Origin of the sequence: Brevibacterium sediminis (genome assembly GCF_024895295.1) — a bacterium.
In the GTDB taxonomy this organism is placed as follows: Bacteria; Actinomycetota; Actinomycetes; order Actinomycetales; family Brevibacteriaceae; genus Brevibacterium; species Brevibacterium sediminis.
On sequence record NZ_JAHQRN010000004.1, the window covers coordinates 115,008 to 344,659 of the forward strand.

214 protein-coding genes, 3 tRNA genes and 1 other RNA gene (1 of these 218 only partly in view) are annotated in these 229,652 nt (G+C 64.8%); 93 read left to right on the forward strand and 125 right to left on the reverse strand.

The genetic code is table 11. The features are described 5' to 3' along the window. The 4 genes in view from alr to KTJ89_RS10495 are tightly spaced (each overlapping or abutting the next) and all read left to right on the forward strand, a layout consistent with a single transcriptional unit that may run on beyond the window. On the forward strand, window positions 1-791 hold the 3' portion of the coding sequence (gene alr, locus KTJ89_RS10480; RefSeq protein ID WP_259357682.1) for an alanine racemase. It extends 424 nt beyond the left edge of the window; only the last 791 of its 1,215 coding nucleotides appear in the window; its start codon lies off the left edge, out of view; it ends in the stop codon at window positions 789-791. After that, window positions 788-1,393, forward strand: coding sequence for a tRNA (adenosine(37)-N6)-threonylcarbamoyltransferase complex ATPase subunit type 1 TsaE (gene tsaE, locus KTJ89_RS10485; protein ID WP_259357683.1), 606 nt, complete (start codon window positions 788-790; stop codon window positions 1,391-1,393). Before alr ends, tsaE begins: the two co-directional genes overlap by 4 nt. Continuing rightward, a complete protein-coding gene (tsaB, locus tag KTJ89_RS10490) occupies window positions 1,390-2,124 on the forward strand; it encodes a tRNA (adenosine(37)-N6)-threonylcarbamoyltransferase complex dimerization subunit type 1 TsaB (RefSeq protein WP_259357684.1) in 735 nt (244 codons plus the stop codon). The genes tsaE and tsaB overlap by 4 nt, the downstream gene beginning before the upstream one ends. Further along, the gene (locus KTJ89_RS10495) at window positions 2,121-2,573 is read left to right on the forward strand and encodes a GNAT family N-acetyltransferase (RefSeq protein WP_259357685.1); all 453 of its coding nucleotides are present in this window, start codon (window positions 2,121-2,123) and stop codon (window positions 2,571-2,573) included. The genes tsaB and KTJ89_RS10495 overlap by 4 nt, the downstream gene beginning before the upstream one ends. An 18-nt stretch (window positions 2,574-2,591) precedes the next feature. Here KTJ89_RS10495 and KTJ89_RS10500 read toward each other — a convergent pair whose 3' ends face one another. Continuing rightward, window positions 2,592-3,230 carry a biliverdin-producing heme oxygenase gene (locus tag KTJ89_RS10500; RefSeq protein WP_259357686.1) on the reverse strand — a complete coding sequence of 213 codons (639 nt, stop codon included), beginning with the start codon at window positions 3,228-3,230 and terminating at the stop codon, window positions 2,592-2,594. A gap of 143 nt (window positions 3,231-3,373) precedes the next feature. Next, the gene (locus KTJ89_RS10505) at window positions 3,374-5,839 is read right to left on the reverse strand and encodes an LPXTG cell wall anchor domain-containing protein (protein WP_259357687.1); all 2,466 of its coding nucleotides are present in this window, start codon (window positions 5,837-5,839) and stop codon (window positions 3,374-3,376) included. A 211-nt stretch (window positions 5,840-6,050) separates the two neighbouring features. On the opposite strand from KTJ89_RS10505, the gene KTJ89_RS10510 reads away from it, so the two are divergent. From KTJ89_RS10510 to KTJ89_RS10550, 9 genes are all read left to right on the forward strand, one after another. Beyond that, on the forward strand, window positions 6,051-7,313 hold the full coding sequence (locus KTJ89_RS10510; RefSeq protein WP_259357688.1) for a heme/hemin ABC transporter substrate-binding protein: 1,263 nt from the start codon (window positions 6,051-6,053) through the stop codon (window positions 7,311-7,313). Continuing rightward, window positions 7,310-8,485, forward strand: coding sequence for a FecCD family ABC transporter permease (locus tag KTJ89_RS10515; RefSeq protein WP_259357689.1), 1,176 nt, complete (start codon window positions 7,310-7,312; stop codon window positions 8,483-8,485). The genes KTJ89_RS10510 and KTJ89_RS10515 overlap by 4 nt, the downstream gene beginning before the upstream one ends. Next, window positions 8,482-9,327, forward strand: a complete 846-nt coding sequence (locus tag KTJ89_RS10520) for a heme ABC transporter ATP-binding protein (RefSeq protein ID WP_259357690.1) — start codon at window positions 8,482-8,484, stop codon at window positions 9,325-9,327. The genes KTJ89_RS10515 and KTJ89_RS10520 overlap by 4 nt, the downstream gene beginning before the upstream one ends. Window positions 9,328-9,330: 3 nt before the next feature. After that, complete coding sequence (locus KTJ89_RS10525) at window positions 9,331-10,749, forward strand: hypothetical protein (protein WP_259357691.1); 1,419 nt, start codon at window positions 9,331-9,333, stop codon at window positions 10,747-10,749. Window positions 10,750-10,796: 47 nt separating this feature from the next. After that, a complete protein-coding gene (locus tag KTJ89_RS10530) occupies window positions 10,797-13,112 on the forward strand; it encodes an HtaA domain-containing protein (protein WP_259357692.1) in 2,316 nt (771 codons plus the stop codon). Window positions 13,113-13,207: 95 nt separating this feature from the next. Beyond that, entirely contained in the window at window positions 13,208-14,155 is a 948-nt protein-coding gene (locus KTJ89_RS10535) for an aldo/keto reductase (RefSeq protein ID WP_259357693.1), read from the forward strand. Beyond that, a complete protein-coding gene (locus KTJ89_RS10540; protein WP_259357694.1) occupies window positions 14,152-14,712 on the forward strand; it encodes an SRPBCC family protein in 561 nt (186 codons plus the stop codon). The genes KTJ89_RS10535 and KTJ89_RS10540 overlap by 4 nt, the downstream gene beginning before the upstream one ends. After that, entirely contained in the window at window positions 14,709-15,788 is a 1,080-nt protein-coding gene (tsaD, locus tag KTJ89_RS10545; protein ID WP_259357695.1) for a tRNA (adenosine(37)-N6)-threonylcarbamoyltransferase complex transferase subunit TsaD, read from the forward strand. The genes KTJ89_RS10540 and tsaD overlap by 4 nt, the downstream gene beginning before the upstream one ends. Next, on the forward strand, window positions 15,766-16,329 hold the full coding sequence (locus KTJ89_RS10550; protein ID WP_259357696.1) for an NUDIX domain-containing protein: 564 nt from the start codon (window positions 15,766-15,768) through the stop codon (window positions 16,327-16,329). Before tsaD ends, KTJ89_RS10550 begins: the two co-directional genes overlap by 23 nt. Window positions 16,330-16,491: 162 nt before the next feature. On the opposite strand, the gene KTJ89_RS10555 is transcribed toward KTJ89_RS10550, so the two are convergent. From KTJ89_RS10555 to KTJ89_RS10570, 4 genes are all read right to left on the reverse strand, one after another. Beyond that, window positions 16,492-17,619, reverse strand: a complete 1,128-nt coding sequence (locus tag KTJ89_RS10555; protein ID WP_259357697.1) for a glutamate--cysteine ligase — start codon at window positions 17,617-17,619, stop codon at window positions 16,492-16,494. 147 nt (window positions 17,620-17,766) lie between these two features. Further along, complete coding sequence (locus KTJ89_RS10560; RefSeq protein WP_259357698.1) at window positions 17,767-18,864, reverse strand: ABC transporter ATP-binding protein; 1,098 nt, start codon at window positions 18,862-18,864, stop codon at window positions 17,767-17,769. A gap of 5 nt (window positions 18,865-18,869) precedes the next feature. After that, a complete protein-coding gene (locus tag KTJ89_RS10565) occupies window positions 18,870-20,525 on the reverse strand; it encodes a xylulokinase (protein WP_259357699.1) in 1,656 nt (551 codons plus the stop codon). Beyond that, the gene (locus tag KTJ89_RS10570; RefSeq protein WP_259357700.1) at window positions 20,522-21,535 is read right to left on the reverse strand and encodes a sugar-binding domain-containing protein; all 1,014 of its coding nucleotides are present in this window, start codon (window positions 21,533-21,535) and stop codon (window positions 20,522-20,524) included. The genes KTJ89_RS10565 and KTJ89_RS10570 overlap by 4 nt, the downstream gene beginning before the upstream one ends. Window positions 21,536-21,665: 130 nt before the next feature. On the opposite strand from KTJ89_RS10570, the gene KTJ89_RS10575 reads away from it, so the two are divergent. The 5 genes from KTJ89_RS10575 to KTJ89_RS10595 all read left to right on the forward strand — a co-directional run bounded on the left by KTJ89_RS10575 (window position 21,666) and on the right by KTJ89_RS10595 (window position 28,197). Next, entirely contained in the window at window positions 21,666-23,024 is a 1,359-nt protein-coding gene (locus KTJ89_RS10575; RefSeq protein ID WP_259357701.1) for an ABC transporter substrate-binding protein, read from the forward strand. Window positions 23,025-23,118: 94 nt separating this feature from the next. After that, window positions 23,119-24,060, forward strand: coding sequence for a carbohydrate ABC transporter permease (locus KTJ89_RS10580; RefSeq protein WP_259357702.1), 942 nt, complete (start codon window positions 23,119-23,121; stop codon window positions 24,058-24,060). Further along, window positions 24,057-25,010, forward strand: coding sequence for a carbohydrate ABC transporter permease (locus KTJ89_RS10585; protein WP_259357703.1), 954 nt, complete (start codon window positions 24,057-24,059; stop codon window positions 25,008-25,010). Before KTJ89_RS10580 ends, KTJ89_RS10585 begins: the two co-directional genes overlap by 4 nt. Next, window positions 25,007-26,521, forward strand: a complete 1,515-nt coding sequence (locus KTJ89_RS10590; RefSeq protein ID WP_259357704.1) for a mannitol dehydrogenase family protein — start codon at window positions 25,007-25,009, stop codon at window positions 26,519-26,521. The genes KTJ89_RS10585 and KTJ89_RS10590 overlap by 4 nt, the downstream gene beginning before the upstream one ends. A gap of 38 nt (window positions 26,522-26,559) precedes the next feature. Then, a complete protein-coding gene (locus tag KTJ89_RS10595) occupies window positions 26,560-28,197 on the forward strand; it encodes a glycoside hydrolase family 3 N-terminal domain-containing protein (RefSeq protein WP_259357705.1) in 1,638 nt (545 codons plus the stop codon). A 127-nt stretch (window positions 28,198-28,324) separates the two neighbouring features. On the opposite strand, the gene KTJ89_RS19255 is transcribed toward KTJ89_RS10595, so the two are convergent. The 3 genes from KTJ89_RS19255 to KTJ89_RS10610 form a co-directional block, all read right to left on the reverse strand. Next, a complete protein-coding gene (locus KTJ89_RS19255; RefSeq protein WP_310650285.1) occupies window positions 28,325-29,227 on the reverse strand; it encodes a C40 family peptidase in 903 nt (300 codons plus the stop codon). Between the two features lie 383 nt (window positions 29,228-29,610). Then, window positions 29,611-30,444 carry a sulfurtransferase gene (locus KTJ89_RS10605; protein ID WP_259357706.1) on the reverse strand — a complete coding sequence of 278 codons (834 nt, stop codon included), beginning with the start codon at window positions 30,442-30,444 and terminating at the stop codon, window positions 29,611-29,613. Window positions 30,445-30,491: 47 nt separating this feature from the next. Beyond that, window positions 30,492-31,709 (reverse strand): class I SAM-dependent methyltransferase, encoded by a 1,218-nt coding sequence (locus KTJ89_RS10610; protein ID WP_259357707.1) that lies wholly within the window; start codon window positions 31,707-31,709, stop codon window positions 30,492-30,494. A 116-nt stretch (window positions 31,710-31,825) separates the two neighbouring features. Here KTJ89_RS10610 and rsmA point away from each other — a divergent pair, with 116 nt between their 5' ends. Genes rsmA through KTJ89_RS10625 form a run of 3 tightly spaced genes read left to right on the forward strand, consistent with a single transcriptional unit; the run spans window position 31,826 to window position 34,493 of the window. After that, complete coding sequence (gene rsmA, locus KTJ89_RS10615) at window positions 31,826-32,773, forward strand: 16S rRNA (adenine(1518)-N(6)/adenine(1519)-N(6))-dimethyltransferase RsmA (protein WP_259357708.1); 948 nt, start codon at window positions 31,826-31,828, stop codon at window positions 32,771-32,773. Continuing rightward, window positions 32,770-33,717 (forward strand): 4-(cytidine 5'-diphospho)-2-C-methyl-D-erythritol kinase, encoded by a 948-nt coding sequence (locus KTJ89_RS10620; RefSeq protein WP_259357709.1) that lies wholly within the window; start codon window positions 32,770-32,772, stop codon window positions 33,715-33,717. Before rsmA ends, KTJ89_RS10620 begins: the two co-directional genes overlap by 4 nt. A gap of 2 nt (window positions 33,718-33,719) precedes the next feature. Next, complete coding sequence (locus KTJ89_RS10625) at window positions 33,720-34,493, forward strand: FadR/GntR family transcriptional regulator (RefSeq protein WP_259357710.1); 774 nt, start codon at window positions 33,720-33,722, stop codon at window positions 34,491-34,493. 62 nt (window positions 34,494-34,555) lie between these two features. Here the strand turns inward: KTJ89_RS10625 and KTJ89_RS10630 are convergent, their stop codons facing one another. Together KTJ89_RS10630 and KTJ89_RS10635 are read right to left on the reverse strand one after the other, a co-directional pair. Next, on the reverse strand, window positions 34,556-35,959 hold the full coding sequence (locus tag KTJ89_RS10630; protein ID WP_259357711.1) for a GntP family permease: 1,404 nt from the start codon (window positions 35,957-35,959) through the stop codon (window positions 34,556-34,558). 50 nt (window positions 35,960-36,009) lie between these two features. Continuing rightward, the gene (locus KTJ89_RS10635; protein WP_229664230.1) at window positions 36,010-36,522 is read right to left on the reverse strand and encodes a gluconokinase; all 513 of its coding nucleotides are present in this window, start codon (window positions 36,520-36,522) and stop codon (window positions 36,010-36,012) included. 125 nt (window positions 36,523-36,647) lie between these two features. On the opposite strand from KTJ89_RS10635, the gene gnd reads away from it, so the two are divergent. From gnd to KTJ89_RS10660, 5 genes are all read left to right on the forward strand, one after another. Next, entirely contained in the window at window positions 36,648-38,090 is a 1,443-nt protein-coding gene (gnd, locus tag KTJ89_RS10640) for an NADP-dependent phosphogluconate dehydrogenase (RefSeq protein WP_259357712.1), read from the forward strand. A gap of 151 nt (window positions 38,091-38,241) precedes the next feature. Next, window positions 38,242-39,384 (forward strand): pyridoxal-phosphate-dependent aminotransferase family protein, encoded by a 1,143-nt coding sequence (locus KTJ89_RS10645; protein ID WP_259357713.1) that lies wholly within the window; start codon window positions 38,242-38,244, stop codon window positions 39,382-39,384. Between the two features lie 44 nt (window positions 39,385-39,428). Further along, window positions 39,429-40,583 carry a PucR family transcriptional regulator gene (locus KTJ89_RS10650; protein ID WP_259357714.1) on the forward strand — a complete coding sequence of 385 codons (1,155 nt, stop codon included), beginning with the start codon at window positions 39,429-39,431 and terminating at the stop codon, window positions 40,581-40,583. Window positions 40,584-40,724: 141 nt separating this feature from the next. Continuing rightward, a complete protein-coding gene (locus tag KTJ89_RS10655; protein ID WP_259357715.1) occupies window positions 40,725-42,356 on the forward strand; it encodes a class I adenylate-forming enzyme family protein in 1,632 nt (543 codons plus the stop codon). Between the two features lie 137 nt (window positions 42,357-42,493). Beyond that, window positions 42,494-43,831 carry an MFS transporter gene (locus KTJ89_RS10660; RefSeq protein ID WP_259357716.1) on the forward strand — a complete coding sequence of 446 codons (1,338 nt, stop codon included), beginning with the start codon at window positions 42,494-42,496 and terminating at the stop codon, window positions 43,829-43,831. A gap of 143 nt (window positions 43,832-43,974) precedes the next feature. Here the strand turns inward: KTJ89_RS10660 and KTJ89_RS10665 are convergent, their stop codons facing one another. The 4 genes from KTJ89_RS10665 to KTJ89_RS10680 form a co-directional block, all read right to left on the reverse strand. Then, window positions 43,975-45,024 (reverse strand): homocysteine S-methyltransferase family protein, encoded by a 1,050-nt coding sequence (locus KTJ89_RS10665; protein ID WP_259357717.1) that lies wholly within the window; start codon window positions 45,022-45,024, stop codon window positions 43,975-43,977. Between the two features lie 222 nt (window positions 45,025-45,246). Further along, on the reverse strand, window positions 45,247-46,653 hold the full coding sequence (locus KTJ89_RS10670; protein ID WP_259357718.1) for an acyltransferase family protein: 1,407 nt from the start codon (window positions 46,651-46,653) through the stop codon (window positions 45,247-45,249). A gap of 113 nt (window positions 46,654-46,766) precedes the next feature. Beyond that, window positions 46,767-47,117: a TraR/DksA family transcriptional regulator gene (locus KTJ89_RS10675; RefSeq protein ID WP_248283944.1), complete on the reverse strand. Its 351-nt coding sequence runs from the start codon at window positions 47,115-47,117 to the stop codon at window positions 46,767-46,769. Further along, on the reverse strand, window positions 47,118-48,974 hold the full coding sequence (locus tag KTJ89_RS10680; RefSeq protein WP_259357719.1) for an ABC-F family ATP-binding cassette domain-containing protein: 1,857 nt from the start codon (window positions 48,972-48,974) through the stop codon (window positions 47,118-47,120). Between the two features lie 337 nt (window positions 48,975-49,311). Here KTJ89_RS10680 and KTJ89_RS10685 point away from each other — a divergent pair, with 337 nt between their 5' ends. The 7 genes from KTJ89_RS10685 to deoC all read left to right on the forward strand — a co-directional run bounded on the left by KTJ89_RS10685 (window position 49,312) and on the right by deoC (window position 57,403). Then, on the forward strand, window positions 49,312-50,373 hold the full coding sequence (locus KTJ89_RS10685) for a BMP family lipoprotein (protein WP_229664228.1): 1,062 nt from the start codon (window positions 49,312-49,314) through the stop codon (window positions 50,371-50,373). 74 nt (window positions 50,374-50,447) lie between these two features. Then, window positions 50,448-52,106, forward strand: a complete 1,659-nt coding sequence (locus tag KTJ89_RS10690; RefSeq protein WP_259357720.1) for an ABC transporter ATP-binding protein — start codon at window positions 50,448-50,450, stop codon at window positions 52,104-52,106. Then, a complete protein-coding gene (locus tag KTJ89_RS10695; RefSeq protein ID WP_139908661.1) occupies window positions 52,103-53,335 on the forward strand; it encodes an ABC transporter permease in 1,233 nt (410 codons plus the stop codon). The genes KTJ89_RS10690 and KTJ89_RS10695 overlap by 4 nt, the downstream gene beginning before the upstream one ends. A 1-nt stretch (window position 53,336) precedes the next feature. Continuing rightward, on the forward strand, window positions 53,337-54,620 hold the full coding sequence (locus tag KTJ89_RS10700) for an ABC transporter permease (protein WP_259357721.1): 1,284 nt from the start codon (window positions 53,337-53,339) through the stop codon (window positions 54,618-54,620). A 74-nt stretch (window positions 54,621-54,694) separates the two neighbouring features. Beyond that, window positions 54,695-55,201 carry a cytidine deaminase gene (locus tag KTJ89_RS10705; RefSeq protein ID WP_259357722.1) on the forward strand — a complete coding sequence of 169 codons (507 nt, stop codon included), beginning with the start codon at window positions 54,695-54,697 and terminating at the stop codon, window positions 55,199-55,201. Between the two features lie 130 nt (window positions 55,202-55,331). Next, on the forward strand, window positions 55,332-56,621 hold the full coding sequence (locus tag KTJ89_RS10710; RefSeq protein WP_259357723.1) for a thymidine phosphorylase: 1,290 nt from the start codon (window positions 55,332-55,334) through the stop codon (window positions 56,619-56,621). 134 nt (window positions 56,622-56,755) lie between these two features. Further along, complete coding sequence (deoC, locus tag KTJ89_RS10715; protein WP_166823111.1) at window positions 56,756-57,403, forward strand: deoxyribose-phosphate aldolase; 648 nt, start codon at window positions 56,756-56,758, stop codon at window positions 57,401-57,403. Window positions 57,404-57,498: 95 nt separating this feature from the next. Here the strand turns inward: deoC and KTJ89_RS10720 are convergent, their stop codons facing one another. The 3 genes from KTJ89_RS10720 to KTJ89_RS10730 all read right to left on the reverse strand — a co-directional run bounded on the left by KTJ89_RS10720 (window position 57,499) and on the right by KTJ89_RS10730 (window position 60,680). Beyond that, window positions 57,499-57,903, reverse strand: coding sequence for a hypothetical protein (locus KTJ89_RS10720; protein ID WP_259357724.1), 405 nt, complete (start codon window positions 57,901-57,903; stop codon window positions 57,499-57,501). Between the two features lie 94 nt (window positions 57,904-57,997). Further along, on the reverse strand, window positions 57,998-59,809 hold the full coding sequence (locus KTJ89_RS10725; protein WP_259357725.1) for a phospho-sugar mutase: 1,812 nt from the start codon (window positions 59,807-59,809) through the stop codon (window positions 57,998-58,000). A gap of 61 nt (window positions 59,810-59,870) precedes the next feature. After that, entirely contained in the window at window positions 59,871-60,680 is an 810-nt protein-coding gene (locus KTJ89_RS10730) for a purine-nucleoside phosphorylase (RefSeq protein ID WP_139908654.1), read from the reverse strand. Between the two features lie 44 nt (window positions 60,681-60,724). Between KTJ89_RS10730 and KTJ89_RS10735 the strand changes: the two genes are divergently transcribed. After that, complete coding sequence (locus tag KTJ89_RS10735; RefSeq protein WP_259357726.1) at window positions 60,725-61,765, forward strand: GNAT family N-acetyltransferase; 1,041 nt, start codon at window positions 60,725-60,727, stop codon at window positions 61,763-61,765. On the opposite strand, the gene KTJ89_RS10740 is transcribed toward KTJ89_RS10735, so the two are convergent. The 8 genes from KTJ89_RS10740 to KTJ89_RS10775 form a co-directional block, all read right to left on the reverse strand. Beyond that, window positions 61,739-65,509, reverse strand: a complete 3,771-nt coding sequence (locus KTJ89_RS10740) for an FtsK/SpoIIIE domain-containing protein (protein WP_259357727.1) — start codon at window positions 65,507-65,509, stop codon at window positions 61,739-61,741. The genes KTJ89_RS10735 and KTJ89_RS10740 overlap by 27 nt on opposite strands. Window positions 65,510-65,655: 146 nt before the next feature. Continuing rightward, the gene (locus KTJ89_RS10745) at window positions 65,656-66,141 is read right to left on the reverse strand and encodes a pilus assembly protein TadG-related protein (protein WP_259357728.1); all 486 of its coding nucleotides are present in this window, start codon (window positions 66,139-66,141) and stop codon (window positions 65,656-65,658) included. 1 nt (window position 66,142) lies between these two features. After that, window positions 66,143-66,592 (reverse strand): hypothetical protein, encoded by a 450-nt coding sequence (locus KTJ89_RS10750; protein WP_259357729.1) that lies wholly within the window; start codon window positions 66,590-66,592, stop codon window positions 66,143-66,145. Then, window positions 66,585-66,983, reverse strand: coding sequence for a TadE/TadG family type IV pilus assembly protein (locus KTJ89_RS10755; RefSeq protein ID WP_172170900.1), 399 nt, complete (start codon window positions 66,981-66,983; stop codon window positions 66,585-66,587). The genes KTJ89_RS10750 and KTJ89_RS10755 overlap by 8 nt, the downstream gene beginning before the upstream one ends. 58 nt (window positions 66,984-67,041) lie before the next feature. After that, window positions 67,042-67,284: a hypothetical protein gene (locus KTJ89_RS10760; protein WP_374990276.1), complete on the reverse strand. Its 243-nt coding sequence runs from the start codon at window positions 67,282-67,284 to the stop codon at window positions 67,042-67,044. A 155-nt stretch (window positions 67,285-67,439) separates the two neighbouring features. Further along, complete coding sequence (locus tag KTJ89_RS10765; protein ID WP_259357730.1) at window positions 67,440-68,378, reverse strand: type II secretion system F family protein; 939 nt, start codon at window positions 68,376-68,378, stop codon at window positions 67,440-67,442. Beyond that, entirely contained in the window at window positions 68,375-69,349 is a 975-nt protein-coding gene (locus KTJ89_RS10770) for a type II secretion system F family protein (protein WP_181272335.1), read from the reverse strand. Before KTJ89_RS10770 ends, KTJ89_RS10765 begins: the two co-directional genes overlap by 4 nt. After that, window positions 69,346-70,569 (reverse strand): TadA family conjugal transfer-associated ATPase, encoded by a 1,224-nt coding sequence (locus KTJ89_RS10775; protein WP_259357731.1) that lies wholly within the window; start codon window positions 70,567-70,569, stop codon window positions 69,346-69,348. Before KTJ89_RS10775 ends, KTJ89_RS10770 begins: the two co-directional genes overlap by 4 nt. A 394-nt stretch (window positions 70,570-70,963) precedes the next feature. Between KTJ89_RS10775 and prfB the strand changes: the two genes are divergently transcribed. From prfB to KTJ89_RS10830, 11 genes are all read left to right on the forward strand, one after another. After that, a complete protein-coding gene (gene prfB / locus KTJ89_RS10780) occupies window positions 70,964-72,088 on the forward strand; it encodes a peptide chain release factor 2 (protein WP_259357732.1) in 1,125 nt (374 codons plus the stop codon). A 209-nt stretch (window positions 72,089-72,297) separates the two neighbouring features. Next, on the forward strand, window positions 72,298-72,987 hold the full coding sequence (gene ftsE / locus KTJ89_RS10785; RefSeq protein ID WP_139908579.1) for a cell division ATP-binding protein FtsE: 690 nt from the start codon (window positions 72,298-72,300) through the stop codon (window positions 72,985-72,987). Further along, complete coding sequence (gene ftsX, locus KTJ89_RS10790; protein ID WP_101547458.1) at window positions 72,984-73,898, forward strand: permease-like cell division protein FtsX; 915 nt, start codon at window positions 72,984-72,986, stop codon at window positions 73,896-73,898. Before ftsE ends, ftsX begins: the two co-directional genes overlap by 4 nt. A 1-nt stretch (window position 73,899) precedes the next feature. After that, on the forward strand, window positions 73,900-75,129 hold the full coding sequence (locus tag KTJ89_RS10795) for a M23 family metallopeptidase (RefSeq protein ID WP_259357733.1): 1,230 nt from the start codon (window positions 73,900-73,902) through the stop codon (window positions 75,127-75,129). Window positions 75,130-75,292: 163 nt separating this feature from the next. After that, complete coding sequence (gene smpB, locus KTJ89_RS10800; RefSeq protein WP_101547462.1) at window positions 75,293-75,763, forward strand: SsrA-binding protein SmpB; 471 nt, start codon at window positions 75,293-75,295, stop codon at window positions 75,761-75,763. A 221-nt stretch (window positions 75,764-75,984) separates the two neighbouring features. Next, window positions 75,985-76,362: a transfer-messenger RNA gene (gene ssrA, locus KTJ89_RS10805) on the forward strand. Window positions 76,363-76,531: 169 nt separating this feature from the next. After that, on the forward strand, window positions 76,532-76,918 hold the full coding sequence (locus KTJ89_RS10810) for an SdpI family protein (RefSeq protein WP_139470379.1): 387 nt from the start codon (window positions 76,532-76,534) through the stop codon (window positions 76,916-76,918). 248 nt (window positions 76,919-77,166) lie between these two features. Continuing rightward, the gene (locus tag KTJ89_RS10815; RefSeq protein ID WP_139470378.1) at window positions 77,167-77,724 is read left to right on the forward strand and encodes a hypothetical protein; all 558 of its coding nucleotides are present in this window, start codon (window positions 77,167-77,169) and stop codon (window positions 77,722-77,724) included. Window positions 77,725-77,803: 79 nt separating this feature from the next. Continuing rightward, the gene (locus tag KTJ89_RS10820; protein WP_259357734.1) at window positions 77,804-79,006 is read left to right on the forward strand and encodes a sensor histidine kinase; all 1,203 of its coding nucleotides are present in this window, start codon (window positions 77,804-77,806) and stop codon (window positions 79,004-79,006) included. Next, window positions 79,003-79,641 carry a response regulator gene (locus KTJ89_RS10825; RefSeq protein ID WP_259357735.1) on the forward strand — a complete coding sequence of 213 codons (639 nt, stop codon included), beginning with the start codon at window positions 79,003-79,005 and terminating at the stop codon, window positions 79,639-79,641. Before KTJ89_RS10820 ends, KTJ89_RS10825 begins: the two co-directional genes overlap by 4 nt. Before the next feature lie 168 nt (window positions 79,642-79,809). After that, a complete protein-coding gene (locus KTJ89_RS10830; protein WP_259357736.1) occupies window positions 79,810-80,940 on the forward strand; it encodes a DUF418 domain-containing protein in 1,131 nt (376 codons plus the stop codon). Here the strand turns inward: KTJ89_RS10830 and KTJ89_RS10835 are convergent. From KTJ89_RS10835 to speB, 4 genes are all read right to left on the reverse strand, one after another. Beyond that, window positions 80,921-82,597, reverse strand: coding sequence for a thiamine pyrophosphate-binding protein (locus KTJ89_RS10835; RefSeq protein WP_259357737.1), 1,677 nt, complete (start codon window positions 82,595-82,597; stop codon window positions 80,921-80,923). The genes KTJ89_RS10830 and KTJ89_RS10835 overlap by 20 nt on opposite strands. Window positions 82,598-82,867: 270 nt before the next feature. Next, entirely contained in the window at window positions 82,868-84,424 is a 1,557-nt protein-coding gene (locus tag KTJ89_RS10840; protein ID WP_259357738.1) for a sodium:solute symporter family protein, read from the reverse strand. A gap of 24 nt (window positions 84,425-84,448) precedes the next feature. Further along, complete coding sequence (locus KTJ89_RS10845) at window positions 84,449-86,167, reverse strand: thiamine pyrophosphate-binding protein (RefSeq protein ID WP_259357739.1); 1,719 nt, start codon at window positions 86,165-86,167, stop codon at window positions 84,449-84,451. After that, complete coding sequence (speB, locus tag KTJ89_RS10850) at window positions 86,168-87,178, reverse strand: agmatinase (protein ID WP_259357740.1); 1,011 nt, start codon at window positions 87,176-87,178, stop codon at window positions 86,168-86,170. A 145-nt stretch (window positions 87,179-87,323) separates the two neighbouring features. Between speB and KTJ89_RS10855 the strand changes: the two genes are divergently transcribed. After that, complete coding sequence (locus KTJ89_RS10855; protein WP_259357741.1) at window positions 87,324-88,745, forward strand: PucR family transcriptional regulator; 1,422 nt, start codon at window positions 87,324-87,326, stop codon at window positions 88,743-88,745. A 54-nt stretch (window positions 88,746-88,799) separates the two neighbouring features. Here KTJ89_RS10855 and KTJ89_RS10860 read toward each other — a convergent pair whose 3' ends face one another. The 7 genes from KTJ89_RS10860 to KTJ89_RS10890 form a co-directional block, all read right to left on the reverse strand. Then, the gene (locus KTJ89_RS10860; protein ID WP_259357742.1) at window positions 88,800-89,987 is read right to left on the reverse strand and encodes a histidinol-phosphate transaminase; all 1,188 of its coding nucleotides are present in this window, start codon (window positions 89,985-89,987) and stop codon (window positions 88,800-88,802) included. A 70-nt stretch (window positions 89,988-90,057) separates the two neighbouring features. After that, complete coding sequence (locus tag KTJ89_RS10865; RefSeq protein ID WP_259357743.1) at window positions 90,058-90,843, reverse strand: hypothetical protein; 786 nt, start codon at window positions 90,841-90,843, stop codon at window positions 90,058-90,060. After that, complete coding sequence (locus KTJ89_RS10870; RefSeq protein ID WP_259357744.1) at window positions 90,843-92,006, reverse strand: vWA domain-containing protein; 1,164 nt, start codon at window positions 92,004-92,006, stop codon at window positions 90,843-90,845. The genes KTJ89_RS10865 and KTJ89_RS10870 overlap by 1 nt, the downstream gene beginning before the upstream one ends. Continuing rightward, on the reverse strand, window positions 92,003-92,977 hold the full coding sequence (locus KTJ89_RS10875) for a vWA domain-containing protein (protein WP_139470366.1): 975 nt from the start codon (window positions 92,975-92,977) through the stop codon (window positions 92,003-92,005). Before KTJ89_RS10875 ends, KTJ89_RS10870 begins: the two co-directional genes overlap by 4 nt. After that, window positions 92,968-93,420 (reverse strand): hypothetical protein, encoded by a 453-nt coding sequence (locus tag KTJ89_RS10880; protein ID WP_139470365.1) that lies wholly within the window; start codon window positions 93,418-93,420, stop codon window positions 92,968-92,970. The genes KTJ89_RS10875 and KTJ89_RS10880 overlap by 10 nt, the downstream gene beginning before the upstream one ends. Next, window positions 93,407-94,291 (reverse strand): DUF58 domain-containing protein, encoded by an 885-nt coding sequence (locus KTJ89_RS10885; RefSeq protein ID WP_181272496.1) that lies wholly within the window; start codon window positions 94,289-94,291, stop codon window positions 93,407-93,409. The genes KTJ89_RS10880 and KTJ89_RS10885 overlap by 14 nt, the downstream gene beginning before the upstream one ends. A gap of 12 nt (window positions 94,292-94,303) precedes the next feature. After that, entirely contained in the window at window positions 94,304-95,299 is a 996-nt protein-coding gene (locus KTJ89_RS10890; RefSeq protein ID WP_259357745.1) for an AAA family ATPase, read from the reverse strand. Window positions 95,300-96,001: 702 nt separating this feature from the next. Between KTJ89_RS10890 and nrdH the strand changes: the two genes are divergently transcribed. The 4 genes from nrdH (at window position 96,002) to nrdF (ending at window position 99,912) form a co-directional block, all read left to right on the forward strand. Next, complete coding sequence (gene nrdH / locus KTJ89_RS10895; RefSeq protein ID WP_025778731.1) at window positions 96,002-96,247, forward strand: glutaredoxin-like protein NrdH; 246 nt, start codon at window positions 96,002-96,004, stop codon at window positions 96,245-96,247. A gap of 2 nt (window positions 96,248-96,249) precedes the next feature. Continuing rightward, entirely contained in the window at window positions 96,250-96,663 is a 414-nt protein-coding gene (nrdI, locus tag KTJ89_RS10900) for a class Ib ribonucleoside-diphosphate reductase assembly flavoprotein NrdI (protein ID WP_101546862.1), read from the forward strand. A 5-nt stretch (window positions 96,664-96,668) separates the two neighbouring features. Beyond that, the gene (gene nrdE / locus KTJ89_RS10905) at window positions 96,669-98,795 is read left to right on the forward strand and encodes a class 1b ribonucleoside-diphosphate reductase subunit alpha (RefSeq protein ID WP_259357927.1); all 2,127 of its coding nucleotides are present in this window, start codon (window positions 96,669-96,671) and stop codon (window positions 98,793-98,795) included. 145 nt (window positions 98,796-98,940) lie between these two features. Beyond that, entirely contained in the window at window positions 98,941-99,912 is a 972-nt protein-coding gene (nrdF, locus tag KTJ89_RS10910) for a class 1b ribonucleoside-diphosphate reductase subunit beta (protein ID WP_139908554.1), read from the forward strand. Between the two features lie 228 nt (window positions 99,913-100,140). Here the strand turns inward: nrdF and KTJ89_RS10915 are convergent, their stop codons facing one another. From KTJ89_RS10915 to sdhC, 6 genes are all read right to left on the reverse strand, one after another. Further along, the gene (locus KTJ89_RS10915; protein WP_172171077.1) at window positions 100,141-100,311 is read right to left on the reverse strand and encodes a hypothetical protein; all 171 of its coding nucleotides are present in this window, start codon (window positions 100,309-100,311) and stop codon (window positions 100,141-100,143) included. 415 nt (window positions 100,312-100,726) lie between these two features. Continuing rightward, window positions 100,727-101,953 carry a D-alanyl-D-alanine carboxypeptidase family protein gene (locus tag KTJ89_RS10920; protein WP_259357746.1) on the reverse strand — a complete coding sequence of 409 codons (1,227 nt, stop codon included), beginning with the start codon at window positions 101,951-101,953 and terminating at the stop codon, window positions 100,727-100,729. A gap of 241 nt (window positions 101,954-102,194) precedes the next feature. Further along, the gene (locus KTJ89_RS10925) at window positions 102,195-102,983 is read right to left on the reverse strand and encodes a succinate dehydrogenase iron-sulfur subunit (protein WP_101546859.1); all 789 of its coding nucleotides are present in this window, start codon (window positions 102,981-102,983) and stop codon (window positions 102,195-102,197) included. Next, on the reverse strand, window positions 102,983-104,743 hold the full coding sequence (gene sdhA / locus KTJ89_RS10930; protein WP_139470358.1) for a succinate dehydrogenase flavoprotein subunit: 1,761 nt from the start codon (window positions 104,741-104,743) through the stop codon (window positions 102,983-102,985). Before sdhA ends, KTJ89_RS10925 begins: the two co-directional genes overlap by 1 nt. Before the next feature lie 9 nt (window positions 104,744-104,752). After that, the gene (locus KTJ89_RS10935) at window positions 104,753-105,202 is read right to left on the reverse strand and encodes a succinate dehydrogenase hydrophobic membrane anchor subunit (protein WP_025778711.1); all 450 of its coding nucleotides are present in this window, start codon (window positions 105,200-105,202) and stop codon (window positions 104,753-104,755) included. A 1-nt stretch (window position 105,203) separates the two neighbouring features. Then, window positions 105,204-105,581, reverse strand: a complete 378-nt coding sequence (gene sdhC / locus KTJ89_RS10940) for a succinate dehydrogenase, cytochrome b556 subunit (protein ID WP_081770431.1) — start codon at window positions 105,579-105,581, stop codon at window positions 105,204-105,206. A gap of 345 nt (window positions 105,582-105,926) precedes the next feature. On the opposite strand from sdhC, the gene KTJ89_RS10945 reads away from it, so the two are divergent. The 5 genes from KTJ89_RS10945 to KTJ89_RS10965 all read left to right on the forward strand — a co-directional run bounded on the left by KTJ89_RS10945 (window position 105,927) and on the right by KTJ89_RS10965 (window position 111,317). Further along, complete coding sequence (locus KTJ89_RS10945) at window positions 105,927-107,036, forward strand: mannose-1-phosphate guanylyltransferase (protein WP_259357747.1); 1,110 nt, start codon at window positions 105,927-105,929, stop codon at window positions 107,034-107,036. 255 nt (window positions 107,037-107,291) lie between these two features. Beyond that, window positions 107,292-108,464 carry an amidohydrolase gene (locus KTJ89_RS10950; RefSeq protein ID WP_139470356.1) on the forward strand — a complete coding sequence of 391 codons (1,173 nt, stop codon included), beginning with the start codon at window positions 107,292-107,294 and terminating at the stop codon, window positions 108,462-108,464. A gap of 110 nt (window positions 108,465-108,574) precedes the next feature. Then, complete coding sequence (locus tag KTJ89_RS10955) at window positions 108,575-109,741, forward strand: BMP family ABC transporter substrate-binding protein (protein WP_259357748.1); 1,167 nt, start codon at window positions 108,575-108,577, stop codon at window positions 109,739-109,741. A 35-nt stretch (window positions 109,742-109,776) separates the two neighbouring features. Beyond that, window positions 109,777-110,880: an adenosine deaminase gene (locus tag KTJ89_RS10960; protein WP_139470381.1), complete on the forward strand. Its 1,104-nt coding sequence runs from the start codon at window positions 109,777-109,779 to the stop codon at window positions 110,878-110,880. Continuing rightward, window positions 110,877-111,317 carry a hypothetical protein gene (locus tag KTJ89_RS10965; protein WP_259357749.1) on the forward strand — a complete coding sequence of 147 codons (441 nt, stop codon included), beginning with the start codon at window positions 110,877-110,879 and terminating at the stop codon, window positions 111,315-111,317. The genes KTJ89_RS10960 and KTJ89_RS10965 overlap by 4 nt, the downstream gene beginning before the upstream one ends. Before the next feature lie 302 nt (window positions 111,318-111,619). On the opposite strand, the gene KTJ89_RS10970 is transcribed toward KTJ89_RS10965, so the two are convergent. From KTJ89_RS10970 to KTJ89_RS10985, 4 genes are all read right to left on the reverse strand, one after another. Beyond that, window positions 111,620-112,975: an FAD-dependent oxidoreductase gene (locus tag KTJ89_RS10970; protein ID WP_259357750.1), complete on the reverse strand. Its 1,356-nt coding sequence runs from the start codon at window positions 112,973-112,975 to the stop codon at window positions 111,620-111,622. A 153-nt stretch (window positions 112,976-113,128) separates the two neighbouring features. Then, the gene (locus KTJ89_RS10975) at window positions 113,129-113,839 is read right to left on the reverse strand and encodes a hypothetical protein (RefSeq protein ID WP_259357751.1); all 711 of its coding nucleotides are present in this window, start codon (window positions 113,837-113,839) and stop codon (window positions 113,129-113,131) included. A gap of 190 nt (window positions 113,840-114,029) precedes the next feature. Beyond that, entirely contained in the window at window positions 114,030-114,719 is a 690-nt protein-coding gene (locus tag KTJ89_RS10980) for a GNAT family N-acetyltransferase (RefSeq protein ID WP_259357752.1), read from the reverse strand. An 85-nt stretch (window positions 114,720-114,804) separates the two neighbouring features. Further along, complete coding sequence (locus KTJ89_RS10985; protein WP_139908546.1) at window positions 114,805-115,299, reverse strand: MarR family winged helix-turn-helix transcriptional regulator; 495 nt, start codon at window positions 115,297-115,299, stop codon at window positions 114,805-114,807. A 197-nt stretch (window positions 115,300-115,496) separates the two neighbouring features. On the opposite strand from KTJ89_RS10985, the gene sucC reads away from it, so the two are divergent. From sucC to KTJ89_RS11000, 3 genes are all read left to right on the forward strand, one after another. Then, on the forward strand, window positions 115,497-116,666 hold the full coding sequence (gene sucC / locus KTJ89_RS10990) for an ADP-forming succinate--CoA ligase subunit beta (RefSeq protein ID WP_139908545.1): 1,170 nt from the start codon (window positions 115,497-115,499) through the stop codon (window positions 116,664-116,666). An 18-nt stretch (window positions 116,667-116,684) separates the two neighbouring features. Continuing rightward, entirely contained in the window at window positions 116,685-117,581 is an 897-nt protein-coding gene (gene sucD, locus KTJ89_RS10995) for a succinate--CoA ligase subunit alpha (protein WP_139468939.1), read from the forward strand. A 271-nt stretch (window positions 117,582-117,852) separates the two neighbouring features. Further along, window positions 117,853-118,995, forward strand: a complete 1,143-nt coding sequence (locus KTJ89_RS11000) for a threonine aldolase family protein (RefSeq protein ID WP_259357753.1) — start codon at window positions 117,853-117,855, stop codon at window positions 118,993-118,995. Between the two features lie 39 nt (window positions 118,996-119,034). Here KTJ89_RS11000 and KTJ89_RS11005 read toward each other — a convergent pair whose 3' ends face one another. Then, window positions 119,035-119,445 (reverse strand): universal stress protein, encoded by a 411-nt coding sequence (locus KTJ89_RS11005; RefSeq protein WP_139468937.1) that lies wholly within the window; start codon window positions 119,443-119,445, stop codon window positions 119,035-119,037. 316 nt (window positions 119,446-119,761) lie between these two features. Here KTJ89_RS11005 and KTJ89_RS11010 point away from each other — a divergent pair, with 316 nt between their 5' ends. From KTJ89_RS11010 to KTJ89_RS11040, 7 genes are all read left to right on the forward strand, one after another. Continuing rightward, window positions 119,762-121,138 (forward strand): MFS transporter, encoded by a 1,377-nt coding sequence (locus KTJ89_RS11010; RefSeq protein ID WP_259357754.1) that lies wholly within the window; start codon window positions 119,762-119,764, stop codon window positions 121,136-121,138. A gap of 314 nt (window positions 121,139-121,452) precedes the next feature. Further along, window positions 121,453-122,247 (forward strand): DeoR/GlpR family DNA-binding transcription regulator, encoded by a 795-nt coding sequence (locus KTJ89_RS11015; RefSeq protein ID WP_259357755.1) that lies wholly within the window; start codon window positions 121,453-121,455, stop codon window positions 122,245-122,247. Then, complete coding sequence (locus KTJ89_RS11020) at window positions 122,244-123,365, forward strand: 1-phosphofructokinase family hexose kinase (RefSeq protein ID WP_259357756.1); 1,122 nt, start codon at window positions 122,244-122,246, stop codon at window positions 123,363-123,365. The genes KTJ89_RS11015 and KTJ89_RS11020 overlap by 4 nt, the downstream gene beginning before the upstream one ends. Then, a complete protein-coding gene (locus KTJ89_RS11025; protein ID WP_259357757.1) occupies window positions 123,362-125,545 on the forward strand; it encodes a PTS fructose transporter subunit IIABC in 2,184 nt (727 codons plus the stop codon). The genes KTJ89_RS11020 and KTJ89_RS11025 overlap by 4 nt, the downstream gene beginning before the upstream one ends. Before the next feature lie 38 nt (window positions 125,546-125,583). Then, a complete protein-coding gene (gene ptsP, locus KTJ89_RS11030) occupies window positions 125,584-127,254 on the forward strand; it encodes a phosphoenolpyruvate--protein phosphotransferase (RefSeq protein ID WP_259357758.1) in 1,671 nt (556 codons plus the stop codon). Between the two features lie 121 nt (window positions 127,255-127,375). Further along, window positions 127,376-127,657 (forward strand): HPr family phosphocarrier protein, encoded by a 282-nt coding sequence (locus tag KTJ89_RS11035; RefSeq protein ID WP_259357759.1) that lies wholly within the window; start codon window positions 127,376-127,378, stop codon window positions 127,655-127,657. Between the two features lie 53 nt (window positions 127,658-127,710). Next, on the forward strand, window positions 127,711-128,988 hold the full coding sequence (locus KTJ89_RS11040; protein ID WP_259357760.1) for a class I SAM-dependent methyltransferase: 1,278 nt from the start codon (window positions 127,711-127,713) through the stop codon (window positions 128,986-128,988). Between the two features lie 67 nt (window positions 128,989-129,055). Here KTJ89_RS11040 and KTJ89_RS11045 read toward each other — a convergent pair whose 3' ends face one another. Together KTJ89_RS11045 and KTJ89_RS11050 are read right to left on the reverse strand one after the other, a co-directional pair. Next, window positions 129,056-130,027, reverse strand: coding sequence for an HAAS signaling domain-containing protein (locus KTJ89_RS11045; protein WP_259357761.1), 972 nt, complete (start codon window positions 130,025-130,027; stop codon window positions 129,056-129,058). Further along, window positions 130,024-130,371 carry a PadR family transcriptional regulator gene (locus KTJ89_RS11050; protein WP_259357762.1) on the reverse strand — a complete coding sequence of 116 codons (348 nt, stop codon included), beginning with the start codon at window positions 130,369-130,371 and terminating at the stop codon, window positions 130,024-130,026. Before KTJ89_RS11050 ends, KTJ89_RS11045 begins: the two co-directional genes overlap by 4 nt. 175 nt (window positions 130,372-130,546) lie before the next feature. Here KTJ89_RS11050 and KTJ89_RS11055 point away from each other — a divergent pair, with 175 nt between their 5' ends. Then, window positions 130,547-131,167, forward strand: coding sequence for an HAD-IA family hydrolase (locus tag KTJ89_RS11055; protein ID WP_259357763.1), 621 nt, complete (start codon window positions 130,547-130,549; stop codon window positions 131,165-131,167). Between the two features lie 401 nt (window positions 131,168-131,568). Here the strand turns inward: KTJ89_RS11055 and KTJ89_RS11060 are convergent, their stop codons facing one another. Further along, window positions 131,569-132,930 (reverse strand): APC family permease, encoded by a 1,362-nt coding sequence (locus tag KTJ89_RS11060; RefSeq protein ID WP_259357764.1) that lies wholly within the window; start codon window positions 132,928-132,930, stop codon window positions 131,569-131,571. 15 nt (window positions 132,931-132,945) lie between these two features. Then, on the reverse strand, window positions 132,946-134,592 hold the full coding sequence (locus KTJ89_RS11065) for an amidohydrolase (protein ID WP_259357765.1): 1,647 nt from the start codon (window positions 134,590-134,592) through the stop codon (window positions 132,946-132,948). A 68-nt stretch (window positions 134,593-134,660) separates the two neighbouring features. Here KTJ89_RS11065 and KTJ89_RS11070 point away from each other — a divergent pair, with 68 nt between their 5' ends. From KTJ89_RS11070 to KTJ89_RS11080, 3 genes are read left to right on the forward strand one after another with little or no spacing between them, the layout of a single operon-like run. After that, the gene (locus KTJ89_RS11070) at window positions 134,661-135,356 is read left to right on the forward strand and encodes a TetR/AcrR family transcriptional regulator C-terminal domain-containing protein (RefSeq protein WP_259357766.1); all 696 of its coding nucleotides are present in this window, start codon (window positions 134,661-134,663) and stop codon (window positions 135,354-135,356) included. Beyond that, on the forward strand, window positions 135,353-135,874 hold the full coding sequence (locus KTJ89_RS11075; protein WP_374990269.1) for an ASCH domain-containing protein: 522 nt from the start codon (window positions 135,353-135,355) through the stop codon (window positions 135,872-135,874). Before KTJ89_RS11070 ends, KTJ89_RS11075 begins: the two co-directional genes overlap by 4 nt. Next, window positions 135,871-136,500 carry a maleylpyruvate isomerase family mycothiol-dependent enzyme gene (locus tag KTJ89_RS11080; protein ID WP_259357767.1) on the forward strand — a complete coding sequence of 210 codons (630 nt, stop codon included), beginning with the start codon at window positions 135,871-135,873 and terminating at the stop codon, window positions 136,498-136,500. Before KTJ89_RS11075 ends, KTJ89_RS11080 begins: the two co-directional genes overlap by 4 nt. A gap of 73 nt (window positions 136,501-136,573) precedes the next feature. On the opposite strand, the gene KTJ89_RS11085 is transcribed toward KTJ89_RS11080, so the two are convergent. Next, window positions 136,574-137,014 (reverse strand): anthrone oxygenase family protein, encoded by a 441-nt coding sequence (locus KTJ89_RS11085; RefSeq protein WP_259357768.1) that lies wholly within the window; start codon window positions 137,012-137,014, stop codon window positions 136,574-136,576. 114 nt (window positions 137,015-137,128) lie between these two features. Here KTJ89_RS11085 and KTJ89_RS11090 point away from each other — a divergent pair, with 114 nt between their 5' ends. Beyond that, entirely contained in the window at window positions 137,129-137,776 is a 648-nt protein-coding gene (locus KTJ89_RS11090; RefSeq protein WP_259357769.1) for a MerR family transcriptional regulator, read from the forward strand. On the opposite strand, the gene KTJ89_RS11095 is transcribed toward KTJ89_RS11090, so the two are convergent. The 9 genes from KTJ89_RS11095 to KTJ89_RS11135 form a co-directional block, all read right to left on the reverse strand. After that, complete coding sequence (locus KTJ89_RS11095; protein ID WP_259357770.1) at window positions 137,754-138,134, reverse strand: DUF1330 domain-containing protein; 381 nt, start codon at window positions 138,132-138,134, stop codon at window positions 137,754-137,756. The genes KTJ89_RS11090 and KTJ89_RS11095 overlap by 23 nt on opposite strands. Then, window positions 138,131-138,595 (reverse strand): GNAT family N-acetyltransferase, encoded by a 465-nt coding sequence (locus KTJ89_RS11100; RefSeq protein WP_259357771.1) that lies wholly within the window; start codon window positions 138,593-138,595, stop codon window positions 138,131-138,133. The genes KTJ89_RS11095 and KTJ89_RS11100 overlap by 4 nt, the downstream gene beginning before the upstream one ends. A gap of 130 nt (window positions 138,596-138,725) precedes the next feature. After that, window positions 138,726-138,807, reverse strand: a tRNA-Leu gene (locus tag KTJ89_RS11105). A gap of 136 nt (window positions 138,808-138,943) precedes the next feature. Further along, on the reverse strand, window positions 138,944-139,417 hold the full coding sequence (gene bcp / locus KTJ89_RS11110; protein ID WP_259357772.1) for a thioredoxin-dependent thiol peroxidase: 474 nt from the start codon (window positions 139,415-139,417) through the stop codon (window positions 138,944-138,946). Window positions 139,418-139,556: 139 nt separating this feature from the next. Further along, window positions 139,557-141,326, reverse strand: coding sequence for an ATP-binding protein (locus tag KTJ89_RS11115; RefSeq protein ID WP_259357773.1), 1,770 nt, complete (start codon window positions 141,324-141,326; stop codon window positions 139,557-139,559). A gap of 3 nt (window positions 141,327-141,329) precedes the next feature. Continuing rightward, on the reverse strand, window positions 141,330-143,066 hold the full coding sequence (locus KTJ89_RS11120) for a 5-oxoprolinase subunit B/C family protein (RefSeq protein WP_259357774.1): 1,737 nt from the start codon (window positions 143,064-143,066) through the stop codon (window positions 141,330-141,332). Next, on the reverse strand, window positions 143,063-143,875 hold the full coding sequence (locus KTJ89_RS11125; protein ID WP_259357775.1) for a putative hydro-lyase: 813 nt from the start codon (window positions 143,873-143,875) through the stop codon (window positions 143,063-143,065). The genes KTJ89_RS11120 and KTJ89_RS11125 overlap by 4 nt, the downstream gene beginning before the upstream one ends. Beyond that, complete coding sequence (locus KTJ89_RS11130; RefSeq protein ID WP_259357776.1) at window positions 143,872-144,657, reverse strand: LamB/YcsF family protein; 786 nt, start codon at window positions 144,655-144,657, stop codon at window positions 143,872-143,874. Before KTJ89_RS11130 ends, KTJ89_RS11125 begins: the two co-directional genes overlap by 4 nt. A 2-nt stretch (window positions 144,658-144,659) precedes the next feature. Beyond that, window positions 144,660-145,964, reverse strand: a complete 1,305-nt coding sequence (locus KTJ89_RS11135) for an NRAMP family divalent metal transporter (protein ID WP_259357777.1) — start codon at window positions 145,962-145,964, stop codon at window positions 144,660-144,662. 206 nt (window positions 145,965-146,170) lie between these two features. Here KTJ89_RS11135 and KTJ89_RS11140 point away from each other — a divergent pair, with 206 nt between their 5' ends. From KTJ89_RS11140 to KTJ89_RS11165, 6 genes are all read left to right on the forward strand, one after another. Continuing rightward, window positions 146,171-146,809: a GntR family transcriptional regulator gene (locus KTJ89_RS11140; RefSeq protein ID WP_139908521.1), complete on the forward strand. Its 639-nt coding sequence runs from the start codon at window positions 146,171-146,173 to the stop codon at window positions 146,807-146,809. Window positions 146,810-147,219: 410 nt separating this feature from the next. Continuing rightward, complete coding sequence (locus tag KTJ89_RS11145; protein WP_259357778.1) at window positions 147,220-147,447, forward strand: hypothetical protein; 228 nt, start codon at window positions 147,220-147,222, stop codon at window positions 147,445-147,447. Window positions 147,448-147,671: 224 nt separating this feature from the next. Beyond that, a complete protein-coding gene (locus KTJ89_RS11150; RefSeq protein WP_374990270.1) occupies window positions 147,672-148,448 on the forward strand; it encodes a tyrosine-type recombinase/integrase in 777 nt (258 codons plus the stop codon). Between the two features lie 66 nt (window positions 148,449-148,514). Beyond that, window positions 148,515-148,907, forward strand: coding sequence for a hypothetical protein (locus KTJ89_RS11155; protein WP_259357780.1), 393 nt, complete (start codon window positions 148,515-148,517; stop codon window positions 148,905-148,907). A 2-nt stretch (window positions 148,908-148,909) separates the two neighbouring features. Next, window positions 148,910-149,083: a hypothetical protein gene (locus tag KTJ89_RS11160; protein ID WP_259357781.1), complete on the forward strand. Its 174-nt coding sequence runs from the start codon at window positions 148,910-148,912 to the stop codon at window positions 149,081-149,083. Between the two features lie 339 nt (window positions 149,084-149,422). After that, window positions 149,423-150,037 carry a hypothetical protein gene (locus KTJ89_RS11165; protein ID WP_259357782.1) on the forward strand — a complete coding sequence of 205 codons (615 nt, stop codon included), beginning with the start codon at window positions 149,423-149,425 and terminating at the stop codon, window positions 150,035-150,037. Between the two features lie 43 nt (window positions 150,038-150,080). Here the strand turns inward: KTJ89_RS11165 and KTJ89_RS11170 are convergent, their stop codons facing one another. The 41 genes from KTJ89_RS11170 to KTJ89_RS11370 all read right to left on the reverse strand — a co-directional run bounded on the left by KTJ89_RS11170 (window position 150,081) and on the right by KTJ89_RS11370 (window position 187,078). Then, window positions 150,081-150,275: a hypothetical protein gene (locus KTJ89_RS11170; protein ID WP_259357783.1), complete on the reverse strand. Its 195-nt coding sequence runs from the start codon at window positions 150,273-150,275 to the stop codon at window positions 150,081-150,083. A 9-nt stretch (window positions 150,276-150,284) separates the two neighbouring features. Next, window positions 150,285-150,683: a hypothetical protein gene (locus KTJ89_RS11175; RefSeq protein WP_259357784.1), complete on the reverse strand. Its 399-nt coding sequence runs from the start codon at window positions 150,681-150,683 to the stop codon at window positions 150,285-150,287. Between the two features lie 3 nt (window positions 150,684-150,686). Continuing rightward, complete coding sequence (locus KTJ89_RS11180) at window positions 150,687-151,613, reverse strand: hypothetical protein (RefSeq protein ID WP_259357785.1); 927 nt, start codon at window positions 151,611-151,613, stop codon at window positions 150,687-150,689. A gap of 36 nt (window positions 151,614-151,649) precedes the next feature. After that, window positions 151,650-152,366 (reverse strand): collagen-like domain-containing protein, encoded by a 717-nt coding sequence (locus KTJ89_RS11185; RefSeq protein ID WP_259357786.1) that lies wholly within the window; start codon window positions 152,364-152,366, stop codon window positions 151,650-151,652. Between the two features lie 2 nt (window positions 152,367-152,368). Further along, window positions 152,369-152,605, reverse strand: a complete 237-nt coding sequence (locus KTJ89_RS11190) for a hypothetical protein (protein WP_259357787.1) — start codon at window positions 152,603-152,605, stop codon at window positions 152,369-152,371. Window positions 152,606-152,611: 6 nt separating this feature from the next. Then, window positions 152,612-153,070, reverse strand: coding sequence for a hypothetical protein (locus KTJ89_RS11195; RefSeq protein WP_259357788.1), 459 nt, complete (start codon window positions 153,068-153,070; stop codon window positions 152,612-152,614). 184 nt (window positions 153,071-153,254) lie between these two features. Continuing rightward, window positions 153,255-156,725: a hypothetical protein gene (locus KTJ89_RS11200; protein ID WP_259357789.1), complete on the reverse strand. Its 3,471-nt coding sequence runs from the start codon at window positions 156,723-156,725 to the stop codon at window positions 153,255-153,257. Beyond that, the gene (locus KTJ89_RS11205; protein WP_259357790.1) at window positions 156,722-157,843 is read right to left on the reverse strand and encodes a hypothetical protein; all 1,122 of its coding nucleotides are present in this window, start codon (window positions 157,841-157,843) and stop codon (window positions 156,722-156,724) included. The genes KTJ89_RS11200 and KTJ89_RS11205 overlap by 4 nt, the downstream gene beginning before the upstream one ends. Before the next feature lie 15 nt (window positions 157,844-157,858). Next, window positions 157,859-158,842, reverse strand: coding sequence for a hypothetical protein (locus KTJ89_RS11210; RefSeq protein WP_259357791.1), 984 nt, complete (start codon window positions 158,840-158,842; stop codon window positions 157,859-157,861). Window positions 158,843-158,853: 11 nt separating this feature from the next. Next, window positions 158,854-159,729, reverse strand: a complete 876-nt coding sequence (locus tag KTJ89_RS11215) for a hypothetical protein (protein ID WP_259357792.1) — start codon at window positions 159,727-159,729, stop codon at window positions 158,854-158,856. A 5-nt stretch (window positions 159,730-159,734) separates the two neighbouring features. Next, a complete protein-coding gene (locus KTJ89_RS11220) occupies window positions 159,735-166,031 on the reverse strand; it encodes a phage tail tape measure protein (RefSeq protein ID WP_259357793.1) in 6,297 nt (2,098 codons plus the stop codon). A 382-nt stretch (window positions 166,032-166,413) separates the two neighbouring features. Beyond that, window positions 166,414-166,953 carry a hypothetical protein gene (locus tag KTJ89_RS11225; protein WP_259357794.1) on the reverse strand — a complete coding sequence of 180 codons (540 nt, stop codon included), beginning with the start codon at window positions 166,951-166,953 and terminating at the stop codon, window positions 166,414-166,416. Between the two features lie 98 nt (window positions 166,954-167,051). Continuing rightward, entirely contained in the window at window positions 167,052-167,567 is a 516-nt protein-coding gene (locus tag KTJ89_RS11230) for a phage tail tube protein (RefSeq protein WP_259357795.1), read from the reverse strand. A gap of 9 nt (window positions 167,568-167,576) precedes the next feature. After that, window positions 167,577-167,855, reverse strand: a complete 279-nt coding sequence (locus KTJ89_RS11235; RefSeq protein WP_259357796.1) for a hypothetical protein — start codon at window positions 167,853-167,855, stop codon at window positions 167,577-167,579. A gap of 72 nt (window positions 167,856-167,927) precedes the next feature. Further along, window positions 167,928-168,350: a hypothetical protein gene (locus KTJ89_RS11240; protein ID WP_259357797.1), complete on the reverse strand. Its 423-nt coding sequence runs from the start codon at window positions 168,348-168,350 to the stop codon at window positions 167,928-167,930. Then, complete coding sequence (locus KTJ89_RS11245; RefSeq protein WP_259357798.1) at window positions 168,347-168,739, reverse strand: hypothetical protein; 393 nt, start codon at window positions 168,737-168,739, stop codon at window positions 168,347-168,349. Before KTJ89_RS11245 ends, KTJ89_RS11240 begins: the two co-directional genes overlap by 4 nt. A 9-nt stretch (window positions 168,740-168,748) precedes the next feature. After that, window positions 168,749-169,153, reverse strand: a complete 405-nt coding sequence (locus KTJ89_RS11250) for a DUF6093 family protein (RefSeq protein ID WP_259357799.1) — start codon at window positions 169,151-169,153, stop codon at window positions 168,749-168,751. After that, window positions 169,150-169,743: a hypothetical protein gene (locus KTJ89_RS11255; protein WP_259357800.1), complete on the reverse strand. Its 594-nt coding sequence runs from the start codon at window positions 169,741-169,743 to the stop codon at window positions 169,150-169,152. Before KTJ89_RS11255 ends, KTJ89_RS11250 begins: the two co-directional genes overlap by 4 nt. A 14-nt stretch (window positions 169,744-169,757) precedes the next feature. Next, the gene (locus KTJ89_RS11260) at window positions 169,758-170,183 is read right to left on the reverse strand and encodes a hypothetical protein (RefSeq protein ID WP_259357801.1); all 426 of its coding nucleotides are present in this window, start codon (window positions 170,181-170,183) and stop codon (window positions 169,758-169,760) included. Window positions 170,184-170,198: 15 nt separating this feature from the next. Beyond that, complete coding sequence (locus KTJ89_RS11265; protein ID WP_173151326.1) at window positions 170,199-171,017, reverse strand: phage major capsid protein; 819 nt, start codon at window positions 171,015-171,017, stop codon at window positions 170,199-170,201. Window positions 171,018-171,058: 41 nt separating this feature from the next. Continuing rightward, a complete protein-coding gene (locus KTJ89_RS11270; protein WP_259357802.1) occupies window positions 171,059-171,718 on the reverse strand; it encodes a phage scaffolding protein in 660 nt (219 codons plus the stop codon). Between the two features lie 71 nt (window positions 171,719-171,789). Next, window positions 171,790-172,728 (reverse strand): VG15 protein, encoded by a 939-nt coding sequence (locus tag KTJ89_RS11275; RefSeq protein WP_259357803.1) that lies wholly within the window; start codon window positions 172,726-172,728, stop codon window positions 171,790-171,792. Beyond that, window positions 172,725-174,185, reverse strand: a complete 1,461-nt coding sequence (locus KTJ89_RS11280) for a phage portal protein (RefSeq protein WP_259357804.1) — start codon at window positions 174,183-174,185, stop codon at window positions 172,725-172,727. Before KTJ89_RS11280 ends, KTJ89_RS11275 begins: the two co-directional genes overlap by 4 nt. 1 nt (window position 174,186) lies before the next feature. Beyond that, on the reverse strand, window positions 174,187-175,872 hold the full coding sequence (locus KTJ89_RS11285; protein WP_259357805.1) for a terminase large subunit domain-containing protein: 1,686 nt from the start codon (window positions 175,870-175,872) through the stop codon (window positions 174,187-174,189). Continuing rightward, window positions 175,853-176,308: a hypothetical protein gene (locus KTJ89_RS11290; protein ID WP_259357806.1), complete on the reverse strand. Its 456-nt coding sequence runs from the start codon at window positions 176,306-176,308 to the stop codon at window positions 175,853-175,855. Before KTJ89_RS11290 ends, KTJ89_RS11285 begins: the two co-directional genes overlap by 20 nt. Before the next feature lie 703 nt (window positions 176,309-177,011). Then, complete coding sequence (locus KTJ89_RS11295; protein WP_259357807.1) at window positions 177,012-177,698, reverse strand: hypothetical protein; 687 nt, start codon at window positions 177,696-177,698, stop codon at window positions 177,012-177,014. A gap of 83 nt (window positions 177,699-177,781) precedes the next feature. Next, entirely contained in the window at window positions 177,782-178,114 is a 333-nt protein-coding gene (locus KTJ89_RS11300) for a VRR-NUC domain-containing protein (RefSeq protein WP_259357808.1), read from the reverse strand. Next, window positions 178,111-179,289, reverse strand: coding sequence for a hypothetical protein (locus KTJ89_RS11305; protein ID WP_259357809.1), 1,179 nt, complete (start codon window positions 179,287-179,289; stop codon window positions 178,111-178,113). Before KTJ89_RS11305 ends, KTJ89_RS11300 begins: the two co-directional genes overlap by 4 nt. Before the next feature lie 434 nt (window positions 179,290-179,723). Continuing rightward, complete coding sequence (locus KTJ89_RS11310; protein WP_259357810.1) at window positions 179,724-180,020, reverse strand: hypothetical protein; 297 nt, start codon at window positions 180,018-180,020, stop codon at window positions 179,724-179,726. Continuing rightward, window positions 180,017-180,340, reverse strand: coding sequence for a hypothetical protein (locus KTJ89_RS11315; RefSeq protein WP_259357811.1), 324 nt, complete (start codon window positions 180,338-180,340; stop codon window positions 180,017-180,019). Before KTJ89_RS11315 ends, KTJ89_RS11310 begins: the two co-directional genes overlap by 4 nt. Window positions 180,341-180,697: 357 nt before the next feature. Continuing rightward, a complete protein-coding gene (locus tag KTJ89_RS11320; protein WP_259357929.1) occupies window positions 180,698-181,900 on the reverse strand; it encodes an RtcB family protein in 1,203 nt (400 codons plus the stop codon). A gap of 30 nt (window positions 181,901-181,930) precedes the next feature. Then, window positions 181,931-182,098 carry a hypothetical protein gene (locus KTJ89_RS11325; protein ID WP_259357812.1) on the reverse strand — a complete coding sequence of 56 codons (168 nt, stop codon included), beginning with the start codon at window positions 182,096-182,098 and terminating at the stop codon, window positions 181,931-181,933. Window positions 182,099-182,100: 2 nt separating this feature from the next. Beyond that, complete coding sequence (locus tag KTJ89_RS11330; RefSeq protein ID WP_259357813.1) at window positions 182,101-182,454, reverse strand: hypothetical protein; 354 nt, start codon at window positions 182,452-182,454, stop codon at window positions 182,101-182,103. An 88-nt stretch (window positions 182,455-182,542) separates the two neighbouring features. After that, entirely contained in the window at window positions 182,543-183,370 is an 828-nt protein-coding gene (locus tag KTJ89_RS11335) for a hypothetical protein (protein WP_259357814.1), read from the reverse strand. Between the two features lie 305 nt (window positions 183,371-183,675). Then, window positions 183,676-184,203 carry a hypothetical protein gene (locus tag KTJ89_RS11340; RefSeq protein WP_259357815.1) on the reverse strand — a complete coding sequence of 176 codons (528 nt, stop codon included), beginning with the start codon at window positions 184,201-184,203 and terminating at the stop codon, window positions 183,676-183,678. Further along, window positions 184,200-184,739: a DNA N-6-adenine-methyltransferase gene (locus KTJ89_RS11345; RefSeq protein ID WP_259357816.1), complete on the reverse strand. Its 540-nt coding sequence runs from the start codon at window positions 184,737-184,739 to the stop codon at window positions 184,200-184,202. The genes KTJ89_RS11340 and KTJ89_RS11345 overlap by 4 nt, the downstream gene beginning before the upstream one ends. A 376-nt stretch (window positions 184,740-185,115) precedes the next feature. Next, window positions 185,116-185,334 carry a hypothetical protein gene (locus KTJ89_RS11350; RefSeq protein ID WP_259357817.1) on the reverse strand — a complete coding sequence of 73 codons (219 nt, stop codon included), beginning with the start codon at window positions 185,332-185,334 and terminating at the stop codon, window positions 185,116-185,118. Beyond that, complete coding sequence (locus tag KTJ89_RS11355) at window positions 185,331-185,549, reverse strand: hypothetical protein (RefSeq protein ID WP_259357818.1); 219 nt, start codon at window positions 185,547-185,549, stop codon at window positions 185,331-185,333. Before KTJ89_RS11355 ends, KTJ89_RS11350 begins: the two co-directional genes overlap by 4 nt. Continuing rightward, on the reverse strand, window positions 185,546-186,337 hold the full coding sequence (locus KTJ89_RS11360; RefSeq protein WP_259357819.1) for a Rha family transcriptional regulator: 792 nt from the start codon (window positions 186,335-186,337) through the stop codon (window positions 185,546-185,548). The genes KTJ89_RS11355 and KTJ89_RS11360 overlap by 4 nt, the downstream gene beginning before the upstream one ends. Window positions 186,338-186,455: 118 nt before the next feature. Continuing rightward, window positions 186,456-186,725: a hypothetical protein gene (locus KTJ89_RS11365; RefSeq protein WP_259357820.1), complete on the reverse strand. Its 270-nt coding sequence runs from the start codon at window positions 186,723-186,725 to the stop codon at window positions 186,456-186,458. Beyond that, window positions 186,725-187,078, reverse strand: coding sequence for a hypothetical protein (locus tag KTJ89_RS11370; protein WP_259357821.1), 354 nt, complete (start codon window positions 187,076-187,078; stop codon window positions 186,725-186,727). Before KTJ89_RS11370 ends, KTJ89_RS11365 begins: the two co-directional genes overlap by 1 nt. Window positions 187,079-187,317: 239 nt before the next feature. Between KTJ89_RS11370 and KTJ89_RS11375 the strand changes: the two genes are divergently transcribed. Continuing rightward, window positions 187,318-187,509, forward strand: a complete 192-nt coding sequence (locus tag KTJ89_RS11375) for a hypothetical protein (RefSeq protein ID WP_259357822.1) — start codon at window positions 187,318-187,320, stop codon at window positions 187,507-187,509. A gap of 224 nt (window positions 187,510-187,733) precedes the next feature. Here the strand turns inward: KTJ89_RS11375 and KTJ89_RS19375 are convergent, their stop codons facing one another. Next, entirely contained in the window at window positions 187,734-187,976 is a 243-nt protein-coding gene (locus KTJ89_RS19375; protein WP_374990271.1) for a MerR family DNA-binding transcriptional regulator, read from the reverse strand. Window positions 187,977-188,086: 110 nt separating this feature from the next. On the opposite strand from KTJ89_RS19375, the gene KTJ89_RS19380 reads away from it, so the two are divergent. After that, window positions 188,087-188,428: a helix-turn-helix domain-containing protein gene (locus tag KTJ89_RS19380; RefSeq protein ID WP_374990277.1), complete on the forward strand. Its 342-nt coding sequence runs from the start codon at window positions 188,087-188,089 to the stop codon at window positions 188,426-188,428. Here KTJ89_RS19380 and KTJ89_RS11380 read toward each other — a convergent pair. The 6 genes from KTJ89_RS11380 to KTJ89_RS11405 form a co-directional block, all read right to left on the reverse strand. Continuing rightward, window positions 188,390-188,462: transfer RNA gene (locus tag KTJ89_RS11380), tRNA-Lys, on the reverse strand. The two genes, KTJ89_RS19380 and KTJ89_RS11380, sit on opposite strands and share 39 nt — an antisense overlap. A 204-nt stretch (window positions 188,463-188,666) precedes the next feature. Continuing rightward, entirely contained in the window at window positions 188,667-188,987 is a 321-nt protein-coding gene (locus KTJ89_RS11385) for a GroES family chaperonin (protein ID WP_039209700.1), read from the reverse strand. Beyond that, window positions 188,980-189,264: a DUF3618 domain-containing protein gene (locus KTJ89_RS11390; RefSeq protein ID WP_062862037.1), complete on the reverse strand. Its 285-nt coding sequence runs from the start codon at window positions 189,262-189,264 to the stop codon at window positions 188,980-188,982. The genes KTJ89_RS11385 and KTJ89_RS11390 overlap by 8 nt, the downstream gene beginning before the upstream one ends. Before the next feature lie 96 nt (window positions 189,265-189,360). Beyond that, window positions 189,361-190,083 carry an ASCH domain-containing protein gene (locus tag KTJ89_RS11395; protein WP_259357823.1) on the reverse strand — a complete coding sequence of 241 codons (723 nt, stop codon included), beginning with the start codon at window positions 190,081-190,083 and terminating at the stop codon, window positions 189,361-189,363. A gap of 6 nt (window positions 190,084-190,089) precedes the next feature. Beyond that, a complete protein-coding gene (locus KTJ89_RS11400; protein ID WP_259357824.1) occupies window positions 190,090-191,718 on the reverse strand; it encodes a hypothetical protein in 1,629 nt (542 codons plus the stop codon). 131 nt (window positions 191,719-191,849) lie between these two features. After that, window positions 191,850-193,535 carry a hypothetical protein gene (locus KTJ89_RS11405; protein ID WP_181271620.1) on the reverse strand — a complete coding sequence of 562 codons (1,686 nt, stop codon included), beginning with the start codon at window positions 193,533-193,535 and terminating at the stop codon, window positions 191,850-191,852. A 227-nt stretch (window positions 193,536-193,762) separates the two neighbouring features. Here KTJ89_RS11405 and KTJ89_RS11410 point away from each other — a divergent pair. The 4 genes from KTJ89_RS11410 to KTJ89_RS11425 all read left to right on the forward strand — a co-directional run bounded on the left by KTJ89_RS11410 (window position 193,763) and on the right by KTJ89_RS11425 (window position 198,226). Beyond that, window positions 193,763-193,835: transfer RNA gene (locus tag KTJ89_RS11410), tRNA-His, on the forward strand. Between the two features lie 148 nt (window positions 193,836-193,983). Then, on the forward strand, window positions 193,984-194,829 hold the full coding sequence (locus tag KTJ89_RS11415; RefSeq protein ID WP_259357825.1) for a ribokinase: 846 nt from the start codon (window positions 193,984-193,986) through the stop codon (window positions 194,827-194,829). A gap of 108 nt (window positions 194,830-194,937) precedes the next feature. Further along, on the forward strand, window positions 194,938-195,855 hold the full coding sequence (locus KTJ89_RS11420) for a dihydrodipicolinate synthase family protein (protein WP_259357826.1): 918 nt from the start codon (window positions 194,938-194,940) through the stop codon (window positions 195,853-195,855). A gap of 223 nt (window positions 195,856-196,078) precedes the next feature. After that, on the forward strand, window positions 196,079-198,226 hold the full coding sequence (locus KTJ89_RS11425) for a choice-of-anchor I family protein (RefSeq protein ID WP_259357827.1): 2,148 nt from the start codon (window positions 196,079-196,081) through the stop codon (window positions 198,224-198,226). A gap of 95 nt (window positions 198,227-198,321) precedes the next feature. Here KTJ89_RS11425 and KTJ89_RS11430 read toward each other — a convergent pair whose 3' ends face one another. Further along, window positions 198,322-199,140: a siderophore-interacting protein gene (locus KTJ89_RS11430; RefSeq protein WP_139468913.1), complete on the reverse strand. Its 819-nt coding sequence runs from the start codon at window positions 199,138-199,140 to the stop codon at window positions 198,322-198,324. 156 nt (window positions 199,141-199,296) lie between these two features. Beyond that, entirely contained in the window at window positions 199,297-200,628 is a 1,332-nt protein-coding gene (locus KTJ89_RS11435; protein ID WP_139908515.1) for a glutaminase, read from the reverse strand. A 248-nt stretch (window positions 200,629-200,876) separates the two neighbouring features. On the opposite strand from KTJ89_RS11435, the gene KTJ89_RS11440 reads away from it, so the two are divergent. After that, window positions 200,877-201,746 (forward strand): hypothetical protein, encoded by an 870-nt coding sequence (locus KTJ89_RS11440; protein WP_259357828.1) that lies wholly within the window; start codon window positions 200,877-200,879, stop codon window positions 201,744-201,746. After that, window positions 201,746-202,480, forward strand: a complete 735-nt coding sequence (locus KTJ89_RS11445) for a hypothetical protein (RefSeq protein WP_259357829.1) — start codon at window positions 201,746-201,748, stop codon at window positions 202,478-202,480. Before KTJ89_RS11440 ends, KTJ89_RS11445 begins: the two co-directional genes overlap by 1 nt. Window positions 202,481-202,619: 139 nt before the next feature. Here the strand turns inward: KTJ89_RS11445 and KTJ89_RS11450 are convergent, their stop codons facing one another. The 8 genes from KTJ89_RS11450 to KTJ89_RS11485 all read right to left on the reverse strand — a co-directional run bounded on the left by KTJ89_RS11450 (window position 202,620) and on the right by KTJ89_RS11485 (window position 211,727). Then, window positions 202,620-202,973 (reverse strand): antitoxin, encoded by a 354-nt coding sequence (locus KTJ89_RS11450; protein WP_172171146.1) that lies wholly within the window; start codon window positions 202,971-202,973, stop codon window positions 202,620-202,622. Between the two features lie 139 nt (window positions 202,974-203,112). Further along, window positions 203,113-204,453, reverse strand: coding sequence for a Na+/H+ antiporter NhaA (nhaA, locus tag KTJ89_RS11455; protein ID WP_374990272.1), 1,341 nt, complete (start codon window positions 204,451-204,453; stop codon window positions 203,113-203,115). 347 nt (window positions 204,454-204,800) lie between these two features. Next, window positions 204,801-206,321 (reverse strand): SulP family inorganic anion transporter, encoded by a 1,521-nt coding sequence (locus tag KTJ89_RS11460; RefSeq protein WP_259357830.1) that lies wholly within the window; start codon window positions 206,319-206,321, stop codon window positions 204,801-204,803. Window positions 206,322-206,347: 26 nt separating this feature from the next. After that, on the reverse strand, window positions 206,348-207,586 hold the full coding sequence (locus KTJ89_RS11465; RefSeq protein WP_259357831.1) for a M20 family metallo-hydrolase: 1,239 nt from the start codon (window positions 207,584-207,586) through the stop codon (window positions 206,348-206,350). An 80-nt stretch (window positions 207,587-207,666) separates the two neighbouring features. Beyond that, window positions 207,667-208,401 (reverse strand): LmeA family phospholipid-binding protein, encoded by a 735-nt coding sequence (locus KTJ89_RS11470; protein ID WP_259357832.1) that lies wholly within the window; start codon window positions 208,399-208,401, stop codon window positions 207,667-207,669. Between the two features lie 91 nt (window positions 208,402-208,492). Beyond that, the gene (locus KTJ89_RS11475) at window positions 208,493-209,215 is read right to left on the reverse strand and encodes a LutC/YkgG family protein (RefSeq protein ID WP_259357833.1); all 723 of its coding nucleotides are present in this window, start codon (window positions 209,213-209,215) and stop codon (window positions 208,493-208,495) included. Beyond that, entirely contained in the window at window positions 209,212-210,735 is a 1,524-nt protein-coding gene (locus tag KTJ89_RS11480; RefSeq protein WP_259357834.1) for a lactate utilization protein B, read from the reverse strand. The genes KTJ89_RS11475 and KTJ89_RS11480 overlap by 4 nt, the downstream gene beginning before the upstream one ends. Then, window positions 210,732-211,727, reverse strand: a complete 996-nt coding sequence (locus KTJ89_RS11485; RefSeq protein ID WP_374990273.1) for a (Fe-S)-binding protein — start codon at window positions 211,725-211,727, stop codon at window positions 210,732-210,734. Before KTJ89_RS11485 ends, KTJ89_RS11480 begins: the two co-directional genes overlap by 4 nt. Window positions 211,728-212,037: 310 nt before the next feature. On the opposite strand from KTJ89_RS11485, the gene KTJ89_RS11490 reads away from it, so the two are divergent. Further along, the gene (locus KTJ89_RS11490) at window positions 212,038-212,958 is read left to right on the forward strand and encodes an SCO6745 family protein (RefSeq protein ID WP_139908507.1); all 921 of its coding nucleotides are present in this window, start codon (window positions 212,038-212,040) and stop codon (window positions 212,956-212,958) included. Window positions 212,959-212,965: 7 nt separating this feature from the next. On the opposite strand, the gene KTJ89_RS11495 is transcribed toward KTJ89_RS11490, so the two are convergent. The 3 genes from KTJ89_RS11495 to orn all read right to left on the reverse strand — a co-directional run bounded on the left by KTJ89_RS11495 (window position 212,966) and on the right by orn (window position 215,700). After that, window positions 212,966-214,630, reverse strand: a complete 1,665-nt coding sequence (locus tag KTJ89_RS11495) for a SulP family inorganic anion transporter (protein ID WP_259357835.1) — start codon at window positions 214,628-214,630, stop codon at window positions 212,966-212,968. Continuing rightward, window positions 214,627-214,998 carry an ArsR/SmtB family transcription factor gene (locus tag KTJ89_RS11500; RefSeq protein ID WP_062862026.1) on the reverse strand — a complete coding sequence of 124 codons (372 nt, stop codon included), beginning with the start codon at window positions 214,996-214,998 and terminating at the stop codon, window positions 214,627-214,629. The genes KTJ89_RS11495 and KTJ89_RS11500 overlap by 4 nt, the downstream gene beginning before the upstream one ends. A gap of 117 nt (window positions 214,999-215,115) precedes the next feature. Next, the gene (gene orn / locus KTJ89_RS11505; protein WP_374990278.1) at window positions 215,116-215,700 is read right to left on the reverse strand and encodes an oligoribonuclease; all 585 of its coding nucleotides are present in this window, start codon (window positions 215,698-215,700) and stop codon (window positions 215,116-215,118) included. 227 nt (window positions 215,701-215,927) lie between these two features. On the opposite strand from orn, the gene KTJ89_RS11510 reads away from it, so the two are divergent. The 3 genes from KTJ89_RS11510 to KTJ89_RS11520 all read left to right on the forward strand — a co-directional run bounded on the left by KTJ89_RS11510 (window position 215,928) and on the right by KTJ89_RS11520 (window position 220,520). Continuing rightward, window positions 215,928-217,547, forward strand: coding sequence for a DUF8094 domain-containing protein (locus tag KTJ89_RS11510; RefSeq protein WP_259357837.1), 1,620 nt, complete (start codon window positions 215,928-215,930; stop codon window positions 217,545-217,547). 157 nt (window positions 217,548-217,704) lie between these two features. Beyond that, a complete protein-coding gene (locus KTJ89_RS11515; protein ID WP_259357931.1) occupies window positions 217,705-218,700 on the forward strand; it encodes a tetratricopeptide repeat protein in 996 nt (331 codons plus the stop codon). Between the two features lie 188 nt (window positions 218,701-218,888). After that, window positions 218,889-220,520: a hypothetical protein gene (locus tag KTJ89_RS11520; RefSeq protein WP_259357838.1), complete on the forward strand. Its 1,632-nt coding sequence runs from the start codon at window positions 218,889-218,891 to the stop codon at window positions 220,518-220,520. A gap of 30 nt (window positions 220,521-220,550) precedes the next feature. On the opposite strand, the gene KTJ89_RS11525 is transcribed toward KTJ89_RS11520, so the two are convergent. Further along, the gene (locus KTJ89_RS11525; protein ID WP_181271683.1) at window positions 220,551-220,943 is read right to left on the reverse strand and encodes a hypothetical protein; all 393 of its coding nucleotides are present in this window, start codon (window positions 220,941-220,943) and stop codon (window positions 220,551-220,553) included. Between the two features lie 149 nt (window positions 220,944-221,092). Further along, window positions 221,093-221,443, reverse strand: coding sequence for a hypothetical protein (locus KTJ89_RS11530; protein WP_139468900.1), 351 nt, complete (start codon window positions 221,441-221,443; stop codon window positions 221,093-221,095). 114 nt (window positions 221,444-221,557) lie between these two features. Between KTJ89_RS11530 and KTJ89_RS11535 the strand changes: the two genes are divergently transcribed. The 5 genes from KTJ89_RS11535 to ligA all read left to right on the forward strand — a co-directional run bounded on the left by KTJ89_RS11535 (window position 221,558) and on the right by ligA (window position 229,488). Beyond that, a complete protein-coding gene (locus KTJ89_RS11535) occupies window positions 221,558-222,769 on the forward strand; it encodes a cysteine desulfurase family protein (RefSeq protein ID WP_181271631.1) in 1,212 nt (403 codons plus the stop codon). Continuing rightward, window positions 222,766-223,980 carry a tRNA 2-thiouridine(34) synthase MnmA gene (mnmA, locus tag KTJ89_RS11540; protein ID WP_139468898.1) on the forward strand — a complete coding sequence of 405 codons (1,215 nt, stop codon included), beginning with the start codon at window positions 222,766-222,768 and terminating at the stop codon, window positions 223,978-223,980. Before KTJ89_RS11535 ends, mnmA begins: the two co-directional genes overlap by 4 nt. Before the next feature lie 66 nt (window positions 223,981-224,046). Continuing rightward, the gene (locus tag KTJ89_RS11545; protein WP_259357839.1) at window positions 224,047-226,098 is read left to right on the forward strand and encodes a S9 family peptidase; all 2,052 of its coding nucleotides are present in this window, start codon (window positions 224,047-224,049) and stop codon (window positions 226,096-226,098) included. Continuing rightward, window positions 226,091-227,263: a uroporphyrinogen decarboxylase/cobalamine-independent methonine synthase family protein gene (locus tag KTJ89_RS11550; protein ID WP_259357840.1), complete on the forward strand. Its 1,173-nt coding sequence runs from the start codon at window positions 226,091-226,093 to the stop codon at window positions 227,261-227,263. Before KTJ89_RS11545 ends, KTJ89_RS11550 begins: the two co-directional genes overlap by 8 nt. Further along, window positions 227,260-229,488, forward strand: coding sequence for an NAD-dependent DNA ligase LigA (ligA, locus tag KTJ89_RS11555; protein ID WP_259357841.1), 2,229 nt, complete (start codon window positions 227,260-227,262; stop codon window positions 229,486-229,488). The genes KTJ89_RS11550 and ligA overlap by 4 nt, the downstream gene beginning before the upstream one ends. The last annotated feature ends 164 nt before the right edge of the window (window positions 229,489-229,652 follow it).

The window sequence follows — 229,652 nt, forward strand, 5'->3', positions numbered from 1 at the left end:
GTCTGTCCCCGGAGGCTCTTGTCCGTGCCTTCGACTGGCTGCGCCGTCACGCCGAAGACAGCCACACCGACGACTCCAAGACACACGATGCCGGAGCCGATATCCGCATCGTCGGAATCATGAGCCACTTCGCCGTCGCCGACGAACCCGAACGCCCCGAGACCGCAGCGCAGAGCGCGGTCTTCTCCTCCGCCCACGGGCAGCTTCGGGCCGTGCTCGACGCCGCGGACGGCCGCCTCGGCGAATCGGATGACCTGGATGTGCACATCGCGAACTCACCGGGAGCGCTCACCCTGGGACCGTGCCCGGGCACCTCGGCGAGGGTGGGGCTCGCCCTCTACGGTCTGTCCCCGCTCGAAGACGGGGATCCGGCGGCTCTCGGGCTCCGCCCGGTCATGCGGCTGACCTCCAGCGTCATCAATCTCAAGGACATCCCAGCAGGTCACGGCGCCTCCTACGGGCTGACGTTCACCGCCGCGACCGACACCCGGTTCGCGCTCGTGCCCGGTGGGTACGGGGACGGACTGCCGCGGGCAGCCTCGAACCGCGCCGAGGTGGCCATCCGGGATCGTCGTTACCCCGTCGTCGGGCGTATCGCCATGGATCAGATGATCATCGACATCGGTGCCGGCAACGATGAGGTGGCCATCGGCGACGAGGTCGTCATCTTCGGTCCCGGTGGGCCGAGCGCGGCCGAATGGGGGACCTGGGCGAACACGATCAACTACGAGATCGTCACCCAGCTCAGCGCCCGGGTCGACCGGGTCGCCCGGAAGGGAGACGGGCGATGAGGGTCCATCTCGAATCCTTGGAGCAGATGCGCACGTTCGCTGCGGTCCTGGCCGACCATCTGCGCGCCGGTGATCTGCTCATCCTCACGGGCAACCTCGGAGCGGGGAAGACGACGTTCACGCAGTCGCTGGGCAAAGCCCTCGACGTGGCCGGGCGGATCACGTCGCCGACGTTCGTCATCGCCCGCGAACACCCGTCGCGCTCTGGCGGACCCGCCCTCGTCCACGTCGACGCGTATCGGTTGGCCGACGGGGAGGAGCTCGAAGATCTCGACCTCGACTCCGAACTCGACGAGTCGATCACGGTCGTCGAATGGGGAGCCGGCCTGGCCGAGCAGCTCAGCAGCGATCACCTCGACATCACCATCACCCCGGTGTGGGATGAAGCCGCAGGGGACGATGACTCGGTCGGTGTGGACGACGAGGACGAGGTGGAGGACGAACGACGCACCGTCGACCTCGTTGGTCGCGGGGATGCCTGGATCGATCGGATGCCGCAGGTTGTGGCCGCTGTCTCGGCACTGGCAGGCGTGCGAGTCGACGACCCTGCCTCTGCCGATCTGTCTGCCGAGGACTCGGCGAATGAGGGAGACGAATCATGATCATTCTGGCCATCGACACCTCGCAGTCGGCCTCTGTGGCCCTCGTGGATACGGACACCGGTTCGGTCATCGCGGCCGAACAGGCCGATGACCAACGTCGACACGTTGAGTTCATCGGTCCCGCGCTCGCCGGCGTGCTCGCCGAGGATGCCCAGCCCGAACTCGTCGTCGTCGGCATCGGACCCGGACCCTTTACCGGTCTGCGAGTAGGAATCGCCGCCGGAATCGCCGTCGGTCAGGCCCGCGGGATTCCCGTCAAGGGACTGCTGTCCCAAGCCGCGATCGCCGAAGAGTTCGTCCGCAGGGCAGCAGGCTCCCCAGCACTTGCGTCGGAGGTCGCGTCGCCCGCCGGGACCGAATCCGTTCGCCCCGTCCTCATCGCTTCGGACGCCCGCCGCAAAGAGGTCTATTTCAGCGTCTACGACTCCGCCCACGCCAGACTGAACGCCGGGCCGTTCGTGGCCAAACCGGCCGAGGTTGCTTCAGTTCTCGCCGACAACGGCTACCGGCTCGATACGATCGATCAGAAGCTCGGCCGCGGATTCCTCCTCTATCCGGACGTCCTCGGAGCGTCGACCTCTGAGTCGATCACCGATCCTCGTGCCGAATATCTTGCCTTCGCGGCGGCACGGGAACTCGCCGCCGGTCGAGACCTTGCCGACCCGATCCCCGAATACCTGCGCGAACCCGATGCGAAGGCGACCCCGGTACGCAAGAGCTCATTGAAATGACCTCCACGACCATCGCCGAGCTTCCCTGGTGGGACCTCGCCGAGGTGGCCGACCACGATGCGGCGATCTTCGGACCCACAGCCTGGACGCTCGGCTACTACTGGTCGGTCAAGGCGCAGAACGGCACGGTCATGCTCGCCGCCAGGACCGCCTCGGCGGGGGAGTTGGCAGGGTGGATCGTCATGTCGGGGGCCGGTGCGGAAGCCGATGTGATGACGATCGCCACCACCGAGGCTGCGCGCGGCACAGGGATCGGACGTGCCCTGCTGCAGGCGGGAATCGATTGGGCGAAGGAACGCGGTTCCGAGGTCGTCCACCTCGAGGTTGACGAACGCAATGCTGCGGCGCTGGGGATGTACGCATCCTTCGGGTTCGAGGAATGGGGGCGGCGCCCGGACTACTATCCGGGCGCCGCGGGAATTCTCATGCGTCTGCGGATCGGCGACTGATCCTTCTCAAGTCGCGCCCTAGGCGACGGGAACCGCACGGTTATCGGTCGCCTCGGTGAGGTCGACGAGCAGCGCTCCATTGAGTCGGAACGCTTCCATCGTCTCGTCGACGACGATCTGCTCGTCACCGCCGGTTGCCGCAACCTGGTCGAGGAGTCGGCGGTAGGCGTCCTTGTACGGCTTCGTCTTGCCGAGCTCGGCGAAATCCCACATCGTCAGCGAGGTCGCCGGCAGACTGTAGTGCCGGCCCATGAGGGTGCCGATCGCCTGACCGCCGGAGAGGTCGCCGAGGTAGCGCGTGTAGTGGTGGGCGATGACCCGCTCGGCGCGGTCGAGTCCCGCCAGGTGCGCGGCATAGGCGGTGGCGCTGGGCATGACAGGCAGTTCGGTGCCGTCGAGCGCGGCCAGGTCGGCGGCGATGCGGTCGGCCCGGAACAGATGGGCGTCGAAGAACGGCGCGAAGACAGGATCGTCGGCGAACTCCCGTGACTTCGACTCGAGCACGCCGTAGATGACGTCGTACTGCTTGAGCAGCAGGGCGTAGGCCCTTGCGTCGAGCCGTCCTTCCATGAGGTCGACCATGAACGTGGTGTGTTCGACCTCGTCGTGGATGGTGGCGGTGCTGGCCTTGAGGCGAGCGGAGAACGGTTCAGACATGATGTTTCCTCATTGAGAGATCGTCGATCCGAATGACGGTTCGCGATAGTGGGACTATGGGGGTGAGTCCGTCCCGGTTCGGAACTCTCGTGCCGAACCGGGACGGACTCGCTGGCTCACTACAGAACTTGTCTGAGGTCAGTCTAGCGCTTGCGCATCCGCGAGAACATAACAGAACCTGCGCCGAGGATGAGAAGACCGATCGCGATCGGCAGAGTCATCAGCTCGGCACCGGTACGCGGGAGGTTTCCTCCGTCGGAGCTGCCCGACTCGGAGCCGCCTGTCGACGAACCTTCGGATCCGGCAGAGGACGAACCTGCTGCGCCGGAGCCGTCGGACGCACCGCCTGAGGCGCTCGAGCCGCCGTCGGAACCGGCTTCGGCTCCGTCGGTCGCACCGTCGTCACCGGATCCGGCGGCGTCGGCTGACCCGCCGTCCGAGCTGCCTTCGCTGCCGGCGTCGTCATCGGCGGCTTCGTCCTCGGTCACCGTGACGGTGAACTCGGCGGGGTCGGACGGAACACCGTCGACCGTGGCGATTGCCGAGTAGGCGTACGTGCCCTTGGCGCTCGGGGCCTTGGCGGAGAAGTTGCCCTCAGCGTCGGCAGTCACCGTGACGTTGTCCTCGGACGGGACCTTCGCGGCGAAGGCCTTGATCTGGCTGTCCGCGTTCTTCTCGACCACGGGGGTCCAGGCAAGATTCACCTCGGCGTTCGGGGCGGTCTTGCCCTTGACGAGACGGTCCTCGCCGACTGTCTGGTCTGCGACGACCGGCTTGGCAGGCTTGTCTTCGTCACCGTCGGAACCGCCGTCGGAGTCATCACCGTCGGCAGCGCCTCCGGCATCCGAGTCGGAACCGTCGGTCGATCCGTCTGCTGCGGCGCCGGCCTTCGACCCGTCGGCTTCGCCTTCGGCTGCATCGGCCGTACCGTCGTCACCGGCTTCAGCGGCATCCGACGCCCCGTCTTCCGCACCCTCGGCTGCATCGGCTGAACCATTGTCGTCGGACTCGGCACCGTCGGCTGCGCCCTTGTCATCGGCTTCGCCTTCGGCTGCGTCGGCTGCACCGTCGTCATCGGCTTCAGCACCGTCGGCGCCCGTGTCTGCGGTGCCGTTATCGTCGGCTTCGCCTTCGGCCGCATCGGCTGCGCCCTTGTCATCGGCTTCGCCTTCGGCGGCGTCGGCTCCACCGTCGTCACCGGCTTCGGCTCCGTCGGTCGCGCCGTCGTCAGCTGCATCATCTGCATCGTCGTCAGCGGGGAACAGGGCGTTCTTCTGCTCGTCGGTCAGTTCGATGGGTTCGCGATAGAGCTCGGCATCTCCGGTGGGCAGGCCGTGGGCGACCCAGGTCAGCACGTCGTAGTCCTTCGACTCGTCGAGGTCGACGGTCTTTGCGGTGACATCGACGTCGATCTTGCCGTCCTTGATCTGCGGCGGCATCACGTACTGCACAGCGGTCGTATTGCCGGCGGTGACATCTTTGCTGGCGAGGTCACGATCAACGATGGCGGCATACGCGCCTGCCGACGGTTTGCCGAGGCTGGAATCGGGGAGATTGTCGTAGCCATCGCCTGTGACGTTGACGGTGAGGCCGTCCTCGGCGCTTGCGGACTTCACGGAGTGTGACGTCGAGACGTCGGGGGCTGGGGCCTGAGCTGTGTACTCGACAGTGAGCGGATTCGTCTTCTTCCGCGGCTGGATCGAGGTGCTCGCTCCGGCGGTGGTGTACCAGTAGGAGTCCTGACCGGTCTCGACGTTGAAGTCGATCCAGTCCTGCGGCATGGCGCCCCACCAGGACTCGTTCTCAGACGACTTCGGCGACTGCAGGTTGCGGCCGTCGGTGGCGGTCTCCACGCCGAGGTAGTCAGGGGTGAATTCGAAGCCCGAGTCGGTGACATCGACCTCGCCCTGCTGGATTTCGACGATATCGCCGTCACGCGCATCGAGCTTCTTCCAGATGCTCAGATCGTCCATATCGGCACCGAACCCGGAGTAGGTTCCGGTGATGGTGCCCTTGCCGTTCTTGACCTCGAGCTTCGGATCCGAGATCGTCCAGTAGGTCATTCCGCCGTAGTACGCGAACGACCAGGAGCCCTCCCACTGGATGGAGGCATTGTCGTTGTCGGGATCGACCGTTCCGGTGCCGTTCTTGATCTCTACGTGGTCACCTGTGTGGTTGTTCGGCGCTTCGGCGTTGATCTTGCCGTTGACCTTGTTGCCCTCACCGTCGGTGCAGCGGCTGTCGAAGTCCGACAGTTCGCCACTCGTCTTGACGATCGAGGTGTTCCCATCGGTGAACTTCCCCGCGTCATCGACGGAATAGATCGATCCTGCGTCCTTGGCGGTCCAGATGCGAGCCATGCCTGTGTCTCCGGCTTCACCGGCTGCGAGGAAGTTGCACCCACCGAAGTAGGCGCCGCCGGTGGACTCGTTGTTGACCGACCAGCTGAACACAGCATCGTCAACGGTCTTGTCGACCGCTCCGAATGCCGGGGCGCTCATGCCCATCCCCAGCAGTCCGGTGGCGGCTGCAATTGCCGCTCCGGCCGCCAGCGGCGAAGTCAAGCGTCGTGCCTTCGCGGCACGTGCGCGCGCACTCTTGTGCGTCATAGATTCTCCTCATTTTCAACGTCGCACACGGCGAAGACCGCGTGGTGCCAGGCCTCGGAAAAGATCCTGGATTCATCATCAGCAGAAGTTGTGGATTCGCTGAACGATAAATAGACTACACAGACATATCGTAAAAAGCCAAGGTTAGCCTTACTTATGAATGAGTAGCCTTGCCTTAATTAAATGACTTTCAGGGATGTTCGAGTAACTCATGCAGAAGTGGTCTTTGCGCAGGACTGTGCGCCGTCGATCGTTCCGCCGGACCGCGTGGCTCGCCGGCGGTCTGGTGCTGGCGGTCCTGCTGTGGAACAACGGAATCCACAACATCGGTTCGATCAACGCCCAAGGTGAGGCCGCATGTCAGCAGCCTCCCGCCCGGTCGACGCCGAATCTGCCCGACGTTCCCGACGTCGACCGGAAAGCTCTGCCCGACCCGACGGAGATCACGGGGCAGACGACTGCGTATACGCAGGCCGGCGAGATTCCGCCGGTCTCCGACACGGCCGCGCACGAAGCGAACCTGCCGGTGACGGTGAAGAGCAATGACGGTCCCGAGCAGACGGTGAAGAAGACCGACCGAATCCTCGCAATGAACCAGAACGGCGGGATCGCCGCCGCGGTGGTCGGTCTCGGACTCGGCTGCAACCTCGTCGGCCGCGACATCGCCACTGACTTCACTCAGCTCGTCCCCGGTGCCGAGCAGCTGCCGCTGATCACTCAAGGCGGACATGAGATCAACGCCGAGGCGGTGCTCGCGCTCTCGCCCGACGTCGTCCTCACCGACACGACCATCGGCCCCTACGACGCGCAGCTGCAGCTGCGCAATGCCGGCATTCCCGTCATCTTCATCTCATCGTCGTATTCCGACGGCGTGCGCTCCGCGGGACCGCAGATCCGGGAGGTCGCGGATGCTCTCGGTGTGCCCGAACTCGGTGACAAGCTCGCCGAACGCACCGTCCGCGAGATCAACGACACGCAGAAAGCCGTCGCGAAGCTCGCTCCCGAGGATCCCGCCGATCGCCCGCGGACGGTCTTCCTTTATCTGCGCGGCAACATCTACTACTGGTTCGGCGTCGGCTCCGGCGCGGATTCGCTCATCCAATCCGTCTCCGCCCGCGATGTCGCCGCCGAGGTCGGATTCGAAGGCATGTCGCCGACGAATTCGGAGGCACTCATCAAGGCAGCCCCCGACGTCATCATCGTCATGACCCTGGGGCTCGCCTCGGTGGGAGGCATCGACAAGGCTCTCGAACTGCCCGGCATCAAACAGACTCCGGCAGGGAAGAATCGACGGCTCGTCGATATGAGCGACTACGAAGTGATGAGCTTCGGCCCGCGTTCGGCGCAGGTGCTCGCGGCTCTCGGTACCGCGATCTACGCGCCCGAGCTCGCCTATCACCCGGACCATCCGCCGAAATCCATCGAGAAGCGTCTGAAAGAGATCAATGAGGAACTGGAAGAGGATGAGGCATGAGTGAGTCCACCGAGATTCGGGACACCTCGCTGCGCCGATCCCGCCGCTTTGACCCGTCGAACCGCCTCGCCCCGACGAGCCGTATCGAAGCCGTCCGGGAGGACGGCGGCCTCGACCTCGGACGCATCCGCGGCCAGCGCACCGCCAGAGCGGGAACCCTGTTCCTCGTCCTCACCATCGCCCTCATCGCCGCATGCGTGCTCTCTGCCGCAATCGGTCAGCTCTTCATCCCGCCGCTCGAGGTCATCGGCTCACTGCTGGGCAAAGTCGGACTCGACTGGCTGCCGGGACCGAGCCACGATTTCGGTGAGGAAGCACTGTGGCAGGTGCGCTTCCCCCGCGTGGTCATGACCGTCCTCGTCGGTGCCGCTCTCGCCGTGGCAGGAGCCATGATGCAGGGCGTTTTCGGCAACCCGCTGGCCGAACCCGGCGTCGTCGGAGTCTCCTCCGGTGCCGCGGTCGGCGCCAGTGCCTCGATCCTCTTCGGCTGGTCCTTCCTCGGTGCCTTCACCACCCCGACCTTCGCCTTCGTCAGCGGTCTGATCACGACCTTCATCGTCTACACGGTCTCCCGCTCGGGAGGGCGGACAGAGGTGATCACGCTCGTGCTCACGGGTGTCGCGGTAAACGCCATCGCCGGAGCCGCGATCGCGTATATCACCTTCGCCGCACCCACCTCGGCGCGGGAACAGATCGTGTTCTGGCAGATGGGCAGCTTCAACGGCAGCCTATGGTCCCAGGTCGGGCTGATCCTCCCGCTCATCGTCTTCGGGATCATCATCGCCCAGACTCTCGCGCCGGGCCTCGACATCCTGTCGCTGGGGGAGAAGAGCGCACGCCACGTCGGAATCAATGTCGAGCGGCTGCGCATCATCGTCATGGCCGTCGTCGCCCTGCTCGTCTCCGCAGCTGTGGCCTTCTGCGGGATCATCGCCTTCGTCGGCCTCGTCGTCCCACATATCATCCGCATGATCATCGGCCCCGGGCACCGGCTCCTGCTGCCGGCCAGCGTGCTCGGCGGGGCCGTGCTGCTCTCGATCGCCGATCTTGCCGCTCGCACCCTCGTCGAGTTCGCCGATCTGCCGATCGGCATGCTCACCTCGCTGGTCGGCGGGCCGTTCTTCTTCTACCTCATCAGACGCAGCCGCAAGGAATCCGGAGGTTGGGCATGAGCATCATCACCGTGGGCAGGTCAGCAGTCCGCCGCCCGGAATTCCCCGTCGCCGGCAAGCCGATCATCTCCGTGCGCGGAGCCGAGGTGAGCTTCGGCGAACGCACCATCCTCGCCGGCATCGACCTCGACATCCGATGCGGGGAGGTCCTCGCCATCGTCGGCCCCAACGGCGCCGGCAAATCGACCCTGGTCAATGTCATCACCGCCGACGTCGAGCTCGGCGCCGGCAAGGTGTTCATCGACGACGAAGTGGAGTACTCCTGGTCGACCCGAGAACTGGCGATGCGCCGAGCGGTCCTCCTCCAGGACATCGGAATGGCATTCCCATTCACCGTCCTCGAGGTCGTCGAAATGGGCCGCTCCCCGTGGGCGGGCATGCGCGAATCCCAGCACGACGACCTCATCGTCGCCGGATCGATGTCGCGGACGGAGACCGTGCAGTTCGCGGCCCGGAAGTTCACCTCCCTGTCCGGAGGCGAGAAGGCCCGGGTCGCGCTGGCCCGGGTGCTTGCGCAGGCGACCCCGGCGCTGCTCCTCGACGAGCCGACCGCACCGATGGACATCCGCCACCAAGAGCTCGTCCTCCAACAGGCGCGCGACTACGCCTCGACCGGAGGCGCCGTGGTCATCATCGTCCACAACCTCGATCTCGCCGGTGCCTACGCCGACCGGATCGCGATGCTCTCCGACGGCTCGATCATCGCCGACGGTCCACCCGCCGAGGTGCTCACCGCCGACCGCATCAGCGACGTCTACGACTATCCCGTATCCATCGTGGCCGACCCCAACACCGGAGCACCGTTGGTCGTGCCCGTGCGCGCCGGCCGAAAGGAAGACTGACCCATGTTGACGACTGCACTCCACCGGACCATCGCCTCGGTGCCGGTGAAGCGGATCCTCGCGCTCATTACGATCTCCGCGCTCTTGGCCGTCGCCGTGGGCGTGACGACGACGATGCTCAATCCGACCCCCGCCGAGGCGGCCCCGAAGGTGTCCGTGTCCGGCACCCCGAAGGCCGACGGCGAGTCGACGCTCAAACTCTCCGGCTCCGGTTTCCAATCCGTCGAAGGCGGATTCGGTGGGATCTACGTCCTTTTCGGCTGGGTCGACGACGCCTCCGGCGGATGGCGGCCGAGCAAGGGCGGAGTGACTGGGTCGAACTACCGCTACGTCTATGACGACGAGACCAAACCGGCCGGATATCAGCTGTTCGTGACCTTTCCCGGATCGAGCACAGCGTATGCCGCCAACGGCGGCGAAGTCGCGGCGAACGGGACCTGGAGCGGAACCATCAAAGTCCCCGGCGAGAAATTCACGACCTATGACCGGTCGCAGAACGAGACCGAAGTCGACTGCGGCGAGGTCCAGTGCGGCATCATCACGATCGGCGCCCACGGTGTCGACAACGCGAACAACGAATCCTTCACGCCCGTCGACTTCTCCGCCTCCGGTGCCGCCGCAGGCAAGGACGCCGAGAAAGACGAGAAGAGCGAGAAGGGTGAGAAGACTGAGAAGTCCGGAGGCGATGAGAAGAGCGAAGAATCAACCGGTGGTTCCGGTGACGATGGAGGCGGAGCGGAAGCGAGCTCCGGCAGCGGCAACTCCGGCGGAGGGGACACCCAGACCGTTGACCCTGCACAGAACCCGAATGTGGCACCGGTGGCCAGCGAACCGCCGATGAGCACATCATGGCTGATCTTCTTCGCCATCCTCGCCGGAGTGCTCGTGCTCGGGTCGATCATCGCGGTCGGTCTCGGGTTCGGCATCGGCGGCTACCTCGCGGTCAAGAGTCTGCTGCTGGGAGTCAGCCCGGCGGCGATGGAGAAGGAACGCGACCGACGCGAGCGGAAACGGATTCGGACCCAGCACAAGCTGGCCAAACGTCGGCTCGTGATGCAGCGGAAGAAGAAACTGCAGCTGGCCAAGCTCGAACGCGGCTCCGAGCGTGCCGTGGCGCACGCGAACCACCAGAGCCTCGGTCCCGGCACCGGGAAACTCCCTCCGCAGGTCATCGCCTTCTTCGAGGACGAGGACCGGAAAGCCGCGGGCAGCCGCGGCGACGAAGGCGTCGGCGCTGCGCCGAGCTTCTACACCGGAGGCGTCATCACAGCCGAGTCCGGAGCCAACAGCACGGGACCCGGGGACGGTGGGGCCGCCTCGGCGGGGGAGACCGACCCGGAGGATCACAAGGACACGCGAGTCCTCACGGCGGTCGCTCCGGACGGCACCGACAACTCTGACCACACGACGACGCACTCATGACACACGAACGGATCGTCCTGCGGGACGAAAACGGACGAGGAACGACGATGCACACTCACACCTCCACCCACAGGGGTCGAATTCTCACACGCACCGCGGCAGGGATCGCTGCCCTGGGGCTGCTCGGTTTCGGGCTCACCGGACCCGCACAGGCGATGACCGCGCCGTACTCGGTGCCGGGAGCCGCCTCGACGACTTCGCCTGAGGACGAAGCGACCGACTCGGGCGAGCAGGACATCGACGACGCGGTCTTCAACTGGTCGGTCAATGACGAATCCACCGGCGGATCCTACTTCGGCGGATGCAACTACCTGGCCGCAGGTGAGGCCGGGGATTCGGGAATGGCACGCATCTGGACGGACAAGGACGCCGGCACTCTGTTCAAGACGAACAAGGATGGGAACTTCACCGACGGCAACGTCTCCATCGTCAAGGAGAACGGAAAGTACTCGACGTTCCAGTCGCGCTGCGAAACCGGGGACGGCGCGCTGGTCAACGGCAAGGTCAACGCCGAGACAGAGAACAACCACACCGGCGATTCGGTGAGGATCACCAACGGCAAGGGAACCGTCGACCCGGAGTCGAACAGTGCCTCGATCCAGTGGAAAGGTTCCTGGACCTTCGCCTACTACGGCGGGATGACCTACTGGACGATCTCAGACCCGAAGCTCGAGGTCGAGAACGGCAAGGGCACCATCACCGGAACGTACTCCGGCTTCGGCGCGGACATGGACGATCTGAGCATCTGGAAGAAGCTCAAGGCTCGTGACGGCACGATCGTCGAACTCCAGAACGGTTCGGTCGACATCTCCGACAAGGGGTTCGAATTCACTCCGGACTTCCTCGGAGTCAAGACGGGCGCGGACGGACGCAATTCTCAGACCCCGAAGTCAGCGGAGAACGAATCCTGGTGGGGAGCGATGCCGCAGGACTGGATCGACTTCAACCTCGAGACCGGCCAGGATTCCTACTGGTACACCACAGCTGGGGCGAAGACCTCGATCCAGCCGCGGAAGACGACCAATGACCTCGAGGTCACCTATTCCCAACCGGTCGACGACCCCGACGACGGCGACCACACTGAGAACCCAGACGACAACCCGAAGGAACCCGGCAAGCCAGGCGATGACGGCAAGGACGATGACGACAAGAAGAGCGCCGGCGACGGGTCCGCGACTCTGTACTGGTCGTTGAACCGGGAAGCCAACGGCGGAGCGTTCTTCGGCGGCTGCAACTTCCTCTCGGCGGGCAAGGCGAAGGACTCCGGCGAGGCGACACTTTGGCCGACTAAGGACGGAGGCGGATTCTACAAGTCGAAGTCTGGGAACGTGACGATCCAGAAGCCGACCGGGTCGACGTTCAAGGAGGCCTCCTGGGACTCCCGGTGCCTCGATGCCGACGGTGAGGCCGTCTCCACATCGCGTAAGGACTCATGGACCCAGTCGCGGGTGGCCATCAAGGACGGCGAAGTCAGCGAAACCGACAGCGGTGTCTCCGTGCAGTGGAAGGGCAGCTTCACCGTCGCCTTCTACGGCGGAATGACCTATTGGTCGGCGACCGACCCGAAATTGGAGGTCGACAGCAGCGGGAAGGGCCGCCTCGTGGCCGACCTCAGCGGCTACGGAGCCGACATGTTCGACTCGTCGAAGTGGGTCACTCTCACACCCGAGTCGATCACGATGGCGAACTTCAAGAACATCGACGTCGACGCACTCCTCGACGACGGCCACATCACGGCCACCCCGGACTACCTCGGCGTGAAGTACGACAACAAGGGCAAGTCCGGCTCGTCCGGCAGCGCGGTCGGCGGCGCCGATGAGAACGCCTCGGCGCAGGCGAAGAAGACCGGTGAGAACAGCGACTACTGGGGTGCCTTCCCGCAGGACTTCATCGACTTCCAGCACAAGACAGGTCAGTACTCCTACTGGTTCACTTCCGACGGAGCGCGGGATCCCTACAAGCCGGCCCAGCCGATGACCATCTCGCTCGGAGACTACGAGCCGGGCGCTGGAGACTACGCTCCAGGTGCAGGCTCCGGCGCGCCCGGTCAGAACGCTGCGGGCGGCGGCGGTCAGCCGGGAACCGGGCAGGCCGGTGCCGGCGGAGCCGGAGCCGGTGCCGGCAGCGGAGCAGGCGCCGGTGCGGGCAAGGGGGCCGACGGCAAGAAGTCGGAGAAGAACGGCGACATCGACGACGAGACAGTCTTCGCCCAGGAGGCCGAGGAAGCTCGAGCCGCCTCCGAGGTGCCCATCCGGGCCTGGATCGTCATGGGCACCGGGTTGGCCGTGGCGATCGTGGCCGGGTTCGGCATCCGGTCGGGAATCCGCCGCCACATCGGCCTCGATCCCTCGGACCTCGTCTGAGAGCGGGAGACCTGGCCGAGCAGGGCTCGGTTCGCGGTGGATCTCACCGTGAACCGAGCCCTGACCGGAATGCTTCGGAGGGTAGTCTGGAGGGTATGACACGTGTGCAATTGGCAGATACCGATCTCTTCGTTCACCCTCTTCAGCTGGGTGGCAACCCCTTCGGCTGGGGCGCGGATCGGGATCAGAGCTTCGCTGTCCTCGACGCTTACGCCGAGGCCGGCGGAAACTTCATCGACACCGCCGATGCGTATTCGGCCTGGGTCGAGGGGAACTCGGGCGGAGAGTCCGAGACGATCATCGGCGAATGGATGAAGGCTCGCGGCAACCGCGACGAGATGGTCATCGCCACCAAGGTCGGCATGCATCCCAAGCGCAAGGGCCTCGACCCGGCGAATATCCGCATCGCCGTCGACGACTCGCTGCGCCGGCTCGGCACCGACCACATCGATGTCTACTATGCCCACAGAGACGATGACGACGTCGATCAGGTCGCCGTCGCCGAGACGTTCGACGCGCTCGTCCGCTCCGGCAAGGTCAGCTACCTCGGGGCATCGAACTTCAGCCTCGAGCGACTGCAGAAAGCCCGGAAGATCTCGACGAAGTTCTCGCTTGCCTGCTACCGAGTCGTCCAGGACCGGTTCAACCTCGTCTCCCGCGCCGCCGTCGATCCGCAGAAGCAGGCGTACCTGCGTTCTGAGGGCATCGCCGAACTGCCGTTCCACTCACTGGCCTCCGGTTTCCTCACCGGCAAGCACACCGGCGGCGACGCCACCGGCAGCGTCCGCGGTGACCGTGTCGCCGATTTCGTCGATGACCAGAAGGCCCTCGGCGCCCTCGAAGTCCTTCACGATGTCGCCGCCGACCACGGAGCGTCGATGACGGCCACGGCCATCGCGTGGCAGCTCACTCACGATTTCATCCCCTCGACGATCGCCTCGGCGCGCGTGCCCGAACAGCTCACCGAGCTGCTCGTCGGAACTGAGATGCAGCTGAGTCCTGATGAGAAGGCGGCCCTCGACGGAGCTTGGGTGGAAGCATGAGTGGGACCAGCCCGCGCCTGGTCACCTGGGAGAACGGCACCGATCTCGTCATCGAGGTGCTCCTCGAGCGTGACGTCGAAACGGTCTGGAACGCACTGACCGATGCTGAGAGTGCACGGGCCTGGTTCGCGCCGTTCCGCCTCGGCGAGGAAACCGGGGCAGATGCGGGGGATGACGCCGACGCACCCGCGTCCCGGCCGATCACGTTCGCGCTCGAGGACATCGATCTGAATGGATCTGTCCTCAGCTGTGAGGACTTCGATCACGTGCTGCTCGAACTCGACGACTTCGGCGTGCTCGGCCTCCGCGTGCTGCCGATCGAGGGGGAGACCGGTCAGGAGACCCTGCTCGTGCTCACCCATACCGCTCCTGATGCCGAGACCGCCCGCGGTCAGGCCGCCGAGGCGGGGCCGATGTGGGACACGCACCTGCGCCTGTTCGCCCGCACCCTCGGCATGGACATCGCCGAGGTGACCGAGCCCGAACTCGTGGCCGTCTACTCCGACCTCGACCTCGAAGCCGCGGAGTCTGCCGACGCTCCGGAGGACGGATCATGAGCGAGCCTCTCGTCCTCGGCATCGAATCCTCGTGCGACGAAACCGGGGTCGGCATCGTCCGCGGCCGCACGCTGCTGACGAACACCGTGTCCTCGTCGATGGACGAGCATGTGCGCTTCGGCGGGGTCGTGCCCGAAGTCGCCTCTCGCGCCCATGTGCAGGCCATCGGCCCGGCCATCGCCTCGGCGTGTGAGACCGCCGAGGTGGAGCTGTCCGATATCGACGCCGTCGCGGTGACCGCCGGACCGGGTCTCTCCGGTGCACTCATGGTCGGGGTCGGCGCGGCCAAAGGACTTGCCGCGGCGCTGGGAAAACCGCTCTACGGAGTGAACCATCTGGCCGCTCACGTGGCCGTCGACCTCGTCGCCGAGGACGTCGACGGATTGACCACTCCCACCATCGCCCTGCTCGTCTCCGGTGGGCACACCGAGATTCTGCGCATCGGCGACCTCGTCGAGGACATCGAACTCCTCGGCGCCACCATCGACGATGCCGCAGGTGAGGCCTTCGACAAGACCGCGCGCCTGCTGGGGCTTAACTATCCCGGCGGACCGAACATCTCGAAGGCTGCTCTCGGCCTGCTCGACGGCACCGGGATCCCCGGTGACCGGAAGGCAGTGAAGTTCCCGCGCGGACTGGCGAAGAAACAGGACCTTCGGGACCCCGAACGCCGGTATAACTTCTCGTTCTCCGGGCTCAAAACCGCTGCACTGCGCGAGGTGACGAAAGCGGAGACTCTGGGTGCGGACCTGCGTGTGGCCGATATCGCCGCCGGGTTCGAAGATGCTGTCGTCGACGTGCTTGTGACCAAGACTCTGCTCGCTGCGGCCGATACCGGAATCAATCATGTCGTGCTCGGTGGGGGAGTGGCCGCGAACTCGCACCTGCGTGAAGTGCTCGCTGACCGCTGCGCCGAGGCGGGCGTGACTCTGCGGGTGCCGCCGTTGAAACTGTGCACGGATAACGGAGCCATGGTCGCGGCTCTCGGTGCGGAGCTCGTCTCCCGCGGAATCGGACCGAGTGACCTGTCCTTCGCCGCCGTCTCCTCTTTGGATGTCGATCATGTCCTCGTCTGAGAACGACCCGAACAGCGCCGCCGAACGCAACGCACAGGCGGCGAAGTCAACGAGTCTGCCTGCCGGTCGGCCGCCTCGGCGATCGGGTGACGGGTGGACGTATGGGTCCGATGGGAAGAAGCATTGGGGTCTCAACGGGGCCGCGGGGCTCATGCTCGTCGATCCCGAGCGCGGGGTGCTCATGCAGCACCGGGCGCTGTGGTCGGTCGAAGGTGGGACTTGGGGATTCCCCGGCGGCGCCCGCGATATGGGCGAGTCGGCGGTCGAGGCCGCGGTCCGGGAGTCCTGGGAAGAGGCCGGGGTGCCTGACCAGGATGGATCGGGCATCGAGATCCTCGAGACGCACATCCTCGACCTGGACACCTGGTCGTACACGACGGTGATCGCGAAGACCCTGCGCCGCTTCGACGCTGTCATCAATGACCCCGAGAGCATCCAGCTGTCGTGGGTGCCGCTGGACGAGCTCAACGACTACGAACTGCACCCGGGAGTCGCCTCCGCGCTGCCGACGCTCTTGGAGCTGCTCCGACCCCATCTGTGAGCTCGGCTCGCTCGCCGTTGGGGCTGTGCCTGCGGGCCCACGTGTCTCCTGTGGGTGGATCCGTCTTGAAATCTCCTTGCGAATCGTGGTGGATCCACCCCTAGGACGCATGAGGGGCTGATGCGGCCGCGGGTGGGCGCAATCGAACCCGGAAGAGCCGCCTCAGCTGTAGGAGTTGCGGAGGTCGCCGATGAGCGAGCGGGTCACCTCGGTGAGCGAGCCCGTGGTCCCGAAGACCTTCTGCAGGCGCTGGTAGGGCACGCCTCGTTCGATGATCGAGGTGATCGAGTGCAGCTCGTCGACACAGCCGAGGCGTTCGGCGACGGGCGAGAGGCGCTCGATCTCGTCGGCCAGGCACTCGGTGACGAGACGCTCGTCGGCTGCGGCGTTCTCGATGATGATCGCGTCCATGCCGTAGCGGGCGGCGCGCCATTTGTTCTCGTTGTGGAACCAATCGGGCATCGTCGGCAGGGTCTCACCGGCGTCGAGGCGCTCGGACATGTCATCGACGAGGCACTGGATGAACGCGGTGACCGCGAGGATCTCCTCGAGGGTCGGCAGTCCGTCGCAGACGCGGACCTCGACGGTGCCCCAGTGCGGGGCCGGCCGGATGTCCCAGCGGATCTCGTTGATGTTGTCGATGATCCCGGTGGTGAGCATATCGTCGACGTACTTCTCGTAGTCCGCCCACTGATCGAACTGGAACGGCAGACCGGCCGTGGGCAGCTGCTGGAACATCATCGCCCGGTTCGAGGCATAGCCGGTGTCAGTGCCGCCCCAGAACGGAGACGACGCGGACAGTGCCTGCAGGTGCGGGACATAGGCGAGCAGTGCGTTGACGATCGGCAGCACCTTGTCGCGCGAGTCGATGCCGACGTGGACATGGACGCCGAAGATCAGCATGTTCCGACCCCACCACTGGGTGCGATCGACGAGTTCGAGATAGCGGTCTTTCGCGCGGACCTCCTGCGACTGCCACTGCGCGAACGGGTGGGTGCCCGCCGACATGAGCTCGACACCGCGTGCCTCGGTCAGCTTCCGCAGCGCCCCGATCGAGGTGGCCAGATCCTCGGCGACGGTCGACACCTGGTTGTGCACGCCGGTGACGAGCTCGATGGTGTTCGTCAGCATCTCTCCGACGATGTGCTTCTCGTACTCGGGCGCATGCTCGGCCACATCGGCCAACAGAGTCTCGGCAGCCGGGGTCAGATCCAGGCTGCGAGAATCCAGCAGAGCCAGTTCCCACTCGACACCGAGGGTGGAGCGGGGAGAGCGTGCGAAATCGACCATGATCCGATCATAATCGCGCACGCCCGATTCCCCTGACTCAGCGGCGACTTTCGAGCTGTGTGATGCCCCGCATTCCCCCGCCGAGGCGGCGCCGCCGTCCCGCGGTGCGCTCGCCTCCGTCGGCGCGCCGGTCACGAGGTCCGCCGGTCACGCGGCCCGGCGTGTGTCCTCGGCCAATCGGCTGCCCGAATCGGTGTCGAAGAGGTGCAGGCGCGCGGTATCGGGAGCGACGCGCACGGTGTCCCCGCGGCGGATCGTCGACCGACCGGCGACGCGAGCCACCACTGTCTTCTCGCCCGAGGCCAGGACCGCTCGACCGTGGACGTAGGCATCGGCGCCGAGCTCCTCGACGAGATCGACGGTGACCTCGAGGCCTTGCGTCTCGGTGATCTGCAGATCCTCCGGACGGATGCCGACGGTGATTGTCTCACCGGTGACCTGGTCACGCTGCTGTGCAGTCAGGGACAGTTCGACACCGCCGAGGCGCAGCGACGTGCCCTCGACCGGCACGTCGACGAGGTTCATCGCCGGCGAGCCCATGAAGCCCGCGACGAAGAGGTTCGCCGGACGGTCGTAGAGATTCGCCGGAGTGTCGACCTGCTGCAGCCGGCCATCGGCGAGGACCGCGACCCGGTCGCCCATCGTCATCGCCTCCACCTGATCGTGGGTGACGTAGACGGTGGTGACGCCGAGGCGGCGAGTCAGCGATGCGATTTGCGCGCGGGTCTGCACCCGCAGCTTCGCATCGAGGTTCGACAGCGGCTCGTCCATGAGGAAGACCTGCGGGGACCGGACGATGGCACGCCCCATCGCCACTCGCTGTCGCTGCCCACCGGACAGCGCCTTCGGCTTGCGGTCGAGGTACGGTTCCAGGTCGAGCAGCCGGGCGGCTTCCTCGACGCGCTGATCGCGTTCCTGCTTGGCGACTCCCGCGATCTTCAGTGCAAAGGCCATGTTCTCGCGCACGCTCATATGCGGGTAGAGCGCATAGTTCTGGAACACCATCGCAATATCGCGTTCCCTGGGGGAGAGGTCTGTGACATCGTGGTCGCCGATGCGGATGTGCCCGGAATCGACGGGTTCGAGCCCTGCGAGCATGCGCAGGGTCGTCGACTTCCCGCAGCCCGAGGGGCCGACGAGGACGAGGAACTCCCCGTCGGCGATGTCGAGGCTGACCTCGTCGACGGAGGGTTTGAGTGCCTCGGGGTATTGACGAAGTGCTTTGTCGAAGGTGACTGTGGCCATTGTTCTCAACCTTTCACGGATGCGCGCGCACCCGAAGATCCACGGTGATCGGTCAGTGATTGATCGGACGATGAGCATTCGGACATAGAGGGTTCTGACGAAGTCGGTTCCGGCGTTGTGTGGCCCGGCGAGACGAGACTGGCCGTCTGCTGTGCAGCCGTCTGCGCTGCACAGGACCGGTACTGCTGCCGCACCCGCGATGGACGCGGATGCAGGGTGGCGACGAGCTCGACTGTCCAGTCCGGCAGGGTCCCCGAGAGTGTCCACGCCGCCTGCCGAGCCGCCCCGATGGCGACGTATTCGGCCTGTTCGGGCACGTCGATGGGCACGGTGAAGATATCGCGGGCGACCTCCCGGACGGCAGGATTGCGTGCCGCCCCGCCGATGAGCAGCAGCCGTCCGGCCTCCAGACCCTGCGCCTGCACCGCGTCGAGCCCGTCCGCCAGACCGCACAGCATTCCTTCGACGAAGGCGCGGGCGACGTTCTGCGCCGAGGAGTTCGCCAGGGTCATCCCCTCGAGCCGAGCGGTGGCATCGGGCAGGTTCGGGGTGCGCTCGCCCTCGAAATACGGGACGAGCGTGAGCCCGTCCGCTCCCGGCCGGGACGCCAGCGCCAGGGCCGCGAGTTCGTCGTGGCTGACCCGCAGCAGCTTCGCCGCCGAATCGAGGACACGGGCGGCATTGAGCGTGGCGACCAGCGGCAGGCGCCCGCCGTCGGCAGAGGCGAAACCGGCGACCGTGCCGGACGAATCGGCGATGGGCAGGTCGGTGGTGCCGAAGACCGTACCGGACGTTCCGATCGAGATGACGAGATCCCCCGAGGTGACCCCGAGTCCCAGCGCCGCGGCGGCATTGTCCCCGGCCCCGGGGCCCACGACGATTCCGTCCGGGCTGTGCCCGGCCGCCTCGTCGGGGGCGAGGACGCGGGGAAGGATGATCGCCGAGGCGGCTTGCCCGTTCCCGCCCACGTTCGGTGAATCCGCCTCCACGTCCGTATCCGCGGCGCACGGCAAGCCCGCTGCCTCACGGGCGGACGCACCGAAGGCGATGCGGAAGAGATCGAGATCGTAGCGAGAAGCGGAGGGGTCGAAGTAGGCGGTGCCGCTGGCGTCGGACGCGTCGGTGACCAAGGCCTCGAGCACGGGACCGCGGACGGATGCGTCGGTGGGGCCGTATCCGAGGAAGCGCCAGCTCAGCCAGTCGTGCGGCAGGGCGACGGCGGCGACCCGGTCGGCATTGTCCGGTTCGGCCTCGCGCAGCCACCGCAGTTTGGCGGCGGTGAAGGAGGCGACGGGCAGGACCCCGGTGCGCGCGACATAGTCGGCGGCTCCGACCTCGGCGATGAGGTCTCTGGCCGCGGCCTTGCTGCGCAGATCGTTCCACAGCAGGGCATCGCGGATGACCCGGCCCTCGGCGTCGAGGGCGACGAGTCCATGCTGCTGACCGCTGATGCTCAGACCCGCGACATCGTCGAGTCCGCCGGCTGCCGCGATCGCCTCCTGCAGAGCCGTCCACCACGCTTCGGGGTCGACCTCGGTGCCGGGAGGGTGCGGGGCCGAACCGGTGCGGATGATGTCACCGGAGTTCGGATCGGCGATGACGACCTTGCAGCTCTGGGTCGAGGAGTCGACACCGGCGACGAACCTGCGATTCGCACTCATCGGAACTCCTCCTCGGCTGGAGCAGCACCGGGGGCGGCCGCCTCGGCGAGGATCTCATCGGCCAACGCACGGTCGATGATCGCGATATCGAGGATCCCGGCGGCACAGGCGGCACGGACTGCGCGGGCGCGCTCGGCTCCACGGGCGACTCCCACGGTCGTCGCAGCCCGGCGGAGCTGATCGAGGGTGACGGCGATGACGCGGTCGTCGATCGTGGTGACATCGGATCCGTCGGCGGCGAAGAGACGTCCGGACACCTCGGCGATGGCACCGTCGTCGATGCCCGCCTGACGCTGGGCGGGGGAGCACTTCTCCCACACCGAGGACAGGCCCTCGGCCCAGGAAGCCACGGAGACCACGGCAAGATCGAGGTCATCGGCGGCGGCCAGGGTCCCGGAGATCTCGGGCAGTGCCCGCAGGTCAGCAGCGGTTCCCGCCTCGGTGACGAGCAGCGGGGCGGGCAGACGGACCATGCTCACCGCCGGATCCTGGCCCAGCCGGGTGAAGATCTCCGAGCTGGGACGATGCGATTCCAGGCGCAGCGCACCGGCGAGCTGGACGATCGTGCAGCGGGGCAGGGCCGGAGTGAACGCGGCCGCGGAATCCAAGGTGCGCGACCAAGACAGGCCGATGCGCATCCCCGCATGGGCGTGGCGGCCGACCAGCGACAGCGCGGCCCGACCCATCTGCTGGGAGGCCTGGGTCTCGTCGGGGATGTCGACGATGACGACCGAGTCGAGGCCGAGCGCTGCGGCGACCTGCTCGGCCAGACCGTCGGCTTCACCGGCGTCGGCTTCGATGGTGATGGTCACGACTCCGGTGTCGACGGCCTCTTGGAGGAGGCGGGCGACCTGGAACCGGCTGAGTCCGTTCGCCTTGCCGATCTCGACCTTGGACCGCCCCTCGAGGTAGTGATCGCGGGCCAGCTGCGCGAGGAAGCGGCGGTGGCGGGCGGTGGGCACCGTGGACATGGTCCTCCCTTCGGCGTCGACGACTCTGTGTTCGCTCATATGTGAAGTGTTGCACATCTGATTGGTTCGTGACACAGTATTGCACATATGAGCACGGATGCTCATATGATTTTCTCGCAGCGAACCGACGGCGGGCTGCGATCCCGCAAGGACGAGGGAAGGCGCAACGATGAAACACCTGATCACAGGCCGGAGAGCCACTTGGGCGGCCATCGGCATGGTCGGAGCACTGGCATTGTCCGGCTGTGGTGGTGCCGGCGGCAGCTCGGCCGGGGGCGGCGGCGACGAAGTCAACGTCCTCATGGTCAACAACCCGCAGATGCAGGACCTGCAGAAGCTCACAGCCGACCACTTCACCAAGGACACGGGCATCAAGGTCAACTACACCGTGCTGCCGGAGAACGAGGTGCGGGCGAAGATCGGCCAGGAGTTCGCCGCTCAGGCCGGCAACTACGACGTCGCCTCGATGTCGAACTACGAAATCCCGACCTACGCGAAGAACAAGTGGCTCACCCCCATGGACGAAGGCGTCGTCGATGCCGAGGGCTTCGACCAGGACGACATCCTCGCCCCGATGGCCGAGTCGATGACGGTCGACGACCAGGTCTACGGTGAGCCGTTCTACGGTGAGGGCTCGTTCCTCATGTACCGCACGGACATCTTCGACAAGGCCGGCGTGGAGATGCCGGAGAATCCGACCTGGGACGAAGTCGCTAAGCTCGCGGCGAAGGTCGACGGTGCGGAGAAGGGCACGAAGGGCATCTGCCTGCGCGGACTGCCCGGCTGGGGCGAGATGTTCGCTCCGCTGACGACCGTGGTCAACACCTTCGGCGGAACCTGGTTCGACGAGGACTGGAACGCGCAGGTCGATTCCAAGGAATTCAAGGAAGCCACGAACTTCTACGTCGACCTCATCAAGGACCACGGCGAATCCGGAGCCCCGCAGGCCGGCTACACCGAGTGCCTGACGAACCTGCAGCAGGGCAAGGTCGCCATGTGGTACGACTCGACGGCCGCCACCGGAACCCTCGAAGCCGATGACTCTCCCGTCAAGGGCAAGATCGGCTACGTCGCGGCACCGGTGAAGGAAACGGAGTCGAGCTCCTGGCTCTACACCTGGGCATGGGGCATCCAGGCCGCAGGCAAGAACCAGGACGCGGCGAAGCAGTTCGTCGCCTGGGCCTCGTCGAAGGACTACGAGGAGACCGTCGCCGAGGAGCTCGGCTGGCAGCACGTGCCTGCCGGCAAGCGGACCTCGACCTATGAGAACCCCGAGTACCAGAAGGCCGCGAAGCCCTTCTACCAGCAGACCGAGGACGCCATCAACTCGGCCGATCCGGTCAGCCCCGGAGTCCAGCCGCGGCCGACACTGGGAGTCCAGTTCGTGACGATCCCCGAATTCGCGGACCTCGCCACGGGCATCTCCGAAGACGTCAGCTCCGCCATCGCCGGTCGGACGTCGGCCGATGCGGCCCTGAAGAAGGGCCAGAAGGAAGCCGAGAAGGTCGGAGACAAATACAAGAAGTGACCGAGCGCCTCGGGGCGGGTGATCGTCACCCTCCCCGAGGCGGCCCCGGCCCCATCCGCACCACCGCCTGACCGCACCACCCGCCTGACGAAGGATGTTCGAAGTGTCAGCTCCAGCCGCCGAGCGTGCATCGCAGCCGATCACGCCGCCGAAACCCCGTGCCAAGGACCGATGGCTCAAGCGTGCGCCCATGCTGCCGGCGCTGATCTTCGTCATCCTCGTCACCCAGATCCCGTTCGCGATCACGATCATCATCTCGTTCATGAACTGGAACGCCGCCTACCCTGATGACATCAGCTTCGGCACCGTCCAGAACTACGTCACCGTCTTCACCGATGCGAACCTGCTCAAGGCCGTCATCGTCACCGTCGGGCTCACGGTCGGCGTCGTGCTGGCCTCGGCTCTGCTGGGCCTGGGCATCGCCCTGCTGCTCGATCGGAAGTTCATCGGCCGCGGTTTCGTCCGCACCCTGATGATCACGCCGTTCCTCGTCGTCCCCGTCGCCGCCGCGCTGCTGTTCAAGCACGCGATCTTCAACCCTTCATACGGGCTGATCAATGGGCTGCTGACCACCGTGTTCGGAGAAAACGCCCCGCAACCGGACCTCATGACCTCGAACCCGCTGCTGGGCATCGGGGTCGTGCTCGTCTGGCAGTGGACTCCGTTCATGATGCTCATCATGCTCGCCGGACTGCAGTCACGACCCATGGACGTCTACGAGGCGGCCCTCGTCGACGGCGCCGGACCCTGGCAGACCTTCCGCTTCATCACCCTGCCCCACCTGCGCCGATACATCGAACTCGCCGCACTGCTGGGCACCATCTACATCGTCCAGAACTTCGACATGGTCTTCACCATGACCTCCGGAGGGCTCGGCACCGCCACCCTGCCGTACGTCATCTACCAGGAGTTCTTCGTCGCCCAGGACTACGGAGTCGCCTCCGCCGTCGGCGTCATCGTCGTCATCGCCTCCCTCATCACCGCGACCTTCGCCCTGCGCACCGCATCGACCCTGCTCAAGGAGGAGAACTCATGAGCACCCCCGACCTCACCGTGGATGCCCACCCCGCACCAGGGGTGACCCCCACCCCGACCGAACCGGGCGGACCCGGATCCGCAGAGCCGCCTCGGCGAAAGGCGAACGCACCGAGGCGGCCCGGCCAGGGGCGGGCGGGCAAGATCCTGCTCGGCCTGTTGGCCTGGTTCGTCGGACTCCTGTTCGTCTCACCTCTGCTGTGGATGCTGCTGACCAGCCTGCACGCGGAGACCGACGCCTCGACGAATCCGCCCAGCTACTTCGCCCCGCTGACGCTGGAGTCCTTCGTCAACTTCTTCGGCGGCGGCAACGGCGCGAACCCCTGGCCGTTCCTCATCAACTCCGCGGTCGCCGCCATCGTTTCGACGCTCATCGTCCTCGTCCTCTCCACGATGGCCGCGTACTCACTGGCGATCCGCCGCATCGAACGCTGGTCGGACGTGCTGTTCTTCCTCCTGTCGACGAAGATGCTGCCGATGGTTGCGGGCCTCCTGCCCGTCTACCTCGTCGCGAAATCCTTCGGCATCCTCGACACCTGGCTGCTGCTCATCATCATCTACTCGGCGATGAACATGCCGATCGCGGTGTGGATGATGCGCTCCTTCCTCGCCGAGGTGCCCGTCGAAGTCCTCGAAGCCGCCGAACTCGACGGCGCCCGCCTGCCGCGCGTCTTCCTCCAGATCCTGCTGCCGCTGACCGCACCCGGACTGGCCGCGACCGCACTGATCTGCTTCATCTTCTCGTGGAACGAACTCCTCTTCGCCACCGTGCTCACCTCCACGGCGGCATCGACGGCACCCGTGTTCCTCACCAGCTTCGTCACCTCCCAGGGTCTGTTCCTGTCGCAGGTGTGCGCGGCCTCGCTCATTATCTCCGTGCCCGTGCTCGTGGCCGGAATCGCCGCCCAGGACAAACTCGTCCAGGGCCTGTCCATGGGAGCCGTCAAATGACCGCACCGACCACCGCGCTTTCCCTCAATACCCAGAACCTCGCCGAGGTGGCCGACCACGGTATCGCCGTCCCCACCTATGATCGGTCGGCCGTGAGCCCCGGCATCGTCCATTTCGGAGTGGGCGGATTCCACCGCGCGCACATGGCGATGGTCCTCGACGATCTGCTCGGGGCTGGGCTCGCCTCCGACTGGGGGATCGTCGGAGCCGGAGTGCTGCCCCACGACGTGGCCATGCGCGATGCGCTCGCCGACCAAGATCACCTGTACACGCTGACTCTCAAACACGCCGACGGAACCAAGGAACGTCGGGTGATCGGGTCGATCATCGACTACCGATTCGGGCCCGATAACCCTGCCGGACTGCTTAACCTGCTCACCGATGAGACGATCCGGATCGTCTCCCTGACCGTCACCGAGGGCGGATACAACGTCAACCCCGTCACCGGGGAGTTCATCACCGATGAGCCGACGATCGCCGCCGATGTCGAGGCGCTGCGGGCCGGTGAGCTGCCGGCCACCGTCTTCGGCTATGTCGTCTCCGCTCTGCGGGCACGGCGCGAGGCCGGAGTCGCACCGTTCACCGTGCAGTCGTGCGACAACATCTCGGAGAACGGCGATGTGGCGGCGAAGATGTTCTCTGCCTTCGCTCGCCTCGTCGATGCCGAACTCGCGGAGTGGATCGCCGAGTCCGTGGCGTTCCCGAACTCGATGGTCGACCGCATCACCCCGGCCACCACTGACGGCGACCGCGCCGACCTGGTGGCCGACACCGGAGTCACCGATGCCTGGCCGGTCGTCGCCGAGCCCTTCTTCCAGTGGGTGCTCGAGGACGATTTCACCTCCGGCCGTCCTCCCTATGAAGAGGCTCGAGTACAGGTCGTCGACGACGTTCAGCCCTATGAGCATATGAAGCTGCGCCTGCTCAACTCCGGGCATCAGGGGCTCGCGTACTTCGGCCTCCTCGGCGGATACACCTTCGCCCATGAGGCGATGGCGAACCCGGACATCCCCGCCTACCTGCGCCGATACATGGACGAGGAAGGCACACCGAGTCTGGCACCGCTGCCCGGAATCGACCTGGACGCCTATAAGGACTCGCTCATCGAACGTTTCAGCAACCCGGAGATCCGCGACACTCTCGCCCGCCTCGGCGCAGAGTCGTCCGACCGGATCCCCAAATGGCTGCTGCCGGTCGTCAAGGACAACCTCGCCTCGGGCCACCCGATCGAGGTAGCCGCGGCGATCTGCGCCTCGTGGGCCCGGTATGCCGAAGGGCACGACGAATCCGGCGGTCGGTTCACCATCGTCGATCGCTATGCCGACGAACTGCAGGCAGTGGCCGCGACACAGGCAGAGGACCCGCTGGCTTTCGTCCGGCAGGAACAGTTCTTCGGACCGCTGGCCGAGGAGCCGAGGTTCACCGAACCGTATCTCAAGGCACTGACATCGCTGCACGAACGGGGAGCGAAGGAGACCGCCCGCCGTCTGGCCGCTCACGAAGAACTCTGAACGGGCGTTGAGCTGGCGGGAACGTCTAGCATGGAGACATGTTGCGTTCTCGCCTGAGCCTCCTGGCCCTGACCACGACTCTCGCGCTCGTCGGCTGTTCCGGCGGAGCGTCAGCCCCCGAATCCTCCACGGCCGGACAGAAGTCCTCCGCCGATTCCGGTGCTGAGACCCAAGCGCAGTCTGAAGCCCAGTCCGAATCGTCCCTGGACAACCCCGCCGACGCGGATCCAGCCGACTTCAAGGACGAGGCTGCGGACATCGTCGGAGACTTCTCCGACGAGGAACTCGCCGGGTCCCTCATCATCGGCACCTGGGAAGGCACCGACACGCAGACCCCGGTGGACATGGTCAAGCAGAACCACCTCGGCGGGGTCATCGTCATGGGCTACAACCTGGCCGAGAACCCGACGAAGGACCAGGTCACGGAACTGACTGGTCAGATCTCCGGGGCACGGTCGAAGGGTCAGCCCGTATCGATCGGCGTGGATCAGGAAGGCGGACCGGTGTCACGCCTCGGCACCGCAGCCCTGCCGTTCCCGCCGCTCATGGGCCTGGCCGCGACCGAGGATTCCGATCTCATCACCGACGCCACGACCGTGCAGGGGCAGAACCTCACCGATTTGGGCTTCACCATCGACTTCGCTCCGGACTCCGACGTCACGGTTGGGCCGAAGGACAAGGCGATCAACGTCCGCTCGGGCGGCACCGACCACGAGGATGTCGCCGAGGTCGTCGCCGACGCAGTCGAGGGATACCGGTCAGGTGGGGTGTCGAGCTCGGCGAAGCATTTCCCGGGGCACGGCCGCCTCGGCGTGGATTCGCACGAGAGCCTGCCGGTGTCGGAGAAGTCGATCGAGGAGATGGAGGACACGGACCTCCTGCCGTTCAAGTCCGCGGTCAAGGCCGGGGTGCCGATGGTGATGATGGGCCATATCGGGCTGCCCGATGCGAAGACGACGCCCGCGACGCTGAACAAGAAGGCCTACTCGGCGCTGCGGGAGACTCTCGACTATGACGGTGTCATCACCACGGATGCGCTGAACATGAAGGCTGTGCCGCAGAACCTCAAGGGCGGAGAGACCGTCAAGGCGCTCGCTGCTGGAGCCGATATCGCGCTCATGCCCCCGGATTCGGCGGCCGCGCAGAAGGCGATCGTCCAGGCGATGGGGGACGGGACGCTTGAGAAGAAGGACCTCGTCGAGAAGTCCGAACGCGTCGTCGCAGCCCAGCTGGCCACCGCCGAAGCCCAGAAGAGCGTGCAGGCCGGGGACTCGGATGCGAAGGATCCGAAGAAGGTCCTCACCGAAGTCGCCGATCAGTCGCTGACCGTGCTCAAGGGCGAATGCTCCTTCACCGGGACCGATTCGATCTCGATCGTCGGCGGCAGCGATAAGGAAAAGGCAGCACTGAAGGAAGCAGCCGAGGCCGAGGACCTCACCGTCGGATCCGGTGGAACCTCCGTGAGTCTGAGCCCGTCGACCTCCGCCGAGGTGGCCGTAGGCACCGCTGCTCCGTGGACGATGCGCAGCACCGCGGCGAAGTCCGCCGTGACCGCGTACGATTCGAACCCGTACGCACTGCGGGCCGTGGTGAAGTGGCTGAAAGGCGACCTCGAGGCATCGGGTCAGCTGCCTGCCGAATACGACGGCAGCGACAAAGCTCCCGAATGCGGGTGACAACTAGTCAGCTGCGATCATGGTCGTGAACGAGCCAAGGCCGCGAACGAGCGGCGCACATAAGAGATCCCCTCATCGGCACTGTGCCGACGAGGGGATTCCTCATTTATTCAGTTCTAAATGGAGATCAGAGCACGCGGATGAACTGAGCACCCTGCTGGGTCATCCAGTCCACGCTGCGGTAGCTGGTGTTCACTCGAGTGTTGCCAGCGTCGTACATCATGCCGTCACCGGCGTAGATGCCGACGTGGCCCGGTGACCAGATGATATCTCCGGCCTTCGCCTCGGAAGCCGAGACGATCTGCCCGGCGCCCTTCTGCGCATCGGACGTGCGCGGCAGGTTCACGCCCACCTTGCCGTAGACGAATGAGGTGTAGCCGGAGCAGTCCCAGCCGCTGGTCGAAGTCCCGCCCAGCACGTACGGCGTGCCGACGTACTGCTTCGCGATGGCGATGACCTGCTCGGCCTTCGATCCGTCCGGGACCTTGACGTCGCTGGAGCCCGAGTCCGCGCCGTCGTCCTTGCTTTTGTCTTCGCCCGAATCGGCCGGACCCTCATCGCTGGTGCCGGCGGAGTCATCGTCCGAGGACTCGCTCGGCTCATCTTCGGGCTCCTCAGCGGGAGCCGGCTCGGCGACGGTCGTCTTCGGCTCTTCCTTCGGCTCGGGCTTCGGCTTCGGTTTGGGCTTTGGCTTGGGCGCGGCCTCGGCGGTGACGACGTCCGTGTCGACGGTGACTTCAGCTTCCTGATCACCCTTCTTCGACGCGCCGCCGGCATCGATGGTCGGTGTCTGGTTCTTGAACTCGACCGGCGCCTGCTTCTCGGACTCGGCTGCGACCTTCGCCTCGTCGTCGGCTCCCTGCCCGGCAGCGGGGAGGACTGCTGCGGTGAGCAGTCCGCCGCTGGCGGCGACGACTGCGGCACGGCGGCCGAATGCGCCGGAGTTTGCTGCGAGCAGTTCGCTCAGCTCGGTCAGTGGTGTCTTGGCCTTGGCGTTCGCGGCGCGGCGGCCGTGCTGCTTAGATGCCACGATTTCCTCTCGTTGCCTGTCTGAGTGTGACGATGTCCTCCACTGTAACGAATTCGTGATCTTCTGTCACGTTTTTGTTACAAAAGGATTCTTGGGCAGGTTCGAGGGCATAATTCCAGGTCACAGGTGCAATGTGGACAAGAATGGCTGGTGGTGGGCTGTGGTTCCGCCTGATTACGACTGTGATTCAGCGCTCAGTCTCAGCCTTGAATAACGTTTCGTGACATTCGCAAGACGCGATTCTTGGGTCGATCCGCGGCGTTATTCGCGGCCAAACCACCGTGGATCGACCCAAGAATGCCGTCGACGTTTTATTGCGCGCGGATGCGGTGGTGCGCGCGTGCGGTGGTGACTGAGCGTCAGGCTCCGGTGGTGACTGAGCGTCAGGAGCCGGTTTCGACCGGTCGGTTGGGATCGGATGACCAACCGGACCAGCTCGCGGGGTAGAGGCTGGCCTCGACGCCGAGGGTCGCCAGCGCCAGAGCGTTGTGGCAGGCGGTGACTCCCGAACCGCAGTACACGCCGACGGGACCATCGAGGGCGCCCAGTTCATCGAAGCGTTCGCGCAGCAGCGCCTCGGGCAGGAACGTCCCCGCAGGAACGTTATCCGTGGCCGGGGCGCTCTTCGCTCCGGGAATGTGACCGGCCTGCGGATCGAGCGGTTCGGTCTCTCCGCGGAAGCGCTCACCGGCACGGGCATCGAGCAGGACTCCATCGAAACCGGCTGCCGCCTCGGCATCGATGACGGGCAGTCGACCCGGGCTGATCTCCACGGCACTCGGTGCGACCTCGGGGGAGTCGCCGGTCTCGAGAGTCCCGCCGGCGTCACGGAACGCTGCGAGCCCGCCGTCGAGGACTCGCGCGCTCAATCCCGCCCAGCGCAGCAGCCACCAGGCCCGGGCTGCGCCGAGGGAGGAATTGTCGTCATAGACCACGACCTCGGTGCCTTCGTCGATGCCCCAGGAGCGCACCGTCTCCTGAAAGGCTTCGGGGCTCGGCAGCGGGTGACGACCGGCCGTCGGATCGGTGGTGCCGTGGTCGGCGAGCTCCGTGTCGAGGTCGACATAGACGGCACCGGGGATGTGTCCGGCGGCGAAGTCCTCGCGGCCATCGGGCTTCGGCAGGGTCCAGCGGACGTCGAGCAGCCTCGGGGCTGGGGAGTCGGCCATTCGGGTGAGCAGTTCATCGGCGCTGATGAGAACGTCGGAGCGGGACAATTCGATCTCCTTCACGGGCGGATTTCTTCATGGGCAGGTTGAAGGGGTCACACGGGTTGCGTGAGCAGCACGACGTGCTTATCGCCGAGCCGGGTGAATACGAGCGTGGCTTTGTCTCCCTTGGGCAGTTTGAGTTGGCGTCGGACCTGGTCGGGCACGATGTCGGCTCCGCGTTTCTTGATCACGACCGAGCCGATTCCGCGGGAGACGAGCTCCTTGCGCAGGCTCGGGACCTTCGCGGGCAGCACGTCGACGACCTCGTAGGAGGTGACGCCTGCGGAGGCCGGCCCGCTCGGTTCGACGTCGGTGGTCAGATACGCGATCTTCGGGTGGAGTCGGCGGGCCTGCAGCGGTGCACACAATGCGGCGACGAGTCCGGCGCGCACGATCGCACCGTCGGGTTCGAGCAGATACTTCCCGAGCTCCCCGATGCCCGACTCGTCCTCAAGAGGGAGATCGTGTTCATGGACGAGGAGGGTGCGTTCGCCCATGACGAGAGCTCCGCGGCCGGGGCGTTGCCTGGCTGCACCGAAGTAGAGGCAGACCTCGACGACCTCTCCGTTATGGGAGACCCACTGGGCTTCGGCATCCTCGGGGACGAGGTCGTGGTCGAGCGCCGGGCCGAGCTTCACCCCGGCCGCCTTCGCCGTACTCGCCTTCTCGATCACCCATGACAGAGAAGGGGAGAAGGCCTCGGGGTCGGTGATGCGGGAGGTCGATCCGCGTTTGTCGGCCTTGCCGATGGTCCGCCGGGCCGGATCGAACCAGAGGGCATCGAATCCATCCAGGTCGACATCCTCGGCGCGAGTATGTTCGACGGCCGCATCGGGCAGGTGGCGGAGGTTGAAGGCGGCGATGGCAGCGGTGACCTCGTCGGCATCGACAGCCGAGACCTGCGCGCCCATTCCGGCGAAGGCGACCGAGTCCGCGCCGATCCCGCATCCGAGATCGGCGATGCGGAAGGACTCACCCTCGGCCACGTCGCCGATGAGGCGACGCGCATGATGAGCGGCGACCGGCAGCCGCGTGGCCTGGGCCAGTCCGTCGCGAGTGAAGAGCATGTCCTCCGCGAAGGGGCCGAGCTTCGCTGCCGCCTCCTGACGCAGCCGGGCCTGAGTGAGCAGGGCCGCAGTTACCTCGGCGGAGTAGCCCTCCTTGCGCAGGGCCGTGGACCGGGCGAGCTCATCGCCCTCGAGGGCGTCGAGGCGGTCAAGACGTTCGAGGACGGCGACGTCGAGCAGTTCGGTCAGTGTCTGCGGATCCATAGGCTTCACCCTATCGTCTGCGCGGTGAGGTCATTCCCTGCGCCGAGGAGGTCCACCCGAACCGCCGGGCCGCTGCGGTGATTGTGCGAGCCGACCGTTGCGGTAAGTTGTTGGCTGTGACGTTATTGACCGCCCGCGATATCCGCGAATTAGCCGCTGACATCGGTCTGCGCCCGACGAAGCAGAAGGGCCAGAACTTCGTCATCGACCCCAATACCGTGCGCTCGATCGTCACCGCCGCAGGTCTCGAAGAGAACTCGAACGTCGTCGAGATCGGTCCGGGGCTCGGTTCGCTCACCCTCGGCCTGCTCGAAGCCGGTCACAGGGTCACCGCGGTCGAGATCGACGAACTGCTCGCGCAGAAGCTGCCGAGCACCGTCGACAGGTTCGCCGGCAGTGATGCCCCGTTCCACCTGGTCAACGCCGACGCCCTGCGCGTCACGACGCTGCCCACGCCGCAGCACACCACCGAACCCGCGGACGATCGGCCCGATGCCGAGAACCAGCCCGATGCGCTCGTGGCGAACCTGCCCTACAACGTGGCCGTGCCCGTGCTGCTGCACTTCCTCGAGACCTTCCCGAGCCTGACAACCGTCCTCGTCATGGTCCAGCTCGAAGTCGCCGAACGGCTCGCCGCCGCCCCCGGCTCCCGCACCTACGGAGTCCCCAGCGTCAAAGCCCAGTGGTACGGGGACGTGCAGCTGGCGGGCAAGATCGGCAAGAACGTGTTCTGGCCGGCCCCGAACATCGACTCCGGACTCGTCCGCATCGACGTCACCCGCACCGACCGCGACCCGGCCGTGCGCAGCCGCCTCTTCACCCTCATCGACGCCGCTTTCGCCCAGCGCCGCAAGACCCTGCGCGCAGCCCTGTCCGGATGGGCCGGCAGCCCCCAGCAGTCCGAAGACCTGCTGACGGTCGCCGGAATCGACCCGAAGACCCGCGGCGAGGCCCTCACCGTCGCCGACTTCCAACGCCTCGCCGCCGTTGCCGTCGACGACGGTGGCGCCTCCAACGGAGATGCCGCTGCACCGGCCCCGCCCGCCGAGGATCCCTCACCATGACCGTCCCGCTGCGTCCGCGCATGACGATCCCGGCCCCGGTGAAAGTGCAGGCGCCGGGGAAGATCAACATCCACCTCGGTGTGGGTGCGGCGAACAACGGGTATCACGAACTCGCGACCGTATTCCAAGCGCTCAACCTCGGCGAGACCCTCACTCTCATTCCGGGCGGAACACGAACGATCATCGTCCAGGGCCACTACGCGGATGCCGAGGTCCCACGCGATGAATCGAACTTCGCCAGACGCGCCGTCGACCTCCTCATCGCCGCGCTCGAGGGCGACCGGGATGTCGATGTGCTGCGCGACCTCGACATCGTCATCGACAAACAGGTGCCCGTGGCCGGCGGAATGGGCGGGGGATCGGCCGACGCGGCCGCCGCGCTCGTCGGAGCCGCTCACCTCGTCGGCGGAGTCGATGAGGCGATCCTCCACCAATGCGCGGTCGCCGTCGGGGCCGACGTCGCTTTCCTCCTGCGCGGAGGCACGGCTATCGGCCACGGTCGCGGGGAGAAGCTGAGCCCCGTGCTCACCCGCGGAACCTTCCACTGGGTGATGGCCACCTCGGCGTCGCCCCTGCCCACCCCGGACGTCTACGCCCGCTTCGACGAACTCAACCCCGACCCGGCACCCGCGACCGTCCCCGATCAGGTGCTCACGGCGCTCGCCGCCGGCGAACCGGACTCGCTCGCGGAATTCGCGGCGAACGATCTCACCGAGGCGGCCGTGTCCTTCATGCCCGAAATCGCCGAGGTGATGGAGGCCGGCCGGGACGCCGGCGCCGTCCTGCCCCTGCTCAGCGGGTCAGGGCCGACGATCGGCTTCCTCGCCCGCGACGCCCACCACGCCCTCGACCTCGCTGTGCTCCTGCAGGCTACGCGCGGCGTCAACGAAGCACTGCGCACCACCGGGCCCGCCCCCGGAGCGCATATCGTGGACGGCGGCTGACCGTGGGGGAGGAGAACCAGACCCCCGCCGAGGCGGCCGACAGTCCGAAATCGGGCCCGGAGAATCGCGGCAACCTCCATGAAACGCTGCGCGATCAGGTCGGGCAGGACATCGTCTCCGGGCGGCTGGCCGCCGGGACGATCATCAAGGCCGAAGATCTGCGTGCCCGCTACGATGTGTCGCTGTCGGTGGTGCGCGAAGTCGTCCGAGTCCTCGAATCATTGGGCATGCTGCAGCCGATCCGTCGGGTCGGCCTCGTCGTGCTCGCGATGAGCGAATGGATGCTGCTCGACCCGCTCGTCATCCGCTGGAGGATGACCGAGGCGCCGGCGCGGCAGCTGCGGTCGCTGACGGAACTGCGAGTGGCCATCGAACCCGAAGCGGCCGGACTGGCCGCACAGTATGCCCCTGCAGAAGCCGCCGAGGAGATCATGGGTCTGGCCGCTCGGATGCGAGCCTCGGGCAGGCAGGGCGATGTCGAGGCGTTCCTCGAAGCCGATGTGGAATTCCACCGGGCAGTGCTCGGCGCCGGAGGCAACGAGCTCTTCGCCGCCTTCGACACCGTCATCGGCGAGATCCTCGCCGGCCGCACCGGAGCGGGACTGATGCCGAAGTTCCCGCACCCGGATGCCCTGCAATGGCATTTCGACGTCGCCGATGCCATCGGCGGGCAGGACCCGGCCCGGGCGAAGGACGCGATGGCGAAGATCGTGGCCAAGGCCGACGCGGAGATGGGCAGCGTCTGGGCCGACGAACCCCGGCATCCCAACAATTGACGAGGGTGCCGAGGCACCCGGGCATCTGAGCACCCAAGCGCCCGGGCGGCTGAGCACCGGCTTCAGAACAGGCTGACGACTCCGTAGAGGGCGAGGCTGAGCAGGAATCCGACGGTGCCGAGCAGCGTCTCGGCGACGGTCCAGGTCTTCAGCGTCGTCTTCGTATCCATGCCGAAGAAGCGGGACACCAGCCAGAAGCCGGAGTCGTTGACGTGGCTGGCGAAGACCGAACCGGCGGCCAGAGACAGCACGATCGCCACGACCTGCAGGCTCGAGAAGTCCGGGTTGCCGGCGACGATCGGCTGGACCAGCGCCGCCGCGGTCGTCAGGGCCACCGTCGCCGAACCCTGTGCGATGCGCACGATCGCGGCGATGACGAAGCCGGCGACGATGACGGGCAGGCCGAGGGCAGCCAGCGAATCGGCCAGGGAATCGCCGATGCCGCTGGCACGCAGCACTCCGCCGAACATGCCGCCGGCACCGGTGATGAGGATGATCGAGCACACCGGGCCGAGCGCGGAGTCGACGACGGTCTCGATGAGAGATTGGTCCTTCTTCTGCTTCCAACCGAGCAGCCACATGGCGATGACGACGGTGATGAGCAGGGCGATCGGGGTTTCACCCAGTAGGCGCAGGGAGCTGATGCCCACCGATTCGATATCGACCCACCCTGCTTCACCGGCGAAGTTCAGCCCGGTGTTGAGGAAGATGAGCACGAGAGGCAGGACGAGGAGGAAGATGACGTGGCCGAGCTTCGGGCGCGAGGCGAAATCTTTGAAGTTGTCGTCCTTCCCGGCCGAAAGGACCGTCGGGACCGGGATGTCGATGCGTTTGCCGATGATGAGCCCGAACAGATACCCGGTGAGGTACCAGGAAGGGATGGCGATGATGATTCCGCAGATGAGGACGAGGCCGACGTTCGCGCCGAGCAGTCCGGAGGCTGCGACAGGGCCGGGGTGCGGGGGTACGAAGATGTGCATGGCGGAGAATGCCATGGCCGCAGGCATCGCGTAGAGCAGCAGAGACCCGCCGAGGCGGCGCGCGATCGTGAAGATGATCGGCAGCATGACGACGAGGCCGGCGTCGAAGAAGATCGGGAAGCCGAAGAGCAGCGAGGTCACGCCGAGCGCGAAGGGTGCGCGCTTCTCACCGAAGAGGCGGATGAGGGCGTCGGTGAGCACCTCGGCGCCGCCGGAGAGTTCGAGCATCCGCCCGAGCATCGCACCGAGTCCGACGAGCAGAGCCACACTGGCCAGGGTGGATCCGAAGCCGTCGTAGAGGACGTCGATGAGGTCGCCGGGCATGATGCCGGCGGCCAGTGCTGTGATCACTGAGACGATGACGAGGGCGATGAAGGCGTGGACGCGTGCCTTGATGATGAGCAGGAGCAGCACGGCGATCGCCGCGGCTGCGATTCCCAGCAGGGCCGGAGTCGGCAGGGTCCAGGCCAATTCGAGTTCGGTCATTGTTCCTCTTCCTTGAGGTCAGATGGATGGGCGGACGGTGGACGGGACGATCATGCGTTCAGCCGCTTTACGGATTCGAGGATCGCATTCAGGACCTCGGGAATCGACCGGTCGACGTCGACGGTGGCGTGAGCTTCCTCGGCAGCGAGCGGTTCGAGGGTGGCCAGCTGCGAATCGAGCAGATCGGGAGACATGAACTCGTGGTCGCGGCGGGCCAGATGGTCGGCGATGACCTCGCGAGGACCGTCGAGGTGGATGAAGACGAGTGAGGGTGCCGACCTGCGCAGCAGGTCACGGTAGGTGCGCTTGAGCGCGGAGCACGCGATGACCGGGGCCGGGGTGCGGGCGGCCTCGACGGCGACGCTGTTGAGCCAGGGGGAGCGATCCTCATCCGTGAGCGGCACCCCGGAACTCATCTTCGCTTTGTTCGCCGCGGAGTGCAGATCGTCGGCGTCGACGAATCGACGGTCGAGGGCGTGCGCCACCTGCGCGCCGAGGACGGTTTTGCCGGTTCCCGAGACACCCATGATGACGAGCGGTGGAAGGAAAGGGCTGTGACCCATAACCGAAACCTCTCGATAAAATATGAAGAAATATCTATAATCAGTTATTAAAACAGATTTATTGCACCGTAGTGCTGGTGGGAAGCGACTGTCAACACTGCTGATCACAGGGAAGAAGGATGCTCATGAAGGCCGATGTCGCGGTGATCGGAACCGGCGTGATGGGGTCGAATCTCGCCCGCAACCTCGCCCGTGAGTCGGGCCGCCGAGTGGCCGTCTACGACCGCGACGTCGAGCGCGCCCAGAACCTGGCGCAGGACTTCCCGGAGGCGGACTTCCTCGTCGCCGCCGACCCGACCGACCTGGCCGGGAAGCTCAACCAACCACGAGTGGCGATCCTCATGGTCAATGCCGGAGGCGCCACGGATGCGGCGATCGGCGATCTCGCCGAGGCGTTCGCCCCCGGAGACATCATCGTCGACGGCGGCAACTCCCACTTCCGGGACACGATCGCCCGCGGGGCCCGACTCGAGGGCACCGGCATCGAGTTCGCCGGGGTCGGCATCTCCGGGGGAGAGGTCGGCGCCCTGCTCGGGCCTTCCCTCATGGTCGGCGGATCGGAGACCGCATGGCAGCGCCTGCGTCCGCTGCTCGACCCCATCGCGGCGAAGGCCGGCGACGGGGCCTGCGTCGATCACATCGGCACCGACGGGGCCGGGCACTTCGTCAAGATGGTCCACAACGGCATCGAGTACGCCGATATGCAGCTCATCAGCGAGGCCTTCACCCTCCTGCGTGACGGCCTGGGCATGACACCGCCCGAGATCGCCGAGGTCTTCGCCGACTGGAACATCGGAGAGCTCGAGTCCTACCTCATCGAGATCACCGCCGACGTCCTCGCCCATGTCGATGAGGCGACGGGCCGGCCGTTCGTCGACATTGTCGCCGACGCCGCGAAGGCCAAGGGCACGGGTGCGTGGACGGCGCAGGTCGGACTCGATCTCGGGGTTCCGGTGCCCACCATCGCCGAGGCGGTCTTCTCCCGTTCGCTGTCATCCGCGGTCGATCTGCGCGCTCAGGGACTCCGCTTGGCCGGTCCCTGTCCCGTCGCCGGATCGTCGTCGTTGTCTCCGGACGAGCGTGCGGCGCGCATCGAGGAGATCGGCAAGGCCCTGCTGCTGGGCAAGGTGATGGCCTATGTCCAGGGCTTCCACGAGATCGCGGTAGGGGCGGCCGAACACGGATGGGACATCGACCTCGGGGCGCTCGCCGGAATCTGGCGGGCCGGGTGCATCATCAGGGCCCGCCTGCTCGATCGAATCGTCGAGGCCTTCGACCTACCGACTCCGCCTGAGAACCTGCTCGCCGCCGACTTCGTCCGCGAGGTCGCCGACCGCTGCCAGGAATCCCTGCGGGCGACCGTGGTCGAGGCCATCGGTCACGGAATCGCCGTGCCGGGACTGTCCTCGACGCTGGCCTACTTCGACGGACTGCGCACCGAGGCGGGCAGTGCCGCCCTCATCCAAGCCCAACGCGATCGCTTCGGTTCGCACACCTACGCACGCACCGACCGTCCCGGGACTTTCCATACCCTGTGGTCGGGGGATCGGGGCGAAGTCGAAGTCTGATCGTCGGGCCGCCTCGGTGATGGGGGACTCCAGCGACAGGGCCGCCTCGGTGCGGGGTGAACCTGACGTTCGGCCGCCTCGGCGAGGGTCGCTGCGATCTCACTGATCGACTCCGGTGGCCCGGATGGCGGACTGTCGATATGTTAGAGCCATGACTTTGCCACACGAAGATGTTGACCCGGACGGACTGCTCGAATACTCGGTGGTCTTCACCGACCGATCGCTCAACCACATGTCGCAGCGGTTCGTATCCGTGATGCAGGAGATCAACCGGATCCTGCGCTCGGCCTACGACGCCGATTCCGCTGCCATCGTCCCCGGCGGCGGCAGCTACGCCATGGAATCCGTTGCCCGTCAGGTCGCCACCGGCAAGAAGGCGCTGATCGTGCGCAACGGTCTGTTCTCCTTCCGCTGGTCGCAGATCCTCGACGCCGGAGCCATCGCCTCGGAGACGACCGTGCTCAAGGCCTCCCCGGACAGTGCCGAGCACCAGTCGCCGTGGTCGCCAGCCCCCATCGCCGAGGTGGTCGCCGCCATCGAGCGCGAGAAGCCCGCTGTCGTGTTCGCTCCCCACGTCGAGACCGCCTCGGGGATGCTCCTGCCCGATGGCTACGTTCGCCAGGTTGCCGAGGCTGTGCACTCGGTCGGCGGAATCTTCGTTCTCGACTGCATCGCCTCGGGCGCGGTGTGGGCGTCGATGACCGACCTCGGTGTCGATGTGCTCATCTCCGCTCCGCAGAAGGGGTGGAGCGGATCGCCGTGCGCCGGCTACGTCATGCTCAGCAAGGCCGGCCGTGCCGCCGTCGAGGCATCCACCTCGACGAGCTTCGCGATGGACCTGAAGAAGTGGCTGTTCATCGCCGACGAATACGAAGCCGGCCGTGCGCCGTACCACGCGACGATGCCCACCGATGCTTTGGCGCACAATGCCAAGCTCATGGTCGAAAGCGAGGAGCGCGGCTTCGATAAGCTCGCCGCCGCGCAGGCCGAACTCGGACAGCGCGTGCGCGCGGTCCTCGCCGAACGCGGACTGCCCTCGGTGGCTTCGGATGAGTTCGCCTCGCCGAGCGTGGTCGTCGTCCACACCGACAATCCGAAGCTCGCGACCGGTGCCAGCTTCAAGGAAGTCGGTGTGCAGATCGCTGCCGGAGTGCCGCTGCAGTGCGATGAGCCCGAAGACTTCTCGAGCTTCCGCATCGGCCTGTTCGGTCTCGACAAGCTCGGCGACATCGACGGCACCATCGCGCGGCTCGAGGCCGCTCTCGACTCGATCGGCGTGACCGCCGAAGCCTGAGGGGCTTCAGCAGCCACCGGTCGTCCTGCCATGGTTGAGATTTAGTGGCCGCCGGCCTTGCGCAGGTCGCCCAGAAGGTGAAGGACCTCGACGACGCGATTGCCGACAGTGCCGCCGATCGGATCTATTCCGAGATGGCCAGCTATGTCGACGTGCCGCGCAATCAGCTACTCGCATCCGTGCGCACGAACGCAGCACGTGCGGTCGAGGTCCTCACCACCGGCGTCATCGCCGAGGCGGAGGAAGTGCCCGAATCGCGGGCGACCACGCGTGCCCGGATCGACCAGAATGTCCCCATCGAGGACATTATCCGGGCATATCGCATCAGCCTCAACGTCGTTCATGAGGCATTCATCGCCGAGGCGGCCGCCCAGGAGCTCGAACCGCAGGTGACCTTAGAAGGGTCGACCCTGCTGTGGCAGCTCGGCGATTGGTTCACAACCGGAGCGGCCGCGGAGTTCCGCTATAGGGCGGGGGCCGCCGCGCTGCGCGAATCCTTCGCTGCCAGCTCCCTCATCCGTAGTCTCATCGAATCCGAGGACCCGGGACCAGAGACCCTGCTCAAAGCACGTCGCTACGGACTCGACTTCGATCGCGACTACGCCGTCATTATCTGCGCCGCACCGGGTGAAAGCGGAAGCGTTCGCGGATTCGGTCATGGCGAGCCGAGCGTCGAATCCCTGCAAGCGGCGGGTTCGGACGGCAGGCGACCGGCAGTGGTCGCACAGATGGATGCGCGCATCATAGGTATCGTGGCTCGCACCCCTAGGGCCGTCTCGGTGCCGGTGGCCATCGGTCCCTTCGTCCCGCTGTCACGGATCACGGAATCTGCCCGGATCTGCGAGAACGTGTGGACGATCGCCCACCGGGGAGCGCCGGGGGCCCACTCCTTGACCGACCTCACGTGGCAGGTGGCAATACCTGGGCAGGCTGACCTCAACAGTCACCTCATTGACCGTTTCGTCCTCCCGCTGCGCCCGGACACCGCAGCCGGTGCCGATGTGCTCGAAACGGTCCGCACGTGGATCAGGACGTTGATGAACGTGAAGAAGACGGCCGAGATGTTGCACGTGCACGAGAACACCGTGCGCTACCGGCTTCAGCGCTTCCACGACACGGTCGGCATCGCTGAACTCGGGATGAAAGAGCTGTTGGACATCACGTGGGCGCTGGCCGCGTTCGACATCGACGAATCTTGAACCCGATTCGCGTTTAGAGAGAACTCCAAAAGAGGGTCAGATCTTTCAGAGACCTCACCGTTCATTCGTGAGCTGACGCGTGCGACGATTGTCACATTCTGCAATTCAGACCACCGTCAATGACGACAACGGAGCTCACCAGTGACATCATCGCACCATTTCTCATCGGCTGAGAACGACTCAACTTTCGCACAGCTGTGGACGGCAGCTGTCCGTGAGGCGGCCGAGCGAGAGTTCCTCCTCTTTCGAGACAAGACCGGCGAGGTCACGGCGTGGACATACCGCGAATTCGACTGGATCGTCGACCAGACGGCGGCCGCATTGACAGGTCGCGGGGTTCATTCCGGCGCCGCGATCCACCTGTGCCTGAAGAATTGCCCGGGATTCATTGCGATCTGGCTGGCCGCAGCGCGAATCGGTGCCTGGATCGTCCCCGTCGACCCCGCTTCAGCGAAGAACGACATCAACACTCAGATCTCGAGGGTCGCCCCGGTACTCGGGATCTGCAGCGTGGAACGCGCTGATATCTACCGGCAAGGCTCCGCCGCCCAGCCCCAGTTGCCGGTCCTTGAGCTTTCTGAAACCGCAGCCGATCTCGTACCCGGGACGCCGCTGTTGCAGACTCCGACCGCAACGACCGATCTGGACGAAGAACGGCCGAACGTTGATCTCGATGCCGCCAATAGGGTTGAGCCTGCATCCGGGGACAGGCTCGCGGTGATGTTCACCTCCGGTACCACCTCGCAGCCCAAGGGAGTCGTACTCACCCATGCGAACTACCTCGAGGTCGCCGAACGCATGGCCGCAGCCGCAGATCTGCAAGCCCACCACCGGTGGTACGTGACCCTGCCGTTGTTCCACGCGAACGCGCAATATTACTGTTTCTCCTCGGCCATCCGCGCGGGTGCCTCGGTGGCGGTAACCGCGGACTTCTCAGCCAGTCGCTGGGTCGAATGGGCGCGGGAACTCGAGGTCACTCACGCCAGCCTCTTCGCTGCTCCGATCCGGATGATCCTCGCCCGCACGCCCGCTGAGCAGACACCGGCCGAACTCGAACACGTCTGGTATGCACAGAATCTCGCTCCCGACCATCATGAGCAGTTCGCCGAGCTCGTCAGCGTCGCCGCTCGGCAACTGTACGGGATGACGGAGACAATCGCGATCGTCAGTTACGACCGATCGGTTCCACCGCGCTGCGATGTCATCGGACAGCCGCTCGAAGGCCGACGTGTCGACCTACTCGACCCACTCACCAGGCAGCCCGTCGATACGGGCGAGAGCGGCATGATCGCGGTCGCCGGCACTCGCGGGAAGGATCTGTTCCTCGAGTACCTCGACGACCCGGCGACCACAGACATGGCCTTCCACACAGGGGCTGACGGAACTGAATGGCTGCTCACAGGTGATCTCGCCCGACGTGACGAGGACGGAGTCCTCTCGTTCGTCGGCCGCGTCGACGACGTCATCAAGGTCTCGGGAGAGAACGTCAGCCTCACTGAGATCGAAGCCGCACTCGCCCAGGCCCCAGGCGTGCTCGAGGTCGCTGTCATCGGGGTGCCGGACCCGATCCGCGACGTGGTCCCACACGCCTACGTCGTCGCTGCCGATTCCAGTGCCGGAGTCGACCTCGGCAAGCTGGCGCAATGGGCAGAGGAGAACCTTGCGCCAGCCGCCCGACCTCGCGAGTGGCACGTTCTCGACGAGCTGCCGCGGACGAGCGTAGGCAAGATCCGCCGTTTCAAGATCGGAGCCCAGTCGAAGCACGCGTCCTGACCCCAGACCACATTTCGGTACCACGTGTGAAGCACCATCACGTGGAAACTAACACCACTAGTGACGCTCCACCGCTGTGTGTACAACGACGGCACACATCATTTCAGCGCAACGATGCGCGAGAGAAGGGAACAGCAATGGCTGAAATCACAATCACCGAGGCAGACGGGCTCCGTCGCAGGAGAGCCTTCGTCGGCGCCGTCACCGGACATGTCATCGAATGGTACGACTATGGGATCTACGGATTCCTCGCTGTGTACATGGGACAGCTCTTCTTCGCCTCGGAAGACCCGACGATCTCTCTGCTGAGCAGCTTCGCAGTATTTGCTCTCAGCTTCTTCATCCGGCCTCTCGGGGGATTGGTCTTCGGGCCGATGGCAGATCGCATCGGACGCAAGCAGACTCTGCTCATCGTGCTCATCTGCATGGCCGGCTCTACCTGCCTTATCGGCCTACTGCCCACCTACGCCACCATCGGTCTCGCCGCTCCAATCCTGCTGGTGCTGTTGCGTTGCATCCAAGGATTCTCCGCCGGCGGCGAAATCGGCACGGTGACGAGCTTCATCGCCGAATACGCCGGTCCCGGCAAGCGTGGCCACTCGACGAGTTGGCTTATGACCACGGCCGTCCTCGGGCTGCTGCTCGGAAGCCTTGTGGCCAATGGCATGTCGGCGGCCCTCGGGGAAGCGGCGATGCTGGCGTGGGGCTGGCGGATCCCATTCCTCTTCGCAGGTGTCTTGGGCATGATCGCCATCTACATCCGCCTCAAGCTCGAAGACAGCCCGGAGTTCCTCGCGATCGTCGCTGCCGGAGAGAGTTCGAAAGCACCACTTCGTGAAACCATGACCTGGGGTCGCGCGCTCATGCTCGTGTTCTGCATCATCACCGTCCACGCTTCGATCTTCTACCTCGTGCTCACCTACGCCTCGACGTTCCTTGGTGAAATGCTTCAGTTCTCCGGCACCGTGCGCTTCTGGTTCATCATCTCTGCGTGCGTGCTCGCAGCGGCTGTGATGCCGATCGGCGGAATCATGTCGGACAAATGGGGCCGCAAGCCCGTGCTGCTTGTTTCGGGAGTCGCGGCGACATTGTCGATGCTATGGTTCTTCCTGGCCGCTCCCGGTGCAACGCCGGTGAGCTTCTTCTTCCCACTCGTGGCGTGCGCACTGTCGTTCGGGTTCTACGCCTCGTCGACATACGCGACGATGACCGAGCTGTTGCCCACCAAGATCCGGTCGACCGGCATCGCTGTCGCCTACAATCTTCCCGTCGCGATCTTCGGTGGCAGCGCACCGCTCATCGCTGCCTGGTTCATCTCAGCGACAGGTGATATTACCTCGCCATGGTACTTCTTCGTCGGTACCGGTGTGGTGTCACTTGCGGCTTTGCTCGTCCTCCGCCGTGATGACTTTACAAAAGCTGAACAGGTGCAGGCGATTTCTGCGAACCAAAAAGCAGTCACCGAGGTCGCTTGATCGCCGAGTACCACGCACCGCTAGCGCCATCGCCTCCGCGTAGTCGCACAGGATACAGTCAGCGCCGTAACCTCCCGTAGCGTCGAGCGGTTACGGCGCTGACTGTATGTATTGGCCCTAATGGTGAGCGATGCTCCAAGGCCTCAGGCAGTGTCTCCGAGGGCCACGACGTTGTCGGCGAGCCGTTCGTTGCTGCCGTACATGAAGTGGTTGGCCATGTTCTCGGAGAAACGGCTGGCATCGGTGGTCAGTCCGACCGCCTCGGCGACCTCGCGGATGTGCATCGGGGTCGCGCCGCAGCACACTCCGATGTAGTTGACGCCCAGGTCGTAGGCTTCCTTGGCGAACGCGCCGATTTCGTAGCGGTTGGTCTGCAGGGGATCGAGCGCGGTGGGGAACGTGCGTCCGTGCGGGGAGGCCACCTCGGCGCGGGGATCGGAGAGGTTGAAGAACGTCGGCTCGTCCTCAGTGGTGCGGTAGGGGATCGGCAGGGCGCCGACGTGACAGGACACTGCCTGACGGATCTCCTTCAGCCACGGCAGCATCGTCGCGGGACCGCGGAAGCAGTTGAGCCCGACGACATCGACGCCGAGCTGCTCGAGGCGCTGCGCGGTCTCGACGATCCCGACCCCGTCGGCCATCTCCTGGAAGGCCATCGGGGCGAGGGTGAGGACGACGGGCAGTCCGCTGGCCTTGGCGATCTCGGCGGCGGCGATGGCCTCACCAGCGAAGTAGAAGGTCTCGCCGATGATGAGGTCGGCACCTTCCTCGACCGCCCAGGCGACCATTTCGGCGAACATGGCCCGCACCTCGGACTGCTTGGACTCGTCGGCGGGATCCCAGATGTTCGAGTTCGAGATGTTTCCGGCCATGAAGTTTCCGGGCTTGGCGTCGGCGACGGACCGAGCGATCTGGAGGGCGGCGCGGTTGAGCGGTTCGAGCAGATCTTCCTTGCCGATCACGCGCATCTTCTCGCGGTGCCCGTTGTAGGTGAAGGCCTCGACGATGTCGGAACCGGCCCGCTGGAAGTCGACGTGGAGGGAGCGCAGGGCGTCGGGGAACTCGAGGGCCACCTCGGGGACGAACTCGCCGGCAGACAGATATCCGCGCTTCTCGAGCTCGAACAGGAAGCCTTCCGCACAGATCACGGGGCCGGCATCGAGGCGTTGGGTCAGGGCGTTGGTCGCGGTCATGGATGCTCTCCGATTCGATGATGTGGCCGAGCCCGGGCAAACGGCCCGAACATTGTTATCACACCATCAATCGACGCAGTGAGGTCCGTCACATCGACATAATTCGACGCTGAAGGCCATGAAAGAACACGACCTCGCCGAGGCGGCCCGACCGAAAGCCTGCAACGCTGGGCTCCGGTGGGGTCCCCACAAAGATCAGCGACCGCCGAGGCGGCCCGATCGTCAGCGGTCCTCGTCGCCGCCGAGATAGACCGGCAGGCGACGGTAGCGCACTGCCCGCTGGGCTGCGCCGGCGGGCACCTCCTGAGTGGGTTCGTAGGTGGCGTTGTTCTGCGGAACCTCATGTGAACCCGGCAACGGGTACGGCTCGCCCGCAACCGGGGCGGGGGAGGCGAACGACTGCTGCTGACCGGGCTGCTGTTCGTAGCCGGGGGAGTGCTGGTAGCCGACTCCGGGCATGGGCTGCAGCCCGAGTCCCTGCCGGTCCGGTCCGTCGCCCTCGCTGTAGGCGTCCCCGGGGTGATAGGTGTCGCCGGTGTAGCCGGCATCTCCACGGCGACCTCGCTCTCCGCGATTTCGCCTGCTGCGGCCTCGCTCTCCGCGACCTCGCCCGCTGCGACGGTCGGAGTCCTCCGGCCGGAGGAAGGGGAACGGTTTGAGCAGCAGGCCGGTGACGGTCGAGGACCACCAGCGCAGGGCGCGTTCGAAGGGCGACCAGGCGAGCAAGCCCGTCCAGACGACGGCCAGGGCCACACAGATGAGCAGGACGACGGCGTCGTGGAGGACGTTGCGGCTTTCGTCGAGGACCGGCTGCAGGGCGCGGACGACGAATCCGTGGAGGATGTAGACAGCGAGGCTGTTCTTGCCGATCGTCGCGATCGTGTCCTTCGTATTGCTCAACCAGGATAGAAGGGCCAGCGTCAGCAGCACCGCTCCGATGTCGACGATGAGTCGCAGTCCCACGCCTTCGGGAACGCTGACGTCGAAGTGGGCGAAGTTGAGGCTGCCGTAGAGCCAGTTGTAGTCGACCTGGTCGAGGAAGAAATATCCGACGGCCGCGAGGGCAGCGGCACTGAGACAGAGTTTCTGCCAGATCGCGAGGCTGCCCGCCCAGTCGATGATCTGCTTGCCGTAGAGCTTGCCGATGACGAAGAACGGCCAGAACGCCATCGTCCGAGCCGCGGAGAGCTCGGTGTCGAGGACCGGCAGCAATCCGCCGAAGAGCCCGACGATGAGAGAAGCGACGAGCATCGTGCGCGGGAATCGCTCGATGAAGGGGACCGTGATCATCCACCACGCCATCGACAGCAGGAACCACGTGTACCAGAACGGTCGGAGGAAGTCGTAGTCGGGATTGAGCCCGAAGAGCCACATCCACCCCCACATGAGCGGCAGCACCGTGGCGAGGAGGACGAAGTAGGTCAGAACCCGTTCGGCCAGTTTGTTCGACTTCGCCGTGATGCCGGCAAGGAAGACGAACGCCGGCATGTGGAACATGTAGATGAAGTACATCGGTGCGCCCAGGATCGGCGACTCCCATGGGGAGGTCCTGGCGAGGAGGTGGCCCAGAACCACCAGGAAGATGAGTATTCCCTTGGCGCGGTCGATGCGATAGTCCCGTGATGACACGCCGATACACTACCGCACCCGGCAGGCTTTGGGGAAAGTTCAGACCGGCGCCGAGGCGGTCGCCCGGTCGTGTGCGACGGTGCACTCGTGCGTGCGAACGGGAATGGAAACGACTAGCCGCGGGCGGCGCAGTTCACGCATTTGGCCGCGTAGGGGCGGGCCTCCAGCCGCGCCTCGGCGATGGGTCTGCCGCAGTCGATGCAGGTCCCGAACGTGCCCGCGTTCAGGCGGTCGACCGCCTCGGCGATCTCCTCGAGGCGATTCTCGGACTGTTCGAGCAAGGTCGCGGCCTGCGACCGTTCGAAGGCGAGCGTCGCCCCTTCCGGATCGTGCTCGTCGTCGCTGTTGTCGCCCTCGCGAGCGGCCGAGACCTCATCGATTCCCTGAGTCAGGCGGTCGATGAGCGCCTGCGTCTCCGCTCGTTCCGCCTCGAGCAGGTCTCGCATCGTCGCTTCGTCGATCACTCAGGCCTCGAGAGCTTCGGACGCTTCGAGCCAGCGCATCTCGAGTTCGTCGAGTTCGTCCTGGGACTCGCGGATCGCGGACGTGAGCTTGGCCAGTCCCTCGAAATCGGTCTGGTCGTGGGCGGCCATCTCCTCGTGCTTCTTCGCGATCTGAGTGTTCAGCTTGTCCATCCGCCGCTCGATCGACGACAGTTCCTTCTTCGCCGCCCGGGCTTCCGCGCCGGACAGCTTCGGAACCGATGCGGATCCTCCGCTCGCCGAGGCGGCCCCACCGTCACCGTTTCCGTCGGTTCCCGCTGAGGCCCCGTTCGAACCGCCGGAAGCCCTGTTCGAACCGGCAGCGCCGCGACGTTCCTGTTCGGCCCGCAGCCGCAGATACTCTTCGACGCCGCCGGGCACATGGCGCAGACCGTTGTCGAGGATCGCGTACTGCTGATCGGTGACCCGCTCCAACAGGTACCGGTCGTGGGAGACGACGATGAGGGTGCCCGGCCAGGAATCGAGGAGATCCTCCATCGCCGCGAGCATGTCCGAGTCGACGTCGTTCGTCGGCTCGTCGAGGATGATGACATTGGGTTCGGCCATGAGCAGCAGCAGAAGCTGGAGTCGGCGCTTCTGCCCGCCGGAGAGCTCCTTGACCCTGGCGGACAGATGCTCCTTCGCGAAGCCGAGCCGTTCGAGCAGCTGGGCCGGAGTGAAGTCCTTGCCTTCGATGTTGAACGAGGTCTTCGACTCGGCGAGAACCTCGCGCACACGGGATTCGGCGATGCGGGCCAGATCCCTGAACTGCTGATCGAGCACACCGATCTGCACGGTCTTGCCGCGCTTGACCCGACCCGCATCGGGTTCGATCTCTCCCGAGACCAGACCGAGCAGAGTCGACTTCCCAGCACCGTTCGGACCGAGGATCCCGGTGCGCTCACCGGGACCGATGCGCCACGTGACATCCTCCAGAATCGTGGTCTCGGCGAAGTGCTTGGACACGTCGAGCAGATCGACGACGTCCTTGCCCAGGCGGGCCGTGGCCATCTTCTTCAGCTCGATCGGATTGCGCACCTCCGGCACATCGGCGATGAGCTGGTTGGCGGCTTCAATGCGGAACTTCGGCTTCGACGTCCGGGCGGGAGCACCGCGTCGCAGCCATGCGAGTTCCTTGCGCATGAGATTCTGTCGCTTCGCCTCGGTGGCGGCGGCGATCCGATCGCGCTCGACGCGCTGGAGGACATAGGCGGCATAACCGCCTTCGAAAGGCTCGACAATGCGGTCGTGGACCTCCCAGGTCTTCGTGCACACCTCGTCGAGGAACCACCGGTCGTGGGTGACCAGCAGCAGGGCTCCGGAATTCTTCGGCCACCGGCCGCGAATATGCTTCGCCAGCCACGCGATGCCGTCGACATCGAGGTGGTTCGTCGGCTCGTCGAGGATGAGCATGTCCCAATCGCCGATGAGCAGAGCCGCCAGGGCCACTCGACGGCGCTGACCGCCGGAGAGCGAGGAGATCTGCGCATCCCAATCGAGATCGGCGATGAGACCGGAGATGATGTCACGGGCCCGCGGATCGGCGGCCCATTCGTGATCGGCGGCATCGCCGACGACGGAGAAGCCGACGGTCGCCTCGTCATCGAGGTCATCGCGCTGGCCGAGCATGCCCAGACGCAGCCCGCCGCGATACGTCACGCGTCCGGAATCGGGTTCGATGGTGCCTGCGAGCATGCCGAGCAGGCTCGACTTGCCGTCACCGTTGCGGCCGACGATGCCGATCATGTCGCCGGACTCGACGCCGAGAGTGACCGAGTCGAAGACGACTCGCGTGGGGTATTCGAGGTGGAGGGCTTCTGCCCCGAGGAGATGTGCCATAGCAGTCTCTAGCCTAGTTCACCGCGGTTCGCCCGATTGACCGGATGGGCCAGTCCGGCCGGCCGCCGGCCGCATCGTTTGCCGCATCTTTCTGTCTCAAACACAAGGCGTTTTCTGTTCGCATTTCGGACCGATAACCCCACCGCATGACGGATTATTTCTTTTTCATATCGGTGTCTGCGATTGAGGTGCTAACGGACCTTTCCAAATGACCTCAGTGCATTAGACTGACCGAAACTCATCAAAATATGACAGTTCGTCCAGTGGTTTCACATTTTCGGTAAGGGCAGACAGGGCCCTCATCCGTGTGCGCTGTCTGTATCAGAAAAGAGAAAACGTGAAGAAGCTCGCTTCAGCGGTGTCGATGATCGCCGCATCTGCCCTGGTCCTCTCGGCTTGCGGCTCAGGTGGAGAATCCGGCTCCGACTACATGGCCTGCATGGTCTCCGACTCCGGCGGTTGGGACGACCAGTCCTTCAACCAGTCCGGCCGCGAGGGCATGGAGAACGCGAAGAAGAACCTCGGCATCGAAGAGAAGCTCGCCGAGTCGCAGGGCGACGCGGACTTCAAGCCGAACGTCGACAACATGGTGCAGCAGGGCTGCAACCTCACCTTCGGTGTCGGATTCCTCCTCGAGGACACGATCCAGGAAGCCGCAGAAGCGAACCCCGACCTCAACTTCGCACTCATCGACTCCACGTTCTCCGACGCCGACGGCAAGCCGGTGACCATCGACAACGCCAAGGCCGTCGTCTTCAACACCGCCGAGGCCGCGTACCTCGCCGGCTATGTTGCGGCCGCGACTTCGAAGTCGGGCAAGGTCGGCACCTTCGGCGGCATCCAGATTCCGTCGGTGACGATCTTCATGGACGGATTCGCCGACGGCGTGGACAAGTTCAATAAGGACAACAAGAAAGACGTCAAGCTGCTCGGCTGGAACAAGAAGAAGCAGGACGGATCGTTCTCCGGTGACTTCGAGAACCAGGGCCAGGGCCAGGAGCTGACCAAGCAGCTCATTTCGCAGGGCGCCGACGTCATCATGCCCGTGGCCGGACCCGTCGGCCTCGGCGCCGCGGCCGCCGCGAAGGAAGCCGGCGACGTCAACCTCGTGTGGGTCGACTCCGACGGCTACGAGTCGACCGAATACGGCGACATCATCCTCACCTCGGTGGTCAAGCAGATCTCGCAGGCCGTCGAAGACACCATCAAGGAAGGCTCGGAGGACAAGTTCTCGAATGAGCCCTACGTCGGTACGCTCGAGAACGAAGGCGTGGGCCTCGCTCCGTACCACGACTTCGAAGACAAGGTTCCCGAGGACGTGAAGAAGAAGGTCGAGGATCTGAAGAAGCAGATCGTCGATGGCAGCCTGGTCGTCGAGTCTGAGAGCACACCGAAGTAAGCTCGTCGGTTAAACTGCAGGGCCGAGTTCTTTCGGCCCTGCAGTTTTCAAGTTTGTGAGGAGAACCGGAAGCAGTGAAACTCGAGCTTCGCGGGATGACCAAGGTGTTCGGATCGTTCGTGGCCAACGACCACATCGATCTCACCATCGAACCGGGCGAGATCCACGCCCTGTTGGGTGAGAACGGCGCCGGCAAATCCACCATGATGAATGTCCTCTACGGACTCTACGACGCCGATGGGGGAGAGATCCTCATCGACGACAAGCCGGTGAAGTTCTCCGGGCCGGGCGACGCCGTCGCTGCGGGCATCGGCATGGTCCACCAGCATTTCATGCTCGTGCCCGTGTTCACCGTCGCCGAATCCGTGGCGCTGGGCTACGAACCGACGAAGAGCCTCGGGCTCCTCGACATCAGCGAGGCGCGCAAGAAGGTCAAGGAGATCTCTTCGCGCTTCAATTTCAACATCGATCCCGATGCCCTCATCGAGGATCTGCCGGTCGGCGCCCAGCAGCGAGTGGAGATCATCAAGGCCCTGTCCCGGGATGCCGAGATCCTCATCCTCGACGAGCCCACGGCTGTGCTCACTCCGCAGGAGACCGACGAGCTGATCTCGATCATGCGCCAGCTCAAGGAGCAGGGCACGTCGATCGTCTTCATCACCCACAAACTCCGTGAGGTCCGCGCGATCGCTGATTCGATCACGGTCATCCGCCGCGGAAAGATCGTCGGAGAGGCCTCGCCGGAGTCGACCGAGACCGAGCTGGCCAGCCAGATGGTCGGCCGTGCCGTGTCTCTGACGACCGAGAAGGATGCCGCCGATCCCGGCGATGCCACCTTCCAGGTGCGCGGACTCACCGTCGTCGACAAGGCCGAGAACGTCGTCGTCGACGACGTGTCCTTCGACGTCCGTCGCGGCGAGATCCTCGCTGTCGCCGGTGTCCAGGGCAACGGGCAGACCGAACTGGCCGAGACGATCATCGGTCTCACCGAACCGCGGTTGGGCACGATCACCCTCGACGGGAAGAAGCTCGTCGGGGATTCGGTCAAGGACCGCCTCGGTGCCGGTATCGGCTTCGTTCCCGAAGACCGGTCGACCGACGGCATCATCGCGGAATTCGCGATCCGCGAGAACATGATCCTCGACGTCTACGACCGTGAGCCCTATGCCAAGGGCCTGAACATGCGATCGAAGGTCATCAGCGAAGAGGCGAAGAAGAAGGTCGAGGAGTTCGACATCCGCCTCGGCAGCGTCTCCGACCCGATCTCGACCCTCTCCGGCGGAAACCAGCAGAAAGTGGTGCTCTCCCGCGAGCTCGGCCGCGATCTGCGACTGTTCATCGCCAGCCAGCCCACCCGCGGACTCGACGTCGGATCGATCGAATTCGTGCACAAGCGCGTCATCGCCGAACGCGATTCCGGCACCCCCTGCATCATCGTCTCGACCGAACTCGACGAGGTCTACGGCCTCGCCGACCGAATCGCCGTGATGTACGCCGGGCGCATCGTCGGCATCGTGGGACCCGAGACCTCCCGCGAAGCACTGGGCCTGATGATGGCCGGCGTTCCCGCCGACGAAGCCCTCGAGGCGACGGCCGGCAGCACAAGCACCGATGGTGCCGCAAACCAAGCAGACGATACGGAATCGACCGCAGCCTCGGCGAAACCCGCCTCCAGCGCGACCGAGCCCGCGGACGACGACTCAGCCACCACCTCGGCGGAGGAGACCAAATGACGACTGATATCTCACCGGCGGCTCCTTCCGCGGCACCGCCGCCGGAGTCCGAGACCGAGGACGGCAAGGAACAGACTCTGCTCCAGCAGATCATGTCGGGATCCTGGCTGGTCTCGCTGCTGGCGATCGTTCTCGCCCTTCTGTTCGGCGGTGTCCTCATCGCCGTGTCGAACGCGGAGGTCGTCGCGGCGGCCGAGAACTTCTTCGCCGCTCCCGGCGAGTTCTTCGCCACGCTCTTCCAGACCGTCGGCAACGCCTATTCGGCGCTGTTCCGCGGAGCGGTCTTCGACTGGGACGCACGCACCACCGAACGCGCCATCCGCCCCCTGACCGAATCGATGGTCTCGGGCACCCCGCTCATCCTCACCGGTCTCGGCATCGCCTTGGCCTTCCGCTGCGGTCTGTTCAACATCGGCGGTCAGGGCCAGGTCATCCTCGGCGCGACCATCGCCGGATTCCTCGGCTACGCGCTGCCGCTGCCTCCCGTCGTCCACATGCTCGTGGCCGCGATCGGCGGAATCATCGGCGGTGCGATCTGGGCCGGAATCGCCGGTGTCCTCAAGGCACGCACCGGTGCCAACGAGGTGATCGTGACGATCATGCTCAACTCGATCGCCGGCTACGCACTGGGCTACCTGCTCAAGCAGAACTGGTTCACGCACACGACCTCGGCGAACCCGCAGTCCCGCGTCATCGACGACTCCGCGCAGATGTTCCTGCTGCTGCCACCGCCGTTCCGTCTCCACTTCGGGTTCGTCATCGCCATCCTCGCCACGATCTTCGTGTGGTGGCTGCTCGAGCGTTCGACGATCGGCTTCGAGTTCAAGGCCGTCGGCGCGAACCCGCACGCGGCCCGGACCGCAGGCATCTCCGTGTCGAAGGTGACGATCCTCGTCATGATCGTCGCCGGTGCCCTGGCCGGACTCGGCGGTGCCGCTCAGGTGCTCGGCACCGAATACAAACTCACCGGCGGAATCAGCGGATCGATCGGCTTCGACGCCATCACCGTCGCCCTGCTGGGACGGTCGAAACCGCTGGGGACGTTCCTCGCGGGCCTGCTCTTCGGCGCGTTCAAGGCCGGCGGCTACCTCATGCAGTCCCAGACCGGTACGCCGATCGACATCGTCCTCGTCGTCCAGTCCGTCATCGTGCTGCTCATCGCGGCCCCGCCCCTGGTGAGGTCGATCTTCCGGTTGCCCACACCGGTGCTCAAGCGGAAGGAGGACTGAGATGACTGCTCAGACCATGGATAAGACACCTTCGACCCAGGTCAAGGCGCTTGCGCCGATCGCCTGGAAGTTCCCGATCGTCTATACGATCCTCGCCCTCGTCTCGCTCATCTTCTTCGGCCTCATCGGCCGTGACGGGGAGACGACCTTCCGGGTGGCCACCGGCGGAGACTTCTTCGCCATCCCCGACTTCGCCGTGTCCTCGACCGCGGCGGGGCTGACGCTGGGCATCCTGCTCATCATCATGGCCGCCGTGTCCATCTATGTGGCGATCAGGCGCATCGACCTCGGCTCGTGGTTCCCGATGCTCTTCGGCGTCATCTTCGTTCTCTCCTTCCTCGCCTGGGCCGGCGGCGGATCCGGAGGCGTCATCCCGCTGACGACGCTGCTCGCCGGTGCCCTGGCACTGTCCGTGCCGCTGATCTTCGGCGCCATGTGCGGTCTCGTGGGAGAACGTTCGGGCATCATCAACATCGCCATCGAGGGCCAGCTGCTGGCCGGTGCGTTCCTCGCCGCGGTGGTCGCCTCGGTGGTGAAGAACCCCTACGCGGGACTGCTCGCCGCTCCCATCGCCGGTGCCCTGGTCGCCGTGGTGCTCACCTTCTTCGCGGTGAAGTACTGGGTCAACCAGATCATCATCGGCGTGGTCCTCAACGTCCTCGTCGTCGGCATCACGAGCTTCCTCTACTCGACGGTTCTCACCCAGGACCCGGGACTGTGGAACTCCCGCCAGAAGCTGCCGAACCTGCCGATCCCGCTGCTCTCGGACATTCCGGTGCTCGGACGGGTGCTGTTCGACCAGAACATCCTCGTCTACATCATGTACGTCGTCGTCATCGCGCTGCAGATCTTCGTGTTCCGCTCGAAGTGGGGTCTGCGGATGCGCGCCGTCGGTGAGCACCCGAAGGCGGCGGACACCGTCGGCATCAAGGTCAACTTCACCCGCGTGCGCAATACGCTGCTCGCCGGTGCCATCGCAGGCCTCGGCGGTGCCTTCTTCACTGTCGGCTCCGGACTGGCGTTCGGCAAGGAGATGTCGGCAGGACAGGGCTATATCGCCCTGGCCGCGATGATCCTGGGCAAGTGGAACCCGAAGGGTGCGCTGTTCGCGGCCCTGCTGTTCGGATTCTCCAAGAGCCTCGGCAATACTCTGCAGTCCATCGGCACCCCGGTGGCCAACGAGCTGCTGCTCATGCTGCCCTACATCGTCACCGTCTTCGCCGTCGCCGGATTCGTCGGTCGGGTCCGCCCGCCGGCCGCGGAAGGTGTGCCCTACGTGAAGTGAGCCCCGCCTCGGCGATGGATCTGCATTTCCCCTCGATCACCCCACAGTCACCACCCGAAGGAAGAGATATCCCCATGACTGCCCCCGAACCCCGCGCTTCCGCACCCGAGTCGACCGACCCCGTCTGGAGCGAGGAACCCACCCCGGTCAGCCCCGAAGATCTCAGCGAAGGCACCTGGGAGCTGCTGCGAGCCGAGGCGACACGGGCGATGACAAAGGCCTATGTGCCGTACTCGAACTACCCTGTCGGAGCCGCCGGTCTCGTCGACGACGGTCGCATCGTCGGCGGCTGCAATATCGAGAATGCCTCGTTCGGGGTGACTCTATGCGCGGAATGCTCGCTGGTCTCCGAGCTGTTCATGACCGGCGGGGGCCGCCTCGTCGCCTTCGACTGCGTGGACGGAGAGGGCAACACCCTCGTTCCCTGCGGGCGATGCCGACAGCTGCTGTTCGAACACGGCGGCAACGAGCTCGTCATCAACATGCCCAGCGGACGCGCCCCGATGTCCGTGGTCCTGCCCGAAGCCTTCGGCCCCGACCACCTGGCCGGGGCGCACGACGGCCATGAGGCCAAGCACTGACGAGTCCTACCCCCGCCGAGGCGGCTGTGGCCCGGAATGTCACCACAGGGATTGATGACAACGAAGATTTCGACGACAACGCACGCATCGTCGACAACACAGATTTCGACGAGAACGAAGGATTGAGACCGTGAGCGTAGAAGCATTCGACACCGTCGACGTCATCGCTGCAAAGCGAGATGGCCGAGCCCTGAGCAAGGAGCAGATCGACTGGGTCATCGACGCCTACACTCGGGGTGCTGTCGCCGAAGAGCAGATGGCGGCCCTGGCCATGGCGATCTTCATCAACGACATGGCACCGGTTGAGATCGCGCACTGGACGCAGGCGATGATCGACTCCGGTGAGCGCATGGACTTCTCGTCCCTGTCCCGGCCCACCTCGGACAAACATTCGACCGGGGGAGTCGGCGACAAGATCACCCTGCCCCTGGCCCCGCTCGTCGCAGTCTTCGACGTGGCCGTCCCACAGCTCTCCGGCCGTGGCCTCGGCCACACCGGAGGCACCCTGGACAAGCTCGAATCGATTCCCGGCTGGCAGGCGGGACTGAGCAACGAGGCGATCGTCGACCAGCTCGAGGACGTCGGCGCCGTCATCTGCGCCGCAGGATCCGGATTGGCGCCGGCCGATAAGAAGCTCTACGCCCTGCGCGACATCACCTCGACGGTCGACTGTATCCCGCTCATCGCCTCCTCGATCATGTCGAAGAAGATCGCCGAGGGCACCTCCGGTCTCGTCCTCGACGTCAAGGTCGGCTCCGGTGCGTTCATGAAGGACCTGGCGAAGGCTCGCACACTCGCGCAGACGATGGTCGAACTCGGCAAGGCCGCAGGCGTCAACACCTCGGCGCTGCTGACCGATATGTCCACGCCCTTGGGCCTGACCGTCGGCAATGCCCTCGAGGTCCGCGAATCCGTCGAGGTCCTCGCCGGCGGCGGACCCGCCGACGTCGTCGATCTCACCGTGGCTCTGGCGGAGGAGATGCTGCGCCTGGCAGGCAAGACCGATGTCGATGTTCGAGCCGCGCTGGCCGACGGTCGGGCCATGGACAAGTGGAAGCAGATGATCCGCGCCCAGCACGGCGATCCGGACGCCGCTCTGCCGGTCGCCGAGCACTCTGAGGTCGTCACAGCGACCGACTCCGGGGTGCTTACGAAGCTCGACGCGCTGGGCGTCGGGGTGGCATCGTGGCGTCTCGGCGCCGGACGGGCACGGAAGGAAGACCCGGTCCAAGACGTGGCCGGAATCGAACTGCACGCCAAACCAGGGGACACGGTCACGGCCGGTCAGCCGCTCATGACACTGCACACGGCGACCCCGGAACGGTTCGAGCGCGCCATCGAGGCTTTGGAGTCCGCGGTCGAGATCGGCGGGGATGCCGCCTCGGTGCCGGAATCGATCGTCTTCGACACGATCACCTGAGCCGAATCGCACACTCTCAGCACTGCCGCGCGGCCGCTGGCCTCGCTACGCTGGACCTGATGACTCTGCGCGGCACCTGCACGCGCAACCTTGCACGACCACGCAACCTTGCACGACCACTTCTGGAGGACCGAATGACCAGCCGCACCGATGTCGCGAACATCATCGACCACACCCTGCTCAAGCCCGAAGCGACCCGCGCCGACGTCGATGCCCTCGTGGCGGAGGCGAAGGAGCTGGGCGTGCTCGCGATCTGCGTTTCACCGTCCATGCTGCCGATCACCGATCCGGGTGAGCTCGTCGTGGCGACCGTCGTCGGGTTCCCCTCCGGCCAGGTGAAGCCGGAGATCAAAGCCGCCGAGGCTGCTCAGGCCGTCGCCGACGGTGCTGCCGAAGTCGACATGGTCATCAACATCGGACAGGCCGTCGCCGGGGACTTCGACGGACTCGAGGCTGATATCCGCGGCGTCGTCGAGGCCAGCGGGGACGCCCTCGTCAAGGTCATCATCGAATCGGCTGCGCTCAACGACGAGCAGATCGTCGAGGCCTGCCGCCGCTCGGAGGCCGCAGGAGCCGGATTCGTCAAGACGTCGACCGGTTTCCACCCGGCCGGAGGCGCCAGCGCTCATGCTGTGTCTCTCATGCGCGAGACCGTGGGCGACCGCCTGGGAGTGAAGGCCTCCGGCGGAATCCGCACCGCCGAAGCCGCCGAAGAGATGATCGCTGCCGGCGCGTCCCGCTTGGGCCTCTCCGGCAGCGCCGCAATCCTCAACTCCCTCTAATTACTACCTGACGGCGGCCCAGCTACCTCGCGCGAGGTAGCTGGGCCGCCGTCAGGTAGTTCTGGGAGTGTCAGAGGGCGATGGCTTCCCGGATCTTAGTGACGGCCTTCTGCGCCGTTCGCTGTTTGATGAGGCCCTTTGATGAGGCCCTCTTTTGCATGGGCCGCGATCCCCAGGGTCGACTCTCTCCGGTCGAGTACGACGATGACGTAGGCCGGATTCATCGACGCGAAGCCTGATCCGATGACATCGCGGATGGTGACGACAGGGTCGTCGGTCGCAGGAGTGTGTGCGGACACCAGCTGAGTCACCTGATTGAGAACGCGTTCGGTCTCATCCGGTGGAACTTCGATGACGGCGTGATGGGTTTCGGTCTTCAGCCGCTTCGCCGACCACTCGGCACCGAGTCGACCGGCACCGAAGACGCTGCTGCTTTCGCCCAGTGATCCCAGCAGGCTGGTCAGAACCGCGTCGACCTCTGGATCGTGAGGAACGTCCATCGTTACCTCCTTCTTATTTCTACGGGCCCTAAATACTACGTGACGGCGGCCCAGCAACCTCGCGCGAGGTTGCTGGGCCGCCGTGAGGTAGTAATTAGAGGGAGAAGAAGGTTTTGAGCTCGGTGCTGATCGAGTTCAGGCGCTCCGTTAGGGCCGGTTTGAGCGAGGCGCTGGCCGAGGCGGTCGGTAGGCGCACTCCGGCGCTGGCCGCAGCACGTGCATCGGCCTCGGCCGCAGCCTGGATTTCCGAGGGTTCGGCGACGACCTCGAGATAGCATTTCAGTTTCGGCTCGGTACCCGAAGGACGCACGATGACCCGCGAGTTCGACTCCGAGAGGAGCAGGATTCCATCGGTCGGCGGCAGCCCCTCATACCCTGCCGACAGGTCGTGGACCTCGGCGACCGGGGAGCCGGCAAGAGCGGCCGGAGGGTTCTCACGCAGCTTCGCCATCGCCGTGCCGATGAGAGAGACATCGTCGAGACGGAAACTCAGCGGAGCGGTGGCGAAGTATCCGTCGCGATTGCGGATGCGATCGAGCTCGGCCTCGATGCTGCTGCCCGCAGCCTTGAGCCGTGAGGCCAGCGCTGCGAACGTCACAGCCGCCGAAATCCCGTCCTTGTCGCGTACGATCATAGGGTCGACGCAGTAGCCGAGTGCTTCTTCGTAGCCGAAGACAAGCCCGAGACTGGCACGAGATATCCACTTGAAACCAGTGAGTGTGTTCACTGCGGCGAAACCGTGGCTCTTAACCGCAGCCGCGAGAGCCCGGGAGGACACGATCGAGTTCGCGAAAACGGCGCCGTCTGAACCGCTTTCTGCGAGTCGGCCGGCGAGGTCCTCACCCAACAGCAGCCCCACCTCGTCGCCGGAGAGCTGACGGTAGCCGATGGCCGCCGACTCATCGGGGATGGCCGCAGAGAACCGGTCTGCATCCGGATCGTTGGCGATGATGAGTTCGGCACCGACCTCACGGGCCAGGGCAAAGGACTCATCGAGTGCGCCGGCTTCCTCCGGGTTCGGGAAGGACACCGTCGGGAAGTCCGGATCCGGTGCCTGCTGGGAGGCCACCGGGTGGAGGTTTGTGAACCCGGTGCGGGTCAGAGCAGCCTCGGCGACTCCGGCACCGACACCATGCAGCGAGGTCAGCACGATCGAGAGATCCGACTCCGCCCGGACACCCAGATCGTCGATGCGCGACAGATAGTCCTCGACGATCGACTCGTCGAGATGTTCCCACCCGGACTCCGCACGTGACACAGACGCCACGGACTCGACTGCTGAGATCTTTTCGGCGATGAGCGCATCGGCCGGGCTGACGATCTGCGCTCCGGCACCCGCTTCGGCGTCGGCCTCGGATCCGATCGCCTGCAGCGGACGCTGTCCCAGGTAGACCTTGTAGCCGTTGTCAGCCGGTGGGTTGTGGCTGGCCGTGACCATGACTCCGGCATCGGCCCCGCGCTGCGACAGCGCGAAAGCCAGCAGCGGGGTCGGCAGCTGCTCGGGTAGCTGAATCGCGACTCCGCCGGCGGCGGTGATGACGGCGGCAGTGTCGGCGGCGAACTCCGCGGACTTGTACCGAGCATCGCACCCGATGACGACTTGGAAGCCCTCACCGACGGTGTCTGCGAGGAATGCGGCCAGTCCGGCGGCGGCACGGATGACGACGGCTCGGTTCATCCGGTTAGGGCCGGCGGCGATCTCGCCGCGCAGACCGGCCGTGCCGAAGACGAGGGGACCGGAGAACCGGTCCTCGAGATCGGCGACCGCCGCCTCGTCGCCGCTCTCGGCCTCGGCGAGGATGTGCTCCAAGGAGATGGCCGTCTGCGGATCAGGGTCGTCGGCGATCCAGGAACGGACCACCTCGGCGTCGAATCCATTCGTGAAGCGGTCGGCTACGCGGGTCATATGAGGTCCTTTGCGAATTCGCGGTGGCGGGGCGGGGGAGCGCGGAGTGGGGCTGGCCGTCTCAGAGCTTCGCGACGATGTCGGCGAGCAGACGGGAGATGCGCGGGGCGGCCGCGGCTCCGGCTTCGATGACCTCTGCATGAGAGAGCGGGGTCTCCTGGATGCCGGCGGCAAGGTTCGTCACCAGCGAAATTCCCATGAGTTCGAGCCCGGACTGACGTGCGGCGATGGCCTCCAACGTCGTCGACATTCCCACCAGATCGGCACCGAGGACCCCGGCCATGCGCACCTCAGCGGGGGTCTCGTAATGAGGTCCGCGGAACTGTGCGTACACGCCCTCGTCGAGCGTCGGGTCGATCTCCTTGGCGATGGCGCGCATCCGCGGGGAGTACAGATCGGTGAGATCGACGAAGTTCGCGCCCTCGATCGGAGAGGTGCCGGTGAGATTGATGTGATCGGAGATGAGCACCGGAGTGCCGGGCCCCCAATTGCGGTTGAGCCCGCCGCACCCGTTCGTCAGCACCAGCGAGGAACAGCCGGCAGCCGCGGCGGTGCGCACACCGTGGGCAACCGCCCGGACACCCTTGCCCTCGTAGTAGTGGGTGCGCGATCCGAGGACGAGCGCATGCTTGCCGCTGGCTTCGATGCGCACAGTGCGCAACGTCGCGCCGTGGCCCTCGACGGCGGGGGCGTGGAATCCGGGGACCTCCGCCGCGGAGATCTCGGCAACGGTCTCGCCGAGGAGGTCCGCCGCCCCACCCCAACCGGAGCCGAGGACGAGCGCGATGTCATGGGCTTCGATGCCCGCGTTCGCGTTGATGGTCGTGGCCGCGGCGTGCGCGGCGGCGGTAGGATCGCTTAAGTCAGTCATGACGCCAAGATTATCAAGTTCCCCACCGCCCAAGGAGCGAGCACATGCCGATTCGAGAGCTGACCGACGGTGACGATCTGCGCCTGAATGAGGTGTTCGCCGATGCGACCACCCCGGCCGGTCATATGGCCAGGTCCTTGTTCCGTCCGTCCTCGGATTCGCCGTTGATCCGCTCCGTCGTCGCCGAGGTGCTCCCCGACGTTCCCGTCGGAGCCGCCGCGATCGCCGAATCCCCGCTTCACCCCTACCGGGCGTGGGTCCACGTCGAGGTCGCCGCCGAGGAGCAGGGACATGGTCAGGGGCGTGAACTCTTCGACGCAGTGTGCGCGGAGACGCGGGGAACCGCACTCGAGGGCCTCGATCTGCGTGCCCGTGTGCACGCCGGCAGCCCGGGAGAGGGCTTCGCGCAGGCGCTCGGGTTCACTCCGTTGACAACGACCCGCGTGATCCGGGTCCCCGCTGGTGCTCTGCCTCCGGCCGGCGGCGGTCGGGCCGAGGACCTCGAGATCGTTGCCACCGGTTCGGTGAAGCTGACGAAGGCATTCCTCGCCTGGTACACCGCCGTCAACCGAGACGATGCCGTCGGCCCGCTGACCATCGGACAGGTGAATAACGCTTTCCTCTCCGAGGCGGCCGGAGCTCATGGTGCCGCGCTGCTGAATGGCGCTGCCGGGACCGCCGAGGCGGGTGGACTCAGCGCCTTCGCCGTGTCCTATGCGCGGGAAGCCGACGAGACCGCCGGTGTTCTGCCCTCGGCCGGTGAACCGGGTGCCGGAGATGCTGTCGGGGACGGCAGGGCCACCGTCGATCAGGTCGACGAGGAACCGCCGACCGAGCTCATCCTCGGGTCGATGTTCGAGACTCGCGACGATGCCGCAGACACCACGGGTGAGGACTTCGCCGCGGCCGTCGCCGATGCCGAACTCCTGTTGGCCAGGCTGTCGGTCGACGCCGATGTCGTCATCGAAGTCACGAGCGGAATGCCCGTGATCTCCTCGCTCGCCGATCGACTGCTCGACGCCGGAACCGCCACCGAGCTCTACCGCTACGAGACTCTCTCAGGACCGCCTGCCGACGTCAACTGACTCAGGCTCGACTCCCGTTGGGCTGAAGAGGCGAACAGGGCGAGCCCGGTCCTCGGTGACGAACCAGCCCGTCCCCGGCAGCCCGTCGAGCGGGGCCTGTCGCAGCACTCCGAGCCCGGTGAGATCTTGCCTGGTATGCGCACCGAGCACGAGAAGCGGTCCGAGACTCTGTGCCTTCGCCAGAGAGGAACCATAGCCGGGAGTGAACCGTGTCGGCACAGTGAGCACATGGAAGCGTCCGTCGAGCAGATCCCAGTCGGCTGGTTCCGATTCCATGTGCACATCGTCGTGGACAGAGACCCCGCCGAGGCGGCCCAGGTACGTCGCGAATCCGGTCTTGCCGCTCTGTGGAGAACCGCGAACAGTGAGCACCGAACCGTCTCGCCGCGGATCCCACACCACTAGGTCGTCGAAAGCATCAACGCCGACCGGGATGCAGCCCGGCATGCCGCTGAAGGGTTCCTCGCCCACGCCCACAGATTGGTCAAGCCCCCGCCAGCGTGGAGCGAATCCCTTCCGGGCCTCCGGAATGCCGGGTGATCCGCCGAGGATGCTGGTGCCCGCCTCGGACATCGACGAATCGAATCGTGCCGCATCACCGGGTGCGAACTGCACATCAGCACCGTCCCCGCCGGCGGCCTGCGCGCGGGGACCGCGGATGACGGCGCGGAGATCCGGCCACGAACCGGCGAATCGCTGCCGGCTGAGCCCGACGCTCGTTCCGTCTTCGCCGGCCTCGGGCGGAAAGATGATCTGGGTGGAGAAACGAGAGCTCCTGCTCGTCATATTCCGGCACCCGGCGAGCAGGAACACGAGATCCGATTCGGCACCATGTCCGAGGAGACGTTCGGCCCGTTCGGCCCAGTAGTGGTCGAGCGAGTCGACGAACTCGGCCCAATTGCTGCAGACGATCAGGCTCTGTGGCTGTCGACTCTGCCTCGACCCGGTCGGGGAATCTGTGCTTTCACCGGCGCGCGAGAATCTGCTCGGGCCCCCACTGGCAGAGAGATGGTCGAGCACCGCCTGAATCCGCCAGCCCGAGCTCAATCCGCAGCTGATCTCGGCCCAGTCGAGGACCGCGGCGATCCTGCCGATCGCGATGATCCGTCTGGTCGGAGCGGCCGCTCGTGCCATGGCCGCAAGCACGGATTCCACGGTGTCCGGGCTGCCGCCTGTGAGGATCGTGGAACCATCCACGTCCGGGTCGAATGACCACATCTGCTGCCGCTGCTGACTGGGAACATCGATGATCCCCGTGACTGTCGGCGCGAATTCACCACCGTCCGTCACCGGTCCCGCAGAGGAAGCGGCGAGCTCACCATCAGAATGGGCCAGTGCCCCTGCCGCCCAGGCCGGCATCTCTTCAGGTCCCGGCAAGGGAGGCAGCACCACCTGTCGATGAGCCGAAGCGTCCTCGGCCCTGGCGATGTCGTGAGCCGCGGCGATGATGTTGTCGACGTGAACGCCGTGGGCGCCGCTGGCCAGGGACGGAACCGGCCCCGGAACCCAGGGACGAACGCGAGGGCGGAGGGCCGCCTCGGTGTGGGCGTCATTTCCGAAAGGAACCGCCACGCGGAATCGGGAGACGCAGATCCCGGAGTCCAGACAGGCGGCGCCGGGCTTGTCCGCGGGCAGGAACGCACCCGCCTCGGAGCCGATGACGTCGAAGGAATCGGTCTCATCGCGCACTCGCAGGCACACGCGAATGTTGATGTTCGCCTTCATCTGCCCGGTGACGACGCCCATCGGGCGCTGAGTGGCGAGAATGAGGTGGACGCCGAGGGACCGGCCGAGAGCTGTGAGGTGTTCGAGGAGGTCGGCGGCGCGAGGATGAGTGGCCATCAGCGCATGGAACTCGTCGATGACGATGACGAGTCGTGGGGGAGGATCGGCGAGATCGGCGACATCGGCACACCCGTGATCGGCCAACAGCCGCTCTCGATGGGTGATCTCGGCGCGCACGGAGACGAGAGCGCGAAAGGCGAGACCGGAGTCGAAGTCGTCGAGCACACTGTCGGTGTGAGGCAGATCCTGCAGCGGTGAGAACGTGGCTCCACCTTTGAAATCGATGAGGACGAAACACAATCGCCGAGGCGGCTGTGCCAAGGCCATCGACAGCAGCCATGTCTGCAGGAGCAGGGATTTTCCGCTGCCCGTGGTGCCGGCGACGAGAGCGTGAGGACCGTCGCAGAACAGATCGACGCCGACGTCACCGTCGGTTCCGCGCCCGATCGGCACCGGCCCCGAGGCGGGAGACCGCCACCGCGCTCTGATGGCCCCGGGCGCATCGTCACAGAGCTCACCGAGACCATGGTCGGGCCAGGTGCGGGGGCCGGTTTCGGCCGAACGGCCACAGTGCAGAGTGACGAATCGCGCGGCCGGCATGAGTGCAGCGACGAGTGCCCGTCCTGGCACCGGGCCACCGGCCGCAGTCGACGAGGTAGTGCGTGCCTGCGCGAGAGAGCCCACCGTCAGCGAGACCGCAGAGCCGGCATGCGGGGCGGTGAGCGTGAGCACGGCAGGGTGAACCGCCTCGTCGAGGGTGATCGAGACGGGATCGTCGATGCCGGCGTCTGGGCGTGACCCTGACCCGACAGTGGTCGATGCGTGGTCGGCGGAGAACCCGGTGCCTGCCAGTTCCGGCAGCAATGAGAGTTCGGGACTCAGTCGCCATCTGAATCGCCGGTCGGCCAACCAGGCGAAGGCCATGGTGCGCAGGACTGCGGGTGTTCCGCTGACGGTGACCGTGGTCGTACGTGGATCGATGCGGATCGGCATATCGGTGCAGACGATCCGACCGTCGACGTGTTCTGTTCCATGCTGCAGCCGTTCGTCGATGGTGAGGTCGCTGAAGACCGTCCCGAAGCCCAGACACAGACCAGGGGACGAGAAGATCATCTGACGCTGCGACTTCTCCAGGCGCCTCAGCCTGGCCCGCGCCTCGGCCAATGCCTCGTCGCGGTCAAGTCGACATTGTGCGCTGTCGCGGGTGAAGCGCTTCTTCTCCACCACGTAGGCAACCCACCCGGAGAGCGGGGCCGAGACGCTGAAGAGCAGGAACCACCACATTCCGGTGGCCACGGCCAGCACCACGCCGATGCCGACGGGGATGAGGAACGTCCACCACTGTGGGGGTCTGGCCGGCCGAGGATCGTCGACCGTCTTCGGGGCGATGTGGATGTCATTGCTGTGGTGCAGCGGCGGGGACCGGATCGGCGGAGCCGAACGGGCAGCCGAGGAAGAAGTGCCGACTGAAGAACCGAATGACGGGCCCGGTGCGAGCACAGTCGCACCCAGAGCTACGGCGGGCCCAGTCCCCGTGGCATCGAGTCGCAGCGGCTGAGGGGCGCGGGAGATGCTGGGGTCGATGATGGTCAGACAGTCGGGGTGGGGCAGTCGAGACAAGTGGGCCCGCCGTGGGTCGAGCGTCAGGGTGAATCCCGCATCCGGTCCTGCCAGGACGGACACGTTCGTCCGCGCGGAGTCGGCACAGTCGTCGGTGGTGCGCAGAACATTGGCCCCAACAACAGTGATGGGATTGAGTCTTTGCCAATGACCCCAGCTGATCGACTCGATTCTGTGATCGTCGAGCCGGTTGCCGGCGGCCAAGTCCTGGGAAGTCAGTTCCGCTCCGAGGGCAGACCGGAAGACCTCGAGGGCCGGTTGGGCTGATTCGGCTTCGATGCTCATGCTCGTGACGGCTCCGTTCGTCTCAATGCGGTGGATGAGTCCCAGGGTTCTCATGCCCACAGACTCACCGCGAGCGCATGGCTTGGGCAAGAGCGAGAATGCGCCCTGTGGATACGCTTTGGGCATCCACAGCCTCAGGATGCGTGAGTGGAGCCTGTGCCCACAGGAATCGGCGTCGAGGTGGAGACGGCTCGGGTTGATCAGTCGAGGCGCAGGGCACCCCGGGCATAAGCGGTGGCGTGGAGGTCGATGAGGCCGGGGACGAACGGCGAGAGCAGCGCCGGCGAGTAGCGGGCTTCGATGCGGATGCGCACCGAATGCGTTCCATCGGCGTCGGCGCTCAACCGCAGATTGCCCATGTCCTTCGGAGTCGGCACCGCGTTGAGGTACCGTCCGGCGGCGCGTTTGGCCGCCGGAGGTGAGAACACGAGACCGGGATCGTCACCGGGAGCCGGTTCGAACGAGTCCGAGGCCGCCAGCGCCGCAGAATCGGCCAGCCCCTGCAGCTCTCGGCGGGCCATGTGCAGGTCGGTCAGGGCGGCGATGAGGAAGGCCAGCAGCAAGGCGATGACGACGAAGCCGATGGCCAGCGGCGTGATCGACCCGGCATCCGAATCATGATCTGATTCGCGGCCGATCTGCGATTCGCGTCCCCGTTCACAGCGGTGCTCTCCCGCGGTCGGCATATCACTGATGTCCTGTGGCGACGACGTCGGTGTGGTTTGCGCGCAATGTGATGTGTGGAGACCGGTCGGAGCCGAAGAGGAGCGGGAACCCGGGCAGTGACACTTTCGTCTCGACTCGAGCGGTGATGAGAGAGCCGGCCTGTCCACAGGGTCCGGCACACGAGTAGGTGATGGAAGTCGGCGCATCACGCAGCCCGAAGTCCGCGAAATGCATTTTCGCGACGGCATGGGCGCGAGCCTCCGAGGGGTTCGCGTCGCGGGCGGCGATACGTGAGGCCGACATCGCCGCCGAGGTGGTCGCATAGCTGGCCGCCTGCAGCTGGGAGAGGGCGAGCATGAGGTAGATGACCGGGATGAGCAGGACGATGGAGGCGAAGATGAACTCGATGACCGCCGTTCCTTCGTCTGCGTCGTCGGTCGCGACTCCCTGGACGAACGCGGGTTCAGTCACGGTCGACGTCCTCGACGATGGATCGTCCGCGCAGGTCCCAGACCTCGGCGGGTCCCCACAGCCCGAGGACGGGCAGCGGGGTCGTCACCCTCACCTCGACGATCTCGACGGCACCGCGCTGTGACGTCGAGACTGTGACCTTCTGGGCATAGCGCTCGCCCACGGACACTCGGATGAGGTCGCGGGTGAGCTTCTGCCCGTCGCGCGGAGTCTGATCGGCCAGGCTCGCCTGCCTCGCCCCTGCGATGGCGGAGTCGATGACAGTGTTGCGGACGTGAATGACGAGACCGATCTGCAGGGCGCCGGCCAGGATGAGGGCCAGCAGCGAGGCGATGAGGGCGAACTCGGCGACGGCGGATCCCGAATCGCTGTGCTCGCCTGCCTCCGTCATCGAGGCAACCCTCCTCCGACTTCCCGGTAGTGTCTCGTCGCCACTGGTCACAGCTGGGTCACCCGGCCCCGCGGACCTTGTTCATCGCGTCTTGGAACATCGAGGTGAAGGCCTCGCCGGCCAGAGCCCACAATGCGACCACTAACCCCGCAGTCATCAGGGTGATGAGGACCCAGCCGGGAACGTCCCCGCGATCGGGACGGTCGACATCGGCGGTGAGGTTTGAGTCGATGCCGGTCTCGGCCACCTCGGTGATAGTGGTTCCACCTCGCGGAGGAGGACCCGGGATGAGCCCGAGCATGAACGGGACGAGGCGGTAGGTGAACTGGCGGAACATCGTGTCTCCTTCATCGGCGAGGTCGAGGGTTCGATCCGCGTGGTCAGTGGTGCGGGACTGGCTGTGGGTGCGGGCGTGGTCAGGGGTGCGGGCGTGGTCGGTGGTGCGGAGCGCGGTCGCTACGGGCTGAGGTCGAGGACGGTCAGGGACGGGAAGACGGCGAAGATCACGGTGACGGGAAGCACGAAGACGACAACCGGAATGAGCATCCCGATCTCTTTGCGACCGGACAGTTCCAGCAGCCGTCGTCGAGACTGTTCGCGCACGTCAGCGGCCTGGGAGCGGAGGACTTCGGCCAGCGGGGTGCCGCGGGTCATCGAGACGGCGAGGCCGTCGACGAACTGGACGATCTCGGGGATGGCGATGCGCGTGGCCATCCCATCGAGCGCTTCGACCAACGGTGTCCCGGTGCGGGTGGCGGCCAGGGCTGCGCGGAGTTCGTCGATGAGGTCGCCGGAGCAGGTGCGGCACACGCGTTCGAGAGCTTCCACGATCCCTTCACCGGCGGTGATGGACAGTGCGAGGAGCTCGGCGACGGTCGGGAATTCGGCGAGCACACGGGATTCGTGGCGGGCGATGGCTTGGCTGAGTCGCCAATCATTGAAGACGTGCCCGGCGATGCCGCCGCTGATGACGAGGACGACGGTGACGATGGGGGAGAAGCCGCGCTGCGCCGACAGTGCACCGGCCAGACCGCCGGCGACGATCATCCCGACGAGGATGCTCAGCACCTGGCTGATGCGGAAGCGTTCGATCGTGGCATTGCCGCCGAGGCGGTCGATGCGCAGCCGCAGAGTCGCATCCGTGGTGATGCGCGACGTCACCCACAGGGTCGAACCGATCAGCCAGGACTTCACCAGTCCCCAGAACCCCTCGGTGCGAGGGGTCGGCGGAGCGTAGATGTCGATCAGGGATTCCTGATCCCGCAGATAGGGTGCGATCCGCGACGACAGAGTCGGTCTGCGCAGCGGCGGGAGGGAGAGGACGAAGACACACAGGGCGAAGCCGTTGAAGAGTCCGAGGGCCAGGACCGACAGGGGCTCGCCGAGGGGACTCATGCCGCCCGCCGGTCCGCAGCGTCTTTGTCGTCGGCCGAGAATCCGCCACTCGCGCCGGGGCTGCCCGCGAAACGTCGGTGGGCGGCGCTGAGTGAGGACCCTTCGATGACTCTGGGTTCGGACGGGAGCCGACCGATGCGCTTCATCGCCTGATACGCCAGCAGAGAGACGACGAAGCCCGCCGCCAGGAGGATCAGCCCGGTCCGCGAGTTGTACGCCACGGCCGTTTCGGGTCGCGTGGAGAGGAATGCGAGCACCACCCACGGTGCGGCGACGGCCAGTCGGGCACCATTGACCGTCCATTGCTGCCGGGCGGAGAGCTCGTTGCGGGTGCGGGCATCGTCGCGGACGAACTGAGCCAAGGCTCGAAGCATGGTGCCCAGATCGCTGCCGCCGACCTGCCTGGTGACGCTGAGCGCGACGACGATGCGGTCGGCCACCGGGTCGGCGCTGACTTGCCGAAAGCGCTCCAACGCCAATGCGAACGAACCGCTGGCCCGATATTCCTCGGCGAAGACTTCGAACAGCGGTCGCAGCGGTTCGGGCCCGCGATGAGCCAGAGAGCTCAGTGCTTCAGGCAGGGACAGACCCGCACGGACACCGGAATTGAGATGGTCGAGAGTCTCTGGCCACAGCTCCCGCCGCATCACCTGTCGGCTCCGCGCCCGATGCTGCAGCGCCCGATGCGGCAGCCAGGAGGCGAACAGACCGAAGCACAGCGCGATCGCCCACGATCCGGTGAGCACTGTCGCGACGACCGCAACGACACAGAACGCTGCGACGGAGATGAGCAGCAGGTGGGCCGGCCGCAGCCTGGGGAATCCGGCCCCGGTGAGCATGTCATCGAGCTCGCGCACCCACCGCGACTGAGTCCTCTTGTTCTGTGGTCGCCGCCACAGTGACATCCAGATGAGGAACAGTCCTGCCCCGAGGCAGGCACCGATGAGCAGAGCGGACTGGGAATAGCTCACGCTGCCTCCAGAATGGCGTGAAGATCGCGGCCGATGGCCGCAAATCGCTCGCCGAGGTGGCCGAACCCCTGGCCGCGAACGAGCTGTCCTCGTGGCGAATGGAAGATCGTGTCGAGTTCGACGACGTCGCCTTCGACTCCGCCTGGCACCGCGCAGATCTCATCGATTCGACGCACTCCGGACGGATCCCTGCGCAGGTGGACGACGACATCGAGGCTGACTGCGACGGTGGGCACGACGAACGCCGAGGAGATGTTCGCCCCGGCCAAAAGAGGCAGAGTGCAGATCTTCGTGATCGCCGCCCGAGCAGAGTTCGCGTGGATTGTGCCCATCCCGGGCAACCCGGAATTCAGCGCGACCAGGAGGTCCAGGCTTTCGGCTTCTCGGACCTCGCCGACGATGATGCGCGTCGGTCGCATGCGCAGCGCCTCTTTGACCAGGGCGCGGAGGGTGACTTCGCCGGTTCCTTCCAGTGACGGCTGGCGGCACTGCATGGGAACCCAGTCGCGGCTGGGCAGATTGAGTTCGAAGACCTCTTCGCAGGAGATCGTGCGTTCGCGGGCCGGTATCGAGCCGGCCAAGGCGTTGAGCATAGTGGTTTTGCCGGCCTGAGTAGCCCCGGAGACGAGGATATTGGCACCGCACGTCACGGCCGCGTCGAGGAACTCGGCGGCCCCAGGAGTCAGTGAGCCGTGAGCGACGAGATTGGCGAGGTTGCGCGGCCGGGCGATGAACTTGCGGATATTCACGGCCGGGTGGGTGCGAGTGATATCGGGCAGCACGACATGCAGCCGGGACCCGTCGGGCAGAATGGCGTCGACAAACGGCTGGGAGAGATCGACGCGACGGCCCGAGGTGCGCAGCATCCGCTCGATGAGGTCATCGAGTTCGCCCGAACTCAGCTTCGTCGTCGTCAGCTGGTGGATTCCGTCGACGGCGATGAAGACCTCGCTCGGGGAGTTGACCCAGATCTCTTCGACGTGCGGATCATCGAAATAATCCTGCAGGGCACCGAAACGCGAGAGCTGATTATCGATGTGCCGAAACGTCGCCTCTTTGTCTTCGAGCACCGGGAGATCGGCGACGAGGCTGCGTTCGTCGTATTCGGCGATGACGGTGCGAATGAGCTCGCGAGAGCGCTGAATATCGGCGCGGGGATCCACATCGAGATCTCTGATCCGCTTGTGAACCTCGCTGGTGATGACTTCGGTGGCTTCCACTCTGAACCCTTGCCCGATCATTCAATTGACAGCGTGATTTGCTGTTTAACCTATCTGTAGTCGAATGAAGAATCTAGTGAATTCCGAAATCTGTGGATAACTGGGAATGAGTTCTGCAAATGCTCACGGTGTAGTTTCACGATTGTCATTGCGGGGCGTTTTCGTCTTGCGCAAGGGTGGGTTTCGGTCTATATTTTCCTCACCAGTCTTCGTATGAAGCGACGTGAGCCGCGCCGCCGGCGGGATGAATCAGATCTCCCGCCGGCGGCGCTTTTTGGGGCCGGGGCGACTGATCGGGGCTTGCCTCGACCGATCAGCCCTCGATATCTCAACGGTCGACCGCCTCGGCGCCGTTTCATGCTCGGGGGAGGGCATGCACTAGAATCGGATCATTATGGCCTCCACTGATTACTCTTCTGAAATCGCCAACCTCCGCCAGACGTACAAAGCGATTCTCGACGTGTCCGATCTGGACAACCTGCGCGACGAGGTTGCCGAACTCACGGAGCAGGCGTCGTCGCCGACGTTCTGGGACGACCCTGATTCGGCGCAGAAGACCTCGGCCAAGCTCTCGCACAAGCAGGGCGCCCTGGAGAAGCTCGAGAAGTTCGGTGAGCGGATCGACGACGCTGAACTGCTCGTCGAGATGTCCCAGGATGAAGGCGACTCGGACTCGCTCGAAGAAGCCGACCGCGACATCAGAAAGCTGCGCGATCAGCTGGCCGAACTCGAGATCTCGACCCTGCTCAGCCACGAATACGACGAGCGCTCCGCCGTCGTGACCGTGCGGTCGGGTGCCGGCGGCGACGACGCGACCGACTGGGCGCAGATGCTCACCCGCATGTACGTCCGGTGGGCGGAGAACCGCGGATACAAGGTCCAGGAGCTCGACACCTCCTATGCCGAAGGTGCGGGCATCAAGTCCGCGACCATCCAGATCGACGCGCCCTACGCCTACGGCACGTTGTCGGTCGAGGCCGGCACCCACCGTCTCGTGCGCATCAGCCCCTTCGACAACCAGGGCCGCCGCCAGACCTCCTTCGCGGCCGTCGAGGTGGTCCCGCTCATCGAATCGACCGACCATGTCGAGATCGACGAGAACGATCTGCGCATCGACGTCTACCGGTCCTCGGGCCCCGGTGGGCAGTCGGTGAACACGACTGACTCGGCCGTGCGCATCACCCACATCCCCACCGGTGTGGTCGTGAGCATGCAGAACGAGAAGTCCCAGATCCAGAACCGTGAGGCCGCGATGCGTGTCCTCCAGTCGCGACTGCTCGACCTCAAGCGCCAGGAAGAGGCCGCGCAGAAGAAGGAGCTGGCCGGCGATATCAAGGCCAGCTGGGGTGATCAGATGCGCTCCTACGTCACCCATCCGTACCAGATGGTCAAGGACCTGCGCACCGGCTACGAGGTCAACAACCCCTCGGCCGTCTTCGACGGTGACCTCGACGGACTCATCGAGGCCGGCATTCGCTGGCGCAAGGAACAGGAGATGGCCGAAGAGGCCGAGGCCTGATCCTGATTCTTCGGGCAACGGTACCGAACCGTCTCACTCGGTCGATGGCCGACTGAGGGTCGGCCGCCTCGGCAAGGCTTCGACCATCACCGAGGCGACTGTGAACTTCATCAGATCGCAACACACGCCCGGCCGCCTCCGCGAACATCACGGAACTGTTACGTACAGTGGAATCGGCCGAGCCACCCGCAACATGATTGAAGACCGACTTGATCAGATTCGACTCCGTTTCGAAGTCCTACGACACGCGTTCCCGCAAAGCACTCGATGACATCTCCTTCGAGGCTGACCGCGGGGAATTCGTGTTCCTCGTCGGGGCGTCCGGCTCGGGAAAGTCCACGGTCATCCGACTCATCCTGCGTGAAGAGGTCCCCAGCTCCGGTCGCATCCACATTGCCGGAAAATCCGTGGTGAAGATGCCCAGCTGGAAGGTGCCCTACCTGCGGCGGGGGATCGGAACCGTGTTCCAGGACTTCCGCCTGCTGCCGAACAAGACCGTGTTCGCCAATGTCGCCTTCGCCCTTCAGGTGATCGGAAAGTCCCGCGCGGCCATGTCGACCCTCGTCCCCGACGTCCTTGAGACCGTGGGCCTGGCCGGCAAGGAGAAGCGGTACCCCAGTGAGCTCTCCGGCGGCGAGCAGCAGCGTGTGGCCATCGCCCGCGCCGTGGTCAACAAACCCGGAATCCTGCTCGCCGACGAGCCGACGGGCAACCTCGACCCGGCGACGAGCGCTGACATCATGAACGTTCTCGAGAAGATCAACCGCAACGGCACCACGGTGCTCATGGCCACCCACGACGGAGAGATCGTCAACCGGATGCGCCGGAGAGTCATCGAACTGCGCGAAGGCGAAATCGTCCGCGACGTCGAAGAAGGCACCTACGGAGTCGCCTCATGAGGGCCGGTTTCATCCTCTCCGAAGTCTGGTCGGGTCTGCGCCGGAACTTCTCCATGGTCATCTCCGTCGTGCTCGTGACCTTCGTGTCCCTGCTCTTCGTCGGTGCCGCGATCCTGCTGCAGATGCAGGTCGGGCAGATGAAGGACTTCTGGTACGACCGCGTGCAGGTCTCCGTATTCCTGTGCCCACCGGATTCTGAGGCGACGAACTGCGTCGACGGTGAAGTCACGGGCGACCAGAAGGATCAGATCCGGGCCGAACTCGAAAGCTCCGATCTGGCCCCCTATGTCGACAAGGTCTATTTCGAGGACAAGACCGAGGCCTACGAGCACTTCCAGGAGCAGTTCAAGGGCACCAGCCTCGAAGGCACAGTGCCCAAGGACGAGATGAACGAGTCCTTCCGGGTCAAACTCAAGGACGCCGAGAAATACGACATCATCAAGGAGACGTTCTCGTCGACTCCCGGGGTGGAAGAGGTCGTCGACCAGAACCAGCTGCTCGACCGCCTGTTCGGGGTGCTGAACATCGCGACCATCGTGGCGATCGCGATCGCCGGCATCATGCTGCTGTGCGCGATGCTGCTCATCGCCACCACCATTCGACTCTCCGCGTTCTCGAGACGCCGGGAGACCGGCATCATGAGGCTCGTCGGCGCGTCGAATACCTTCATCCAGATGCCGTTCCTGCTCGAGGGCGTCATCGCCTCGGCCATCGGTGCGACGCTGTCCGCCGGTGCTCTGGGACTGCTCGTCCACTTCGGAGTCAGCGGTTGGCTGCAGTCGCAGGCCACGGGATTCAGCCTCATCTCCGGATGGGACGTCCTCCTCATCACCCCCGTACTCATCATCATCGGCGTGCTCATGGCCGGAGCATCGTCGCTGATCACGCTGAACAAGTACACGAAGGTCTGAGATGAGACGCAGACTCGGACTCGTCCTCACGGCAGCTGCGCTGGCAGTGGTCATGCCGGTCACCTCGGTGGTGGCCGATCCTCGCGACGACAAGAGCGAGGTCGACGAACGCGTCAAGGAACTCCAGCAGGAGTTCGAAGGTCTCGATGAGGACCTCGCCCGCGTCATCGCCGAACGCGATGCGGCGCAGGAGAAGCTGCCGGACGCCGAAGCCGAATCGAAGGCCGCCGACGATGCGCTGGCTGAGGCGATCGAGAAGGATGAGGACATGGCCGCGCGCCTGACCTCGGCGGAGAACGCGCAGAAGGATCTCAAGGACACGATCAAGTCCGGCACGGAGGAGATCGACAAGCACAAGACCTCGGCGGCGCGCATCGGACGACAGGCCTACCAGAACTCGGGCATCACGTCCGATCTGGCGATGCTGCTGCAGATGGCCGAGGGCACGAGCGCCGACGGCGGCATCGGCCGCGTCGACTCGGCGGTGCGATCCCAGCAGCGCACGATCGACAAACTCTCCGAACAGCGGGCGCTGAACAAGAACAACGAAGAGCGGCTCTCGGGCGTGACGGAGAAGATCTCCGACCTCAAGGACGAAGCCGCCGAGGCGGTGCTGGCCAAAGAGGCCGCGCAGGTCGATGCGAAGAAGAAGGCCGACAGCCTCAACGACCTCATCTCCGCGAAGGACGATGCGGAGAAGACGATCTCCGACAACAAGGACAAGACCGAGAAGCAGCTGGCCGATGAGAAGGCCGAGCAGGACCGGTTGGCCGAGAAGGTCCGGGAATGGGAGAAAGAGCAGGAGAAGAAGGGCAAGTTCGTCTTCGGCGACGGAGTCCTGGCCAACCCGGCCAAGGGATACCCGACGACGTCTCCGTTCGGATACCGGGTCCACCCGATCACCGGTGCACGGAAGCTGCACACCGGAATGGACTTCGGCGTTCCCTGCGGAACCCCGATCCGCTCGGCCGGCGACGGAATCGTCGTCACCTCCGGCTGGACCGGCGGTTACGGCAACCGCGTCGTCATCTCCCACGGCAAGATCAAGGGCAAATCGATCGCGTCGACGTACAACCACAACACGAAGCTCAAGGTCCATGACGGGCAGAGGGTCAAGAAGGGCGATATCATCTCGTACTCCGGTACGACGGGAGCGTCGACCGGCTGCCACCTGCACTTCGAGATCATGGAGAACGGCGGCTACGTCGATCCCAAACCCTTCATCTTCTAATTGCTACCTGACGGCGGCCCAGCCACCTCGCGCGAGGTGGCTGGGCCGCCGTCAGGTAGTTCTGGGAGGGGACGGGCGTGCGGAAGGGCGGCGATGGGATAGAATTGATGGCTGTGCCCGCAAACGCGTGCACAGGTGATCGGGAGCAGAGAGGAGGCCGGTCATGCCGAAGGACACAGGCAAGAAAGTCATTGCGAGGAACCGCAAGGCGCGCCACGACTACCACATCGAAGACACGTGGGAGGCCGGACTCGTACTCACCGGCACCGAGGTGAAATCGCTGCGCGAAGGCCGAGCATCGCTCACCGACGGCTTCGCCCTCATCTTCCAGAACGAGGCCTGGCTGGAGAACGTCTACATTCCCGAATACCTACAGGGGACGTGGACGAATCACTCGGCCCGCCGCCGTCGTAAGCTGCTGCTCCATCGCGAGGAGATCCTCAAGATCTCGCAGAAAGTCAAGGAATCCGGCCGGACCCTGGTCCCGCTGGAGCTGTACTTCGACGGCTCACGCGTCAAGGTCGAGATCGCCCTGGCCCGCGGCAAGCGCGAATGGGATAAGCGACAGGCACTGCGCGAGGCGCAGGACAAACGCGAAGCCGAACGCGCCATGAAGTCCAAGCAGTACCTGTAAGGGCCTGCCGACGGTGGGTTCGATTCCCGCCATCTCCACCGTCTCTCGGCTCCGTCGCCGAGGCGGTCCGAGCGCATCCGAGCGCGTCCGGTCACGTATTCGCGGAGTTCAGGGAATGCAATTGGCTCGGTCTGCGTTGTACGAGTATGCTGGAGTATCTGATCGGCGCCAGCAGCCGCCTCGGCGGATGAAACAGCTGATCAGGTTTGGTAACAGAATATGGGGATGATCGGTTTCGACGTTGGACACTGCGTCGGGAGAAGCGGGCCGAGAATGCAGAGTCATCTCGTTAATGTCCTCTGCAAAACAATAGGTGCTAAGTCTAACAACCGCACCGATTTCGCCCTCGCTGCCTGATAGAGCGCGAGCTGCGAATCCGTCAGCCTAGAGTTGCCTCTGCTCTAGATCCTGGCGTCGCTTAAGAGGCCACTGCTTCAGGCACATGTTGGGGGTGCCTGAGGGACTTTCACTCAACTCCGTTCGTTGGCTTACGTGTTCGTGCGATAGCCAGAACCTAAGACACTAATTCACGAACTGCGCCCGGAGAAGTCCTGACAATCTGCCGACGGACGCGGGTTCGATTCCCGCCATCTCCACGTGTCCAAGCCCCGGATTCCGCAAGGATCCGGGGCTTTTCGCTGTCCGGATATCCCCAGACCTGCAGTTTCATCACATCGACACCGGTGAACACCATCGCCGAGGCGGCCGGACAGGGCCGTTCCCATCTGGCCTTTGGAGAGCGGCTGGGTTCAGCCCCGATGAGATACGGTGGACCCGAGTTCAGAGAGGGGACCGGCAACGATGTTCTATCCGCCGCTGATCGGCTATCTGCTCCTCGCCGTTGTCTGCGTCGTTCTCGTGTTGGTCATCCGCGGCGACCGTCTGCCCCGCAATCGTGCAATCGGAATCCGGTCGGCGCTGACGCTGCGGTCCGAGGCTTCTTGGAAAGCTGGCCACCGTGCGGCGATTCCCGTGCTCATCATCATCAGCATCATCGCCGTCGGGTTCTCGATTGCACTGTTGAGCGTTGAGAAATTCGCCTGGCCGAAGGCAGTCGGAGCCGTTCTCGCAGTCTCGGGGTGGCTGCTCATCCTCGGCCTCTTTGTCAGAGTCTGGACGACGGCCAACCGCGCGGCGCGATCCGCGGACGACTGATCTGCCACGGCGACGACCTCCGACGGAGACGACCGCCATACCGTTGTCTGGGCACTCTCTTCGCGACGCCCTTGCGAGACCCGGGAGTTCCGACCACTCGGCCGATCACGATCAGCCATTCGGCCGAGGCTCGGCCTCCCCGAAACAGGAAGGATCGAGGGTGTCAGACAGCAGCCACGCGCCGGCTGTGAAACCCCGGCCCAGCACAGTGACTGCTCACTCCGATCCGATAAGGACGCTCCACACTCATGAAGAAGGCACTCATCGCCCTCGGCACCATCGTCATCATCCTCATCGCCCTCATCGGCGGACTCATTGTGGCTGAGAACCGTGCGAAAGTCGCACTCGAAGCCGACGTCGCCGACTACCTGGACGGCTGCGCGATCACACCCGACACGATCGACGTCCACGGTCGCCCCTACCTCCTCTACGCTGCACAGCACACCGCAGACCTCAGCTACGTCGATCTCGACCCAGCGAAGGGAACGAACAAGGATCAGGTCCTCGTCCACCGCCTCGTCGACGGCCACGCCGACCGGCTCACCCGCTTCATCACCTTCGACTACCCGTCAGGCCAGGTCCGGCCGGTGAAGAATCCCGATGACTCCTACACCGAGGTGGCCACCATCGACGGCAAGAGGGTGACCTTCTCCGCCCGGGCGGAAGGCAACCGGCTCGATGTTCTCGCCGACGAGCGTTTCCTCACCGACCGCGCCCTGCCGCAGGCGGCCGAAGTGCGGAACGTGTCCGCGGGAGACGATGGCGTGGTTGTCGAGGTCGAATACGCTGACACCGACTGCCGCTGATACGGTCAGCGCAGCGCACGACAATGCCGAACCCGAGAAACCAGAACCTGGCATCCGGCGTTGACTAGACTGTGAGCAAATGAGACGACTCCTCACCTGGCTGTGGCTGATCCCGGTCCCGCTGACCTTCGCCCTGGAACTGTTCATCGGCAGCGGCTGGTCACTGATCCTCGGCAACGTCATCGCCGTGGCCGTCGGCCTGCCCATCCTCATTCGAGCCCAGTTGCGTCCGGGACGGTCTGCACGGCTGGAGTGGGCCGTCCTCGGACTGCTCGGCGGCCTCGCCCTGGCCGCCGTCGCCGCCACACTGAGTCTGACGACTCTGTGGCTGAGCCTGACGGTGCTGGCGATGCTCACGCGCGCATCCTCGGGCCGGATGAGCATCGCCTCCATTGTCGTTCTCGCAGTCGCGAACATCGTCTGTCCCCTGGTCATGGCCGACGGTGCGACCTTCGCACTCATGGTGTTCGCCCTGGTCATCGCCGCGATCGCGATCGGTCTGATGCTGCGATCGAATGACCGCACCCTGATCGAACGACAGGCCACCGCCACCGAGGCGGAACGACGTCGCATCGCCACCGAACTCCACGACCTCATCGCCCACGAGGTGACCGGAATCGTCGTGCTCGCCCAAGCCGCCGGGCGCAGTGACAGCCCGGACCTGAGAACAACGGCCCTGGCGAAGATCGAAGATTCGGGGACCCGCGCGCTCGAGGAGATCCGCCGCCTCGTCTCCGACGCCCGCAGCGACACGCGAACCGATGCCTCACCCGTCACCGCTGCGGGAACGGTGTCCGATCCTGGCGCGGAGACCGCTTCCCGCACCCCGATCGCTTCGGGTCCGCAGGCTCTGCGTGACCGGGTCGCGGCGTTCGGCAAGTCTGCGACGATCACAATCGACACCCCCACCGAGGTGGCCGCCCCGGTCTGGCCCGTCCTCGACCGTGTCCTCGTCGAATCCCTGACGAACGTGCGCCGTCACGCCGGCGCCGATGTTCCGGTGACGGTCACCGTCATGACCGAGCCCGCCACCCCGACTGACTCAGCCGAAAACCTCGCCGGGCCCGACGCTCTCGGCACCCTGACCATGACCGTGACCAACGGACCCGGTTCCGGTGGGGTCGGTGCCGGTAGCGGCACGGGACTGAACAGTCTGCGCGTGAGGGTGAGCCACCTCGGCGGGAGGATCGAGGCGGGACCCGAACCCGGGGGAGGGTGGAGCGTGGTCGCGCGATTGCCGCTCAATCCAGTGAACGACCACCGAACAGGGGAGAGCCGATGATCACCGTCGCTGTCGTCGACGATCAGGAGATGGTGCGGATGGGATTCTCACTCATCCTTGACGCCGAAGCCGATATCCGCGTCACCGGGCAAGCCGCCGACGGCGTCGACGCGATCGCTCTTGTCAAACGCGAACAGCCCGATGTGGTGCTGCTCGATATTCGCATGCCGCGCCTCGACGGTTTGGCTGCGCTTCCGCGACTGACTCCGTATTCGCAGGTCATCATGGTCACCACCTTCGATGATGATGACTATGTCGATGCGGCTCTCGCCGGGGGAGCCAGCGGATTCCTGCTCAAGGACGCCGGAGCCGACCTCCTGCTCGCCGGAGTCCGAGCGGCGGCGAACGGCGATGCGCTCATCTCCCCCTCGCTCACTCTCGACCTGCTCCGACGGCGCACCGCCGCACCCCGGTCGGAGACCGCGCGCATCGACAGCCTCAGCGATCGGGAGACCGAGATCGCAAAGCTCGTCGCCGTGGGACGGACGAACCAGGAGATCTGCGCCGAGCTCTTCATCTCACTCGGCACCGTGAAGACCCACCTGGGCAGCATCCAGGCCAGACTCGATGCCCGTAACCGCGTCGAGATCGCCGCCCGGATGTGGGAATCCGGGGCCATGAACTCCAACGGCTGAGGAACGCGGACTCTTCTCCCACGCTGCAGTCGCCTCACCGGCCCCAACCGCCCCAACCGCACCCACCCCGCCAGTCACGTCGGGATCAGCCGAATGGCCGACCCCGTTCGTCGATTCTCGGTCGCACGGCCGATGCGCCAGGTCATCGATCCGGGAAGGATAGAAGCCATGACACGACCTCAATCCGACACCACACGCCCTGCCGACAACGTGAGCCCTGCTGAGACGGCGAGGCTCGCCGACACCGCGCGGCCCGCAGATATCCGATCTCGACCCCGCATCGCCGCACTCGACGTCATCCGCGGGTTCGCCCTGTGCGGGATCCTGCTGGTCAACCTGCCGCCGATCTTCGGCCTCGGCGTCGAGGGTGGGGGCCTCGACTTCTACCGTTTCTACGAAGACTTCGTGCAGAACCGCTTCTTCCCGATCTTCTCGTTCCTCTTCGGAATCGGGTTCGGACTCATGTGGCTGTCCGCCCGGGATCGCAGCCACCGACCGCGTCTGGCTCTGCTGCGCCGGTTCGCCTTCCTCGGCATCCTCGGTGGGCTCCATCAGCTCCTCGAACCCGGCGAGGCGCTGCTTCCATATGCGCTCGCCGGGATCGTCTTTCTGCTGCCGGCCACGTGGATCGCCGACCGGTGGCGGAACGTCGTCACCGCGATCCTCGGCGTCGTTCTGCTCATCGCCGGAGTGGCCACCGGAGGCGGAATGGCCGTCATCCCCGGACTCTTCCTGCTCGGCTTCGCCATCGGCGGCAGCGATTTCCTCCGATCCGTCCTCAACCGCCCGGGACGAGTCGCGATCGCCGGTGGTTTCGCACTGATCGTGACGGTCGTCGGCTTCTCCGTGACGGACTATACGACCCGTCACGTTGACCAGTGGATCAATGCCGGCCTGGGCCTGTGTATGGCCCTGACCTATATCGTCGCCATCCTGCTGCTCCTGCGCACCCCCGCCGAGGCGGTCCTGAAGTCCGTATTCGCACCGCTGGGTCGCATGGCGCTGAGCAATTACGTCGGCGCCACTGTCATCCTCGTGATCGTGCGGCTGACAGCGCCCGATCTCGCCCGGTTCGACGACCGCGGCGGATACATCGCCGGACTCGTCATCTGCGCCGCGATCATCATCGTTCAGGTCGTCGTCTCAACTCTGTGGCTGAGCCGTTTCGGACAGGGCCCGCTGGAGAAGCTGTGGCGCCTCGTCACCTGGGGCCGGTCGGCACAGCAAGACCAGTGTCTGAACCAGGGCCGCCACCAGCTGCGCAACCGGCCGGGCGCCTTCACGAGTTCACCCGGATGACCTCTTCTTGGTACGGTGCGATGACCTCGTCGGAGATCCGCAGGTCGAGGAGCAGGAAAGGCCGTTCGTCTACTGGGCGGGACTTCCACTCCTCAACCACGGCGAGATCGCTCAGGGTGCGGACGGCGACCCCGTGCCCACCAGCTGCTGTGGCGAGGGCCGCGAAATCGATCTCGTCGATGAGCATGGGCGACTTCTCCAACCCCTTGAGCCCGTACAGGTTGACCTCGGCACCGTAGGCCGCGTCATTGAAGACCACGGCCAGACCGCGACCGCCGGCCACCCGGATCGCGGTGTCGAGGTCGGACAGTGCCATGGCTCCGCCGCCGTCACCGGTGGTGAGCACGATCGTCGAGTCCGGGTTCGCGCGGGCGGCCCCGGCGACGCTGTGCCAACCGAGTCCGATCGATTGGAAGGCGGTGCCGACCATCGCCAGCCGGTCGGGTGCACTGGGCTCCCAGAACATGTTCGCCCAGGCGATGAAATGTCCGCCGTCGGAGACGACGACCCGATCCTCGGGCAGAACCTCGCCGAGGCGGTTCGCCGCCGCACGCGGATCGAGCCGACCATCGTCGGCGAGCTCCGACCCGACGACGTAGGCACGGTCGGCAGCGGTGTCGACGGAATCGTGCCAGCGTGCGTCGGCACTGTCCGAACCCCCAGCACTGCCTGCGCCGGTCGCCGCCAGGCGCGCGATGAGTTCGGCGGCGGCGAGTTTCGCATCGGCTCGGATGAAGCCGCCGACTCGAGCATTCGTGGCACGGTCGTCGGTGTCGATCTGCCATACCGTCGTCGAGGGATGGAAGAGGTCTCCGAAACGCATGGTGAACTGATTGAGCGAGGCTCCGAAGACCACGGCCACATCGGCCTCGCGGACGCGCTCCATCGCTGCCGGGGCACCGAATCCGCCGGCGACTCCCAAATCGTGTTCGGCAGCCGGGAAGATGTTGCGTCCCAGCGCAGTCGTCACGGTGAGTGCTCCCGTGATGTCCACGAGTTCACCGAGTTCGGACTCGGCTCCGGCCAACCAGGCACCGCGGCCGGCGAGCAGCAGAGGTCGTTTCGCTCCAGACAGATCGGCGGCAAGGCGATCAAGAGCCGCATGTGCGAATTCGCCGGTCGGTGCCATCGGCGAGGGACGACTGGGGCCGGGCACAGCCGGGATCTCACCGAGGTCCAGAGTCGCGACATCGTAGGGGATGGCCAGGACGACGGGCACTCGGTAGGTCAGCGCATGCTCGATGGCGGTCACGGTGGCTGCGGCGGCATCGACCCGACCGACGGTGTAGGTGCGCACACCCACGGCGGAGGCCATGGCGATCTGGTCGACGTCCCATGGTCGGGGACCGGATGTGGGCTCATCCCCGACGACGAGGACGAGGGGAACCCGGGCTTGTGCCGCCTCGGCGAGGGCGGTGAGCGTATTCGTGAACCCCGCACCATACGTGGTGGTGGCCGCGGCGATCCGCACGGAGGTGCGGAAGTGGGCGTCGGCGGCGACGACGGCTCCGGCTTCGTGGCGGACGGCGGTGTAGGTTGCCGAGGTGTTACGCAGCAGGGCGTCGAGGAAGTAGGCATTGCCGTTGCCCATGAGGCCGAAGACCTCGTCGATGTGGGCGGCAAGGGTGTGCGCGACGTGCGCGGAGGTATGAGCCATGGCTGGCCTTTCGCGAATGAGATATGGAAATGAGGGATCCATATATGTCTCACACGCGCGGTTTGCGGCTTCGTGCTCCTTTTTCGAGCACCGGCTGATGTGCCGCTCGCCCTGGGCACCCATTTCCGGGGGCTGCCGTGGGCGGCTCAGCCTGACTCTTCGAATATAGGTGACTCTGGTCTGAGACACCAAGTCGAGCGAGGTCCTAGAACTACCTGACGGCGGCTCAGCAACCTCGCGCGAGGTTGCTGAGCCGCCGTCAGGTAGCAATTAGCGGGTGATGCGTTCCTTCCAGGCGGCCATGACCTCGGGCGAGGTCGGCTTCGACGCGAAGGACCCGACGAGGTAGCCGACCAGCGAGGCGATGAGGCCCAGGTAGATGGCCTCGTTGGCGTAGATGCCCGCCACGATCATGACGACCACGGTGGTCACGGCGCCGAGGATCATGCCGGCCATGACGCCGACGATCGTTCCGCGCTTGAACACGAGACCGCCGAGGATCGGGATGAACAGACCGGCCACCAGCAGGTTGTAGGCCACGGTGAGCGCCTCGACGACGCTGGGCATGATCATCGCGAGCACCAGCGTGACGACGCCGAGCACGATGAGGTAGATGCGCGAGTCGCGGATCTCATCTCCGGTCTCGCGCACCAGCGATCGCACGAGCGTCGACTTCGCACCCGAGCCGGATTCCGAGCCGGAAATGCCGGACGCACTCGCCGAGGCGTCCGATCCAGCCGTCGCCGCATCCTTCGCACCGGCTCCCGCACCGACGCCGTCGCCGCGTTCAGGAACGATGTCCTTGCGGGCGAGGATCGGTTCGACGATGTCCTGACGGCAGACGGTCGAGGCGGCCATGAGCGAGCCCGAGGCCGTCGACATCATCGCGGCCAGGGCCGCAGCGAGCACGATTCCGGCGAGCACCGGAGACATCGAGGCATCGACGACGGCGACGAACACATCGTCCTGGACTTCGATGCCGGGCACGATCTTCGTCGCGGCCATGCCGATGAGCGCACCGGCGACAGCGTAGAGCAGGCAGTAGACGCCGGCGGAGAAGCCGCCCCACCTGGCCACACCCGGGCTGCGGGCGGTGAACACGCGCTGCCAGATGTCCTGGCCGATGAGCAGTCCGAGGGTGTAGATGAGGATGTAGCCGAGGATTGCCTCCCAGCCGATGCCCACCGGTGAGGTGTGCGATTCGGGCAGCGAGGAGAACAGCTCGGAGATGCCTCCGGACTTCGAAAGCACGATGGGCAGCATGATGAGGAAGATGCCGATCGTCTGGATGAAGAACTGCACGAAGTCCGTCAGCGTGATCGACCACATGCCGCCGAGCATCGAATAGAGGATGACGATGCCGCCGCCGATGAGCACCGACCACACCTTGTTGAGATCGAACAGGGCATGGAAGACCGTGGCGTAGGCGACCGTCGACGTCGTCGAGATCATCAGACCGTAGGCGGTCATGATCGCTCCGGAGACGAAACGGGAGCCCTTGCCGTAGCGGAGTTCGAGCATCTGCGAGACCGTGTAGATCTCGAGCTTCTGAATCTTCGGAGCGAAGAACAGCGAGAGCGCGATGATGCCCAAGCCGATCGCGAACACGAGCCACATTCCCGACAGCCCGGCCGTGTAGCCGAGGCCGACTCCGCCGATCGTCGACGCGCCGCCGAGGACGACGGCCGACATCGTGCCGGTGTACAGCAGTCCGCCGAGACGGCGCCCTGCGACCAGGAAGTCCTCCTGGTTATGGGCCTTGAACCGGCCCCAGACTCCGAATCCCACCATGGCGGCGAGATAGATGATGACTACCAAAGAGTCCACAGCGACCCTTTCTGTTGGATCGGCTCAGTGACCGACGGTGATGTGAATGGCGGTGGGAACGGTGCGATCGAGCGCTTCGGCGATGGCTTGCGGCAGAGCGGAATCGATGTCCGCTTCGGCGATCGTCACCCCGGCCCCGCCCATGGACTCACCGAGTTTCGCGAAGTCCGGACGGGCGAGTCTGACAGCGAAGGGTTCGATGTTGCGCTCGACCATCTGACCTTCGATCTCCGCATATCCGCCGTTGTCGACGATGACGAAGGGAATGCCCAGCCCCAGCTCGGCCGCGGTCATGAGCTCCTGGATGGAGAACATGGCCGCACCATCGCCGAGGATGCACACGACCGGTCGCGCAGGGTCGGCGACCTTCGCTCCGAGGGCGGCGGGAATGCCGTAGCCCAAAGTGGCGAATCCCGGCATGTAGAGCAGCTGATCGGGTGTGCTCGCCGTCAGCGCGTGCACCGTGCCGTCGTAGGTGACCTGCGAGGAGTCACCGGAGATGACGACGGTCGACCCTGCACCTTCTTCGACGAGCCGGGTGACTCGGGCGCCGATCGCCTCGAAGTCGAAATCGGTGGCCCAGGTCTCTCGGATCCGGGCGACCCGATCGGCCCCGGATTCCTTCGCCGAGGCGGCCGATCCGTGTCGTTCGGACGATTCCGTTCCGTCATCTTTCGCCGAGGCGGCGCTGGCCGAGGCGGCGCTGTCGTTTCCGATTCCGAGCGCGTTCATGAGCGCGGTGAGGAACTCGGAAGTGTCCGCGCATGCGAGGACATCCCCGGGCAGGTTCTTGTTCAGCTGGTCGGGGTCGATATCGCAGCGGATGACGGTCTGCTCGGCAGACTCATCACGCACACCGATGCTCGTCTGTGCTCCGATGACCCCGCCCCACAGGTCGGAGTCGGCCAATTCGGAGCCGAGCACGATGAGCACATCGGCCGCCGCGGATTCGGCCTGCACGCTGGGGAAGCGCACATTCGAACCCAACGACAGAGGGTGCGTTTCGGACACGATGCCCTTGCCGTTGGCCGTCGTCGCCAGGGGAGCGTCGAGGGCCTCGATGAGACGGGCCACCTCGGCGTGGGCGCCCCTGGCACCGCCGCCGGCGATGATCAGCGGACGCTTCGCCGCACGGATCGCCTCGGCGGCGCGGGCCACCACATGATCATCGAGTCCGGGACGGCGACCCGCGAACGGGACCGGAACGCTTCCGTTCCATGCGCCCTCGAGCACGTCGAGGGGAACCTCGATATGCACGGGTCCGGGACGGGCCGAGTCGAACATGGCGAACGCCTCGGCGACGGCCTGGGCTGCACCTTCGGCGGTGCGGGTGCGCTGGGAGGACACGAGGAGGTGGCCCACCGCACCGGAGGAGTCCTTCGTCTCGTGCAGCATGCCGACGTCGGCGCGCTCGAACCCGGTGGGCACACCGGGAGAGAGGATGAGCATCGGTCGGGACTCGGCATAGGCGGTCGCGGCGGCGGTGATGACGTTCGTCAGCCCCGGCCCCGAGGTCGTGATGACGACCCCGGGTTTGCCGGAGACGAGGAAGTACCCGTCGGCACCGTAGCCGGCACCCTGCTCGTGGCGGGGAGTCACGGCGCGGATCCCGAACTCCGGCAGATGCCGGTAGAACTCGAGGTTGTGCGTGCCGGGAATGCCGAAGATCGTGTCGACTCCATGGGCGGCCAGAGTCGCGACGACCGCGCGACCGCCGTTGCGGACGTTCTGTTCGGTGCTCATTCAGACTCCGAGAGCATCGCCGGCGGGCCCGGAGGGAGCGTTCACGCCGTTGTTCTCCGCCGCCCAGAGGGACAGGACCTCGTAGCCGACATGAGCGGCGGCGAGTCCGGTGACTTCGGCATGGTCGTAGGCGGGGGCGACTTCGACGATCTCGGCGCCGACGACATTGAGTCCCTGGAGCCCGCGGATCGAGTTGAGCAGCTCACGGCTGGTCATTCCACCTGCCTCGGGGGTGCCGGTGCCGGGTGCGGCCGCCGGATCGAGGACGTCGATGTCGACGGACAGGTAGACCGGAGCGTCGCCGAGGCGACCCCGCATCCGGGCGACGACGTCCTGGACGGAGGTGAACTGATATTCGTCGCTGCGGATGATCTGGAAGCCGAGCACCTCATCATCCTCGAGGTCCTTCTCCCCATAGAGGGGACCGCGGATGCCGATGTGCATCGAAGCGGTCATGTCGATGAGGCCCTCTTCGCTGGCGCGGCGGAAGGGAGTGCCGTGGGTGTAGGGCGCACCGAAGTAGGTGTCCCAGGTGTCCAGGTGCGCATCGAAGTGGAGCACGGCGATCTTGCCGTGCGTCTTGTGCAGCGAGCGCAGGTTCGGCAGGGCCAGGGTGTGATCCCCGCCGAGGGTGAGCAGCTTGGCCCCGTCGGCGCGCATGGCGTCGGCGTTGGCCTCGACGGTGGTGATGGCCTCTTCGATGTCAAAGGGATTGACGCCGAGGTCACCGCAGTCGGCGACCTGCTGCCAGGTGAACGGGTGGACGTTCGTGGCCTGGTTGTAGGGGCGCAGCAGCTTCGAGGACTGGCGGATGTGAGCAGGTCCGAAGCGGGCACCGGGACGGTAGCTGACGCCGGCGTCGAAGGGAATGCCGATGACCTTGACGTCGATCTTCTCGCCGGGACGCTCGGCTTCGACTTCGTCGATGCGCGGCAGCAGTCCAAACGTCGGGGGTCCTGCGTAGCGGGGTGTCTTGCTGTAGTCGGCTGGGCCGAGCGGCTGAGACGTCACTGGCTTGCTCCTTCGTCGTAGCGGCTGACCCGACCCGAACGGGCCGGAGGTGATGCCCTCAGCCTAGGACGTGGGTCACACAACACCGATATCCGTAGGGGAGCATTTGAAACCACTACTGTCCAGAATGGATAGAATCGGGTGCATGGTCACCTTGGAACAGATCTGGTCACGCGCAGAACTCGCGCTCGAAGTCATCGTCGATCCGCCCACCGCAGCGGAGCAGAACGTCACGATCGTGCACTCCTCGGAGCTGCCGGAGGTCGACGAATGGCTTGCCGGCGGTGAGGTGCTGCTGACGATCGGGGTCGGTCAGGACCTCGGCGGGGACACGGTCGGGGACTATGTGCGCCGCCTCAAGGCTGTCGGCGTGCATGCGCTCGGCATCGGGCTGGGCTCCGACCTGCCGTGGCAGCGGGTTCCGCCGAAGCTCGTCGCCGCCGCGCGGGAGGCGGGGCTGGCGCTGTTCGGCGTGCCCGAGCCGGTTCCGTTCGTCGCCGTCGTCGATGCCTTCACCCGGATGCGTGAGGCCGAGACCAACCGAGAGCTGACCCGGGCGAGCAGCGCCGCCCGCCGTTTCGCAACCGCATTGGCCGGGGAGGGGCCTGCGGCGCTTGTGGCCGATCTGGCAGAGACGCTGAAGGCTCCGGTCCGGTTCGTCTCGCCGACCGGCAGGGCGTTGAGCGGTGACGACGCCGAGGAAGACGTGCGTTCGGCACTCATCGAGGAGTCATTGAAGCCGACGTCGGGGCCTCGCCTGATCCGCACCGGTTCGCGGATCGTCGAGGCCGTTCCGATCGGAGGTGATCATCCGCTCGGGTGGATCCTCACCCCCGCCGAGGCAGCCGGATCTCCGAAGACGCGTGCCCTGCTGCTGTCGACCGCCTCGGCGCTGTTGGCGATGTCGTTGGCGGATCTGCCCGTTCCCTCCGGTCGCGCGCTGCTCTTCGACGCCGATCTCAGTGACGACGAAGCACGTGGGGAGTGGACCCGGGTGACGGGGTTGGCACCGGTGGCGACGGTGGGGATGCGCATCTTCGGCGGTGTCCGTGGGGACTCCGCCGAACGCCTCATCGCCGATATCGTCGGTCGGAGCCTGCTCACTCGCACCGGTTCGCTGCTCGGGGTGGTCGGGGCGCAGGAACGCGGACTCGATGAGCTGGTGACGCGGGCCGCCGAGGTCACCGGCCTGGACGTGCTTGCGGAGAAGAGGCTGCCGTTGGGTCAGCTCCATCACACGTGGATGCTGTGGCGGACCCAGCACGAGTCCGAGGCCTCCGAGGTCAGGGCGCTGCTGTCGGCGGTCGATGAGGAGGCTGCCGACCGATTCGTCGATCGGGTTCTCGGCGAGCTCTTTCGGGCCCGCGGTGGTCAGGAGCTGTTGGAGACTCTCCGGGCCTTCATCGCCGCGTCCGGGGCACGCGAGCGCATCGCCGCCGAGTTGGGAGTCCACCGGCATACGGTGCGGGCGCGGTTGGCGAAGATCGAGAAGCTGCTCGGCCGGGACCTCTCTCGTGCCGAAACGCTGCAGGCGGTGTCGTTGGCACTCGAACTCGCTGAACTCTAGGCACACCTCTCACCGACCGCTCGGCACGGTGTGCTGCGCGGCGGTGCTCTCCGCTCAGTCCTCGAAGTGTTCGATGCGGAAGCGTTCGGCGATCTCAAGCACTCGGGCGAGGGCTTCGTCTTCGCCGATGCTGATGCGCACACCGGCCCCGAGGTTGCGCACCGCCACGGCCTGTTCGACGCAGGCATCTTCGAAGGCACCAGACTTTTCACCCAACGGCAGCCAGACATAGTTCGCCTGTGCTTCGGGTACCTCCCAGCCCTGTTCGCGCAGTGCAGCTGCGAAGGCATCGCGGGTCTGTGCGATCTCGCCGGCCCGCTCGAGCACTTCGTCCCAATGATTGAGGGATTCGAGGGCGGCGGCCTGGCTGAGATCGGTGACGCCGAAGGGGATGACGGCCTTGAGCAGTCCTTCGATGACCGGCGGACGGGCGACGGCGTAGCCGACACGCAGCCCGGCGAGTCCGTGTGCCTTGGAGAAGGTGCGGAGCAGAACGAGATTCGGATAGTCGCGGACAAGACCGAGTCCATCGGCTCGCCCGGGTTCGGTGGCGAACTCCCAGTACGCTTCGTCAAGGGCGACGAGAACGTGGTCAGGCACCTTATCGAGGAAGGCGCGGACCTCGTCGTCGCGCAGCACCGGGCCGGTCGGGTTGTTCGGTGAGCACAGGATGATGAGACGGGTGTCTTCGGTGATCGCCGCCGCCATCGCGTCGAGGTCGTGGCGACCCTCGGCCGTCAGCGGCACTTCGCGGCGGGTGGACCCGACGAGCCCGGTGGTCTGCGGATACATCTCGAACGACGGCCACGGATAGATCGCCTCGGTGGTGGCGTCCGAGGTGATCTGGGTCAGCGCGACGAGCAGTTCGCTGGCACCGGTGGTGACGACGAGCTGATCCAGTCCGACACCGAGGCGGTCGGCCAGTCCCTGGCGCAGCGCCAGTGCCGCGTCGTCGGGGTAGAGCGCGGGGTTCGTCGCGTGAGCGACCATGGTTTCGAGCACTGCCGGCAGGGGAGGCAGGAAGTTCTCGTTCGAGGAGAGTTTGAACGACTCGAGACCCTCGACCTGGCGGGGAGGCTTGCCCGGAATATAGGGCGGGAAGGTCTCCAGAGCGGCCCGCAGTCGCGGTGACGGTGCCGAGGGAGCGGACGCCGAAGCGGTGGAGCCGGATGCGCTCGAGGACGAAGTCCCGGGCGCGGAGGTGGACGCAGAATCTGAAGCAGCGGGGTCGGAGACGTTCATGGACTCATGATGTCACAGCGGATCAGCGCTGCCACCACGCCCCGGAGTGATCAGACGGCCTCGACGAGGATCACCAGGGTTTCTCCGGGGTCGACCGTCCTCCCTCGCCGCCGGGACCCTGCTGTTGCTGCTGTCGTTCGGAGTCCTCGCGGCGCTTCTCCAGCTCGTCCCGCTTCTTCTCACGTTCGGACTTGCCTGAGGAATCGTCCGACTTCTCCTCATCTTCCCCGGGATCCTGGCTTTCATCTCCGGAGGATTTCTCGTCCCCGGAGTCCTTCTCCTGCGAGTCCTCGTCCTCGGACTCGCTGTCGTCGGTTCCCTCTTCCTTGGCTTGCCCGCCCTGCTTCTTGTCCTCGACGCGTTCCTTCGCCTGGCTGCTCTTCTGCTTCTCTTCGCTCTTCTTCGGCTGGCATTCCTCGGGCGCGTCTTCGAGGGTCTTCAGTGACCGGTCGTAGAGTTCCTGCGACTGGTCGGGGTCCTGGGAGGCGATCTGATCTGCCTGCTTCTCATAGACAAAGGACAGGTTGATCCGCACAGCACATTCGGCCGAGGTCGGAGCGATCTCCAAGGCGGCTTCGAGATCGGTCTGGGCAGCGTCGTAGTCGCCGACGGCCGCCTCGGCGGTGCCGCGGTTGAAGTAGCCGATATGGCGTTGGAACGGGCTGACCCGTAGGAACGCCGTCGCCGCCTTCTTGGCACCGGGGAAGTCATTCGAGGTGTATCTGACCTGCGAGGCTGTTCCGAAGTATGTGGCCATGGCGATATAGCCGAACACCAGGGCGAATATCGTGCCGAGGATGAGGTTGATCTTCGTGATCCGACGCAGCCGTGACCACAGATTCTGCAGGCGGTTCATCACGGACCTCCCTGGTAGGGCACCGGCTGGTAGGGAACCGATCCGCTGGGACCGGGTGGGCCTCCGGGACCAAACGGACCTCCGGGACCGGGTGGGCCGCCTCGGCGAGGGCGCTTGGGGGTGATCGCCTTGAGGCGAAGGTATTCGCGGACTCCGAAGACGAGCTCCACGGCGATCCACGCGAAGACGAGGATGAGCGGGACCCAATAGTATTCGTCGACGGTGACCCGGCCGTCCTTCTTCACCAGGGCCTGATCGTATTTCGGGGCGGTGTAGACGCTGGAGATCGCGCCGTTTCCGTCCCGGTGGTGGTAGTCGACGCCGAGGTCCGAGGCGATCTGGCGCAGGTTGCCCTCGTCGATCTTCGAGATCCCCGGATTGCCGTTGCGGTCCTGGATGTACTCGGGAGGTGCCTGATCGTCATCTGGGTCATCGGGGTCACCGATTCCTGGGGCATTGCCGGGATCGCCGACACCGGACCCGTAGCCGAACGGCCGGCTGTCGCGCATCTTCCCGCCTTGACCGGTGCCGTATCCGAAGACGGCGCCGCTGTCGATGCGGGAGGCGAAGGGCGACCACGACTCCGGATTCTCCGATACGGTCTGCTCACCGTCGCCGAAGTAGAACACGACGTTCTTGTTCTCCGGACGGTCCTCATCGTTCGAGGTCATCCGCTTATCGAGCTCCTCACCGGCCTCGGTGATCGATGAACCTCTGGAATTCATGGATGATTCGGGTTCGAGGACGTCGACGGCGGAGGCGAAGGCGGCGTGGTCGGTCGTCAGCGGCATCACGGTGGCTGCGGTCGAAGCGAAGGTGATGATGCTCAGCCGGGTGCCGGGGAATGCGTCGGCGAGTTCGAGCATGTCCTTCTTGACCCCCTCGAGGCGGGTGTCGTCCCCGTCGAAATCCTCGGCGGCCATCGACGTCGTGACGTCGACGACGAAGTACACATCGGCTCGTGCCTCGTACTCCTCGGTCGAGGATTTGATGGGGATCCCGGGGCGTGCCAGTGCTATTGCGAGCACGGCGACGACACCCATGCGGGCGAACCACTTCCAGCGTGCTCCGTCGACGCGGATGGCGGGGATGATGCACACGGTGAGCAGGGCGAGGACGATGAAGCCCCAGCCGAACCAGGTGAAGACGGGATCGAAGATCATGATTTCGTCCTCCACGCCAGTACGAACACTCCGGCGAGGCCGAAGACGGCGAGTGCGAGCGGAACCACCGGCATATCGTGGACGATCGTGTACGAACGGCCGGGGGTGTTCGCCGCTTCCTGGCTCTGGATCTCCTCGACGATGCGGTCGATCGTCGAGGCCGAACCCATGTCGAACTGTTCGCCGCCGGTACGGTCGGACACGGATCGCAGCTCCTTCGTCTGAGTGGTCGTCAGCACCGAGGGAGGGGAGAGGCTGTAGACGCGGACCTTCGCGTCGACGGCGATATCGGCGGCTTCGTTGAGCTCGAAGAGCGGCTCACCGGCGAGCATATTGTCCGTGGCGAAGATGATCGACCGGGACCGGTCCTCGTCCTGCCGGTCGAAGTTGTCGACGCAGCTGACGAGTCCGTCGCCGATGAGTGAGGAGCCGCCGATGTTCGGGGGCGACGTCGACCACGAGTAGTCGGTGCCCTCTGCGCCCCAGGTGCGGAACCCCTCCTCGGCCTCGGCGAGGTAGTTCTGGACCATATCGTAGTCGTCTGTGAGCGGGAATGCGGAGACCGCGGTGGCATTGAAGACGGTCAGGCCGATGCGTTCGCCGTCGAAGCGGTCGACGAGTTCCTGGTAGGACTCGAGCAGATCGGCATCGTAGCCGAGCATCGACCCGGATACATCGAGGCAGAGCATGACATCGCGCATCTTCCGCTCCGGGTTGACTGTCTCCACCCAAGCCGGACGTGCGACTCCCGCCAGTGCCGACAGCCCGGTGAGGACGATGACTCCGAGGAGGGCGACCGTGGTCACCAGTCGTCTGCGCATGGCCCTGCGGAAACTCGGCAGGCTCGTCATCCGTCCGCTGTGGGCCACGGCCAAAGAGGACTCCGTCGACTTCGGACGGCGGAACCAGAAGACTGCGGCTGCGGCGAGGGCCAGCAGGATGAGCGCCAGCCACCAGAACATCAGGACCATCGCGCCACCAACTTCCGGGCCTCGGCGATCTGAGGCTGCAGACCGGCCGGTTCGGCCTCGGCGAACTCCGCCTCGTAGAGGCCGAGCAGGCACTGCGCGAGGTCGTCGAGACCGGCGACTGCCGCATCGCGGTAGGTCAGGTGCTCGGCTTTGACGCCCCAGGCGTCATGGGCGAATTCGCGCACGATCGTCGCCAGCTGCTGTGCCGATTCGCGCACGTCCGCTGATTCTGCGGTCAGTCCCGTTTCCACGGCGCTGATGCGGGAGAGGTAGGTGCTGCGCACGGGAATCGGGATGCGCGGTCCGTCCGCTGCGGTGACTCCGGCGGCGGCGCGGAAGAGAGGGGCGAAGAGGTTTCCGCACGCCAGCAGCAGGACGAAGCAGGCTGCCACGTACCACGCCGGTGAGACCTCCAGGGGCCCGATGAGTTCAGCGGGGCCCACGGCGGTGCCTCAGCAGAAGAGTGTGCAGTCGGCCGAGGGCCGACTTCGGATGGTCGATTTCGATGTGGGCGATGCCCAGCTTGGCGAGAAGGTCGATGCGCTGCTGACGGCGGGCCGCCTCGGCGAGGGCGAATTCCTGTCGGACCTCGGGTTTCGTCATCACCGAGGTCGGCAGTCCATGGTCGGGTCGGGCGACGTCGAACGGCGCCGAGGCGGACGGCAGTCCTGCGAGGTCCGCGTCGGTGATCGTGATCCACAGGACCTCATGTTGGGCGCGCAGCCGACGGATCGTCGCTTCGGCCTCCGGTCCCAGCGGAGCCTGATCGGAGATGACGACCAGCAGCATCCGATGGTTGATATGGCTGGTGATCCACTGCAGCTGGGTGTTGATCGACCCGGGGGAGTCGCTGCCGGTCTCGGCGAGGATCTGCTGTAGGAGATGCTCGAGGTGGGCCTCGCTGCCTTTCCGCGGTGAAGCGGTGGTGTGACCGGCGTTTCCGTGGATGAGCATGACGTCGTCGGCGTGGCGGACGGCGAGGTAGCCGACCATCCCCGCCATGAGGATGGCCAGGTGGCGTTTATCGGCTCCGGCGGAGGTCACGGCGTCGAAGTTCCGGGAGGTGTCGACGACGAGGCCGAGGATGTGCCGACGGTGGGCGACATAGCGTTTGACCAGGGGCTCTGTGTGCCTGGCCGTGGCTTTCCAGTCGATGTCGCGGATCTCGTCACCGGGGATGTAGTCGCGCAGATCGTCGAAGTCGAGGCTGTGGCCGTGGAAGACCGAGGAGTAGTCGCCGTCGAGGAGGCGCCGGGTCCGCCGATGGGCGTGGATGGTCATCCGCGCCTTGATTCGGTTGAGCAGGACAGTCATCGCGGCAGCCGATCAGGGAGTGGGCACTGCCATGAGGAGGGCATCGACGATCTGGGCGCTCGTGATGTTCTCGGCGGCGGCTTCGAAGTTGAGTTGGATGCGGTGGGCCAGCACTCGGTGGGCGAGGTCCTTGATGTCTTCGGGGATGACGTAGTTGCGGCCGCGGATCATCGCCAGCGCCCGGCCGGCGTTCGTGAACGCGATGGAGGCACGTGGGCTGGCTCCGTATTCGATGAACGGGGCGAATCGGCCGAGGTACTTCGTCGTATTGCGGGTGGCGTGGACGAGTTCGACGAGGTAGCGGGTGATGGCCGGGTCGATGTAGACGGTGCGGGCGTAGCTCTGCATGGTCACGACATCGTCGAGCGAGCAGGCCGGATCGGGCACCGAGTCCTTGTCGAAGACCCCGGAGTCGAGGCGGGAGAGGATCTCGACCTCTTCGCCGGGGCTCGGGTGGGTGAGCAGGTCCTTGATCATGAACCGGTCGAGCTGGGCTTCGGGCAGCTGGTAGGTGCCCTCCTGCTCGATCGGGTTCTGCGTGGCCATGACGAGGAAGGGGCGGGGGAGTTCGAAGCGTTTGCCGCCGATCGTCGTCTGCTTCTCCTGCATGGCCTCGAGCATCGCCGACTGGGTCTTCGCCGACGACCGGTTGATCTCATCGAGGAGGACGATGTTCGCATGCACAGGACCGAGCACGGTGTTGAACGACCCCTCGTGTGCGTTGTAGATCTGCGAGCCGATGATGTCGGCCGGCAGCAGATCCGGGGTGCACTGGATGCGGGAGAACTTGCCGTCCACGGCATTGGCCAGAGCCGCGGCCGCCGTGGTCTTCGCCAGCCCCGGCACGCTCTCCAGCAGCAGATGACCGCTGGAGAGAAGTCCGATGAGCAGGGATTCGCGCAGGCGCTGCTGCCCGACGACGAAATGGTCGAGGTAGGACTCCAGAGCCTTGAGGATCGTCTGTGCGTGCGCGATCTCCTGCGTGTTCGCCGGTGCCGTTGCCGTCATGGTCCCTCAGTCTCTCGGTGTCACTGGTGCATCGATGCCACGTGTCTTTCGGTGTCACTGTGGTCGTTCAGCCACGCCGTCTGATGCGTTTCTGTGGTCTCCAGCATATTGGCTGGCACTGACACGCGACAGCCGAGAACGTTGCAGTGCTGACACACAGAGCAGTGCTGTGCCCGACGTGCGTCCGTCCGCCACCTGCCATTCACAGCGCGGCCATCTCATGTCAGGACCGGGCTGTAGCGTCGATGGAACCGACGGACGGATGTGAGGAGGTGCTGTGATGATCGCCTCTGCCTCGACGTGATCGGTGCCGCACTAAGGAGTTCGGAATCGTCGGTCGTGGACTCCGCGACATGCCCACAGGCAAAAATTTTTTCTGTGGAAAGCGGTGGAAAACGGAGGTGGAGAACGGGTCGAAAATCGGCCCTGAAGCCGCCGATCCCAGCGTCCGCGCAGGTGATCGAACTACATGATTGTCGTTCACAGCCTGTGGACGATTGTGGACGGTGATGACACAGGGTGTGGAACCTGCAAATGACACTGGTGTAACACTGGATATAGGGGTAAGGTCTAACCCGAACACAACATCTAGTGGTCACCCCTGAGCCTGCGCCTCGTGATATTCATCATGATCGAGCAGTTGACGGGACACGGTCACAGCCATCAGAATGCCGAACTGCACAGCAGAATGAAGGAGTCGTCATGATCACCGTGTACACCAAGCCAGCTTGCGTCCAGTGCAACGCCACCTACCGTGCTCTCGACGCCAAGGGCCTGAAGTACAAGTCGGTGGATCTCAGCGTCGACGAGAACGCCCTCGACGTCGTCAAGGCCATGGGTTACATGCAGGCTCCCGTCGTCGTCACCGACAACGATCACTGGTCGGGCTTCCGTCCGGACAAGATCGCCACCCTGACCGGCGAACAGTCTGCGTCCGTCGTGGCCTGACAATGCTGCTGGTCTACTTCTCCGCCAACTCCGAGTACACGCACCGCTTCGTCGCGAAGCTGCGTCACCCGGCAGTGCGGTTGCCGACGTTGACCAAGGAGCCGACGCTGCGAGTGGATGAGCCATTCGTTCTCGTCACCCCCACCTATGGGGCCGGTCGCAATCGCGGGGCTGTTCCCAAACAAGTCATCAAGTTCCTCAATGTCGAAGAGAACCGGCGCCATCTGGTCGGTGTCATCGGCGCCGGAAACACGAACTTCGGCATGGACTACTGCCGCGCGGCCTTCAAGGTCGCGGCAAAGTGTCAAGTACCCCTCATGTATCGAGTCGAACTCCTGGGCACTCAGGAAGATGTCGACGCTGTCAACCTAGGATTGGACAAACTGTGCGCGAGCTCGCTGAAGACCGCAATGTAGAGGACATCATCCGCGAAGAGACGGATCTGGATTACCACGCGCTCAACGCGATGCTGAACCTGTACGACGAGGACGGCAGGATCCAGTTCGAGCGTGACAAGCAGGCTGCCCGGCAGTACTTCCTGCAGCACGTCAACAACAACACCGTCTTCTTCCACAACCTCAAGGAGAAGCTCGACTACCTCGTCGAGAAGGACTACTACGAGCCCGAGGTTCTGGAGCAGTACTCGTTCGATTTCATCGAGCAGCTCTCGACGCGCGCCTACGATCAGAAGTTCCGCTTCCAGACCTTCCTCGGCGCGTTCAAGTTCTACACCTCCTACACGCTGAAGACCTTCGACGGAAAGCGCTATCTCGAACGCTTCGAGGACCGCGTCGTCATGGTCGCTCTCTTCCTGGCTCGCGGAGACGAGACTCTGGCCACCCAGCTCGTCGACGAGATCATCGCCGGCCGCTTCCAGCCGGCCACCCCGACGTTCCTCAACGCAGGCAAGAAGCAGCGCGGTGAGCTCGTCTCCTGCTTCCTCCTGCGCATCGAAGACAATATGGAGTCGATCGGCAGGTCCATCAACTCCGCTCTGCAGCTGTCCAAGCGCGGCGGCGGCGTGGCCTTCGCTCTGACGAACATCCGCGAGTCCGGTGCACCGATCAAGAAGATCGAGAACCAGTCTTCGGGCGTCATCCCCGTCATGAAGCTGCTCGAGGACTCGTTCTCCTACGCCAACCAGCTCGGAGCCCGCCAGGGTGCCGGTGCCGTGTACCTGCACGCCCACCACCCCGACATCTACAAGTTCCTCGACACCAAGCGCGAGAACGCCGATGAGAAGATCCGGATCAAGACCCTGTCGCTGGGCGTCGTGATCCCGGACATCACCTTCGAACTGGCCAAGCGCAACGAGGACATGTACCTCTTCAGCCCCTATGACGTCGAGCGCGTCTACGGTGTGCCCTTCTCCGACATCAACGTCACCGAGAAGTACACCGAGCTCGTCGACAACGCGGCGATCAAGAAGAAGAAGATCAACGCCCGCGAGTTCTTCCAGACTCTGGCCGAGATCCAGTTCGAGTCCGGCTACCCGTACGTGATGTTCGAGGACACCGTCAACAAGGCGAACCCGATCGACGGCAAGATCATCATGTCCAACCTGTGCTCGGAGATCCTCCAGGTCTCTGAACCCAGCAAGTACGACGACGATCTCGGCTATGACGTCGTCGGCAAGGACATCTCCTGCAACCTCGGTTCGCTCAACATCGCTCTGACGATGGACTCGAGCAACTTCGGACAGACCATCGAGACCGCGATCCGCGGACTCACCGCTGTCGCCGAGACCTCGAACATCCAGTCCGTGCCTTCGATCGCCCGCGGCAACGACATGTCGCATGCCATCGGCTTGGGGCAGATGAACCTCCACGGCTACCTCGCTCGTGAGCACATCTACTACGGTTCCGATGAGGGCCTGGACTTCACGAACATGTACTTCTACACCGTCGCCTACCACTGTGTGCGCGCGTCGATGGAGATCGCGAAGGAGCGCGGTGAAACCTTCGCCGGCTTCGAGCGGTCGAAGTACGCCACCGGCGAATATTTCGACAAGTACACCGATGAGGTCTGGCAGCCGCGCACCGCTCGTGTGACCGAGCTGTTCTCCGAAGCAGGCGTGCACATCCCGACCCAGGACGACTGGCGCGAGCTCAAGGCTCAAGTGGCCGAGCACGGCATCTACAACCAGAATCTCCAGGCCGTGCCGCCGACCGGTTCGATCTCGTACATCAACAACTCGACCTCGTCGATCCACCCGGTGGCCTCGAAGATCGAAATCCGCAAGGAGGGCAAGGTCGGCCGCGTGTACTACCCGGCTCCCTTCATGGACAACGACAATCTCGAGTACTACCAGGATGCCTACGAGATCGGATACGAGAAGATCATCGACACGTATGCCGAGGCCACGAAGCACGTGGACCAGGGGCTGTCGCTGACACTGTTCTTCATGGACACCGCCACCACTCGTGACATCAACAAGGCGCAGATCTACGCGTGGCGCAAGGGCATCAAGACCATCTACTACATCCGGCTCCGGCAGCTCGCTCTGCAGGGCACGGAAGTCGATGGCTGCGTCTCCTGCATGCTCTGATGATGGACTCGGCGGACCGATGTGAATCGGTCCGCCGGCCTCGTGCGGGCCCCAAGCCGCCGGCTGGGCCCGAACACATGACTTTCGTCTGCCGCGCAGACAGCACGTACTCACGACGAACAGCACTTTGGGAAGAGAGAAAGCGTTGGAGAATCTGACTCTGGCATCGCATGTCGATGCCATCAACTGGAACCGCGTCGTCGATCCGATCGATGACGAGGTCTGGGATCGCCTGACCGGCAACTTCTGGCTGCCGGAGAAGGTCCCGCTGAGCAACGACATCCAGTCCTGGGCGACTCTCACCGACGATGAGAAGACGCTGACGATGCGCGTCTTCACCGGTCTGACCCTGCTCGACACGATCCAGGGCACCGTTGGTGCGATCTCGCTCATCCCGGATGCGGTCACCCCGCACGAAGAGGCGGTGCTGACGAACATCGCGTTCATGGAGAGCGTGCACGCGAAGTCGTACTCTTCGATCTTCTCGACCCTGTGCTCGACGAAGGAGATCGACGAGGCCTTCCGCTGGTCGCGTGAGAACAAGTACCTGCAGTCGAAGGCGGATATCATCCTCAGCTACTACCGGGGTGACGATCCGCTCAAGCGCAAGGTCGCCTCGACGCTGCTCGAGTCCTTCCTCTTCTACTCCGGCTTCTACCTGCCCATGTACTGGTCGGCACACGCCAAACTGACGAACACCGCTGACCTCATCCGTCTGATCATCCGCGATGAGGCCGTGCACGGCTACTACATCGGCTACAAATACCAGAAGGGCCTGGAATCGCAGTCTGAGGAGCGCAAGCAGGAGCTCAAGGACTACACGATGAACCTCATGTTCGAGCTCTACGAGAACGAGGTCGCCTACACCCACGATCTCTACGATCCGGTGGGACTGTCCGAAGACTGCAAGATGTTCCTCCACTACAACGCCAACAAGGCGCTGATGAACCTCGGTTACGAAGCGATGTTCCCCAAGGAGGTCACGAAGGTCAACCCGGCCATTCTCGCGGCTCTGTCGCCCGGCAGCGACGAGAACCACGACTTCTTCTCAGGTTCGGGATCGTCCTACGTCATCGGCAAGGCCGAGAACACCGAAGACGACGACTGGGACTTCTGAGTCTTCGCGCCACAGATGCGGATACGGCCCATCCGAGCACACTCGCTTGGATGGGCCGTTGGTTTTGGCCTTTGTGGGTTGAAGCCGGGATCGATATGGCCGTGAATGACAGACGCCCACCTGCTGCGTAAAACCCGGCAACAAGTGGGCGTCTTCTCAATCAGTGAGGATCAGTCCGGCCCGGTCGGGCCATGCCGATCCCTGCAGATCAGGGCGACCGAGGTTCGGTCAGGCGGCGGCCATCGGCGTGATCTCACGCAGCGAGGTGCCGGTGAACAGCACAACTCGACCGGTCGCATCCTTGATCGTGATCTCACCAGGAGCCTGACGGCTGATCCGGGGATCGATCAATCCTGCGTGTGCGAGTCCGCGCTGGACCCACTGTGGGAACTCAGACATGGTTCCCTCCTTTCTTCAGTTGTGAATAGCAGGCAACGACGCGCACTATTCTTCAGGTTCTCAATACGGCGATTGGGTGATCGCCATGGGGATCTGCGATTCGAAGAGACACAGTGTCCGGAACATTCATCTGCAAAGTCGAACCATGATCGGGGCCTACGACTTCAAAAGCTTGTCGTCAGGAGCAACGCAACGATCAGTTCGATGAATGCGGACAACTTCGAACGCAAGTTGTAAGCGTAACGCGTCTATGTCGACGTTGTCCAATTGAGGTCAGAACCCTAGGCTCAGGTCGACCGACCTTACCTCCGGCCATCTCGCCGAGGCGGCACCGAACCTTACCGTTGATCCTCTCGCCGTGGTGGACCTGCAGATCGTTTTTGCCGGCCTCTGGCCGAGGAGGCTCTGAATGCCCCTATCGTCGGCCCTGCAACCGTGCCCGGAGTCGCAGCCACAGGATCACCGTGGCGATGAAGAGCACGACCCCACCCGCCAAGAGGACGAGCGCCAGGGGATTGTCCAGTGCTGCACCGACGGTCTGGGACGCCATGGATGACTCCGATTCATCGGACTTCTGGGACTCCGTCGTTCCGCTCGAATCCGATTCGGCGCCCCCGGCATCACTCGAGCTGCCAGTGGCGGTGGGGGCCGCCTCGGCGGTGGCCTGAACCCCGACGGGCACGGTCTGCAGCGATTTCGGGTCCTTCTGGGCGAAATCCCAGTCGAGCAGGTCCACGGCGACCTGGCGAGAGTTGTTGTCGATGCCGAGCATCGTCGCGACCACACGGTGCCCGTCGCGCTCGGCCACGGCCACGTACGAGCCCTTCGCCGCCCGAGTGAACCCGTTCTTCAGGCCCAGCCCGCCGTCGACCTGGCCGACGATCTTCGTATGGTTCTGGATCTCGTAGCCCTTGAACTTCTCTTTCGTCTGCGGGTTCTTTCCGCCCGGGAATTTGAACGTCTCCGTGCCGATGACCTTCATGAGGTAATCGTCTTCGCACACCGCCCACGCGAGCTTCATGAGGTCCTCAGCGGTCGTGTACTGGCCCTTTGCATCGAGTCCCGAGGTGTTCTTCGCCTGCGTATTCGACATGCCCAGCTCGGCGGCCTTCTCGTTCATCAGCTTCACTGCCTTGTCTTGCCCGCCGGCTGCACGACCCAGAGCATTCGCCGCATCGTTGGCGCTCGACATCAGCATCGCGTGGAAGAGCAGATCGATGGAGTACTTGTTCGTCTGCATGAGACCGACCTTCGTCCCATCGACTTCCATGTCCTCGAACTCGGCGGTCACTTTCTTCTTCTTGTCGTCGAACTCGTCCACGAGCGCCAGAGCCGTGAGCAGCTTGATCGTCGACGCCGGAGCGTGCCGCTTCTCCACATTCTTCGCCACGTGCAGTTCTCCGGAGTCGAGGTCGCCCACCAACCAGGACGTGCCCGTCGGCTTCGGGGGCTTCGCGCCGTCACCGAGGTCCTCTGGACTGACATACGCCGGTGCTGTCGACTCCGCCGGCTGCGGCTCCGCGTGTGCGGGGGCGGGGGAGTGGACGAGCTGCGCGGCGAGCATCAGCAGTGCGGCGGCGAAGCCGAGGATGCTCAGGGGCAGGCTGTGTAGTGAGGAAGCAGTCGAGCGGGTGAAACGCATGCGCACCAGTCTACTTTCGCCGCGAGCAGCTCGTCCTCAGGATTCGTTCACTCGAGACGGCACCTCACCGAGACGAAGCTTGTGGTGGCAGCCCAGTTTGAGATGGATAGCCCACGTTCAAACGTGGGCTATCCACCCTCAACTGGGCCGTGGTGAAAAGCACCCACCGAGGCGGGACAGACGAAAGCGGCCCCGCACCGTGTGGTGCGGGGCCGCTGCAGTCGGGATCAGACTGGCGCGATCAGAATGCGCGCTGCAGGATCGCCTGCTTCACCTCGGCGATGGCCTTGGTGATCTCGATGCCGCGAGGGCAGGCCTCGGTGCAGTTGAAGGTGGTGCGGCAGCGCCACACGCCTTCCTTGTCGTTGAGGACCTCGAGGCGCATGTCTCCGCCTTCGTCACGCGAATCGAAGATGAAGCGGTGCGCGTTGACGATCGCGGCCGGACCGAAGTACTGGCCGTCGGTCCAGAACACGGGGCACGACGAGGTGCACGCAGCGCAGAGGATGCACTTCGTGGTGTCGTCGAAGGCCGCACGCTGTTCGGCTGACTGCAGACGCTCACGCGTGGGTTCGTGTCCCGAGGTGACGAGGAACGGCATGACCTCGCGGTACGACTGGAAGAAGGGCTCCATGTCGACGATCATGTCCTTCTCGAGCGGAAGGCCCTTGATCGCCTCGACGGTGATCGGCTTGGACGTGTCGAGGTCCTTGAGCAGAGTCTTGCAGGCCAGACGGTTGCGGCCGTTGATGCGCATCGCATCGGAACCGCAGACGCCGTGGGCGCAGGACCGGCGGAAGGACAGCGAACCGTCGATCTCCCACTTGATCTTGTGGAGAGCATCCAGCACACGGTCGGTGCCGTACATCGTGATGCTGTATTCCTCCCAGTGCGGCTCGGAATCGACCTCGGGGTCGAAGCGAGCGATCCGGAAGGTGCAGTCGAAGGACGGGATGGACCCGCCTTCGCCTGACACGTGTGTCGGCAGGTCGATCTTCGACGCTGGCTCTGGGGTGGTATCGGTGCTCATCAGTACTTACGCTCCATCGGCTGGTAACGGGTGACGATGACGGGCTTCGTCTCAAGACGCATGCCCTTGATGCCGTCGGTCTCCGCTTCGGGATCGAGGTAGGTCATCGTATGGTGCATGAAGTTCTCGTCGTCACGATCCGGGAAGTCTTCGCGGAAGTGTCCTCCACGCGATTCCTTGCGGTGGATGGCGGCGACAGAGATGACCTCGGCGAGCTCGAGCAGGAAGCCGAGCTCGACGGCCTCGAGCAGATCGAGGTTGTAGCGCTTGCCGCGGTCCTGGATGCCCACGTTGTTGTAGCGCTCGCGCAGTTTTGCGATCTCGTCGAGAGCGTCACGCAGAGTTTCGTCGGTGCGGAACACCTGAACGTTGGCGTCCATGATGTCCTGCAGATCCTTGCGGATCGCCGCGATGCGTTCGGTGCCGTCCGAGGTGCGCATCTTCTCGAGCATCTCGACGACGTCGTTCGCCGGGTTCTCGGGCAGTTCGACGGACTCGGCGGTCTTCGCGTATTCCGCAGCGGCGATGCCGGCGCGCTTGCCGAAGACGTTGATGTCGAGCAGCGAGTTCGTGCCCAGGCGGTTCGAACCGTGCACCGACACGCAGGCGCATTCACCGGCGGCGTAGAGGCCGGGGATGACGGTGTCGTTGTCGGCGAGCACTTCGGCTTCGATGTTCGTCGGGATGCCGCCCATCGCGTAGTGCGCGGTCGGGAAGACCGGCACCGGCTCCGTGTAGGGCTCCACACCGAGGTAGGTGCGGGCGAACTCGGTGATGTCCGGCAGCTTCTCGTCGATGTGTGAGGGCTCGAGGTGAGTGAGGTCGAGCAGGACGTAGTCCTTGTTCGGTCCGCAGCCACGGCCTTCGCGCACTTCGTTGGCCATCGAACGGGCCACGATGTCACGCGGGGCGAGGTCCTTGATCGTCGGGGCATAGCGCTCCATGAAGCGCTCACCCTCGGAGTTGCGGAGGATTCCGCCCTCACCGCGAGCCGCCTCGGACAGCAGGATGCCCAGGCCGGCGAGGCCTGTCGGGTGGAACTGGAAGAACTCCATGTCCTCCAGCGGGATTCCGCGGTTGTAGGTCACGGCCATGCCGTCGCCGGTCAGGGTGTGTGCGTTCGAGGTGGTCTTGAAGACCTTGCCGACACCGCCGGTGGCGAAGACGACCGACTTGGCCTGGAAGACGTGGATCTCACCGGTGGCCAGTTCGTAGGACACGACGCCTGCGGGGCGCTTGACCCCGTCGACCTCGGTCATGAGGAGGTCGAGGACGTAGAACTCGTTGTAGAACTCCACGCCGTGCTTGACGCACTGTTGGTACAGGGTCTGGAGGATCATGTGACCGGTGCGGTCTGCGGCGTAGCAGGAGCGGCGCACGGCGGACTTGCCGTGGTCGCGGGTGTGACCACCGAATCGACGCTGGTCGATCTTGCCTTCGGGGGTGCGGTTGAACGGCAGCCCCATCTTCTCGAGATCGAGGACGGCGTCGATGGCTTCCTTGGCCATCACCTCGGCGGCGTCCTGGTCGACCAGGTAGTCACCGCCCTTGACGGTGTCGAAGGTGTGCCATTCCCAGTTGTCCTCTTCCACGTTCGCCAGTGCGGCGCACATTCCGCCCTGGGCGGCTCCGGTGTGCGAACGGGTGGGGTAGAGCTTGGTGAGAACGGCGGTGCGGGCACGCTGGCCCGACTCGATCGCCGCACGCATGCCGGCGCCGCCGGCACCGACGATGACGACGTCGTAATGATGTACCTGCATGTTTCTCCTTTAGGCCTTGCAGAACTCAGCCAGGACCGAGGGGTCCGCTCCGGCCGGGCAGGGATCGAACGTGAAGATGACGAGCGTGCCGAGCACGATGACGATGACCGAGGCGATGTAGAGGATCACCTGCAGGGACATGCGTGTGCCGGGCTTCTCGGAGTAGTCCATGATGATGGTGCGCAGACCGTTGGTGCCGTGCAGCATCGCCAGCCACAGCATGAGCAGATCCCAGATCTGCCAGAACGGGCTGGCCCACTTGCCTGCGACGAAGCCGAAGTCGATGGCCTGGACGCCGTCGCCGGCCCACAGGTTCACGAACAGGTGGCCGAAGATGAGGATGACGAGCACGACGCCGGAGATGCGCATGAACAGCCATGCGAACATCTCGAACTTCGAACGCGTCGACTTGTGCCGGGAGTAGCCGGTCCGCGGAGCCGGAATGGATGTTGTGCTCATGTCAGCCTCCGAAGGTGTGCATCAGCTGGCGGGGAATGAAGGCGATCATGATGATGAGCCACACAACCATGACTCCCCAGAACAGCTTCTTCTGATTTTTCGGGCCACTCTTCGAGAAATCGACGAGAATGACGCGCAGACCGTTGAACGCATGGAATGCGATGGCGGCGACGAGCGCGATCTCACCGAATGCCATGACCGGTGTCTTATAGGTTCCGATCACTGCGTTGTAGGCCTCGGGCGAGACGCGGACGAGTGCAGTATCGAGCACGTGGACCAGAAGGAAGAAGAAGATTCCGACGCCTGTGACGCGATGCGCGACCCAGGACCACATTCCTTCGTTTCCTCGGTACAGAGTGCCCGTAGACGCTTTGGCCACGGAGCATCCTCCATCTTGAATATTCGGGTGTGTACGTCTAGAAACTACGCCGAAGACCGCTTCCGTGCCAGTCGAGACACGGCTGAGCGTTCCGGATCACACCGCAACCCTGGCAATTCCCTCAAAACTGGGATTTCGCGTCTCACGAAATTTCAATTACATCACAGTCGTGTGCTCTAAATTGTTGCGCTCCCGTCCTGACCTGGGCGGCCCGGGAACTCAGGTGCACCATCCCCGAGGCGGCTCTGAGGTGGGGAGATCCCCACCGGATCCCTGGGGATCGGCTCATCCGACACGGCGGGCAACCTCGGGGAAGGTGTGCCCGAATTCTGAGACACTGAAATCGTGAACACGCACTTCCACGCCATCATCCCCGCCGGCGGATCCGGAACGCGCCTGTGGCCGCTGTCTCGCCGGGCGACGCCGAAGTTCCTCCACGATGTCCTCGGCCTCGGCCGCAGCCTCATCCAGGCCACCTGGGACCGGGTCGCGCCGATCGTCGGCGAAGACAGGGTCTGGGTGGTCACCGGTGAGAGTCATTTCGATCAGGTCGCCGAGCAGCTGCCGCATATCGCTCGCGCCCAGATCATCGCCGAACCGTCCCCGAAGGACTCTGCCGCCGCCATCGGACTGGCGGCCATGATCATCGCCCGCGAGGACCCCGACGCCATCGTCGGTTCGTTCTCCGCCGACCATTCGATCACGAACGTCGACGAATTCCGTCTCGTCATCGACCAGGCCGTCGCTGCCGCGGAGACCGGTGACATCGTCACCATCGGCATCATGCCCCGCAATCCTGCCACCGCCTACGGTTATATCGAGACCGGTGACCTGCTCGGGCTTGACGGCGCACCCACGGCCAGGCGGGCGCTGGCATTCGCGGAGAAGCCGGAGGCGAGCACGGCTCGTCAGTATGTGAATTCCGGACGCTACCGCTGGAACGCGGGCATGTTCATCGCCAAGGCGTCCTCCCTCCTCGACATCCTCGCCGAGGAGGACCCGCCGCTCTATTCGGGACTGGCCCGAATCGCCGAGGCCTGGGACACTCCTGACCACGACGAGATCCTCAGTGCTGTGTGGCCCGGACTGGAGAAGCGAGCCATCGACTATGTGGTGGCCGAGCCCGCGGCCGCGGCCGGTCGTGTCATCGTCATCCCCGGCGATTTCGGCTGGGACGACGTCGGCGACTTCGACTCGGTGGCCCGACTGCGCCAGCCGGTTCCCGGGGAGCCGCGCGGAGTGATCTCGATCGGCGGGAACACCGACCTGCTCGAAGTCGATGCTTCGGGAGTCGTGTTCTCCGAAGGACCGAGGACAGTGGCGATCGTCGGACTCGAAGACCTCGTCGTCGTTGACACCGACGACGTCCTGCTCATCACCTCCCGCTCGCACGCCCAGGACGTGAAGAAGGCAGTGTCCGTCGCCGGTGAGCGCGGACTCGACGAACTGCTCTGATCCTGACGCCCGCCTCCGGGGCGGACGGATGCGAACCTGGCCGGGCACGGCAAGTGCGGACGGAGCTCGACCTGGTCGTGCGCGCCAGGGGTGGGCGGATGTGAACGGGGCGGTCGCCTCGGCGAGGGCGGTTAGCGGGATGCGAAGTATGTCGAAATTGGTCGCAATGGGCACATTTATGACATCGAGTGCTTAGCATTGCTTGAAATGTTCGACATCGCCCATCCCCGACCTCCCCGCCCTGAAGGACCCGACGTGATCAGCTCGACAATCGCTGAGATCGGTGCAGAACTCATCGATTTCCGCCGCGACATCCATGCCCATCCGGAACTGTCCTTCCAGGAGTTCGAGACCACCGACAAGATCGTCGCCCGTCTCGAGGCCGCAGGTCTGGGTCCCCAGCGCCTCGAAGGCACCGGGGTCGTCTGCGAGGTCGGCGAGGGGCCGGTGGCCGTGGGACTGCGAGCCGATATCGACGCCCTGCCCGTCGATGACCTCATCGACGAGGAATTCCGTTCCACCGTTCCCGGCGTCGCCCATGCCTGCGGCCACGACGTCCACCTGACCTCGCTCATCGGCGCCGGCATCGCCCTGCAGAAGATCCATGAATCACGGCCCGGCGGCCTCGGCGGTCGCGTGCGACTGATCTTCCAGCCCGGTGAGGAAGTCACGCCGGGCGGTGCGCTGCGCGTGATCTCCCAGGGCGTCCTCGACGATGTGCCCGAAGTCTATGCCGTTCACTGTGACCCGAACGTCGACATCGGCAAGGTCGGTTCGCGCATCGGCGCCATCACCGCTGCCGGCGACACGGTCATCATCCGCCTCTCCGGTCACGGCGGGCACACCTCCCGTCCCCATCTGACCGAAGACCTCGTCTATGCGCTCGGCAAGCTCGCCACCGACCTGCCCTCGACCCTGGGCCGGCTGATCGATCCGCGGCACGCGATCTCCCTGGTGTGGGGCGAGATCAGCGCCGGTCACGCAGCGAACGTCGTTCCCAGCGAGGGGATTCTGCGCGGAACCCTGCGCTGCCTCGACGTGGACGGCTGGAACCAGGTCGCCGAGGTGCTGCCCGAGCTCGTCGACCGCATCGCCGGACCGTACGGAGTCGAGGTCGACCTCGAACACCGCCGAGGCGTCCCACCGGTGGTCAACACCGAAGACCAGGTCACCCTCATCGAATCCGCGGTCCGCGGTGAGCTCGGCGAGAACTCGGTGCAGCTGACCCCGCAGTCCATGGGCGGTGAGGACTTCGCGTGGTACCTCACCCACTGCCCGGGTGCGCTCATCCGGCTGGGCACCCGCACACCCGGCGGCATCACCTACGACATCCACCAGGGTGATCTGCTCATCGACGAACGCGCCGTGGAGATCGCCGCCCGCGTATTCACCGCCACCGCTCTCAAGGTCCTCGACCGCGACCGCTGATCGAACTGTCACGGTCCGCGACCAAACGACAGCGATCGGTGGCTGCTCGGCTGCGCCGGCTGTCCACGCTGATTACCCGGCCGAGATGCCGGGCCGATAATCTTGATGTCATGAGTCTCCGAGCCCGCAGCACCTCCATCGCCGCCTTCACCGCGGTGGGCACCCTGGTGCTGACCGGCTGCTCCGTCACGACTCCCGAAGCTCTCGAAGAGGAACGGCTCGGCTGCCTCGTCTCGGCTCCGGCCGGCTTCGACGATCACTCGGCCGGTGCGCTCACCCTTGAGGAGGCGGAACTGGCCCGTGGGGCCGGGGTCTTCTCGGGTACCTCGAGCCAGCGTGTCTCGGGTGGGTCGGCCACCTCGGCTGCATTGGATCGGATGCACAGAAACGACTGTGCCCTGACCACGGTCATCGGCCCAGGGGGAGCGGACGAACTCGCGGACTTCGCCGCCGCCCACCCCGACGATCTGTTCCTCGGGGTCTCCAGCGGCACCGCTGACCTGCCGAAGAACGTGCTGAGCATGGACTTCGACCTCGTCCCGCCGGCGTTCATCGCCGGATTCACCGCGGCCACCGCCTCGGAGACGGGGAAGGTCGGGGTCGTCGTCGCGCACGGGTTCCCGCAGTCCGAACGCATTCTGGCCGCCTTCGACGCCGGGGTCGACCTGTACAACAAGGAGAAGGACGAGGACCTGCCGAAGGCGGAGTCCTACCGTCCCTCCTCCGGCGGGGCCGCCTCGCCGAACGGTTCGCCTCGGGCGATCGACGATACCCGCGACGCCGGGAAGAACTACTTCGAACGGTCCTTCGATGCCGATGTCGACGTGCTCGTTCCCTTCGGATCGGCGGCCGCGATGGGGGTGGTCACCTCGGCGGATGAGAAGCGGAGCGAGCTGACCGCGGCCACACAGGACCCGGACGGCGACGACGAGGGACCGAGCCTACCGAAGATCGTCTGGTACGGCACCGCCGGCGGATTCTCCAAGGCGATCGTGGCCACCCTGGAGCCGAGCGTGCGCCGCGGACTGCGCACGATGTTCCCCGACTGGCCGCAGAGCAAGAACCCCGACGAGGTAGCCCCCGCCCCGAAGACCGGGCCCGAGGAGATCGGCGGCTTCCGCGTCGCCGACCGCCACTACTGGGGCACCCTCGACAACGGGGGAGTGCGCATCGTCGCCGAGGACGGATTCCTCTCCCGTGTCTCCGACGCCGGGCGCGGAATCACGGACCTGCGCGAGCGGATCAAGAGCGGGGAGATCGACCCGGAGAAAGGATGAGGAGCGCGCGCCGCATCGGATAAGCTGAGACGGTGATGAATGTACCCGCCGGCGTCGCATCGGACGACCCCATCCTGCAGCTGCCCAAAGTCTCCCTCCACGATCACCTCGACGGCGGTCTGCGCCCGTCGACGATGCTCGAACTGGCCGACTCGATCGGTCACACCCTGCCCGCCTCCGATGCCGAATCGCTGCGCCGGTGGTTCTCGGAATCCGCGAACTCCGGTGACCTGGTCCGCTACCTCGAGACGTTCTCGCACACCGTGGCGGTCATGCAGAGCGAGGACAACCTGCGCCGCGTGGCCAAGGAATGGGTCCTCGACCAGGTGGCCGACGGAGTATTCTACGCCGAGGCCCGGTGGGCTCCCGAACAGCACCTCGAAGGCGGACTCGAACTCGACGCTGTCGTCGAAGCCGTCCAGGACGGTCTGGAAGCCGGCGTCTCCGAGGCGGCGGCCGAGGGCAAGTACATCCGCGTCGGACAGCTCATCACGGCCATGCGTCAGGCCGACAACTCGCTGGCGATCGCCGAACTGGCCATCCGACATCGTGAGAAGGGTGCGGATTCCGGTGTCGTCGGCTTCGACATCGCCGGGCCCGAGAACGGCTTCCCGCCGTCTGCGCACCTCTCCGCCTTCAACGCCCTGCACCAGGCATATGTGCCGGTGACGATCCATGCCGGTGAGGCCGCCGGCAAGGAATCAATCCACGAGGCGGTCACGATCTGCCACGCCCAGCGTCTGGGCCATGGTGCGCGCATCGTCGAGGACATGGACATCGTCGACGGCCAGGGGCAGCTCGGCAGCCTCGCCGCCTGGGTCCTCGACCAGCAGATCCCGCTCGAACTGTGCCCGAGCTCCAACCTGCAGACCGACATCGGCGGCACCATCGCCAGCCACCCGATCACGGGGCTCAAGGATCTCGGATTCGCTGTCACCATCAACCCGGACAACCGGCTCATGTCCGGCACTTCGGTGTCGCGTGAGATGCGTCTGCTCGTCGATGAGGCCGGTTGGAACCAGACCGACCTCGAATGGGCGACGGTCAACGCCATCACCGCTGCCTTCCTGCCGCTGGATGTGCGCGAGCGCATGCTCGACGAGATCCTCATCCCCGGATTCGCCCGGGTGACCATTTGAGCTCACACAATGACCGGGCCGCAGCGTCCGGTGCCTCACCGGAGCCTGAGGAGCACGGCGTTCCGACCCCACGGGCGATGCTGCTGCCCGTGAGCGTCCTCGGCATCCAGGCGCTGGCCCTGGTCGGTGCGGCGGTGTCATTCGTCATCACCGCGATCACCGCCGGCCCTTTGGCGGCTTCGCTGATCGGTCTGGCCGTCATGTTCCTCATCTTCGCGGCCGGTGTCGGCGCCGCGGCCCGGGGCGCCTGGCGTCTGCATCGGTGGGCGCGTCCGGCGGCGATCGCCTTCGAGCTGCTCGTCATCGTCTTCGCCTTCAGCGTCATCGGCGGTTCCCTGTGGCTGGGGCTGGCCTGCCTGGTCACCGCCATCGCCGTGCTCTTGGGCTTCTTCCTGCCCGCAGTCGTCGAAGCCTACAACCGAGCCCTGACCGACTAGGCAGGTTTAAGCGGGTACTCGTCCGAATGTAGGTCGTTATCGGATACTTTCGAGCGAGAGAAGTATCCGATAGCGACCTGAGTTCTGCGCTGGGTATCTGTTGGCGACCCAGGTTTTTTCGAGTTCAAGCAGCTGGGGCGACCCGACGCTGCTGGGAGAACGCGTCAACTGTGCGCAGATTGCCGAAAAACTGCGTCTGACGGACACTCTTCGCACACTTAATTCATGTCAGCGGTGCTGGTTGGGCAGATTCCGACCGACGGCGCCGTCCGCAGTGCGCCAGTGGCTGCCGACAGGCAGCATCACAGCGTCGGTGGTGACCATTTCTGGACGCTCGCGGCCTGAGCGGCGATGAGTCGCGACGGAGCCGCTGAGAAGACGGCATTGCGCAGCCGCGCCAGCAGCGGCGATTCGAGTTGGAACACCTGCCCCATCAGCCGAGACTTCTGTGCGATCGACTGCGTCCGCGGACGCCGCAGCGAGTCATAGCGGCTGAGTGCCGCACCGAGGTCTGGCGGCGCTGAGGCGCGCGGGCCCGAGTCGTGGGCCGGGTTCACACCGGCGCGTGTGCCCACATCGTCGGCAGAGTTCGCACTTGCGCCCGCTCTGGCACCTGCGCCCGCTCCCGCACCTGCAGCGGAGACTGGTATCTCGGCTTGCTCCACCATCCGCCCGGGTCGATTCGCCTCGGGCCCCGGAGACTTACTGATCAGCGGGGCAAGCAGGACGGTGAGCGTCGCTGCGTCTTCGAGGGCCTGACCGCCACCCTGACCGAGGTTCGGCGTCATCGCATGTGCGGCATCGCCGAGGAGGACGACTCGGCCGCGGTGATAATTACGCAACCGGCGGGAGAGGTCGGAGATAGCGGTGCGGCGGACCTCCTCGGCGGGGGTGGCGGCAATGAGATCGGCGATGGGGGAGTGCCAGCCTGTGAACATCTGCTCGATCGTCGCCTTCTCATCGGCGAAGACCGCGTTCTGCGGCATATTCGCCACAGCGAACCAGTAGACGCGGCCGTCGGCCAGCGGAGCGATGCCGAAGCGGCGTCCGTGCCCGACCGACTCCCCGGCCTCGCCGGACAGATCCACCGGCACCGAGGTGATGCCCCGCCACGCCGAATACCCGGAGTACCGCGGTGCCACCGGTTCACCGTCGACGACGGTGCGGACCCGGCTGTGCAGACCGTCGGCGCCGATAATGAGGTCGAAACGCTCTGCCTTCGACTCCATCGTGCTCGAATCGTCGGCGGACCTGGCCCTGATAGTCAGCGTCCCGTCGGTGCCGGTCGCCGTCGCCTCGGTGCCGGTGCGCACTGTCCCGGGAGCCAGAGCATCGAGGAGGATGCGGTGGAGGTCGGCCCGGTCGACGATGCGCAGCGCACCGACCGAATCATCGGGCACCTGAGCGATCCAGTGCCCGTCTGCGCGGCGCTGACCTGCGGCGAAGCCTTCGACGCTGGAGTCGGTCACGGCGTCGAACGCCTCGCGCAGACCGAGCGACTCCAGTGCGGCAAGCCCGTTGGCGAAGATCGACAGTCCCGAACCACCGGCCCTCACTTCGGGGGCACGTTCGAACACGGTGACCTCGGCGCCGGCCCTCTGCAGTCCCACGGCCGTCGAGAGTCCGCCGATTCCAGCTCCGATGACAGCGATCTTCATGAACTCATCGTCGCACGTAGAACGCCGGGTGGCGACGCCGCCGGTTGACCGTTGGTACGCGTTAAGTGTGCGCAGATTGCCCAAAACGGGCTTCAGAGTGGCAATCTGCGCACACTTAACACGCACCGAGGCGAGGCGAGGAGTGCCCAGAGATTACTGGAGGAACTCTCCGCAGGCTTCAGTGAGGTAGTCGCCGGCGACTCCGCCCTCTTCGCCGAGGCTGATAGCGGTCATCTGGATGCCCCACCACACGCGCGGCGAACCGCCCCACTGTTGGCGGAACTCCTCGCGACGACCGGGATCTTCGGCGAGGTCGTCGGCGGCCAGGCCGATGCGGTCCTGGGCATCATCGGCGGTGCAGCGCTTCTCGTCATCCGGGCCCTTCGGGTCGAGCTCGGGGATGTCTTCGTCATCGACGGTCTTGAGGGTGTAAGCCGAGTTGCCGATCTCTTCGACCTCGAAGGTGCCGTGGATGAGCAGGAACGGGGAGGCACCGTCGTCGACGTTCTTCGCATCGACGGTGACGCTGACGCTGTCGGGGCTGTCGGCGGTCACGGTCGTCTCGCCGGAGTCGGGGACTTCCGGGTTGCCGGTGTGCACGTAGACCTTGAGGTAGGCCTCGGTCTTCTTCTCGGCCGCCTCGGCGAGGCCCTGCCACAGCGGGTCGGTGTCCTTCGCCCCACCTGGCGAGGAATCGACGATGGACACCTTCGGTGCATCGTCTGGCGTCTCGATCGGGGTGACCTCCTCCTTGCTCACCGAGGGGCGCGGCTGGGGTCGGGTCTCATCGGGAGTCGACACGCAGGCCGTCGTCGTGGCCAGCAGTGCTGCGGCGGACAGCAGGGCAAGGGGGCGAAGTCGCATGGTTCCTCGAGGTGTCTCAGCGTCCAAGTGGTGTCGCTTCCAGCGTAATGCGCGGGACGGTCCGAGCCCGGGTGGACGCGCGGCGAGGCGGTGAAAGCAGCGCAGGTGCGAGACTTCTGCGCCGGGGTGCGACGCACTGACCCTGACGTCACAGGCCGGCCGCCCAACCGCGGCGCCCGACCCTGCTGCCTCAGCCGCGGCGTGGTGCGGCGATGAGTTCGCGCAGGCTCTGGCGCTGGCCGCCCGCGGCATCGAAGTTCGCTTCGTCGAGCCACTGCTCATACGCCGATCGCAGCGCCGGCCATTCGCTGTCGATGATCGAGAACCACGCGGTGTCGCGGTTGCGGCCCTTGTACACGACGTGCTGTCGGAACACTCCTTCGAAGGTGAACCCGAAGCGTTCGGCGGCCGCTTTCGACGGGACGTTCGCGTCATCGCACTTCCACTCGAACCGGCGGAAACCGGAGGCGAAGGCGAGATCGGCGCAGAGGGAGAGCGCCTCGGTGGCTGCTCGCGTCCGCCGCAGGGCCGGACCCCAGAGGATGTGACCGATCTCCATGACCCCGTTGGCGGTGTCGATGCGCATCAGTGCCTGCCGCCCCTCGGCTCGACCGGTGGATCGGTCCACGACGGCGAAGAAGAGGGGATCGGACGACGTGGCCGCCTCGGCGATCCAGGTATCGAAGTCGCTGCGTTCGGTCTGCGGAGACTGCGGCAGGTAGCGGAACCGCTCCTCGATCCCGTCAGCAACTGAGACCGCAGCGAACAGATCATCGCCGTGGACGGCAGGATCCAGGGGTTCGAGATCGACGTAATGACCGTGGATGGGCTCTCGCCGAGGCGGCTGTGCGCCGGTGAAATTCGTGAGGTCGTCGTTCATGGCTGGGTCCTCGTCGTCGGGGTTCGGGTGGGTTTCGTGTGTCCGTGTCTGTGGTTGGGCAGGTGTGACTGTGCTCGGAGTGGGTTCAGTCTTCGCTGCCGTCGAAGCCGGTGGACAGCTCGCGCAGAAGTCCGGCGAGCTTGCGACTGCCGGCGGGGGTGAGACCGCTGAGGATCTCGCGCTCCTTCACGAGCAGGTCCGCCAGGGCAGAGTCGACGGTGGCGCGGCCGCTGTCGGTGAGGTGGACGAGCACTCCGCGGCGATCACCCGGATCGGGGCGACGCTCCACCCATCCGCGGGCCACGAGGCGGTCGATGCGATTGGTCATGGTGCCGCTCGTGACAAGCGTCTCCTGCAACAGGGTCGAGGGGGAGAGCTGATAGGGCTCACCGGCTCGGCGGAGGGCGGAGAGCACGTCGAAGGCCCATCCCTCGATTCCGTAATCGGAGAAGCTCGCCTTCCGTGCCAGGTCCAACTGCCTGGCCAGCCGCGAGACTCGGGAGAGGATCTCCATCGGGGAGACGTCGAGATCCGGACGCTCACGTCGCCAGGCTGCGACTATTCGATCCACTTCGTCCATGAATCGATTTTACGTCCATATCAAGAATCTTGAGCGCAAAGATACTTTTTGACGAGAGATTCCTTACTCTCAGGGTCCGTTTAACCTGCAGGTTTGGATGGACGGGTGCGTTTGGGAATATGGTTGTCCTTGGTTGTTGCATCCGTCAACGAACCTGCAGGGGCCAACCACCCGGCAGCAGAAACGAAGGAAAACACGTGGATCTTTTCGAGTATCAAGCACGTGACCTGTTCGAGAAGCACGGAGTGCCCGTGCTCAAGGCCCAGGTCGCGACGACGCCAGAAGCAGCGAAGAAGGCAGCCGAAGATCTTGGCGGCGGTGTCGTCGTCGTCAAGTCGCAGGTCAAGATCGGCGGCCGTGGAAAGGCCGGCGGCGTCAAGGTCGCCAAGAACCCCGATGAAGCCGAGGCTCGCGCCAAGGACATCCTGGGACTCGACATCAAGGGCCACATCACCGAAAAGGTGATGATCGCCGAGGGTGCCGACATTGCTGAGGAGTACTACTTCTCCGTCCTCCTCGATCGGTCCAACCGCACCTATCTGGCCATGTGCTCGAAGGAAGGCGGCATGGAGATCGAGCAGCTGGCCGTGGAACGTCCGGAAGCGCTCGCCAAGATCCCCGTCTCCGCCATCGACGGCATCAACGATGCCAAGGCAGCAGAGATCGCCGAGGCGGCCGGCTTCGATGCCGACACCGCCGCGAAGGTCGCCCCCGTTCTGACCAGCCTGTGGACCGTCTTCGAGAAGGAAGACGCCACCTTGGTCGAGGTCAACCCGCTGGTCAAGACCGGTGCCGGTGACATCATTGCTCTCGACGGCAAGGTCTCGCTCGACGACAACGCCGACTTCCGCCAGAAGGAGCACGAGGAGCTGCGCGACATCAGCGCAGAGAACCCGCTGGAGCTCAAGGCCAAGAAGCTCGACCTCAACTACGTCAAGCTCGACGGTGAGGTCGGAATCATCGGCAACGGCGCAGGACTGGTCATGTCGACCCTCGACGTCGTCGCCTACGCAGGTGAGAACCACAACGGCGTCAAGCCCGCGAACTTCCTCGACATCGGAGGCGGCGCCTCGGCTGAGGTCATGGCCAACGGACTCGACGTCATCCTCGGCGATGATCAGGTGAAGTCCGTCTTCGTCAACGTCTTCGGCGGAATCACAGCCTGTGACGCCGTGGCCGACGGCATCGTCAAGGCCCTCGAGATCCTCGGCGACCAGGCCACCAAGCCGCTCGTCGTCCGCCTCGACGGCAACAACGTGGAAGAGGGACGCGCCATCCTGCAGAAGGCCGCGCACCCGCTCGTCACGCTCACTGACACGATGGACGGTGGAGCCGACAAGGCCGCCGAACTGGCTGCTGCCAAGTAAGGAAAGGTCTTTACAACAATGTCTATCTTCCTGAATTCCGATTCGAAGATCATCGTCCAGGGCATCACCGGCGGAGAGGGCTCGAAGCACACCGCCCGCATGCTCGCCGCCGGATCGAACGTCGTCGGCGGTGTCAACGCCCGCAAGGCCGGCACCACCGTGAAGCACAACGACCAGGCCGGCAACGAGGTCGAACTCCCCGTCTTCGGGTCCGTCGCCGAGGCGATGGAAGCCACCGGTGCCGACGTGTCCGTGGCCTTCGTGCCGCCGGCGTTCTCCAAGGACGCCGCGATCGAGGCCATCGACGCCAAGATCGGTCTGCTCGTCATCATCACCGAGGGCATCCCGGTGCAGGACTCGGCAGAGGTCTGGGCCCGTGCGCAGGCGGCCGGAAACGCCACCCGCATCATCGGACCCAACTGCCCGGGCATCATCACCCCCGGTGAGTCGCTGGCCGGCATCATCCCGGCCAACATCACGAAGAAGGGCAAGCTGGGCCTCGTCTCGAAGTCCGGCACCCTGACCTACCAGATGATGTACGAACTGCGTGACCTCGGCTTCTCGACCGCCATCGGCATCGGCGGAGACCCGGTCATCGGCACCACGCACATCGATGCGCTCGAAGCATTCGAGGCCGACCCGGAGACCGAAGCCATCGTCATGATCGGCGAGATCGGCGGAGACGCCGAAGAGCGCGCAGCAGCCTTCATCAAGGAGAACGTGACGAAGCCGGTCGTCGGCTACGTCGCAGGCTTCACCGCTCCCGAGGGCAAGACCATGGGCCACGCAGGCGCCATCGTCTCCGGCTCCTCGGGAACCGCTCAGGCCAAGAAGGAAGCCCTCGAAGCTGCAGGCGTCAAGGTCGGCAAGACCCCGACCGAGACCGCCGAGCTCATGCGCGGACTCCTCGGCTGAGTCGAGCACTCCCGCATCGGGTGAGCGCCTGACCGGCACTGATCCGAACCACACTGCGGCCCGCCTCCACAAACGGAGGCGGGCCGCAGTGCGTTTCGGTCGGTTGGGGCGGCGCAGAGCCCTGCAACTGGTTCAAAGTGTGATTGCCGCGCACGAATGATCTGCGTATGCATTTTGAAGCCGTTATTGCCCGCAGGAGGGGCGTCTGAAGCTCCGTTGACGTCGCGCGGACCGTCGTGTCAGGGCCCTGCGGAGGGTCTAGGCTGGGATCGTGAACTCTCAGACATCTGATCAGACAGCGCAGTCGACGAACCCCGCGGACCTTCTCCCCGACACCGGCACCGCAGCCCCACCTGTCGACCCCAGCCCCGAGGCGCACCCGCGCAACTTCGGGTCCGATAACTGGGCCGGGGTCCACCCCGAGGTCATCACGGCCATTGCCGAGGCCAACGTCGGCCATACGCCCGGCTACGGCGGCGACCCGTGGACGCAGCGTTTCTACGACATCATGGCCCACCATTTCGGGCCCGAGGCTCAGGCGTTCCCCGTCTTCAATGGCACCGGCGCCAACGTCCTCGCCCTGCAGTCGGCGCTGCCGCGGTGGGCGGCGGTGATCACAGCCGCCTCGGCGCATATCAACTACGACGAGACCGGGGCACCGGAGAAGGTCGGCGGACTCAAGATCATCGGCACCGCCACCGAGAACGGCAAACTCACCCCCGCGGCGATCAAAGGTGCGATCATCGGCCGCGGCAGCGAGCACAATGCGCAGCCGCTGGCCGTGAGCATCTCACAGTCCACCGAATGGGGCACGACCTACACCCCGGACGAGATCGCGGCGATCGCGTCCACCGCGCACGAGAACGACATGATCCTCCACATCGACGGATCCCGACTCGGCAACGCGGCCGCCCACCTCGGCGTCGGCCTCGGCGACATCACGACCGCGGCCGGAGTCGACATCGTCAGCCTCGGCGGAACGAAGAACGGCTTGCTCGGCGCTGAGGCGGTCGTCGTCCTCAACCCGGAGATCGGCCAGGGACTGCGGTTCCTGCGCAAGATGAACCTGCAGCTGGCCTCGAAGATGCGCTTCCTCTCCGCCCAGCTGAACGCCCTGTACGAAGGGGACCTGTGGCGAACCTCCGCCACCCGGTCGAACGAGATGGCTCAGTATCTCAATGAGAGACTCGCCGAGGTGGCCGGCAGCGGCCGTGTCCCCGGACTGGAGATCGTGCAGAAGGTCGAGTCGAACGTCGTGTTCGTCCGCATGCCCGCCGAGGTGGCCGCCCGGGCCCGGCAGAAGTTCGCCTTCGCGGACTGGCCCTTGGAGAAGAACATCGTCCGCCTCATGTGCGCCTTCGACACGACACGAGAGGACGTCGACGCCCTCGTCGCCGCCATCGCAGGGGACTGAAGGACCTCAGGCGCGGCGCTGGGAGTCCTTCGCCGCAGGCTACTTCTTCTTCCGGCGATCGACCTTGACGGAGACGACGGGGACGTCGGAGTCGAGGATGATGCGCTGGGCCGTCGAGCCCATGATGAGCTTACCCACGGGGGAGCGGCGGCGTGATCCGATGACGATCATGCGGGTGTCGGCGGTCGCCTCGGCCAGGGCCAGAAGCTCTTCGACGGGGTCATTGCCGCGGAGGAACTGAAGGATCTCGTGGGAGACCTCGGAAGACTTCAGCGTCTCCTTGAGTTCCTCGATGTCTTTGCTGGTGGCGACGCCGCGCTCGTCGGGGGTCTCACCGATTCCGGCATTGAGCACGACGAGGACGTCGTCGAATGCGCGGGCCTGCTCGATGCCGAATTCGACAGCGGCCTTGCCTTCGGGCGAGGGGGAATAACCGACGAGGATTGTCATGATCTCTCCTGGTGCGACATTGGACGAAGCTCTCTCAATTAGTAGCATATCCGCCCTGTTCGGACGGGCGGCAGCTCACTCTGCGACGAGGGAAACGGGGAGCTTCGACTGAGATCTTCCTCACCTCACCAGGTACGGGATCGTCAGCATCGAGCGACTTCTGCTCTGTAACCGCGCGAAAACCGTGCGAAAACCCCGCGGAATCGGGCCTCCGACCCCAAATCTCAATTACTGACTGAATCGTCAGTTCGATTGACTCGGCAGTAAGGTGACCTGGGCGCTGCGTGCGCCGCGTACGAGTGAGAAAGAAGAAGCATTGACAGATCAGAATACGCATCTCGACCAGGCAGAAGCCGGTGAGACCCCAGCGCAGAAGAAGTCGGAATGGAAGACGGTCAAGGCCATCATGGCTGCCTCTTCGGGCAACCTCGTCGAATGGTTCGACTTCTACATCTACGCCTTCTTCAGCGTCTACTTCGCCGACCAGTTCTTCGTCGCTGACAACCAAGCACTGTCACTGATGCAGGCTGCCGGCGTCTTCTTCGTCGGCTTCCTCATGCGTCCCATCGGCGGCTACATCTTCGGTCGCGCCGCCGACCGCCTCGGGCGCAAGAACTCGATGCTCATCTCCATTCTGCTTATGTGCGCCGGTTCGCTGATGATGGCTCTGCTGCCCACGAGTGCGGTCGTCGGCTCCTGGGCCGCGATCCTGCTGCTCATCGTGCGCATGATCCAGGGGCTGGCCGTCGGCGGCGAGTACGGCGCCACCGCCACCTACATGTCCGAGGTCGCCACCGAAGGCAAACGCGGCTTCTACTCCTCCTTCCAGTACGTCACTCTCATCGGCGGCCAGCTGCTGGCCAGCCTGCTGGCCGTCATCATGACCCACACTCTGGGCACCGACCAGATCGAAGCCGGCTGGTGGCGACTGCCCTTCGCCATCGGCGCTGCCGCCGCGATCGTCTCCCTGTGGCTGCGCCGCGGACTCGAGGAGACGACCTCGGCGGACACCCGCAAGGACGAGAACTTCGGCAGCTTCCGCGAAGTGCTGCGCCACCCGCGCGCCTTCTTCGTCGTCCTCGGCATCACCAGCGTCGGATCGCTCGTCTTCTATGTCTTCACCACTTACATGCAGAAGTTCCTGCTGCTGCAGAACGAAGGCACCCCGGGCGAAGCCGTGTTCAACAAAGGCTCCATCGCTGACCTCATGACAATCTGCCTGCTCATCTTCGTCGTCATGCAGCCCATCGCGGGCAAGATCTCGGACAAGATCGGCCGTAAAAACAACATGCTCATCTTCGTCATCGGCATGATCGCGCTGCCCATCCCGCTGCTCGGCATGATCGGCAAGGCCGATTCCGTCCTCACTGCAGGCATCCTCATCGTCATCGCCATGGCGTTCATCAGCATGTACACCTCGATCTCCGGAATCGTGAAGGCCGAGATGTTCCCGGCCCACATCCGCGGAATCGGCGTCGGCTTCACCTATGCGGTCGGCAACTCGCTGTTCGGCGGCTCCGCCGAATACGTCGCGCTGTGGTTCCGCAACGCTGGAATCGGCACCTGGTTCGCCGTCTACGTCGTCGTCATCGCAATCGTCGGCTTCGTCGCCGTGGCCTTCATGCACGACAACCGCAAACACTCGACGATCGACAACGCCGATTCCTCGGCGTACAAACGCATCGGCAGCTGAATGACCGACGGCTGATCCCATCACCGAGGCGGCTTACCCGGTCCGCTGATCCCATCGCCGAGGTGGCCCACCCCGACCGTGAATGACGAGTGCCCCGGAACGCTGAGTTCCGGGGCACTCGTCATTCATCGATCTCGCCGCCTCGGCCGAGCCGCCTTGCCGGGTCGACCACTAGGTGATGTGGGAATAATTGGAAAGATGTTGGAATGTGATTGACGGTGCGTGAATAGAGTCCTAAGATCGTTCAAACCAACAGATAACCACGTGGTTATTCGTCCGTATGACGATGAGCCGTGCGAAGGGAAAGGCCGGACGTGTTCGCTGAAGAACGGCAACGACGCATCGCTGAGCTCGTCAGCGAAGCGGGCCGGGTCAATGTCACCGATCTGGCCGCCGATTTCGACATCACGACGGAAACCGTTCGACGCGACCTCGCCGCCCTCGAAAAGGCCGGAGCCCTCCAGCGCGTCCACGGGGGAGCGGTGCCTTGCCGTCCCCACAGCCTCGAAGAGCCGGCCTTCGACGACCGCGAGATCCATAACCTCGATGAGAAGACAGCGATCGCCCGGTCAGCGCTGAGCCTGCTGGAGGAGACGATGAGCATCTCCGTGGACGGCGGCACGACCTGTGCGGCCTTCGCTCGCGCGATCGCCGACGAAGCCCATGGCCGCCTCGTCGCCGGACAGGCACCGCGACAACTGCGCGTCATCACGAACTCCCTGTCCGCCATCGACAGCCTGGCCGGAGCGCCCGGCGTCGACATCTTCGTCCTCCCCGGCCGGTTCCGCCCGGTCACCCGGGCCATGGTCGGACCGCAGACGATCACGGCCATCGAGGGCCATCGAGTGGATCTCGCGGTGCTCGGCACCAATGGACTCACCGGCGACGGCGTCTCCACGCCCGACCATGACGAGGCGGCGACGAAGTCAGCGTTCGTGCAATCCGGACGCAGGGTCGCCGTGCTCGCCGACTCAGCGAAGTTCGATGCCATCTCTCTGGTGCGGTTCGCGGAACTCGACCAGATCGATGTCCTCATCACCGATGACGCGCCGGAAGAGTCGTTGTCGGCCGATCTGGAGACTGCGGAAGTCGAGGTCGTCACTCCATGATCCTCACCCTCACCGCCAACCCCAGCCTCGACCGGACCATCGAAGTGCCCGGCCCCGTTCTCCGCGGCCAGGTGCAGCGCGCCGTCTGGGCCGGACAGCAGCCCGGCGGCAAGGGAGTCAATGTCTCCCGTGCCGTGGCGGCCGCCGACCGTGACACCCTGGCGGTCCTGCCCGGAGACATCGACGACCCGGTGCTCACCGGACTCGACGCGATCGGACTGGCTCATCGCTCCGTTCCCACCGGCACGCCGCTGCGGTCCAATATCACCGTCACCGAACCCGACGGCACGACGACGAAGATCAACGAACCAGGCTCGCCTCTGAGCCCGCAGGCTCAGGACGAACTGCTCGATCTCGTGGCCGAGCAGGCAGTCGGTGCGAGCTGGGTCGTCCTGGCCGGTTCGCTGCCTCCAGGAGTCGACGATGACTTCTACGCCCGCGCGATCAAACGTATCCGCCAGCTTGATCGTCCGCCGCTGATCGCCGTCGACACCTCCGGTGCTCCTCTGGCTGCGGCCCTGATGGCCTCACCAGATCTCATCAAACCCAACGCCGAAGAACTTGCCGAGCTCCTCAACGCTGCCGGCCTCCTGCACGCCTCCGGTCTCCGGGACGATTCTGACCCACGTGACGCCGTCGAATCCCTCGGCACCGCCGAACTGCACACGATCGCCGACCGCCTCGAGTCCTCACCGCAGCTCACGGCTCGCGCCACATCGACCCTGCTCAACGCGCGCGGCCCCCGCCCACGGTCGATCCTTGCGACCTTGGGCGCCGGCGGCGCAGTGCTCGCCCAGCCGGACGCTGCCTGGCATGCCCAGCATCCGCCTACGGACGTCGTGAGCACCGTGGGCGCGGGCGACTCCACTCTTGCCGGGTACCTGCTGGGTCTGACCGGCGGCCGTGAACCCGCTGCGGCCCTGGCGCGAGCCGTCGCCTACGGAGCTGCAGCCGCCCGTCTGCGCGGCACCGGAGTGCCGAGCCCGGCGGACGCCCGGACCGACGCGGTGACCGTGACGTCACTGGACACACCGGCAACGGTGCCTGCAGGCACGCATACCGACGACACTTCCCACCGACACGAGGGCGCAGCCCCCGAAGCCGAGGAGGCACGATGACATCGCTCATCACAACAGACCTGGTGGTCCTCGACGCGGATCAGGGGACGGAGTCGTCCGCTGTCATCCGCGCTCTGGCCGCCACGATCGCCGAACAGGGCCGCGCGAACTCCGCAGACGGATTGGCGGACGCGGCGATCGCCCGCGAAGAGAAGACCCCGACCGGCGTTCCCGGCGGCATCGCCATCCCGCACGCCCGCACCGAGGCGGTCACCGAACCCAGCCTCGCAATGGCGCGACTGAACCCGCCGGTCGACTTCGGTGCCAAGGACGGCCCCGCCGACCTCGTGTTCATGATCGCCGCCCCCGAGGGCGCCGGGAAGGACCACCTCAAGCTCCTGTCGAAACTCGCGCGGTCGCTGGTGAAGAAGGACTTCGTCGCCTCCCTGCGCGCGGCGACGACCGAGCAGGAAGTCGTCGACCTCGTCGAAACCGCCCTCGGCCTACGCGAGACGCCCGAAGAGTCGACCAGCACCGAGTCGACCCCCACCGGCGCATCCACCGCCGCCGCTGCGGCCCCCACCGCAGCAGCCGCCTCCTCGACCGACCAGCCCCGCCGCGTCGTCGCCGTCACGGCCTGCCCGACGGGAATCGCCCACACCTATATGGCCGCCGACGCCCTCGTCCAGGCCGGAGCCGAGATGGGTATCGACGTCGTCACCGAGACCCAGGGCTCGAGCGGCACGACTCCGATCGACCAGTCCGTCATCGATGCCGCCGACGCCGTCGTCTTCGCTGTCGACGTCGACGTCCGGGACAAGCCGCGGTTCGCCGGCAAACCCTATGTGCAAGTGCGGGTGAAGGCCGGAATCGATGATCCGCAGGGCCTCATCGCGAAGGCCCTCGCCGAGGCGGACGCTCCCAACGGCCGCAGGCTGGCCGCCGCTCACGCCGCCGCCGACGACGAATCGTCCACGGCAGGAAACTCTCGCGAAAGCATCGGCGCCCACCTCAAGCGCGTACTGCTGACCGGTGTCAGCTACATGATCCCCTTCGTCGCCGCCGGCGGACTGCTCATGGCACTGGGGTTCCTCCTCGGCGGATTCGACATCCCCGACTACGCCGAGGACATCGTTCTGGGCAACTCCCTGTGGAACCTGCCCACCGAATACGGTGACCTGGCACTCGGACCCGTCGGCGCCTACCTGGGCGCCGTGGCCTTCCAGATCGGCAACCTGTCGATGAGCTTCCTCGTCGCCGCCCTGGCCGGATACATCGCCTACGGCATCGCCGACCGCCCCGGAATCGCTCCCGGCTTCACCGTCGGCGCCGTCGCCGTGCTCATGGGCGCCGGGTTCATCGGCGGCATCATCGGCGGACTCCTCGCCGGCTATATCGCCCACTGGATCGGCTCCTTCGCCGCACCGAGGTGGCTGCGCGGACTCATGCCCGTCGTGATCATCCCGCTGGTGGCCTCCCTCGTCTCCTCGGGCCTGATGTTCATGGTCCTCGGCGGACCGATCAGCGCCCTGACCAAGGGCCTCGACAGCTGGCTGAGCTCCATGACCGGAACCGCCGCCGTCGTCCTCGGGCTCATCCTCGGCGCGATGATGGCCGTCGATCTGGGCGGGCCCGTCAACAAGGTTGCCTACTCGTTCGCCGTCGCCGGCCTCGCCGCAGGCTCCGTCGACAACCCCGTGCCGTGGGAGATCATGGCCACGGTGATGGCCGCCGGAATGGTTCCGCCCCTGGCCATGGCGCTGGCCACCGCCGTCCGTCCACGCATCTTCTCCCAGGCGGAGAAGGAAAATGGAAAGGCCGCCTGGCTGCTCGGCGCCGCGTTCATCTCCGAAGGCGCGATTCCCTTCGCCGCCTCCGATCCGCTGCGCGTGATCCCTGCCTCGGTCGTCGGTGCCGGCGTCACGGGCGGCATGACGATGGCCTTCTCCGTCACCAGCCAGGCCCCGCACGGCGGCGTGTTCGTCTTCTTCGCCATCGACTCGTTCCTGCTGTTCCTGCTCTCCGTCGTCGTCGGCACGATCATCAGCGCCGTGCTGGTGCTCGCGCTCAAGATCCTCGTCCGCAAGGGCGGAGCGGCAGGCCTCGCCGAGGCGGCCGACCGGTCCGCACCGGCGACGACCGCAGCCGCGTCGACCGGTTCGACCACCGGATCCGGTTCGGCCGGTGAGGCTCAGCAGGCCGAACCGGTATCGTCGAACGCTGACGCCACACGAGTCTGACCGCTCTCACCGACGAGGCAAGACAGGAAGGAATGGGGATGTCCGCAGAGTTCTCAGGCATCGGAGTCGTACCCGGACGGGTCATCGCCCCGGCGCTGACCATGCCCGACCCCGTGTCCGCACCCGTGGCGAAGCCCGCCCCGGCTGATCCCGAAGCTGAGGCGAACAGGATCCGAGAGGCCTCGGCCGCCGTCCACGCCGAACTGCGTGAGCGCGCCGAATCCGTCACCGGGGACGCCCGCGACGTGCTCAAGGCCACCGCCCTCATGGCCAAGGACCCCACTCTGGTGAAGACGGCGATCAGACGCCTGTCCGACACCGACGCGGAGACCGCGATCTGGACGGTGGCCGCGGAGACCGCTGCACAGTTTGAGAAGCTCGGCGGCTATATGGCCGAACGCGCAGCCGACGTCCTCGATGTCCGCGCCCGCCTCGTCGCCCATCTGCGTGGAGTGCCGGCCCCCGGCATTCCACACGCGGCCGAGCCCTTCGTGCTCATCGCCACGGATCTCGCTCCCGCCGACACCGCAACTCTGGATTCTGAGCTGGTCGTCGGACTCGTCTGCGCAGAGGGTGGACCGCAGAGCCATACGGCCATCCTCGCCAGGTCGTTGGGCATTCCCGCCGTGGTCGCAGCCGCCGGCGTCCGCGAGATCACCGACCACACACCCGTCTTCGTCGACGGCGGTGCCGGAGTCCTGCGCACCGAACCCGGAGCGACGGAGACCGGCCTCGTCGAGGCATGGGCGGAGACGGCCGGCCGTCTGCAGTCGTTCACCGGACCCTGTCTCCTGAGCGACGGCACCCGGATTCCGCTGCGTGCGAATGTCGGCGACGGCGCTCAGGCACGGGCAGCGGCAGCCGCCGGTGCCGAAGGCGTCGGTCTGCTGCGCACCGAGTTCTGCTTCCTCGATCGTGACACCGAACCCAGCGTCGAGGAGCAGGCCGAGGCCTATGGGCAGGTGTTCGCAGCCTTCGATGATCACAAGGTTGTCGTGCGCACCCTCGATGCCGGAGCCGACAAGCCTCTGCCGTTCCTCACCGACGCCGATGAACCGAACCCGGCCCTGGGCGTACGCGGATTCCGGACCAGTCGCCGGGCTCAGGGCGTCCTCGAACGTCAGCTCGAGGCGATCGCGCTCGCCGCCTCAAGGCATGCGGTGACCGTCCACGTCATGGCTCCGATGATCGCCACCGCCGAGGAGGCCCGACAGTTCGCAGACCTCGTTCGTGCGGCAGGACTCCCCACCGCCGGTGTCATGGTCGAGGTTCCCTCGGCGGCGCTGCAGGCGGCCACGATCCTCGAGGAAGTCGAGTTCGCGTCCATCGGCACGAACGATCTCACCCAGTACGTCATGGCCTCCGACCGCATGCTCGGAGGCCTGGCCGAACTCAGCGACTCGTGGCAGCCGGCAGTCCTGCAGGTCATCGGCCTGGCTGCTACCCAAGGTGCTGCGGCGGAGAAGTCGGTGGGCGTGTGCGGAGAGGCCGCGGCCGATCCGGCATTGGCCGTCGTGCTCGTGGGCCTCGGAGTCACCAGCCTGTCCATGGCGCCCGGAGCTCTGCCTGCCGTCGCCGAGGTGCTGTCCGGTGTCTCCCTGGACCAGGCACAGCAGATCGCCCGCAGCGCACTTGCGGCGCGCAGCCCGAGCGAAGCGAAGGCCGCGGCCCGAGCCGAGCTGCCGATTCTCGACGGGCTCGGCCTGTGAGCCCGGCCGTCGGGCGAGTGACCCCGTGACATACTCAGCACCACCACAGACACCACCAACAGGACATGCCGAAACACCGGGCAGGCCGAACCACGGCCGGTCTGATCAGGAAGGACAACTCATGGCAGAGACCATCGCAACAGTCGGAAGCACCGTCGGCCTGCACGCCCGTCCAGCAGCACTGCTGGCCGAGGCCGCCGCAGACTATGACCTCGAGATCACCATCGCCATGGAAGGCGAACCGGCCGAGGATGCCCTCGACGCGGCCAGCGTGCTCTCCCTCATGGGCCTCGGCGCGGAATACGGTCAGAAGGTCGTTCTGCGCGCCGAGGGTGACGGAGCCGACGAAGCATTGGCCAACCTCAAGCAGCTCATCGAAACCGACCACGACTCCGAAGGCTGAGCGGCACACCCTCGGGGAGGCGGCGACCGGTCCGCTCGGATTAGACTGATCGAATGTCCGCCTCCCTGCTGCCCTCTGACTCTGCCGCCGCCGATCGCAGCCGGGATCTGCTGGCGGTATTCCCTCAGCTCAGCGATGTGCCCGGTCTGCCGCAGGCGCGCATGCTCATCGACTACGTCATCGGTCGCCGACTCGGAGTCCTCGACGTCTCGGGCCGGGACACCGAAGGCACCTTCGTCGCCGCCGAACTCTCAGCCGAGGTCCCCGAGAACCTCATCCTCGTCGACGATGCGCACGGTCTGCAGGCGACCCTGCTCAGCCGGCTGACGCAGGTATGCACATACAACGACCGGCTCGACGAGGCACGGACTTTGGCCGCAGCGGTCGAGTCCCTGGCCGGAGCCGGCGAATCCGCGGGAGTCGCCGGAGAGCCAGTTGCCGAAGCGGCCCCCGTACTGGCAGTGAGCGAGCTCAATGAGATCGCGGGACTGGCCGAATTCGGCGTGGGGGAGACGTGGGCAGTCGTCAACGCTCCGAAGGCGATGAATGCGCTCACCGAGACGATCGCGGTACTGCAGCCGTTGGCGAGCACCATCATCGTCATCGGCCGCAGCGATGCGATGAGCCGCGGCGTCAACAAGGAGCTCGCCCGCGGATTCGGCCGAGTCGATGTCTCTCCCGGGGTCGGCAAGCACCGGATGATCATCGGCAGCCGCCCCCTGTCCTCTCCGAGTCTGCCGGAATTCCCACGCCGCGGGATGATCACCCATCGCGGTGTCGGTGAGCTCGAAGTCCGCGCTCATGGGGCCTGCTTCTCCGGGACGAAGAGCGATGAGGGCTCGGAGCTGCTCATCGACTCACTGCTGGGACTGCTCCCAGGTGGGGCGCCGGAGTCCGTGCTCGACCTCGGCTGCGGCAACGGCTGGCTGCTCACCGCGGCCATGCGGGCCTCGGGGGCGAATACGGGGCTCGGCGTCGATGTGTCGAAGGCGGCGGTCGCCTCGGCGAGGGCCACAGCGGAGGCGAACGGAGTCGGAGTCGATATCATCCTCGGTGACGCCGCGGATCCGGGAGAACCGGCGCTCGCGAACTTAGGCGAATTCGATGTCATCCTGCTCAATCCGCCGTTCCATCAGGGAACGGCCATCGAGACCGAGACGGCCGCGGCGCTCATGGCCACGGCCGCCGAGCATCTGGCGCCGGGCGGGCAGGTGCTCACGGTGTTCAATTCGCATCTGCGCTACCGGGATCGTCTCGAATCGATCATCGGACCGAGTCGGCAGCTGGCCCGGAACAAGAAGTTCACTGTCATCGCCAGCCGCCGCGACTGAGGTCTCTCACCAGCTGTGCGCCAGCTGTGCGATCGGGTCGGCAGGTGGCCGTCCCGATCGCACAACTTCACCGACGATTGCGGCGATAGATCCGCCAGGTGCTCACCTGATCCCAGACGGTGATGATCCAGATCGCGATGACCGTGATGATCTGCTGGAAGTCGGGGTTCCCGGTGTTCGTGAGCTCGGGGTGGAGGACCGGCTGAGTGAGCAGCGCGATGGTGAGGAAGACGGCCATGGCGATGTCGACGATCCCGCCGATGATGGCCACGGTCGGTTTCGCCGAGGCGGTCGTGAACTTGATGACCTCGACCCCAGCCATGAGCGCGAGGAAGGCCCAGTAGCCGAGCAGCCAGCCGACGCCGAGGTCGGGGTTGACGAACGTCTCCCCACCGTTGAGGTGGCCGACGTAGAGCAGAGAGGTCGGGATGAGCGGGACCATTGCCAGGGCGACGATGAAGACCAGCCCGAGCCCCGCCTCGGCGCGGATCTGCTTGCTGTGGGAATCGCGTCGGTCGAGATCATCGACCGTCCACGTGCCCGGATTCCGCTTCCGGAGCGAATCGGATGCGCCGCCGTCCATTCCGCGATCGCCGAGACCGATGATGATCGTGATGGCGGCGAATGCGGTCAGCAGGGCGATGACAGTGTTGCCGGCCGTCTTGCCGATGATCTCTCCGATCTGGACTCCGGGGGAGACGGCGATGGTGGTCACGATGTTTGTGAGCACGGCGAGCAGACCGACGATGGGCAGGACCCAACGCAGCGCCCAGATATAGAGCGGGTAGGAATTCGGGCCGATGAGGTGCTGCGGAGAGTTCGAGTACTCCCGCGACAGCGCGACGGGATCGCCGAGCTCTTCGAGGACTTCGCGTTCGACGGTCGCCGTGTGATCCGGGGACGAATCCGCATCCTCGCCGAGGCGGGCGTCGACCATGTCGTCGATCGTGGCGGTGATCTCGGCGGCGATGTCGGGCCGGGAGTCTTCGGGGAGGTGGCGGGTGACGTTGTCGACGTAGATTTCGGTGAGCGCACTCATGGTGTGCCGTCCTTCCAGAGCTTGGTGATGCTGGAGTTGAGTTCGAGCCAGTGGCGGTGCAGTGCGGCGGCGACTTCGGCGCCGCTGTCGGTGAGTGTGTAGTACTTGCGGGGGCGGGCTTGTTCGGTGTTCCAAACCGATGTGAGCAGGCCCTGTTTCTCGAGCCGCCGCAGGAGGGGGTAGAGGGTGTTGGCCTCGGTGGCGATGCCTGCTTCGGTCAGCGTCGTCAGCAGCGAGTAGCCGTACTGCGGCCGTCGACAGGCGACGAGGCTGGCGAAGACCACGGTGCCGCGTCGCAGCTCCTGTTCGTGGGTGGCCAGTGCCTTGTCTTCATCCTCGTTCATGCATCACACGATAGTGTGTGTCGCACACTATTACAAGAGGCGGGGTATTCTTTGCTGCGGTACGGCGCGCGGCACGGTTTAGGGTCAGCAGCTCACGTTGGAACATGGGCTATTCGCCTCAACCTGGGCTTTCCGGCACACGAGTAGCGCGAGCATCGGTAGGTAGTCTTGCCTCATGAGTTTGAGGAAGTGGGTGCTCTTCGATATCGGGGGAGTGCTGGAGGTCGTTGATGATGACACCTGGGTACAGCTTTTCGTTCGCCGGTGGCAGGAGCGCTCTGGATTCTCAGCGGAGGAGTATCGGGCGCGCATTCTGGCGGCGGACTTGCCGGTCATCGACCGTAGAGCGGACACACGGGACGAGTACTGGTCGAAGCTGGGTCGAGCGCTCGAGATGGATTCGAACCTGATCGAGGCTATGCAGGCCGAGATGTGGCACGAATACTGCGGGAGTCTCAATACAGAGTTGTTTGAGTATGCAGCTGCGCTGCGGCCACGCGCCGGTGTGGCGATTCTGTCGAACTCAGTGGACGGGGCGCGGCGCGAGGAAGAACGGCGGTTCGGGTTCGGTGAAGTCTTTGACCCGATTCTCTACAGTCACGAGACCGGTCTGCTCAAGCCTGAACCGGAGGCCTATGAGAATGCGCTTGAGCGACTGGGTGCTGATGCAGACGATGTGTTGTTCATTGATGACCACGAGGTGTGCGCCGAGGGTGCTCGTGCCGTCGGCATGGATGCGATCGTGCACCGTGACAATCGGTCGACGATTAATGAGATCGAGCAGTTTCTTCTTTAGGCGGGTTGAGTGAACAGGAGTGAATGAAATGGCGAATAACAGTGCTTTGGCTGGTTTCATCCTCGGGCTGGCAGTGTCTGCTGGGGTGTTGATGCTGTTGTTTCCTGGGCTTCTTGAAGGGCCTGAGGCATGGCAGGTGTGGGTAGCTTGGATGGCTGCCGGATGTGCCATCGCCTGCGCGCTCGGGACGGTATTGTCTCGAGCCCGCGGGCGATGATCGAAGCGCATCCTCTTCAGGCTTTTGCCACGGATCCCGGCTGATCTGAATCGGCCGAGTCAACGGCGAGTTCGGAAAGCTGGGTGCGGAGGCCCTTTGTTGCCACGGCTGGGATGACGGCTCCGATGACGAGCCGGATCGTGTCGAGGGTGATCGCGTGCCCGTTGAGCCGAGTAGGTCAACGTCAGTCCGTCAGGTCGAGCATTGGTGTCGGCCGACGGAATCCCCGTGTGACGAAAGCGAGGTATCCGACTCCGAGAACCAGCCAGATGGCGCCGATGAGAAGAGTCCGCGGAGACAGGCTCGTCCACAGCCACAGGGTCAGACAGAACCCGATTCCCGGTAGAACGATCGAACTGAGAACAGCACGTGAACCGCGATTCTTCTCGTCGATGATGAAGTGCTTGATAACCGACAGATTCACTGCTGAGAACGCGATCAGAGCACCGAAGCTGACCATCTCCGATATGAATGCGAGGTCGACGGCGAGCGCAAGCAGAGAGACTGCGCCGACAGTCAGAGTTGCAATCGTGGGTGTGTGAAAGCGCGGTGACAAGCGGCCGAAGTAGCTTTTCGGGAGCACACCGTCGCGACCCATCGCGAAGAGAATGCGTGAGACTGATGCCTGCGAGGTCAGAGCCGAGCCGCATGCTCCGGCGACATAGGCGGCGGTGAAGAAGGCGGTGAGGAATTCGCCGCCGGCCGCCGCCATGACGTCAAGCGCGCCTGAATCGACATCGGCGAACTGATTCGACGGGTAGACCAGCTGAGCCAGGTACGACAGAACAATGTAGATGAGGCCGCCGGTGACAGTGGCGATGACGATCGCGCGGGGAACTGCTCTCTTCGCGTCCTTGGCCTCCTCGGACAAAGTCGAGACCGCATCGAAGCCGAGGAAAGACAGACACAGAATCGCTGCGCCGGCCATGACATTGTCGAATCCGGGTGCAGAACCGTCACCAGTGAACGGCGCCGCTAGGTCGACAGAACCAGATCCGGTGAATGAGGCGATGCCGAGTGCTGCGAAGACAATGATGAAGATTGCTTGAGCAGCGATGATGACGATGTTGGCGCGTGCAACGGAGACGATTCCGATGACATTGAGGATCGTGACGAGAACAATGGCAGAGACCGCGAAGACCCAGGCAGGGATCATGGGGAAAGCCGCGCTGAGGTAGATGCCGATGACAAGATAATTGATCATCGGCAGGAACAGGTAGTCGAGAAGCAGCGCCCAACCGGCAACGAAGCCGATTCCAGCTCCGAAGCTCTTCTGCGTGTACGTGTATGCCGAACCGGCAAAGGGCATGGCGGCAGCCATCTTCGCATATGACCGCGCGGTGAACACCATTGCCAGCAGGGTGATGACGTAAGCGGCTGGGACGCGGCCCCCGGTGACCTGGGTGACGATTCCGTAAGTCGTGAAGACTGTCAGTGGAACCATATAGACGAGGCCGAAGAAGACGAGTGAAGGTACCCCGAGCGCACGCTTCAGGTGAGTCTCGGAGGTGTCTTGCGTGGTGGCGTTGTGATTGGAATGGGACATCATTGTCCTTTCGATTCAGTCCGCTGAATGGACGGCCACGCCGCGCAGGTATGTGCGGCGAACTGGGGTGGCAGACAGTTCCTGTGGGAGCAGTGCTCGGGGATCCGAATCGAGAACGATGAAGTCGGCGCTCGCGCCCGGACGGATCGCTCCCCACTCGTCTGTTCTATGGTCTGCAAATGCTTGGTGGGCCACCGCAGTCGAGTAGGCGTCGAGAGAGCGTTCGATGTCGAGGATCTCATCGGGAGTCCACCCGCCGTCGGGCTCACCGTCATCGGTCTGTCTGCTCACGGCAACCGCGAGACCCTCGAGCGGCGCCCCTGAAGTGCAGGGCCAGTCCGAACCGAACGCAAGGTGCCCGCCGCTGTCGAGGACGCTGCGCATCCGATATTGCGCCACGGCTCGTTCTCTGCCGATCCGGGGGACGGTGAGTACTGTCATGAGGTCATCGAGCTGAGCCCACAAAGGCTGCATATTCGCGATGACGCCGAGTTCAGCAAAGCGGGACAGGTCGGCAGAGTCGATGATCTGGGCATGTGCGATCACCGGCCGTCGATCACGGGCTTCGTTGTTCCGGATTGTGTACTCGATGGCATCCAATGCTTGTCGAACGGCCGCGTCGCCGATGGCGTGGATGTGGATCTGAAAACCTGCCGCGTCGACTTCGCGAACCGCCTCTGCCAGCGAATCTCCTTCCCAGACTCGCATGCCGTGGTTGTGAAGGGAGGAGCAGTAGGGCTCGATGAGCGCACCGGTTTCGTTCTCGATGACTCCGTCGGCGAAGAACTTCACGGTCTGAGCGGTCAGGAACGGATCCGAAAGTTCCTCGATCCTTCGGCGCGCAGAAAGCATTTCGGGCAGCTGTTGCGTGAAGCGGCGGGGATCGGCGTAGAACGCGAGGTTGAATCGCAGTTTGAGCCGATCCTGCTGAGAGGCGGACGCATAGGTCTCGACATCGGCTGGCTCCACCCAAGCGTCCTGGACCCAAGTGACGCCTCGAGCCAGGTAATAGTAGGCTGCCCGATCGAGAGCGCGAAGTCGGACGGAATCGTGGTGTGGCGGACGAACGGCGTCGATCAGATCAATTGCACCCCATTCACGCAGAGTGCCCAGCGGTGAGCCGTCGTCTCGGCGAGGAATCTCGCCTATCTGCGGCTCCGGGGTTGCCGCGGTGATTCCCGCGAGTTCCAATGCTCGAGAATTGCACCACACGGTGTGGTAGTCCCAAGCGCGAAGGACGACCGGTCGGTCGGACACGGCTCTGTCAAGCCATTCGGCGTCGAAGAGGCCGTCGCGTACGAGGCTGCCGTCATATGAGGCACCAGTGATCCAGTCGTCGCCGGGATGAGCCTCGGCGTACCGTTTCACTTCAGCGATGATCTCTTCGACGCTCGTGCACGATCTCACCTGTGGGCCCTCTGCTTCCATGCCACCGAAGATCGGATGAGCATGGCCGTCGCCGAAGGACGGCATGAGGAACCCGCCGTCGAGATCGATGGACTCAAACTCTGCGCCGTCGTGGCTCGAAACTTGATCGAGGACGGCCGCCACCGCATGTGAACCAGAGGCAACGACAGTGCCATCTTGAACCACAAGGGAATCCTCAGTTTGGGCGCCGGCGCCCAACCAGATGGTGCCGTTGTGGAAGTGCTGTGTCGTCAAGACTGCCGTCCTCCTGCTCCATTGCTTGTGGCCGGCCGCACCGGCGTTTACACGAACAGTGTTCGTATGTGACTGGGAACACGATACACTGCTCGAAAGATGTAGGGAAGTGCGAAATTGAGAGCGAGCATTCTGTGAGATTGAATCAGGATCGGCTGGTTGATGCCGCGCTCGCGCTTGTCGACGACCTCGGCGAAGAGTCATTGTCGATGCGAACTCTGGCGGCTCGCGTCGACAGGCAGGTGTCCTCTCTGTACAACCATGTCTCCGGCCGAGGTGAACTCATCGAATTGATGCGCGCCCGTATTGTGGCTGGAATCGACGTTCAAGTATTTGCCGGGATTGAGGAATCGTCGGAGAGCGTGTCGTGGGACAGGGGGCTGGAACTGTGGGCCCGGTCGTATCTCAGGGCGTTTGCCGACCATCCGAATCTCATCCGGTTGCTGGCCACGACCTCGATTCGAGACCTCTCAACGTATGAAATGTATGACTCAGTGATCGGTGGACTTCGTCGAGGGGGATGGCCGCAGGGTCAGACTGTGGCGGTGATGCGGTCTGTCGAAGCCTATGTCCTCGGTTCCGCTCTGGACATCGTCGCTCCGGTCGACCTCATCACTCAAGAATCGGCCGGAGACAGATTTGCGGAGATTCGAGGTGCGCTGGATCCTCGATTCGGCGAGAACTCGTCAGCGGTGGCGTCCTTCGAGTTCGGGTTGACAAGCCTGATCCAAGGTCTGAAGCACCAGCTTGAGGCCGTGTCATGAGCCATGCGAAGAAGGTCGGCGCCGCACTCGACTCGTTCTGGGGGCGGGTCCGCGCCCGGAGCTCCGACCTGCCGGAGGCGATGCCTGAAGCATGGGCGTTCGGCGCGACTCCCGAGCATGCGGACGACCTCCTCGCTCTCGTGCTGGCTGGGACCAAGACGGGCACCGCCTCGGCGCTGTGGGACATCGAAGCCGATGACGAATCCGTACCCGAGGTGGGTGAACTGAGCATCATCCTCGACGGCCGAGGCCGGCCGAGAGCCCTCATCGAAACCACGGCGATCGACATCGTTCCGTTCTGCGAGGTGACCGCCGAGCATGCCCATGCGGAAGGGGAGGGCGACCGAACCCTGGCCGCCTGGCGCGAGATCCATGAGCGTTTTTGGCAAGAGCACGGTCGACGCGGATTCGCGCTCGAGATGCCGGTCGTCTGCGAACGCTTCCGGTTGCTGTTCGACGTAGAAGACGAGGGGTGCGTCAGCGTCTCGGGCGACGAATCACCGGGGACGAGCAGATGAACGAAGCCGAATACTGGGACCTCATCCACACGGAACGCGCGCGCCTGGCCGATCTGCTCTCCACGCTCGAACCGGAGCAGTGGGCGCTCGCCACTCTGTGTGCAGACTGGACGGTCGAGCAGGTCGTCGCCCACCTGACAGCCGCAGCCAACACCGGGAAGTGGGCCTGGATCCGCAGCATCATCCGAGCGGGATTCGACCCTGCCAAACACAACGCGCGACTGCTCACGCGCCGCCTCGGCGGCTCACCTGAGGAGACCCTTGCGAAGTTCCGCAACTCGATCCCACTGACTATCGCCCCGACCAAAGACTTCCCGGCCTTCCTCGGCGAAGTCATCGTCCACGGCCAGGACATCGCACGACCACTGGAACTCGACCTGACCCCTGGCGCCGAGGCGACCGTCGAGGTGGCCCGATACTTCGCCTCTAAGGACTTCGCAGTGAACTCGAAGACCCTGGTCAAAGGGCTGAAGCTCAGTGCTGTCGACGCCGACTTCGAATCCGGAAGCGGGCCGGAGGTGACCGGTCGTGTCCTCGACCTCGTCCTGGCTATGGCCGGTCGACCGGAATCACTGACAGAGCTGACGGGCAGCGGAGTCACCGAACTCCGGCGACGGATGAACTGAAACCTCAGCGGTCAGAGTGCTGCGACGCTTTTGCCGGGCCATCCCTGACGGCGAGATGAACGTTGACGGGTGCTCAGGCGAGTCCGACGGCTCCGACCGCCACCAGGACGAATCCGAGAAGCTGCAGTGAAGCGCGCGCGATCTGGAAGACGTCCCATCGTCTGCGCATGGCGATGAATCCCTCGGGGGCGGTCTCCTCGGTGATCCGTCCCGTCCGGATGTTGATCGGGACGTTCCCGATGATCGTCACGACCAGAGCGACGCTGAGGCTGATTGCTGCCGAAACCAACCATGCGTTGGGCTCATCGATGGCAATGATGACGGCCAGCGCTGTCGCTGCGGTCATCCCCACCGGCATCACCCGGCCGAACGTCTTCAGCAGGCCCCTCTCCATGATCAGCTGATCGTCCGTCCTCAGCTGACGGATCACCGGATGAACCAAAGCGGCCGACCCGAATTCCGCTGAGCCGACGAAGCCGGTGACGAGGACCGCAGACAAAGTCAAGGCATCCATGACCTCTCCTCTTAATAGGTAGTTATACTATCCATAATAGATAGTAGAGGTATCTGCTAGGGTCGAGCAAGACCAGTCACCGAACATTGCTGACAGTGCCGGGAGGAGATGGCGATGCAGGAATCAGCGGAGAAGTCGGGGATGAGGATGGCGGAGCTGTCACGTCGTTCGGGCCTCAGCGTGCCGACCATCAAGTACTACCTCCGCGAAGGACTGCTGCAGCCGGGACGACGGACAAGCGTGAATCAAGCCGTCTATGATCGCACTCATCTCGAGCGGCTGCGCCTCATCGGGGCGCTGACGTCGGTGGCCGGACTGCCGTTGGCGAAGGTGCGAGCCGTCGTTGATGCGGTGGACGGGCAGGCCTCGGAAGTCGAAGCGATGGGCGTCGTCCAGGACGCGCTCATCGACGAGGCCGAGACGGACGATACAGCCGCCTCGGCGATACTCGACCGCGCGATCACCGCGCGAGGGTGGCACTGCGCGAAGTCGTCACCGGCCTATCGGGCGGCTGTGAACGCGGTTGCCATGTTGACTACGGAGAACCTGACTCCGATCCTCGACCGACTCGACGCCTATGTCGAAGCCGCTGAAGACGTCGGTCGCACCGACCTCGACGCGATCGGCGACGCAGTCAGTCTGGAGGAGCGTATCCGCGGAGTCGTCCTCGGCAGCGTGCTGCGCCGACCGCTGCTCGAGGCGCTGGTCCTGCTCGCACAGCAGCACTTCGCGCAGGACCTCACTCGGTCGGAAGAAAGCTGACCGGGAACAGCTCCGTCCTGGCGATGACGCGATCGCGTTCGGCGGCCTGCTCCTGACGTCGCGGATCTGCCAGGTAGGAATCGAGCGCTTCCGTGGATTCGAACCGATAGAGCTGCACCTCGTCGGGACGCCCCTGAGCCCCGTCGCTCTTGGCACGATTGACGACGCGCCCTCCGTGCTCGGAGATGAGCGCGAGAACACCGTTCTCGTAGGCTGTCAGTGCCTCAGCCTGTCCTTCGCGCGCCCACAGCAGGCAGCACAGAAGCACCTCGCGGTCAGCACCGGCGTTCGCTGAGCTTGCCTGTTGTTCCGGCTCCACCGAGCTCGGCCTCTCCTCACTCGGCGACTCCGTGCTCACGACTCCGTCGGCTTCGCGTCGTAGGTGAGCCAGTTCGTCTTCGCTGCGACATCGTCATAGAGCACCTGAGCCTGAGCGTTGTCATCGGCGGTGATCCACCGTACCACCGAACAGCCTTCGGACGTGGCGATCATCTGCAGCCGGGAGATCAAGGCACGGCCGACACCTCGGCCGCGCGCCTCGGGATCGGTGAAGAGATCGTCGAGCCAGATGCCGACGCTGCCTGTCGAGGGACGCGAGAAACGACGATAGTCGGCGATTCCGACGATAGACCCGTCCGCCTCGGCGACGAGCCCCTGGCACTCATGGGCGGAGTCGGTCAGCCAGGACCACACTCGGGAGACGATCTCCTCGGAGGGCTCCAGTCGGTAGAACTCGCGGTAGGCGCGGAAGAGCTCCTTCCACCGGGCCTCGTCGGCAGGAGCGGTGGGGCGGATCGTCGGGGCCGGGGACGTCGTCATCGGCAGTCCTCTCACTAGGTTCGGTGCACCAATGACCACACTACGTTCTCCGCGTCTGTTTGCGTACAGAAGTGACGACAGAAAAGTCCCCGGCGCGGAAGCCTGTCGACTTCCGCGCCGGGGACCGCGGTACGCGAGAGGGGACTTGAACCCCTACGTCCGAAGACACTGGAACCTAAATCCAGCGCGTCTACCAATTCCGCCACTCGCGCTGAAGCGGCCACCCTCGCGGCCGCAACGTCCTCAAGATTAGCAGGGGCGGCCCGAGTTGTTGAAAACTCGGACCGCCCCGATGCTCACGTTGAGCACGGGCAGTTCAGCCCGCCCGACGCTCAAGTTGCAGCAGACTCAGGCAGCGTCGATGCCGAGCTCCTTGCGCACGCGGGCGACGTGCCCGGTGGCCTTGACGTTGTACTGGGCGAGTTCGACCTTGCCCTCGGCATCGACGACGACGGTTGAGCGGATGACGCCCTGGACGACCTTGCCGTAGTTCTTCTTCTCGCCGAAGGCACCCCATTCGGTCATCATCGTCTTGTCCTCATCGGAGAGGAGGTCGAAGTTGAGACCTTCCTTCTCGATGAACTGCTGCAACTTCTTCGGCTTGTCCGGGGAGATGCCGACGACGGCGATTCCGGCGGCCTTGAGTGCCGACAGTGAGTCCCGGAAGTCGCAGGCCTCAGTCGTGCAGCCCGGGGTCATAGCGGCGGGGTAGAAATACACGACGACCCGCTGACCTCGGAAGTCGCTGAGGCTGACGGACTTCCCGTCCTGGTTGACGAGGGTGAACTCCGGGGCGGTGTCGCCGACCGACAGACGTGACATGAATGCTCCTCCTGATTGGGGTGGTCTCCATGATGGACAACCATTGCTGACCACCACTCTATTCCGTTGCCGAGCCCGATGCCTCGACCGATGCACGCAGTCACCTCGACCGATCCTTTCGCCGAGGCAGCCCGCCGTCTCAGTCGACCCGTGCAATGGCCTGCCCGACCGCCACGACGTCGCCGACCGCCGCGACCTGGCGCAGCGTTCCCGCGACCGGGGCTTCGACCCGGGTCTCCATCTTCATCGCCGAGAGCACAGCGACCTCGTCACCGGCCGCCACCTGCGCGCCGTCTTCGACGAGGAAGTCCACAAGGCTGCCCGGCACAGGAGCGGTAACATCCCCGGCACTCGCCGAGGCGGCTCCACCGTTTCCGGCGCCACCGGCCTCGCCGCCCTGACCCGTGCCGCCCTGACCGGTCCCACCGACCGAGCCGAGGGCAGCGAGCAGTCCGGCGGGCAGTCCGATCGTGGTGAGCTTCCCATCGATCTCGATCGACATCCGCTGCATCTCGCCATCGGCGACCGGGGCCGGGCGGTCCTGAGTCTCGAAGCGCGGCAGCAGCTCGGCCTCGATCCACTGCGTGTGGATGCCGTCGACACCGTCGACGCCGAGACCGGTGAACGCCTCATCGGTGAGGATCGCCAGGGAGCATGGCACCACCGTGGCCGGACCCTCGACACGGAGTTCCTTTGCCGCTGTCACGGTGCGCGCGATCGCCTGCTCACGGTCGGGACCGTGGACGATGAGCTTCGCGAAGAGGGAATCGAAGGCCGGCTGTACGGTGTCACCGGCACGCACACCGGAATCCCAGCGCACGCCGAGGCCCCCGGGCACGTCGAGGACATCGATGCGTCCCGGAGTCGGCAGGAAGCCGCGGCCGGGATCCTCGGCGTTGATGCGCAGCTCGATCGCATGACCGACCGACTGCGGGGTCGACTCAAGCGACAGTTCCTGTCCGAAGGCGATGCGGAACTGTTCGGCGACGAGATCGACCCCGGAGGTCACCTCGGTGACGGGATGTTCGACCTGCAGTCGGGTGTTGACCTCGAGGAACGTCATGGTGCCATCGGCAGCGAGCAGGAACTCGACGGTGCCGGCACCGCGGTAGTCCACCTCGGCGCAGATGGCTTCGGCCGAACGGTGCAGGCGCTCACGCTGCTCATCCGTCAGTCCCGGGGCGGGTGCTTCCTCGATGAGCTTCTGATTGCGCCGCTGAGCGGAGCAGTCGCGGTCACCGACGGCCACGACCCGACCCTGACCGTCGCCGACGATCTGGACCTCGACATGGCGGGGACGCTCGAGGAACTTCTCGACGAAGCACTCGGGCCTACCGAAAGCCTCGACGGCCTCACGGGTCGCCGATTCGAAGGCACCGGCTACCTCGGACAGCTCGTGGACGATCTTCATTCCGCGTCCGCCGCCACCGTGGGCGGCTTTGATGATGATCGGCAGTCCCGCCTCGGCGGCGAAGGACTCGACCTCGGCCGCGTTCTCGAGGGGACGGTCGATGCCCGGTGCCAGGGGAGCGCCGACCTTCTGCGCGAGCTGACGGGCCGTGACCTTGTCGCCGAGGGCCGTGATCGTGTCCGCGGTCGGACCGATCCAGATGAGGCCGGCGGCTTCGACGGCGGCGGCGAAATCGGCGTTCTCGGACAGGAATCCGTACCCGGGGTGGACGGCATCGGCACCGGCGGACTTCGCTGCGGAGAGGATCGCATCGATGTTGAGGTACGTGTCACCCGCTGTCGTCCCAGGCAGAGCGAACGCTTCGTCTGCGAACCGGGCATGCATGGCGTCGGCGTCCTGATCAGCGTAGACAGCCACCGAAGTGTGCCCGTGCTGGGCGCAGGCACGGATGATGCGGACGGCGATCTCGCCGCGGTTGGCGATGAGGATTCTCGACATTGTTCAGCCTTCGTTCTCGTTGGTGCGGGATCCTGCTGCGGTGCGGGACGGCTCGGCCGGGTGGGCGTTCGACGTCGGTCGGGCAGAGGTGGTGAAGCGCAGCTTCACGCCGGGAGGCAGCTGCGCGGCGAGGTCGACATCATCGACGCTGGCGATGATCGGATAGCCGCCGGTGAGCGGATGGTCGGGTCCGAAGAGCACCGGCTGACCGTTCGGCGGAACCTGCAGGGCACCGGTGACCGCGCCTTCGCTGGGCAGCTCTCCGGTTCGGGCACGTTCGAGTGGAACCTCACCGTTCAGGCGCAGTCCGACCCGGTCGGATTCGTGGGTGACCGTCCACTCCTGTGACAGCAGAGTCTCGATCCCGGCCTCGGTGAACCAATCCTCGCGCGGTCCCAGCGTCACGCTCAGCATCACGGTCTCACCCGCCTGGGGAAGATCCCTTGGCTGCGTGGGATTGGGATCGACGAGGTGGGGCGCCGTCCGCGGATCGTGCACTCCCACCGTGGTGCCTTTGTCCACGGCGGCCGGACCGAGCCCGGCCAGGGTGTCGGCGGAGCTGCTGTCGAGAGCCGTCTCGACAGCGATTCCACCGCGCACGGCGAGGTAGCGGCGGACTCCGCGCTCGGTTGGTCCGAGCTCGAGTTCGTCCCCGTCGGCCAGGGCAAAGGCCTCGCCGAGGCGGGGCGTGAGGACCGTGCCATCGGCAGCGGTCACGGTGATCGCTCCGGTGGCCCCGGTGACAGCGGCGACGCCGTCACCCGTGGAGCGCAGGAGCACTGCGCCCCCGAAGCTCTCCAGCCCGGCCGCGGTTTCGGCATTGCCGACAAGACGGTTGGCGGTGGTCAACGCGGTGCGGTCGGCGGCACCGGCGGCGGAGACTCCCATCGAAGCGAAACCGGGGCGACCGAGATCCTGGACGAGCAGCTGCAGCCCGGGACGCAGCACCTCGAGGGAGTGGGTGGCAGCAGCCGCCGAATCGGACGCCGAATCCGCTGCTGAATCCACCGCAGAATCCGACGCCGAACTTGCCGCACCTGACGAACCTGCCGCACCTGACGAACCTGACCCCGCACTCGAGCCCGCGACCTCGACGGTCTCGCGCCCCGCCTCGGCGAATTTCACGATCGTGCCGGGTCCGAACAGGGCCGGTGGTTCCCGGTCCAGGTCCCACAGCTTCGCATCGGTGCGTCCGATGAGCTGCCAGCCGCCGGGGGAGGAGCGGGGGTAGACGCCGGTGAACTCGCCGGCCAATGCCACCGATCCCACGGGCACTCGCGTGCGTGGGGACGAGCGGCGGGGAACGTTGAAGAGTTCGTCGTCGCCGGCGAGGTAGCCGAAGCCGGGGGCGAACCCGGCGAACGCGACCTGCCAGGTTGCGGCCTGGTGGCGTTTGATCACCTCGGCGGGGGAGACAGAGAGGAGGTCAGCCACCTCGGCCAGGTCGTCCCCGTCGTAGTGGACATCGATCGTCACCTCACGGGCCGCATCCGAGGCCGACTCGGTGTGCCCGAGCCCGCGCACTGCCTCGGCGAGGATCTCGGCGTTCGTGCGTGCGGGATCAAAACTGATCAGCACTGTTCGGGCGGCGGGGATGAGTTCGGCGACGCCGGGCAGATCGGCGGCTTCAAGACTGTGGTGCAGGGCCATCGTCGTGCCCAGGTCCGCGCATTCGACGAGGAGGTGGCGCGTGGAGGCGGTGTGGAAGGTCAGGGAGTCGGCCGGAGGTGTCGAGGTCATTGGCGGTAGGTGTCTTCCGGTTCGTCAGTGATGAACATCTTCCCAGGTGAGTGGGTGATCGCGAAGGGGATTCTCGACGCCTGGATGGCTGCCTGTGGAGTGACTCCGCAGGCCCAGAAGACGGGAATGTCGCCGTCTTCGATGGCCGGAGCATCACCGAAATCCGGGGCGCCGAGGTCATCGATGCCGATCTGGGAGGGTTCGCCGATGTGGATCGGTGCACCGTGGACGGCGGGGAAGCGGTCGGTGATGCGCACTGCCTCGGCGACTTGGGAGGCCCGGATCGGGCGCATGGACACGACCATGTCTCCGCTGATCCGGCCGGCGGGACGGCAGGCCGTCGACGTGCGGTACATCGGCACGTTGCGACCGGCCTCCTGGTGGCGGATCGGGATGCCCGCTTCGGTCAGGCCGTTTTCGAAGGTGAATGAGCAGCCGATGAGGAAGGACACGAGGTCCGGATGCTGCTCCCAGACTGAAGTGGCGTCGGTGACCTCGTCGGTCAGGGCGCCGTTCTCCCAGATCCGGTATCCGGGAATGTCCGTGCGGATATCGCTGCCCGGGGCGAGTGCGGATGCCAGCTGTCCGGGTTCGAGGACGTCGACGACCGGGCACGGCTTCGGGTTGCGCTGGGTGAAGAGGAGAACGTCGAAGGCCCAGTCCGCGGGGACGGAGATGAGGTTCGCCTGGACGAGTCCCGGTGCCATCCCCGAGGTGGGACCGTCGAATCCTGCCCGGATGCGTGCGCGGGCTTCCGCACCCGCAGCCCGCATCGTGTCCATGGTCTTTGTCGGGGCGGCGGCACTCATAGTCCGGCTCCGGCGAAGGCGGCGATCGTGACGCCTTCGGATTCGAGGAGATCTCGGGCGGCCCGAGCCATGTCGATGGATCCCTGGCTGTCGCCGTGGAAGCAGATGGACTGCGCGTCGACGTCGACGAGGGTGCCGTCGACGGCTTCGACCTGCCCGGTCTGGACGAGGCGCAGGACGCGGGCGGCCACGGCCTCTGGGTCGTGGAGGACAGCGTTCGGCTCCGACCGGGAGACCAGGGAGCCGTCGGGGTTGTAGGACCGGTCGGCGAAGGCCTCGGCGGCGACGGTCAGCCCGGCTTCGGCGGCGACGCGGTTGGCCACGCTGCCGGCGAGTCCGAGGAAGACCAACGAGTCGTCGATGGCTGTGATCGCGTCGACGACGACCCTCGCCTGCGCCTCATCGTGGACGATCGCGTTGTAGAGACCGCCGTGGGGTTTGACGTAGGAGACGGTTCCGCCGACGGCTGTGGTCAGGCCGATGAGCGCGCCGATCTGGTATTCGACTTGGGCCTGCAGAGTGGCGGCGGGCACGTCGAGGGCGCGGCGGCCGAAGCCCTCGTAGTCGTCGTATCCGGGGTGGGCCCCGATGACGACACCTTCCTTCGTGGCGGCGTCGACGGTGGCGCGGATGCCTTCCGGGTTGCCGGCATGGAACCCGCAGGAGACGTTGGCGCTGGTGACGAGGCCGAGCATGGCGGCATCGTCGCTGACGACACGGTCGGGGACGTTCTCCCCGAGGTCAGAGTTGAGGTCGATTCTCAGTTCGCTGTTGACAGACAATGTCACCCTCCGATTCCGATCATGGCGAAGATGGGGCCGATGGACTGTGTGGCCGTGTACCACGTGACCAGTGTTGCCGCGGTGCCGATGATGAGCAACCACTTCGGGTACGAATCAGCGCGCAGCAGGCGCGGCCTGAACCAGCCGATGTACATAAAGATCGTCAGACCGATCGGCAGGATAAGCCCGTTGAAGCCGCCGACGAAGACGAGCAGTGTGGCAGGTGCCGTGCCGAGGACGAGGTAGACGACGAGCGAGACGACGATGAAGGACACCGTCGCCAGCTGCAGCGGCCAGCCGCCTTCGAGGCGTTTGGAGAACGCCGAGAGGAACGTCGCCGAGGTGTAGGCGGCGCCGATGACCGAGCTCAGAGCCGCGGCCCAGAAGATCGCGCCGAAGATGCGCATTCCCGCATCGCCGAGGACTGCGGCGAAGGCCTGACCGGCGGGGTTGGCCACGCTCGAGTCGAGGTCGAGAGCGACGCCGGAGGCGACGACGCCGAGGATGGCGAGGAAGAGGACGTAGCGCATGACACCGGTGACGAGGATCCCCGACAGAGCCGAGCGCATGACAGAACCGGCATTCTCCGGGCCGGTCTTGCCCGAGTCGAGATAGCGGTGGGCACCGGAGTAGGTGATGTAGCCGCCGACGGTGCCGCCGACGATCGTCGTCACGGTGGCGAAGTTGATGGTGTCGGGCACGAACGACTGTTTGATCGCCTCACCGACCGGCGGGTTCGAGACGATGGCGACGACACAGGTGAGGATGATCATTCCGACGCCGAGGACGAGGACGACGGCGTCGACGACCTTTCCGGCGCGTTTGAACAGGAAGATGCCGATCGCCAGGACGCCGGTGAGCAGTCCGCCGAGCTTCGGGTCGATGCCCAGCAGCGCATTGAGGCCGAGGCCGCCACCGGCGATATTGCCGATGTTGAAGGCCAGTCCGCCGACGACGATCAGGACGGACAGGAGGATGCCCGAACCCGGCACGGCCGAGGAGGCCAGCTGGGCTGCGCGTTTGCCCGAGGAGGTCACCATCCGCCAGATATTGAGCTGGATGGCGATGTCGATGAGGATCGACGCGAAGATCGCGAAGGCGAAGGCCGCACCCATCTGAGCCGTGAATGTGGCTGTCTGGGTGATGAAGCCTGGACCGATCGCCGAGGTGGCCATGAGGAAGATGGCGCCGATGATCGCGCTGCGGCTGATCTTGGATCCGATTTCGCTCTTGGCATTGTCAAGGCCCGAGGCGGCCCCATCCGTAGAAGAGGATTCCGGCGGTTGGGATTCCGGTGCGTGTGACATGGGAGTCTCCGACTGTCTGGTGGTCAATTGTTCCTTCGTGTGCGCCGATGGGGTGAGAACAGCGATGTCTGTGTCCTGGCACACGTGAAGTGGTAAACAATCTAGCACTCATTGTTCAACAAACATAGACGGGGGTCACACTTTTCTTCGTCGCTTTGTCGACGGACGGATGGGAGTTCGGGGTGCTGTTTCAGTAGGATGGAGAGGTGAATCACGATTCGTCCCTGGTCAACAGGCTCACTGACCGCCTCATCGCTGGAGAGCTGCGCCCCGGTGAGCGGCTGTCCGAAACCGCGCTGGCGAAGGAATTCGATGTTTCGCGCAATACTCTGCGTGAGGCGTTCCGGGTCCTCGGGGAGCAGGGCCTGGTCACGCATATCCCGCACCGAGGCGTCTCAGTGGCGTCACCGAGCACCGCCGATGTCGTCGACATCTACCGGGTGCGCCATCATGTCGAGTGCTCGGTGCTCGAGCACGCTCCGCGCAATCACCCGAACGCCGTGAGGATGGAGGCGGCCGTCGAAGCCGCCGAGAAGTTCGCTGCCGAAGAGAACTGGCTGGAGGTCGGCACGGCGAACATGGAGTTCCACAATGCCGTCGTCTCGCTCTCGGACAGCAGGCGGCTGATGCAGTCGTTCTCCAATGTGCTCGCCGAGCTGCGGCTGGCCTTCCTCAAGGTCGAGGTCCTCGACTTCCTCCACGCGCCGTTCATCGGCCGCAACAAGGAAGTCGTCGAGATCTATCGCACGGAGGGGCCGGTGGCTGCGGCGAAGATCCTCGGCGCCTACCTCGGTGATTCCGAGCGCCAGGTGCTCGGCGCCTACGCCCGCGCCGGCCAGGACTGAGCCGCGGGGCGGCAAGCCGTATGCCATGAGCGGCCCGGCCGGAATCCCGCAATAGCCCACTCCGAGGTGAGCAGCCCAGTTTCAAACATGGGCTACTCACCCCCAGTTGGGCTATTGGCAAATCCCGCAGGCGAATGCTCCTCGCCGGAAACAGAACCCCACCGGCAGATGGTGTGAATGCGAAAGAACCGCCCCCGACCGAAGTCGAAGGCGGTTCTCAGTTCTCTGTGCACCCCCCGGGACTTGAACCCGGAACCCACTGTTTCCTCGTCTGCCGAGATTGCGGAAGCCTCGCAATCGAGCAACGTAGTGACTCTGAAACCTCGCCTGACCAGCGTGAATGATCGTGGCATTGACGCCGAAGTGTTGGCCTTCCCGCTGGCCGCTGCGTTCGTGGAGGTCGATGCACGATGATCACCGATCTCGAAGAGACCGCCGCCCGGCTCGTCGAAATCGGGCAAACAATTAGCCGCTGCGAACGCCACCTCGAATACGGTGCGAAGCGCATCGCCGAGCTCGCCGCCGATGCCCAGACAGATAGCCCGCAGTTCCGCGGAGAAGTGGATTACTACCGGACAGTCCGCGACGAACTGCTCACCGCTCGAACCGCTTACACCGACGTTCTCAACTCAAAATGAACGCTGTCATGTAACAGATTCGAGACATCACGGGCACTCACCCAATCAATCAGTCTCCATCCGTTTGTTTCCGCAGGTCAATATCGATAACCATTCGATCAAATAGGAGTCACGAAGTGGTAAAACCCCGTGTCATTGAGCTCAAGGCTTATCAGAATCGGCATATGACTTCCCTGCCAACGCCGGCAGCCTGGGTAGACCCTCTCCGGCAATTCACTCAATGGATGCGCGCCAGCGACTACCCCACCTCCACACAGGACAAACGTCACTACCACCTGCGGCGGTTCGCCAACACGAGCGGCCTCACCCCATTCGAGGTGACAACCGAACAGCTCATCGAATACCTCGGCTCCCACGCCTGGTCGTCGCAGACGAAACGCAGCCACCGGGCCACACTGAGAGCTTTTTACACCTGGGCGCACGCATCCGGGAACATCGACACCGACCCTGCCGCGCTCCTGCCCATCGTGCGCACCCAGCCAGGCTCCCCGCGCCCCATACCCGAGAGCGAACTCCGCCAAGCCCTCGCCACCGCCGGCGAGCGCGAACAGATCATGATTCGCCTCGGCGCCGAGGCCTCGATGCGGTCATGCGAGATCTGCCTGGTCAACGTCGCTGATGTGATCGGGTCAGCCGGCGGCTACTCGATCCTCGTCCACGGGAAGGGGAACAAGACACGGGTCGTGCCGATCGACGACGGGCTGGCGGTTCGTCTTCTCGAGCGTGGCCGGGGGAATGCCGGCGGTTGGGTGTTCGAGGGCAAGATCGAGGGTCACCTCTCGAACAAGCGGGTCATCGAGCTCCTCGCTGATGCGCTGCCTGGGAAGTGGGCGGGCCACTCTCTGCGGCACCGGTACGGCACGATCACCTATCAGGGATCCCACGACCTGCGGTCGGTGCAGGAGAACATGGGCCACGCGAACGTGTCGACGACGCAGATCTACACGGGCATCGACGACGACCAGCGCCGACATGCCTCTTTGTTTGCGAAGATCGCCTGATAACGAATCGGATACTAAGTGAGTAGTTTCTATCGGTGTTCGCTCGGTCGCACTTATGATCCGATCATGCGGAAAACGATTGTTCCGATTGTTGCCATTGCCGCCCTCGTACTTGCAGGGTGCGGCCCTGACCCGTCGGGAGGAAGCTACAACGACGTAGAAGCGCTCCGTGACGCCTTCGTGAAGGCGGGCGGTGAGTGTGAAGAATGGAAGCAAACTGACAAGGTGCTCGGTGCTGCTCAGTCTGGCGAATGTGGCACGAATACAGTCCTGTCCACCTACCTGACACACGATGCGGTACAAGACCGCATCGCCTCGACCAAGGATTCGATTTTTGGTGCAATGGGAGACGACTGGCTCACGGGTGAAAACTGGATCATCAATGGCGGAAACATCGACGAGTTGCAGAAGAAGATGGGCGGCCAAATCGTGTCGTTCGAAGACGGTGAGGAAGACTGACCATGGAAGCTATCGGCCCCATCATCATTGTTGCGATCGTCGTGTTCATCGCTCTCTTCGTCTCGATCTTCGTCATCGAAGAAGGCGTGCGCCGAGGTATGCGGAAAGCGCGCGCAGAAGAGCGGGCGGAGCTCGCCGAGATGGAAGTGTGGGAAGACGAAGAACAAACCAACTAGATTGGCTTGCCCTCCCAGACTACGTCGTCAGGGTGAAGCCATACTCCTGTGAACTTGCACCGGCGATCCACGAACTCAACGAAGATCGCTGGACCATCCGCATCAAGCCGCAACGCTTGGCCGTCCTTCCACTCTTCCCCATCGTTCTCCCACACGAGGCGAGCGCGGACGGGAATCTTCTGGCGGTCTGGGCGGCGGCGAGCGCCGAGGCCGTTGAGAACCTCTTGATACTCGGGTGGGCCCGGCGAGAACTGCTTATAGTACATGCGTTCTATTGTGACATTTGAGAGGAGCACCGTGGAAGTGCTAACTAGTTCGACGACCGACCATGCTGCAGGGATGTCTGATCTGAGCTGGCTCGGGACTTTTGGCGGCGTCATCGTGAGTTCCCTGATCACGATCGTCATCTTCTGCATCAACCTACGGCGATCCAACTCGCTGGCTGCCCAAGAGCGGAAGCGCCACGAAGGGGAGATCTCTCGTCTCAAGGCAGAGTCTAAGAAGGCCGAGGAAAGGCATGAACAGCAAATCAACGCGATGCTGAAGCAAGGTCGCAGGGAACGAGAAGTCCGATTCCTTCAAGAGCTGTCGGACTACCTCCTGGAGTTCTCGGCTATTTTCGGCTCTTCCGTGGGTCGAGAAAGAAGTCTTCTCTGTCTTCAGCAATATGCGTTGAAGGTCAGGCCTGATTTCGACGAGGATGATGACGTATTTGCGCAGAACGTGTCCCACTTCCTTAGTGATCTGGCAAACCGTACGGAACAGTTCTGGCCTACGGGAAAGCAGAGCGCAGATCGTTCCGCGATACGCGCCATTCGTGCAGATGCTGAGGCTGGCGCGTTCTACATGCTTCGGTGGGTTCATCCGAAGATCTCAGACGAGGTCAGCCGTAGGTTCGAGTCCTATCGTAAGACGGGAGTCTTCTCGGGCCTCGTTGAGGAGACAGACGAATAGCCCCCACCGCGATAGCGGTGGGGGCATATTGTCGGGGTCCGGGTCAGGCGTCGAGCGCAGCCCGGACAGCTGCGTCCTTCGCCTCGAGGAGTTTCCTCAGGCTAGTCGACTTCTCCGGCCCATCGGGCAGTGACTCGTCGATGTCACAGGCGAGTCTGTGGAACTTCTCAGAGGTGTCTCGCAGTGCTCCTGCGCGCAGGTGGTCGAATGCGAAGTAGCGCATGATCGGTGTGGCCATGGTGTCCTCTCAGTGTCGGGGCTGGTAGTCGTCGGGTGGTGGGGTGTCGTCGACCTCGGCGGCGAGTTGCGCGTCGAGCGCGGCCTGCTCGTCGGCCTTCACCACCTCGAGATCATCGAGCTCCTCGTCTGGTTCGATTTCGTCGGGGTCGATGATGTCGTTGTCGTCATCGGGTTCGATGATCGGCTCGTCACCGTTGGCTCGCTGGTTGACGATGGTGTTCGCGGCCGCGGTGAGTCCGAACGCGCCACCGATGTAGAGCACGACGTTGGTGGTCACGGCGTGCCATTCGGGGACGTTGTCGGGCCCGTAGGCGGTGGCGGTCGCACCGAGTGCGACGCCGACGAGGGCATAGGCGACGTAGACGGGTTTGCGGTACTTCGCTGGGATGATGTCGTTGAGGCTCATGGGTCAGTCCTTTGCGAATCGGTGGGAGGCTTTGGTGACGGTGACGCCCTTGGTGCCGGCGAACACTTCGAAGCGGAGACGGATGCTGCGGCCTTTGTCGGCTGTGCGGGACGACTTCGCCATCTGCATCACCGAGCCGAGGCTGGTGCCGGCAGTACCGACGATCTCCTTCGCCGGGAAAGTCCCGTTCTTCAAACGACGAGTCCTGGTGCCCTTTTTGTAGGACACGAGGTAGAAGCGGCCGATGACCGCGGCACCCGGCTTGAGGCCCTTGAACGTGAGTTCCGTGTCAGCGATGAAGCTGGTGCCGTTGGCGAGGATGCCGAGCGAGTAACCGCCGGCGTCGTCGATGGGGATGGACTTCCACTTCCCCTTCGGGAGTGGGACGTCCTTGTTTCTGAAGCCTGCGTTGGTGACGCTCATGCCGAGGATCCCTTCTGGTTCGGTGGGCTTGGTAGTGGTTTCGGTGCTGGTGAAGTTGAGGCGGATGCCGCCGCGAACGAGAGACAGGGGACGGACGCGCCGGTGGACGCCGCCACCGTCGCGCTGCGACCCTCCGGTTCCAGCCGAGGTGTTGCCCTCGATGGTCTTGACCGCTCCGCCGGCTGCGTCAGCGCGAGCGAACGCAATGTGGGAGAACGTGAACACCACGAGGTCTCCCTTGCGGATCTGCGACGGGGATACCCAGCGGTTGTTTTGGATCGCCCAGTTTCGGCATACCGCTACGCCCGCTGAGTGCGGGTAGTCGACGTTCGGGCGCATCCCCGATTCCTGGCAGATGACCGACGTGAAAGCCGCGCACCAGGGGTAGGCCGCGCCGTTGACTTCGCGTCCATAGAATTTGTCGTTGAACCGGGTGCGGTTGTTGTACTTCTCGGTGTGGCCCACCCACGAATCAGCGCGGGAGATTACTTCCTGGACAGTGGCCATGAGCCCTCCTTTCAGGGCAAAGAGAAAGCCCCGTGGTTACGGGGCTTCAGTTGGGTCGCCGGTTGGTGGTGGGGCTTGTTGTGCTCGGCATGGTCCGGCGACTGTGACGTTGGTGCCGTCGGTGAACTCGAACAGCCAGTCTCCATCGCTGGTGCAGGTGACGGTCTGGATGCCGCGGCCAGGCGGTCCGGTCGAACCGGCCTCTCCCTTCTCGCCTTTGGCTCCTGGGGCACCGTCTTGCCCGGGCTTCCCGTCCTGGCCCTTTGCCCCGGGCTTGCCTTCGGTGCCGGGGGCTCCGGGTTTCCCGTTCTCTCCTGGGCTGCCGGCACTGCCGGGTGCCCCCTCATCACCAGGATCTCCCTGGGTACCGGGCTGGCCTTGGTTGCCGGTCTCACCGGGGTCGCCCTTCTCTCCGCTCTTGCCTGGTTTTCCGGCCGGACCGGGAACACCCTGGACGCCAGGTTTGCCGCTCGGCCCTTGTGGGCCGGGTTCTGCAGGCTTGACGGACTTCTTCACCTGCTCAGCTTTGGTGCAGATGTCGCGACCGCCGACTTCCACGGCTCCCTCTTCACAGGCCTGGGCGACCTGATCGGCCAGGGACGATGCCCGGTCCTCAGCATCGGCTGCCTTCTTCTCCGTCAGGTGTGTGCCGTAGTAGGTCCAACCAAGGAAGAAAATGACGAGAATGATGCCGACGAGGAGAGTCCAGCGGGGTGGGAATTCGCGGTCGCGGCGGCCGTCATGTCGTCCCATGATCAGTCCTCCCCACGCTGGCACCGTCGCAATTCGGCCTCGAGCTGCGCGATCTTTGTGTTCGCGGTCGCGAGTTCACCGCGCAGCCGGTCGTTATCGGCTTGTTCCCGGTCGATGTCCTTGCGCAGCTCGTCACGTCGCTCGGCGCCCTGTTTACGGTCGGAGAGGAACAGCCACGCCAGGACTGCGACGACACCGCCGGGGCCGCCGTAGTTGGCGAGAAACGTTGGAATGTCCACACGTGGTTACTCCTCGACTTTCTGCCACCCGGCCGGGTAGGCCGAGGGCGACCAGGTGTTGTTATCGATCGTGGACACGTACTCGAAGCCCTCGAACATCACATGGTCACCGGTCTGGTAGGCATCGTGTGCTCCGGTGGGTTGCACGAACTCGGGGACACTGCCGTCGGTGGTCTTTTCCCGCCAGGCGGAGACTCCCGGCTCCCACACGTTCCCGGACACCAGCGACACCCACTCCTTCCCGACGTGGGTGGTCTCCCAGTCCTTCGGGTAGGAGTTCGTCGCGTCGGTCGGCTGCACCCATGGGTCGCCGGGGTTCATGCCCTGCGCAGTCAGGACGGCGCGGGCGAGATCGTCCATTTGCCGTCCTGCCTGGGCGAGGGTGCGGCGGCGTTCCTGCTCGGCCACAATGGCCTGCCGGTAGTCCTCGAGCTCCTTGTCGGTGGCGTCTGTTATAGCTCCCATGTCGGCATCTCCGTCACTGGCTCTGGCGGCTCGGTGGCCACGTCGGTTATTCGCTGTGCACACACCCCACAAACGAGGGTGTCTACGTCTTCTGGTATGACCCCTTCCAGAGTGATATCCGCGTTTCCACACCCTCCGGTATGGCAGGTGAGCCACCGTGTGATGAGTATTGGTTCTGGCTCCATCAGCCCTCCTCCATTGCGATCCACGCCAAGGGGGTCGTGGTGTTGTTGACTCGCGCCAGATAGGCGGTGAACCCGCTGGTCGTGACACCCGATGCGCCCACTCCCACAACCGTGGTCCCGGGCACAGAAGTGAGTGCGGACACGACCACCTTGGGAGCGACAGAAAATCGACCAGCAGGGAAAGTCACATACACGTTGCCCGTTCTGGTTCCCGATGACCCGGTGGGGGTGATGCTGACTTCCCCAGAGGCATGTGTCAGAAGCCCCGAAGTGATCTTGCCTGCCGTGCTGATCGTCAGAGGGCCCCACCGTCCCGAACCATCGCCCTTGACCTGGAAAGTAGCCGAGGCCGATTCCAGCACGGACGGTTCTGCACTCGGGAAATCGTTGGTATCAGACGGTGCCGAACCGGACTGCCAGTCCGTGGGCAGCGTGTTGTACCACGCCACCGAGGTTCCTTCCCGCACCGACCAATTAGGTGTGCGGAAGTCGGCCCGTGTGGGCTTCGTGGTCTTCTTCGCAATCGACGGGCTGATGTACCCAACGCCTAGAGGCAGGGGTGCGCCGATGAATTTCAGTTTCGACCGGCGCGGCCACGTGAAGCGTACGGAGGGTCCGATGCGGGAGGTGTAGTCGTTGTATCCGTCATCGTTTTCATCGATGGACCACCGGTACGTGGCCCACCAGTCACCAGTCTCGTCACCCATGTTGATGTCGGCGTATTCATGGATGATCCCGGATGGGTCGAGGGTGCGGAACTTCCCGTCAGCCCACGCCACGCCGACCGCACTGGCTGTGGCGGTGTCGAATGAGCCAGTGCCGTCCGATACGGCGTTCGTGTTGTAGGCGTACACGCGTCCCGGCCCGACCTTGTTGACGTAGATGCGGGCGGTCCCGTCATCGGCGGACCCGATATACACACCGGTGATACTGCCCTTGAAGTTAGTGTTGTTCTCGGCCACGTTCTTCGTGATCACACCAGTGGTCTTGTTGAAAGTGCGGACTCTGAGTGTGCCGTTGTCCTGGGCATGCGCAATGACCACGTTCGTGCCATCGTTGCCAATACCCGGTTTGTAGGTGAGGGGGTTAGTCGGCGAGTACCCCATGTCCTCGAAATCGAACTTCCGCTTCTCGACACAGTTCAAGTCAGTGACCACGACACGCCCCGTGTACTGAGTCCTGTAGAGGAAGAACAGCTCGCTGCCGATGCAAGTAACGCCGAAGAATTCTGTGTAACTCCCGCCGGTGGGGTATAAGTAGAAGGACTCCGTAGCGCCGGTGGTCGCATTGATTTTGAGGACGGTCTTGAGATTCGAACCTTCCCACCAGCCGCTTCGTCCGACGGTCCAATAGTTGGTTCCATCCCATGCCAGACCGAGAAGCGGAACATCTGCAGGGTTCTCGAATTCCAGCCCGTCCCAGAACGGTTGCACAGTCGGCGGTGCGGTCGGGTCTGTGACACCGGCAGCCAAGGTGAGTTTCGCGCCCTGCGCGAGAGTGTTGTTTGCCTTGAACTCTGCACCCTCGTTTACGACGAGGGTTTCGGCCTCAACCTCCCCCTTGAACGTCGAACCATCCGGGGAGAGTTCGGTGCGCACGTCCTCGTTCTCATCAATCACACGGATCGAATCAACACCAGCCACCCAACGGCGGCCAGACCGTGCAGACTGAATCGTGGGGGCGGTGATGACCATGCCGTTGATCGCATCCGCGTCGAGCTGTTCGGCGTAGATTCGCACGAACTGCGCGATCTTCGCCCAGAGTTCCTCCGACGCGGTGATCTTCGGTGCAGTCACGGCACCTGTGAGGATCGCGTTCTCACCGATGAACTCCTCAGCCTGTGCCATACGGGCGACGACGACCTCAGCGAAGAGCTTCTTGATGACAGCTTCGGCAAGCGCAGCGGTACCGGCCTTGAGATTGCCAACCTCGAGGACATCGGCCGCGAGATTCGGTGTCTGGACCCCGCCCGGAGTGATGAGCGTTCCGTCGACCATCGGCCTAAATGAGGGTTGGCAGAACTCGATCGCCCCGGAGAAACCCGACTGAGAGTAAAGTCCGAAAGCTACCTCGAGAGTCCCCGGTGGAGGATCGAATTGTCGAGTGATGAGTCCCCACGTATTCGCGGGGATGATCTCAGCATTCCCGGCGTAGCTCGGCGATGCCCACGTATACGTCGTGTTCGCGATGTTGTCCGCCGTGAAGGCCCTCATATAGATCAGTGCTTTACCGGCCGGGATATCGACGTCACTCCGCGCCCACACCGAGGCGGTGAAGGAGGTAGCGCCGTTCACCTGGGCGTGATATTTATCGCCGCCGGAGGTCGCGCCATGATAGCCGCCGACCGTTGCGGTCGATGCGGGAGTCTTCACGAGCGTCGTCCCGTCCTTTCCGCCGGGTCCGGGAGTGAGACTGGTTCCCCATCCCTCCGCGTTGTTCGCAAACGTCGGATTGACGAGGAGGTTGGAGCCGCCGCCGATGAGGAGCTTGTCGGCGAGGATCGCCCCGGTCCGAATGCGGTTGACGACGTCGAGGAAGCCGGTCGTGATCGTCGACGCGTCCACGTTCGACAAGACCGCACCATCGACAGGGTGGTCAACCCACACATCGCCCTGCCAGCGGGACCGACGGATCTCGCGGCCACCCGAGCCAAGGGAAGTCAGCTTCACCCACGTGTCACCGACTGCACCGTCATAGTTCGCCGGCGGGTTCGACGTCGACCACGTCGTAGAGGACTTGGCACCAATCGCCGAGGTGAGCGTGCCCTCCACATTCGCAATCTCAGCGAGTGCAGCGTCGATCGCTTCCTGCCGGGCCTGCGCGATCTCCTCCGAGATCTCCTCCGGGTCCAGATCGGCGATACCCGCGAGCTTGTCGGCCAACGTCTGCTGACCTTCGAGGAGCATTTCGCCGGCGTTCTTGATCAGCGTCGTGGCGGCGTCGATCTCCTCGAGCACAATGTCGCCGTACCCCGGCACCTCAACATCAACCGGTGCGGACGGGGCAGACATTTTTCCAGCCTGCGACCAGGCGAGCATCTTGATCGTCCACGGTCCCTTGAGGACACCGATCGTCACCTCACCACCTGCAGCCGAAACAATCGACCCACGAGCCGTCGCCCTGGACGGAACGAAGAACGGATCCTGGGAGGCATGCACCTCGGCGCGAGACCAGTCGGAAGGGGCCAGCTTGTCCCCGGCGAAGTCACCTGACCAGTGGACGACGAACTTCCCATGATCGACGTCGACTGTGAACCCGACTGGTGTGGGTGGGGTAGGGCCGGAGACGACGTTGATGGTGTTGCCGCCGTCGTCCTGCTGGCCGATGGTCATTTTGAGGTTGCCGTCGGCGTCCATCGAATCGATCGCACCGTTCTCTATGGAAGAGAGAGCAAGCTGCGGTCCGCCAGCGAGACCCCGGTACTGTTGCTTGAGGTTCTCGACGTCGCGGTAGAGGCGGTCCAGGGTCATTTGCTCACCTTCTCTGCGCGCATTACTTGCAGGGTCGTTACGTTGGTTTCCGGGCGGATCTGGATGCCGAGGATCTTCACCCACAAACGGCGCACACCGGACCAGCCGTCGGCTGTCTCGAGGCGTATGTCGTCGCCGACGGAGTAGGAGCCCAAAGGGGCGTGTTCGTGCTGTCGAACTTGGATTTCTGTGACGTCTGCTGTGCCGGTGAGTAGCTTGAGTTCGGCGTCGGCGCGTTTCTGCGCAGCCGATGGGGTGGTGATTGATTTGTCGATAATCACCGCATCCCGGCCGAGTCGTCCCGGTGACGGGTTCGTTGCGGGCTTCCACATCATCTTCGACCCCTCGCCAGCGCCGAGGACGACCACATCAGAGGCATAGGAATCCCCACTGATGTCGAATCGTGGCTGCGCGACGACGTTCTCGCCGACGACGAAGCGGAGATCCGTGCGGCGAGCGCCGAGGCGTGGGTAGCCGTAGTGGAGGATGTGGCGGATTGCGGTCTTGGCGCTGTTCCATTCGTGGGTGAGGGTGTATTCGAATGGGGCGAGGGATGCGAGGAGCTCGAACTCTTTGGCGAGGTCGTGGGTTTGGTAGTAGGCGAGGACGTAGGGGGTGACCTTGGTGGGGGTCTGGGTGGGCAGGATGGAGTCGTCGCCGATGAACATTTCCCGGGATTCGGTTGCGCCGGCGAATTCGACGCCGATGTTGAAGTGGGGGCGGGCTTGGGTGTGTTCCCACAGGTGCTTGGAGACCTTGAGTGGGTCGTCTCGTTCGATGGACTTCACCTCGGTGTATCGGGTGTCGGCGAGGTATCCGGTGTGGCCGATGCAGTCGAGCTGAAGTTTCGGTGTGTCGTCGTCGTGGTCTTGGAGGATTCCTCCGCCGCGGATGTGGCCGTCTTCTTCGGCGTAGATCGCGGTCGACCAGGGTACGAAGAGGTGGTTCCCGTCGTCGGTTTTCAGGGACGCGATTTCAGGGGTGATGGTTCCCTTGATGCCGCCGTGGCCGTTGACGACGGTGTTGACCTCCACGTTGGAGAGGGGCACGTTGAAGTTGAGGAACGTCTCGGTGCCGTCTCCGTTCATGCGGGTGGCGATGTAGCGCCAGCTGCTCATTGGTGTCCGCCTGTCTCAGGAACTCGAGGGGTCAGCGACTTGGAGGAACGTGACTTTCAGCTGCACGAAGGAGTGCTGGTCGATCTTCGGGCGTGCCGAGTTTGCGCTGGCGTAGGAGACGCGGCCCTTCATCGCGAACACCTGGGTGGTGCCGCGAATTGCCTTCGGGATGTACATGTCGTCGACGACTTTCCAGTTCTTCCGCTCGGAGTCGTTGCCGGCGCCGGTGTTCCATCGTCCGTGCTGCGTCGAGTACTGCCGGTTCCCGGGAGACGAGTACGGTCCGAACTCGACCCAGATGCCGCCGTAGGCGTTGCCGGCAGGCTCGTCGACTTGGATCCATTCGGCCTCGATGATCGCCCGTGTGGCATTGAGGGGAACGTAGATTCGCTGATCGGCTCCGTGGTTGGGGAACCACTCACCGTTGTCACCCGTCGCCGTGAGTGTTTCCGCTTCGTCACTGTTGATGGGGCGAGCGCGGACGACGGGTGTGACGATGGGGTTGGCGACTTCGCGGATGTCGGTGAGCATGGCGTTGGTGATCGCCGCGGTGTTCGCCGGTTGGTCGAGCTGCACCAGGGGTGCCCAGGGATAGGTGATTCCGTTGAGAGTGGAGACCCATTCGTAAGTGTTGCGGGGGTCGTGGACCGGGTCTGCTGGTTCATCGTTTTCGTACTGTTCGTCGTGGATCGCCCAAATGAGGTACTTCACCTGGGCGTCCGCGGATCCAGTCGGTGCAACGGGAAAATCTGTACTGCTCTTCTCTCGCCCGGCATAGGACTGTCCGGCGCCGTCTTCGCCGAGGTACGTGTTCGGAGAGACACAACCGCCAGAGGCGATGCGGACGGCGGCACCGGGGACGGGCAGGGCAGAGACCTTCATGTCTCTGGGGAGGATGACTCCGCGGCCACCGTTCGTTGCAGCGTAGGTGGCCATGCGGGCCCCTTCGACGGAGTTCTCTGCTCCGCCGCCGACGGCCCAGGCTTGATCCAATGGCATGGTGGGTCTCCTTACAGTGTGGTGATGGTGGGCCGCCAGGTGACGGTGAGGGTGGATGTGCCGGACTGGTCTTCGCCCTTGAACGTGAGCTCGGAGGGTCCGGGCGGGATGGTGATGTCGTCGAGTCGAGTACCTGCTGTGATGAGGCCGGCAGCGGAGGCTCCGGTGTCCCAGAGGATGGTTTGCCGGCGAGCGTCGAGGGTGATGGATCGGTCGTGAGCGAGTGACTTCGTGAGACCGAACTCCCAACCGGGGCCCGAGGCGAGTGCTTTACCGACAGGTCCATGAATAGTGACCTGCACATCGTGGGTGGGTGTGAGTCCGCCGCTGTCGGTGATGATGCCCTGCCTCGTCCCGCCGCGAGTGGTGGTGAAGGGGAACACGACGGGGAAGGTGAAACCGCCGGCAGCGCCGGGAGTCATCGTCATCGTCTTTGTCCGGGCGACACCGTCGACCATCTCGGCCGATGAGGGCTGGAACGTGGCCTTCGCCTTGATCGTTTCGAGGACGAACAGGTCCGTGGCGTCATCGAGCTTCAACTCGCGGGGGCGGCCGTAGATGCGTCGGGCGGTGCCGTGCATGTTGAAATCCAGTGGCAGTTCGGCGCCCGGAGTGTCGCGGATGTGCTGTGCTGCCCAGGCGTTGGCGAGGGCGAAGTAGTTCTCGGCGGCTTCGGCGGGGGTGGTGCCGGTGATGGTGAAGTCGAGGCCCCAGGGTTTCGGGTCGGCGTAGTCGCGGCCGAAGAACACGTTCGCCCCGACCGGGTTGACGATGTCCTGGTCCCGCCACGCAATGCCCGGGGTGTCGACTCGGGAGAGGTAGACAGGGTGGCCGGGGCCGAACCGGTACCCGTCGAGGTCGAACTCGGCGTGGATGAGTGGGTTCATTCGATTCAGCTCCGCATCAGGTTCGAGGATCGAGAAACACGGCGCTTCGAGTCTTCGTATCCGTTGGCGACAGTGGCGATGACATACCCGGCCATGTCCTGGTCCCCGACCCGCACCGTCAGCTGCACACCCTCGAGCGCGGTAGCAAGATCGGAGGCGCTCATCTGGCCAGCGGCCGCTGCCGCGATCGCGTTCACCGACGCCTGGTCGAGAGCGAGGGTGGAGGGCCCGCCGCGGAGCAGCTGATTTTCGATCGACACGGACTGCTGGTGAGGAATGACCTGCTCGCCGCCGTGGAAGTTGACGTACTCCCAACCGGCCTCGCCGACCTTGTGCAGGCCCTTGAGTGCCGACTTCGTGCCGTTGACGTATCCGCCGCGGCGGTCGTATGCCTTGGCCAGTGACCCGTACCGAGCCAGGGCGTAGGACATGGACGCGACGATGTTCGACATCGGGTCGAGGATGTTCTTGTCATACGGTGCGCGGGCGTAGGCGCGGAACGTGGGCGGAATGACCTGCATGAGGCCCTGCGACGGGTAGCCACGCTTCGCGTTGATGTCCCAGTTGTTGACCGCGTTCGGGTTACCACCGGACTCCTGGTTCATGCGACGCAGAGTGCGGCCCACGTTCGACAGGGGCTGGTTCATGAAGTTCAAAGCGGAGATGACCGTCGGCCGCCACCGCTCCACGTTCCCGCCAGAATCGCCCTCACCCTCGGTGAAAGTCTTCGCGTACTCCTTGGCCTGTTTGATCGAGCCGGCGACGACCTTCTCCATGACACCGACACCGAGCTGACCGGTCAGCGTGTTGCCGTCGAGCTTCTCGGAGTACTTCGCGATGAGTTCCTTGCCCTTGCGACGCGCGGCCTTCTCGAGCTCCTTCTTGATGTCACCCGTGTAGGAGATATCGCCGAGAATGCCTGCATCCATGGCACCGCCACCGACGGCCTTACCTCGGTTGTCGGCGTGGAGGTGATCAAAGTGTCCGGCTGCTTTCCACAGCACGAACGCCCATGGGAATGCGGCCTTGAACGCGGCGATGTTCGCATCGAAGAACCGAGTCTCGATCGCGTTCTGCCCGCCGGGACCGTAGTTCACATCGATCGCGTTGTCGCGGTAGTGCTGCGAGTTCGGGGAGTGAGTGCCGACCGGGCCCCAGTGCGAGTGCTCGCCGACGCGGGCGCCGCGGGCTTCCCACCACTTTCCGGCGGAGATGATGCCGCCACCGGCATAACCTTCCCGGAACTGGTGCAACGGTTCACCGCGCAGTGCGGCTGCGTTGACCTTGTGGAGGCGTTCCCGCTCGTACGGGTCACGCATGGCCTCGGAGACGTACACGCCTTCACCGGAACGCATCGGGGTGAGCTGGTCGTCACCGGCCGAGTACGGGGTGAACCCGGGCAGGATGCCGCCTCGAGCGAATCCGCCCTTCGGCTTCTTCACGCCGGAGAGCTTCACACCGACGGAACCGAAGGACTTGTTGATCTCCTTCGCGAACGAGTTCAGCACATCCGCTGTGCTGTCGAGGGACCCGCCGACGTCGCCGGGGATCTTCTCCATCGTCTTGTCGATGCCAGAGCGCATGCCGGAGAAGTTCGCCTTGCCGCCACGTTCAATCGCGCCGAACCCGGCGTCCGTGGTCTTGCCCAGGGTGGACAGGCGCGACGAAGCGTCCTTGTCCATGTTGCCCATGGTCGTATCGACGCCCTTGCGCATGTCACCGGCCGTGGTGGTCGTCGCCTTCTTGATCGCCGACCACTCATCCGACTGGGTCTTGCCCATCGCCTTGAGGTTCTTCGACTGATCAGAAGCCATGGTCTCGAGGTTCTTCACCTGATTCGAAACCATCCCCGACAGCGCCGTCGACTGAGTGCCGGCCATCGTCGACATCTTCGACGCCAGATCCGTGCCCATCACCGTGAGCCCGGTCGTCATCGTCTCCTGCATCCCCGTCATCGCGGCGAGAGTGCCGTCCTGACGCGCCAACAGAGACGCATCCGTGTCAGCGGTCATCTTGAGGTATGCGGCCTCTGTGAGTGCCTGCATCGACGTGAGCGCTTCCTCAGTCGTGGCGACCGTGTCCTCCCACGACACATCCGCACCCAACTGCGACCCCGCCAGATCAGTCGGCCCCTCAGCCGCCGGCGAGGCGAGCGCGGAGCCAGCCAGTGACGAGTCAGTGGTGGAGGCGAATGCGGGTTCTGTGGCGAACTCGGTGCGGATGGGACCGAACGCGGAGACCTCGGGGACGGCGGCGCGGCCCATGCCTGCAGCCGATTCCTCGATGGTGGGGATGGAGTCGAGGAGGGCATTGTTGTAGCCGGCGGCGGTGTCGAGTCCACGGGCGTACATGACCCGGGAGGGGGACTTGATGCCGAGAGCCTTCTTGAGGGAGTTCTCCATGCCCTTGGCGATCTTCTCGATCGTCTTCTCGACGGTCTTCTGCTGAGACTCGAGGCCCTTCACCAGTCCGGCGGCCGCGTTGACTCCACCGGAGTAGAAACCTTCGGTGACGTAGGCGCCTGCCTGCTTTGAGTACTTCGCGATGTCCTTGTAGGAGGCGTTGATCGACTTCACGTCCGAAGAGGAACCCTTGAGGAGTTCGTCGGCCATGGTGATCGACTCGTCGATAGATCCGGCCTGGGCGACTTCCTGCAGGATCGCGCCACCGTAGCCCATGCCGGCGAGCTTCTTGAGCTTCCCGGCCAGGCCCTTCACCTTGGCTGCGGCGGCGGCCGCGTTCGTGCGCACGCCGGAGACTCCGGTGGTCTGCTGCCAGGTGCCGTTCTTGTCCTGCGCCCACTGCGAGGACACATCGAGCTCGTACGCCCGACCTTCGATCGACGACGATACAGAGGACTGAATCTGCTTGAGCTCGTCGAGCTTGTCCTGCGCCTTCTCAGTCTTCTTCTCGAGCCGGTCCAATGTGCCGTACAGCGACTTGAGGGACTTCTCGTACTGGCGAGCCTGAATGCCGGCACGACGGCGAGCGCCCTTGGAGAGGTCTGTGTTGTCGGCGAGGCCCTGCAGGCGGTCGACGGCGGAGTATGCGCCGGAGAGACCGCTGGTGACTTGTTCGCGGACGTCGCCGCGGCGGAGGTCGGTGCGCAGGTCGGTGCGGAGCTCGCCGACGCGGGCGCGACGTTCGCGTTCTTCCTTCGCGCGTTCCTTCGCGAGTTTCGCTGCTTCCTCGGCCGCCTTGGTCTCGGCCTTAACAGCTTTGAGGTTCTTCTTCGCCGAGGCGAGCGCATCCTCTGCCACGCGGACCCGTTTCGCGGCGGTGGCCTTCGCGGACTTCGACTTCGCGTCGGACTTCGCGCGACGGGCGTCGCGGAGATCGTCAGAGGCGAGGTCAACTCGGCGCTCGGCCGAGGCGATGCCGCCCTTGGCCATACCGATCGCAAGATTCGGCATACGTTCGATCGCTTCGAAGAGGATTTTCTTCGACCGCGCGGATCCGTCGAGGGGGATCCACGCTTCGTCGACATCCTTGCGGTCGCCGGCGAAGCGGATCTGGCCCGGCTTGACGAACTCTGCGACGTCCATAACACCGCCGGCGGCCATTCCCTTGAGATCAATGCCACCGTGGTATTTCGGTCCGTACGGATCGAGCAGGGCACCTGCTGCGCCTTCCCCTGACTCGTAGGAGTTGCCCTTCTTCGTTCTGGGGTCCTTTTTGAAGGTCTCGGTGATCGTGGACCACACCTTGAGCGTGATGCTCGAGTTCTGCTTCAACCACCCGAGAATGCCCTTGGTCTCCCGGAGCTTTTTGTTCGCGGCCGCAGTACTGGCGTTGATCTTCGGGTTAGCAGACGACTTGTCGAGATCGTCCACGGCAGATTTAGTGCCCTTCGTCTTCTTCGTCGCATCGGAAGCGTTCGTCTTGACATTGGTGCTCGCGTCGTCGGGGATGTTGAGGATCGAGTCGGCGTACGTTTCGGCCTTGTCGCCGCTCATCCCGAACTTCTTCGCCATCTCGACTACGGCGGGGCGCAACTTGTCATCGATCTTCTTCTGCGCTTCCTCAGCTGACCCAGACGAGGCCACAATCTCTGCTGACCAGTCGCGTGCAGACGAGGTGAGCCGGTCCAGAGACTCCTCGTTGTCACGGCCCTTCTGGGTGGTGATGTCGAGAGTCTTGCCGTTCTTCTTCAGCGACTCGTTTGCGTCGTCGAGGGCCTGTTCGAACTCGCGCGCTGCTGAGCGTTCGTCGAGAGTGGTCTGTCCGAAGTTACGGATTTCGTCGGCGAGGTCCTTGATCTTGTCTTCGGTGGTCTTCGCATCGATGCCGAGCTCTTGGAGCTTCTTGGCATTCTCATCCGTGGCGCCGCCGGCGGCGAGCATTTCGGGAGTGATCTCTTCCATGGCAATTTTGAGCAGAGTCGCGTCGTCGGTGGACTGACCCGCCGCAGATGCAACGTTGATGAGGTGGTCTCGGAACCCGGGGAACTTAGCGAATGTCTCCTCGAGCGAGACACCAGCGTCGAGGCCTTCCTCGGCGATCGCACGGAAGCCCTGCTGCGCAAGATCGAGTGATCCGCCCGACGCGAGCTGCGTAAGGGACTTGTCGGTATTCTGGATCTGCTCATCGATGACGGAGAGTTGGCCGGTGTTGGTGAAGTCCATCCACTCTCTGAACTTAAAACCAGCCGAAGTCGCGCGAGTGAGCGCATCTCCCCATCCGTCGATGCTCTCCCAGTTCTTTCCATCAACCGCCTTCGCCCACGCCGTATTTGCCCCCTCCCACAAAGCGGGGTCGAGAATCGTCTCTTTCGCGTTCACGCGTGCGCCGTCGGCGAGCTTCACCATTGCCGCAGTGAGCTCGTCTGACGATGCGGCGGCTTCCTTCGCGTCATCGGCGAATATCTTCGACACGACCTGGATTCCAGCCACTGCGAGAGTCGCGATCCCGGCGGCCTTACCGACGTCTTTGAGTCCGCCCGCGAGTCCGGGGTGTTCGGTGTTAAGGGTCTTGAACCCGTCGATGACGTCGAACACCTTCGGGGCGAGGACGAGGAACCCGCCCGCGGCGAGAGTCGTCGCCCCGCCGAGGCCAGCAACTCCGAGACCGAGTTCCTTCACCGGCGCGGGGAGATCTCCGATCCACCTGGCGAAGTCCGCGACTCCATCGGCTGCATCGGCGATACTCGGTAGGAATACGTCACCGAAGCTGATTGCAGCGTCTTTGGCCGAGTTCCCCGCGATACGCACCCGCGACTCCGCTGTGTCGTATCGCTTGTTCGCTTCCTCCATGAGAGCGATTCCGCGCGCGTACTCCTCATTGCCGGTTGCGAGCGCGTCTTTGAGTACCTCAGAAGCGCCGGAGAGGCGAAGCAGAGCATCGGATTCTCGGATCCCGGTGATTCCGAGGTCGCCGAGAGTCTTGTTGACGTTCTCCCCGCTGGCCTGGGCTTTACCGAGGCCAGCGACGAACTCTGTGAGCGCTCCCGCTGCGTCGTCTCGCCACGCTGCGGAGAATTCGGCGGAGGACATTCCGGCGGTCTTCGCGAAGGAATCGACGTTCTTGCTGCCGTCGGCGACCGAGTTGCCGATCTTCTTCATGACCATGGAGATCGCGGTGCCGCCGGCTTCCGCGTCGATACCAACGGAGGAGAGCGCGGTGGCGAGGCCGAGAACGTCACCCTCGGTCATGTTGGCTTGGCGGCCAGCACCGGCGATGCGCATCGCCATTTCGACGATCTCGCGTTCAGTGGTGGCGAAGTTGTTGCCGAGACCCACCACCGAGGCACCGAGACGGCCGATGTCCTTCTGGTTGGTGCCCATGATGTTCGAGAAGCGGGCGAGGGAGGATGCCGCTTCTTCGGCGGAGAGGTTCGTCGACTCTCCCATGTTGATCATGGTCTTGGTGAACGCGAGGATGTTTCCGGTTTTGATGCCCAGCTGGCCGGCGGCCTCGGCCACGGCGGCGATTTCGGTGGTGCTGGCAGGAAGTTCATTGCGCGCGAGACTCCGCAGGCCACTCTCGAGCGCCGACATCTGCTTCTGTGTGCCATCGACAGTCTTCGTGACCCCGGCCCAGTCCGACTCCCAGGTCATCGCGGCTTTCCCAGCCAGTGCGAAACCAGCGGCGACCGATCCGCCGAATCCGAGAGCCGCAGCGCCCAAAGCCGTCCACGCTTGGGGGTGCGCCCTGGCTGACTTCTCGAGCGTGTTCAACTGCGCGGATGCCTTCGCGATGCCACCAGTTGTAAGGTCGCTCATCGCGTTCTTTGCCTGGCGGGCACCTGTGACGACACCGCTGGAGTCGAGCGTGAGCTTCCACGCTGCAGAACGATCAGCCAAGGGTCACCTCCTCAAGTAGTCGCGGTTGGGGGTTTGAGAATCGCGGACCACACGAGCGCGTCGGGCACGTCGTACTCGCGGTCCTTCTGGAACTGCCGCAACGCGGTCGTTGCGTGGCATCTCGCCGGTGGGGGCACATCGAAACGTCCGGCGTTCTCGAGTGCCTGGCAGACGTCTTTCGGGTACCCGCAGATCGGGCAGAGACCGGCCCTGTACTCGGTGAGTGAGAGCATCCAGTTCCGTTGTGTCTCGTCCCATTCGGGTTCGGCTTGGGACGAGAGGAGCCGACCATCCTCGTCATAGACGTAGGTGGTGGTCGGCTCCCAGCCGTTGAAGCGTTTGACGCTGATGCCGAGGCGTTCAGCCGCCTCGACTTCGCGCCTCAGCTCCGGTTCACGCCGGAGGCGATCGGTGAAAAAGGGACTGTCGTCGAACTCCTGTTGAGATTGAGCACAGCGTTCGTGAAGTCGGAGTACTGCCCATCAGTGAACTCCGCCGACTCTTCTTTCCAGTCGTCACCGGTGAAGTCGATCTTCTCGCCGGTGGTCTTCTTCCAGGCACCAACGATTGACAGGGCGATCGCGTCGTCTCCGAACGTGTCGGTATTGAACCCAAGCGCATTGTCGACGTCGTTATCCTCGCGTGGCGGATGCTTCGCGATCACCTCGGCGTACTCAGCTCGCTTCAGCGCCTTGAGCTTGATGCAGACTGTGGACTCGTCCATTTCCGTCTCGAGTTCCTGCACACGCTTCGCCTTCGCGCGTGCCTCCTTCGAGTACGGACTGTTCATACGATCAGCCGAAGACTGAGTCCGGTTGAGCTTGTTGAGTTCTTCGACCGCCGACTGGTGTTCTCCGAGGAGTTCGAGGTTTGTGACGACGTTGATGATGGTGGTGGGGCGGGTTGTGCCGAGCTTCGACATGGTGCTTCTCCTGTTCTCTCCTGTTTTGGGTGGTGGGGTGATGCCCTGGCCGTGCGTGGACAGGAGAAAAGCCACGCACGGCCAGGAGTAAGGGTGGGTCAGGCAGCCGCGACGATCGGCTTGTCCGTCTGCACGTCCGCGAAGATGAACTGCGGGATCGTGGACCGGGTCACCGAGTTCGCCTCGGGTGCCAGGAGCTGCTTCTCACCGGCGGTGGCTGGGTAGATGCTGACCTTCTGGCCGACCGCGAATTCCTCCTCGTAAGGCACGCCGACACGCTCCACGAAGTAGCCCTGGGCGCCCTCGGTGATCGTCTCGACAGCCTCGTTCGCGTCGGCTTCGTTGTCGGAGTTGGTGTTGTCGATGACGGTGATCGACAGACCCGGAGTCTTGCGACCCGGGCGACCGAACTCCTGCCGCGAGCACATGCGCGGATCCGAGATCGTTGCCTGCTCCTTGGTGGGGTTCCAGCCGTCACCAGTCAGGTAGCAGCTGATGTCGAGAGCACCATCGGCATTGAGCTCGTTGAGCTTCGGAGCCTTGGTGTCTGCGATAGCCGGGACGTACACGACCTTGAAGTTGCCGTCCGCCGGCGTCGATGGAATTTCAGCCATGACATGGCCTCACTTTCTTGAGTTAGCCCGAGCCGGCTTCGACTCAGGTGTTTCGGCAGCCTCAGCGGGTGCTTCGGTCTGCGAGTCCGACGCCGGGCTGGTGTCGGACGGACCCTGCTCCGCGGCCCGAGCCGACTTCACAGGGACGTGATGCTTCGGCGGCCGCGGCGAGCGTGCACGCGGATACCGGGCAGATTCGAGGAGTTCGAAGGCGGTGCCGATGCGGGGGTCGCCCTCCGGCACGTCGAACTGGTGCTTCGTGGTCTTGTCCTTCACGCGGACGTACATGGGGCCTCCTGGTGTGGGCATGACGAAGGCCCCGCGCCGGGACGGTGCGAGGCCTGTGGTGGGTTGGACGAGTCAGTTGCGGGCGGCGGTGAGTTGGTACTCGAGGACCGTGTACACCGGGTGCCGGTTCGCGGTCGTGAGGGTGATCGTTTCGTCTTCGACGATGTCGCGTGCGTTGAGCATGCGCACCGGCGACAGCGACCATCCGACCGCAGTAGGGCGAGCGCCTTCGAGGATCGGGTCGAGCTTGTCGACGATGACGCGGACCGAGGTGAACGTGATGCCGGCGATGGTGACGGTGATGCGGACGCTTTGCGCGTGCCTGGTGCCGGCCATGGACCGGGAGAGTGTGTTCGGGATCTGGACGCGGGCGACGGTCCACGGGAAAGCGGACTCGACGTACTGGCCGTTCTCGTTGGGCTTCACGGCCTCGAACAGTGTCCCTTCGGGGAACATGGCCTCGATCGCGTCTGAGAGGGCGAGGATGCTGCTCACAGTGCGTCTCCGAGCTTCTTCATGTACTCGTCGATGGAGTCGAACTCCCTTTCGACTGGTTCGTCGAAGTCGAGAGTGCCGCCGCCACCGTTCGCGCCTCCGAAGTAGGCGATGGCCGCGCCGGGGCCTCCGCCGGGATTCTTCCCGGTTGGTTTGTCGTTCTCCGGGCCGATCTCCACCTCGGTGGTGTTCTTCCGCTTCGTGGTTTCGTAGCTGATCTTCTTCGCGAACTGCTTGAAGTACCGCGACCCTCGGGCATCTTCCTGCAGGTTCTTCTTGATCTGCACGGCACCCTTGGCCAGCACGGCTTCCGCTTTTGAACGAACATCGGAGTCGAACTTCTCGAGCGCATCGACGAGGTTCTGAGTCTCTGAGGTGTCCAACGGCATGGTTCCTCCTCAGTCAGCGATGTAGTCGACGAACACGCGGTACGCGGTGGCGAACGTCTTGAACGGGGCCTCCTGCGTGATGCGGAACTTCCGGCCCACCAGCAGCGAATCCATGCGGGAGTCGGTGACCTCGACGACGTCGCCGACGTTGATCCGGTACGCGCCGACCGGCAGGTGGACGGACATGCGCTGGACCGTGAGAGCGGTCTCGGCGGTGTTCTTCTCCTGCTCGTAGCCCTCGTAGGACTGCAGCTTGCACTTGCCGGTGTAGACGTCGGCATACACCGGGACCACCTTCCCGGTCTCCCGGTCGGTGGTCTCTCCGGTCACGCGGCGGATGAGGCACTGATCTTGCATCAGAGCCTCGGCGCGGCGGCGACCCCGCAGCGTGACTGCGCGTGCCCGTGCGCTCATAGTGAATTCACCACGGCCACAGACCCACCGAACCGCTTCCGCAACGCCTTGCGGGTGCGTTCAGGCAGATCCATCGGAGTGACCTGCTCGATGCCCTCACCAGACGTGGCGTAAGCCTCCCGGTAGTCGTCGACCCCCATCGAGGACATGCGACCGTTCTGCAGATCCCAGCCGCCCTCGCGAGACGCGATGAGTCCCGCGATCACCATGGATGCACAGAGCGTCTGGATGTCCTTCGGCGTGACGTCGAAGCCATGGAAGTAGGTGATCCGCAGAGTGGGAAGAGCAGCGCCGCATGCCCAGCCTTGCGCTCGGTACACGCCATTGCTTGCCACTCGGTAGGTGTTCGGGTCGATCAGTTCACCATCAGCACGGATCTCGTCGACTCGACGAATCGGGGCACCAGGCAGGTTGAGCAACCGCTCGTTGAGCCCGAGCACCTCGATAGTTGACGTCTCGGCGAGTATGCCCGTGCCGGCGGCAGAGGTTATGGCTGACGATGCCGATTCGATGAGCTCATTGACCGTTGCGGTCTCGGAGTCCTCGAAAGTCTCGCCGTAGAGCGCGAGCGCCGTGGGTTGGATCAGCATCGTCAGTCACCCCCTCATTCGTCGAACAGTGCGCGGATCTCGTCGCGCTTGAGCCCGTCGAGCTGTTCCTCTGCGAACCCCTGGGCGAGCGCGTAGGCCTCCCATTCGCCGCGGGACGCGTTGCCGGACGGGACGGCAGGCGTCTCAGTGGAAGACTCGTCCGAATCATCGTCGGAATTTTCCACCTGTTCTTCGGACTGTTCGCCCTGGTCAGCCGGGTCCGAGTTGGTCTCGTGGAAGGAATCGTCCGAGTTAGCCTCAGAATCTTCCACCTCGGAGTCCGACTGGGCCTCCTGCTCCTCGGAGTCGGCTTTGCCCTTCTTGGACTTCTTCTTGCCCTTGGCCTCGACTGCCACGACGTGGCCGCCGCCGATCAGCCCGGAGGCGACCGACGGGGCCACGTCGAAGACGAGACCGTTGGGTCCCTTCACGAGAGTCATGAGTGAACCTCCCGATCAGGCTGCCGTGTAGACAGCGATGGCCTTTGGGCGAACAACCTTTGCGCCGTAGACGTGGAGGCCACGCAGTCGGTCAGCGAACTTGTTCTCGGCGCGCATCGCCTCGGTCTTCTGGATCTGCGACACGAACGCCAGAGACGAACGGTGCATGGCCACGACCTGCGGGGCGTCAGTCTCGGGCAGGTTCTCCGAGCCGTACCCGTCGAGTCGCAGGATCTTGCCGAGAGAGGCGTTGCGCAGGCCCTCGGTGGTCCCGGACTGATCAGCGTTGGTCATCTTCGAGTCATGCTCGAAGAGCAGCGCCTCGAACTCAGCGTTCGCGACGAAGACACGGTTCTCCTTCGGCACGGCAGCCTTGTTGAGGGCCTTGACCAGGTCGCGCAGAACATTCCACGCGGTCTTCGCATCCGTTGCCGGAGCGCCGGGAGTCACGGCGGTGCCGTTGGTGACGGCGAGCGCGGCGAGGAACTTGTCAGCATCTTCGACGAGTCCGTCGGCGGCCGACTTGGTGTACTCGTTGAGGTTGCCGGCGGCCTGGGCGCGGTCGATGTCGTCGACGTAGAAGTCGAAGTTCTTCTCCTGGTCGACGTCGAGCTCGATGCCGGTGTCCGAGATCGCGTCAGCACTGGTGGTGCGGTTCGCAGCCTTGTAGTCCTTGATCGCGATCGGCACCGGGCTGGTGATGTGGAGCTTGTTCCCCGAACGAAGATCGCCCTCGTACTCACGGTTGGTGAGTCCTGCCCACACCGCGGTGTGGCGGAACTCGGTGAGCATCTTGGCCGACCAGATCTCCGGGATGAAATTGGTAATCGCCATGGCGATCGTCCCTTCTGGTTAGGTGACTTCCCTGGTGGGAGTCATGAGGTTTCGATCCGGCCCTCGTTGTAGGCCTTGGTAATCTCGTCCGGAGACATACCCTTGAGATCGTCTTTCGTGAGCTTCTTTTTCCGCGGCTGTTTGCCACGCCCGGAGTCGAAACTCGCGTTGCCGCCTTGCGCGGCTAGTTCGGGGTTCTCTTCCAGCAGGTCGGAAATGGCCTCCTGGATTTGCTCGGTGTCGACGTCCCCGTTCTCGTCAACATCGAAATCTGTAAGGTCGAGCAGGCGGAGAGCGAGCGCCGGGTTTCGGAGCTTGCCGGCAGCCGCGGACTTCACCTCGGAGCGGATCACGCGGGCGTTGGCTGCGGTCATCGCCTCGGCTCGGGCTTCGGCGCGGGCCTGCTCGAGTTCGTTCTCCTCGGGCGTCTTGTCTTCCGCCGCCAACTGCCTTTTGAGTTCGGCGATCTCGGCCTCGCGTTCCTTCGCGAGCTTCTTCGCCTCATTCCGAGCAGTCTTCATACGGTCGAGGGCCTGCTTGCCCTTGTCGCCGAGCGAATCGCTGCCGTCCTCGTCGTCATCCTCGTCGTCGTGATCGTTGATCGAGTCGTCCTCAGTCGAGGTGTCCTCGTCAAGGTTGGTTTCCTCGTCGTCACTGTTCTCGGTGAGTTTCGGTTCGTCAGCGGGTTTGAGCGTTGACATGGGTGTTCTCCTCCTGCATTGCGCATGGTGGGGTGCCGCCACGCTTGCCGTGGAGGCGGGGAATCTGTGGGTCAGACGAAGTAGCCGTACTCGGTGAGCAGGCTGACGAAACGCTCCTTGTCGGAGCCGGAGCGGCGGAGTATCTCGTCGACGGACAAGCGGCTGTACCCGCGTCGGCCAGCCTCGGAGGTGATCTTGTAGTAGCCGCGCTTTCCTACGCCTTCGGCGGTGAACCGGCCTGAGGTGGTCATACCTCGGCGGGAGTTGACCACTTGGTTCATGTCAGCGCCATTGCGGATCGCCTCGGCGCCGGCCTTCGTATAGATGCGGTCCTGCTCAGCAGCAGTCAGTGCGTCGAACGCTTCGTACGGGTCTGTGGCGAAGGTGTCGGCCATGGACTCCTGCGCGGGGATATGAACGCACCGGCAGTGCGGGTGGCGGAGGAACCCGGTGTTCCACGCGTAGTAGCGGCCAGCGAGCACTGAGCATCGTGCGCAGCACCCGAGAGAAGCCATGCGTACGTACCCGACCTTCTGTCGCGTCGAGCCGATCCGGATCTGCGAAGAGGCACGGCCCGCGTCAGCGACTCCGTACTGTACGAGCTTCGACAACTCCACCAGACCCGTCTGCATGGCCTCATTCGTCGAATACCCGCGCCCGATGTGGTCGAGAGCGTGGTAGGCGACTCCGGCGAGCGCCGCGTCGAGTGTTGCGCCGGTGGCGGGCATGGTGCCGACGATTGCTTCCTTGCGGATGCGTGCGTCGAGAGGGTCGATGTTTTGTTCGTTGAAAGCGAGGTCGAGGGAGGCGTCTGCTGACTCGATTGTGCGGGTCTGGGCGACCATCAGTGCGGCGATGATCGATGTGGACAGGATCTGCCAGGATGAGACGATCGACCCGGGGTTGACCTTCTTCCAGGCCCCGGCGGCACGTATGTACGCCGCGTTCGTCAACTCAGCGGTGGTCTGCTTGTGGCGGGACGCTGCGCGGACGACGTCGGCGGTACTCATAGTTGCTCTTCGACGTCCTGAGGCTGTTCAGGCAGGCCGGAAGTGGTCATGCGTTGAATGACCCCGAGCGGATCCTGTTCCTGCTCTTCCTTGATCATCTTCATCACACGGTCGATCTCGTGCGGAGGCAGACCGTCCTGCTCGAGGATGTACTTCATGGGGTAGCCGAGCTGCTTCTTTTTGAGCAGAGCATCGGCGCGCTGCGCGTCCGATCGGTATTGAGGGTCGGCCCACATCGGGGTGCCGGCGGCGATCGCGTCGGCTTCCTTTTCCGAGCGGTTCATGGCCAGCGCGGTGAGGTAGTTGATGGTGCGTACGTCTTGATTGACGAAGAGGATCGACTGTCGGGCTCTGGACACGAGACCGGCTTCAGAGATCGTCAGCGCCTCGGCGGCGGTGTTGACCATCTTCCCGGACAGGTAGTGCGGCGGGGTGCGCGTCTGCGCGGCGATATGCTCGACGGCCTGCTGGGTGACCTCGAGGAAGGGGCCGATCTGCGCGGCCGACCACTCATGGGGCTTCGCGTCGGGGCCGGGCACCCAGAGAACTTTCTCGCCGGTGAGGCTGTCGAGGTCCACTGGTCGGTATCCGACAATCTGCCCGTCTTCGCCCAGGATCGGGACCTCAGGGACGTCGGCGCCGGTGATGATCCGCTGAGGCAGGGACACCATGTCGAGAGCGTTGAGGAGGTACGCCCAGGTGAGATTGATTGCGTCTTGCATTGCCATGACACCCGAGATCTCTGAAATCGGCTGGTCAGGGCGGAGGAACGACCGGTTCTTCATCTCCACGATCGGGACCTGGCCGAGCGGGTTGCGTGCCGGCCAAGTGTTGTCGGTGTTGTAGTGGCGAGGTTCCCACCCGGTGCCGAGGTCGACGGGTCGGCCCATGCGCGCCTCACGGTCTTCTGATGTGCTGCGCTGGAACTTCCAGACCTCGTCGGCCGTGTAGAGGGTGGCGTACTCCCATTTGTCGTCCGCCCACATGATCAGAGCTGCACGTCGTATCCCGGTGGCCGGGTCCTCGTCGACAATGGTCTGTTCGGGGTGCTCGAAGGTGATGCGAGGCCGATCGACACGGTCCGTGGGGGACACGAGCGCGAAAGCGCGTGCGGCCGCCGAACGGACAGCGAGCGCCTCCTGGATTCCCGCGTCTGCGCCGGTGGCTTCCCAGGCGCGTGCCAATCCGGTGTCGGCGCCCAGCTTCTCGGCCGGCCGGAGACCGAGATAGACCATGCGCTCACCAACGGCCTCCACGACTGGGGCGCACCAGTTGTCGGTGAAGCCCTTGTAGCGTTGCTGGAAGCTCTCCTTGAACTTGTCCGAGGCGAATCGGAGACGGCCGGTCTCTCCGGTGAGGTAGTTCATGCGCTTCGTAATGTCGCCGCGGCGCAGCTGCAACGCCTGCGAGAGCTGGTCTGTCACCTGCTCTGCTTGCTCAACGGAGAGAGTTGGCATGTCACCTCCATTTCGTTGATGTGCCGGTGTAGATCGTGGACTTCTTCGTGTTCTTCGCGCCCGACTTCACCGCATCGAGCGTGGCCTGGTGGGCGAGGACCGAGGACATGGTGAGGTCGATCTTCTGATCCTCAGAAGCCTTCTTGATGTAGTACTTCCCGAAGCCGCCGACAGCGGACTCGACAGCGTTACGGATGTGGATCGACACCGTCTCGTCGGCGTCATGAGAGAACTCCGACTCAGGGTCGACGACGGTCATCTTGAACGCTTCCAGCGCCTCCCACATCTGGCCGAGACGGTTCGTCGCGAACTCAACGATCACGTCGCCGTACTTCGCCGACCACTCAGCGAGCTCGGTGCGGTAACCGAACGGGTCGAAGTAGGCTCGGACAACTTCGTACTCAGAGAGGATGTCGGCGAGCGCCGCATCGACCTCGAGACGGGGAATGCGGCCGTCCCATCGGCGTGGATCCCAGATCGTTTTGCGGGCACCGTTGTGGTAGGTCGGGGTGAACTGGTGGAAGTCGAGTGTCTCGGCGCGGAAACCGGTCCAGTCGTTCGTCTCCGAACCGTCGAATCCTAGGCAGATCTTCGTGCGCGGCTTCACCTCGACGCGAGGTTCGGCTGCGCGGAGGTCCCACACGGTCTGTTTGATCCAATGCGCGGAGCCGGCGACGATGCGGTTGCCGTAGAACCGTTCCGCCTCGGCGGGGTGCTCGCGCATGAGGTCCTTCGCGGTCTTCTCAATGTCGCGGAGGTCGACCCAGGGCGAGAACTGGTAGTTGTAGCGGAAGATCTGCATCCGCTCGCCAGGTTTCTCGAAGTCGAGGTGCTTCGGCGGCGGGAAGTGGTGGACGTAGACGTCGTCGAGGCCCGACTCCATCGTGTCCTTCTGCAGCCAGGACGACTCTGCCGGGTCCGGCGGGTTCGAGGACTCGACCATGCGCCCGCCCATGCCGCCGAGACCACGGAGAAGGGTGCGATTGAACTTCCGCATCTTGTTCGAGTCCGTGTACAGGCCCGTCTCATCGGGGAACGCCGCCGAGATGCGAGCACCGAGCTTCGAATCAGCCTTCGAGGTGACGATCTCGATCAGAGAGTCACGGTTGCCGTTCGGGTGGCGAATGAACTCCTCACCCGTCTTCGGGATGACATTGGCCAGAGGCCCGAAGTCGATCATCGGGACGAGCGCGCCCCACGTGTTCTCCACCTGGTCCTCAACGACTGCGGCGAGCTGAATGCGCGGAGTGGCGCGAGGCCGGCCCGTCGGCTCACCAGGCATGAAGTCGTACTCCCACCCGCACGGGCACCGATGCTCAGCGCACCGGTACGTCTCACCCCCGGTGGCGAACCCATCGAACTGCGACGGCCCAACGAACTCGATCAGCGCGTGACCAGCGATTCCCGGCGACTTGCCGATCTTCTGCGCGGCCACCCATGCTGAGCGGCGGTAGTGGAACGCTGAGGCGAGCTCGCCGCGCTGCGCGTCCGGGCGGACGATGTAGTGGTTGGCGAGGAAGATCTTGTGATCGATCGTCGGCTCGAACATCTCACCGGACATGTCCCCGTCCGGGACCACTGCGTGATTGGCGAGCCAGTCCGCGAGGAAGTACCCCATCGTCTTGATGGGGTGAGGTATCGAGTAGTTCGGGCGCGGGACCTTCCGATCAGCCTGCACCGTCGTCACCCTCAGACGGGAAGAGCTCCGCGATCTGCTGGGCGGTCGACTGGCGTGGCTTCGCCTCGGCGGCCGGCGCCGATGCCTCGGACTTCTTCTGCAGCTCTTCCGTGGAGGCGTAGCGCCACTTGTGACGGGCCATGCCGGAGAGGTTCACGCCGAGGTCTTCGGCCATGATGCGCATCTGCGTGAGTCGCGAGGCCGGGACGTCGAAGTTCTCGGTCTCGATCGACACGAGCAGACGCACGTAGATCGCGAGAGTCACCTGCTGGTGTTGGGACTCCCAGACGATGGACTGACCCATCTTCCAGAACTGCCGCCACAACTCGCGCTCACGATCAGTAAGACCAGGCTTGAGCGGCCAGTTCGGGGTTCGCCGGCGGTCAACACGCTCGGGCAGCTTGATCCACCCGTCCTCATTGCGGCGCTGACGGTAAGAGTTCAAGTCGGCCGGCGGGCCGCTACGTGCGCGTGCACCTCCTGATGCCATGGTCGATACCTCACTTCCGGCACCCTTGCGGCACCATCACGACGAGGCATTGCGCCCCGCGAAGTCCAAGAATTGCACCCGTCCTGACCTGGGGTTTCGGGATTTTTTGAACCCGACGCCGGTTACTTAACCCTCCCCGGCGGTACCTGGGATTGAGGGCCGAGGGGGTCACCCCCCGGGGGTCTATACTGACAGGACGACTTGCTTAGTCGAGTTGCCGGAATCCTCCGGGCTGGTGGACTGCTGTCTCCGCTGAGTGGCACGGCTTGCACAGGCCCCGCCCGAAGCTCGGGTCGTTCGCGTTGAGTCCGAGGTCCTCGAGCTCACGGCGCGAGCGAGGATAGTGATCGGCTTCGGTGGATGGTCGACGATGACACAGGATGCAGATCGGGTCTCGTGCGAGGACTGCCTCACGGAAGGTGCGCTTATGCCGGCGACCATAGCCTCGGGCTGTGGGTGATCCACGCAGTCGCTCGGCCTCACGGGCACAGTCGTCGCACAGCCTCACGCCCTTGGGCACGAGGTTTGGGCAGCCCTTGCCGTTGCACACCTTCTTCATCGACTGCCTCCGAACATGACAGAAGGCCTGACCGGATGAACCGCGTCAGACCTTCATCGCCACCTCTGGTGACTCTATGAGTATGGTACGTGACAGATGTCAAGCATTTCGGTAGGCGCGTGCCGTGCGGCGTGTCTTCCTCATCATCACTGATCGAACATCACCAAGACGATACAGACGCGAACCACGTTGATCCTGACCAACCGAACGCAACAGCACTCGACCACGAACGTCCTTCCTCGTCGCCCATTGCCTCGCCTGATCGTAGGTGATCTTCTCACCTGCAGCTCGAAGCGTGTCGACGATCCGAGGCAACGGCGCTTCGTATCCCTCGATGCGCCTGAGTCCCTCACGCCTGCGAGCACGCACATCGATCTGTGCCTTGCACCTACTGTTGGGGCAGACCATGATGTCCTCACCCATGGCAGGCCACAGGTCCACACCACACGACGGGCAGGTGCCAACGAACACACGCTCAGGTGGAATATCAATCTGCTCCAATGCACTCAGACACTGCTCGAGCAGACGATCATGCCAAGCCTCAGCCTGCGCATGCTTGACCACCCAATCCCTCAACGGATCGAGACTGGCCACCAACTCAGGCACACTCAACATCCGATGCCTCGGCCGCTCCTGCTCTGACACCCAAGCAGCAAGCATTGACCTGAGCACCTCGGTGATCCGGTCGAGCACTTCTACTGCACCCACTCGGTACAAGATGGGGGTGGCATCCGATGATCGCCCACCACTGGCCGGGATCGTCGCATCCTGCCTGAGGATTGACACCTCCAACTCCTGAGCCAACGGACCACACATACGCACCAGATCAGGTAATGAGGCAGACCGAACATCACGGGCATCCCACATCGTCAACGTCCTCTCAGTTCTTTCTCGACACGACCACTCACCCAATCGCGGGGCCGCCACACGTCCACGTCCTCACCGACCAGCAACAAGGTGGAGATCCACACCTTCTGCTCCGCCGATGTCGTGCCAGTCTTCGACTTCAACTCACGCCAGATCACACGACGCTGCTTCGGATGCACCAACACCAGATCCGGGAACCCCGGTGTCGAGCGACGCGAGTCGAAGGTGTGATAGCTGAGCCAGCCCATCTGTTTGGCCAGAGCAATGATCTGATCCTGCAGCTGTCTCTCCGACATGGCCTTAGCTTGGAGAGCCCGGTAATCCTGTACCTTCACCGCTTCCTCCTCTTCCGCTTCTTCTGAGCAGGAGAGTTCACAAGGGCAACAGGTGGCGCCGACCGTCCAGGCCCAGCCCTGCCAGTACCGTCACGTACCGAACCCTTACCGTCCCGACCCGACCCGGCATATCCAGATCCTGGATGCACACGACCTGCTGGAACCTGCTGGAACCTGCTTGGTGGCTCTGCGGGGTCACACTCCGACTGGTGGGTGTCGGGCGGTCCCTTCGGTCCAGAGCCGGTGCCTGCGGGGTCTGACTCCGCCTGGGTGGCGGATAGTCCCTCGGACCAGACTGTGTCCACCGCGGGGTCATCACACGACGGGTTGCCGTGCGGTCCCTCGGGCCGGTGAACGTCTCCCGCGGGGTCACGCTCCGCCTGGGTGGCGGGCTGTCCCTCGGACCGGGATGCAGGGTTCTCAGGTGTCTTCTGTGCTGCGGTGCCGGCGTCACGGCCGGGCGGTACACGCCCGGCTCTCACGTCGGCTTCTGCCGTGTCGGGGAGGACGATGTTGTGGGTGATCACGTACTCGTGGGTGCGCAACCACTCCAACGTCTTCGGTTTGAAGTAGGGCTTCTTCGGCGGGGGCATCATCTGCTTCTCACGATGAGCCCGCGGCGCATCGAGCAAGGCCGCGTTGCATCTGCCGCAGGCGACCACCATGTCTTTTGGTGACTGCACCTGCCTGTCCAGATGGTCGTACGTTCCTGCCTTCTGGCCGCGCCGGTCGCCTTGGAAGTTGACGACGAGGCCGCAGTAGCGGCACGCGTCACCGTCGCGGAGGCGCACGGGGATCGTGAGTGCAGGGTTCGAGTTGTCGAGCTTGCGTTGGCGTTCCCATTCGATCTCCTCTCTCGTTCGCATGTGGATGAAGGTGTCGTCGTTGATGAGCTTGTATCCCTTACGTCGCCCATCCTCGTAGACCACCTCGGTGAAGTAGCCTGCGGCGAGCGCGACGTCGATGAGTTCTTGGGCTCGGGCTTGTCCAGCCATTTGCACAGCGGTGCCGTGGCTGATGATGTAGTCGGTGAGGTGAGCAGTGGATTGGAGTGCACAGCGCCAGACGAACCCGAATGCCTCGTTCAGCAGCCTGTCGTCGCATCGTTCGTCTTCGAGGACGGCGAGGACGACGGGGTGGTTAGCGGCGGTGTCGCCGCCTCTGAGCCAAGGCATCCGGGTTATCTCCTGTGGTGGTGTTCGTCAGTGAGTGGGTTCGAGGTGGCAAGTGCAGCCACATGAGGCGAGCGCATCGGTGGTGTCGTCCCAGGCTTGGCCGTCGCACTTGCGGCAGTTCCGGTCTCGGCACTCGGGAGAGTGCGGTGACTGGTAGCCGTGGCCGCGACTCCGAAAGTTGACCAGTTCCGGCCCTGACTCCCCGATGAATGCCCGTCCTGCCATGTTGCATTTACACCCTGGCCAGTGCAGGTTGCAGGATGGTCGGCGTTCGCTGGTCCGGATGTACTGTCCACTGTCGAGCAGCCACCTCCGGTGAGCCATCCCCCACTGGTGGCGGTTGCGGTTCGTACCGTAGCGTTCGATGCCGTAGCGGAACGAGTCTGCGATCAGGCCACCCGCAGCTATCATTTGTCGGCTTGGTGAGTGCGTCATCAGTCCTCCCCGAGTAGTGCGGTGATGACCTCGCGTGCGCTGTCCATCCATGCGCTCTTGAACTCGACGTCTCTATCGCCTGCAGGTCCGCCTGACAGGTCTTCGTTCGTTGGCCATCCTTCGCCTATGTAGTAGCCACGTTGTTCGATCAGAACCAAGGCCACTCTTTCGACTGCCTCGTCGGTGCGGAGTTGGTCGCGCATCCATTTCGCCCCGGTGAGTACGTGGTCGGTGCGCGGGTGGACTTTGCCGTCCGTTTCGGTGCACGTCTCGATCAGCTGCTCGTCCCAGTTCATTGCGTCTCCCACTTCCCGACGACGCGCTGCGCCATGTCCTCGGTGACCGGTTCGTCGTCTCGGGCGAGGTCGGTGTCGGAGACGAACCGGCTCTCCAGGATCAGCCCCAGACCATCGATGACAGCGTCGGCGATCGCGGTCAGATTCGGCGCGGCACCATAGTTGTCACCGAGGATGGGAAACTCATCGTCGGCCTCGCTGATCGCGTCAGAGATCCTGGTCCGCAGTTCTTCTCTCCGACGGACGCACTTCTCGTGGTGCTCGTCCGATTCCATCCCGGCGAAGCAGCTATTGCAGAAGACCTCGGTGTCCTCGCTCATTGCGGTGGTCCTTTCACATAGGTTTCGTCGACCCAGACGCGGCCGCAGCAGTGGCAGTGCCAGCCGACCGTTTCCGGGGACAGGTCTTCATTGATGAAGATCGGGTCCTTGTGCTCGTGGTGGCAGAGGAACGACACAAGACGCGGTTCTGCCTCGCACAGGACCTTCTCCGTGATCGCCTCGTGCGGACATTCCTCGTGCCCGGATTGCATCACGGTTGTTCGAGCTCTCTGCTGATGTCGTCACGCAGGCTTCGTGCTCTTCTGCTCTTAGAGTCGAGTGCTTCGTGGAAGCGAATCATGTTCTCGATCCGCTTCTGCCGAGCCAGCTCGGTGAGCGCTTCCGCCTCGGTCATCGTCAGTCGCCCTTCACGTTGACGATCTGGTGGAACGTGTGCCGGATTTTCACGAGATCGGAGGCGTCGTCCATGACCTGGTCGATGTCCTTGTACGCCTGGGGGATCTCGTCGATGAACGCGTCCGTGTCGCGGTACTCGATGCCCCGCATCGCTTCACGTAGCTGGTCGTGGGTGAACGTCTTGCGGGCCTTCGAGCGAGAGAAGTTGCGGCCGGCACCGTGCGGGGACGAGTTGAAGCTCATCTTGTTCCCCAAGCCCTCGACCACATAGGAAGCGGTGCCCATGGAACCGGGGATGAGACCGAGCTGCCCTTCGCGTGCAGAGATCGCGCCCTTGCGGGAGATCCAGAAGTTGCGGCCGAAGTGGTGCTCCTTCTGTGTGAAGTTGTGGTGGCAGTTGATGCGCTCATGCTCGACCACCTCGGCGCCCATGTAGGTGGCGAGCGCTTCGAGTACCCGGTCCATCATCTCTTCGCGGTTGAGGAGCGCGAAGTGCTGCGCCCAGTTCAGTTCGGCGATGTAGTGGTCGAATTCGGGCGTGCCTTCGACGAGGTAAGCGAGGTCGTTGTCGGTCAGGTCGATCCAGTACTTCTTCGCGATATCCTGGGCGACCTTGATGTGGTGTTGGGCGATCTTGTTGCCGATGCCGCGGGATCCTGAGTGGAGGAACGCCCACACTCGGTGCTCTTCGTCGACGGTGATCTCGATGAAGTGGTTGCCGGATCCGAGAGTGCCAAGCTGGTACTCCCAGTTCTGTGCGTACCGTTCCGGTCCGCCGGTCACAACGTCCAGGGGGACGCCATCCATTTCGGCCCACATGTCCTCGAGCTCTCCGATCCGCGTTTCTGCGGTGTAGGTGAGCGTGGTGTTGTAGTGGCCGGCGGACAGCGGGACGCGGGACTCGATGTCCTCCCGGAGTGCAGTGAGGGTGTTCGCGCCTCCGGTGCGCAGCTGGTCCTCGGTCCATTGGGTGCGGACGGCGATCATGCCGCAGCCGATGTCGACGCCGACCGCGGCCGGCATGATCGCATTGTCCGTGGGGATGACAGAGCCGACGGTGGCGCCCTTGCCGAGGTGCGCGTCAGGCATGAGTGCGAGGTGCGGATGTACGAACGGCATCTGCGATGTGGCGAGCGCCTGGGCTTCGGTGTCATGCTCGAGGATGGATGCCCAGTTGTAGAGCTTCGGTGCGAGCTGGTGGATGGTCATTCTGATTCTCCTGTTCTGGTGCTTCTACCGGTTGGCCTTGTTGATTAGTGCGGCCATGCAGTCTCCACAGATCTCGCCGTCGTCGCCGGAGTACCAGCCGATGGGCATGCCGGTGAGTACCTGCAGTGGGTTGTAGTCGTAAGCGTCTCTGGCGGTTCGTGCGCGGCCACAGTTATCGCAGATAGGCATCATGGTCAGAGTCCTTTCGGGACGACGGGGCGGGCGTGGACGCCGTCAGTGGATGGGCCGGGGTCGCCGTCGTACCCGGCGACGTAATGCTGATGGTCGGACATGTCGTGCGGGTGCCAGCACACCTTGTCGCCGTACTTGATGTCTTCCACGCGCACGGGTTCGACGAGGTTGGTGCCGGCTTGCGCGGCGATGGTGGCCATGAACGCGCGACGCATCTTCTCGCCCAGATCGCGAGCGGCCTTCTCGTTTTCAAGCTGCCTGATCCGCGCCCGTTGCCGGCGGCGGGTTCTTTCGTAGATGACGGTGGCGGTGATGGATAGGGCGAGGGCTGTGAGGGAGATGATGAGGCTGATCATTTTCTTGCCTTCCAGTGCTGTCGGATGATGATGAGCTTTGCCACCAAGTGCGCGGGGCCGGCGAGGAACTTCTCGAGGAGGATGAGCATCACTGGAATCCCTTCACGAGCTCCTGGCCAACACCAGTCAGGTCGGCAAACCAACGGGACCGGGTCTTCTGCCGGTCATCGGCGAGCGCTGCTTGTTCGTTGCTGTCGGTGACGGTGGATGAGGCGATGAGGCCGTAGAACAGGCCGTCAGCGGTGACTCGCCAGAGGCTGTCGGTGATGGAGTCGACCTCGAAGTCGGTGCCCCATTTCTTCGCCGAGGTGACGAATAGTTCCAGGCACTCCGCCGGGGCCGCGTAGGTGCGGGTGGCGCGCGGGTTCTGGGCGGCCATGGATTCGAGGATCTTCGCAGTGCGCGCGAGATTCTGCGTCGGCTCCAGGACCGGGAGGGTGAGGGATTTGCCTTCGAAGAGGCCGGTGCGGTCGGTGGCGCGGATGCGGATCTTGTCCGGGCCGGTGCCGGTGATCGTGAGTTCGACCTCGGGGTCCCATGCGTCCTTCGGGGTGAGGCCGGCGAACCCCATCAGCTGCTTGGCCATGACCGGGGTGAGGATGATCGAGTCTGCGACCACGTCCCCGGTGACTCTGGCCCCGTCTCGTGCTGGTGTCTTCGTGACGATCGATGTGCGACCGGAGGAGGCGAGGATGAGCACGTTGTCGTAGGTGAACACGAGACCAACATGGTGATTGTCGGAGGCGTCGTCTTTCGCGACGTGCGGGAGGACAGCGGCGAGCGCCGTGGTGAGTTGGATGGGGTTGATGCGCGCGGAGAGGTCGCGGGTGATGCGGCGGGTCTCTCTGGCCTCCTTGCCGTCCATGAAATCCTTGACGACGGCGAGGTGGTCGTCAGCATCCTTCTTCGCGTTCATGCTGAGCTCTCCTTCACGCGGACGTGGTTGCAGTTCTCGCAGCACCAGCCGCGTCCGTTCTTTTGCCCGGCGGTGCATGCGAGTGGTGTGGTGCCGCATGATCGGCAAGGGAACACCGGGTGGTCGCAGTAGCGGTGGGAGCAGTTCTTACTCAGTGGCATCAGTAGCCTCCTTCGGTGAGTGAGTGCAGTCTTTGCAGCATCCGTGGCCGCGGTCTCGGGTGAGGCCCTTGCAGGCGACGATGGTGCCGCCGCAGTTTCGGCAATGGCCCCACTTCTCGCGGGTGGACTCGGACTTCGGGATCGTCATGCCCATGCCCTTTCCCGCCATGCCTCTGATCCCCACACCTTCGTAGCGAGGCGAGCGCGATACTCCGCCTCGGCGGCGAAGTGGGAAGGTGGGCACTTCTTCCGCTTGGTGGGGTGCTCGTGTTTGTGGCATTGGCGTCGCCAGGCGTCGTATCTGGGGTCGTTGTCTGCGAGTTTCTGGGCGATGTCGGCTCGCATTGCGACGAACGACATGAGCATGCAGACGCCGTGCTCCGCCATGCGTGGCCCGCCCGGCAGGTACTGGTTGCCGTCTTCGTCGAACTGGACTCCGTGGCCGATCGTGAGAGCCTTGCGGGCCTCGACCTGGCGGCACCCGATGCATTCCTCTTCGCCGTACCACCAGTCAGTCGAGTGGTCCTCGTACCATTCGGAGAGGCCGGCAAGCCACTTCAACATCACCCGGTCGGTCTGGCCGGATGCTGCGTCGATGACCTTCCGTTCCTTGTTGTCGGCAGGTTTGCGGATCATCTCGAAGATGTCGATCTGCCCTGGTGTGTTCGTCATGATGTCCACCACCCGTTGACGACCGCCCCGGATAGCCCGCTATCGATGAGCGCTTTCACGTTCTGCCGGCCATACGCGACGAGTACGGATGGTGCTCCGCTGTTCGCTTTCGCCTCGGTGCCGTCAACGTGATGGAACGACAACCGCTTGTGGAGGAACAGCATGCCGTCGGCCTTCTCCCACACCTGTTCACGGAACCCTTTCGTCTCTGTGCGAGCGAAGACGAGAGCGATCCCGTTTCCGTGATCTGCGAGCTTCGCCAACCACTTCCACACGTGCGCATATGGCGGGTTGCACCACACTCGGGCACCTTCTGGCCAAGGCGTGCGCAGCCCATCGTCTTCGAGAGTCATGTGCTGTCGTGCTGTCGGCCATGGTCGGTTGATAGGCGAACTCGGGTCGAGGTCGAACTCGCCGAGCGACTTGATAAGCCACGGAGGGGTGAGCCATTCGTCGCTTCCGCCGGAGTTCGATTCGTGACCGCCGACCGCCTTGCGCCTGGCCGGGGCTTCTCCGAACAGGTCCAGTTCAGTCATGGCTCCACCGCCAATGCACGAGCAGCGTCCATAGCCTCGGAGTGCGAGCTGAATCCGCCGTCAGGAAATATGTACTCGTCTCCGGCGACCACGACCGGTGCTCCGGTGTGGATATTGAAGTGCACTCGCGGTACGGGGTGGGAGTCGCACCAGTGCAGGCCGACACACACGTCCCGATGATGGTCGCGTTCGATCAACAGGCGCATCTGGTCTTCGTCGATGAGTCGATATACGGGCCCGCCGAGAAGTGGTTCCAGCCGATAAGGGTGGGACCACATACGCAGCCCGGATGAAGTGGACCAGCGAATGCGCTTCGTCCACGCCCGCCCCCGCCGGTCCGTGTACCGGCCCGATGCGAGAATTTTGTCGACGCGGGTCAGCACGGTGCCTCCTGGAATTCGAGAGGGCTGACGTGGTTCGACTTCATCCAGACTCGCGAGGACAGCAAGATCGCTTCTTCGAACGACCACACGGAGACGTAGTACTCGTACACCTTCGAATGCCGGTTCACGACGTACAGTTCCCACATCCGACGCGAATGCGGGGCGCTCGTCCACTTCGGCTGCTCCTGGCGGATCTTCACCTGGTACCTCACGACCGGCTCCCGTCCTTGGCGGCGATGCCGACCCACCCGATGACCCACAGCATGGTGAGGGCGGAGAGCCCGTTCGCGGTGAGGGTGATCGAGTAGGAGTAGAAGTAGCCAGCCATGCCGATCACGATCATCGGCAGATAGATGCTGAGCAGCCGGCGGAGGAAGTACACCTCACGCGGGAACCGGCGCACCTCGGCGCGCGTCTGTGCGCTCATGCCGCATCGCCGCCGTCGAACATGACCGGTTGAGTGAGGCCGAGCTTCGCGGCCAGGTCCTCGGAGTGGAACGAGAAGAGGTACATGGTCTGTCGCACCTGTCCGTTGTGGTGCCGGGGTGCGTTGTGCTGGGGGAGTACCTTGAACCACTCGACGTACCGGGTGCCCTGCCGGGGCCGCCACTCGAACTCGTCGACCATGCACCCTTTCGACTTGGACCACTTCTTGCCGATGCATCGGCGCACGGCGATCTTCTTCTCGATGAGCATCTTGCGCACCTGTGGTTCCGTTGTTCCCCAGTGAGACGCGAAGTACTCGATCGTCATGATGTCGTCGGTCTCGGCGACGAATCGCTCGTGGTAGCGAACCTTCGGGGCGTCGAGTTCGGCCTGCATCTTCGCGGCTTCGAGCTCCTTCTCGGCGTCGAGGACCATCTGGGCGAGCGCCGCGCGTGAGGGGAGTGTCGGCACCGAGGTCTTCGTCGCCTCGGCGAACGCTTTGACCAGGTTGACCTTGAAGTCGACAACCTGCGGTGTGTTCCGCATGAGCGTCAGTAGAGCTGTCGATTGTGCCTCGGTGAGGCGGGCGAACCGGGTTGGGCGCCCTCCCGACCTCCGCATTTCAAATGCGATAGTTCCGAATGCTTCTTCGATCACGCCGTGGTGGGTCTCGAGGAGTTGTAGCGCGGCGCGGTGTTCGATCCCTGCGTTCTCGGCGACGATCTCCGAAGTGGTGAACGGGACTCCGTCGATGACGTTGACGAGTCCGCTAGACTGGTTCGTAGACATTGGTTAGTCACCTTCCTGGTGTCTTTGGCCCTCAGCACTCCAACTGCTGGGGGCTTCTTCATTTGCAATGGCTGCGAGCAGGCCCCGGGGCTTCCCCCTCCACCGGGACCCACCCGGTTCATGGGGTCGGCTTCTGCCGGATCTTCGACACGACCTCGTCCTCAGTGATCAGGCGGAGCGCCGCTATGTTCGCGTCTGCTTCGTCGTAGATGTTGAGGAGCGTGTCGGCGACGGGATCGATGTTGTCCGGGTCCATGCCGTAGGAGACCGGGGCGGCCATGACCTCTTTGGCGAGCGCTTCGACGCGGTGCTTCGTGGCGAGCTTCATGTTGAACAGTGCATCGAGGCGCGACTGCTCCTGCTCGGTGGGGAATTCGGCGCGGGGCATCAGTCGCAGTCTCCTGCTGAGACGGAACGCAGCACTGCCGATTCCGGCAGGGTGGGTTCCGGGCGGAATCCAACCGGGCGGAGGGGCCACGCTGCGGCCAGGCGGAGGCGTTCGTCCTCCTCAGCGGCGATGCCAGCCTCGACGAGGTCTCGGCGTTCGCCGGCGACCATGTCGAACACGCTGTTCGTGGCCTGCTTTAGGACGGCTTCGATGCGTGCCAGGTGCGACATCGGGAAACCGTCGCGCTGTGCGCCGCGGTACTGGCGGAGGACTGCTGCGAGACGCTCAGCGTCGGTGATCGCCTGGTTAATCGTGGTGTTCCTGCGGATAGTGGCCGGGGTGGGTGTGGTCATCGTTGATCACTTCCTGACTCGGTGGATGGATTGTGGTGCGGCCGCTGAGACGTGGCGGCCGCACCGGTGGCAGTGGAATCCTCAACCGAGGTGTCGAGAGCCTCGGGAGGAGAGTCACTGCCGTCCCTTACGATGTCCCCAACGACAGAAGTAGCAGCTTCCGTCGTTGCCGTAGGCGCAGATACAGGGTCCGCGCCGTGACCCGCAAGGGAAGAATCATGGAACCTATGCACATCTCTATGAAGTTCGCCGAGACGATGGAGGAGAAGATCAAGTTTTACGAGCACCGTTTCGACGGCGCCGAGACGAGCGACGACAAGTTTGAGGTCGTTGCTGAGGCTTACAGAGATCTCTTCCAGGCTGTCGGCGAGGCGCTGATCCAGGTCGATGCGGCGTTGATCGCTCTTGGGGAGTCGTCCTCGCGTAGATGACCGGGTGCCGAGGCGGCCGAGCCTGTCGCCGACCTCCGCGAATTTTTGCTCGGTTCGGGCGCGCGCCTCGGCTATCTCGCCCTCCGAGCAGAGTTCCTGCTCGCCCGATCGAGGCGGCTGGCCGTACCCGAGTTCCTGCATTGCCTTCTGGTAAGCAGCAATTCTTTCGACATAGCGGCGAGCGCCTTCGTCGTTCGGCTCGTCGTCGGGATGGGTGACCGGGCTCATGACGCCACCCGCTTCGATGCGGGGGAGTCGTGTCCATTCGCAACCGGCGAGTCACCGGCTGCGAGCGCTTCGACGTCGCCCAGGAGGTATCGACGCTGATTCCCCGGAGTGCGTGTGGACTTGATCTTGCCTTCAGCTTCCCAGCGGCGAAGTGTGTTGGCGGCAACGCCGAGAATGCGGGTTGCTTCGCCGATCGGTATACGCTCGTCGGCGCTGTATCTATGTGTCGTTTGACTCATGCCGAGAATTTAACCATATCTACATGGGCGATGCAAGAATCGACACGACCGGTAAAATGATTGGTGTTTAGGGTTGTGTAGGTTTAGGTATGTCTGCTATTTTTATATCTATGAGTACAAACCCGCAGGTAGGACACAATGACGACGGTCTCTGGATCCCGGCGTGGAATTTTTCCGACCGCATCCGCCGTATTCGTCGTGAGGTTGGCGTGTCGCAGGACGTGTTCGCGAACGCACTCCAGGTGAAGAAGGTGACGCTGGGAGCATGGGAGTCTGGTCGCACCCAGCCTCGTGACCTCGTTGCCGTCGCGAAACGCATCGAACTGGCGTTCCGCGTTCCCGCAGCGTGGACTCTGGGTGTGAATGCAGAAAACCGCCGCCTGGATGATCCAAGCGGCGGTTCTGCCGAAGTGTGCACCCCCCGGGACTTGAACCCGGAACCCACTGATTAAGAGTCAGTTGCTCTGCCAATTGAGCTAGAGGTGCTTGCCGCACATGCTGTGCAACGAGAATTAATATTACTCAGGTGTCGACCGATCATGCAAACCGAGATCGGCCCATATTCAGTTTTGTGATGAAGGTCGCAAGCCCCTGGTCAGAATCCCTTTGCCCGCGAATCCGGCGACCCGGAACCCACTGATCAATAGTCCCTCCACCGCACCGGTTTCGTCCTCGATGCCCGGAGGCACTTCAGAGATACATTCCGGAACTCGACTGTTCGGCCGGTTCGGAGATCGCGTGGACGTCGCGTTCGCGCAACAGCACATACGCGCGCCCCTCGAGCTCCACCTCGGCGAGTTCCTCGGGATCGTAGAGGACGGTGTCGCCGAGGTTGGCCTGCCTCACGTGCGGGCCGGCCGCTACGACCTTGCCCCACACGAGGCGTCTGCCCATGCTGGCGGTGGCGGGAATGACGATGCCCGCCGAGGATTTGCGTTCCCCGGCTTCCGCGCTGGGTTCGAGCAGGATCCGGTCATGGAGCATCCGGATCGGTAGTGCGGCATCAGCCACGCTTGCGACCGGAGAGTCCGACGATGAGGGCGGCCACACCGAGGACGGCACCGGCACCGAGTGCGATGATCTCGGGCTTGGGGGAGCCGTCTTCCTCGACGACCTCGGACTTCGCCTTGTTGACTGCCCGCGTCGCCAGCACCTTCGGGTGGATGCGGCCGACGAGCTCGTCGATGTTCTCGGCGATGCGCTCCTCGCGCAGTCGGATCGACTCCGCGAGCTGCGCGGTTGTCGCCTGGTCGACGGTCACATCTGAGGTGTAGACGTTGTCAGTCATCGGGTCGAGTCCTCCCGGTCGAGAATGCTTTGCTGCGTCTGTGACCTTGTGCCACAGTGCTTCGCTGTCCAGCTTAGCGGCTGGGCACTGCGAGTGTCAGATATCGGCCGCGGTTCGACGGAATCTTACGATCTCGACGCTCGCGTCCGCGGGCATGGTCGGGTAGTGACCGCGGAGATTGGCGATATACCGCTCCAATCCACTCGAGCGGGTGAGGTCGAGATCCTCAGATCGCAGTTCGTCGAGTCGCTTCACCATCACCGAGGCGACTTCCACGGGGAGCGTGCCATGCGCGGTGTTCTCGAAGTACGCCAGAGCCGGACCCGTGCAGTGGCCTTCGTTCCACCGCACCGTCAGCGTCTTCGTCCCGTCCGCGACGGCCTCGAAGTATCTAGCGTGGAACCTCAGCAGCCGTTTGGGATCAGAATCCGGGTGCCGATAGGAGTGGGGGAGCAGGGCAGGGATCGGGGCAATCGACGTCTGGCCCGTGGTGTCGTCGGGTACGACGACGAGCGCATCGGGATGGAGGTCGAGGATGACCTGACGGCAGCGTCCGCACGGGGCCAGCACACCGCGGTTCCGGTCGCCAACCGCTGCGATCGTGACCAGGGGTCCGGCGTTCGCTGCCGCGGCGGCACCGATCACGACGAGTTCCGCGCAGTGCCCGCCGGTGAAGTGAAAGACGTTGACGCCGGTATGGATGCGACCGGAGGCGTCCATCGCGGCAGCGGCAACGGTGTGGTTGTCATCGCTGCCGAGTCCGCTAACGAGCTGCTCGGCAGCGGCGATGACTCGCAGTTCGGAGTCGAAGAGGTCCACGCGGCCTCATTCCTGTTTTCCGCGGCGTCCCATGAGGTAGATGATGAACCCGACCGCGGCCATACCGGAGGCGGCGAGGACGAAGATGGGCCAGGAGCTGACGATCGTGGAGATGATGGATTCGCCGAACGAGGTCGCCGGATTCTGGTTGGCTCGCGGGGACGGCTGATCGCCACCCGTGATGAGGTCCGTATCGTCTTTGGGCGCAGGCTCGTCGGGGTTGCGAGGCACAGGGTCCGAGTAGTCAGGGGTTTCGGTATCCTCGTCATCCCCGGGCAGCCATTCATCACCAGCATTGCCGGGAATGGTCTCGCGCTCATCATCGGGGGAGCCATTGCCATTCGACGGGTCCGGGGTGGTGCCGTCGGCATCAGAGGCTCCGATCGACGAGCCGGAACCATCCTTGTCCGATTCCTTCTCGTCATCGTCGCCGGAGTCCGAATCGGAGCCCGACCTGTCGGAATCGCTGCCGCGTGAGCCGTCCGAGCCTGAGCCGGTGTCGGCGTCAGATTCTCGGCCGTCGGAGTCCTTGTCACCCGAGGTGTTCGCGCGGTCCTTCGATCCCGAATCCGATGAGGTGGAGCCATCGGTCGAGGTGTCACTGTCCTTTGAGGTGTCGCTGTCCGCAGACGACCCGTCCTTGCTGGCCCCGCGGTCGTTCGCAGAGCCGTCGTCGGAGTTGTTCGCATCCTTGTCAGCAGTCTCTTCGCCGCCGTCGGTGGTGGAACCGCCGGACGAGGCCGCGCCATCGTCTGTTGCGGCGGAATCGCTGTCCGCCGTCCCACTGACGGTATCGGAGTTCGAGCCGTCCTGATCGGCGCCCTCCGGGTCGGCGGATGCTTCGGCGTCGTCGCCGGATTCGTCATCAGGGTAGGGCTGCCCGTCGGTGACGGCGATCTGGCCACCGTTGTTGAGCGCGAAAGTCCACTTTGGATCAGGCCCCTTACCGGCATCGAAGTTCTCGAACTTCACTGGACCGGAGCCGTCGGCACCAACGATCACGCCGTCTTTGTTGAACTGAACAGTGTCCGGGATAGAAGCCTGTGCGGTCGCTTCGGCGACGGGCTGGCCGCTGTCGTCGGTGTCGGAGTCGTTCGTGGTCGAGTCCCCGGAATGGGTGTCAGACGATTGGGCCGGAATGCGCTTCATCGCCTGTTTGGGGGCTTTGAAAGGCTTTCCGACCCAACTCTTCGGCAAGGTGCCTTCAGGGTCGTCCTGATCGTTCGCCGGAACGGACAGTCGACTGCCGATCCTCTGCCACTCGGCTGTGAGTTCGCCGTTGATCGCGCATGGATCGCCCGAGGTCCACTTCGGATCCGCGCAGGCCTTGTCACCCTCTTCAGCTGGATTGGGACCGCCGTCTCCGCCTTCGGCCTCGGCACTGCTGTCGTCGGCGCTACTCGAATCGTCGTCGGCACCGTCAGCACCGTCTGCCGACGAATCAGCGTCGTCCGCGGACGTGGAATCTGCTCCTGCGGAAGCACCAGCCTCGGCACTCGAACTGGCGTCTGCCGTGGGGGTGGGACTCGGCTGCGCGAATGCAGGAGTGAACGTCGCCGAGATAGGTAGTGCTGCCAGGGCAAGCGCTGCGCCGATTGCGGCGGCTCTGCGGCTGAACCTGTGTGAGACTGGCACTACGTTCCTTCGCGGTGGGGATTCCGACTTCATTGGGTCAAGGGGACATGACGTTCAGACACATCGAGCACTATCTTAATGTCTCGGCCAGATGTGTTAAAGCCGTAGGCGTGTTTCGCCGTGGCGCGGAATCAGCGATCCTGCGTCTCTGACTTCTTCGGATATGCGCGAACGGTCGAGTCGTCGCCGAGCACCAGGGCCTCGTTGCCCTTGTCGACGACCGCCAGCAGGTCGGTATCGGTCTTGAACGCCTGTTTGCCGGCGAGCAGGCACGAGGTGCTCGTGTCCATCGTGCAGGGCACGATGGATCCGCGCGGTTCGGAGAGATGGATATCACGGCTGGAGACGTCCATCAGCAGCAGACCCGTCTCCAGGTCGAAGAGATACGGGCCGATATAGGCGCGTTCTCCCGCCTGCCCGCGCACCCAGGACTTCTCGCCGACGATGTCAGTTGTCGTGGTCACGGTCGAGAGGATCGACCCGTCGTCGAGGGAGTGGACGACGAGCTGGATCCTGTGACCCGAGTTAGTCGAAGCGCCCTGTTCGCCCCACAACGTGATCGCCTTGCCGTGGCCAGCGGAGATCCAGTCGATGATCTTCAGTTCGTCACCGGGGCTTTCGAGCTTGATGCTGCGTTCGTCGCCGGACTTGATGTTCTTCGCTGTGACCGGACCGTTCCAGTCCGAACTGAAGATCTCATCATCGTCGATGGCCATCGGTGTCGAGCCGGCCTGCGGGGTGGGCACGTCTTCCAGGCCCTCGGCGCCGAAGGTCGAGAGCTTGTTGCCCGACTTGATGAGCACGCTCTTGCCTGCGGAGGTGATGCGGGCTTTCTCCGGCAACTGGTAGGTCTTCGGCTTCGATTCCCCGTCGAAGAGCGCCTCGGCGGTATTGCCCGACTGCCACAGCAGGGCCGGGCGGCCGTCGATGACGGTATCGACGGCAAAGGTCGGGGACTGATCGATCTTGGCTTTGTACCGGGACTTGCCGGTGTCGGCGTCGAGGACTTCGAGGCGGTTGTCGTTGACGAGGAGCACGCCGCGATCGGAGGCTGTCACCGAGGCGCGCTTGGGCACCTCGGCTTCCCACGTGGGGGAGTTGTCGTAGCTGGGAACAATGTCCTGGGTATTGTCGACGGAGAGTTCGGAGGCGGGGTTGACCTGCTGCTCCGAACCGATCGTCTGCGGGGTATCGGGGGAGTCGACGGGGACGATATTGGGAACGACGAAGGCGCCGATCATAAGGATCGCCAGACCGATGAGCACGAGTCCTGGGATAGTGATCTTCTTCAGTCGCTGCGGACGGTTGCGTGTCGACCGTTTGCGCACCGGTGTCTTCTTCACTGTCGGCGTGGCCGGTGCGGCCGGTCCGGAGAACGGAGTGCCCATCGGGTAGCTGTCGCCGTTCGACCCTGATGAGTCGTCATAGGCTGCGAAGCCGTTCTGCCCGCTGGCGGACTGGCCGTGTGTGCTCTGGCCGTTCGTGTTCTCGCCGCCTGTGTTCTGGTCGGCGTCGTCCGGTTGTCCGGCCGTCTCAGCCGAACCATGCGCGGACGAAGCGGTCGATGATTCGTCCGCGACCTCCTCGGCGCCGGTGTTGTATTTGGGAACCGCCCCGACTCGGCCATTCACATCGATGCCGATCTCGGTCGTCTTCGTACCGTCGTCGATCGTCACGGTCAGGGGAGTCGCGGTCTCCTTGGCATAGTCGCCGAGGTAGGAGATGGCCTGTCCGGTGTCCGAATAGCGACTCGTCGCCCCGTTGAGGGTGGTGTAGGTGAACCCGTCATCAGAGACGGAGATCAACGCACGAGGCATGTACAGGGTTCCTTGACAGCTATCGAGGACAGGGCCGAGTCAATACTAATGAATGTCGAGGGTCGCTCCTACCAGTTTTCCGAAACCGTTATAGATCGCTACTGAATCGTTGCATGTAATGAGATCTGCGTCTCATCGGGCCGAAGGGGCGGTTCTGGTTTGCCCGGGTCAGGCGGGTGCGGTTAAGATGTATCTTGCTGTCTGCGCCTGAAGGCGCAGCGCATGTGGTGGGTATAGCTCAGCTGGTAGAGCGCCGCGTTGTGGTCGCGGATGTCGCGGGTTCAAGTCCCGTTACTCACCCCGATCGGGAAGCCCCGTGATCTGTGCAGATGGATCGCGGGGCTTCTCTCATGTTCGCTGTGTGCCCACGTTTTGCCAACACCCGCCCGATTCCGATCGCCGACAATCGTCGTCGATCCGCCCTCTTTGGATCGTCGATAATGGGGCCATGCCCATCGACTGCTCCCTGACGGTCGTCGGCAGCATCAACGCCGATATCACCGCCACCACTTCCCGACTTCCCGCCGCCGGCGAGACCGTGGGAGGAGGCAGACTGTCCCGTTCTCCCGGCGGTAAGGGGGCGAACCAGGCCGCCGCTGCCGCACGCCTCGGTGCGCGGACCCGCATGATCGGTGCGGTCGGCCCAGACTCCGACGGCAGGGCAATGCTCGAGGCCCTCCGCTCCGCCGGGGTGGATACCGATGACATCGCCGAGGCGACCGCCGAGACCGGGACCGCACTCATCATGGTCGACGCCCACGGTGAGAATCAGATCGCAGTCTGCGAAGGAGCGAATGCCGAGGTCAGCCTCGACGGTATCGAATTCCGGGCCGACGAGGCCGTGCTCACTCAACTCGAGATCTCCCTCGATCTCATCGTCGAGCTCGCGAACCATGTGCCCGGGTTCCTCGCCGTCAATGCGGCTCCCGCCCTTCAACTGCCCGCCGAGGTGGTCGACCGTGCCGACCTCATCATCGTCAACGAATACGAGTACTCCCAGCTGCCGCAGCTGCAGAACGCGAAGCTCGTGGCCGTCACCTACGGGGCGGAAGGGTCGGCACTGCTGCAGAGAGGTGAGCAGATCGCCTTCGCCGAGGCGGTCCCCGCAAATCCCGTGAGCACCGTCGGTGCCGGAGACGCCTACTGCGCGGCGCTGACCATCGGCCTGACCAGCGGACTCGAACCGGAGCGCGCGCTGCGGGCTGCCAACGCCGTCGGTGCGGCGGCCGTGGAGGTCGCCTCAGCACAATTGGAGTTCGATCGGTTCGAGATGTACCTGCCTACTCTCGACTGACCTGGCAGACTGAACGCAAGCGGGCCCATCCGCTGCTGCCGACCGCGTTTCGTCGCGGCCACCCGAGGTTCGCGCCATCGGTGGCCCGCGTCCACCCGAGGAGGATCATTGACGAACACCCCCGACCCGTCCCTGTTCACCGGGCTGAGTGCCTTTCCGCTGACCCCGCTGAAGGACGATTCCCTCGACGAGGATGCCTTCATCGGGCTCATCGAACGTCTCGTGCTTGCCGGAGTCGACTCGATCACGGCGCTCGGATCGACCGGTTCGTATGCTTACCTCGACACCGACGAACGCGCCCGGGTGGCGCAACTGAGCGTCGAATCCGCCCTGGACATCCCCGTCTTCATCGGAGTCGGTGCGCTGCGGACGAGAGACGTTCTGGCCAATGTCGCCTCCGCCGAAGCTGCCGGAGCGCAGGGGCTGCTGCTGGCACCGGTGAGCTATCAGCCGCTGACCGAGGATGAGGTGTTCGCACTCTTCCGCACCGTCACAGAGTCCACCGACCTGCCCGTCGTCGTCTACGACAACCCCGGCACCACGCACTTCACGTTCACCACCGAGCTCTACTCGCGTCTGGCCGGGCTCGACGGTGTGGCCTCGATCAAGATCCCCGGAGCACCTGCCTCGCCCGCCGGATGGGACGAGCGCATCGGCGAGATCCGTGCGGCCATCGGCAACGAGGTGACGATCGGCATCTCCGGCGATGCCCATGGTGCCGAGGGCCTCATCGCCGGCTGTGATGCCTGGTACACGGCAGTCGGCGGCACCATCCCCGAGCCGATGCTCGAGATCACGCGGGCCGCGGAACTCGGCAATGCACAGCTCGCCCGCGAACTCTCGGCCGAGCTGCAGCCGCTGTGGGATCTGTTCACCGAATTCGGCGGAAGCCTGCGCGTGACCGCCGCCATCGCCGAACATCTCGGACTCGTGGGTGCAGACACCCTGCCTCTGCCGGTGCGTGACCTCGATGCGGCAGCGAAGCGCAAGGTCGCCGAGGTGGCCGAGAACCTCGATCTCGGCTGAGCTCTCCCTGGCGACCTCACCGACCGCTCGCCTCAGCGCCGAGCGCTCACTGTATACCCTATTTGCCAGGATGGTCGTGAGCGGTCGACGTTAACCGAAGCAGTCGCTGAGTGTGTTCACCATCCGTCCATCTGCGGTTCGGAGCCGGTCCATTCTGGGTGCCTATGAATAGGTGTTTGCGGGTTCAGTCGGCCCGCGACGCCCAATCGATCCCGGAGAACCGATGCCGATCCCACTGTCCGCGAAGACGCTCACGGCCCAGGCGGCCGCCCTCCTGTTGGCCACCGGTTTCACCGTCGGCGGCACGGTGCCAGGCACGAGCACCGCTCACGCCGCGGAAGTGGACGATCCGATCAGCTCCTCGGCCTCGGACGCACAGATCGAGATGGGCTTCCTCGGGTCCCACGAGACCGGACAGTTCGACGAGTCCGCCGCCGAGATCACCGCCGTCCACGGCGATACGGTCTTCACCGTCAACGCCCAGGCGGCCACCGTGGACGTCATCGACGCCTCCGACCCGACCAACCCGCATAAGGTCTCCGAGATCACCGGCACCGGGGTCGCGAACTCGATCTCCATCCGTGAGGACGGCCTCGGCGTCATCGCCCTCGAGGACGAGGACAAGACACAACCGGGAACCGTGATGTTCTTCGACGCGAACGACCCCGAGGCGGACATCCTCGGCGAGGTTCCCGTCGGGTCCCTGCCCGACATGGTCACCGTCGCCCCGGACGGCAGCCATGCCCTGGTTGCGAACGAGGGCGAACCGGCCGATGATTTCTCGACCGATCCGCAAGGGTCGGTGTCCGTCATCGATCTCCCCGCCGAGGTGGCCGCGCCGTCGGACGCGGACGTGCACACTGCGGACTTCCACGAGTTCGAGGAGGGCGGAGCGAAGACCCTGCCCGAGGATGTGCGGATCTTCGGACCCACACCCGAAGAGGACCTGCCGATCTCGCGCAATCTCGAACCCGAGTACATCACTGTCGCCGGTGACAAGGCCTACGCGACCCTGCAGGAAGCGAACGCGATCGCGGTCGTCGATATCGCCTCGGCTTCGGTCGAGGAGATCCTCCCGTTGGGCCTCAAAGATCATGGCCAGGCAGGCAACGGACTCGATGCGTCGGACCGGGATCCCGAGGATGCTCCGACCGTGAACATCACGGAATACGAGGGGCTCAAGGGCGCGTACATGCCCGACATGATCTCGACGCTCTCTGCCGGCGGCACCGATTACCTCGTGACCGCGAACGAGGGCGACTCCCGTGAGTGGGGCGACTTCGTCGATGCGGCCAGGGTCAAGGACCTCGGCGAGGACGGCCTCGCACCGGTGTGCGAGACCTCGCCGCTGGCTGACAGACTCGGCGACGCGGACCTCGGACGGCTGAACATCATCACCGATCTGGGTCTCAACGACGCCGGCGACTGCTATGAGGAGCTCGTGGCTTTCGGCGCCCGCTCATTCTCCGTGTGGACCACCGACGGGAAGCTCGTCGCCGATTCCGGGGACGAGTTCGAGAAGCTGACCGCCGAGGCGGTGCCCGAGTTCTTCAACTCCAACCATTCCGAGTCGAACCTCGAAGGACGCAGCGACGACAAGGGCCCAGAGCCCGAGGCGCTGACCATCGGCGAGGTGGGGGAGACGACCTACGCGTTCGTCGGCTTCGAACGCATCGGCGGAATAGCGGCCTTCGACCTCAGCGACCCGAGCGCCCCGAAGTTCGCGACCTACTTCAACAATCGGGCCTTCTCGGTCTCCGTCGAGGACGAGATCGAAGATGCCTCGGATCCTGCTGCGCTGCTCGCGAGCGCCGGAGACCTCGGACCGGAGGGCATTACGTTCCTCGGCTCCGATGAGTCGCCGACGGGTGAGGCTGCGCTCGTCGTCGGCAATGAGGTCTCGGGAACGACAAGTCTCTACTCGGTGGCCGATCTCGCGAACGGTGGAGACGACGGCGACGATGAGAACGCCGGGACTGACGAGGATGCTGGTGCCGATGAGAACGCCGGGACAGATCAGGACGCCGGCGCAGACGACAACGCGGGTGCCGACGACAACGCGACCGAGGATGATCAGGTCGACGCGGCCGGCAGCGAGTCCGACTCCGAGTCGGGTGCGAACGACAGCGCTCGGGCCGATGCGGGCAGCGAAGCGGATTCGCGCGCTGACGGTGCGGTTGCTGACGGGGCGGAGTCGGATAGCGAAGCTGGCTCGAGTGCAGACGGTTCCGAAGCATCCAGCGACGGTGACGGTGACCCGCTGCCGCGCACCGGTGCCGACCTCGGTCAGTACCTCATCCTCGGCGGCATCGCTGTCGGTCTCATCGCCATCGGCACTGCGGCCTTCTTCCTCGCCCGCCGCCGCAGCTGAACCCCAGCCGATCGCTCACCCTATGGCGTGAGCGGTCGGCGACAACTCGAGCGGTCGACGGCGACCTGAGCGGTCGCTGTGACCAGGCAGGGAAATCAGTCGATCTGGCCGATGGGCTCGCGCTTCTCGGCCTGGAACTGGTCCTCGGCACGGCCGCGGGCCCAATACGCCGAGATCGACAGCGACTCCCGCGGCACTTCGCGGTCCTTGAGGATCTTGCGGATCGCCTTGATCGTCTCGCGCTCGCCGTGGGCGAAGACCTGCGGAGTGCCCGCACGCCACTCGAGCCCCTCAACTGCGGCTATGAGCTCGTCGTCCGAGTCCACCCATCTCACCTCGACGCCTTCCGGCGCCTCGGGCAGAACGCGATCGGCGTCGTCGGCGACATAGGCCAGGACGACCCCGGCGGCTCCGGTGGGCATGGCCTCGATGGCCGAACTCACCGCGGGGATCGCGGAATGGTCGCCGATGAGCAGGTGCCAGTCGGATTCGGCGGCAGGGGCGTACTTGCCGCCCGCGCCGGAGAGGACCAGCGTGTCTCCCGGCTTCGCGCTCTTCGCCCACGGTCCGGCGATTCCGTCATCGTCGTGGATGACGAAGTCGATGCTCAGCCACTTCTCGTCCAGGTTGATCTCGCGCACCGTGTAGGTACGGCGACTCGGCAGCTTCTCGGGGGATTGCTCGCGCAGCTTCGTCAGGTCGTAGGGCGGGACGAGCCCGTGTGCCGGATCGGCGAAGAGGAGCTTGACGTACTTGTCGGTCGCATCGTTCGAATCGATGTTGTCGAAGGTGTCCCCGCCGAGGCGGATCCGCACCAGGTGCGGGCTGACTTCGGTCGTCTCGAGCACGGTGAGAACAGCCTGCTGGCGGACGGGTCGTGCGGTGCGTTCGGGGGTGTTGGGTGCGGTCGTCACAGGCGGCCTTTCTCAAACGGGGTGCCCCTGGAAGCTCACGGTCGGCCTTGAAGTGTGGAGCCGCCTCGGCGCAGGGGTTCAGTAAGGCTCACCTTATCAAATCTCTGTCGACCACCCACCGGCCCCGAGCCCAGAGGGCGGGCCCACAGGCCCCCGTCAGTTGGAGCGGTCGGCCATCTCCCGGCGACGATCGTCGCGGATGCGTTTGAGTCCTTTGACCGATTTGAGCGAATCGAGGATCTGCACGCCCGGAAGCGCGGAGTTCGGCCCCTTGCACTGCATCATGTCGTCGGGGTCGAGCAGGACCACGCGGATCCCATCGTCCTTCATTCGTGACAGCGCCTCGGTGAGCATGCTCCGGGCGACGGAGTTGATCTCGTTGACGCGGCGCAGGTCGAGGACGAAGGTGTTCGTGGTGGAACCGGGTTCGTCCATCGTGCGCAGGACGTTCTCCGAACCGCTCCACTGGATGAGTCCCTGCAGGCTGCAGATGCGGACCATCTTGCCCTCCGAGTCGACGAAGCGACGGTCACGGCGGATGATCGAGCGGGCCGGTTCCGGAGCATCCATGATGTGCAGGCTCAGCCGATCTGAGAGGTCCTGGAAGATCTTCGCTCCGCGGACGCTCGTGCCGTGCCTGTCCAGCCGCGGAGAGAACGTGGCGATGCCGACCTGACCGGGCATGACACCGAAGACACCGCCGGAGACTCCGCTCTTGGCGGGGATCCCGATCTCTGTCATCCAGTCGCCGGCCGCGTCGTACATGCCGCAGGTCATCATGACTGCGAGCACCTGCCGATTGACCCTGGGGGAGAGCACCTGTTCGCCGGTCAGCGGGTTGATGCCGCCGCCGGCCAGCGTCGAGGCCATGATGGCGAGGTCCTTGACGGTGACGGTGATCGCGCACTGTTCGATATAGCCGCGGACCACCTCGTCGGGGTCGTCATAGAAGATGTCGTAGGACCGGAGCATGTTCGCGATGGCGACGTTGCGGTAGGCTTCCCGCCATTCGCCGTCGGCCACCGATTCGTCGATCGACAGCTCTCGGCCGGCGAACCGAGAGAGTCCGGCGCGCACGATCTCCGTGCGTTCGGCCAAGCTTGCACCCGGATCGCCGAGGATGGAGTGAATAGTCATGGCCCCGGCGTTGATCATCGGGTTGAGCGGCCGACCCGACTTCTTGTCCAGGGAGAGCTCGTTGAACTTCTCACCGCTGGGTTCGACGCCGACCATCTCGAGGACCCCGGCCAGGCCCTCCTGCTCGAGGGCGAGGCCGTAGATGAAGGGCTTCGACATCGACTGGATCGAGAACTCATAGTCGGCATCGCCGGAGGTGTACTCGACGCCGTCGAGGGTGGAGATGCAGATCGCGAGCTTCTCCGGATCCGCTGAGGCGAGGTCCGGGATATAGTCCGCATTCTCGCCGGACCGATCCGGTCGGAATCGGTCGAGCGTCTCATCGAGGAAATCCGGGATAGGCGATCGCATGGCACCTCCTGCTGCAGTCGTGGTCGGTGGGCACAGCGTAGCTTGACGCAGACTGCCATTCTCACACACTCCTCCGCCGGCTGCCGATCGTCGGCAGCAGAGCCACCGGTTCGGCCGAACGGGGCCGGTGCGGAGGTACTTCGATGACGCACTCAGCGGCACAGTCTCAGCGCCGCACCCAGCGATTGTTCCAGGTCTGGCACCGACTGTGCAGCTCCTGTGACGGGACCCGGCCATAGTGTGAAGTCATGACCCGCCCCAAGCTGCTCCTCCTCATCGGCATCGCGTTCACTGTCGCCGTCATCGGCGTGATCGTGATCGCGCTGGTGCTGCGGTACTCGGCTCCCCACCCTGAGACCAAAAGCCTGCCCGAACATGCGCTGACCCCGCAGGAAACCATCACCGAGGTGGACCCGCACAGAGACGGCACTGTGCAGATCCGCCAAAGGCTGATCTTCGAAAGCCCGCCTGAAGGCGGAAAACCGGTCGGTCTGTGGATCAGTGATGTCGGCGTGGGCAGTGATTCGCGGACCGGCAACAGGCTGGCGATGATGCCGAAGCCGTCGGCGCTGAGAGCAGTCGAGCTGAGCACAGCCGACGATTCGACTCAGGACTCACCGAAGTCCCGCGGAGAGCTGCACATCGACGTCGAAGAGACGAAGCGGGAGGGCTTCGACCACCCGGGGGTTCTCTTCGAGTTCACCTCGCAGGATTCCGACGGAAAGGCCGTGCCGTGGAGCGAAGGCCGTCATGTCGTCGAGCTCGAATACGTCCTTGACGATGTGTTCATCACCGTGGCCGGCGAGGAATTCTTCGCCGTGCCCGTCCCCGTGATCGGGAATGGTCAGCGCACACCGACGACGCACACTTTGGACATCGACACCGACGGGCCGGTGTACTGTCCGGCCGACAACGTCGACTTCGATCTTGGTGACGGGTGTGACGCTGAGGCATTCTCGCGAGTCGATGACAGCGACGCGATCAACAGCGGCGACGCGGCCGAAGACGGAACCCATATGGTCTGGCGGGAGTCCCTGACGGACAGTCATGAAATCATCGCCTTCACTCCTCCCACGGGAATGACAGTATCCCCGATCCCTGCAGAGGAGAGGCAGTGATGAGCGAGACGAAGAGAGGATTCGGAACCCGGGGAGCGTTCTCCATTATGGCGGCGCTCGCCGTGACTGCGGTGATCACGACTGTGATCGCAGCGCCCGGCGGAGTGGATGCAGCGCCGAACCCGCTGCGAGACAAGACTGCTGAGCACACGGTCAGCATCGCCGCCGATGGCAGCTACTCGGTGCGGATGGATACGAAACTCGACCTGGCGCTGGAGACGGCTTGGGGATTCGGCGGTGACATCCATGATGGCTTCCGCTTGCCCGATTCCGAGTCTCTGCTGCCGCCGTACCTGCGGGCGCACTATTCGAATCCGCAGGGAACCATCGATTCGGCTCCCGCCGAGGCGACCATCGAGTCAGAGCTGCATTCCGTCGATATCGGATTCTCCACGGATAGGCTGGCTGCGGGATCTCATCGAGGGGTCCTCAACTACGAGGTGGCGGGGGCAGCGGTGCCTGCAGCAGACATGAACGGCGATCAGGACAATGGCGTCGTCGTGTATGTCCGTCCCTTGGACCGAGGAGACCTCGTCATCGAGTCCGCGGCACCGATCTCTGCCGTCGACTGTGAGGTCTTCTCTCCCCGTGGCGAGTCATGCGGAGAGAAGACGGGGGACTCGTGGACTGTACCGGCCGAGGATCTCCTGCACGATCGTGCTGTCATCGACGCAGTGCGGATCACGATCGACGCCGATCCGAAGGGTGTGCCGGCCCCGGACATCGATTCCTGAGCCAGGATTGTCTGCACAGTCGCATATCTGACCCTGCTGGCCGCACCGTCAGCCGCACCGCTGCGTCCGCTTAAGACCGCCGAACAGAGATCGAGCCCCTGCCGCAGTCGGCAGGGGCTCGATCAGGTGACGCAGATGATCAGCGGTTTCCGGCAGGTCCGTTGCCGCCGTCGAGACCGTTGTCGCCACGATCATCTCCGCGGACATCGTTCCCACGAACGTCGTCGCCGCGGTTCGCACCGCCGGGCTGATCGTCGCTGCGATTCGCTCCACCGGTCTGATCACGGTCATTGCCGATGGCATTGTCGGCGGCGTCCCGGGCCTTCTTGATCTTGTCCGAGTGCTTGCCTCCGGTCAGGGAGTCAGCGACACCGGCGGCCTTGTCGAGGACCGAGTCGGTGACCTTCTCAGCTTTGTCAGAATTGAGCTTGTCCTTGATCTTGGGATCGTTGGCGAGGTTCTTGGCCTTGTCGAGGAATTTGTCGAATGCCATGGCACGGTCCTTCTCAGTTGGTCGAATACACTGTCGATGCTGATCGTGGGGATGAACACGGACGATTCGAAGCCTAGTGCGGCTGTCTGTGACGGAACTGGCAATCGCCCGGTGCGGATTCGCTGGTCACCGAGCTCGTTCACACCTGCGACCGTCGATGGTGCGCCTGAGACCGGCGACGGTGCTGGGCATTTCGGACGGTGAGGATGAGCGCGGCGAGTGCCGCCGAGAACAGAGAGGCACTGAGAACGGCGACCTTCGCCACATCGTGTTCGACCGAACCGGCGGTGAAGCTGAGCTCGGCGACGAGGAGCGAGACGGTGAAGCCGATGCCGGCAAGCAGCCCGATGCCGGTGAGATCGGCCCAACGCAGACTGGGATTCAACCCACCGGTGAACCGGGTGACCAACCAGGTGGAGACGAGGATGCCGACCGGCTTGCCCACGACCAGTGCCGTCACGATCCCGTAGGTCAACGGGTGAGAGAACGCCGAGGCCAGACCGTGGGTTCCGCCGATATCGACGCCGGCGGCGAAGAATGCGAAGACCGGGACGGCGAAACCGGCCGACAGCGGTCGAAGGCGGTGTTCGAGCGCCTCGGCGAGGTCGATTCCGGACCTACTGTCGGCATCCGGATCGAGGTCGCTGGAGGCACCGTGGTCGGTGCCGATCGCGCGGTTCGAACCACGACCGACGACGGCGGGGATCGTGAAGCCCAGCAGCACTCCGGCGATGGTCGCGTGGACGCCGGAGGCGTGCATGAACGCCCAGGCGGTGAGTCCGAGGGGCAGGAGGATGACCCACGAGGCCCAGGTACGGTCGACGAAGAAGCGACGGAAACGGCTCGCGATGAGCCCGTAGACGATGACGATTCCGAGCGCCGCGACAAGGGGGAGAACCGCGATGGACTCGGTATAGAAGATCGCGATGATCGCGATCGCCAGCAGATCGTCGACTGCGGCCAGGGTCAGCAGGAAGAGGCGCAGCGCTTTCGGCAGATGGGAGCCGACGATCGCAAGGACGGCGACGGCGAAGGCGATGTCTGTCGCGGTGGGGATCGCCCAGCCGCGCAGGAGCTCCGGGCGGGTGAGCAGAAACGCCGCACAGATGAGGGCGGGGACGAGGACACCGCCGGTCGCCGCAGTGATCGGGACGACGGCGGTGCGGAGCCGACGCAGGTCACCGCGGGTGAATTCCGCCTTGAGCTCGATGCCGACGAGGAAGAAGAAGATTGCGAGCAGTCCGTCGGCGGCCCATTGCCCGATGCTCAGCCGCAGATGCCACGGTTCGTAACCGAACTCGATATCGCGGAGTGCGAAGTATCCAGCCGACGCCGGTGAGTTCGCCCAGATCAGAGCGGCAGCTGCGGCGACGAGGAGCAGAGCGCCGCCGACGGTGTCGCTGCGGAGTGCCTGGAACAAGCGCTGTCCCAGAGGGTTCGGTGAGGCGGATGGCGAAGCGGTTGCAGAAGTGGTGGTCACAGTGATCCTGTTCGTGGTCGGCAGAGAAGAAGGCTCGACCCGAAGAGTGGATGTGCAGACAGTGCTCAGTTCGTCGACGCTGAGCGTACGTACGTGAATCGAGCGGACGTCGTCGGCTCGGACGATGAACTCTGTCGGAAGATCACACCAGGGGTCGGGGCGGAAGATCTCCGCGTCCGAACGGCTGTGTGCCCGACTGCATTTCGCCCCACGAAGTGATGTAGCCGTTGGTGCCCGAGTGCGGAAGAACCCACACTTTCGGGCGGAAAGCGGCATCCGGGGCTGACTGTGACATTGCGGCCAGTCTACCTCAGCGGATCGCGCGCCTGCCCGACTTCACCGGGCAGTTATCCCAGCCCGCCGGAGAGTCGCGTATGCAGAGTCTTGGTATACGCATTCATTCCGGTGATCTCCACGCTCGTGCCCAGCGCCTCGTACTTCGTCACGATCGCATCGAGGGCGGCCACTGTCGACGCATCCCAGACATGCGATTCCGTCATATCGATGACGACCTGATCGGGATCATGTGTGTATCGGAACTGAGTGGTCAGGTCATTCGAGGAGGCGAAGAAGAGCTCGCCGCGGACCACATAGCGGGCGACCGCCTCGGCGGAGGTCGTCTCGACCGTGCGTTCGACGGTGACGAAGTGGGCGACCCGCCGAACGAAGAGCACGCTGGCCACGAACACTCCGACGACGACGCCGATGGCGAGGTTGCCCGTGGCGACGACGACGGCGACGGTGGCGATCATGACGAAGGTCTCGGACTTCGGCAGCATCCGCAGCGTCGACGGGCGGATCGAATGCCAGTCGAAGGTGTCGACGCAGACCATCATCATGATGGCAGCGAGTGCGACCATCGGGATCATGCCGACGATATCGCCGAGCACGACGACGAGGATGAGCAGGAACGCTCCGGCCATGAATGTCGAGATCCGAGTCCTCGCCCCCGAAGCGCGGACGTTGATCATCGTCTGCCCGATCATCGCGCAGCCGCCCATCCCGCCGAAGAGGCCGGAGATCATGTTCGCGGCTCCCTGACCCCAGGACTCACGGGTCTTGTTCGAGTGCGTGTCGGTGATCTCGTCGACGAGCTTGGCCGTCATGAGCGACTCCATCAGCCCGACCAGTGCCATGGCCAGCGAGTAAGGGGCGATCGTCGTGAAGGTCTGCCAGGTCAGCGGCACATGCGGGATGAAGAGTTCGGGCAGGCTGCGCGGCAGCTCGCCCTGGTCGCTGACAGTAGGGACATCGATGGCGAACACGACGACGATGCCGGTGATGATCACGATCGTGATCAGCGGTGCCGGTACGATCTTCGTCAGCTTCGGCATGAACACGAGCACGACGATGGCGATGGCCAGCAGCGGGTAGACCATCCACGGCACTCCGATGACGTGGGGGACCTGTGCTGCGAAGACGAGGATCGACAGGGCGTTGACGAACCCGACCATCACGCTGCGGGGGATGAACCGGATGAGCTTCGCGACTCCGGCCACGGCCAGCAGGATCTGGAACACACCGGCGAGCATGACGGTGGCGATGAACATGTCCATCCCGTGCTCGCGGGCGACGGGGGCGATGACGAGCGCGACGGCTCCCGTCGCCGCGGAGATCATGGCCGGGGGCCCGCCGAGGAACGCGATCGAGGTGGCCATGATGAATGCGGAGAACAGCCCGACCTTCGGATCGACTCCGGCGATGATCGAGAACGCGATCGCCTCGGGGATGAGGGCGAGCCCCACGACGAGTCCGGCCAGGACCTCACGGGTGAGCAGCCTCGGTGAGGTCAGTGCGGTGAGGACGGTCGGATCGGGGCGGTAGCGGCGGGCATCGTCGGCGGTTTCGGCGGGAATGGGAGTCGTCACGACCGGAACATTACCCGCCCCCGCGGTCAGCCGCGACTGCGGCGGTCGATGCGCAGAATGGTTTCGAGAAGGACAGAGATGCCGGGCATGATGTCGGCAAAGTCGGTGAACTCTTCGGGACAATGGCTGCGGCCGTCGACAGACGGAACGAAGATCATTCCCACCTGGGTCTTTGCAGCGATGATTCCAGCATCATGACCGGCACCCGAGAACATGGTTGCGCGCGTGAGACCGAAATCGTCGGCCACTTCAGTGATTGTGGAAGTGATCGGCTCATGCAGGGGGACCGGCGCATCATCGGTGGTCCATTCGATTTCGACCTCGACTCCGCGCTTCTCGGCCTCGTTCCCCGCCGCCGCAGTGAGGCGGCGCTGAGCTTCGTTGAGCCAGGAGCCTTCGGGGCCTCGGAACTCTCCTTCGAAGCTTGCGATCTGCGAAACGACGTTGACTGCCTCGGGAGTGAAGCTGATCTGTCCGCTGGTGCCTCGAGTATTCAATCCGGACTCGGCGATCGATTCTACGGCGAGCACCGTTCCAGCCGCCGCGCAGCCGGCATCGGCCCGTACGTCCATCGGAGTCGTACCCGCATGGTCCTGGCGGCCGGTGAAGAGGGCCCGGAAGTGGTTGATACCAGTGATTGTCTCGACGACGCCGATCTGTCGCCCCGCCCGTTCGAGCTCTGGGCCCTGTTCGATGTGGAGTTCGAGGAAGGCCGTGACCGGATTGAAATCGTAGGCGGCGGAGAGGAAGTCGTCGGGGTCGATACGGGAATCAGGCAGTGCGTCTGCCAGAGAACGTCCGGTGGGATCCGTCATGGCTAGGGTCTGACGGTCGACCTGACCGGTCATCGCGCGGGAGCCGACGCAGAAGAGGCCGAAGTCATTGGGCTCCTCGTTGAAGAACACCACGACCACAAGATCGTGATCGACGCGGATGTCGTGCTCCCGGATGAGCCGCACTACCTCGATTGCGCCGAGCACTCCGATGATCCCATCGAAACGTCCGCCTCCGTCGACGGTGTCGGTATGCGATCCGAGCATGATCTGACGACCACCGAGGCGGCCGGGCAGCACTCCGATGGCATTGCCGGCGCCGTCGATGCGGGTGTCCATCCCGGACTGTCGCATGAGTATGCGGGCGAATTCTCGACCCGAAACGTCGAATTCGCTCAGGGCGCGCCTCGTCCAACCGGGACGATCGGAGTCAGTCAATGTCGACAGCTCGGTGAGTTCGGAGGCGACGCGTTCGCGTGCGGGAGTGATCATGCTCATCATTGAGTCCTCTCATCAGTCAGTGCCGGAGCTTCCGCGACCCCGAATCTTCACGCAGGTTCTGTTGGGTTCGTCTACTGCAGGCTGACGCCGGAACCGTGGAGGCGGACTTGCAGTCCCGAGTCGGTGGCGGTGATGTCGGTGAGTTCGAGTCCGGCGGGCAGGAAGTCGAGATCGATGACGATATCGGAGATCTCCGAGGTGAGGAAGCCAGTCAGGCGATCGAGGGAGAACTCCGCCGAACCCAGCTTGATCGTCGTCGCGTCGACGACGGCCCGCCTGCCGTCGGCCTTCGGGTCGATGCCCACAAGCAGATCCTGACCGAGCATGGACCCCTTGAGGAAGAGTTCGCCGTCGACGGTCGTGAACGACATCCCCTCGGGCAGGTTCGCATGTTCGGCGGCGAGCTCGTCCAGGGTCGAGTGGGGGAGCACCGCAGTGCCGTCGACGGTGCCGATCGGCTTCGACCCGCCGGTGGGAACGTCATAGAGCTTCGCATCGACATCGGTGAAGTCGACACCCTCATAGGTGGCCTCATCGGCGGTGACATGCACCGTGTTCAGTTCTCTGGAAGCCAGCTGCGTGAGGATGGGGAAGCCTTCGACGGAGACCTCGGCTTCACCGTAGTCGGCAAGTCCGTCGGCGATGCGCTGCTCCGTGGTGTAGTCGACGATGCGGTCGGCCGCGACACTGCCGATGATGAGGGTGAGGACGATGACGACCGCGGAGACGATGAACGTCGTCCGCCGACTGCGACGTCGAGGTCGGTCATCCGGCCGCGGGTACTGAAGGGTCTGCGCCGTGGTCATGGGCTCCATTGTTCCGCACTCGCCGGTCCGTTCGCATTCGCCGGTCCGAGTGCGCTCGCCGGCTCGGCCGAGTCGAAGGTCCTCGCTGAGCTCAACTGCTGAGGATGATGACGTCGAGGGTGCGCGGTCCGTGGACTCCTTCGACCCGGCTGAGCTCGATGTCGCTCGTGGCCGAGGGCCCGGAGATGAACGTCAGCGGTGCGTGCGCGTCGAGCCGGGAGATTCCCTCGGAGACGATGTCGACGATGTCGTCCGTCCGGACGATGCACACGTGATGGTCGGGCACGAGCGTGATCGCCCTCCGTCCGCACTCGTCCGATCCGTCGAGGACGATGGTGCCCGTCTGCGCGATCGCCACCGCCGAGGCGGTCACCACCGCCCCCTGAGCGTCGAGTTCGTCGACGCTGAGTTCCTCACCCGGAGCATCGACCCGCACCCCACCGGAATACCCCGCCAGCCAGGACGAGTCGAGGCCGCGGGGGACGACGACCGAGGAATGGTCGCCGATGAGTTCGGCGATCGTCGTGCTCGGGTCGCCGTCGGCGCGGTGGACGTTGGCTTTGTAGTCGACGAGGCGGTCGATGAGCAGCTCGACGAGGGCCTCACCCGTGTGTGTGCCCTCATGGTGGTATCCGGCGTCGGCGGCCGTGGCGGCAGTGTTCGCCGAGGCGACCCCACCGGATTCGGCATGTGCCGTGCCGCCGTTGCCCGGTACCGCCGTCCGCGGAGACGACGACACGTATTCCCCGCCGCCGCGGCGACCGAGTGATTCGCTGATGCGGGCGAGGATCTCCTCGCGGGCGGTATCGGTCATCGCTGTCCCTCCTCGTCGCGGTCGTTCGCTTCCTCTTCGGCCCACAGCTGTCGGAAGCTCTTCTCGGGCAGGGCCGGGATGTCCCGGCTCGATGTCCAGGCGCCGGCGATTCCGGGCAGAGCGTTGATCTGCTCACCGCCGGTGACCTTGTGCGCCAGAGGCAGTCCCTTCTCCGCCGCGGCCATCCGCTTCCCGTCTCCCATCATCCATGACGCGCCGGTGAGGGCGGCGTCGAGTTGGGAGGACACAGGGGAGTGGTTGGCTTTGACATCTTCTCCCCGCAGATGGACGAGGATCTCCGGGATGTTGATCTTCACGGGGCACACGTCGTAGCAGGCGCCGCACAGGCTCGAGGCGTACGGCAGCGAACCGTTGCCCTGCTCTTCGACTCCTGTGAGCAGCGGGGATAGGATCGCTCCGATCGGCCCCGGATAGGTCGAGCCGTAGGCGTGGCCGCCGGTGCGTTCGTAGACCGGGCAGACGTTCATGCATGCCGAGCAGCGGATGCAGTTGAGCGCCGTACGCCCGTGCTCATCGGCCAGGGCCCGGGTGCGTCCGTTGTCGAGGAGAACGAGATGGACGTTCTGCGGACCATCCCCCTCGGACTTCCCCGTCCAGAACGAGGTGTACGGGTTCATCCGCTCACCCGTGGACGAGCGTGGCAGCAGCTGCAGGAACACCTCGAGATCGGCGAAGCGGGGCAGCAGCTTCTCGATGCCCATGACGGTGATGAGCGTCTCCGGCAGGGTCAGGCACATGCGCCCGTTGCCTTCGGACTCGACCACTCCGAGGGTGCCGGTCTCCGCGATGCCGAAGTTCGCTCCGGAGATCGCGACCTTCGTGGTGAGGAATTTGTGGCGCAGGTGTCGGCGGGCCGCCTCGGCGAGGACGGCCGGTTCGTTCGTCAGCTCCCCGGCGTCGGGCATCTTGTCCATGAAGATCTCACGGATCTCATCCCTGTTGCGGTGGATGGCGGGAACGAGGATGTGGCTGGGTTTGTCCTCGCCGAGCTGGACGATGAGCTCGGCCAGATCCGTCTCGAACGCATCGATGCCTTCGGCCTCGAGGTGCTCGTTGAGTCCGATCTCCTGGGTGGCCATCGACTTGACCTTGATGACCTCGCGACGACCGGTCTCGAGCATCGGCGCATTGTCCTCGACGAGTCCGGTGACGATGGCATTGGCCTCATCGGCGTCGCGGGCCCAGTGGATGATGCCGCCGGCAGCGGTGAATGCCTCTTCGAACTGCGCGAGGTATTCCGGCAGGTTCGCCATCACTTCGTTCTTCGTGGTCTCACCGGCGTCGCGCAGGGCTTCCCAGTCGTCGAGCTCGGAGACGACCTCGGCGCGCTTGGACCGAATCGTCGAGGTGGCGTGGCCGATGTTGTTGCGCAGCTGCTGGTTGCTCAGATGTTCGTGCGAGACGTCTGGAAAGGCCTCGGCTTCGATGATGTTGCCCCGCCCGCCGGGCAGATCGCTGCGTCGCTTCGACGGCAGCAGCGGCATTCCCAGAAAGGTCATCGCAGGCTCCCTCCGCTCACTTCTGCTCCTTCGTTCGGCACCCGCAGCGGGTCCTCCTTCGTCGACGCGAGGATCCGGGCCAGATGGACCGCGGCCTGACCGACGCGGAACCCGGACTGGGTGCGGCTCGGCTCGGCCGGAGAGGTGCCCCGATGGCCTGGGGTGAGGTGGTCGTCATCGTCGGCACCGACGACCGTCGTCAGCGTCTCGGTCGTGTGCCCCCGCGCATCGGTCGAACTCGTCTCCTTGACGTGGACGGCGGTGACGTCCGGGGCGCCGTCGAAACTTCCGGTGCGTTCGAACCGCGACATTCCCCCGCCGATGTGCAGCAGACAGGAGGCATCGCCGCCGGTGCAGACATCGGCTTCGGTCGCCTGGATCGTGCGCACCTTGTCGGCGAGCATCGCCGAGGACACCTCCGGGTTCTTCACGGAGAAAGTGCCGCCGAACCCGCAGCAGGAATCGGCCAGAGGCAGTTCGACGAAGTCGATGCCCTCGACGGACCGGACGAGGGAGGACTGTCGATCGCCGAGGCGCAGCAGCCGCATTCCGTGGCACGACGGGTGATACGTCACACGGTGCGGGAAATAGGAACCGAGATCGGCCGCGGCATCCGTGACGCCTTGGACGTCGGTGAGGAACTGGGTGAGCTCATAGGTGCGGCCGGCCACCTCGGCGGCCTCGGAAGCCAGGGCATCATTGCCCACCCGGGTGGCGACCATCGGCTGCTGGTGGCCGAGCGAGGCCACGCAGGAAGCGGACGGGGCGACGGCGACATCCCATTCGGTGCTCGTGAAGGCGCGGACGTGATTGGCGATGACCGGTTCGGCCTGCGCGAACTTGCCGGAGTTGATGTGCATCTGCCCACAGCACGACTGGCCTTCGGGGAAGATCACCTCATGGCCGAGTCGGCGCAGAATTCTCACGGTTGCCTGCGCAACCTCGGGATACATCGCGTCGACGATGCAGGTGGCGAACAGTGCGATCCTCATCTGACCTCCAAGCCGGACGCTGTGCTGATGCGGTTGGCGGGATCGGCTTCCGACCGGGACGATGCCGTGGTCGCAAACGGTCCGTGTCACTCCATGCTCAGACCGTAGCACCGGGTCCTGACGCGGCAAATGTGCGCGACCGGACGGGCGCGCCGGTGCGAGGATCGACGCGGGAGTCCGGCCGCCTCGGGGGAGGGGAAAGCGATTTAGGACCTATGAGACTGCGCTATTGACCTGCGCCGGTCGGTGCGGGCAGCGACGCACGCGCAGACCCATTTACCTGGGAGGAGACCGCCCATAGGATGACGATATGGATTCCCAGCGCACACAGAACATCAGAACGGTCTCGGCCCGCATCAACTCCTTCCACTCGTCGATCTACTTCTCGCAGACGGTCGGCGCCGAGTACGCCAAGTACGGACTCGAACCCGGTGTCGAAGGCAATATGGCCGCCCGTTCGGCTCCGTTGGGACGGGTGAATCCCGGAGTCGTGTCCGCCGCGTACTACAACTATTCCCCGAATTTCGTCGCCGGAATGCTGCCGCGCCTGTGGGAGACGGTGAGCCCGGAGCAGATGGTCCAGGCCCGCTTCGACGCAGTGGGCGCGTACATGGCCGAACTCTTCGGTGACCGTGATGACATCGCCCTGCTCACCGAGGCGGCCACCCAGGTGACGGAGACGCTGGCACCCGTGCTCGCCGCCATGGACTTCTCCGGCCGCACCCTGGCCGCAGCCACCGCCGACGTCATCGGCGGCCACCAGGCGGCTACCGCATTCGAGAAGATGTGGGACGTGGCGACCGTGGCCCGCGAGTTCCGCGGCGACGGCCATGTCGCCTCCCTCGTCACCGCCGGTGTGCCCGGAATCGACGCCCTCATGCTCGACGTCGCGACCGGTGCCGGGTTCCGTCCGCGAGCGGCACAGAAGACCCGCGGCTACACGGATGAGGAATGGCAGACCGCGCAGTCCAGGCTCGCCGAGGCGGGGCTGATCACCGTGGACAAGGATGAACGCGGGCACGACCTCCCCACCATCACCGAGGCGGGACGTGACCTGAAGGAGCAGGTCGAAGCCCTCACCGACGGCACCGTTGCAGCCGCGTGGTCGGTGCTTGACGATCAGACGATCGAATCTCTGCTTTCGCCGAGCCGTGACCTGCTGCGCGTCATTGCGAAGTCAGGTGCCTTCCCGTCGAACATCTTCGCCCGTCCCGAGAAGAAGGCCGGCTGAGACACGATCAGCTCTGCCGCGCCCGCTCCACATGCGAGCGGGCATGGGCGAGGGCAGCCGGAAGCTCATCGAAGAGGTGCTTGTGGTGACGCAGTGCGGCGAGCACCCCGACCTGTTCGAACAGTCCGGCCTGGCTGTCTCTGACGCCCTTGATGAGCACCGTGATCCCGCGGCGTTCGAAGGCTGTGACCATATCGGTGAGGATGTGGGCTCCGGTGGCGTCGACGAGTTCGAGCTGGGACATCCGCAGCACGACGACCTCGACTCCCCGCAGCCCCAGGACCTCATCCGAGATGCGATCGGCGGAGGCGAAGAACAGCGGTCCGTGGAAATGGACGATGGCGATCCTCTCATCACCCGGATACTCGGACTCTGATTCCGAGAGTCGTTCGATGCGCACCGAGGTGATCGACGACAGCTTCCGCAGAGCGAAGACCGCGGCAACGACGACGCCGATGCCCACGGCGACGATGAGGTCGAATGAGATGGTGATGAGCGCAGTGATGACGAACCCGAAGGCATCGGACTTCGTCGATCGCAGAATCGACCGCATCGTCTTGAGATCGACCATCCGGACCGCCGTGACGAAGAGGACTCCGCCGAGGGCCGCCAGCGGAATCCGACTCACCGGTCCCGCAGCCACCAGCACGATGAGCAGCAGCACGGCCGCGTGGACGATCGAGGCCAGGCGCGTGCGACCGCCGGCACGGATGTTCACGGAGGTGCGGGCGATGGCACCGGTGGCAGGGATGCCGCCGAACAGCGACGATCCGATCGAGGCGACGCCCTGGCCGACGAGCTCACGGTCAGGCTGGTAGGCGCCGGCGTCGGACATCGACGAGGCGACCCTGGCCGACAGCAGCGACTCAATGGCCGCGAGCGCGGCGATCGTGCCCGCCGCCGGCAGCAGTGACGGCAGGGAGGCCGGGTCGACGACCGGCAGGCTGGGGGTCGGCAGCGACTGGGGGATCTCTTCGATCGTGGCCAGGGGATTGGGCACGATTCCGGCGAGCACGGTGACGACGATGATGCCGACCAATGATCCGGGGATCGACTCATGGAACTTCGGAGCCAGCAGCATGCAGACGGCGACGATCGAGACCGCACCCAGGGAGTAGGACAGATACGACCAGTCCGCCGACGAAACGAGCTGCACGGCGGCGGCGAAGGCATTCGTGCTCACCTCGCCCGGAACCAGATCATCGGGGGTCGTCACGAACGGCACCTGTTGGAGGAAGATGATCGCAGCGATGCCGACGGTGAAGCCTTCGATCACCGGCCAGGGGATGAAGGACACCGTCCGGCCGAGCCGCAGCAGTCCGGCCACGACGACGATGAGTCCGGCGATGAGGGTGACGGCGATGACGGCCTCGGCGCCGTGGCTGGCGACGATCGGCACGAGGACGACGGCCATGGCACCGGTGGGACCGGAGATCTGCAGGTGGGATCCGCCGAAGACCGCGGCGAGGAAGCCTGCGACGATTGCGGTGATGAGTCCCTGTTCGGCAGTGAGCCCGGAGCTGACTCCGAAGCCCAGAGCCAGGGGCAGGGCGACGATGCCGACAGTGGCGCCGGCGAGGAGGTCCTTCGGCCAGGAGCGGCGGGTCTCACGGTAGTCGGCGACCGACGGCAGCAGAGACCGGGTGCGGCGCAGCGGAGATGTCGGGCTCATGCCGTATCAGCGCCCGGGATCTTCGGCAGCGAACGGGCTTCGGCGAGTCGCTGCTCATCGTCTTCGAGCATCGTCAGCAGCAGGCTCCTGGCCACCGCGAGCAGCTCTGCGGTGCGCCGGTCGGCGAGGCGGTAGTAGACATGGCTGGCCCGACGTTCGGATTCGACGAGACGGTGGCGCCGCAGCACTGCGAGATGCTGCGAGAGGTGCGAGGCCTCGAGCGCGGTCTCGGCCTGCAGATCGGCCACGCTGACCTCGTCGTTGCCGGAGAGGAGCTCGAGGATGCGGATGCGGAAGGGGTGGGCGAGGCCCTTGAAGAGGTTCGCCTTGACTTCGTACAGGGGTCGCTGAAGCTGATTCAATGGCATGATGAAACCATCATATCGAACGCTCGGGTTCAGATCCGGCTGGTCTCAGAGAATGAACAGCCCGGTTCCGCAGCTGCGGAACCGGGCTGTGCTCACGATCGCCTCGGAAGGCGGCGGTCAGTCCTCGTCGGTCGCCTTCGGGTAGGCCTCGGCCACCTCGGCGGCAATCGATTTCGCCTCATCGGAACTCGGCCCCTCGGCGGAGAACACGGCCTTCCGGTAGTACTGGAGCTCGATGATCGAGTCGATGATGTCTCCGAGTGCACGGTGGCCACCGTGCTTGGCCGGTGCCTGGAAGTAGGCGCGTGGGAACCACTGCTTGGACAGTTCCTTGATCGAGGAGACATCGATGATCCGGTAGTGCAGGTGCTCGACGAGTTCGGGCATCTGTTTGGTGAGGAACACCTTGTCGGTGCCGACCGAGTTCCCTCCCAGCGGTGCCTTGCCGGCCTCGGGGACATGCTTCTTCACGTATTCGAGGACTCGGGTCTGCGCCTCGGCGACGGTGGTGCCCGCGTCGAGTTCGGTGATCAGGCCCGAGGTGGTGTGCATGTTCGTGACGAATTCGTTCATGCTCGCCCGTGCCTCCGCCGAGGGCTTGATGACGATGTCGATTCCGTCGTCGAGGGGGTTGAGCTCGAAGTCGGTGACGATCGCAGCCACCTCGATGAGTTCGTCCCGCACCTCGTCGAGGCCGGTCATTTCGCAGTCGATCCACACAATTCTGTTGTTGCTCACTCGCCCAGCTTAGGGCAGACAGCAGGGAACGGGACATTCCAGGGTGGAATCGGCGCCGCCGGGCGGCGTGGGCGTGTGAACGTCGACACACACTGAGCGTGCGCACAAAGGCGATGTCCGGGATGTGACTTAAACTTGAAGAGTCCCCGAACTGGGGTGCCATTTTTGCTCGGCTGAGGGAAGGTTCGCACGTGCGTTACACATTCGCTGTGATTCTCATGGTGGTGGGTGTCGTCGTCGGTGGCCTCGGCATCCTGCAGAAGACCCTGTGGGCGCCGGAGGATACGATCACTGCCATCGCACAGATCGACGCCGACAAACCGGCAGTCATCGTCGACCCCGGAATGCTCAACCTCTACGAAACCCCGACCACACTCACGGTCAAGGGCAGCGGTGACCTCACGATCGCCCAAGCTCCGATCGAGAACGTCGAAGCCTGGGCGGGACAGTCCGCCTATGACCGCGTCACCGGACTCGCCGAAGGCGGCAAGCTCACGACCAAGGCGACCGATGGTGAGGGCAAGGTTCCCAATCCCGCCGGGGCCGATCTGTGGCAGTCGGAAGTCACCGGCACCGATTCGGTGGAGCTGGAATGGAACGACGAGGCCAACCGCACCGGATTCCTCATTGCCGGCGACGGCGAAGCCGGAGCCGTCAAATCCGTGACCCTCACCTGGCCCAACCACGCCGAGACTCCCTGGGCGCTCCCGCTGATGATCATCGGCGGTGTCCTCTTCGTCGTCGGCGTCGTCCTCCTCTTCCTCGGTGCGAACAATTCGAAGAAGGAAGCGAACCGCCGCAAGGCGCGCCAGGAGCGCCGCCGCAAGCTCGCCGAATACGGCACCGCCTTCGCTGTCGTCCCCGTGCTCGCCCTGAGCGCCTGCGGGCCCGAAGAGCTGCCGAAGCCCGAACCCTCCGAGGCTCCGAGCTCCGCGGCCGCGGGAGTCACCGATGACCAGGCCAAGCGGATCCTCGACTCCGTGGCCGCCGACGTCAAGGCCGCGGACAAGAAGACCGATAAGAAGGCACTGGCCGAACGTGCCGCCGGTCCTGCGCTCAAGCAGCGTGAAGACCTGTACAAGGTGAAAGACGACGTCGAAGACCAGAAGATGGCGCCGGAGGTGGCCAGCGAAGAGATCGTCGCCAACTACACCTCGGCCACCGATGCCTGGCCGCGCGTGACCAGCCTGATCACCTCCGCCGGTGGGAATTCGCAGCTGCTCGTGCTGACCCAGGAGGATCCGCGCAGCAACTACAAGCTGTGGTCGCAGACCCAGCTGACGGCCGGCACGAAGCTGCCCGAGCTGCCCGACTCGCGTCAGGGGGCGAAGATGCTCGAACCCGGATCCAAGGACTTCGTCACCACTCCGGAGAAAGCCGTCGCCGACTACGCTAAGGCCCTCGGCAGCGGGGCGGACTCGAAGGAGGCGAAGAAGTTCGAGTCCGATGACTTCTCGAAGTCCATCTGGAAGAACCAGAAAGACCAGAAGGCCAGTGCCGAAGAAGGCAAGGCCGAGGTGAAGTACAAGTACACTCCGGGCAAGCAGCTCGTCGCCCAGGGCACCGCCGGGGACGCCGCCATCGTCACCGGAGTCATCGACGCCGAATCGACGATCAGCCCCGAGTCGAAAGAGGGTCGCACCGGCACCCTGTCGCTGTCGTCGCCGCAGAAGGAACTCGTCGGTTCCGCGACGACCAAGGAGCCGGTGACGACGAAGACCACCCAGGTGCTCACCTTCCTCGTCCCCAAGGACGGCAAGGTCAAGCTCATCGGCGGTCTCGAGACTCTCGCCGGAGCCGAAGCAGGCTGAGGCGGAAGGGTCGGCACCGTGGTGTTCCTTCCCTGACGGCTGAGGAAATAGCCGAGGGCGCACCGGTGTTGATACGTTCTGTTGGATAAGCAAGGACCAGGTGCGTCACGGTTTGCGCCGAGCCCACCGACCGCGTCACAAAGGAGACCACGTGTCAATGGATCCCTCGCAGGAGAGCACGCAGCCCAATCAGGGACTCGACCTGTCGGCGGTGCGCAGCAAGAACATGCCCGCCGAACAGGCCGGTCAGGCCGGTCAGGCCGGTCAGACCGGTCACGCCGCCGGTGCGGGAGCCGGTGCTGACGGTGCTGCCGGCGGCCCGGCAGGTGGGGATCCGAATGCGGTCGCCGTTCCGGGACTGGTCTTCGACGTCGACGAATCGACGTTCACCAACCTGGTGGCGATCTCCGACCGCGTGCCCGTCGTCATCGACCTGTGGGCCGAATGGTGCGAACCCTGCAAACAGCTCTCGCCGATCCTCGAACGCGTCGTCACCGCGTATGGGGGACGTCTGGTGCTGGCCAAGGTCGACGTCGATGCGAACCCGCGTCTGCAGCAGGCCTTCGGCGTTCAGTCGATCCCGACGGTCGTCGCCCTCATCAAGGGTCAGCCCGTGCCGCTGTTCCAGAGCGCTCTGCCCGAACCTCAGGTCCAGGCGTACTTCGACGAGCTGCTCAAGCTCGCCGGTGAGAACGGTGTGACCGGGCATGCGGCCGTCGGGGGAGCCGAGCCCGAACCGGCCGGCCCTGCCCATCCGGAGGCCGAAGAGGCACTCGCCAAGGGCGACTTCGACACTGCCGAGAACCTGTTCAAGGCCGCGCTGGCGAACTCTCCCGCCGATGAGGAGGCGAAGTTCGGCCTCGCCCGGGCAGGCCTCGGCCGCCGCCTCATCGACCAGGAACCGGCCGATCTCATCGCCGCCGCCGATGCGGACCCCAAAGACGTCGAGGCGGCGAAGGCCGCAGCCGACGCCGAAGTGGTCAGCGGCAATGCCGGCAGCGCCTTCAACCGACTCATCTCTCTCATCCGCACCACCGCCGGCGATGAGAAGGAATCCCTGCGCCTGCGGGTCCTCGATCTCTTCGAAGTCCTCGGCGCCGACGACCCAGCCGTGACCAAGGCACGGACCGCACTCATGAGGGCACTGTTCTGATCCAGCGAATCCGACTCATCACCGCCATCCTCTTCGGCGTAGCGGCACTCACGCTCGCCGGACTGGTCATCTCTGCGCTCTCGGTCGTCGGGACCGACGAGATCACCGAGACGCCGGCCTTCAAGGTCAAGGAGGGGGCTTACGCTGTCGTCCTCGACGAGGCGATCGTGCCCTATTCGGGTTCGAGCGTGACCGTGACGGCGAAGAACTCGAAGGGCACGGAGCTGTTCGTCGGCACCGCCAGCGGGGTCGACGCCGACAGCTACCTCGACGGGGTGGCGCAGGAGCAGATCAGTGATGTGTCGTTCCCGAACTCCGCCTCCCACCGGTTCACTCCCGGTGATGCGAAGCCTGAGGCCGATATCGCCGACCGCGACTGGTGGATCAGCTCGGACACGGGAAAGACGGTCGCGAAGACCTTCGACCTCGATGCCGAACCGCAGGTGCTCGTCATCGCTCCTGCGAACTCCGATGACAGTCTCGACGGCACGACGGTGAGTCTCCAGATGCGCGTCAAGGGCGTGTTCGCACTCAGCCTGCTCGGCATTGCCGGCACGATCATCCTCGCCGGATTCTCGGTGTTCTTCTTCATGCGCTGGTGGGCCTCGCGCATCCGCCCGCCGAAGAAGGACGTCGGACCCCCGAACGGCAGCGAACCCGACAGCAACGACAGCGGAACCGGGCCCGGAGCCGGCAGCAGCTCCGGCCGTGACGGCCGGGGAACGGCCGCCGACCGCACAGCCAAGGGCGAGCCGGGACCGGCGACCCAGCCGATCTCGACAGTGCAGCCGGACACGGCCGGCCACGCGCCGCCTCGGCGACGGGATCTGCGGAACCGGCGGTCCTTCCGCGCGGTGACGGCCTCCGTCTTGGGCACCGGACTCGTGCTCAGCGGCTGTGCGAATATGCCGATCGCCAAACCCAGCAGCCCGGACACCACCCCGTACGAGCGCACTGCGGTGCGCCCGGGTGAAGCCGGGAAGTTCATGACGAACTACACGGAATCACTGGACAAGACCCTCGGCGACAAGGGCTCCGACCTCGACAAGATCCAGGCGGCACCGCTCATCGACCACACCCGCGCGCAGATTCAGATCGCGGACAAGGCGAAGCAGAAGCTGCGCGCACCGAACTTCACCGAGGTCGTCGCCGGCAGCCCGAACTTCACCGAATATCCGATGTGGTTCTACGCCTTCGGCACCGCGGACAAGAAGTCCACGGACGGGGACAAGCAGCTGACCCAGGTGATGCTGGTGACGCGGGAATCGGCGTCGACCGATCCGCTCGTGCGTTCGGCGTCCTATATCCCCACCGACCAGATGCCCACCCTCATGGCCGATGACAGCGGCGCCGTGGAGAAGGGGCCGGAGGACTTCTCCGAGGATCTGACGACCGCGTCCGGTGATGTCTCGTCGTTCCTCGTTGACGGCAAGGCGAAGTCCGGGGGTCCCGAGGGGCTCAAGGAAGGCGGATTCAAGGGATTCCGCGACTACCTGGGTGACCTGCGGGACAAGGACTCCGGCTTCGACAAGGTCGACGTCGACTGCAAGCCCTATGAGGACCTCAAGTTCGAGGACATGACCTTGAGCACCGAGAACGGTGCGATCGGAATGGGCGAGGTGCGGTGCACCCTGACGATCAAGGCTCCGTCGGACTACGCACTCGACCTCGGCGACACCGTCGAAGCCGTGAAGACGAACGACAAAGAGGGCGACACCATCAAGGTCGACACCGCGCACCCCTATGTGCTGATGAAGACCGGTGACGAACTCACCGCCGTCGCCACCGACTGGAACGTCCTGTCCTCCAAGGTGGAATGACTCGCGCTGGGCCGCGGTTCGCGCGATTTGTCAGCCGCGGCTGGCGCGGCGGCCGACTCGCAGCAGCCACCACAGGCCGATGAGCGGCAGGAGCAGCGGAATATAGCCGTATCCGCTGCCGAAGTTCGACCACACCGACGGCTTCGCGAAGTCCTCGGGGTGGGTGTGGCTGAGGATGCCGACGACGATGACGCCGAGGAACTCGATCGCGCAGGCGGCGACGGCGATCCGGTGTGAGACGCGGTTGCCGATGACCAGGCAGACCGTGGCGAGGATGTAGATCACCGCAGCGAAGGCCGAGAGCGAGTACGCGATCGGCGCGACATCGAATTCGCGGATGAGCTGGTAGCCCGCCCGGGCCGTGGCCGAGAGCGCGAAGACCCCGTACACCGCCGTCAGCGCCCGTCCCGGTCCGGTATGCATCGCCGAGAACGGCGACCGACCCGTCTTTCCCCTCGCCGAGGCGGCCGTGGAGTCCGCGTCGCCCGCTGACTTCGCATTGCCTGCCTTATTCGCGCTGCCTGCTGAGTTCGCATCGTCGGCGGAGTCCCCGCCGAACCGATTGCGCCTGGTCACTGCCAAATCTGGTCCAATCTCTCGATCATCACGATCACCGTCAGTCCTGCCGCGGCCAGCACACCCGGCCCCCAGCGGCTCAGTTCCGCAAACGCCCAGAACCCGGCCAGCGCCATGACCATAATCGCCGTGATGATGTAGCCGAAGTAGAGCAGCGGGTCGACATCATGCGTGGAGCCGAAGGTCGCAATCGAGATGATCAGCTGCACGATGAGCAGCAGCAGAAGCAGAGCGGCACCGCCGAGCAGGGCCTTGCCGGCCGGACGGTTGCGGATGGTCTCGACGATCGACCACAGGGTCAGGATGCCGGTGGCGGCATAGAGGACGATGGTGAAAACGGTGAACACGGAGACCAGTTTAGTCGGCCACACCGGGGGGCAACTCGTCCGGATGTGCCGCTGCGCAGGTGAGATGCCGCACGGGTCCTGGCCGTAGCCTGGCTCACGCCCTAAAATTGCAGGGTGCCCATCTATCTCGATCACGCAGCCACCTCGCCGATGCCCGCCGAGGTGCTCGAGGTGTACACGAAGGAGCTGGCCCGCCGGGCCAACCCCTCGGCCCTGCACGCGGTCGGACAGGCGGCACGGATGCGCATCGAAGAAGCACGCGAAGGAATCGCCCGCGCGGTCGGTGCGGCCACCTCGTCGGAGGTGATCTTCACCTCCGGAGGCACCGAGGCGGACAATTTCGCTCTCAAGGGCCTCTACCTCGCCCGCAACAACGGAACGTTCACGGAGCCTGCGCGCCCGCGGGTGCTGACGACGACGATCGAACATCCTGCGATCCTCGAGACCGTGGAGTGGCTGGAGCGCCTCGGCGCCGAAGCCGTCTACCTGGACGTCGACTCGGCAGGGCGTCTCGATCTGGACGCGGCGACCGCCGAACTGCGCCGCGAACCCGAACGCACCGCGCTCATCAGCGTGATGGCCGCGAACAACGAGATCGGCACTCTGCAGCCGATCGCCGAGATCGGTGAGATCGCCGCCGAACTCGGCATTCCCTTTCACATCGACGCCGTGCAGGCGCTCGGACAGATCCCGCTCGACTTCGCGGCACTCAAGGCGACGGCCATGACGATCACCGCGCACAAGATCGGCGGCCCCGTCGGCATCGGCGCACTCCTGCTCGACCGCGCAGCGAGCCCGACGCCCATCCTCCACGGCGGGGGACAGGAGCGCAGCGTGCGTTCGGGCACCCTCGATGTCGCCGGTGCCGTGGCTTTCGCCGCCGCCGTCGACCTCGTCACCGCCGACCTCGAGTCCCGGTCGGCCCGACTGTCGGGGCTTCGGGACCGCCTCATCGCGGGAATCGAATCGAGCATCGACGGTGCCGTGCTCTCCGGTCCGCGCGGAGCGGACCGCCTGCCGGCCAACGCCCACTTCACGTTCCCGGGCTGCGAAGGGGACTCGCTGCTGTTCGGTCTCGATGCCAGGGGATTGGCCACCTCGACGGGATCGGCCTGCTCTGCCGGTGTCTCCCGTCCCTCCCATGTGCTCCTGGCCTGCGGGATGGATGAGGACAGCGCCCGCACCACCCAGCGCTTCACGCTCGGTCACGACACGACCGAATCCGATGTCGATGCCCTGCTCACGGCCCTTCCCGAGGTCGTCGACCAGGCACGCCGAGCCGGGATGGTTTCGGCAACACCCCGATGGATGCAAGGAGCATCATGAGAGTACTCGTCGCCATGTCCGGCGGAGTCGATTCCTCCGTCGCAGCCGCCCGTGCCGTCGACGCCGGACACGAAGTCGTCGGCGTTCACCTCGCCCTGTCCCGGATGCCCGGGACCCTGCGCACCGGATCGCGCGGCTGCTGCACGATCGAAGACTCCCGCGACGCCCACCGGGTGGCGGGAATGCTCGACATCCCCTTCTACGTCTGGGACTTCTCCGAGAGGTTCAAGGAAGACATCGTCGATGACTTCATCGCCGAATACGCCGCCGGACGCACCCCGAACCCGTGCATGCGCTGCAATGAACGCATCAAGTTCGCCGCCCTCCTCGACCGGGCCCTGGCGCTCGGCTTCGACGCCATCGCCACCGGCCACTACGCCGAGGTGCTGCGTGACGACGAGGGCCGGCCCGAACTCCACCGCGGTGAGGATCTGGCCAAGGACCAGTCCTACGTCCTCGGTGTGCTCACCTCCGACCAGCTCGAGCACTGCTACTTCCCGATCGGTGCGACGGCGTCGAAGGCCGAAGTGCGCGCCGAGGCGGCCGAGCGCGGATTCTCCGTAGCGAACAAGCCCGACTCCTACGACATCTGCTTCATCCCCGATGGGGACACGAAGGCCTGGCTGGCCGATAAGATCCCGATGCGACCCGGACTCATCAAGGACTCCGAAGGCGAAGTGCTTGGGCGTCACGACGGAGCGATGACGTATACGATCGGTCAGCGCAAGGGACTCGGCATCGAGAAGCCTGCCGCGGACGGCAAGCCGCGCTTCGTCACCGGCCTCGACCCGGCCACGAACACCGTCACCGTCGGGTCGCGCGCCGACCTCGCGGTCTCGCATCTGACCGGAATCCGCACCTCCTGGGCCGGAGCGGCCCCCTCGGACATGGGTTCGACTCCGGAGACCGGGATCGACTGCGAAGTGCAGATCCGTGCCCACGCCGATCCGGTGCCGGCCCGTGCGTGGCTCGGCGAATTCGTCGCCGAGGCGCCCGAACACGAAGTCAATCCCATCGTCGACGAGGTCGAGGTGCCTGCCGCACGTCCGGCCGGGCAGCTCATGCACGTCGACGTCGATGAGGAGCTGTCCGGAGTGGCCCCGGGCCAGACCATGGTCATCTACCGTGGCACCCGTGTCCTCGGCCAGGCCACCATCGACTCCACGGCCAAGGACCGCATCACCCCGGCACCCGAATTCGCCGGCGCCTGAGCCGCTTCACCTCACTGAAGCGACGGCCCCGGGACCGATGTCGGTCACTGGCGATACTCTGGGGGCATGAAGGAAAGTCCCCAAGATGTCGTCACGGCACCTTATGGAACCTGGTCCTCACCTCTGGGTGCCGCCGAGGTGGCCGCCGGTGCCGCTCCGATCTTCGACGCCGCCTTCAGGGGAGACGAGATCTTCTATTCGACGAAGATCCCCGCCGAGAAAGCCCGCACCGGGCTCGTCCGCACCTCACTGTCGCGTCCGGGAGAGCGTGAACAGGTCATTCCGACCGGGTTCAACATCCGCTCCGCCGTCCACGAATACGGGGGCGCCTCGTGGGCTCTCGACCAGAACAGCGAGGTCATCTACTTCGTCAACGCCGCAGATCAGCGCGTCTGGCAGATCATTCCCGGGCGAGCCCCGCATGCCCTGACCCCGGACACCTCGGGGCGGATCCGCTACGGAGATCTGCACATGAGTCCGTGGGGACTGCTGTGCGTGCGCGAGGACTGCCGGTCCAGCCGTCGTGAACGGGCGATTGTGCTGCTGACCAAGCACGGGACGACGAATGTGCTCTCGACCCACTCTCATTTCATGGCCTGGCCCAGACTCTCACCCGATGGCAGCAGCTTGGCATTCATCGGCTGGGAGCACCCGAACATGCCCTGGGACGGAACCACCCTGTGGCTGGTCGATGTGCGCACGCCGGCCACACCTGCGGTCGCCGTGCTCAGCGGCGACGGCGTCGAACGGCCACGCAGATCCGATCCGGGCATGCCGAGCCCGACCGATCCGGGCATCTCCCTGCTCCAGCCGGAGTTCACCTCCGATTCCTCCCTCCACGTCATCTCCGACCATCACGGGCACTGGTCGTTATTCGGGCTCGACATCGACCCCGTCGGCTCGCGTCCCCTGGTCACCGACGACCGTCAGACGCCGGCGCCCGAAAGAATCGGATTCGACCGGCTGCGACCGGTCATCGACACCGGCGAGGAGATCGGTGGTGCCCTCTGGCAGCTGGGCACGCGGTGGCACCTCAACGACGGGGAGGAGGTGTGGGCGCATTCTCAGGCGGCCACCGCGACGCTCGTGCGCTGCCGGCTCAGCCTTTCCGACACAACGCTGAGCCCTTCCTCCCCGACCTGGGAGACCATCGACACGACGGGGGAGACCTTCGGCACGATCGAACTCCTCGACCTCGGACGCACACACCTGCTGCTGACGGCGAAATCGACGAGGCGCCCCGGAGTCCTCTATGCCGTCGACCGGGTGACCGGACTGTTCACCGAGATCGCAAGCGAACGCCTCGACACCCACCAGGGCTATTACTCCCGCCCGCAGGTCGGCGAGCTCGGGGGAGTGCCCGTTGTCATCCACCCGCCCCACAACCCGCGCTTCGCAGCTCCCGTCGACGAACTCCCGCCCTTCGTGGTCTCGATCCACGGCGGACCGACGGGACAGGCGACTCCGGAGATGACGGCCCGCACGAGCTTCTTCACCTCCCAGGGCATCGGCGTCCTCGAGGTCAACTACGGCGGGTCGACCGGATTCGGTCGCGCCTGGCGTGACCGGCTGCGCGGCGGGTGGGGAGTCGTCGACGTCGAGGACACCGTCGCCGCCGTCAACGGACTCATCGCAGCCGAACTCGCCGATCCGAATCGCATCGCCATCTCCGGAGCCTCCTCGGGCGGGTGGACGGTGCTCTCCGCCCTGGCCTCGACGAACGTGTTCGCCTGCGGCACCTCGTATTTCGGGGTGACTGACCTCATGCGCTTCGTCGTCGACACCCACGACTTCGAATCCCACTACATCGACGGCCTCGTCGGACCCTGGCCCGCAGCCCAGGACGAATACATCACTCGGTCGCCGATCCGCCGGACCAGCGATATCACGGTGCCCGTGGCCGTCATGCAAGGCGACCGCGACCCGATCGTCCCACCCTCACAGGCCCAGGAATTCGTCGATACACTCGAACTGGCCGGAGTGGAGTACATTTACCGTCTGTACAAGGGCGAATCCCACGGCTTCGTCCGCGCCGAAACCATCATCGATTCCCTGGAAAGCGAGTTCGGATTCTATGTCGACGTCTTCGGAATCCCCCGCGCCCACCAGCATGGCTGAACCCCGATCTTCCGACCGCGAAAGGTCCGACCGCGACCGGCCGGACTCCACCCTCACCGAGGCGGCCGCCCCCGATATCCCGACGTCCGTTCTGCCCGCCGCCACGACCACGGGAATCTGGCTGCCCGGAGCCCGCGATCCGCACCGCGGCTATATCGCTACAAGTCCGGTCCGGGAGGCTGCGGCCTCCGGTTTCGACATCCTCGCCGACCAGCTTCCGCCGGTGCCCCTGACCGCTCACCAATCCGAGGGCCGATGGGGCGCCGACGCCATCGGTCGCGCCGTCGGCCTGCTCACCGAACTCCACGTCGACCGCACATCCTACGGATGGCGCCTGACCGCCTCGGCGGGCAAAGACGAACGGCTCGAGGACTCGGCATTGATCGAAGCCTTCGACGCGATCGCCGAATACGGTGGGTCCCGGCCCGGGCAGGTCCAGATCAGCCTGCCGGGACCGTGGTCGCTCGTGACCGCGTTGAGCCTGAGCTCCGGCGCTCGTGTGCTCGGCGATTATGGGGCACGCCGCGACGTCGTCCAGGCCTACGCCTTCGGCATCGCCGCCTTCACCGACCGCATCGCGAGCCTGGGTATGCAGCCGACCGTCCGCCTCGTCGAATCCCGCCTGAACCCGGTCCTCACCGGCACCTGGCCGACGGTGTCCGGGTGGGCGAGCCTGCCCGCCATCAGCGAAACCCAGGTGTGGGCGGCGCTCGAATCCACGCTGCGCCACCTCCCGCCCACCGTGCTCGCCCTGCCGGACCTCGATTCTTTGAACCTGCAGGGCAAGGAGATTCCCGCCGCCGAGGCGGTCCGCCGCACCGGCGCCCGATCCGTGTCAGTGCCGTTGGCTAGCCTGAGACCACACAGCTGGGAGCAGCTGGCGATCCTCGCCGAGGCAGGGCTCGGCACCTGGATCCACCTGCCGGCAGCGGCCGGTGCGCGATCGGACGCGGTCAACCACTGGTGCGAACGGATCCGCACCCCGTGGTCGCGCATCGGCATGGGGGTCGCGAGTCTGCGCGAATTCGGGATCATTGCCGGACCCGAACTGCCGCTGACCTACCCGCCGCTGCTGGAAGACCAGCCGGGGATCGGACCCGAGCACAATCGGGGAACCATGACCATCGCCGCCGGTCTGCGGCGGGCTCTTGAGGAGATCGAATGACCACGACACCGGAGAACGCCGACTCGTCGACGCCCGAGCATCAGACCTCGGATTCGACCACACCCGACCTGCAGGGCGTCGACCTCACCGACGCGACCGCTCGCGCTCAGGCCCATGCTCAGCTGACCGAGAGGATCGAGGAGCTGCGGGCCGCCTACTATCAGGACTCCCTGCTCGTCTCCGATGCGGAATACGACGAACTCGTCCATCGCCTCGAAGACCTTGAAGCGCAGTTCCCCGAACTCGTCACCGACTCCTCGCCGACGCAGACCGTCGGCGGCGTCGTCGACACCTCGACCTTCGACCCGGTCGAACACATCGGTCCGATGTACAGCCTCGACAACGTCTTCGACTACGACGAACTGCGTGCCTGGTACGAACGGGTGCGGTCGGCCACCTCGGTGAAGTCGAAGTTCCTGTGCGAGCTCAAGATCGACGGCCTCGCCGTCAATCTGCTCTACCGGAACGGTGAACTCGTGCGGGCGGCGACCCGCGGCGACGGACGCATCGGTGAGGACATCACCGCGAACGTGCGCACGATCTCCGATATCCCGCACCGTCTCGACACCGAGCACCCGCCGGCCGAGGTCGAGATCCGCGGTGAGGTGTTCTTCCCCGTCGAGGACTTCGCCGAACTCAACGCCTCCCTCGTCGCCGAGGGCAAGGCCCCGTTCGCGAACCCGCGGAACTCCGCGGCCGGTTCGCTGCGGCAGAAGGACCCGGCCGTCACCGCACGCCGGCCCCTGCACATGCTCGTCCACGGAATCGCCGTGTGGACACCGGCCGATGATTCGCATCCGGAGCCTGCTCACCAGTCCGAGGTCTACGAGCAGTTCCGGTCGTGGGGTCTGCCGATCAGCGACTACTTCAAGGTCCTCGACACCGTCGACGAGATCGAAGACTTCATCTCCTATTACGGCGAACACCGTCATGATGTCACCCACGAGATCGACGGAATCGTCATCAAGATCGACGATATCGCCGTGCAGGAGACGATGGGCTACACGTCTCGCGCACCGAGGTGGGCGACGGCCTTCAAATACCCGCCAGAGGAAGTCACGACGAAGCTCATCGATATCCAGGTGCAGGTGGGTCGGACCGGGCGCGTGACCCCATTCGCCGTGATGGAACCGGTCACCGTGGCCGGATCGACCGTCGAGCGGGCGACCCTGCACAACGGGTACGAGGTCAAACGCAAGGGCGTGCTCATCGGCGACACCGTCACCCTGCGCAAGGCCGGAGACGTCATCCCCGAGGTGCTCGGCCCGGTCGCGGCGCTGCGGGACGGATCCGAGCACGAATTCGTCATGCCCACCCACTGCCCGTCCTGCGGGACCGAGCTCGGTGAGCAGAAGGAGGGCGACAAGGACCTGCGGTGCCCGAATTCTCGATCGTGCCCGGCGCAGCTGGCCAACCGCATCTTCTACTTGGCCTCCCGCGCGGCCTTCGACATCGAAGCTCTCGGCGAGGAGGCTGCACTGGCGCTGACGGCGCCGGCCGAACCGGACACGCCCCCGCTGACGTCGGAGGCCTTCCTCTTCGACCTCACCCCGGAGGATCTGGGCGATGTCAAGATCTGGCGGAACAAGAAGTCCAAGGGAGTGGAGACCGGTGAGCGAGAGCTTGTCCCGTATTTCTACACCCGGGGAACCGCGAAGAAGCCGAGCGCCCCGAGCGCGAACACGAAGAAGCTCTTCGACGAGCTGGAGAAGGCGAAGGATCAGGATCTGTGGCGGGTGCTCGTCGCCTTGTCGATCCGCCACGTCGGACCGACCGCGGCACGGACCCTGGCCGCGAAGTTCCGGACCCTTGAGGCCATCCGTGAGGCAAGCCTCGAGGAGCTGTCGGCCGTCGAGAGCATCGGTCCGACGATCGCCCAGAGCATCCGCGATTGGTTCGAGATCGACTGGCACGTCGAGATCGTCGAGACCTGGGCGGCCGCCGGGGTGCGGATGGAAGACGACGAGGTCGAGGCCGCCGCGCAGACCCTTGAGGGGCTGACGATCGTGGCGACCGGTTCGCTGAGTTCGTTCACCCGCGATGGCATCAAGGAGGCGATCCTCGGTGCCGGCGGCAAGGCGGCGGGATCGGTCTCGAAGAAGACCGATTATGTCGTCGCCGGTGAGAATGCCGGGTCGAAGTTGGAGAAGGCGGAGTCGCTGGGCGTGCCCGTCCTCGACGAGGACCAGTTCAGGGTTCTGTTGGAGACCGGCAGCCTCGACTGAGGTGTGCCTGGCCTCGTGCCTGGTCCCTGGTGCCTCGCTGCAGGAGGGAATACATCCCGGTTCCGGGAGGTTCCATGGTGCGGCTGTGATTCGTTCGTGACCGAACTCGAAGTCGGGGTTCAGACTCAGCCAAGCTCAGAGACAGCTTCGAGTGGAAGAGTGTG

Excerpts from the sequence above, each read along its gene's own strand:
- KTJ89_RS10515 (WP_259357689.1), top strand. The coding sequence starts at position 7,310 with ATGAGTGAGTCCACCGAGATTCGGGACACCTCGCTGCGCCGATCCCGC.
- KTJ89_RS11360 (WP_259357819.1), bottom strand. The coding sequence starts at position 186,337 with ATGTCTACGAACCAGTCTAGCGGACTCGTCAACGTCATCGACGGAGTC.
- KTJ89_RS10975 (WP_259357751.1), bottom strand. The coding sequence starts at position 113,839 with ATGCGACTTCGCCCCCTTGCCCTGCTGTCCGCCGCAGCACTGCTGGCC.
- KTJ89_RS11230 (WP_259357795.1), bottom strand. The coding sequence starts at position 167,567 with ATGGCTGAAATTCCATCGACGCCGGCGGACGGCAACTTCAAGGTCGTG.
- KTJ89_RS10825 (WP_259357735.1), top strand. The coding sequence starts at position 79,003 with ATGATCACCGTCGCTGTCGTCGACGATCAGGAGATGGTGCGGATGGGA.
- KTJ89_RS11150 (WP_374990270.1), top strand. The coding sequence starts at position 147,672 with ATGCGCGCCAGCGACTACCCCACCTCCACACAGGACAAACGTCACTAC.
- KTJ89_RS10535 (WP_259357693.1), top strand. The coding sequence starts at position 13,208 with ATGACACGTGTGCAATTGGCAGATACCGATCTCTTCGTTCACCCTCTT.
- KTJ89_RS11475 (WP_259357833.1), bottom strand. The coding sequence starts at position 209,215 with ATGACCGATACCGCCCGCGAGGAGATCCTCGCCCGCATCAGCGAATCA.
- KTJ89_RS11005 (WP_139468937.1), bottom strand. The coding sequence starts at position 119,445 with ATGACAATCCTCGTCGGTTATTCCCCCTCGCCCGAAGGCAAGGCCGCT.
- KTJ89_RS11280 (WP_259357804.1), bottom strand. The coding sequence starts at position 174,185 with ATGCCAACTCTCTCCGTTGAGCAAGCAGAGCAGGTGACAGACCAGCTC.
- KTJ89_RS10720 (WP_259357724.1), bottom strand. The coding sequence starts at position 57,903 with ATGGACGTTCCTCACGATCCAGAGGTCGACGCGGTTCTGACCAGCCTG.
- KTJ89_RS11465 (WP_259357831.1), bottom strand. The coding sequence starts at position 207,586 with ATGATCACTCCCGCACGCGAACGCGTCGCCTCCGAACTCACCGAGCTG.
- ftsX (WP_101547458.1), top strand. The coding sequence starts at position 72,984 with ATGAGGGCCGGTTTCATCCTCTCCGAAGTCTGGTCGGGTCTGCGCCGG.
- KTJ89_RS10570 (WP_259357700.1), bottom strand. The coding sequence starts at position 21,535 with ATGAGCGAACACAGAGTCGTCGACGCCGAAGGGAGGACCATGTCCACG.
- KTJ89_RS10620 (WP_259357709.1), top strand. The coding sequence starts at position 32,770 with ATGACCGTCCCGCTGCGTCCGCGCATGACGATCCCGGCCCCGGTGAAA.
- KTJ89_RS19380 (WP_374990277.1), top strand. The coding sequence starts at position 188,087 with ATGAGTACAAACCCGCAGGTAGGACACAATGACGACGGTCTCTGGATC.
- KTJ89_RS10915 (WP_172171077.1), bottom strand. The coding sequence starts at position 100,311 with ATGTCTGAGTTCCCACAGTGGGTCCAGCGCGGACTCGCACACGCAGGA.
- KTJ89_RS11440 (WP_259357828.1), top strand. The coding sequence starts at position 200,877 with ATGACCCGCCCCAAGCTGCTCCTCCTCATCGGCATCGCGTTCACTGTC.
- KTJ89_RS10705 (WP_259357722.1), top strand. The coding sequence starts at position 54,695 with ATGACTGCCCCCGAACCCCGCGCTTCCGCACCCGAGTCGACCGACCCC.
- KTJ89_RS11390 (WP_062862037.1), bottom strand. The coding sequence starts at position 189,264 with ATGACTGACAACGTCTACACCTCAGATGTGACCGTCGACCAGGCGACA.
- KTJ89_RS11215 (WP_259357792.1), bottom strand. The coding sequence starts at position 159,729 with ATGAACCCACTCATCCACGCCGAGTTCGACCTCGACGGGTACCGGTTC.
- KTJ89_RS10745 (WP_259357728.1), bottom strand. The coding sequence starts at position 66,141 with ATGCCGACCGCGGGAGAGCACCGCTGTGAACGGGGACGCGAATCGCAG.
- KTJ89_RS11525 (WP_181271683.1), bottom strand. The coding sequence starts at position 220,943 with ATGCATACCGGACCGGGACGGGCGCTGACGGCGGTGTACGGGGTCTTC.
- KTJ89_RS10520 (WP_259357690.1), top strand. The coding sequence starts at position 8,482 with ATGAGCATCATCACCGTGGGCAGGTCAGCAGTCCGCCGCCCGGAATTC.
- KTJ89_RS10530 (WP_259357692.1), top strand. The coding sequence starts at position 10,797 with ATGCACACTCACACCTCCACCCACAGGGGTCGAATTCTCACACGCACC.
- KTJ89_RS11335 (WP_259357814.1), bottom strand. The coding sequence starts at position 183,370 with ATGAACGCGAAGAAGGATGCTGACGACCACCTCGCCGTCGTCAAGGAT.
- mnmA (WP_139468898.1), top strand. The coding sequence starts at position 222,766 with ATGAGAGTACTCGTCGCCATGTCCGGCGGAGTCGATTCCTCCGTCGCA.
- KTJ89_RS11155 (WP_259357780.1), top strand. The coding sequence starts at position 148,515 with ATGCGGAAAACGATTGTTCCGATTGTTGCCATTGCCGCCCTCGTACTT.
- KTJ89_RS10935 (WP_025778711.1), bottom strand. The coding sequence starts at position 105,202 with ATGAGCACAACATCCATTCCGGCTCCGCGGACCGGCTACTCCCGGCAC.
- nrdH (WP_025778731.1), top strand. The coding sequence starts at position 96,002 with ATGATCACCGTGTACACCAAGCCAGCTTGCGTCCAGTGCAACGCCACC.
- KTJ89_RS11080 (WP_259357767.1), top strand. The coding sequence starts at position 135,871 with ATGAACGAAGCCGAATACTGGGACCTCATCCACACGGAACGCGCGCGC.
- KTJ89_RS11370 (WP_259357821.1), bottom strand. The coding sequence starts at position 187,078 with ATGACCACACCCACCCCGGCCACTATCCGCAGGAACACCACGATTAAC.
- KTJ89_RS10865 (WP_259357743.1), bottom strand. The coding sequence starts at position 90,843 with ATGAACCGCCTGCAGAATCTGTGGTCACGGCTGCGTCGGATCACGAAG.
- KTJ89_RS10725 (WP_259357725.1), bottom strand. The coding sequence starts at position 59,809 with ATGACCCGCGTAGCCGACCGCTTCACGAATGGATTCGACGCCGAGGTG.
- KTJ89_RS10560 (WP_259357698.1), bottom strand. The coding sequence starts at position 18,864 with ATGGCCACAGTCACCTTCGACAAAGCACTTCGTCAATACCCCGAGGCA.
- KTJ89_RS11545 (WP_259357839.1), top strand. The coding sequence starts at position 224,047 with ATGAAGGAAAGTCCCCAAGATGTCGTCACGGCACCTTATGGAACCTGG.
- KTJ89_RS11310 (WP_259357810.1), bottom strand. The coding sequence starts at position 180,020 with ATGAACTGGGACGAGCAGCTGATCGAGACGTGCACCGAAACGGACGGC.
- KTJ89_RS10885 (WP_181272496.1), bottom strand. The coding sequence starts at position 94,291 with ATGACTGTCCTGCTCAACCGAATCAAGGCGCGGATGACCATCCACGCC.
- KTJ89_RS11275 (WP_259357803.1), bottom strand. The coding sequence starts at position 172,728 with ATGAGTACCGCCGACGTCGTCCGCGCAGCGTCCCGCCACAAGCAGACC.
- KTJ89_RS10920 (WP_259357746.1), bottom strand. The coding sequence starts at position 101,953 with ATGCGTTTCACCCGCTCGACTGCTTCCTCACTACACAGCCTGCCCCTG.
- KTJ89_RS11480 (WP_259357834.1), bottom strand. The coding sequence starts at position 210,735 with ATGACCTTTCTGGGAATGCCGCTGCTGCCGTCGAAGCGACGCAGCGAT.
- smpB (WP_101547462.1), top strand. The coding sequence starts at position 75,293 with ATGCCGAAGGACACAGGCAAGAAAGTCATTGCGAGGAACCGCAAGGCG.
- KTJ89_RS10980 (WP_259357752.1), bottom strand. The coding sequence starts at position 114,719 with ATGAACGACGACCTCACGAATTTCACCGGCGCACAGCCGCCTCGGCGA.
- KTJ89_RS10835 (WP_259357737.1), bottom strand. The coding sequence starts at position 82,597 with ATGGCTCATACCTCCGCGCACGTCGCGCACACCCTTGCCGCCCACATC.
- KTJ89_RS11485 (WP_374990273.1), bottom strand. The coding sequence starts at position 211,727 with ATGAGGATCGCACTGTTCGCCACCTGCATCGTCGACGCGATGTATCCC.
- KTJ89_RS11160 (WP_259357781.1), top strand. The coding sequence starts at position 148,910 with ATGGAAGCTATCGGCCCCATCATCATTGTTGCGATCGTCGTGTTCATC.
- KTJ89_RS10740 (WP_259357727.1), bottom strand. The coding sequence starts at position 65,509 with ATGAGAACCCTGGGACTCATCCACCGCATTGAGACGAACGGAGCCGTC.
- KTJ89_RS11415 (WP_259357825.1), top strand. The coding sequence starts at position 193,984 with ATGCCCATCGACTGCTCCCTGACGGTCGTCGGCAGCATCAACGCCGAT.
- gnd (WP_259357712.1), top strand. The coding sequence starts at position 36,648 with ATGAAGGCCGATGTCGCGGTGATCGGAACCGGCGTGATGGGGTCGAAT.
- KTJ89_RS10960 (WP_139470381.1), top strand. The coding sequence starts at position 109,777 with ATGAATGTACCCGCCGGCGTCGCATCGGACGACCCCATCCTGCAGCTG.
- KTJ89_RS10855 (WP_259357741.1), top strand. The coding sequence starts at position 87,324 with ATGGTCACCTTGGAACAGATCTGGTCACGCGCAGAACTCGCGCTCGAA.
- KTJ89_RS10860 (WP_259357742.1), bottom strand. The coding sequence starts at position 89,987 with ATGAACGTCTCCGACCCCGCTGCTTCAGATTCTGCGTCCACCTCCGCG.
- KTJ89_RS10765 (WP_259357730.1), bottom strand. The coding sequence starts at position 68,378 with ATGAGTCCCCTCGGCGAGCCCCTGTCGGTCCTGGCCCTCGGACTCTTC.
- KTJ89_RS11180 (WP_259357785.1), bottom strand. The coding sequence starts at position 151,613 with ATGGCCACTGTCCAGGAAGTAATCTCCCGCGCTGATTCGTGGGTGGGC.
- bcp (WP_259357772.1), bottom strand. The coding sequence starts at position 139,417 with ATGTCACGTCTGTCGGTCGGCGACACCGCCCCGGAGTTCACCCTCGTC.
- KTJ89_RS10550 (WP_259357696.1), top strand. The coding sequence starts at position 15,766 with ATGTCGATCATGTCCTCGTCTGAGAACGACCCGAACAGCGCCGCCGAA.
- nrdI (WP_101546862.1), top strand. The coding sequence starts at position 96,250 with ATGCTGCTGGTCTACTTCTCCGCCAACTCCGAGTACACGCACCGCTTC.
- KTJ89_RS10815 (WP_139470378.1), top strand. The coding sequence starts at position 77,167 with ATGAAGAAGGCACTCATCGCCCTCGGCACCATCGTCATCATCCTCATC.
- KTJ89_RS11055 (WP_259357763.1), top strand. The coding sequence starts at position 130,547 with ATGAGTTTGAGGAAGTGGGTGCTCTTCGATATCGGGGGAGTGCTGGAG.
- KTJ89_RS11085 (WP_259357768.1), bottom strand. The coding sequence starts at position 137,014 with ATGGATGCCTTGACTTTGTCTGCGGTCCTCGTCACCGGCTTCGTCGGC.
- prfB (WP_259357732.1), top strand. The coding sequence starts at position 70,964 with ATGGCCTCCACTGATTACTCTTCTGAAATCGCCAACCTCCGCCAGACG.
- KTJ89_RS10565 (WP_259357699.1), bottom strand. The coding sequence starts at position 20,525 with ATGAGTGCGAATCGCAGGTTCGTCGCCGGTGTCGACTCCTCGACCCAG.
- KTJ89_RS11260 (WP_259357801.1), bottom strand. The coding sequence starts at position 170,183 with ATGACTCTCGTGAAGGGACCCAACGGTCTCGTCTTCGACGTGGCCCCG.
- tsaE (WP_259357683.1), top strand. The coding sequence starts at position 788 with ATGAGGGTCCATCTCGAATCCTTGGAGCAGATGCGCACGTTCGCTGCG.
- KTJ89_RS10525 (WP_259357691.1), top strand. The coding sequence starts at position 9,331 with ATGTTGACGACTGCACTCCACCGGACCATCGCCTCGGTGCCGGTGAAG.
- KTJ89_RS10540 (WP_259357694.1), top strand. The coding sequence starts at position 14,152 with ATGAGTGGGACCAGCCCGCGCCTGGTCACCTGGGAGAACGGCACCGAT.
- KTJ89_RS11020 (WP_259357756.1), top strand. The coding sequence starts at position 122,244 with ATGATCCTCACCCTCACCGCCAACCCCAGCCTCGACCGGACCATCGAA.
- KTJ89_RS11270 (WP_259357802.1), bottom strand. The coding sequence starts at position 171,718 with ATGTCAACGCTCAAACCCGCTGACGAACCGAAACTCACCGAGAACAGT.
- KTJ89_RS10680 (WP_259357719.1), bottom strand. The coding sequence starts at position 48,974 with ATGGCACATCTCCTCGGGGCAGAAGCCCTCCACCTCGAATACCCCACG.
- KTJ89_RS11025 (WP_259357757.1), top strand. The coding sequence starts at position 123,362 with ATGACATCGCTCATCACAACAGACCTGGTGGTCCTCGACGCGGATCAG.
- KTJ89_RS11375 (WP_259357822.1), top strand. The coding sequence starts at position 187,318 with ATGAAGTTCGCCGAGACGATGGAGGAGAAGATCAAGTTTTACGAGCAC.
- KTJ89_RS10870 (WP_259357744.1), bottom strand. The coding sequence starts at position 92,006 with ATGATCTTCGATCCCGTCTTCACCTGGTTCGGCTGGGGCTTCATCGTC.
- KTJ89_RS11235 (WP_259357796.1), bottom strand. The coding sequence starts at position 167,855 with ATGTACGTCCGCGTGAAGGACAAGACCACGAAGCACCAGTTCGACGTG.
- KTJ89_RS11490 (WP_139908507.1), top strand. The coding sequence starts at position 212,038 with ATGGATTCCCAGCGCACACAGAACATCAGAACGGTCTCGGCCCGCATC.
- KTJ89_RS10660 (WP_259357716.1), top strand. The coding sequence starts at position 42,494 with ATGGCTGAAATCACAATCACCGAGGCAGACGGGCTCCGTCGCAGGAGA.
- KTJ89_RS10585 (WP_259357703.1), top strand. The coding sequence starts at position 24,057 with ATGAGCACCCCCGACCTCACCGTGGATGCCCACCCCGCACCAGGGGTG.
- KTJ89_RS11315 (WP_259357811.1), bottom strand. The coding sequence starts at position 180,340 with ATGAGCGAGGACACCGAGGTCTTCTGCAATAGCTGCTTCGCCGGGATG.
- KTJ89_RS11265 (WP_173151326.1), bottom strand. The coding sequence starts at position 171,017 with ATGGCGATTACCAATTTCATCCCGGAGATCTGGTCGGCCAAGATGCTC.
- tsaB (WP_259357684.1), top strand. The coding sequence starts at position 1,390 with ATGATCATTCTGGCCATCGACACCTCGCAGTCGGCCTCTGTGGCCCTC.
- KTJ89_RS11445 (WP_259357829.1), top strand. The coding sequence starts at position 201,746 with ATGAGCGAGACGAAGAGAGGATTCGGAACCCGGGGAGCGTTCTCCATT.
- KTJ89_RS10555 (WP_259357697.1), bottom strand. The coding sequence starts at position 17,619 with ATGGTCGATTTCGCACGCTCTCCCCGCTCCACCCTCGGTGTCGAGTGG.
- KTJ89_RS11210 (WP_259357791.1), bottom strand. The coding sequence starts at position 158,842 with ATGCCATTGGATCAAGCCTGGGCCGTCGGCGGCGGAGCAGAGAACTCC.
- KTJ89_RS11145 (WP_259357778.1), top strand. The coding sequence starts at position 147,220 with ATGATCACCGATCTCGAAGAGACCGCCGCCCGGCTCGTCGAAATCGGG.
- KTJ89_RS11470 (WP_259357832.1), bottom strand. The coding sequence starts at position 208,401 with ATGACCACGGCGCAGACCCTTCAGTACCCGCGGCCGGATGACCGACCT.
- KTJ89_RS11550 (WP_259357840.1), top strand. The coding sequence starts at position 226,091 with ATGGCTGAACCCCGATCTTCCGACCGCGAAAGGTCCGACCGCGACCGG.
- KTJ89_RS11330 (WP_259357813.1), bottom strand. The coding sequence starts at position 182,454 with ATGATCAGCCTCATCATCTCCCTCACAGCCCTCGCCCTATCCATCACC.
- KTJ89_RS11075 (WP_374990269.1), top strand. The coding sequence starts at position 135,353 with ATGAGCCATGCGAAGAAGGTCGGCGCCGCACTCGACTCGTTCTGGGGG.
- KTJ89_RS10665 (WP_259357717.1), bottom strand. The coding sequence starts at position 45,024 with ATGACCGCGACCAACGCCCTGACCCAACGCCTCGATGCCGGCCCCGTG.
- KTJ89_RS10590 (WP_259357704.1), top strand. The coding sequence starts at position 25,007 with ATGACCGCACCGACCACCGCGCTTTCCCTCAATACCCAGAACCTCGCC.
- KTJ89_RS11045 (WP_259357761.1), bottom strand. The coding sequence starts at position 130,027 with ATGAGTGCGCTCACCGAAATCTACGTCGACAACGTCACCCGCCACCTC.
- KTJ89_RS10755 (WP_172170900.1), bottom strand. The coding sequence starts at position 66,983 with ATGACGGAGGCAGGCGAGCACAGCGATTCGGGATCCGCCGTCGCCGAG.
- KTJ89_RS10645 (WP_259357713.1), top strand. The coding sequence starts at position 38,242 with ATGACTTTGCCACACGAAGATGTTGACCCGGACGGACTGCTCGAATAC.
- KTJ89_RS10495 (WP_259357685.1), top strand. The coding sequence starts at position 2,121 with ATGACCTCCACGACCATCGCCGAGCTTCCCTGGTGGGACCTCGCCGAG.
- KTJ89_RS19375 (WP_374990271.1), bottom strand. The coding sequence starts at position 187,976 with ATGAGTCAAACGACACATAGATACAGCGCCGACGAGCGTATACCGATC.
- KTJ89_RS11355 (WP_259357818.1), bottom strand. The coding sequence starts at position 185,549 with ATGAGCGCACAGACGCGCGCCGAGGTGCGCCGGTTCCCGCGTGAGGTG.
- KTJ89_RS10875 (WP_139470366.1), bottom strand. The coding sequence starts at position 92,977 with ATGGTCCTGATGTTCTGGTGGCTGGCGCTCATCCTGCTGGCCCTCGCC.
- KTJ89_RS11170 (WP_259357783.1), bottom strand. The coding sequence starts at position 150,275 with ATGGCCACACCGATCATGCGCTACTTCGCATTCGACCACCTGCGCGCA.
- KTJ89_RS10955 (WP_259357748.1), top strand. The coding sequence starts at position 108,575 with ATGAGTCTCCGAGCCCGCAGCACCTCCATCGCCGCCTTCACCGCGGTG.
- KTJ89_RS11305 (WP_259357809.1), bottom strand. The coding sequence starts at position 179,289 with ATGCCTTGGCTCAGAGGCGGCGACACCGCCGCTAACCACCCCGTCGTC.
- KTJ89_RS10635 (WP_229664230.1), bottom strand. The coding sequence starts at position 36,522 with ATGGGTCACAGCCCTTTCCTTCCACCGCTCGTCATCATGGGTGTCTCG.
- KTJ89_RS11200 (WP_259357789.1), bottom strand. The coding sequence starts at position 156,725 with ATGACCCTGGACCGCCTCTACCGCGACGTCGAGAACCTCAAGCAACAG.
- KTJ89_RS11090 (WP_259357769.1), top strand. The coding sequence starts at position 137,129 with ATGCAGGAATCAGCGGAGAAGTCGGGGATGAGGATGGCGGAGCTGTCA.
- KTJ89_RS10630 (WP_259357711.1), bottom strand. The coding sequence starts at position 35,959 with ATGACCGAACTCGAATTGGCCTGGACCCTGCCGACTCCGGCCCTGCTG.
- KTJ89_RS11425 (WP_259357827.1), top strand. The coding sequence starts at position 196,079 with ATGCCGATCCCACTGTCCGCGAAGACGCTCACGGCCCAGGCGGCCGCC.
- KTJ89_RS11225 (WP_259357794.1), bottom strand. The coding sequence starts at position 166,953 with ATGTCGAAGCTCGGCACAACCCGCCCCACCACCATCATCAACGTCGTC.
- KTJ89_RS10925 (WP_101546859.1), bottom strand. The coding sequence starts at position 102,983 with ATGAGCACCGATACCACCCCAGAGCCAGCGTCGAAGATCGACCTGCCG.
- KTJ89_RS11035 (WP_259357759.1), top strand. The coding sequence starts at position 127,376 with ATGGCAGAGACCATCGCAACAGTCGGAAGCACCGTCGGCCTGCACGCC.
- KTJ89_RS11135 (WP_259357777.1), bottom strand. The coding sequence starts at position 145,964 with ATGTCACACGCACCGGAATCCCAACCGCCGGAATCCTCTTCTACGGAT.
- KTJ89_RS11165 (WP_259357782.1), top strand. The coding sequence starts at position 149,423 with ATGTCTGATCTGAGCTGGCTCGGGACTTTTGGCGGCGTCATCGTGAGT.
- KTJ89_RS11365 (WP_259357820.1), bottom strand. The coding sequence starts at position 186,725 with ATGCCCCGCGCCGAATTCCCCACCGAGCAGGAGCAGTCGCGCCTCGAT.
- KTJ89_RS10795 (WP_259357733.1), top strand. The coding sequence starts at position 73,900 with ATGAGACGCAGACTCGGACTCGTCCTCACGGCAGCTGCGCTGGCAGTG.
- KTJ89_RS11325 (WP_259357812.1), bottom strand. The coding sequence starts at position 182,098 with ATGATGCCTATCTGCGATAACTGTGGCCGCGCACGAACCGCCAGAGAC.
- sdhA (WP_139470358.1), bottom strand. The coding sequence starts at position 104,743 with ATGCAGGTACATCATTACGACGTCGTCATCGTCGGTGCCGGCGGCGCC.
- KTJ89_RS10595 (WP_259357705.1), top strand. The coding sequence starts at position 26,560 with ATGTTGCGTTCTCGCCTGAGCCTCCTGGCCCTGACCACGACTCTCGCG.
- KTJ89_RS11495 (WP_259357835.1), bottom strand. The coding sequence starts at position 214,630 with ATGAGCCCGACATCTCCGCTGCGCCGCACCCGGTCTCTGCTGCCGTCG.
- sucD (WP_139468939.1), top strand. The coding sequence starts at position 116,685 with ATGTCTATCTTCCTGAATTCCGATTCGAAGATCATCGTCCAGGGCATC.
- KTJ89_RS11435 (WP_139908515.1), bottom strand. The coding sequence starts at position 200,628 with ATGCGATCGCCTATCCCGGATTTCCTCGATGAGACGCTCGACCGATTC.
- KTJ89_RS10730 (WP_139908654.1), bottom strand. The coding sequence starts at position 60,680 with ATGACTGACTTAAGCGATCCTACCGCCGCCGCGCACGCCGCGGCCACG.
- KTJ89_RS10830 (WP_259357736.1), top strand. The coding sequence starts at position 79,810 with ATGACACGACCTCAATCCGACACCACACGCCCTGCCGACAACGTGAGC.
- KTJ89_RS11255 (WP_259357800.1), bottom strand. The coding sequence starts at position 169,743 with ATGCTGATCCAACCCACGGCGCTCGCGCTCTACGGCGAGACTTTCGAG.
- KTJ89_RS11450 (WP_172171146.1), bottom strand. The coding sequence starts at position 202,973 with ATGGCATTCGACAAATTCCTCGACAAGGCCAAGAACCTCGCCAACGAT.
- KTJ89_RS10695 (WP_139908661.1), top strand. The coding sequence starts at position 52,103 with ATGACGACTGATATCTCACCGGCGGCTCCTTCCGCGGCACCGCCGCCG.
- KTJ89_RS11245 (WP_259357798.1), bottom strand. The coding sequence starts at position 168,739 with ATGCCGTTGGACACCTCAGAGACTCAGAACCTCGTCGATGCGCTCGAG.
- KTJ89_RS10845 (WP_259357739.1), bottom strand. The coding sequence starts at position 86,167 with ATGAGCACCGAACAGAACGTCCGCAACGGCGGTCGCGCGGTCGTCGCG.
- KTJ89_RS11250 (WP_259357799.1), bottom strand. The coding sequence starts at position 169,153 with ATGAGCGCACGGGCACGCGCAGTCACGCTGCGGGGTCGCCGCCGCGCC.
- KTJ89_RS10510 (WP_259357688.1), top strand. The coding sequence starts at position 6,051 with ATGCAGAAGTGGTCTTTGCGCAGGACTGTGCGCCGTCGATCGTTCCGC.
- KTJ89_RS10820 (WP_259357734.1), top strand. The coding sequence starts at position 77,804 with ATGAGACGACTCCTCACCTGGCTGTGGCTGATCCCGGTCCCGCTGACC.
- KTJ89_RS10985 (WP_139908546.1), bottom strand. The coding sequence starts at position 115,299 with ATGGACGAAGTGGATCGAATAGTCGCAGCCTGGCGACGTGAGCGTCCG.
- ligA (WP_259357841.1), top strand. The coding sequence starts at position 227,260 with ATGACCACGACACCGGAGAACGCCGACTCGTCGACGCCCGAGCATCAG.
- KTJ89_RS11120 (WP_259357774.1), bottom strand. The coding sequence starts at position 143,066 with ATGACCTCGACACCTCCGGCCGACTCCCTGACCTTCCACACCGCCTCC.
- KTJ89_RS10890 (WP_259357745.1), bottom strand. The coding sequence starts at position 95,299 with ATGACGGCAACGGCACCGGCGAACACGCAGGAGATCGCGCACGCACAG.
- orn (WP_374990278.1), bottom strand. The coding sequence starts at position 215,700 with ATGACCGGCCTCGACGAGGTGCGGGACGAACTCATCGAGGTGGCTGCG.
- KTJ89_RS10700 (WP_259357721.1), top strand. The coding sequence starts at position 53,337 with ATGACTGCTCAGACCATGGATAAGACACCTTCGACCCAGGTCAAGGCG.
- KTJ89_RS10735 (WP_259357726.1), top strand. The coding sequence starts at position 60,725 with ATGCCGATTCGAGAGCTGACCGACGGTGACGATCTGCGCCTGAATGAG.
- KTJ89_RS10760 (WP_374990276.1), bottom strand. The coding sequence starts at position 67,284 with ATGCTCGGGCTCATCCCGGGTCCTCCTCCGCGAGGTGGAACCACTATC.
- KTJ89_RS11175 (WP_259357784.1), bottom strand. The coding sequence starts at position 150,683 with ATGAGCCTCAACGACATCATCCCAGCGAAGTACCGCAAACCCGTCTAC.
- KTJ89_RS11515 (WP_259357931.1), top strand. The coding sequence starts at position 217,705 with ATGGATCCCTCGCAGGAGAGCACGCAGCCCAATCAGGGACTCGACCTG.
- KTJ89_RS11060 (WP_259357764.1), bottom strand. The coding sequence starts at position 132,930 with ATGTCCCATTCCAATCACAACGCCACCACGCAAGACACCTCCGAGACT.
- KTJ89_RS11195 (WP_259357788.1), bottom strand. The coding sequence starts at position 153,070 with ATGGGAGCTATAACAGACGCCACCGACAAGGAGCTCGAGGACTACCGG.
- KTJ89_RS11050 (WP_259357762.1), bottom strand. The coding sequence starts at position 130,371 with ATGAACGAGGATGAAGACAAGGCACTGGCCACCCACGAACAGGAGCTG.
- KTJ89_RS10580 (WP_259357702.1), top strand. The coding sequence starts at position 23,119 with ATGTTCGAAGTGTCAGCTCCAGCCGCCGAGCGTGCATCGCAGCCGATC.
- KTJ89_RS10505 (WP_259357687.1), bottom strand. The coding sequence starts at position 5,839 with ATGACGCACAAGAGTGCGCGCGCACGTGCCGCGAAGGCACGACGCTTG.
- deoC (WP_166823111.1), top strand. The coding sequence starts at position 56,756 with ATGACCAGCCGCACCGATGTCGCGAACATCATCGACCACACCCTGCTC.
- KTJ89_RS11115 (WP_259357773.1), bottom strand. The coding sequence starts at position 141,326 with ATGTCGAGAATCCTCATCGCCAACCGCGGCGAGATCGCCGTCCGCATC.
- KTJ89_RS11405 (WP_181271620.1), bottom strand. The coding sequence starts at position 193,535 with ATGCCTCGTGCGTTGATCTCCGTCTCTGATGACGGGTTCACCTACACC.
- KTJ89_RS10610 (WP_259357707.1), bottom strand. The coding sequence starts at position 31,709 with ATGGATCCGCAGACACTGACCGAACTGCTCGACGTCGCCGTCCTCGAA.
- KTJ89_RS11500 (WP_062862026.1), bottom strand. The coding sequence starts at position 214,998 with ATGCCATTGAATCAGCTTCAGCGACCCCTGTACGAAGTCAAGGCGAAC.
- ptsP (WP_259357758.1), top strand. The coding sequence starts at position 125,584 with ATGTCCGCAGAGTTCTCAGGCATCGGAGTCGTACCCGGACGGGTCATC.
- KTJ89_RS11345 (WP_259357816.1), bottom strand. The coding sequence starts at position 184,739 with ATGACTGAACTGGACCTGTTCGGAGAAGCCCCGGCCAGGCGCAAGGCG.
- KTJ89_RS11205 (WP_259357790.1), bottom strand. The coding sequence starts at position 157,843 with ATGAGCAGCTGGCGCTACATCGCCACCCGCATGAACGGAGACGGCACC.
- KTJ89_RS11125 (WP_259357775.1), bottom strand. The coding sequence starts at position 143,875 with ATGAGTGCCGCCGCCCCGACAAAGACCATGGACACGATGCGGGCTGCG.
- KTJ89_RS10575 (WP_259357701.1), top strand. The coding sequence starts at position 21,666 with ATGAAACACCTGATCACAGGCCGGAGAGCCACTTGGGCGGCCATCGGC.
- KTJ89_RS11185 (WP_259357786.1), bottom strand. The coding sequence starts at position 152,366 with ATGGGACGACATGACGGCCGCCGCGACCGCGAATTCCCACCCCGCTGG.
- KTJ89_RS11040 (WP_259357760.1), top strand. The coding sequence starts at position 127,711 with ATGTCCGCCTCCCTGCTGCCCTCTGACTCTGCCGCCGCCGATCGCAGC.
- KTJ89_RS11100 (WP_259357771.1), bottom strand. The coding sequence starts at position 138,595 with ATGACGACGTCCCCGGCCCCGACGATCCGCCCCACCGCTCCTGCCGAC.
- KTJ89_RS11340 (WP_259357815.1), bottom strand. The coding sequence starts at position 184,203 with ATGACGAACACACCAGGGCAGATCGACATCTTCGAGATGATCCGCAAA.
- tsaD (WP_259357695.1), top strand. The coding sequence starts at position 14,709 with ATGAGCGAGCCTCTCGTCCTCGGCATCGAATCCTCGTGCGACGAAACC.
- KTJ89_RS10970 (WP_259357750.1), bottom strand. The coding sequence starts at position 112,975 with ATGAAGATCGCTGTCATCGGAGCTGGAATCGGCGGACTCTCGACGGCC.
- KTJ89_RS10500 (WP_259357686.1), bottom strand. The coding sequence starts at position 3,230 with ATGTCTGAACCGTTCTCCGCTCGCCTCAAGGCCAGCACCGCCACCATC.